This is a genomic window from Streptomyces sp. DSM 118878 (assembly GCF_052936595.1).
The window spans coordinates 1,259,138-1,489,823 of sequence record NZ_CP193622.1 but is presented as its reverse complement, the minus strand read 5'-3'; the positions used below and the strand labels follow the sequence as shown (position 1 = coordinate 1,489,823).

Annotated in this window: 205 protein-coding genes and 6 pseudogenes (2 of these 211 cut by a window edge); 106 read left to right on the top strand and 105 right to left on the bottom strand. The window is 70.2% G+C overall.

Annotated elements, in window-relative coordinates; all coding sequences use genetic code 11:
• Positions 1-76 carry the beginning of a tyrosine-type recombinase/integrase gene (locus tag ACRAKF_RS06320; RefSeq protein ID WP_447041842.1) on the bottom strand. Its footprint begins 1,076 nt before the window's first position, so only the first 76 of its 1,152 coding nucleotides appear in the window; it begins with the start codon at positions 74-76; its stop codon lies off the left edge, out of view.
• 131 nt (positions 77-207) lie between these two features.
• Between ACRAKF_RS06320 and ACRAKF_RS06315 the strand changes: the two are divergent.
• Positions 208-852: pseudogene (locus ACRAKF_RS06315) on the top strand (DUF5655 domain-containing protein); the annotation flags it as partial.
• Positions 853-1,029: 177 nt separating this feature from the next.
• On the opposite strand, the gene ACRAKF_RS06310 reads toward ACRAKF_RS06315, so the two are convergent.
• The 4 genes from ACRAKF_RS06310 to ACRAKF_RS06295 all read right to left on the bottom strand — a co-directional run bounded on the left by ACRAKF_RS06310 (position 1,030) and on the right by ACRAKF_RS06295 (position 5,459).
• Positions 1,030-2,394: a DUF317 domain-containing protein gene (locus ACRAKF_RS06310; protein WP_447035885.1), complete on the bottom strand. Its 1,365-nt coding sequence runs from the start codon at positions 2,392-2,394 to the stop codon at positions 1,030-1,032.
• A 64-nt stretch (positions 2,395-2,458) separates the two neighbouring features.
• A complete protein-coding gene (locus ACRAKF_RS06305; RefSeq protein ID WP_447035883.1) occupies positions 2,459-3,577 on the bottom strand; it encodes a DnaB-like helicase N-terminal domain-containing protein in 1,119 nt (372 codons plus the stop codon).
• Positions 3,577-4,848, bottom strand: coding sequence for a DNA cytosine methyltransferase (locus ACRAKF_RS06300; RefSeq protein ID WP_447035881.1), 1,272 nt, complete (start codon positions 4,846-4,848; stop codon positions 3,577-3,579). Before ACRAKF_RS06300 ends, ACRAKF_RS06305 begins: the two co-directional genes overlap by 1 nt.
• Positions 4,845-5,459 carry a hypothetical protein gene (locus tag ACRAKF_RS06295; protein WP_447035880.1) on the bottom strand — a complete coding sequence of 205 codons (615 nt, stop codon included), beginning with the start codon at positions 5,457-5,459 and terminating at the stop codon, positions 4,845-4,847. The genes ACRAKF_RS06300 and ACRAKF_RS06295 overlap by 4 nt, the downstream gene beginning before the upstream one ends.
• A gap of 96 nt (positions 5,460-5,555) precedes the next feature.
• On the opposite strand from ACRAKF_RS06295, the gene ACRAKF_RS06290 reads away from it, so the two are divergent.
• A complete protein-coding gene (locus ACRAKF_RS06290) occupies positions 5,556-6,401 on the top strand; it encodes an aminoglycoside phosphotransferase (protein WP_447035879.1) in 846 nt (281 codons plus the stop codon).
• Here the strand turns inward: ACRAKF_RS06290 and ACRAKF_RS06285 are convergent.
• The 41 genes and pseudogenes from ACRAKF_RS06285 to ACRAKF_RS06085 all read right to left on the bottom strand — a co-directional run bounded on the left by ACRAKF_RS06285 (position 6,392) and on the right by ACRAKF_RS06085 (position 40,821).
• The gene (locus ACRAKF_RS06285; protein WP_447035877.1) at positions 6,392-8,860 is read right to left on the bottom strand and encodes a tyrosine-type recombinase/integrase; all 2,469 of its coding nucleotides are present in this window, start codon (positions 8,858-8,860) and stop codon (positions 6,392-6,394) included. The genes ACRAKF_RS06290 and ACRAKF_RS06285 overlap by 10 nt on opposite strands.
• Positions 8,853-10,049 carry a tyrosine-type recombinase/integrase gene (locus ACRAKF_RS06280; RefSeq protein WP_447035876.1) on the bottom strand — a complete coding sequence of 399 codons (1,197 nt, stop codon included), beginning with the start codon at positions 10,047-10,049 and terminating at the stop codon, positions 8,853-8,855. The genes ACRAKF_RS06285 and ACRAKF_RS06280 overlap by 8 nt, the downstream gene beginning before the upstream one ends.
• Before the next feature lie 66 nt (positions 10,050-10,115).
• Positions 10,116-10,481, bottom strand: a pseudogene (locus tag ACRAKF_RS06275) (hypothetical protein); the annotation flags it as partial.
• A 62-nt stretch (positions 10,482-10,543) separates the two neighbouring features.
• Positions 10,544-10,870, bottom strand: coding sequence for a hypothetical protein (locus tag ACRAKF_RS06270; RefSeq protein WP_447035875.1), 327 nt, complete (start codon positions 10,868-10,870; stop codon positions 10,544-10,546).
• Between the two features lie 29 nt (positions 10,871-10,899).
• A complete protein-coding gene (locus tag ACRAKF_RS06265; protein ID WP_447035874.1) occupies positions 10,900-11,160 on the bottom strand; it encodes a DUF317 domain-containing protein in 261 nt (86 codons plus the stop codon).
• A 185-nt stretch (positions 11,161-11,345) separates the two neighbouring features.
• Positions 11,346-11,624 (bottom strand): hypothetical protein, encoded by a 279-nt coding sequence (locus tag ACRAKF_RS06260; RefSeq protein ID WP_447035873.1) that lies wholly within the window; start codon positions 11,622-11,624, stop codon positions 11,346-11,348.
• Between the two features lie 15 nt (positions 11,625-11,639).
• Positions 11,640-12,560, bottom strand: a complete 921-nt coding sequence (locus ACRAKF_RS06255) for a hypothetical protein (RefSeq protein ID WP_447035872.1) — start codon at positions 12,558-12,560, stop codon at positions 11,640-11,642.
• Positions 12,532-13,293: a hypothetical protein gene (locus ACRAKF_RS06250; RefSeq protein ID WP_447035871.1), complete on the bottom strand. Its 762-nt coding sequence runs from the start codon at positions 13,291-13,293 to the stop codon at positions 12,532-12,534. The genes ACRAKF_RS06255 and ACRAKF_RS06250 overlap by 29 nt, the downstream gene beginning before the upstream one ends.
• Positions 13,290-13,937: a hypothetical protein gene (locus tag ACRAKF_RS06245; protein ID WP_447035870.1), complete on the bottom strand. Its 648-nt coding sequence runs from the start codon at positions 13,935-13,937 to the stop codon at positions 13,290-13,292. Before ACRAKF_RS06245 ends, ACRAKF_RS06250 begins: the two co-directional genes overlap by 4 nt.
• Positions 13,922-14,380: an XF1762 family protein gene (locus tag ACRAKF_RS06240; protein ID WP_447035869.1), complete on the bottom strand. Its 459-nt coding sequence runs from the start codon at positions 14,378-14,380 to the stop codon at positions 13,922-13,924. The genes ACRAKF_RS06245 and ACRAKF_RS06240 overlap by 16 nt, the downstream gene beginning before the upstream one ends.
• Positions 14,377-16,164 carry a type IV secretory system conjugative DNA transfer family protein gene (locus ACRAKF_RS06235; RefSeq protein WP_447035868.1) on the bottom strand — a complete coding sequence of 596 codons (1,788 nt, stop codon included), beginning with the start codon at positions 16,162-16,164 and terminating at the stop codon, positions 14,377-14,379. Before ACRAKF_RS06235 ends, ACRAKF_RS06240 begins: the two co-directional genes overlap by 4 nt.
• A gap of 32 nt (positions 16,165-16,196) precedes the next feature.
• Complete coding sequence (locus tag ACRAKF_RS06230; protein ID WP_447035867.1) at positions 16,197-16,970, bottom strand: DUF317 domain-containing protein; 774 nt, start codon at positions 16,968-16,970, stop codon at positions 16,197-16,199.
• 2 nt (positions 16,971-16,972) lie between these two features.
• Complete coding sequence (locus tag ACRAKF_RS06225; protein ID WP_447035866.1) at positions 16,973-17,272, bottom strand: hypothetical protein; 300 nt, start codon at positions 17,270-17,272, stop codon at positions 16,973-16,975.
• 286 nt (positions 17,273-17,558) lie between these two features.
• Complete coding sequence (locus tag ACRAKF_RS06220; RefSeq protein ID WP_447035865.1) at positions 17,559-18,380, bottom strand: DUF317 domain-containing protein; 822 nt, start codon at positions 18,378-18,380, stop codon at positions 17,559-17,561.
• Positions 18,371-18,727, bottom strand: a complete 357-nt coding sequence (locus tag ACRAKF_RS06215; protein WP_447035863.1) for a hypothetical protein — start codon at positions 18,725-18,727, stop codon at positions 18,371-18,373. Before ACRAKF_RS06215 ends, ACRAKF_RS06220 begins: the two co-directional genes overlap by 10 nt.
• Before the next feature lie 28 nt (positions 18,728-18,755).
• The gene (locus ACRAKF_RS06210; RefSeq protein ID WP_447035862.1) at positions 18,756-19,559 is read right to left on the bottom strand and encodes a DUF317 domain-containing protein; all 804 of its coding nucleotides are present in this window, start codon (positions 19,557-19,559) and stop codon (positions 18,756-18,758) included.
• A complete protein-coding gene (locus ACRAKF_RS06205) occupies positions 19,556-19,939 on the bottom strand; it encodes a hypothetical protein (protein WP_447035860.1) in 384 nt (127 codons plus the stop codon). The genes ACRAKF_RS06210 and ACRAKF_RS06205 overlap by 4 nt, the downstream gene beginning before the upstream one ends.
• Before the next feature lie 303 nt (positions 19,940-20,242).
• A complete protein-coding gene (locus tag ACRAKF_RS06200) occupies positions 20,243-20,374 on the bottom strand; it encodes a hypothetical protein (RefSeq protein WP_447035858.1) in 132 nt (43 codons plus the stop codon).
• Between the two features lie 244 nt (positions 20,375-20,618).
• Positions 20,619-21,038, bottom strand: a complete 420-nt coding sequence (locus tag ACRAKF_RS06195) for a hypothetical protein (protein ID WP_447035857.1) — start codon at positions 21,036-21,038, stop codon at positions 20,619-20,621.
• The gene (locus ACRAKF_RS06190; RefSeq protein WP_447035856.1) at positions 21,035-21,793 is read right to left on the bottom strand and encodes a hypothetical protein; all 759 of its coding nucleotides are present in this window, start codon (positions 21,791-21,793) and stop codon (positions 21,035-21,037) included. The genes ACRAKF_RS06195 and ACRAKF_RS06190 overlap by 4 nt, the downstream gene beginning before the upstream one ends.
• Positions 21,794-21,819: 26 nt before the next feature.
• Complete coding sequence (locus ACRAKF_RS06185) at positions 21,820-22,524, bottom strand: hypothetical protein (protein ID WP_447035855.1); 705 nt, start codon at positions 22,522-22,524, stop codon at positions 21,820-21,822.
• 13 nt (positions 22,525-22,537) lie between these two features.
• Positions 22,538-23,383 (bottom strand): relaxase/mobilization nuclease, encoded by an 846-nt coding sequence (locus tag ACRAKF_RS06180; protein WP_447041840.1) that lies wholly within the window; start codon positions 23,381-23,383, stop codon positions 22,538-22,540.
• Positions 23,383-24,171 (bottom strand): hypothetical protein, encoded by a 789-nt coding sequence (locus ACRAKF_RS06175; RefSeq protein WP_447035854.1) that lies wholly within the window; start codon positions 24,169-24,171, stop codon positions 23,383-23,385. The genes ACRAKF_RS06180 and ACRAKF_RS06175 overlap by 1 nt, the downstream gene beginning before the upstream one ends.
• Complete coding sequence (locus ACRAKF_RS06170) at positions 24,168-24,605, bottom strand: hypothetical protein (RefSeq protein ID WP_447035853.1); 438 nt, start codon at positions 24,603-24,605, stop codon at positions 24,168-24,170. The genes ACRAKF_RS06175 and ACRAKF_RS06170 overlap by 4 nt, the downstream gene beginning before the upstream one ends.
• 100 nt (positions 24,606-24,705) lie before the next feature.
• A complete protein-coding gene (locus tag ACRAKF_RS06165; protein WP_447035852.1) occupies positions 24,706-25,203 on the bottom strand; it encodes a hypothetical protein in 498 nt (165 codons plus the stop codon).
• 37 nt (positions 25,204-25,240) lie between these two features.
• Complete coding sequence (locus ACRAKF_RS06160) at positions 25,241-26,431, bottom strand: hypothetical protein (RefSeq protein WP_447035850.1); 1,191 nt, start codon at positions 26,429-26,431, stop codon at positions 25,241-25,243.
• Positions 26,428-26,886, bottom strand: coding sequence for a hypothetical protein (locus tag ACRAKF_RS06155; RefSeq protein WP_447035849.1), 459 nt, complete (start codon positions 26,884-26,886; stop codon positions 26,428-26,430). The genes ACRAKF_RS06160 and ACRAKF_RS06155 overlap by 4 nt, the downstream gene beginning before the upstream one ends.
• Positions 26,887-26,924: 38 nt before the next feature.
• Positions 26,925-28,031, bottom strand: coding sequence for a hypothetical protein (locus ACRAKF_RS06150; RefSeq protein WP_447035847.1), 1,107 nt, complete (start codon positions 28,029-28,031; stop codon positions 26,925-26,927).
• Complete coding sequence (locus ACRAKF_RS06145) at positions 28,024-28,767, bottom strand: glycosyltransferase family 2 protein (protein WP_447041838.1); 744 nt, start codon at positions 28,765-28,767, stop codon at positions 28,024-28,026. The genes ACRAKF_RS06150 and ACRAKF_RS06145 overlap by 8 nt, the downstream gene beginning before the upstream one ends.
• Before the next feature lie 43 nt (positions 28,768-28,810).
• Positions 28,811-29,308, bottom strand: coding sequence for a hypothetical protein (locus ACRAKF_RS06140; RefSeq protein ID WP_447035846.1), 498 nt, complete (start codon positions 29,306-29,308; stop codon positions 28,811-28,813).
• Between the two features lie 141 nt (positions 29,309-29,449).
• Positions 29,450-30,526, bottom strand: coding sequence for a hypothetical protein (locus tag ACRAKF_RS06135; RefSeq protein WP_447035844.1), 1,077 nt, complete (start codon positions 30,524-30,526; stop codon positions 29,450-29,452).
• 9 nt (positions 30,527-30,535) lie between these two features.
• Positions 30,536-31,477, bottom strand: coding sequence for a hypothetical protein (locus ACRAKF_RS06130; protein WP_447035843.1), 942 nt, complete (start codon positions 31,475-31,477; stop codon positions 30,536-30,538).
• Positions 31,478-32,287: 810 nt separating this feature from the next.
• Positions 32,288-32,728: a hypothetical protein gene (locus ACRAKF_RS06125; RefSeq protein ID WP_447035842.1), complete on the bottom strand. Its 441-nt coding sequence runs from the start codon at positions 32,726-32,728 to the stop codon at positions 32,288-32,290.
• 147 nt (positions 32,729-32,875) lie between these two features.
• The gene (locus tag ACRAKF_RS06120) at positions 32,876-34,390 is read right to left on the bottom strand and encodes a VirB4 family type IV secretion system protein (RefSeq protein WP_447035841.1); all 1,515 of its coding nucleotides are present in this window, start codon (positions 34,388-34,390) and stop codon (positions 32,876-32,878) included.
• Between the two features lie 28 nt (positions 34,391-34,418).
• Positions 34,419-34,880, bottom strand: a complete 462-nt coding sequence (locus ACRAKF_RS06115) for a DUF6238 family protein (RefSeq protein ID WP_447035840.1) — start codon at positions 34,878-34,880, stop codon at positions 34,419-34,421.
• 100 nt (positions 34,881-34,980) lie between these two features.
• On the bottom strand, positions 34,981-36,453 hold the full coding sequence (locus tag ACRAKF_RS06110) for an SCO6880 family protein (RefSeq protein WP_447035839.1): 1,473 nt from the start codon (positions 36,451-36,453) through the stop codon (positions 34,981-34,983).
• Positions 36,454-36,534: 81 nt separating this feature from the next.
• Positions 36,535-37,905 carry an SCO6881 family protein gene (locus ACRAKF_RS06105; protein ID WP_447035838.1) on the bottom strand — a complete coding sequence of 457 codons (1,371 nt, stop codon included), beginning with the start codon at positions 37,903-37,905 and terminating at the stop codon, positions 36,535-36,537.
• Between the two features lie 36 nt (positions 37,906-37,941).
• Positions 37,942-38,634 (bottom strand): hypothetical protein, encoded by a 693-nt coding sequence (locus ACRAKF_RS06100; protein ID WP_447035837.1) that lies wholly within the window; start codon positions 38,632-38,634, stop codon positions 37,942-37,944.
• Positions 38,634-38,948 (bottom strand): DUF6112 family protein, encoded by a 315-nt coding sequence (locus tag ACRAKF_RS06095; protein ID WP_447035836.1) that lies wholly within the window; start codon positions 38,946-38,948, stop codon positions 38,634-38,636. The genes ACRAKF_RS06100 and ACRAKF_RS06095 overlap by 1 nt, the downstream gene beginning before the upstream one ends.
• Positions 38,949-39,162: 214 nt before the next feature.
• Positions 39,163-39,528, bottom strand: coding sequence for a hypothetical protein (locus ACRAKF_RS06090; protein WP_447035834.1), 366 nt, complete (start codon positions 39,526-39,528; stop codon positions 39,163-39,165).
• Between the two features lie 162 nt (positions 39,529-39,690).
• Positions 39,691-40,821 (bottom strand): C40 family peptidase, encoded by a 1,131-nt coding sequence (locus ACRAKF_RS06085; RefSeq protein WP_447035833.1) that lies wholly within the window; start codon positions 40,819-40,821, stop codon positions 39,691-39,693.
• A gap of 515 nt (positions 40,822-41,336) precedes the next feature.
• On the opposite strand from ACRAKF_RS06085, the gene ACRAKF_RS06080 reads away from it, so the two are divergent.
• From ACRAKF_RS06080 to ACRAKF_RS06060, 5 genes and pseudogenes are all read left to right on the top strand, one after another.
• The gene (locus ACRAKF_RS06080) at positions 41,337-42,092 is read left to right on the top strand and encodes a DNA-methyltransferase (protein WP_447035832.1); all 756 of its coding nucleotides are present in this window, start codon (positions 41,337-41,339) and stop codon (positions 42,090-42,092) included.
• A 250-nt stretch (positions 42,093-42,342) separates the two neighbouring features.
• Entirely contained in the window at positions 42,343-42,885 is a 543-nt protein-coding gene (locus ACRAKF_RS06075; RefSeq protein WP_447041836.1) for a DUF4913 domain-containing protein, read from the top strand.
• The gene (locus ACRAKF_RS06070) at positions 42,882-43,367 is read left to right on the top strand and encodes a hypothetical protein (RefSeq protein WP_447035831.1); all 486 of its coding nucleotides are present in this window, start codon (positions 42,882-42,884) and stop codon (positions 43,365-43,367) included. Before ACRAKF_RS06075 ends, ACRAKF_RS06070 begins: the two co-directional genes overlap by 4 nt.
• 18 nt (positions 43,368-43,385) lie before the next feature.
• A complete protein-coding gene (locus ACRAKF_RS06065; protein WP_447035830.1) occupies positions 43,386-44,081 on the top strand; it encodes a hypothetical protein in 696 nt (231 codons plus the stop codon).
• A gap of 25 nt (positions 44,082-44,106) precedes the next feature.
• Positions 44,107-44,849, top strand: a pseudogene (locus ACRAKF_RS06060) (hypothetical protein).
• Positions 44,850-44,866: 17 nt separating this feature from the next.
• Here ACRAKF_RS06060 and ACRAKF_RS06055 read toward each other — a convergent pair.
• Positions 44,867-45,508, bottom strand: a complete 642-nt coding sequence (locus tag ACRAKF_RS06055) for a hypothetical protein (protein ID WP_447035829.1) — start codon at positions 45,506-45,508, stop codon at positions 44,867-44,869.
• Between the two features lie 341 nt (positions 45,509-45,849).
• Between ACRAKF_RS06055 and ACRAKF_RS06050 the strand changes: the two genes are divergently transcribed.
• From ACRAKF_RS06050 to ACRAKF_RS05965, 18 genes and pseudogenes are all read left to right on the top strand, one after another.
• Positions 45,850-46,203, top strand: a complete 354-nt coding sequence (locus tag ACRAKF_RS06050) for an SH3 domain-containing protein (protein WP_447035828.1) — start codon at positions 45,850-45,852, stop codon at positions 46,201-46,203.
• Between the two features lie 98 nt (positions 46,204-46,301).
• Entirely contained in the window at positions 46,302-46,784 is a 483-nt protein-coding gene (locus ACRAKF_RS06045) for a hypothetical protein (RefSeq protein WP_447035827.1), read from the top strand.
• Entirely contained in the window at positions 46,781-47,218 is a 438-nt protein-coding gene (locus tag ACRAKF_RS06040; RefSeq protein WP_447035826.1) for a hypothetical protein, read from the top strand. Before ACRAKF_RS06045 ends, ACRAKF_RS06040 begins: the two co-directional genes overlap by 4 nt.
• 16 nt (positions 47,219-47,234) lie before the next feature.
• Positions 47,235-47,654 (top strand): hypothetical protein, encoded by a 420-nt coding sequence (locus ACRAKF_RS06035; RefSeq protein ID WP_447035825.1) that lies wholly within the window; start codon positions 47,235-47,237, stop codon positions 47,652-47,654.
• A gap of 43 nt (positions 47,655-47,697) precedes the next feature.
• On the top strand, positions 47,698-48,537 hold the full coding sequence (locus tag ACRAKF_RS06030; protein WP_447035824.1) for a winged helix-turn-helix transcriptional regulator: 840 nt from the start codon (positions 47,698-47,700) through the stop codon (positions 48,535-48,537).
• The gene (locus tag ACRAKF_RS06025; RefSeq protein WP_447035823.1) at positions 48,534-49,049 is read left to right on the top strand and encodes a regulator; all 516 of its coding nucleotides are present in this window, start codon (positions 48,534-48,536) and stop codon (positions 49,047-49,049) included. The genes ACRAKF_RS06030 and ACRAKF_RS06025 overlap by 4 nt, the downstream gene beginning before the upstream one ends.
• A complete protein-coding gene (locus ACRAKF_RS06020) occupies positions 49,046-50,281 on the top strand; it encodes an MFS transporter (RefSeq protein WP_447035821.1) in 1,236 nt (411 codons plus the stop codon). The genes ACRAKF_RS06025 and ACRAKF_RS06020 overlap by 4 nt, the downstream gene beginning before the upstream one ends.
• A 30-nt stretch (positions 50,282-50,311) precedes the next feature.
• Complete coding sequence (locus ACRAKF_RS06015) at positions 50,312-50,614, top strand: hypothetical protein (RefSeq protein ID WP_447035820.1); 303 nt, start codon at positions 50,312-50,314, stop codon at positions 50,612-50,614.
• A 292-nt stretch (positions 50,615-50,906) separates the two neighbouring features.
• Positions 50,907-51,098: a hypothetical protein gene (locus ACRAKF_RS06010; RefSeq protein WP_447041835.1), complete on the top strand. Its 192-nt coding sequence runs from the start codon at positions 50,907-50,909 to the stop codon at positions 51,096-51,098.
• Positions 51,099-51,321: 223 nt separating this feature from the next.
• Entirely contained in the window at positions 51,322-52,464 is a 1,143-nt protein-coding gene (locus ACRAKF_RS06005) for an AAA family ATPase (protein WP_447041834.1), read from the top strand.
• Positions 52,461-54,260, top strand: coding sequence for a hypothetical protein (locus ACRAKF_RS06000; RefSeq protein WP_447035819.1), 1,800 nt, complete (start codon positions 52,461-52,463; stop codon positions 54,258-54,260). Before ACRAKF_RS06005 ends, ACRAKF_RS06000 begins: the two co-directional genes overlap by 4 nt.
• A gap of 217 nt (positions 54,261-54,477) precedes the next feature.
• Entirely contained in the window at positions 54,478-55,704 is a 1,227-nt protein-coding gene (locus ACRAKF_RS05995; RefSeq protein ID WP_447035818.1) for an ATP-grasp domain-containing protein, read from the top strand.
• A complete protein-coding gene (locus tag ACRAKF_RS05990; RefSeq protein WP_447035817.1) occupies positions 55,701-56,852 on the top strand; it encodes an MFS transporter in 1,152 nt (383 codons plus the stop codon). The genes ACRAKF_RS05995 and ACRAKF_RS05990 overlap by 4 nt, the downstream gene beginning before the upstream one ends.
• Before the next feature lie 64 nt (positions 56,853-56,916).
• The gene (locus ACRAKF_RS05985; RefSeq protein ID WP_447035816.1) at positions 56,917-57,069 is read left to right on the top strand and encodes a hypothetical protein; all 153 of its coding nucleotides are present in this window, start codon (positions 56,917-56,919) and stop codon (positions 57,067-57,069) included.
• A 28-nt stretch (positions 57,070-57,097) separates the two neighbouring features.
• Positions 57,098-57,964, top strand: a complete 867-nt coding sequence (locus ACRAKF_RS05980) for a DUF317 domain-containing protein (protein ID WP_447035815.1) — start codon at positions 57,098-57,100, stop codon at positions 57,962-57,964.
• Positions 57,965-57,997: 33 nt separating this feature from the next.
• A complete protein-coding gene (locus ACRAKF_RS05975; protein WP_447035814.1) occupies positions 57,998-58,486 on the top strand; it encodes a hypothetical protein in 489 nt (162 codons plus the stop codon).
• 52 nt (positions 58,487-58,538) lie between these two features.
• Positions 58,539-59,327 (top strand): DUF317 domain-containing protein, encoded by a 789-nt coding sequence (locus tag ACRAKF_RS05970; protein WP_447035813.1) that lies wholly within the window; start codon positions 58,539-58,541, stop codon positions 59,325-59,327.
• A 37-nt stretch (positions 59,328-59,364) separates the two neighbouring features.
• A pseudogene (locus ACRAKF_RS05965) lies at positions 59,365-59,748 on the top strand (MSCRAMM family protein); the annotation flags it as partial.
• Between the two features lie 148 nt (positions 59,749-59,896).
• On the opposite strand, the gene ACRAKF_RS05960 reads toward ACRAKF_RS05965, so the two are convergent.
• Complete coding sequence (locus ACRAKF_RS05960) at positions 59,897-63,505, bottom strand: tetratricopeptide repeat protein (RefSeq protein WP_447035812.1); 3,609 nt, start codon at positions 63,503-63,505, stop codon at positions 59,897-59,899.
• 182 nt (positions 63,506-63,687) lie between these two features.
• Between ACRAKF_RS05960 and ACRAKF_RS05955 the strand changes: the two genes are divergently transcribed.
• The 6 genes from ACRAKF_RS05955 to ACRAKF_RS05930 all read left to right on the top strand — a co-directional run bounded on the left by ACRAKF_RS05955 (position 63,688) and on the right by ACRAKF_RS05930 (position 68,689).
• Positions 63,688-64,107, top strand: a complete 420-nt coding sequence (locus tag ACRAKF_RS05955) for a hypothetical protein (RefSeq protein ID WP_447035811.1) — start codon at positions 63,688-63,690, stop codon at positions 64,105-64,107.
• 19 nt (positions 64,108-64,126) lie between these two features.
• Positions 64,127-65,092 (top strand): hypothetical protein, encoded by a 966-nt coding sequence (locus tag ACRAKF_RS05950; protein ID WP_447035809.1) that lies wholly within the window; start codon positions 64,127-64,129, stop codon positions 65,090-65,092.
• Positions 65,093-65,730: 638 nt separating this feature from the next.
• Entirely contained in the window at positions 65,731-66,399 is a 669-nt protein-coding gene (locus ACRAKF_RS05945) for an LAETG motif-containing sortase-dependent surface protein (RefSeq protein WP_447035808.1), read from the top strand.
• A 135-nt stretch (positions 66,400-66,534) separates the two neighbouring features.
• Positions 66,535-66,879 carry a DUF6233 domain-containing protein gene (locus tag ACRAKF_RS05940; protein ID WP_447035807.1) on the top strand — a complete coding sequence of 115 codons (345 nt, stop codon included), beginning with the start codon at positions 66,535-66,537 and terminating at the stop codon, positions 66,877-66,879.
• Positions 66,880-66,921: 42 nt separating this feature from the next.
• Positions 66,922-67,794 carry an ATP-dependent DNA ligase gene (locus ACRAKF_RS05935; RefSeq protein ID WP_447035805.1) on the top strand — a complete coding sequence of 291 codons (873 nt, stop codon included), beginning with the start codon at positions 66,922-66,924 and terminating at the stop codon, positions 67,792-67,794.
• A 562-nt stretch (positions 67,795-68,356) separates the two neighbouring features.
• A complete protein-coding gene (locus ACRAKF_RS05930; protein ID WP_447035803.1) occupies positions 68,357-68,689 on the top strand; it encodes a hypothetical protein in 333 nt (110 codons plus the stop codon).
• 107 nt (positions 68,690-68,796) lie between these two features.
• Here the strand turns inward: ACRAKF_RS05930 and ACRAKF_RS05925 are convergent, their stop codons facing one another.
• Complete coding sequence (locus tag ACRAKF_RS05925; RefSeq protein WP_447035802.1) at positions 68,797-69,051, bottom strand: hypothetical protein; 255 nt, start codon at positions 69,049-69,051, stop codon at positions 68,797-68,799.
• A gap of 229 nt (positions 69,052-69,280) precedes the next feature.
• Between ACRAKF_RS05925 and ACRAKF_RS05920 the strand changes: the two genes are divergently transcribed.
• From ACRAKF_RS05920 to ACRAKF_RS05905, 4 genes are all read left to right on the top strand, one after another.
• A complete protein-coding gene (locus tag ACRAKF_RS05920; protein WP_447035800.1) occupies positions 69,281-71,101 on the top strand; it encodes a hypothetical protein in 1,821 nt (606 codons plus the stop codon).
• 557 nt (positions 71,102-71,658) lie between these two features.
• On the top strand, positions 71,659-72,012 hold the full coding sequence (locus tag ACRAKF_RS05915; protein WP_447035799.1) for a DUF317 domain-containing protein: 354 nt from the start codon (positions 71,659-71,661) through the stop codon (positions 72,010-72,012).
• Between the two features lie 105 nt (positions 72,013-72,117).
• Positions 72,118-72,408 carry a hypothetical protein gene (locus tag ACRAKF_RS05910; RefSeq protein ID WP_447035798.1) on the top strand — a complete coding sequence of 97 codons (291 nt, stop codon included), beginning with the start codon at positions 72,118-72,120 and terminating at the stop codon, positions 72,406-72,408.
• Between the two features lie 15 nt (positions 72,409-72,423).
• Positions 72,424-73,245: a DUF317 domain-containing protein gene (locus ACRAKF_RS05905; RefSeq protein WP_447035797.1), complete on the top strand. Its 822-nt coding sequence runs from the start codon at positions 72,424-72,426 to the stop codon at positions 73,243-73,245.
• 170 nt (positions 73,246-73,415) lie between these two features.
• On the opposite strand, the gene ACRAKF_RS05900 is transcribed toward ACRAKF_RS05905, so the two are convergent.
• Together ACRAKF_RS05900 and ACRAKF_RS05895 are read right to left on the bottom strand one after the other, a co-directional pair.
• Entirely contained in the window at positions 73,416-74,108 is a 693-nt protein-coding gene (locus tag ACRAKF_RS05900) for a hypothetical protein (RefSeq protein ID WP_447035796.1), read from the bottom strand.
• Between the two features lie 40 nt (positions 74,109-74,148).
• The gene (locus tag ACRAKF_RS05895) at positions 74,149-74,991 is read right to left on the bottom strand and encodes an IS5 family transposase (protein WP_447035795.1); all 843 of its coding nucleotides are present in this window, start codon (positions 74,989-74,991) and stop codon (positions 74,149-74,151) included.
• Between the two features lie 120 nt (positions 74,992-75,111).
• Here ACRAKF_RS05895 and ACRAKF_RS05890 point away from each other — a divergent pair, with 120 nt between their 5' ends.
• On the top strand, positions 75,112-75,966 hold the full coding sequence (locus ACRAKF_RS05890; RefSeq protein WP_447035794.1) for a helix-turn-helix domain-containing protein: 855 nt from the start codon (positions 75,112-75,114) through the stop codon (positions 75,964-75,966).
• A gap of 53 nt (positions 75,967-76,019) precedes the next feature.
• Positions 76,020-77,090: a methyltransferase gene (locus ACRAKF_RS05885; RefSeq protein WP_447035793.1), complete on the top strand. Its 1,071-nt coding sequence runs from the start codon at positions 76,020-76,022 to the stop codon at positions 77,088-77,090.
• Positions 77,091-77,509: 419 nt separating this feature from the next.
• On the opposite strand, the gene ACRAKF_RS05880 is transcribed toward ACRAKF_RS05885, so the two are convergent.
• From ACRAKF_RS05880 to ACRAKF_RS05840, 9 genes are all read right to left on the bottom strand, one after another.
• Complete coding sequence (locus tag ACRAKF_RS05880) at positions 77,510-77,911, bottom strand: hypothetical protein (RefSeq protein WP_447035792.1); 402 nt, start codon at positions 77,909-77,911, stop codon at positions 77,510-77,512.
• Positions 77,912-78,141: 230 nt separating this feature from the next.
• Positions 78,142-79,884: a relaxase/mobilization nuclease domain-containing protein gene (locus ACRAKF_RS05875; RefSeq protein ID WP_447035790.1), complete on the bottom strand. Its 1,743-nt coding sequence runs from the start codon at positions 79,882-79,884 to the stop codon at positions 78,142-78,144.
• A complete protein-coding gene (locus ACRAKF_RS05870) occupies positions 79,881-80,276 on the bottom strand; it encodes a plasmid mobilization protein (RefSeq protein ID WP_447035789.1) in 396 nt (131 codons plus the stop codon). The genes ACRAKF_RS05875 and ACRAKF_RS05870 overlap by 4 nt, the downstream gene beginning before the upstream one ends.
• A 230-nt stretch (positions 80,277-80,506) precedes the next feature.
• The gene (locus ACRAKF_RS05865; protein WP_447035788.1) at positions 80,507-80,743 is read right to left on the bottom strand and encodes a hypothetical protein; all 237 of its coding nucleotides are present in this window, start codon (positions 80,741-80,743) and stop codon (positions 80,507-80,509) included.
• An 85-nt stretch (positions 80,744-80,828) separates the two neighbouring features.
• Positions 80,829-81,020 carry a hypothetical protein gene (locus tag ACRAKF_RS05860; RefSeq protein WP_007491133.1) on the bottom strand — a complete coding sequence of 64 codons (192 nt, stop codon included), beginning with the start codon at positions 81,018-81,020 and terminating at the stop codon, positions 80,829-80,831.
• Positions 81,017-82,654 carry a hypothetical protein gene (locus ACRAKF_RS05855; protein WP_447035786.1) on the bottom strand — a complete coding sequence of 546 codons (1,638 nt, stop codon included), beginning with the start codon at positions 82,652-82,654 and terminating at the stop codon, positions 81,017-81,019. The genes ACRAKF_RS05860 and ACRAKF_RS05855 overlap by 4 nt, the downstream gene beginning before the upstream one ends.
• The gene (locus ACRAKF_RS05850) at positions 82,651-83,292 is read right to left on the bottom strand and encodes a WhiB family transcriptional regulator (RefSeq protein ID WP_447035785.1); all 642 of its coding nucleotides are present in this window, start codon (positions 83,290-83,292) and stop codon (positions 82,651-82,653) included. The genes ACRAKF_RS05855 and ACRAKF_RS05850 overlap by 4 nt, the downstream gene beginning before the upstream one ends.
• Before the next feature lie 160 nt (positions 83,293-83,452).
• Positions 83,453-84,166 (bottom strand): zinc finger domain-containing protein, encoded by a 714-nt coding sequence (locus ACRAKF_RS05845; RefSeq protein ID WP_447035784.1) that lies wholly within the window; start codon positions 84,164-84,166, stop codon positions 83,453-83,455.
• Positions 84,167-84,168: 2 nt separating this feature from the next.
• A complete protein-coding gene (locus ACRAKF_RS05840; RefSeq protein WP_447035783.1) occupies positions 84,169-85,065 on the bottom strand; it encodes a helix-turn-helix domain-containing protein in 897 nt (298 codons plus the stop codon).
• A gap of 851 nt (positions 85,066-85,916) precedes the next feature.
• Between ACRAKF_RS05840 and ACRAKF_RS05835 the strand changes: the two genes are divergently transcribed.
• Entirely contained in the window at positions 85,917-86,360 is a 444-nt protein-coding gene (locus ACRAKF_RS05835) for a Secondary metabolite protein (protein ID WP_447035782.1), read from the top strand.
• 46 nt (positions 86,361-86,406) lie between these two features.
• Here the strand turns inward: ACRAKF_RS05835 and ACRAKF_RS05830 are convergent, their stop codons facing one another.
• Both ACRAKF_RS05830 and ACRAKF_RS05825 read right to left on the bottom strand, forming a co-directional pair.
• On the bottom strand, positions 86,407-87,252 hold the full coding sequence (locus ACRAKF_RS05830) for a helix-turn-helix domain-containing protein (protein WP_447041833.1): 846 nt from the start codon (positions 87,250-87,252) through the stop codon (positions 86,407-86,409).
• Positions 87,253-87,583: 331 nt separating this feature from the next.
• Complete coding sequence (locus ACRAKF_RS05825) at positions 87,584-87,877, bottom strand: hypothetical protein (protein ID WP_447035781.1); 294 nt, start codon at positions 87,875-87,877, stop codon at positions 87,584-87,586.
• A 284-nt stretch (positions 87,878-88,161) separates the two neighbouring features.
• Here ACRAKF_RS05825 and ACRAKF_RS05820 point away from each other — a divergent pair, with 284 nt between their 5' ends.
• A complete protein-coding gene (locus ACRAKF_RS05820; RefSeq protein WP_447035780.1) occupies positions 88,162-89,325 on the top strand; it encodes an MAB_1171c family putative transporter in 1,164 nt (387 codons plus the stop codon).
• Between the two features lie 4 nt (positions 89,326-89,329).
• Positions 89,330-90,508 carry a cytochrome P450 family protein gene (locus ACRAKF_RS05815; RefSeq protein WP_447041832.1) on the top strand — a complete coding sequence of 393 codons (1,179 nt, stop codon included), beginning with the start codon at positions 89,330-89,332 and terminating at the stop codon, positions 90,506-90,508.
• 222 nt (positions 90,509-90,730) lie between these two features.
• Here the strand turns inward: ACRAKF_RS05815 and ACRAKF_RS05810 are convergent, their stop codons facing one another.
• The 4 genes from ACRAKF_RS05810 to ACRAKF_RS05795 form a co-directional block, all read right to left on the bottom strand.
• A complete protein-coding gene (locus ACRAKF_RS05810) occupies positions 90,731-90,928 on the bottom strand; it encodes a hypothetical protein (RefSeq protein WP_447035779.1) in 198 nt (65 codons plus the stop codon).
• Between the two features lie 51 nt (positions 90,929-90,979).
• Positions 90,980-91,369: a transposase gene (locus ACRAKF_RS05805; protein ID WP_447035778.1), complete on the bottom strand. Its 390-nt coding sequence runs from the start codon at positions 91,367-91,369 to the stop codon at positions 90,980-90,982.
• Positions 91,272-91,751, bottom strand: a complete 480-nt coding sequence (locus ACRAKF_RS05800; protein ID WP_447041830.1) for a transposase domain-containing protein — start codon at positions 91,749-91,751, stop codon at positions 91,272-91,274. The genes ACRAKF_RS05805 and ACRAKF_RS05800 overlap by 98 nt, the downstream gene beginning before the upstream one ends.
• Positions 91,752-92,099: 348 nt before the next feature.
• Positions 92,100-92,732, bottom strand: a complete 633-nt coding sequence (locus ACRAKF_RS05795) for an HAD-IA family hydrolase (protein ID WP_055643649.1) — start codon at positions 92,730-92,732, stop codon at positions 92,100-92,102.
• Between the two features lie 174 nt (positions 92,733-92,906).
• Between ACRAKF_RS05795 and ACRAKF_RS05790 the strand changes: the two genes are divergently transcribed.
• The 13 genes from ACRAKF_RS05790 to ACRAKF_RS05730 all read left to right on the top strand — a co-directional run bounded on the left by ACRAKF_RS05790 (position 92,907) and on the right by ACRAKF_RS05730 (position 104,148).
• Positions 92,907-94,127, top strand: a complete 1,221-nt coding sequence (locus tag ACRAKF_RS05790; RefSeq protein ID WP_447035777.1) for a helix-turn-helix domain-containing protein — start codon at positions 92,907-92,909, stop codon at positions 94,125-94,127.
• An 81-nt stretch (positions 94,128-94,208) separates the two neighbouring features.
• The gene (locus ACRAKF_RS05785; protein WP_447035776.1) at positions 94,209-94,457 is read left to right on the top strand and encodes a hypothetical protein; all 249 of its coding nucleotides are present in this window, start codon (positions 94,209-94,211) and stop codon (positions 94,455-94,457) included.
• Positions 94,458-94,641: 184 nt separating this feature from the next.
• Complete coding sequence (locus tag ACRAKF_RS05780; RefSeq protein ID WP_447035775.1) at positions 94,642-95,109, top strand: ATP-binding protein; 468 nt, start codon at positions 94,642-94,644, stop codon at positions 95,107-95,109.
• Positions 95,109-95,633, top strand: coding sequence for a DUF6415 family natural product biosynthesis protein (locus ACRAKF_RS05775; RefSeq protein ID WP_447035774.1), 525 nt, complete (start codon positions 95,109-95,111; stop codon positions 95,631-95,633). Before ACRAKF_RS05780 ends, ACRAKF_RS05775 begins: the two co-directional genes overlap by 1 nt.
• On the top strand, positions 95,627-96,139 hold the full coding sequence (locus ACRAKF_RS05770; protein WP_447035773.1) for a DUF6302 family protein: 513 nt from the start codon (positions 95,627-95,629) through the stop codon (positions 96,137-96,139). The genes ACRAKF_RS05775 and ACRAKF_RS05770 overlap by 7 nt, the downstream gene beginning before the upstream one ends.
• A gap of 1 nt (position 96,140) precedes the next feature.
• Positions 96,141-96,335: a DUF5999 family protein gene (locus tag ACRAKF_RS05765; protein WP_447035771.1), complete on the top strand. Its 195-nt coding sequence runs from the start codon at positions 96,141-96,143 to the stop codon at positions 96,333-96,335.
• Complete coding sequence (locus ACRAKF_RS05760; RefSeq protein ID WP_447035770.1) at positions 96,332-96,982, top strand: hypothetical protein; 651 nt, start codon at positions 96,332-96,334, stop codon at positions 96,980-96,982. The genes ACRAKF_RS05765 and ACRAKF_RS05760 overlap by 4 nt, the downstream gene beginning before the upstream one ends.
• Before the next feature lie 179 nt (positions 96,983-97,161).
• The gene (fxlM, locus tag ACRAKF_RS05755; RefSeq protein WP_447035769.1) at positions 97,162-98,394 is read left to right on the top strand and encodes a methyltransferase, FxLD system; all 1,233 of its coding nucleotides are present in this window, start codon (positions 97,162-97,164) and stop codon (positions 98,392-98,394) included.
• A 66-nt stretch (positions 98,395-98,460) separates the two neighbouring features.
• Positions 98,461-98,658: an FxLD family lanthipeptide gene (locus ACRAKF_RS05750; RefSeq protein ID WP_447035768.1), complete on the top strand. Its 198-nt coding sequence runs from the start codon at positions 98,461-98,463 to the stop codon at positions 98,656-98,658.
• Between the two features lie 89 nt (positions 98,659-98,747).
• Positions 98,748-101,813, top strand: coding sequence for a lantibiotic dehydratase (locus ACRAKF_RS05745; RefSeq protein WP_447035767.1), 3,066 nt, complete (start codon positions 98,748-98,750; stop codon positions 101,811-101,813).
• Positions 101,810-102,955, top strand: a complete 1,146-nt coding sequence (locus ACRAKF_RS05740; RefSeq protein ID WP_447035766.1) for a lanthionine synthetase C family protein — start codon at positions 101,810-101,812, stop codon at positions 102,953-102,955. Before ACRAKF_RS05745 ends, ACRAKF_RS05740 begins: the two co-directional genes overlap by 4 nt.
• An 11-nt stretch (positions 102,956-102,966) precedes the next feature.
• Positions 102,967-103,920, top strand: a complete 954-nt coding sequence (locus ACRAKF_RS05735; RefSeq protein WP_447035765.1) for a thiopeptide-type bacteriocin biosynthesis protein — start codon at positions 102,967-102,969, stop codon at positions 103,918-103,920.
• Positions 103,921-103,968: 48 nt separating this feature from the next.
• Complete coding sequence (locus tag ACRAKF_RS05730) at positions 103,969-104,148, top strand: hypothetical protein (protein ID WP_447035763.1); 180 nt, start codon at positions 103,969-103,971, stop codon at positions 104,146-104,148.
• A gap of 61 nt (positions 104,149-104,209) precedes the next feature.
• On the opposite strand, the pseudogene ACRAKF_RS05725 reads toward ACRAKF_RS05730, so the two are convergent.
• Positions 104,210-105,121 (bottom strand): annotated as a pseudogene (locus ACRAKF_RS05725) (IS3 family transposase); the annotation flags it as partial.
• A 152-nt stretch (positions 105,122-105,273) separates the two neighbouring features.
• Positions 105,274-105,393: a transposase gene (locus ACRAKF_RS05720; protein WP_447035762.1), complete on the bottom strand. Its 120-nt coding sequence runs from the start codon at positions 105,391-105,393 to the stop codon at positions 105,274-105,276.
• 682 nt (positions 105,394-106,075) lie between these two features.
• Here ACRAKF_RS05720 and ACRAKF_RS05715 point away from each other — a divergent pair.
• The 5 genes and pseudogenes from ACRAKF_RS05715 to ltrA all read left to right on the top strand — a co-directional run bounded on the left by ACRAKF_RS05715 (position 106,076) and on the right by ltrA (position 120,362).
• Positions 106,076-109,744, top strand: coding sequence for a LamG-like jellyroll fold domain-containing protein (locus ACRAKF_RS05715; protein WP_447035760.1), 3,669 nt, complete (start codon positions 106,076-106,078; stop codon positions 109,742-109,744).
• A 229-nt stretch (positions 109,745-109,973) separates the two neighbouring features.
• A complete protein-coding gene (locus tag ACRAKF_RS05710) occupies positions 109,974-116,459 on the top strand; it encodes an RHS repeat-associated core domain-containing protein (RefSeq protein WP_447035758.1) in 6,486 nt (2,161 codons plus the stop codon).
• Positions 116,460-116,634: 175 nt separating this feature from the next.
• Positions 116,635-116,970, top strand: a complete 336-nt coding sequence (locus tag ACRAKF_RS05705) for a hypothetical protein (protein ID WP_447035757.1) — start codon at positions 116,635-116,637, stop codon at positions 116,968-116,970.
• Positions 116,971-117,431: 461 nt separating this feature from the next.
• Positions 117,432-118,406, top strand: a pseudogene (locus ACRAKF_RS05700) (transposase); the annotation flags it as partial.
• 591 nt (positions 118,407-118,997) lie between these two features.
• Positions 118,998-120,362 carry a group II intron reverse transcriptase/maturase gene (gene ltrA / locus ACRAKF_RS05695; RefSeq protein ID WP_447035756.1) on the top strand — a complete coding sequence of 455 codons (1,365 nt, stop codon included), beginning with the start codon at positions 118,998-119,000 and terminating at the stop codon, positions 120,360-120,362.
• Between the two features lie 177 nt (positions 120,363-120,539).
• On the opposite strand, the gene ACRAKF_RS05690 is transcribed toward ltrA, so the two are convergent.
• Positions 120,540-121,904: an IS701 family transposase gene (locus ACRAKF_RS05690; RefSeq protein WP_447035754.1), complete on the bottom strand. Its 1,365-nt coding sequence runs from the start codon at positions 121,902-121,904 to the stop codon at positions 120,540-120,542.
• A 268-nt stretch (positions 121,905-122,172) separates the two neighbouring features.
• On the opposite strand from ACRAKF_RS05690, the gene ACRAKF_RS05685 reads away from it, so the two are divergent.
• Complete coding sequence (locus ACRAKF_RS05685; RefSeq protein ID WP_447035752.1) at positions 122,173-122,697, top strand: WhiB family transcriptional regulator; 525 nt, start codon at positions 122,173-122,175, stop codon at positions 122,695-122,697.
• Complete coding sequence (locus ACRAKF_RS05680) at positions 122,694-122,906, top strand: helix-turn-helix domain-containing protein (protein ID WP_447035751.1); 213 nt, start codon at positions 122,694-122,696, stop codon at positions 122,904-122,906. The genes ACRAKF_RS05685 and ACRAKF_RS05680 overlap by 4 nt, the downstream gene beginning before the upstream one ends.
• A 33-nt stretch (positions 122,907-122,939) precedes the next feature.
• On the opposite strand, the gene ACRAKF_RS05675 is transcribed toward ACRAKF_RS05680, so the two are convergent.
• Both ACRAKF_RS05675 and ACRAKF_RS05670 read right to left on the bottom strand, forming a co-directional pair.
• Positions 122,940-124,064 (bottom strand): tyrosine-type recombinase/integrase, encoded by a 1,125-nt coding sequence (locus ACRAKF_RS05675; protein WP_447035750.1) that lies wholly within the window; start codon positions 124,062-124,064, stop codon positions 122,940-122,942.
• A 319-nt stretch (positions 124,065-124,383) separates the two neighbouring features.
• Positions 124,384-125,283, bottom strand: a complete 900-nt coding sequence (locus ACRAKF_RS05670; protein WP_447035749.1) for a LysR family transcriptional regulator — start codon at positions 125,281-125,283, stop codon at positions 124,384-124,386.
• 142 nt (positions 125,284-125,425) lie between these two features.
• Between ACRAKF_RS05670 and ACRAKF_RS05665 the strand changes: the two genes are divergently transcribed.
• Positions 125,426-125,845, top strand: a complete 420-nt coding sequence (locus ACRAKF_RS05665; protein ID WP_447035748.1) for a nuclear transport factor 2 family protein — start codon at positions 125,426-125,428, stop codon at positions 125,843-125,845.
• Positions 125,846-125,892: 47 nt separating this feature from the next.
• Here ACRAKF_RS05665 and ACRAKF_RS05660 read toward each other — a convergent pair whose 3' ends face one another.
• Positions 125,893-126,792 carry a class I SAM-dependent methyltransferase gene (locus tag ACRAKF_RS05660; protein ID WP_447035747.1) on the bottom strand — a complete coding sequence of 300 codons (900 nt, stop codon included), beginning with the start codon at positions 126,790-126,792 and terminating at the stop codon, positions 125,893-125,895.
• A 241-nt stretch (positions 126,793-127,033) separates the two neighbouring features.
• On the opposite strand from ACRAKF_RS05660, the gene ACRAKF_RS05655 reads away from it, so the two are divergent.
• On the top strand, positions 127,034-129,751 hold the full coding sequence (locus tag ACRAKF_RS05655) for an aminotransferase class III-fold pyridoxal phosphate-dependent enzyme (protein ID WP_447035745.1): 2,718 nt from the start codon (positions 127,034-127,036) through the stop codon (positions 129,749-129,751).
• A gap of 53 nt (positions 129,752-129,804) precedes the next feature.
• Here the strand turns inward: ACRAKF_RS05655 and ACRAKF_RS05650 are convergent, their stop codons facing one another.
• Complete coding sequence (locus ACRAKF_RS05650; protein WP_447035744.1) at positions 129,805-130,764, bottom strand: 3-oxoacyl-ACP synthase III family protein; 960 nt, start codon at positions 130,762-130,764, stop codon at positions 129,805-129,807.
• A gap of 326 nt (positions 130,765-131,090) precedes the next feature.
• On the opposite strand from ACRAKF_RS05650, the gene ACRAKF_RS05645 reads away from it, so the two are divergent.
• Positions 131,091-138,596, top strand: a complete 7,506-nt coding sequence (locus tag ACRAKF_RS05645; protein ID WP_447035743.1) for an SDR family NAD(P)-dependent oxidoreductase — start codon at positions 131,091-131,093, stop codon at positions 138,594-138,596.
• A gap of 342 nt (positions 138,597-138,938) precedes the next feature.
• Here the strand turns inward: ACRAKF_RS05645 and ACRAKF_RS05640 are convergent, their stop codons facing one another.
• The 3 genes from ACRAKF_RS05640 to ACRAKF_RS05630 form a co-directional block, all read right to left on the bottom strand.
• A complete protein-coding gene (locus ACRAKF_RS05640; protein WP_447035742.1) occupies positions 138,939-139,277 on the bottom strand; it encodes a thioredoxin family protein in 339 nt (112 codons plus the stop codon).
• A 204-nt stretch (positions 139,278-139,481) separates the two neighbouring features.
• Positions 139,482-140,426, bottom strand: a complete 945-nt coding sequence (locus tag ACRAKF_RS05635; protein ID WP_447035741.1) for a hypothetical protein — start codon at positions 140,424-140,426, stop codon at positions 139,482-139,484.
• Positions 140,427-140,733: 307 nt separating this feature from the next.
• On the bottom strand, positions 140,734-141,336 hold the full coding sequence (locus ACRAKF_RS05630; RefSeq protein WP_447035739.1) for a TetR/AcrR family transcriptional regulator: 603 nt from the start codon (positions 141,334-141,336) through the stop codon (positions 140,734-140,736).
• Between the two features lie 76 nt (positions 141,337-141,412).
• On the opposite strand from ACRAKF_RS05630, the gene ACRAKF_RS05625 reads away from it, so the two are divergent.
• Positions 141,413-141,862 (top strand): VOC family protein, encoded by a 450-nt coding sequence (locus ACRAKF_RS05625; protein WP_447035737.1) that lies wholly within the window; start codon positions 141,413-141,415, stop codon positions 141,860-141,862.
• Between the two features lie 120 nt (positions 141,863-141,982).
• Here ACRAKF_RS05625 and ACRAKF_RS05620 read toward each other — a convergent pair whose 3' ends face one another.
• The 3 genes from ACRAKF_RS05620 to ACRAKF_RS05610 all read right to left on the bottom strand — a co-directional run bounded on the left by ACRAKF_RS05620 (position 141,983) and on the right by ACRAKF_RS05610 (position 144,515).
• Positions 141,983-143,359, bottom strand: a complete 1,377-nt coding sequence (locus ACRAKF_RS05620) for an ABC1 kinase family protein (RefSeq protein ID WP_447035736.1) — start codon at positions 143,357-143,359, stop codon at positions 141,983-141,985.
• A gap of 144 nt (positions 143,360-143,503) precedes the next feature.
• Positions 143,504-144,019: a hypothetical protein gene (locus tag ACRAKF_RS05615; protein ID WP_447035734.1), complete on the bottom strand. Its 516-nt coding sequence runs from the start codon at positions 144,017-144,019 to the stop codon at positions 143,504-143,506.
• Between the two features lie 61 nt (positions 144,020-144,080).
• Positions 144,081-144,515, bottom strand: a complete 435-nt coding sequence (locus ACRAKF_RS05610) for a hypothetical protein (RefSeq protein WP_447035733.1) — start codon at positions 144,513-144,515, stop codon at positions 144,081-144,083.
• A 965-nt stretch (positions 144,516-145,480) separates the two neighbouring features.
• Here ACRAKF_RS05610 and ACRAKF_RS05605 point away from each other — a divergent pair.
• Together ACRAKF_RS05605 and ACRAKF_RS05600 are read left to right on the top strand one after the other, a co-directional pair.
• The gene (locus tag ACRAKF_RS05605) at positions 145,481-152,050 is read left to right on the top strand and encodes an SDR family NAD(P)-dependent oxidoreductase (protein ID WP_447035731.1); all 6,570 of its coding nucleotides are present in this window, start codon (positions 145,481-145,483) and stop codon (positions 152,048-152,050) included.
• Between the two features lie 108 nt (positions 152,051-152,158).
• On the top strand, positions 152,159-153,364 hold the full coding sequence (locus ACRAKF_RS05600; RefSeq protein ID WP_447035730.1) for a geranylgeranyl reductase family protein: 1,206 nt from the start codon (positions 152,159-152,161) through the stop codon (positions 153,362-153,364).
• Between the two features lie 463 nt (positions 153,365-153,827).
• Here ACRAKF_RS05600 and ACRAKF_RS05595 read toward each other — a convergent pair whose 3' ends face one another.
• Positions 153,828-154,559 carry a DUF7873 family protein gene (locus ACRAKF_RS05595; protein ID WP_319197040.1) on the bottom strand — a complete coding sequence of 244 codons (732 nt, stop codon included), beginning with the start codon at positions 154,557-154,559 and terminating at the stop codon, positions 153,828-153,830.
• A gap of 140 nt (positions 154,560-154,699) precedes the next feature.
• A complete protein-coding gene (locus ACRAKF_RS05590) occupies positions 154,700-155,071 on the bottom strand; it encodes a winged helix-turn-helix transcriptional regulator (protein ID WP_447035729.1) in 372 nt (123 codons plus the stop codon).
• Positions 155,072-155,162: 91 nt separating this feature from the next.
• Between ACRAKF_RS05590 and ACRAKF_RS05585 the strand changes: the two genes are divergently transcribed.
• Together ACRAKF_RS05585 and ACRAKF_RS05580 are read left to right on the top strand one after the other, a co-directional pair.
• Complete coding sequence (locus ACRAKF_RS05585; RefSeq protein WP_447035728.1) at positions 155,163-156,002, top strand: SDR family oxidoreductase; 840 nt, start codon at positions 155,163-155,165, stop codon at positions 156,000-156,002.
• 154 nt (positions 156,003-156,156) lie between these two features.
• Complete coding sequence (locus ACRAKF_RS05580) at positions 156,157-156,558, top strand: MerR family transcriptional regulator (RefSeq protein WP_447035727.1); 402 nt, start codon at positions 156,157-156,159, stop codon at positions 156,556-156,558.
• 34 nt (positions 156,559-156,592) lie between these two features.
• Here ACRAKF_RS05580 and ACRAKF_RS05575 read toward each other — a convergent pair whose 3' ends face one another.
• Together ACRAKF_RS05575 and ACRAKF_RS05570 are read right to left on the bottom strand one after the other, a co-directional pair.
• Positions 156,593-158,206 (bottom strand): amidohydrolase, encoded by a 1,614-nt coding sequence (locus tag ACRAKF_RS05575; RefSeq protein ID WP_447041829.1) that lies wholly within the window; start codon positions 158,204-158,206, stop codon positions 156,593-156,595.
• Between the two features lie 81 nt (positions 158,207-158,287).
• On the bottom strand, positions 158,288-159,781 hold the full coding sequence (locus ACRAKF_RS05570; RefSeq protein ID WP_447035726.1) for an APC family permease: 1,494 nt from the start codon (positions 159,779-159,781) through the stop codon (positions 158,288-158,290).
• Between the two features lie 175 nt (positions 159,782-159,956).
• On the opposite strand from ACRAKF_RS05570, the gene ACRAKF_RS05565 reads away from it, so the two are divergent.
• The 5 genes from ACRAKF_RS05565 to ACRAKF_RS05545 all read left to right on the top strand — a co-directional run bounded on the left by ACRAKF_RS05565 (position 159,957) and on the right by ACRAKF_RS05545 (position 163,740).
• A complete protein-coding gene (locus tag ACRAKF_RS05565) occupies positions 159,957-160,586 on the top strand; it encodes a TetR/AcrR family transcriptional regulator (protein WP_447035725.1) in 630 nt (209 codons plus the stop codon).
• Positions 160,587-160,730: 144 nt separating this feature from the next.
• Positions 160,731-161,288, top strand: coding sequence for an EF-hand domain-containing protein (locus tag ACRAKF_RS05560; protein ID WP_447035724.1), 558 nt, complete (start codon positions 160,731-160,733; stop codon positions 161,286-161,288).
• Positions 161,289-161,450: 162 nt separating this feature from the next.
• Positions 161,451-162,131 carry an ABC transporter permease gene (locus ACRAKF_RS05555; protein ID WP_447035723.1) on the top strand — a complete coding sequence of 227 codons (681 nt, stop codon included), beginning with the start codon at positions 161,451-161,453 and terminating at the stop codon, positions 162,129-162,131.
• Positions 162,107-162,802 carry an ABC transporter permease gene (locus ACRAKF_RS05550; protein WP_447035722.1) on the top strand — a complete coding sequence of 232 codons (696 nt, stop codon included), beginning with the start codon at positions 162,107-162,109 and terminating at the stop codon, positions 162,800-162,802. The genes ACRAKF_RS05555 and ACRAKF_RS05550 overlap by 25 nt, the downstream gene beginning before the upstream one ends.
• Entirely contained in the window at positions 162,799-163,740 is a 942-nt protein-coding gene (locus ACRAKF_RS05545) for an ABC transporter substrate-binding protein (protein ID WP_447035721.1), read from the top strand. Before ACRAKF_RS05550 ends, ACRAKF_RS05545 begins: the two co-directional genes overlap by 4 nt.
• 57 nt (positions 163,741-163,797) lie before the next feature.
• Here the strand turns inward: ACRAKF_RS05545 and ACRAKF_RS05540 are convergent, their stop codons facing one another.
• From ACRAKF_RS05540 to ACRAKF_RS05505, 8 genes are all read right to left on the bottom strand, one after another.
• On the bottom strand, positions 163,798-164,961 hold the full coding sequence (locus tag ACRAKF_RS05540) for an ABC transporter ATP-binding protein (protein ID WP_447035719.1): 1,164 nt from the start codon (positions 164,959-164,961) through the stop codon (positions 163,798-163,800).
• A 22-nt stretch (positions 164,962-164,983) separates the two neighbouring features.
• Entirely contained in the window at positions 164,984-165,670 is a 687-nt protein-coding gene (locus ACRAKF_RS05535; protein WP_447035718.1) for a LutC/YkgG family protein, read from the bottom strand.
• The gene (locus ACRAKF_RS05530) at positions 165,667-167,163 is read right to left on the bottom strand and encodes a LutB/LldF family L-lactate oxidation iron-sulfur protein (RefSeq protein ID WP_447035717.1); all 1,497 of its coding nucleotides are present in this window, start codon (positions 167,161-167,163) and stop codon (positions 165,667-165,669) included. Before ACRAKF_RS05530 ends, ACRAKF_RS05535 begins: the two co-directional genes overlap by 4 nt.
• Positions 167,160-167,921: a (Fe-S)-binding protein gene (locus ACRAKF_RS05525; RefSeq protein ID WP_447035716.1), complete on the bottom strand. Its 762-nt coding sequence runs from the start codon at positions 167,919-167,921 to the stop codon at positions 167,160-167,162. The genes ACRAKF_RS05530 and ACRAKF_RS05525 overlap by 4 nt, the downstream gene beginning before the upstream one ends.
• A 94-nt stretch (positions 167,922-168,015) precedes the next feature.
• The gene (locus ACRAKF_RS05520; protein WP_447035715.1) at positions 168,016-169,479 is read right to left on the bottom strand and encodes a rhamnulokinase; all 1,464 of its coding nucleotides are present in this window, start codon (positions 169,477-169,479) and stop codon (positions 168,016-168,018) included.
• A 374-nt stretch (positions 169,480-169,853) separates the two neighbouring features.
• The gene (locus tag ACRAKF_RS05515; protein WP_447041827.1) at positions 169,854-171,905 is read right to left on the bottom strand and encodes a bifunctional aldolase/short-chain dehydrogenase; all 2,052 of its coding nucleotides are present in this window, start codon (positions 171,903-171,905) and stop codon (positions 169,854-169,856) included.
• A 104-nt stretch (positions 171,906-172,009) separates the two neighbouring features.
• On the bottom strand, positions 172,010-173,197 hold the full coding sequence (rhaI, locus tag ACRAKF_RS05510; protein ID WP_447035714.1) for an L-rhamnose isomerase: 1,188 nt from the start codon (positions 173,195-173,197) through the stop codon (positions 172,010-172,012).
• 34 nt (positions 173,198-173,231) lie between these two features.
• Entirely contained in the window at positions 173,232-176,426 is a 3,195-nt protein-coding gene (locus ACRAKF_RS05505) for an alpha-L-rhamnosidase (protein ID WP_447035713.1), read from the bottom strand.
• A gap of 282 nt (positions 176,427-176,708) precedes the next feature.
• Here ACRAKF_RS05505 and ACRAKF_RS05500 point away from each other — a divergent pair, with 282 nt between their 5' ends.
• From ACRAKF_RS05500 to ACRAKF_RS05470, 7 genes are all read left to right on the top strand, one after another.
• Positions 176,709-178,205: a sugar ABC transporter ATP-binding protein gene (locus tag ACRAKF_RS05500; RefSeq protein WP_447035712.1), complete on the top strand. Its 1,497-nt coding sequence runs from the start codon at positions 176,709-176,711 to the stop codon at positions 178,203-178,205.
• Positions 178,206-178,518: 313 nt separating this feature from the next.
• The gene (locus ACRAKF_RS05495; RefSeq protein ID WP_447035710.1) at positions 178,519-179,577 is read left to right on the top strand and encodes an ABC transporter permease; all 1,059 of its coding nucleotides are present in this window, start codon (positions 178,519-178,521) and stop codon (positions 179,575-179,577) included.
• Positions 179,570-180,592 (top strand): ABC transporter permease, encoded by a 1,023-nt coding sequence (locus tag ACRAKF_RS05490; protein ID WP_447035708.1) that lies wholly within the window; start codon positions 179,570-179,572, stop codon positions 180,590-180,592. The genes ACRAKF_RS05495 and ACRAKF_RS05490 overlap by 8 nt, the downstream gene beginning before the upstream one ends.
• Before the next feature lie 63 nt (positions 180,593-180,655).
• Positions 180,656-181,768, top strand: a complete 1,113-nt coding sequence (gene rhaS, locus ACRAKF_RS05485) for a rhamnose ABC transporter substrate-binding protein (RefSeq protein ID WP_447035706.1) — start codon at positions 180,656-180,658, stop codon at positions 181,766-181,768.
• 97 nt (positions 181,769-181,865) lie between these two features.
• Positions 181,866-182,900: a LacI family DNA-binding transcriptional regulator gene (locus ACRAKF_RS05480; RefSeq protein ID WP_447041826.1), complete on the top strand. Its 1,035-nt coding sequence runs from the start codon at positions 181,866-181,868 to the stop codon at positions 182,898-182,900.
• Between the two features lie 139 nt (positions 182,901-183,039).
• Positions 183,040-184,341, top strand: a complete 1,302-nt coding sequence (locus ACRAKF_RS05475; RefSeq protein WP_447035705.1) for an alpha/beta fold hydrolase — start codon at positions 183,040-183,042, stop codon at positions 184,339-184,341.
• 93 nt (positions 184,342-184,434) lie between these two features.
• Positions 184,435-185,202 (top strand): PIG-L deacetylase family protein, encoded by a 768-nt coding sequence (locus ACRAKF_RS05470; protein WP_447035704.1) that lies wholly within the window; start codon positions 184,435-184,437, stop codon positions 185,200-185,202.
• Between the two features lie 179 nt (positions 185,203-185,381).
• Here the strand turns inward: ACRAKF_RS05470 and ACRAKF_RS05465 are convergent, their stop codons facing one another.
• Positions 185,382-186,443, bottom strand: a complete 1,062-nt coding sequence (locus tag ACRAKF_RS05465; protein WP_447035703.1) for an NAD(P)/FAD-dependent oxidoreductase — start codon at positions 186,441-186,443, stop codon at positions 185,382-185,384.
• A gap of 135 nt (positions 186,444-186,578) precedes the next feature.
• Between ACRAKF_RS05465 and ACRAKF_RS05460 the strand changes: the two genes are divergently transcribed.
• The 11 genes from ACRAKF_RS05460 to ACRAKF_RS05410 all read left to right on the top strand — a co-directional run bounded on the left by ACRAKF_RS05460 (position 186,579) and on the right by ACRAKF_RS05410 (position 197,192).
• On the top strand, positions 186,579-187,214 hold the full coding sequence (locus ACRAKF_RS05460) for a helix-turn-helix domain-containing protein (protein WP_447035702.1): 636 nt from the start codon (positions 186,579-186,581) through the stop codon (positions 187,212-187,214).
• Positions 187,215-187,288: 74 nt separating this feature from the next.
• Positions 187,289-188,257 carry an NADPH:quinone oxidoreductase family protein gene (locus ACRAKF_RS05455; protein WP_447035700.1) on the top strand — a complete coding sequence of 323 codons (969 nt, stop codon included), beginning with the start codon at positions 187,289-187,291 and terminating at the stop codon, positions 188,255-188,257.
• Positions 188,254-189,441, top strand: coding sequence for an acyl-CoA dehydrogenase family protein (locus tag ACRAKF_RS05450; protein ID WP_447035699.1), 1,188 nt, complete (start codon positions 188,254-188,256; stop codon positions 189,439-189,441). The genes ACRAKF_RS05455 and ACRAKF_RS05450 overlap by 4 nt, the downstream gene beginning before the upstream one ends.
• Positions 189,438-190,529, top strand: a complete 1,092-nt coding sequence (locus tag ACRAKF_RS05445; protein ID WP_447035698.1) for an acyl-CoA dehydrogenase family protein — start codon at positions 189,438-189,440, stop codon at positions 190,527-190,529. Before ACRAKF_RS05450 ends, ACRAKF_RS05445 begins: the two co-directional genes overlap by 4 nt.
• 126 nt (positions 190,530-190,655) lie before the next feature.
• A complete protein-coding gene (locus ACRAKF_RS05440; RefSeq protein ID WP_447035696.1) occupies positions 190,656-192,251 on the top strand; it encodes an ABC transporter substrate-binding protein in 1,596 nt (531 codons plus the stop codon).
• A 59-nt stretch (positions 192,252-192,310) separates the two neighbouring features.
• Positions 192,311-193,276 carry an ABC transporter permease gene (locus tag ACRAKF_RS05435; RefSeq protein WP_447041825.1) on the top strand — a complete coding sequence of 322 codons (966 nt, stop codon included), beginning with the start codon at positions 192,311-192,313 and terminating at the stop codon, positions 193,274-193,276.
• Positions 193,269-194,144, top strand: coding sequence for an ABC transporter permease (locus ACRAKF_RS05430; RefSeq protein ID WP_447035695.1), 876 nt, complete (start codon positions 193,269-193,271; stop codon positions 194,142-194,144). Before ACRAKF_RS05435 ends, ACRAKF_RS05430 begins: the two co-directional genes overlap by 8 nt.
• A gap of 44 nt (positions 194,145-194,188) precedes the next feature.
• Positions 194,189-195,100 carry an ABC transporter ATP-binding protein gene (locus ACRAKF_RS05425; protein WP_447041824.1) on the top strand — a complete coding sequence of 304 codons (912 nt, stop codon included), beginning with the start codon at positions 194,189-194,191 and terminating at the stop codon, positions 195,098-195,100.
• Complete coding sequence (locus tag ACRAKF_RS05420) at positions 195,093-195,749, top strand: ABC transporter ATP-binding protein (RefSeq protein ID WP_447035693.1); 657 nt, start codon at positions 195,093-195,095, stop codon at positions 195,747-195,749. Before ACRAKF_RS05425 ends, ACRAKF_RS05420 begins: the two co-directional genes overlap by 8 nt.
• 242 nt (positions 195,750-195,991) lie before the next feature.
• Positions 195,992-196,861, top strand: a complete 870-nt coding sequence (locus tag ACRAKF_RS05415) for a phosphatidylinositol-specific phospholipase C/glycerophosphodiester phosphodiesterase family protein (RefSeq protein WP_447035691.1) — start codon at positions 195,992-195,994, stop codon at positions 196,859-196,861.
• Positions 196,862-196,997: 136 nt separating this feature from the next.
• Complete coding sequence (locus ACRAKF_RS05410; protein WP_062778509.1) at positions 196,998-197,192, top strand: hypothetical protein; 195 nt, start codon at positions 196,998-197,000, stop codon at positions 197,190-197,192.
• 8 nt (positions 197,193-197,200) lie between these two features.
• On the opposite strand, the gene ACRAKF_RS05405 is transcribed toward ACRAKF_RS05410, so the two are convergent.
• Positions 197,201-198,478 carry a phosphodiester glycosidase family protein gene (locus ACRAKF_RS05405; RefSeq protein ID WP_447035689.1) on the bottom strand — a complete coding sequence of 426 codons (1,278 nt, stop codon included), beginning with the start codon at positions 198,476-198,478 and terminating at the stop codon, positions 197,201-197,203.
• Between the two features lie 72 nt (positions 198,479-198,550).
• Entirely contained in the window at positions 198,551-198,925 is a 375-nt protein-coding gene (locus tag ACRAKF_RS05400) for a DUF779 domain-containing protein (RefSeq protein ID WP_447035687.1), read from the bottom strand.
• Between the two features lie 165 nt (positions 198,926-199,090).
• Between ACRAKF_RS05400 and ACRAKF_RS05395 the strand changes: the two genes are divergently transcribed.
• Positions 199,091-200,005: a glycoside hydrolase family 16 protein gene (locus ACRAKF_RS05395; protein WP_447035685.1), complete on the top strand. Its 915-nt coding sequence runs from the start codon at positions 199,091-199,093 to the stop codon at positions 200,003-200,005.
• 162 nt (positions 200,006-200,167) lie between these two features.
• Complete coding sequence (locus ACRAKF_RS05390) at positions 200,168-201,646, top strand: esterase (RefSeq protein ID WP_447035684.1); 1,479 nt, start codon at positions 200,168-200,170, stop codon at positions 201,644-201,646.
• Positions 201,647-201,729: 83 nt separating this feature from the next.
• On the opposite strand, the gene ACRAKF_RS05385 is transcribed toward ACRAKF_RS05390, so the two are convergent.
• A complete protein-coding gene (locus ACRAKF_RS05385; protein ID WP_447035683.1) occupies positions 201,730-202,854 on the bottom strand; it encodes a hypothetical protein in 1,125 nt (374 codons plus the stop codon).
• Positions 202,855-203,176: 322 nt separating this feature from the next.
• On the opposite strand from ACRAKF_RS05385, the gene ACRAKF_RS05380 reads away from it, so the two are divergent.
• The 7 genes from ACRAKF_RS05380 (at position 203,177) to ACRAKF_RS05350 (ending at position 211,364) form a co-directional block, all read left to right on the top strand.
• Positions 203,177-204,241: a phytanoyl-CoA dioxygenase family protein gene (locus tag ACRAKF_RS05380; protein ID WP_447035682.1), complete on the top strand. Its 1,065-nt coding sequence runs from the start codon at positions 203,177-203,179 to the stop codon at positions 204,239-204,241.
• Complete coding sequence (locus ACRAKF_RS05375; protein ID WP_447035680.1) at positions 204,223-205,542, top strand: DUF6271 family protein; 1,320 nt, start codon at positions 204,223-204,225, stop codon at positions 205,540-205,542. Before ACRAKF_RS05380 ends, ACRAKF_RS05375 begins: the two co-directional genes overlap by 19 nt.
• An 11-nt stretch (positions 205,543-205,553) precedes the next feature.
• Complete coding sequence (locus tag ACRAKF_RS05370; RefSeq protein WP_447041823.1) at positions 205,554-206,762, top strand: type III PLP-dependent enzyme; 1,209 nt, start codon at positions 205,554-205,556, stop codon at positions 206,760-206,762.
• On the top strand, positions 206,759-207,331 hold the full coding sequence (locus tag ACRAKF_RS05365) for a GNAT family N-acetyltransferase (protein ID WP_447035678.1): 573 nt from the start codon (positions 206,759-206,761) through the stop codon (positions 207,329-207,331). Before ACRAKF_RS05370 ends, ACRAKF_RS05365 begins: the two co-directional genes overlap by 4 nt.
• Positions 207,331-208,545, top strand: a complete 1,215-nt coding sequence (locus tag ACRAKF_RS05360; RefSeq protein ID WP_447035677.1) for an MFS transporter — start codon at positions 207,331-207,333, stop codon at positions 208,543-208,545. The genes ACRAKF_RS05365 and ACRAKF_RS05360 overlap by 1 nt, the downstream gene beginning before the upstream one ends.
• Before the next feature lie 165 nt (positions 208,546-208,710).
• Positions 208,711-209,625 (top strand): AurF N-oxygenase family protein, encoded by a 915-nt coding sequence (locus ACRAKF_RS05355; protein WP_447035675.1) that lies wholly within the window; start codon positions 208,711-208,713, stop codon positions 209,623-209,625.
• Between the two features lie 62 nt (positions 209,626-209,687).
• On the top strand, positions 209,688-211,364 hold the full coding sequence (locus ACRAKF_RS05350) for an FAD-dependent oxidoreductase (protein ID WP_447035674.1): 1,677 nt from the start codon (positions 209,688-209,690) through the stop codon (positions 211,362-211,364).
• On the opposite strand, the gene ACRAKF_RS05345 is transcribed toward ACRAKF_RS05350, so the two are convergent.
• From ACRAKF_RS05345 to ACRAKF_RS05315, 7 genes are all read right to left on the bottom strand, one after another.
• Entirely contained in the window at positions 211,342-212,661 is a 1,320-nt protein-coding gene (locus ACRAKF_RS05345; RefSeq protein ID WP_447035672.1) for a phytase, read from the bottom strand. The two genes, ACRAKF_RS05350 and ACRAKF_RS05345, sit on opposite strands and share 23 nt — an antisense overlap.
• Positions 212,662-212,990: 329 nt before the next feature.
• Complete coding sequence (locus ACRAKF_RS05340; RefSeq protein WP_447035670.1) at positions 212,991-214,250, bottom strand: MFS transporter; 1,260 nt, start codon at positions 214,248-214,250, stop codon at positions 212,991-212,993.
• Entirely contained in the window at positions 214,247-214,771 is a 525-nt protein-coding gene (locus ACRAKF_RS05335) for a hypothetical protein (RefSeq protein ID WP_447035668.1), read from the bottom strand. The genes ACRAKF_RS05340 and ACRAKF_RS05335 overlap by 4 nt, the downstream gene beginning before the upstream one ends.
• A gap of 70 nt (positions 214,772-214,841) precedes the next feature.
• Positions 214,842-216,056, bottom strand: coding sequence for a hypothetical protein (locus ACRAKF_RS05330; protein WP_447035667.1), 1,215 nt, complete (start codon positions 216,054-216,056; stop codon positions 214,842-214,844).
• A gap of 94 nt (positions 216,057-216,150) precedes the next feature.
• Complete coding sequence (locus ACRAKF_RS05325) at positions 216,151-216,315, bottom strand: hypothetical protein (RefSeq protein ID WP_447035666.1); 165 nt, start codon at positions 216,313-216,315, stop codon at positions 216,151-216,153.
• 102 nt (positions 216,316-216,417) lie between these two features.
• Positions 216,418-217,965 (bottom strand): SulP family inorganic anion transporter, encoded by a 1,548-nt coding sequence (locus ACRAKF_RS05320; protein WP_447035664.1) that lies wholly within the window; start codon positions 217,963-217,965, stop codon positions 216,418-216,420.
• A 54-nt stretch (positions 217,966-218,019) separates the two neighbouring features.
• Positions 218,020-218,679: a carbonic anhydrase gene (locus tag ACRAKF_RS05315; protein ID WP_447035662.1), complete on the bottom strand. Its 660-nt coding sequence runs from the start codon at positions 218,677-218,679 to the stop codon at positions 218,020-218,022.
• A 412-nt stretch (positions 218,680-219,091) separates the two neighbouring features.
• Here ACRAKF_RS05315 and ACRAKF_RS05310 point away from each other — a divergent pair, with 412 nt between their 5' ends.
• Genes ACRAKF_RS05310 through ACRAKF_RS05300 form a run of 3 tightly spaced genes read left to right on the top strand, consistent with a single transcriptional unit; the run spans position 219,092 to position 222,161 of the window.
• The gene (locus tag ACRAKF_RS05310) at positions 219,092-219,988 is read left to right on the top strand and encodes an SDR family oxidoreductase (RefSeq protein ID WP_447035661.1); all 897 of its coding nucleotides are present in this window, start codon (positions 219,092-219,094) and stop codon (positions 219,986-219,988) included.
• 58 nt (positions 219,989-220,046) lie between these two features.
• Positions 220,047-220,514: an SRPBCC family protein gene (locus tag ACRAKF_RS05305; protein ID WP_447035659.1), complete on the top strand. Its 468-nt coding sequence runs from the start codon at positions 220,047-220,049 to the stop codon at positions 220,512-220,514.
• Between the two features lie 15 nt (positions 220,515-220,529).
• The gene (locus tag ACRAKF_RS05300; RefSeq protein ID WP_447035658.1) at positions 220,530-222,161 is read left to right on the top strand and encodes a phytoene desaturase family protein; all 1,632 of its coding nucleotides are present in this window, start codon (positions 220,530-220,532) and stop codon (positions 222,159-222,161) included.
• Between the two features lie 47 nt (positions 222,162-222,208).
• On the opposite strand, the gene ACRAKF_RS05295 is transcribed toward ACRAKF_RS05300, so the two are convergent.
• The 3 genes from ACRAKF_RS05295 to ACRAKF_RS05285 form a co-directional block, all read right to left on the bottom strand.
• The gene (locus ACRAKF_RS05295; RefSeq protein ID WP_447035657.1) at positions 222,209-223,081 is read right to left on the bottom strand and encodes a VOC family protein; all 873 of its coding nucleotides are present in this window, start codon (positions 223,079-223,081) and stop codon (positions 222,209-222,211) included.
• Positions 223,082-223,186: 105 nt separating this feature from the next.
• Positions 223,187-225,343 carry a glycogen debranching protein GlgX gene (gene glgX / locus ACRAKF_RS05290; RefSeq protein ID WP_447035655.1) on the bottom strand — a complete coding sequence of 719 codons (2,157 nt, stop codon included), beginning with the start codon at positions 225,341-225,343 and terminating at the stop codon, positions 223,187-223,189.
• A 125-nt stretch (positions 225,344-225,468) separates the two neighbouring features.
• A complete protein-coding gene (locus tag ACRAKF_RS05285; protein ID WP_447035653.1) occupies positions 225,469-226,074 on the bottom strand; it encodes a pep a2 in 606 nt (201 codons plus the stop codon).
• A 297-nt stretch (positions 226,075-226,371) separates the two neighbouring features.
• On the opposite strand from ACRAKF_RS05285, the gene ACRAKF_RS05280 reads away from it, so the two are divergent.
• The 3 genes in view from ACRAKF_RS05280 to ACRAKF_RS05270 are tightly spaced (at most 15 nt apart) and all read left to right on the top strand, a layout consistent with a single transcriptional unit that may run on beyond the window.
• Positions 226,372-228,621: an alpha-1,4-glucan--maltose-1-phosphate maltosyltransferase gene (locus tag ACRAKF_RS05280; protein ID WP_447035651.1), complete on the top strand. Its 2,250-nt coding sequence runs from the start codon at positions 226,372-226,374 to the stop codon at positions 228,619-228,621.
• Positions 228,618-230,345 carry a maltose alpha-D-glucosyltransferase gene (gene treS, locus ACRAKF_RS05275; RefSeq protein WP_447035649.1) on the top strand — a complete coding sequence of 576 codons (1,728 nt, stop codon included), beginning with the start codon at positions 228,618-228,620 and terminating at the stop codon, positions 230,343-230,345. Before ACRAKF_RS05280 ends, treS begins: the two co-directional genes overlap by 4 nt.
• Before the next feature lie 15 nt (positions 230,346-230,360).
• Positions 230,361-230,686, top strand: the beginning of a protein-coding gene (locus ACRAKF_RS05270; protein WP_447035647.1) for a maltokinase N-terminal cap-like domain-containing protein. 1,015 nt of this gene lie beyond the right edge of the window; 326 of the gene's 1,341 nt are visible here — the first part of the coding sequence; its start codon is at positions 230,361-230,363; the stop codon falls past the right edge of the window.

Sequence of the window (230,686 nt, the reverse complement as noted above, 5' to 3'; positions counted from 1 at the left end):
GCAGGAAGGCGTCAGCTCCCTCGACCGGTTCCCCGGCCGGGTTGATGAGCCGGTAGGGATCCCACGGGTCATCCATGGCCACCAGCTCTCCGACCAGGGGAACGGACAGGGCTGCCAGGTCTCTCGATGCCTCCACGGCCGACTCAACGACGTCCCTGCCGCAAGGTCACTGACCTGCGGAAACTCCGCCAGTAGTTCAGTCAACAGGTCATCAACCAGGGGCTGTTCTACCTGGCCTGGCTGATGGACCACCGGGCGGAGTTCGAGCACTTGGTCCGCGACCGGCTCGGGGTGACGGCCGCTTCCCAGGTGCTGTGGAGTGGCCCGCGCCTGATCTGTATCGCCGGCGACTTCACCCGCTACGACGTGCATGCCGTGCGCGAGCACCGGAGATCGATCGACCTGGTTCGCTACCGACTCTTCGGCAGGGACCTGCTCGGCCTTGAGACCGTGGCCTCGGTGAGCGGCGGCATGCAGGTGGCGCGCCGGGCACGGCGCCAGGCGGTCGCCCGGGCGGCGGCTGGTGTCCAGGGCGCGGCGATGCGCGAGTTGGCGGGTGCGGTCGACGAGGTCCTGCTTGGGCTCGGGGATGGTGTGAACCGGGTGGAGCGCAAGACTTACCGGGCGTATCAGCGGCTGCGGAACTTCGCTTGCGTGTGCCCGCCGCAGCGCAGCAAGCTGCTGGTCTACCTGAAGGTCGACCCGAAGGACGTCGACCTCGTTCCAGGCTTTACCCGGGACGTGTCCGGTCTCGGTCACCACGGGACGGGTGATCTGGAGGTGCAGCTGCGTGCGGTCAGGGACGTGGAGCGGGCGCAGGAGCTGTTCCGGGCAAGCTACGCGGCGGCGTGATCGCCTGCAGCGGCCGGCCTCGTGGCGGGGCTGCATTACGTGTCGTGTCTGCGGTCGTGGGAGGAGTCTCTCGACGTGCGGGCAGGGCGTGGCGGTGGACTATCTATGGTGCGTGGGATCGCCGGTTTGGCCAACCGGCGATCCCACGCTATGTTGTCCCGCTCTGCGGGCCGGTGATCAGCGTGAACGGCTGGCGGGTCGGCCGGGCGTGACCGCCGGAGCCGCCGACACGCTGGTGGCTACGCGGCTCCTGTGTTCACGGCCCGGCAGTGTCTGGCGCGTGCCGGTCTCGTGGGCGAGCGTTTCGGAGAGGTCGGCCAGCAGCGGACTGGGGGTGTGCGGGGACGCGGTGATGGCCCAGGTGGGCCGGTCCGGACCGGTGCCAACCCAGATGGTCCACGTGGCCGAGTTCTGGGCTTGCTGAGCGGTCAGTGGGTCGAACTGCACGCTTGCTTCCCCGTCGGGGGATGTCCATCGGATCCCGTGCCCGGTCAAGGTGTGCTTCCACCCAGCCTCTGTGAGCGGCTGAGTGGCTGCGGTGACCATCTTCTCGTCCACTGAGGCGCTGATGACCGTGTTCCAGCCGTCGCCGTCGGCGAGGTGGATGAGTAGATTCTGCAGCACCGGGGCGGGGGTGGCGCCGGTCGCGGTGAGGACCCACATGCGGTCGGAGACGGGTGTCTCGTAGGCGGCCACGGTCCAGGCAGTGTCGTGGGCGGGGGATTCGTGGACGCGTTCGATGCGCAGCGTCTGCGATTCGTGGATGGCGTGGGTCGTTTCATCGGACCAGGTGCGCCACTTTTCGAACTCGCGGTGTGTGTCGAGGAAGGTGTCGAGGAGTGCGTCGTGGTCGCCGGCGTCGGCCAGGTAGACGGGTATGGTCTCCGGTTCCGGGCGGGCGGGTTCGGGCTTGGGCGTGGTGACGTCGAAGACGGAGTGTGCTGCGATGGCGGCGCGTTCGGTGTCAGTCAGGGGTGCAGGCCCAGGGCGCATCTCGTCCGCGTGAGTCTCCTCGAAGGCGAGCAGGGCGCTTGCGGGTGAGTCGAAGGTACCGGCGACCTGGCGCAGGTGGTTCTCGCCGTGCAGGTAGACGGACTTGCCGCCTCGGTGGAGGTATGTGCCGACCGCAACGGTGGTGTGGCCGTCGTGGGCGTGGGCGTGGATCAGGAGGTGGCCGTTGCGGATGTCGTCGTGGATCTTCTGGGCCTCGCTGGAGACCTCGCGGATTTCGCTGCGGGTCAGCCAGGGCATCGGGTAGTTCGCCCAGGTCCAGTCCTCGTCGATGGCCTCCTGGAGGCGTGGGGTGATCTCGACGGTGATGCCTTCGGCGATCAGGTTCTGGGCGGCGTCGGCGGCCCAGTAGGGCTCCTCGTGATCGATGCGGGCCAGGATCAGGACGCCTGTGGCGGCGACACTCCAGTTGGCAGCCTCTAGAGCCGTGGAGGCGACGTGGGCCTGACTGCCGGTGAGGCGGGCCTGCACGGCGCTCGGGTGAGTGGGATGGGTGTCGAGGCGGACATGGGCGTCGATGGAGGCAGTCACGTGGGAGTCTCATCTGTTCTGCCGGTGGCCGGGCCTGCGGGTCCGGCCACCGGCGTACTCGGGGTTATCGGGTTGCCCGTATGGGCCGGGCGGGGTGTGCGGCCGTGGTGGTCGGCGGGCCGGCGCGGATGGCAGGCGCCGGCCGCCGCTGCTGTGGCGGGTCGGCTTGGGTGGCGTTTTGCCAGCGGGTGCGGACGGCGGCGATGTCGGCGAGGGCGCGGCGGGCGCCGACGACGAGCTGGAAGGGGGTGTTCGCCGGATCGTCGGCGTATGCCTCGATGCGCCGTCCGGTGTGTTCTGCCGTGGCCAGGAGGGAGCGCTGCAGGGCGCGTTCGGCCCAGTGCCCGACGGATCCGGCCGGTTCGGCCAGCATGCGCAGGACCTTGCCTGGTTCACTGCCGTCGTCCAGCAGGCCGCGCTGCTGGGCTTCCCACAGGACGGTGACGGGATCGATGGGCTCGTTGCGGCGGGCGAGGGTGGTCAGGCACTGCCACAGGCCGGCGTGCAGCGGCAGAGTGAGGTCGTCGGGGATCAGCCACCGGACGGCGTCGATGTCGTCAGCGTGGGCGGTGGCGGTGGCGAGGATCAGTTGCTCCTCCTCGACCACCTCGGTGTAGTCCGGGGCGAGATCGGCGGGCGGCGCCGGGGTGCGGGGGAGGACGCCGGAGCGCGGGGGAAAGCGGTTCCCGATGTCGTCCACGACCGCGGCGAGCACGTCGGCCTCGGCGAGCACTGTTTGGACGGGGTGCGGGAGGGAAGCGTCGTGGACGGTGTGGACGAGGCATTCGGCGGCCGTCAGCAGGCGGCGGCGGGCGTGCTCGGCCTCGACCATCCGGGCGTAGGCGGGGGCGTGGCTGGGCCAGGGGCAGACCTGGACGAGGTTGTGCAGGTAGGTGGCGGTCAGTCCGCGCGCCTGCTCCCGGCTGGTGGCGAGTACGCGGTCGAGCCACGTGGTGTTCCTCGCGTGTTCGGCGGGGTCGGGCCGCGGCAGAGTGCTGATCGCGGCGTATAGGGCGGCGTGCGCGGCGGTGGAGAAGGAGTCGGCGGTGATGCCGCTCACGTCGTCTATGCGGTGCGGGTCGAGGAGGAGGGCCCCCAGGAGTGCCTGCTCGACGTGGAAGACGGGCTGGGGCGGTGTGATGGCGTCGAGGCCGTCTTCGTCGGGGTGGGGGGTGTGGGGCATCAGGCGGCGAGGGTGAAGTTCTCGGGGTCGAGGGTGACGCCGAGGTGCGGGGCGAGGAGGTGGCCGGCGAACAGTGGGGGAACGGCGTTGCCGATCTGGGAGAACTGCTGGCCCTTGTTGCCGGCCCAGGGGTAGTCGGCGGGGAAGGTCTGCAGGAGGCCCGCCTCGCGGGCGGTGATCCGGATCGGCTCGGGAACGGCCGGCGCATCGGTGTCCGCGGCCCACGGTGTGGCGGGTTCGGCGACCCAGGTGCACTCGTTCGCGCGGTGGCCGAAGAACAGCGTGCCGGCCGGCTCGGACAGCGGACGGATGGTGGCGTTGGCCTGATTGTTGCTGCGCAGGGACCAGGACCAGCGGTGGGCCTCGGCGGTGAACGTGGGCGCCGGAGCGTCGGCGGCACGGTTGTCTCGGATGCCGTGCCGGGCCGCCCATCGGGCTCCTTCGCGGCGGGACTGCAGAACCACCCCGTCCGGCCGAGGCATCCACGTGCCGCGCTCCCGGGCGTCGGACAGCGTCTTGCGGGAGCCCGAGGGGAACGGTTCGGGTCCGCCTCCAGGCCCACCTCCTGCGCAGACGGTGGGGACGGGCCGGTCAGTCGCGCCCCATCCCAGGGCTTCGGCCATGCTGACCCAGCGGACGCGGCCCGGGCCGAACAGCGATTCCGGCTCGGCGAGCTGGGCGTGCGTGGGCGTGGGCGGCTGCGCCGTGCGGACGCGGGAGGCCAGGAGGATCGCTCGCTTCCTGGTCTGCGGGACGCCGAAGTCGGCGGCGTTGAGAATCCCGCACCAGACGGAGAACCCCCACCCGCGCAGGACGGCCGCGTACTGCTTCCACAAGGGCAGCACGTCCGGTACTTCCTCCATGGCGACCCAGTCGGGCTCGCCGACCGTGTTCAGCGCGTACAGATAGCGCATCGGCTCGGCGGCGAACAGGGAACGCTCGTCACGACACGCGGCGAGGAGGCGCTCGCGGGTGTCGCGCCCGGCGGCCAGATCCTCGACCGCCGCGTGCACCAGCGGCTGGTCGACCAGGCCACGGCGCTTGCCGGCCATACTCCACGCCTGACACGGCGGCGAAGCGATCACACCGCGGGTGCGGCCGACGAACGGCCATACCGGATACATCGCCACGTCGCACCGGATGGTCAACTGCCCCGCCGCAGCACGCGTCTTACACGCCCACTGATCCCATTCCAGCCCCACGTCGCGCACGCCCAGGACGCGCAGCGCCCTGCTCCAGCCGCCCGGCCCCGCGAAGAGGTCGAGTATCACGTGGCCAGCCCGAAGTCGTTCCGTGTCAGCGCGTCGGCGTCGCCGCGGCACGCCCAGGGCGAGCAGCCGTCCTCGACACCGTTCTCCAGGACGTCGGCTTCGTCCGCGTTGATCCGCAGGGCGGCCCGTTCGGCAGCCGTGACGTGATCGATGGGAGCTTCGCTGAGCGGGACGCGGGAGCGGTGCAGGAATGCCTCGCCGAGCAGTCTGTTGCCGGTGGCGTTGGCGCGGGCATTGCCCTGCCGGATGGCCGCGTCGAATTCGACGACGTCCGCCCACTCGGACGGAGAGGTGTCCCTGATCTGCCGCCACTGCGCGTTTCCGTGGAACGGGCATCCCAGGCAGCTCGATTTCGGGGTATCGGCGAGACCGAGAGAGGTCAGGTAGCGCACACAGTCGGCCCTGCTCCAGGACATGTCCAGAAGGGGGTGCCGGTTACGCATGTACTTGACGTCCGCGTCCTTCGCGCGGTGAAATTCATCCGTGGATATTCCTACCCACTGCTCGACGAAGACGCCTTTTGGGATGCGGGTCGGGTAGGGGTAGCCGAGTAGTTCGCGAACCTTCTGCTTAATCGGCTTTACCTTATATTCGCCGGTGCTTCTCTGCACTTCACCCGGAAGAGTTACGCCAGCCGGTGCGGAGGCTGGGGCGGCTGAGCGAAAAGAAGGTGCGCTGGGCGATGTGGTGCAGTCAGGATGCCCAGCGTGACTGAGCTGCCAAGCAACGCCGTCCCGCCCCCTGCCGTCCTCGATGCCTTCGGTGTGAAGGGCACTCCCGTTCCGCTGGTTGGCGGGCAAGGGCGAAGCGTTCTCGTCGGTGCGTCTGTGTTCAAGCCCGCTGAGGGCCCTGAAGACGAGGTCGAGTGGTCTGCTTCCCTTTTCGAGCGGCTGGCACCGAGCAGTGACTTCCGCGTTCCACTGCCGCTCCGGGCCACTGACGGGCGGAGCGTCGTGGACGGCTGGACTGCCAGCGAGTTCCTGACCGGTGAGCCGGGTCCGCAGGGGCACTGGGCCGGCGTGTTCAGCGCCGGCCGTGCCTTCCACAGAGCCCTGCGGCAGATCCCCCGGCCCGACTTTCTTGATCGGCATACCCATCCGTGGGCTGTGGCCGACCGGGTGGCGTGGGGCGAGCAGGACATCGACGTGATCGAAGACCTCTCCGCGCCGTTCTTGGCTCTGCTGGAGCTGAGGCGCCGGGTCAAACAGGACGCAGCGCAGCTCGTTCACGGCGATCTCACCGGCAACGTCCTCTTCACAGCGGACGAAGTGCCTGTTGTGATCGACTTTTCGCCGTATTGGCGGCCTCCGGTGTTCGCCGAGGCCATCGTGGTCGCGGATGGTCTGCTGTGGTTCGATCTCCCGTCCGGCCTGCTGACCGGTGGTAGCGATCATCCTGACTGGCAGCAGATGCTGATTCGTGCACTGATTTTCAGGCTCGTCGCGCATAGCGAGCACGTGGGCCCGTCGGGGCGGGTTCAGCCTGGTGAGCAGGAACGGTATGTAAGGGCAACCGATGCTGTGGTGAAGAGGTTGGCGGCGCTTCAGGGGTAGTCCTTTCTCGGGTGGTCGTCGGTTGAACGAGCACGAGGGATGCCCAGGTCGACGGATGGGCGTCGGGCTCGCCGCTGGGTTTCTTCGCGCTTGGCGCGCAGGAAGGTGAGCGTGAGCTTGATGCCCTCGACCTCACCGAGCCAGTTCTCCTCTTCCGCCCGTTGGAGGCGCGCAGCGAGGTCGGTTTCGAGCTCTTCGAGGCGGCCGAGCATCTTCGGATTGATGTGGAGCATCGGGCAGCGGATGCAGGCGTGCTCGTGCTGGCAAGGTGTTCCGTAGGGTCGTCCGCAGGCGCCCAGCTCGACCTTCCGGCGGTCGAAGTGCTCCTCGAACTCGGTCCACTCCTGCCTCGTCGTGTCCCGGTACTCGCCGGCTGGTCGGACCTGCCGGCGCTGATGGATATGGGCCTGGTAATGGCGAACCACGTCCTCGTCGAAAACAGCGACGTAGCCGCGAGTGGTCTGGACGTTGAGATGACCGAGCAGAGCAGCTCCGATGTGGATGGGCAGCCCGCTGTTGACGAGCTCCGTGACGAAGATCCTTCGGAAGTCGTGCGGGGTGAACCTCAGCTCTCGGAACGCTGGGTGTGTCTCTGCAAGGGCCTGACCGCGGCGAATGATCATCTGCTGGATGGCGGCCATGCTGAAAGCGGCCGGAGCGGAGCCGTTCTGCCGTTGGAACAGAAACGGCATCGGCGCGCTCCAAACTTTGTCGTGGTTGTCGTAGCGGCTGACCAGCGGGATCTGCCGACCGTGGCGGGTGTGACGGCGGATGACGGACGCGATGACGTGGAAAAGCTCCGCGGACATGGGGATGACACGTTCCCGGTCGGTTTTGGATGGGGCCACGACCAGGAGGGCGATGACCTCGCCATTGGGCCGTTGGTATTGGCGGACACTCAGCTGCGTTAGTTCGCACATCTCCTCGATGCGGACGCCGGAGTGCCGCAGTGTCTCGACGCTCGCCCAGTCCCAGAAGGCGGCTTCCTCGTCTGTGCCGATATGGATGAGCCGGCCGCTGTCTTCGTTGCGGACCCGGGTGGGAACGGGGTCACCGTGGCGGAGGAGCTTGTGGTCGGCCTCGGTGATGACCCGGCGGTAGGCGGTTCCGTCGTGGGTGAAGAGTTCTCCGTCTGCTGCTTTGTCGGCGAGCTCCAGCAGCGTGCGTGCCTGGTCGTAGCGTTGCTCGACGTGCGCGACAAGGATGGGGAGCAGAGGCTGGCGCTGTCGAGTGCGGTCGGCGGAGCGTTCGTTGATCCGACGACGGCGGGTGCCAAGGCCGTGTAGTTCTCCTGGTGGGACCGGGCAGGGGGCGACCCAGGCTCCCCAGCGTTCGGGCTCCTCGGCGGCCCAGGTGTGCAGGTCGTAGTAGAAGCTGCGGACGGTGATGACGATTCCGTCTTGGCCGACTCGCTGCTTTCCGTTGTCCTTTAGCTTGATCGACTCGCGCCAGGCCGCGTAGAGATCGGGGCTGATGCGCAGGTCGGCCTGGTCGGGGTTGAGCCGTTCGATCTTCTCCCAGAAGTGGTGCACGAGGGCGAGGACGAGCTGCTTGATGGTCGAGTAGTCGTTGTCGGCTCGGCGTCTGAGGCAGTAGTCGATCAGCAGGGTCCGGATGGCCTGATTGCGGATGGGGTACTGGTCGACGAGTTCCTCGACGGTGCGCTGTCCGCGCATAAGCGCGGCCCGCATCGTCGCTGGCGTGGCGGGCGGGAAATGCCCCATGGTGTGCAGGGCGTTCCACATGCTGTGGCCGATCAGCCGGTTGGCGACCTTGTTGTCGGGTTCCATCTGGCAGCGGGCCCGACGGTTCTCGTGGGCGAAGAACAGCAGGGACGGAGCGGTGACATCTGCCAGCGCGACTCCCTGGACGGCCAGCAGGTTGCAGAGGTCGAACAGCGCTTCGCGTTGGTGGACGTGCCGCAGCGGCATCGCAGCGACGTGTTCGGCGTACTTGTCCAGCAGCGCGTCGTGCTGGGCGGTGACGAACGTGGTCGCGAAGTGCTGAAAGGGGTTGCGGCGGAAGGCGAGCTGCGAGGGCTGGACAGCGCGCAGGCAGAACAACGTCCGCACTCCCGGGGTGACGGCGACGCCGGTGGTCCGGCGAGACCCGAGCGACTTCGCGGGAACCAGTGCCTGCCCCACCGGGCTGGCGTCCCATCGCTCCTGCCAGGTATCGCCCGGGAAGCCGGACAGGTACTCCAGGACCCAGCGCGTGGCCTGCCCACGCTGGTGCCGCGTGACTTGCGCGGCGTCTTCCCAGACGTCTACCGCCAGTCGGGCGATGTGGCTGATGGAGGCGGTGGACAGGTCCCCGAAAGGCTGCGGTGGCGTCGTGGCCACTGCGGGCTTCGGGGCCACAGGGCCGCCGATGAAGCGGCTGGCAAAGGTCAGGCCCTCGGCGACGGGCCCGTGCCGGCGGCTGACGCCTGTGGTGCGGCTGAGCTGCGACTTAGGCACCGAACACCGCCTTGATGTCCTCAGCCGCATAACCCGCGGGGTAGCTGGTCTGCGGCCGCGGCGCGCTGTAGTGCTCGGTGAGCTTGTCGAAAATTTCCTCGACCCGGGCCGTCAGGTAGCGGCTGGTGGTCTGGATATCGGTGTGCCGCATGATCGTCTGGACCTCGGCCAGCGTGAGCTTGCCACCGTTGGCCATCCGAGATGCGGCCGTGTGCCGCAGGTCGTGCAGCGTCCAGTTCGTGCCCAGCAGACCGTTCGCTCGCTGCATGATCCGCCGCATCGCCCAGTAGGACAGCGGTCGGCTCGCTCCGCGACGTGCCCGCCATACCGGCTCGCCCCTCGGCGGTGTGCCCACCTCGTCCAGGTAGCGGGCCAGCCGGACGAAAGCCTGCGGCGAGGCGGGCACCGGCTCCCGCTCCCGGCTGCCCTTCGAAATCACGTAGATCCGCTGACCGGACCAGTCGACATCGTCAACACCGACACCGAGCAGTTCGACGGCGCGGGCGCCGCTGGAGACGTAGAACTCCAGTAGAGCTCGGTTGCGTTCGCATCCCATCCGGTCGAACAGCTCATCCCACAGCCGGTCAGGGATCGAGCGTGGCGGCCGGTCAGTCACCTTCTGCCGAAGCCGTGCCCGACTGATCAGTACTTGAGGCTCCAGCGGGCTGCGATGGGCCAGCGCTCGACGCCGCTGCGGCGACACCGGGACCGGATTGACCACCGGACCGTTGCCCTGGTGCGCGTGGAAGTCATAGAACCCGCTGACCACCGACAGTGCGTGGTTGATCGTCCGGGGTGCGTACCCGGCCCGTAGATGAGGCTTGCCTGTGCGCAGGTTCACCGACCCCGGCACCTGCCCGCCAGGCTTGGAACGACGGCGCTGTGGGTTGCTGGCGGTGCGCAACCACCCTGCCAGCAGCGCGACTTCAGCCTCGGTCGTCTTCTCCCAGGACACCCCGAGCAGCCACAGAAGCCGGAACCACCGCAGTACCCCGTACCCGTAGCTCCGCACTGTCAGGGGGCTGCAGTCGTTCAGCGCCAGGTCACGCAGGTACGCGGTCGCTGCCTCGATCTCGTCGTCGTAAGCGTTGACCACGATGTACGGCGGGTGGGCACCCCGAGCGGGTAGCACGGCACCCACCCGGGGCAGTTCGGCCCGGCCCTCCATCAGCTCATGCCGCAGTTCCACGGAACTCCTCCTCGTTGGTCGCATCGATCTGCGAGCTGATCAACGAGCGGAGTTGGTGCAGATAACTGTGCACTGCCGCCGGGTCATCCCAGGTCGCCCGTCCTTGTTGAGGATGTGGAGCGGCATAGAGGCGAACCGGTGATCCGGGTTCAGAGCGTCGTCTCGGATATTTCCGGCCGATACGCGGAGTACGGGTATCCCGGCGGGCTCGGCTATCTCTACTTCCAGTCGGTCAAGGTGTGCATAAACTGCTTCTGGTTCCCATCCGGTGTCGGCGAAAATCGCGTAGTCGACCCTGGGGAGAATTCCCTCGGCTGACAGGGTAAGGAGCGTGCTGGACTGAACTCCCGCGCCGAGGGACAAGGCGCGGAATCGGGGCTTATCTGAAATGGTCTGTCCTGGGGATAGGGAAAAGGGAGGGCGCGCTCGCATCGCCGCTGTCGCGTCATCGGCAGGGGGCCGGCCGGTCGCGGGATACGGCGTCTCGGCGGTGGCTACGGCATCGGGGCGCAGAGTGCCGTCAGGTCCCGTACGACGGTGAGGCGGCTGCCGGCATCTCCCAGGGATTGCTGAGAGGTCAGGAGCGGCCCCTCGCCCTGGACGGGAATCCCGGTGCGGGTGTCGTCGAGGATGTCCACGGCGTCCAAGGGATGGTCGGCCGCGTCGGTGGCCAGGTGGGCGAGCTGCCGCACCCGTGCGTACACAATGCGGATGGCCGGGCTGGACCCGGTGAGTTGGAGCCGGGTCAGGGCGTCGTTGTGCCGAGTGAAGCCGCCGACGAGGAGCAGGAGGTGCTCGGCTGGCGCGGTCGGGTTGCTCATCGGGGTGACGGGTTTCGGTGGGGCTTGAGTCAGCGGCGGTGTACCGCGCGGCCGAGCTGGGCGCTGGCGTGGTGGACGTGTGGATTCACGGCGGCTCGGTGCACGGGGGTGATGAGTGCGGCGTCCAGGTTCTGCACGAAATACGGGACATCGCGAACGACACGCTCCACTGGCGTGGTCGTCGTGAGGTGGGTGAAGAACTGGGCGACCAGACGCTCGGGCACCTCCGCGGCGAACGTGGCGGTCCAGCGCGTGTCGAAGCCGTCGTACACCGGTGTCTGATCCGCCACGGGTGCGTGGGGTCCGTGCTGTGCTCCACGGTGCAGTGGCCGTCGGGAGAGGCCCACGCCATCCCCGATGCCGTCGATGACGCCTCCCAGCCGCTGGTCTTGGCGAGATGCGCGACGGACTGGGCCGCCAGGGGAATGCGGTCGGCGTGCCGGTGGTCACCGAGCAGCTGGGGGCAGGTCCTGGGTCACAGATGTGATGGCCTCGCTCGGCGTCTGCCGGCTGCAATCGATCTGCCCGTGCGGCTCGTGGTGGGCGATGGTCCACCACACGCCGTCCGGGCGGTCGGGGCGAAGTCGAGGAAGACGCTGCCGCAAGGGCTGTCGATGTCGATGCGTCCGGTACGCGGATTGTGCTCGTAGGGCCAGGCGAACAGGTGGACCAGAGGACCGATGACGTCGTTGATCTTGTTCATTCCGCCGTCGGCCAGGTACTGCGGCGAGACGAGGACGATCGTTCGGGGCAAACGTGCTCGCCGTGTTCACCGCTTCCTGCCGCCCGTGTGGCGGGGCGCCGGCGGTTTGGCCGGTGACGGTGCCTGGGAGCGGTGCGGCTTCTGGAAATCCAGCGCGAGCTGTCCGGCAGCCGTGACCACGACATCCTGATTCACATATCTGGAAGTCCGCGCCACACGGATCAGGCGCTCCTTCTCCAGCATGCCGAAGGGCTTGGGGTGGATGGTCCGGCCGTCGTTGTCGGTGATGCGGACGGGACTCTTGAGCGGTGCGTATCGCCGGGTGCCGCCGCGGGCGATCCGTTCGAGCACCGCGTACTGGGCCGGTGACAACTCTGGCAGGTCAGGCCGGTGTTCGGGGTGCTCTGTCAGGTCGCGGATGATGGTGGAAGCGGCGTACTGGCAGCAGGTCGCGCTCAGTTCGAGGTGCTGGGCAGCGGTGGCCAGGCTTTCCGCCAGGACCGGTGCGGCCTCGGCGTGCCGCGCCTGGCGCACGGACTCCGCGTCGACCGGCGGACCGTCGGCGAAGACCGCACCGTCGAGCGGGTTGTCGCCCACGGCTCGTGCCAGCTGCGAGGCGGCAATCGAAGCAGACGCGGTGACGTCGCTGAGCGTGTCCAGGCAGAACCGGCTGCCGGGCACGGCGGTGTACTGACTGCCGTCAAGGACGGACAGCCGGACCAGGGAACGGCTCACGAGGTCGTGGACGGCGAGGATCTCCGGTCCGACCTGCCGCAGCAGGTCACTGCCCGGCTCGGGGTCGAGCGCGCTGACCTTGGTGTGCAGGGCGGTGAAGTCGGCTCCCAGTTCGCGCAGAAGGTCGATCTGGAGCGGCAGGTCGATGTGTCGCAGGGGAATGATGGGCTCCGGTGAGTTGCGGATCAGCGCGACCTTGGAAGGGGTAGCGCTGGAGGATCGGTCAGCGGCTTCGGGCGGCTGTCTGCGCACTGGTAACGGAGGGCGGCGGTGGTGTTGTTGCCAGCGGGCTCCTGGTGGCTGGAGGCAGGCAGATGGTGGAGGCCAGGGCGGTGGTTCCAGCCGAGGTGAGACGGACTCGGTCCTGTAGCGGCCCCCCGGCATAGGCGGAGGGCGCGGACTGCGGGACGCGTTCGACGAGGTTGGTGGCCTCCAGCGACCGCAGCGTGCCGATCAGCACGCGGGCGTGCCGGTAGTGGACGTACTGCCGCCCCAGAGAGCTGGTGGCCACGACGTTCCCGCAGGCGATCTCCCACAGGGCGGTGCGCTGTGTGGAGTTCAGCTGGTGGACTGGAGCGTCGGTGGTACTCCGGCGTCGGCGTCGGATCTCGCCGGCGAGGCTGGCGGCGCAGCCCATGGTGGCTTCGGGAGCCAGGGCCGTCAGCATGCGGGCCGTGGGGAGCCGGTGCTTCGTGGAAGCGTCGCTCAGGAAGGCGAGCTGCTGGAGGCGGATCACCGCGTCCGACAGCTCGTGACTCTCGAAGAGCCGCTCGTCAGTGATCGCCTTGATGGCGGTGCGCGTCTCGGACGCCAGCCGCTGGGCGGAGGCGACGTGGGTGTCGGGCTCGGGCTGTGGACTGGCCCGCAGGAGACGGTCGAGCATGTCGTTGTGCTGCACGTACTGGTCTGCGAGCAGCAGCAGCCGCTCAACGGGCGTTGGCGGGGCGGCCACGTCGAACAGGAAACCCTCGGGCGGTGTCGTCATACGCGGCGCCGGGCAGCGGGCGCGGGCGGCGCGGAGGGCGCCTTCTGCGGGGTGGGCCCTTGGGCCTCGGCGATGAGGTGCCGGTCTTCAGCGCGCTCCGAGAATGAGGCGAGGCGCCGGGAGAGTCCTCGCGCCACGGTGCGATAGGTATTGGCCGCTCGCTGCATCTCGACACCGGCACGGCGAAGCTGATCACGGCTGGTCGCGGGGGTGGAGTCGGTGTCCTTGTACAGCAGGATCTCGGTGCGGTGATGGATGGCGAGGTTGCACAGTGTGGCAGCGAGTGAGATCTGCGCGCAGGCGCCGGCGAGGTGCGCCAGGTTCTCGGCCCCGTCTTTCATCGCGGGGTACTGGCTGACCGACAGGTCGTGCACCTGCTGCGTGCACTTCATCGTCAGCTCGTGCGTCCGCAGGCTGAGGGGTGCGATCTGTCGGACGGGCTTGGCGATCTCGCCCTCCCGGATGCGCGCCGCCTCCGCGGACAATTCCTCCAGGGCGGAGACGACCTCGCCGAGTAGGCGAGTGTGTTCGGTCAGGTCGACGGTGTGCAGGACAACTCCGGGAGGGTTCGGGCGGTCGGGGGCGAGGTGAAGCTGGTTGGTCCGTTGCTGCGTAGGAACGGACTCGGTCAGAGGGCTTCCCACAGCAGGCGAGTGACGTGATCGTTGCCGTGGCCGGCGCGTGGGCGGGACGGGGTGTGCCATCCGGCAGGGGGCAGCCGGCTGGCGATCACGCGCCATCCGGCGCCGCGCAGCGATGCGCCGCTCTCGCCGTCCTGCGTGTAGGTGACCATCCGTCGGTAGCCGAGGGCCTTCGCCGCCCGCCACGCTGCCCCGTAGAGCACTGAGTTGGCGTTACAGGCGCCGTCGCTGGCGGTCCGGGTGACTTCGAGGGTGGCGCCGTCGTCCAGGTGACGGGCCACCGGCCGGCCGACGATGGCCACGGCGCGCAAGGTACCGGTCTCGTCGGCGGCGCCGACCTCGAAGATCTGTCCTGCGGGCGGCGGGTGGTGACGGTGCCAGGCGCGCACGAAGTCCTTCGCCTCACGGGAGCGGACGGGCACCAGGTGCAGCGGTGTGTCGCTCACGCGGCCGTCCCGAAGTCGGACTGTGTCGGCGCGTGCTTCGCGATGGCGCGGTCCGTGATTGCCTTCGAGGCGCGGGCGGATGCCGCGGACAACTCCTCCGCCCCCGGCTCCTTGTACCAGGGCCGCAGGTCGAGCATGGCGGCGCGCATGCCGGTGGCGAAGCAGAGCGCGGTGCCCTTGGGCAGGGCGCGGATCACGTCGGCGGGCAGGATCCGCTCCTGGCGCATCGACACCGAGGTGCTCTTGCCGGATTCCGAGTGCGAGGTGGACGTGGTCTCCACGTCGTGGTCGCCGATCAGCCGGGAGAGCTTGTCGGCGAAATCCGGGTCGTCGATTCCGGAACCGATCACCTTGATCGTGGAGGCGGACCACATGGCGTCCATGCCCGCGTCCCCCCACACCTTCTGGCCCTGGCGGTAGGACTGGAGGATGGTGATCGGGATGATGCCGCGGCTGCCGAGGTGGGAGTACAGGTCCGGCAGGTCGCTGATCTTGCACACGTTGGCGGCCTCGTCCAGGATCGCCAGCATGGGCGGGTCCAGGCGTCCGCCGGCGCGTTCGGCCTGCGCGGTCGCGGCGCGCATCACGGAGTCCGCGCACGCGGCGATCAGCGCCGAGGCTCCGCCACCGCCGTCCTTGCTGAGCAGGAACAGGGTGTCGGTGGAGGTGACGAACTGCTCCGGCCGAAATTCCGGGACGTCCTTCTGCGGGGTCACCCATGCGGCGATTCCCGCGTTCAGGAGCGCGGCGGCGTACTGACGGGCGGTCTCGTAGATGCCGTCGCGGGTCTCGGGCGGCCCCTCGACGGTGCCCTTGAGCTGCGCGGCGACGGCGGCGAAGTCGTGGTCGCGCAGGATGTCCAGCGGGGTGCGGTCGGCGGGGAAGGCCAGCCACTGCATGATGTCGGTGATGGGCCGCTCGTCGAGGGCCGCGGCCAGCAGCAGTTGGGAGAGGATGTTGCTGCCGGCCTTCGACCAGAAGTCGCCCTGCTGGGAGGCGTCCACCGAGGCGGCGAGGAAGTGTCCGGCGAGCCGGTTCGCCCCGTCCAGGGTCCTCGCGCCGGCGAGGGGGTTCCACCACATCTCGCGGGTGGCGTGCGCGATCTGCTGCGGGTCCATGGTCCACACCGTCCCTGCCCGGGCCCGCGCTTCGTAGGCGGTGGTGAAGGCGTCACCGGCGGCCTTGTTCGACGTCAGCAGAACCGGACCCGGTGCGCCGAGCATGGAGGGGATGGCGAGCGAGGTGGTCTTGCCGGACCGGGGTGCCATGATCGCGACGGCGACGTCCTCGAACCCCATCCGTACCTCGTGGCGGCTGCCCTGGAGGTTGCCGAGGAGGATGCCGGTGTCCTTCGCCTCGATGTGCTTGGTGTCCTTGAGGCTGGGGCGCAGGGAGCGGGCTTTGGCGGTGATCGCTTTGGCCATCAGCGGCTCGATGTCCCGGGCTTTGGCCATGTCGGTGATCTTCTTCCGGCCGCCGCTTCGGTTCTTGTGCTGCGCCCACAGAAGGCCCGCCCCCGCCCCGAGGGCCAGGAGCAGGACGACGGGGACGATGCGGGTACCGATCAGCAGGGACGTTTTGCCTGCGGCGGGCCAGACCTGCTCGGGATGGAGCAGAGCGTCGGTCGGCTGGTACGGGGCCCAGCTGGTGCCGGTGAGGTAGGCGGCGATGTTGCCGGACAGCCAGGCCAGGTGGGCGAGCGGGACGACGACGGCGAGCACGCCGAGCAGGAGGCGCAGGACGAGGTCGTATCCGTCGGTGTTGCTGGTGGAGGAGGGGGGCAAGGGCTACGTGCTTCCGGACGGGGACGGAGGGGTCAGCGCAGGCGGTGGCGTTCGGCCTGCGGCCGTTGCGGAGGAATTGGACTCGCAGGTGGGCCGGAGCGGCGTGCGGTGAGTGAGCGGATGCGCTCCTCCAGAGCGGCGGCGACCTGCGTGGCGGGCACTTCCCGGCGGGAGAGGGTGATGAGATCCGGGTCACGAGTCGGGAGGCTGGAGGGGCCTGCGGTGCGCAGCGTCGGTCGGGGATCGGTGAGCGCGGCAGTGAACGCGGTGATCAGGTGGGGTGGGGTGTGCTCGCTGAAGTGGGCTTGCCATTGGAGAACCCGGAAGTCGCGCAGGGCGGTGTCGACCCAGCAGGCTCCGCTCGTCTTGTCGGTCTCGACGCGGACAGTGCCGTCGGGGGAGATGAGCCGGTTGTGGCTGTAGTCCGGAGACCAATTGGCGTTCAGAAGGGGTTCCTGCGGATCCCAGTTGTCTGCTCGTTCGGCAGTGGGGTCGGTCAGCGCATCGGTGAAGGCCGCGATTATCTCGACGGGGGTACGGGCGCCGAAGCTGGCGAACCAGGCGGGCCGGTCCGGCGCCGCGGCGTGGTGGAGGGTCCACCATTGCCCGTCGGGGTTGGGCTCCAGGCGCAGGAGTGCCTTCTGGTCGGGGCTGGAGAGCAGGACGCGTGGTATCAGGGGGTCGTTGCCGTAACTCCATCCGCTGGCGCGGTGGAGGGGAACGGTGATCCAGGCGGGGTCACCGCCACCGGCGAGGTGGCGTGGGGTGATGAGGTCGACCTCGACGGTCTCGGGGGCCGGGGGCATGGTCACTTCCGAGCCGCGGCTCGCCGGCCGGGCGCGCGGGCCGGTGTCGGGACCAGCGGTGAAGGGGCCTTGCGGGCTGCGGTGTTGATCTCACGGAGCGCCTTGCCGTGGGTGGCCCAGGTGTTGAGGTAGCTCCAGGCTTCGGCGTGGTACTCGGCGAGGGCGTCGTCGAAAGCCGGGGTGCCGGGCTGGGCGGTGGCGGGCAGAGCGTCGCGGGCGACCAGCCACTCCTTGTGCAGCTCGTCGAGCTGGCCGAGGGCGTCGCGCAGGACGCCCAGCTGGTAGACCCAGCGGCCCTGCACCGTGTTCTCCGGCAGCCGGGTCAGCTGTGTCTCAGCGGTGGCCAGCAGGTGCCGGGCGCCGTGGCGTACCGGCTCGAACGCCGTGAGGGTGTCCGCGTCACGCTGGCTGGCGCGGATGCCGTAGGCGTGGTCGTCGTGGGGCCAGCCGTCGAGGCCGGTGTGCTCGTCGGAGTAGGCGTCCCAGGCATCGAGGATCTTCTGGCTGTCGCGTACGTAGTGGTCGAGGTGACGCAGGAGGTTGCGGTGTGCGTGGTGGTCGCGGGCGATGAGGAGGGATCCTGTCGGTTCAGCGGCGGGCGGCCGGCCGCGCGGGGCCGGCGTTGGCCGGGGCCGTGGAGGGTGTCGCCTGCTGGCGGCGGGCGGAGCGGGCCTGGGCGCGCAGGTGTTTGATGCGCGTGGTGTGAGCGTCGACCACTTGTTGCGGGCGCAGCGGGCTGGGCTCTTGTACGGCGCGGTAGTGGCCGTGCTCGAACATGCCGCGCTGGAGCGGACTGCGGTCGGCCAGTGCGGTGAGGAACGCGCCGACCAGGTGGGCGGGGGTGCGCTCGTCGAGGTAGGCGTGCCAGATACGCGGGCCGGGAAATCTTCCGTGGCCAAGCTCGTGAGTTGCGATGTGCCAGGACGAACGGTCGTGGAATTCGCTCACCGGGCGCAGTTCGACGTGGCACATGGAGTCCGGCGAGCGCGCGGTGCCGTCTGCGTCGTGGTGCCAGCCCGCTGAGGTCACCGCCTGCCATGGGTCCGGCCGCTGGTCGGGGGGCGGGACGACGAGGGCGTCGGTGAGGCCGCCGAGGACCTCGGCGGGCATGAGTTCGCCGAACTCGGCGTACCAGCCGGGCGCGGTGTCGGTGGACTCGGCGCGCAGCCGCCACCATGCGGAGGCGGCAGACTGCGGATCGAACTGGAGACGGTGGCGAAGGTCGGGGCTGCGCAGGACGATCTCGGCGCTCAGCGGGTCGGAGACGGCGCTCCAGCCGGCGGCGGCCAGGCCGTGGGTGACATGGCGGGCATCTCCCGGGCCGGCGAGGTGGCGGGGGCTGGTGTCGTACGGGATCTGCCCGACGTGCTTGTCGGCGAAGGCGGCGAGCTGCCGCTCGCTCAGCGGCACGAGCAGCGCTCCGGCTTGCTCGCGGCAGCACTGCCGTACAGGTCGCGGAGATCGTCCAGCACGTAGTGGAGGGTGTGCTGGTCGGCCAGTTCCCACGCGGCTGTACGCAGCTCGGTGATCAGCAGGTCGCCCTGCGCGGTCCGGGACGTGGCCGGTTGTTCCTGTACGGCGCGGGCGAGGGCGCGCAGGGTGTCGGCGAGCTGGACGGGCAGGCCCGTGTATTCGTCGAGGAGGGGCTCGGCGAGGGCGAGGACTTGTGCGGGGTCGGGGTTCTCGCGCAGGTAGTCGGTGAGGTCCGCGAGCGTTTCGGTCAGGGCACGGATGGTGTCAGGAGTGAGTGCGGGCATCAGGCTCCTCGGGGTGAGATCGTTGCGGTCAGCGGCGGGCACGTGCGCCGCCGGCCGGGGTGTACGGGCGGGCGCTGGTGCGCGGCCTGTTGCTGCGGGCGCTGTTGCGGGCCCAAGTGGCGGCGCGGGCGGCCGTGATGCGGGCCTGCTGCCACGCGCTGAGCTGGGAGGGGTTCACGGACACCGACCAGGTCCGGATCTGCGCGCTCATCGGCACGCGTCCGCGCGGGCGCATCACGGGATCGGGGCTGGCGAGTTCGGCGGAGAAGGCTTGCACCAGGTGCATGGGCGTGTTCGGCGTGAAGTGGGCCGCCCAGCCGTTGCCCTGCCTGTCCTGCGCTCCGGTCCACCACATTCCTGAGCCATCGACGCCCTGGTGGTATCGCATCCACGCGGTGCCGTCGGGGCTGGTCGCCATATTGTCCTGCCCCTCGAACCGTGTGTGCCAGTTCTGCTCCCGCAGAGGTGCCCAGACGTTGGGGGCGTGCGCGGAGCGGGGTTGGGTGAGGGCGTCGGTCAGACCGGCGACGATCTCCACCGGAGTCTGCTGGCCCAAGTGCGCAGACCACTCGGCATTCGCCCCCTCTGCCCGGCCGTGGATGGTCCAACCGCCGGGCAGGACGTAGGGGTCGTAGGCGACGCGGACGGCGCGGTCCGGGCTCTCCATGAGTAGCGGGCCGCCCGTTTTGGACTTGTCCCGCCAGCCCGAGGCGCGCAAGAACTCCGAGACGTGCCGGACGTCGCCGCCGCCGGCCAGGGCACGGGGCTGGACGAGGTAGTGCTGCTCGGCCTGCTCGCCCGGCCCCCAGCCCTGCCACTGCTTCTTCTTCACCGGCGCCGCCGTGCGACGAGTGGTGCGGGCGCCGGGGGCTTCGCCGCGGTGGTGACGGGCTGGGTGCCGACGCGTCGAAGGGTGTCTTGGTGTTCGTCCAGGTCGAGGGTGATGTCGTATAGCTCGTTCGAGGCGCGGCCCAGAGCGAGCCACACCTCCGCAGGGAGAGCGCCTTGCTCGGCCTGGTCCTTGGCGAAGCGGCTACCGGTGGCGACGAGGTGGGTGACGCCGTCGAGGACTCCGGTGTCCGGGTCGAGAACGCGGGCGATGACCTGCGCTGCCTGGGGCGGGGGCAACTGAGAGAGGTGGTCGACGAGTTGGCTGAGCTGGCGGGTGATCTCGTCGGCCAGCATCACCGGGTAGGGGACGGGGTGGGACATGCTCCTCCAGGGCGGTGGACGGTCAGTGGTGGTGGCGCTGCCCGACGCGCTGCGTCTCGGTGAGGACGGCCTCCGACTGGGCGCGGGCCAGTGGGGAGGCGTGGTCGGGGCCGGTGGGAATGCAGGCGCGCAGATAGCGGCGGAACAGGGCGGTCGCGAGGCGGGGTTTGAGCCGGTGGCTGATCGGCGGGAGGGTGCGGGCTGCTACGGGTTTCTCCGGGAGTCGGGGCGGGGCGATGGGCGGCCCCGGCGTGGTGCCGGGGCCGCCCGGGTGTCTTACGGGGTGCGGCGGGCCGTGCGCGCTCAGAGGCGGTGCACGCTCTGCTGGTAGATGGCCTCGTCGAAGACCTCGGGGTCGCAGTTGACCGTGTATCCGGCCAGGAGCAGGGCGGGGATAGCGTGGTTCGCCAGGCATTTCTGCTCGTGGGCTGCCATATGTTTCTTCTCCGGAGTCAGCGGCGGCGGGATACCGGAGATGGTGCGCGGCCCGGTGCCGGTGTGGTGGTCGGCGGCTGCGTCGGGCGGGCGGCGTGGTTGCGGGCCTGCAAAATGACGCGGGCGGCTTCACTCAAGGAGTTAGCGGTGCTGCCGAGTCGTGCGATCGGCTCGGGCTCCTCGCCGGGCGCGGCTCCTTGGAGATCGCTGGCGGCGATCCAGGCCCGGACGATCACTTCTCTGGTCAGGGGCAGCAGCCGTGCACGGGCGCAGCGACCTCGGTCAGGGCCTCGGCCACCGCGCTGCTGGTCTGGGCGGCCGAGGCCCGCTCGGCGAGTTGGGTGAGGTAGCGAAGGGCTGCGTCACGTTCACCGTCTGGGGTGGCCAGCATGTTCAGAGCGGGGTCGAGGTGGACGCTGTGGCCGGCGGCGAGCAGGGCATGCGAGGCGCCGGTGGCCTTCAGACGCTGCTGCTCGATGGGCAGGCCGTGCGGAAGACGGTGGTAGTCCCCGCGGGGCCCGGGAGCGAAGAGGAAGCCACCGGTCCGCTGGAGGATGTCCGCTGCCTTCTCGGTGCCCCCGATGGCCAAGATCAGGCCGGTGCGGGGGTCCTTGGTGATGGTGACGTACTCCAGGACCCAGAAGTCAGGCTCCCTCTGGTTCATCGAGTCCTGGTGGTGGGTGTGCGGCTGCCGGCGGGGGCCGGTGGCATGGATGCCGGGGCTGCGGTGGGGGCGGTCCGGGCTGCGGGGTGCTGGAGGGCGGTGCCGATACCGAGCGCGTCGAGCTGCGGGCCGATCTCGCGCAGCGCGCGGGCCTGGGCCTGGGTGTCGTCGCCCTTCAGGCGGTAGATGCCGCTGTGCGGGTCCTGGTCGAAGCCGTGGGCGAGGAGGATCGTGCCGGCGCGGTCGTCGGCGGGGGCGGTGGCGACGCTGCCGTCCGGCTGCCAGATCAGCACGACCCGGTCCGGCTGGGAGGGCTGGATACCGTCCAGGGCGTTGTGCCGGACCTGGGCGAGCGCACGGTCGTAGCGGCCGAGCAGATCATTTGCGACCTGCTCGGCACCGATGAACGGGTCGTCGGTCAGGGCGATGCCATTGGGCTCGGGGACGCCGCGGTACGCCTCATCCGGCAGGGCGTGCGGGGCGACCGCGGCGAGGAGGAAGCCGTCGCGTTCGTCGTGCCGGTCGATCAGGACGAGCTGGGCGCCGTCGGAGCGGCTGAGGACGGCTGCCTGCTGCAGGGGGTGTTCGGCGAGGGAGGCGGCGACCAGGTCCAGGTCCCAGATCCGGTCGGTGAGTTCGGCGAGGTCATCCTTGACGTCGGCCGTCAGGAGCGTGCTGGTCCAGGTGTCGGGGAGTTCGCCGGCGAGGACGTCGGCGTAGGAGGCGAGGCGCTCGGAGGCGCTGTGGTCGTGCATGGTGTCCTTGGGCAGTTGCAGGGAGCTCAGCGGTGCAGGCGGGTGGCACCGACGGGTGGCGGTGCCGGGGCCGGCATGGCACGCGGCGGGGGCGGGCAGGCGCACACCGCAGAGCGTTCGGGCTCGTGGTCAGGGACCTGCTCTGTGCAGGCGCGGCGGCCGGGGTGAAGGGCGTGCCGGTCGGCCAGCCGTTCGCGGGTGTGCGCAAGGTCGGAGTGGATGATGCGGACGTATGTGTCGGCGAGGTAGCGCAGGCGCCGGGCGGTGTACGGATCGCTCGCGTCGCCGAGGCCGTCGAAGAACTCCGCCAGGGCGCCGAGGGTTTCCTCGACCCCGGCGAGGATGCCGTCGTGGGGCGCGGTGAGTTCGGTGAGGATGTCGGCTGCCTCGGCGGTGTCGCTGGCCTCGCCGAGGCGTTCGGCGAGGTGGGAGACCGAGGCGCCGAGCGTGGGGTAGCGGGCGGGGCGGGCTTCGGTGTCGAAAGGCTCGTCGCAGTCGACGTGGTACCCGACGGCCCGCAGGCGCCCTACGGCATCGGTGGCGAGACGGGACTCCTCGGCCTCGGTCAGGCCGGCGGGGGCGCGGTGGTAGGTCTCGTGGAGGCGGACGACCGCGATGAATCCCGCGCGCTGGAGAATGCTGTGCGCCTCAACGTCGCCGCCGCGGGCGAGGACCTCGTCGGAGTGCGGGTCACGGCGGATGCCCAGGAAGCGGTCGGTGGTGCGGGGCAAGGAGACGTTTCTCCTACAAAGATCGATGGGCGTTACGCCGGGCCGCAGCCGGTGCGGCGGCGATCCGGGGCTGGACCAGGTGGGCCGCAGTGGCGTCCAGGTCCTGCTGAATCGCGTGGAGGCGGCGGGCGATCAGCTCCAGACGGTGCGCCGTGTCCGTGCCGGCAGCCCCCGGCTGGCGGGCGATGCGGCAAGCGGTGTGCTCGACCAGTCCGCGGACCGTGGCCAGCGGGCCGGCCTGCTCGTCGGCGAGCTGCGTGAGCACGCCCGCGAGCTGCACGGATGCGGTGGGGACGGTACGGACAGCGGGCCGCTCTATGGGGCCGACGCGAGCGGGGATGAGGTCCAGGTCCTGCTCGATGCGGCGCGCTTCACCGGCAAGGCGCTGCAGGATGCCGGTGGGCGGGGTGTGCCAGGTGCCGTCGAGGCGGATCAGGTTGACGATCAGATCCAGGCGCCCGGGCTGGGCGTGGACGGCGATCCACCGACAACCGTGCTCCGCGGCACCGGGAACCTCGATACCGGCGGCCCGCGCGAGCCGGTGGGCGGCCTCGGACCACTCGGGGCCGGACAGCTCCCGGTCGTCCGGGTGGAGCCGGATGTCGAGGTGGAGGATCGCCCTCCGGTCATCGTCCGGGCTGGCCGCGAACGGGTGCTCCAGGTACGGGTCTTCGAGATGCTCGGCCCAGTCCTTCGACGTCCAGGTTCTCCGCTCGCCGTCCGGGGTGTAGGAGTCCAGGCCCGGCCAGTGGGCGACGACGGTGTACTCCGTCAGGCCCTCTTTCAGGGAATCAGGCCGACCGAGCGCCTCGTCGAGCGGTTCGCGCGGCGAGTGGATCCGCGCGCGCACGCTAGGCATCATGACGGCACCCCGCTTGACGCGGGGGTGGGCGACCGGTGCTGATGAAGGTCGCGGGCTGCGCAGACCAGGGAGCGCTCGCGGACCAGGTCGGCGTGAACCGAGATGTCTCCCGGCGGAAGACAGCCGATCGCCCTGTCGACGGCACCCAGCCCCTCGTCGTACCGGCCCAGCCGGCGCAGGGCACCCGCCACGCGGAACAGGACGATCGGATCGGCGCCGGCGGCGAGGGCCGGCCGGGAGCTGAGGGCCAACAGACGCTCCGCGCCGAGGTCCAGGTCCTGGCCGAGCCACAGTCCGTGCAGCAGGACGTGCAGGGTCTTGGGGTGCTCCTCGGCCGTGGTGAGGACCTCGTCCATGACCGCCAGGCCCTCGGGGCGGGACTGGCCCAACAGTGCGAAGGCGTACAGGGCGCGGGTGTAGCAGTCCAGCGGCTGACGCGCGGCTTCCGCGAGTTGTTCGACGAGCTGCTGGAGGGTGGGGCAGCGGAAGTCGAACCGCAGGGCACTCAGGTACAGGTGCGTCAAAGTGCGGGTGGTGATCGGATCACGGTCCGTCGCGGTGACGTCCTCCGGGGACAACAGGCCCAGGACGCGGTGACCGGCTGACCGTGCCGCCCAGGCGGCGTCCGCGCACACCTCGGCTGAGGTTTTCCAGTCGGCCCGGATGTCGCGGAGATCTTCGGCCAGGCGTAGCGGCCAGGAAGGATCGTCCGGAGTTGCGGTGGCTCGGGCCCTGGCCTTGTGGAGCGCAGCGGCACGGCCGGTGCGGTTCATAGGCGGGGTCATCGGCTGCCCCTGGCGTCTGCGGTGTGCACGAGCTGGCCCAGGGCGGTGGTGGTGTACCAGCCGCAGTCGATCAGCTCGTCGCGGTCGGCGAACCGGGCCAGGAGGGCGTCTTCCATGGCCCGCAGGTAGATCAGGCAGTCCGGGCAGTGGCGCGAGAGGTGCACGAGGTAGCGGGGGTGGGCGGTGACGTAGGACTGGACGCCGCCGGTCGAATCCCGCAGCCGCCAGCCGTCCTCGTCGGTGGGAGTGTGCCAGGAGGGGGCGACGATGCGCATGGAGTCTCCCCACAGTTCCCCGCCGGCCACTCCCTTGAGGACGACGACGGTGTCACCGGCCTGAAAGTGGGCGTGGGTGATATCTCGGGTGGGGGTGAACGGTTCGGGGGTGAGGGCGGTGACGGGGGTGGGTTGATGGTCCCAGGACGGAGGGAGCACGCGGTTCCTTCCACGCGATTGCTGTCGGGTTGGGAGCATCAATAGTCCGCAGGAACGCCGGTTTGGCTAACCGGCGAATCCCGGCTATGTTGCCCCGCCCTCAGCGGAACGGGTTCTCCGTCCCGCGGTCCGCCTCGGTGGCTGCGTCGAGGAGTTCGAGCAGGTCAGCGCCTTCGGAGTCGCGCTGGTCGATCCACCATCCGGCACGGGTGACGGAGCGGGCCTTCTCCTCCAGCTCCGCCCAGTCCGCCTCATCCCAACTGCCCTCGACAACCAGGGCGGTGTGCGCGGCCGTCATCAGCTGATGGCGGGAGCGTTCACCCCAGTCCAGGCCCCTCTCCGGGCCCTCCAGCTGCGGCATGTCGAACTGCTTGGCCCAAGTGGCGGCTGCCTCCTGCTCCGCGGCGCGCTTCGCCGCGAGCCACTCCTCCTTGGACTCGGAATCGGCGTCGCGAGCCGCCCTCCAGCAGTCGGTGCAGTCCTTCGACGCGAGCCAACGGGCAAAGCCCGCCCGCTTGTCGGCGGGACGATTGGACAGATCATGATCCACACGGTGGGAGCAGGCGTGCTCCACGGTCCAGTGCGTACGCACGGCCATATTTCGATCTCCTTGAAGGGTTAGGAAGTGGTGGGGGCTATCGGTGGCGGGCGGTCGTGCTGGCGCGCGGTGGCGCCGCGGGCGGGGCGGTGTCCACGGCCGGGCGCGGGCGGGTGCGCAGCACGGGGGTGCGGTGCGGGGGCAGGACGGCGACGGTCGCCCCGAGGTCCTCGGCCGCCTCTTCGACTTCGCGGGTGAGGAACTCGACCTGCCGCCCCAGCGCGGAGAGCCGGGCGGCGATTTGACGGCCCTGCACGGTCTCCAGAGCGCTGGCGAACTGGCTGCCGGTTTCCAGGAGTTCTTGCAGGCGGACCATCGGGCCAGCGTCGTAGCCGCGCTGGGTGGCGCCGAGAAGGGCGTTGGAGGCGTCACCGGCGTGCCGGGCCTCGACAAGGTCCCGGATGAGTTCCTGTAGCGAAATCTCGGGGGCGGGCTCGGGCCGGGTGAATACTGAGACATCGGGGCGCAGTACGCCGGGCGGGACGGCGGCCGGCAGCACCTTCCCTGCCTCGTACTCGTTGGCGTAGTGCCCGATCACCTGCCAGCCCGCGGTATCCGGGTCGCCTCGTAGCGCGACCACCGTGGAGTCGTCGTCCTCGACCAGGTGGGCGAGGGTGATCGGCTGCCCATCGGCGGCGTACCACGATTCGGTCCGATCCAGCTCGCCGCGCTGCTGCGCGGCCCGGGCCCGCTCGGTCCACATCTGCTGTTCCTCGTCACTCAGCGGGGCCTTGTGGTGCTGGCCATCGCGCTGATTGGCGAGGTTGCCGGCGATCGGGCTGTGGTCCGCCCAGGCGGTGAGGTGCGGCCACAGGGCAGCGTGCTGGGTGCGTTCGGCTCGGGAGCCGGGAGCGGCCGGCCGGTCGAGGGCCCGGCGGATCTCGGCGGCGGAGGCGGCCAGGCTGTCCAGGAGGGCCCGCCAACCGGCCAGGTGCCGGGCGGGTGGCAGCTCGTCGAGCGCGCGGCGGGCGGCATCGAGGAGAGCTTCGGCGTGCGGCGCGAGGTGGGTGGCGTATGCCTCCACCGCGGCCTTGTCGCGGTGGGCGCGTGCGGCTGCCGCGGCGCCGGCGTGGACGGTACGGCCGTAGCGGTCGCGTGTCATGTCGAGCGCGGCCTCGCCCTCGCGGTCGATGACCGCCATCCGAAAGTGGAAGTCCCGCATTGCGTTGGCCAATTCGGAAGTATTCGGCAGGAGACCGCCGGGGGTCGGACTGCTCGCGGATGTCATCGGGACCGCCCGCCGGTCGCGGCCGTCAGATGGACGGTCGGTGCGTAGGTGGGCTTCGGCGGGATCGGCCGGGCCGCGGGCGGAGAGGTGACGGGTGGTGCGGAGCGCTGCGTCGTTCGGCCGGCGGCGGCCTGGGCGAGACGGCTACGACGCTCAAGGAGCCCGTTCGCCCGGACCGGGCGCGGTGGGCCGGCCGAGAGGGCGGGGTCGAGGCGAAGGTCGGCCTGCACGGTGTAGCCCTGGCGACGAAGATCGTGGACGGCCTGGCGGGTCCGGCGGGGACCGTCGCGCTCAGGGTTGTTGAGCCGGTACAGCCCGGGTTCACCGGGCACGGGCTCGAACTGCTCCCGCTCCAGGAACCAGTGGGCGAAATAGGCGGGCATGGAGGAAGTGAAGGAGGCGACGAAGCCGTGCTCCTCGTGGTCGCCGAAGGCGAAGTGGGTGCCGGGCTGCAAGGGGGTGGGGTTCTCCTCACGTTGTCGGGGTGGATCGGTCAGTGGCCGCAGTGCGCGGCACGGCCCGCGGTGAGGGGCCGGGCCGGTGCGGTGACGGGGAGGGCCGGGCGGCGGTGGGGTGCGCTCACGCGGGCCTGGCGCAGGAAGATCTCACCGTCGGTGAGCCAGGTCTCGATGGCGGGCCATGCGCGGGCTCGGCGCTCCTGCTCCGGCACCAAACGGCCGGGGAGGATCTCGTCGACCAGGGCCTCGGCATCGCTCACGGCGTCGGCCAGCCGGGAGAGTGCTGCGGCGTCGCCGGGCCATGGGCTGCTCGCGGGGCGACACCGTTCGAGCAGCGCCGGGGCGTGGTCGACGACGGTCAGGAAACGGCGCCAGGCATGGTCGAGGAACACCTCCGACGCGGCACCGAGGGCGGCAACGCTCAGCGGAGCGGCGTCGCTGTAGCGGCCGGAAGCGTTCATGGCCTGCCAGGTATCGCGCTCGGAGCGGATCTCCCCGAGCACGGCGGCGACGGCCGCCGTCCGGCGGGCGTGGACGGCCCGCTCGTAGGAGGGAAAATACCGGCCGGTGAGGGCCTGGGTAGCCTGCCTGGGGAACGGCGACAGAACGATGCTGCGCGGGGCATGGGGATCGCCGTAACCCCCTTCGAGTCCCTCCGGCGAGAAGGCACCCACCAGATAGTCGAGTTGACGGCCGGGCCGCTCGACGAGCAACAGCGTGGTGCCCTGCGCCGCGTCGGTGAGGACCGCGGCGTAAGGGATCCGCTCGCTCTGGACGGCGCGGCCGAGCTCGCCGCTGTCCCAGATCCAGGGGACCAGGTCCTCCTGCCAGGCAGGGTGCGCATAGATCTCGACCGAGGCGTGCCACTGGCCGGGCAGCAGGCGCGCGAGGTCACGGGCCGCGTCGCCGATGAACCGGCGGCTGCTCGTGTGCACGCTGGCTCGGTGCCGCTTCGCGCATGTGACCAGATCGACCACGGTGGTCGGGGTGCCGCCCGCAGGCAGGTGCCAGACCCCGTCGCCCTCCCGCTGGAAGCCACTCTCTGCGAGGGCGGTGTGCGCCCACCGGTACTGCTCGCCCGAGGCGATGGCGACGATCCCCGACTCCCGGCTGTGCGCCAGGACGATCTGGGCCTCAGACACGGACCAGGTCCTCGCCACCGTGCAGGACGGCGCGCAGGCTGCGCCCGTACGCCCAGGCGTGCTCCCTGGCCGCCGCCTCCAGTTGGTCGTATCCGACCTGGGCCGTCATCTGCCCGGGGTGCTTGCGGTATCTGTACACGGGGAGGGGCAGCAGGATTCCGGGTGCGAGCGTGGTGACACCGAGGGCCGCGCAGTAGTCCTCGCCCTGGACGAGACCGCCCATCGGCGCGGCACGCACGAGGTCGGTGCGAGCGAGGATCGTGGTCGGCCCGATGGGGATCGTGTCCATCGGCGACTTCCAATAGGTCCACACGTCGCCGGCCTCATGCCGACCGGGCGGGGTCGGACAGCGCCACAGGGTGGTCGAACCGTCGGGGAACTGGTCCTCGCTCCAACCCGCGCACCAGCCGACCCCGGTGGATTCCAGGGTGTCCAGCCGTACGGACATGGCGTCATCGGTGAACTGGTCGTCATCGTCGGCCCAGTTGACGTAGGGGGTGCGCACGCGGGCGAGGGCCAGATTCCTGGCGCAGGCGGCGCCGACCGGCCGGGGCAGCGTCAGCGTGCGGATGCGGGAGTCCTGCGCGAGCGCGGCCGGCAGGCGTTCGGGTGTGGTGCCGTCGAGCGCGATCACGGCCTCCCACGGCACGGACTGCCGGGTGAGGCTGGCGTGCATGGCGGTCAGGTAGTCGAGGCGGTCGTCGCGCAGGCGGGTGGCGATGACGACCGTAATCAGGGGAGCGGGCAGGGAAGTCTCCGGCAATGAGGGGCGGTGAGGGTCAGCGGCGGGCAGCCGTGCGGGGCCCGGTCGGCGCTGCTCGGGCAGCGGGCAGCGGCGTGCGCGTGGTGGGCGTCCGGCGTGTGGCGATGGCAGGCCAGTGCGCCGGGTGGTCGCTGAAAGGGGTGCTGGGGTCGGTGTCCCAGGCGACGAGGGGGCCGGTGCCTGCGTGAGCCATGCTGATCACTTCGATGCCCTGCGGATGCAGGACGTAGCCCCACGGCATGCCCAGGTCACCGGCGGTTGTGTCGGTGACCGTCATGCGCACCGGGGGCGCGCCGTCCGGAGTGATCAGGTGATCGAGGGTCCGGCTGGGCCTGTGTTCGCCGCCGGTCAGCGCGGCCACGAGCGTGGGTGGGGCGTCGTCGAGGAGATCGGTGCCGAGTTCGCCCCAGCCGACGGCGATGTCGTCGATGAGGTGCTGGGCCATGGCCTCGACGTCGCGTCCGAACTTGTACTGGTAGGCGGCCAGGAGGAGCGGGAGGTGGTGGCTGGGCACGCCGTCGAACTGGACGTGGATGCCGCTGTACCCCGTGCCGGTGGTGGGGCGGGCGATGAAGGAGTGTGTGGACAGGGAATTCTCCGGAGCGAGCAGAGGGCGGGGGTGTCCGGTGGCCGTCGAAGTGGCGGGCGGGTGCGGTTACGCGCGGTGTGACCAGGAGGCGACCGGGGGGCCGGAGGCGTTGGTGCGGGCGCAGGTGTAGCCGATCAGGCGGGAGGGCTTGGCCTTGGCGGGGACGGTGGCGGCGTCGTTGCACACGAACGTGTAGCGGATGGAGGTGCGAGGCACGTCGTGGAGCCAGGCCCGGTCTTCCTTGCCGGGGTTGAACTGCAGGCCGGAGTGGGCGATGGCGTCGGTCTGGGTGTGCGTGTGGGAGAAGAGGACCAGCGCGCCGCCGTCGGTGGTCTTCAGGGCGTAGCCGTCCGTGTAGCGGTTGGTGGCGCCGGCGAAGACGGTGCTGCCCTGAGTTCCGTAGCGGGTGCCCGTCTTGTCGTGGACCTCGATCTGCTCCTTGCTCGCCTTGGTCGGTGCGAAGACCTTCCTTCCGGTGTTCATGCCTCCGGTGGCGAAGTTGTCGAGGACCGCGGTGCGCAGCAGCTTGGCGTCGGCGGCGAGGTTCTTGTTGCCGTCGGCGGCGACAGCGGTTGCGTATCCGTTGTGATCGAGGGCGATGCCGGGCAGGTCGTGGTTGGCGAGGTCGACGACGGAGACCATCTCCCAGCGCTTGTGCTGGGGACGTTCGGCGAACACGGCCAGCCGCGAAGGGGCCTTGCCCTGCTGCTCCGAGAGCGCAGCGGCGAACCAGCGGTCCTGCCCGCCTCCCAGGCGCGGGATGTACAGCTTGGCGTTTGCAGAGTCGTAGGACCACGGCTTGTACGGCTTGCGGTCAGCCTTGGCCAGCCCTTCGGTCTCGGTGTAGCCCGAGACGGACATCGCGTACAACGGTCCGTCCTCGACGGTGTCGAGCAGGCGCCGGTCCCGGTCGGCGTTGGCCTCGTTGTGGATCTTGGAATAGCGGGTGATGACATCGCGGGCCTGGGCGGCGGTGAGAGCGGGCGCCGGCTTGGGGGCGGTGCTGGCGGTGGGCGTCTGCCGGGCCTGGGCGGGGCCGTCTTCGCCAGCGCAGCCGGTGAGGGCCAGGGTGAGGCAGGCGGCGCCGATGATCAGCGGCAGGGGGCGGCGGGCGGTGCGGATGGATGCTCCAAGGGTTCGCAAGGGAAGGGGTCAGGGCGTGCGTCTGGCCGGTGGGGCGGCTTTCGGCGACGCCGGAGGGAGGGCCCGTGGCGGAAGGGGCGACACGTTGGCCGGGGTAGAGGGCGATCGTGGTGCCGGTGCGAGCGGAGTGAGGGCTCGCATGCGGTTCTCAGCCACCTGCAGGACCTCGGAGAGGTTGCGGATCTCGGCGGCGGCGTCGGCGAGGTCGTAGGACAGGTCGAAGCCGTCGTCTTCCTCGGCTTCCTTGGCCTTCTCCCCGGCTGCTTCGAAGAACTCGCCGAGCTGCGCCAGCAGGCCGTCGGTGGGTTCCAGGATCTGGTGCAGCAGGGCAGCGGCATCCGCGTGTGACTCGGCTGCGTTGAGCCGGTCGGTCAGATCGCGTAGCGCGTCGCCGTAGACGTAGCGGGGGCCAGGGTGTGGTGTGTCGGGGGCATCCCGGGCCTCGGGTGAGTCTGACCGCTGGGCTGGGGGCACGTGTGAGCTTTCGTGGGGCCAGACGGGGTGCGGTAGCAGCCTGAGCTGGGCGAGGCGGTGGTCGATCGTCTCGATCAAGGGTTGGGCGCTGCCGCCGTGGCGGGCTTCGGGCCGCTGGGGAGCACCGGGGTCGTTGGAGGGCGCCGAGTCGTAGATGACCTCGAACAGCGTCTGGTCGTCGGGGTGCTCGCGAGTGGCGATCCAGCCCTCCGGGTCTCCGGGCGGTCGCTCCGAGGGCGGGTCGTGCGGCGGACTGATGACCAGGTAGCTGTCGTCGGGGAGCGAAACGCGCACGTTGTAGGTGCTGAGGCCGAATTCGATGTCGCACTGCAGTCCGCGCGCCCGCAGTGGAGTGATGACGTGTGCGTGGCGACGCCACAGCTCCTGCCACCACGGCGTGTGCACGTTGCGGTGGTCGGGCAGCGGCGCGAGCGGTACCTGGCCGGGTTCCGGGGTGGCCGTTTCGTCAGCGGCCATGGCTCCTCCTGCGGCTGCCGCCGCTTGCGGTCCGGAGGTAGGGGTGCGGGATAGAGGCCAAAGGGTGTGATCCTTCCTGCCGGCGGGCAGAGCGGCGACGGCCGTGGCGTCGGGGTGATCCGGGGTGCAGTGGGTCAGGGCGCGCACGGGCACGGCCGATGGAGAAGAGCTAACGGCGAGGCGCGGGACCGGTGGAGGGGGGAGCGGGCGGCAGGCCCGCGGTAGCTCCACGCGAGGCGTCGGCCGACGCGGTGGGGGCGGGGGCCGGGTCGTAGGCGGCGCGCAGCCTCTTCAGACCGGCTTCGTCGGCGAGAGCGAGGGCAGACAGGGCCCGGCTGGCTGCTGTCATCAGCAGGTGTGAGGGGGATCCCTCAGCAGCGTCGCGGTTCTCGCGCCGCCACCGGGCGGCGGCGATGAGGTAGTTGCTCAGGGCGCGCAGTGCAGGTTCGGCGGCGTCCAGGACGTGGTCGGTGACCGCGTCGATCTCCGCCGGGGTCCGGGCCGCGGTGAGGGCGTCCAGGTACGGGCCGAGGTGGGGCGCGGCCCAGGGCTGGTCGGGCAGCGGGTGTGCGTCACGGAAGGCCCGTGCGTCCCGTCGTGCCCACCGCTTCAGGTCGTTGTCGGTGGCGAGGTTGTACCGGGCGGCATGGATCTGGTCGGCGTCGCGGCCGACGTTCTCGTAGAGCTCGAAGTCTGGGTCGCGGGGGATGATGCAGGAGTCCTTCGGGCTGGTGCGGGCTGCAGGTCGGTGCGGGCGGACTGCGCCGGGGCGGATATCTGTTGCACGAACAGTTCACGGCTCCGGCGTGGTCAGCGGTGGAGACCGCCCGGCCGGGGCGGCGGAGGCTCCGGCGGTCCCTCCCGGCGGGTCAGAGGCGCGAGGAAGCGCTGGACGCCGAGGTGGTCGTCGAGTTCCTTGGCTGCGTCGCGGAGGGACTCCGAGGCACGCCGCAGGTAGGCGCGTGCTGTGGCGTGGTCGATGACCATTCGGTTCTTCGAGTGCTGCCGGTCGCTCGGATGCGTTGTGCGGGGCAGGGAGAGGGCGGCCTCCGCTGTCTCGGCGAAGGCGGGTGCGGCGTGACTCGCCATGGTGACGGCCGTCGCGAGGTGATCGAGGACGGCAGTGCCGGCGCGGGTACTGCTATGACGGCTGCGGGCGAAGTCGGCTGTTACCTGGAGAACATCGCGGGAGAGGGCCTGTGCCTCGGCGGCGTGCTGCAGCAGTTCGGTGTAGGACAGCGTGGCGGGCACTCGGCCGGCGTCGTCCAGCAGGTGTCTCTGCTCGGCGGCGGAGCGGAGTCTGGACTGCAGGGCATTAAGAGAGTCGATCAGGTGGAGGGCGGCTTTGCGGGGTATCAGCTCGCGACGCGGGTCGGTATTCGTGAACTCACGGACCTTTCAGTGCATGCGGGCGTCGGTGTCGAAGAGCGCCAGTTCGTGGCTGTGCAGGAGGTGCTGCACGATGAAGGATCGGCCGGCGACCTTCCACAGGCCGCGCCCTCGGGTGAGGTGGGCGATGGCGTCCATCTCGACGGAGGTCAGGCCGAGCAGGGAGGCTGCGGCGTGGAGCTGGTCGGTCTCCTGGCGGTAGATGATCCGGGTGGAGCAGTCCGCCAGGAGGCCCTCGGCCAGGGCGCGGCCCTGTGATCCGGCGTCGCCCGCGGTGAGCAGGTCGGACAGCCGGTGGATCACCATGAGGTTGGCGATGCCGAGACCGCGGGAGAGCTTCCACTGGGCCTGCATGCGCTGGAGCAGGCCGACGTGCCGCATCAGGCGCCATGCCTCGTCGTACACGATCCAGCGCCGGCCGCCGCCGGGGTCGGAGAGCGCGGATTCCATCCAGGCAGAGGCGCAGGTCATCGCGAGGACGAGGGCGGTGTCGTCCCCGGAGCCGCCGAGGCGGGACAGGTCGATGGTGAGCATCGGCGCGTTGGGGTCGAAGGCGACGGTGGAGGGGGCGTCGAACATGCCGGCCAGGTCGCCGTGGACCAGGCGCCGCATGGCGTGGGCCAGATCGCGGGCTGCGTCACCGAGCTGGCCCGACATCATCCCGGCGGCCTCGCCGAGCGCGTGAGGGTCGTTGAGGGTGGCGGCGATGTCGCCGAGGAGCGGGGTGCGGTGGGTGTCGGCGGCGCGGGTGACGACGGCATCGAGGGCGACGTCCAGGGCGGTGTGCTCCATGGGCATCAGGTCTCGGCCCAGGACGGTCCGGGCCAGGGAGCCGAGCAGGAGCAGGCGCCGCTTGCGGATCTCGCCCACCCAGTCGGCCTCGGACACGCTCTCCGGGCGCGGGGCCGCGTCCAGGGGGTTCAGGCGTCCAGGCAGCCCGGGCCCGAGGGCGACGGACCGGCCGCCGAGTGCTTCGGCCACCGGCGTCCACTCGCCCTTCGGGTCACACGGCACGTAGACGCGGTATCCGAAGGCTACCGATCGCAGCGCGAAGGACTTGGCCAGCGCGCTCTTGCCCTGGCCGATCACGCCGGCGAGAAGCAGGTTCGGGTTGGTGAAGCCCTCGACCTTGCCGTACAGAGCGAACGGGTCGAAGACGAATGAGGCTTCGGCGTGGACGTCGCGGCCGATGTAGATGCCCTCGGCGCCGAGTCCGCCTTCGGCGAGGAAGGGGTACGCGCCGGCCGCGATGGCGGTGGTCATGCGGTGGGCGGGGAGTTTCAACCGGTTCCCGCGGGCGGAGGCGGGCCCGGGGCGTCCGCTCGGTGGGTAGAGCGGGGCGGGCATCTGCTGCTCGGGGCGGGTGCTTTCGCTTTGGTGGGCGCTAGCTTCGGCGCGGGCTTTGGCGGCGGCCTCGGCGAGCTGGCGGCGGGCGGCCTTGCGGCTGGCGCGGTCGGTGCCGTGGGGGGTGAACAGCGGGCTGGCGGACGCGCGGCGGGCGCGACGGGCGGGCCGGTGGCTCATCGGGGGCCCTCGATTCTGCGGGTGGTGCTCATCGCACGCAAGCCGTGGTGTGCGGGCGGAGGTCGGTGGGGGTGGTCTTGCGGCGGATGACGTGTCCGGCGGCGAGGTGGCGTTGGCAGATCGTCAGCACGGGCGGGCCCTCGGGAAGCCGTTCCGGATAACAGGCGCTCGTCCTGGCGGTGGCCTCGGTCGTGCCGGGCAGCAGGTGGAAGGCGGCGTGGACTTCGGTGGTGGCCTGCCAGAGCCTGGTGTGGGCGGTGGCCAGGTGGCGTCCGGCGGCTGGGTGCGGGGGCCGGGTGTGGTCGGCGAGCCGGTTGAGAAGCTGGAGCAGAGCGGTGAGGTGGGCGTGCAGTACGTCGAGGTGCGGACGGTCCACGGGCCTGGGCGGGTCTGCGTCCAACGGCGCCAGGGCTCGTGCGTGGTGGCGGATGCCGGCGCTCGCGGCACGGAGGTAGGGGTGCGCGTCGTCGGGGCGCGGGGGAGAGGTCAAAGGTGGTGGTCCTTCCTGCCGGTCGGCAGGGCGGCGACGGGCGTCCCGTCGCGGGCGATCCGGAATGCAATGGGCCAGGGCGCGCTCGGGCACGTCTGGTTCACAGGGCGGTGCGGGCGAGCGGGAGCGCGGAGAGGGCGAAGGCGTCCGGCTGCTGGTAGTTGAGCCTGCGGAGATCGACGCCGGAAGTGACGGCGTGGGTCTCGATCTGTGCGCAGGCGGCGTCCAGGAGGGTGTCGGTCTCGGCGGTGACGGTGACCAGGCCGGTCAGGGCTACATCCGCGTGCCCGGCGATGAGCTGGCGTTCGCGGGTCTTGACGTCGGCGTACTCGACGGAATCCTCTTCGGAGTCGACCTGCCCGCGGCGGGCGCGCTCGTTGGCGTCGGCGATGATCGCGGCCTTCTTGCGCTGGACGTCCCGCAGTGCGGACTCAAGCCCCTGCGGCACGTAGACAAGGGAAAGGGTGCGGCGCACGCCGGCCGTGAACATCAGGCCGTGCAGGAACCCTGCTCCCATCTCGGTCCTCGGCCAGTTCTCCACCCAGTACGTCGCGTGCCGCGCGCTGTCGGTGGCGAGGCGGTCGTACTCCTCGAACTGCACGACGGGACCGGCGGCTGCGGGGTCGGCCTCGGCACGGCCGGTCTCGGACCACTGCTGGAGCGCGGCGAGAGCTTTCGGGTCGTAGGCGGTGCGGATGACGGCGGCGATCTCCCGCGCGCTCAGCCATCCGGTGACCATCAGGCCGGCGTTGCGGGCGGCCTGGGCGATGGAGGCGGTGGTCTGCTGCATGACGGTGAACGCCCCGGGCAGCCCTCCGCCGGCCTGGTTGATCAGGCGCCGGGCGGCCTTGAGGTCGAGGGAGATGGCGAGGTACGTCTCGTGCGGCGCGGCGGCCGGGCCGGCCGAGGTGACCAGTTCGGAGTAGACCTGTCCGGCGACGGGGGCCTGGGGCTGCCCGTTCTGGGTCCAGTGGCGGGTGAGCGTGTCACCGCTGTCGGGCACGGTGCGCTCCAGCACCTGCACGGTGGCGACGTGCCCGGTGCGGGCGATACCTGCCAGCGCGCGCCCCCAACTGCTCACGTTGTGGTTCTGGGTGGAGGGGTCGAGGAGGGCGAAGGCGCGGCTGCTGACGCGGGCGATGGCGGTCAGGGTCTGCTGGTGCGGGTCGTGGACGGCCGCAGCTCCGTTGGCGGAATCGCCGGGGGTGACGACCTTGAGGGAAGCGGCGGTGCCGGGCAGATGGAGGACGCCGTCCTGCCGGGGCCGGGTGACGGGCCGGGCGAGCCAGAGGGTCTGGCCGGTACGGCGGCGGTGCGCGTACCGGGTGACGATCGGTGCCCAGTCGATGAGGGAGCGGCCGTGCCGGCGGATCGCGACCAGTGCACCGGATGCCGCCCACAGCGGTGCCAGGACGAGGGAGCCGAGCAGGCCGGTGGAGATCACCGTCATCAGCAGCAGGGCGAGTGTGCAGGAGACGAGGACGAGCTGGGGCAGGGAGAGGCCGAGGAGGATGCCGCGGCGGCTCCGGTGGGGGAACTTCACCGTGACCGGAGCGACAGAAAGATCAGTCATGAGGGCGGGTCCTGGAGGCGCGGGTGGAGCCCGGGGGCGGGAGGTGGTGGGCACGTCCCGCTCCCGGGAGTCGGACAGGGGTCAGAGACCGGTCGGAGGCGGCGGCGGAGCCGACCCGCTCGACGCGGCGTCCTGCGTGCCAAAGGACGGGGGTGCGCCCTGCGGAGGCGGTGTCGTCATCGGCGGAGTTGCCTGCCATTCGCCGCCCTGGCCGGACGCGGCATTCGCGCCGGATCCGCCAGGACCTGGGGTGCCTCCCACCTGGCCGCTGGTGTCGTCGGACACGCTGGTCGGCGCGGGCTGGACGGCCTTCTCCAGGCCGGACTTGACGGCATCGCCGCCGGGCGAGCCGCCCGTTGCGCCGCCCTGCGTACCGTCCTTGCCTTCTCCGCCACCGCCAGTCGGGGTGGCGGCGACGTCGCCGGGGAATCCGCCGCCGGCGTCGGGTCCCTGCGGTGCGGCGCCCGCTCCGGCTGCGGCACCACCGGTGCCAGCGGTGGCCGTGGCTGCGGCGGCCTTGCGGGCGGCCTTCTCGGCGTGCGCCTTGGCGATCTGGGCCCCGGCGCCACCGGCACGGTGGATGGACTCGCCGTCGGTGCCGTCGGCTGCCCAGTGCACGAATTTGAAGGTGGCGTACGGGCAGAGCAGCACCAGGACCATGATCACGATGCCGGACATGACGTCGGCGAGCGCGGCGATGCCGTCCTCGGCTTCGGTCTTGCCCATGGCGGCGATACCGAGCACGAAGATCACGGTCATCAGGAGCTTGGAGACCACGAGGGTGGCGGTGGCTTCGATCCAGCCCTTGCGCCAGCGCCGGGCGACCTCCCAGCCGCCGCCGGCGGAGGCGAAGACCGCGAGGGTGACCATGACGAGGATGCCGACCTTGCGGACCAACATCACGCACCAGTAGAGGCAGGCGCCGATGGCGGCGCCGAGCCCGGTGACGACCGGGACAAGCCAGCCGAGACCGGACAGCGCCCCGATCTGGCTGACCTTTACCACGCGGCGCACGGCCGATTCGATGTCCAGGCGTGCGGCTTTGAACAGGCCGTCGCTGACGGCGTCCACGACCTCGATGGCGACTGTGGTCAGGGCGATGGCGCAGAAGGCGAACAGGACTCCGGACGCGGTGCCCGTGAATGCTTGGGTGAGGGCTTGTCCGTCGCGTCTGATGGCGGCCCGGACCAGTTGCGCGCAGAAGGTGGCGACCAGCAGGACCAGGCCCAGCGGCAACAGCATTTCGTAGTTGTCACGGAACCACCCGGCGTTCAGATCGACCGTGGTGGTGGTGTTGACGGCCTCGGCGGCCAGGTCCGCTGCTGCGGCTGCCAGTTCACCGGCGGACTTCGCCATCCAGTCACCGATGGCTTTGCCGGGGTCCGAGGCGAAATCCACCGCGTCACCGACGGCGCACAGTTTGTCCGCCAGGGGGAAATCACAGAAACCCACGAGGAGTTACTCCTCCTTTCGTGTCTCAGGCGCGGGTCACTGCGTGACGCTCGGTGCGATGGCGGCCAGCGTGCAGTCGTGGTTCGGGCGGCACTGAACGGCGAGGGTCACAGCCCGTTCCTCGGCTCCGCCGCCGCCCTTCTTCCAGCTGAGCGTCTGCTTGCCGTTGACGGTGACCACGTAGACGTACGCCTCGGTGATCGCGGACGGGTCCTCGGCCAGCGCCTGTTTGAACGCGCCGGGGTAGTGGCCCTCGGTGATGTGGGCGGTGGCGTGCTGGTCCTGGTCGGCCATCCGCGACCACAGGACCGGGTCGGGTACCTGGCCGGAGACCGAGGTCCAGTCGGCGTACTTGGTCTCGTTGGTCATCCAGGCGCGCATGCCGGCGAGCTGCTGGTCACGGCTGGTGTCGCGGGTGTCGTAGGACCACAGCATCTGAGCCGCTGCCTTGGCGTAGGCGACCGGTTCGGAGATCTGCGGCGGCTTGGGCACCGACCCGGACCCGGAGGGAGGCTTCTGGGCGGCCTCGGAGGAGGACGGGCTGCCGGTCGGGGCGGGTGCGGCACTGGCTGGGGCTTCGTGGCCGTTGCTGCCGCCGGTCAGCAGGGCGACGATCCCGGCGAGGGCTAGCAGGCCGGCGACGGCGACAGCGACGATCGCCATGCGCCGGTTGGCAGACCAGCCCGCGCCGTACGAGGACAGCGAAAGGGAAGGGAAACGGTTTCGCATCAGTGGACCTGAGACCCCAGGCCGGAGAAGAAGGCCACGATGCCGTTCGCGGCACCCAGACCGAGGGCGGCGCCGGCGGCGACGACGGTGCCTTTCTTCCCGTTGGCCTCGGCCTGGTGGCCACCGGTGTGGTGGCCCCAGGCCCAGACGCCGAGGGAGACGGCGAGGGCGCCGACGACGGCGATGATCCCGAACATGTTGATGCTGTTGACCACGTTCTTCAGCACGGCGAGGCCAGGCAACCCGCCGCCTTTGGGCGAGATTCCTGGGTCGTAGGCGAGCTGTATGAAGCGGTCTGCGAGAGGGGCGGACATAGGTGTGGCGGGCTCCTTGCATACGCGGGCCAGGTGAGGGCCGGCGGGAAAAGCGAAGCGGAGGGGGACGTGCGCTCGGGGCGCGAAAGTGGCCGCAGCGGCGGCTTGCCCGGACCTGCGTCGGGCAGAGGCGGGGAGAGTCCGCTCTTCGGGCCGAGGCGCGGCTTCGAAGCTGCCTTTTCTGCTCGGGGCCAGAGAGGGCTGCCGGGGCGCGCTACTTGGGAATCGGCGGCTTCGGCGCCGGGTTCGACTCGTACGGGTTGGCGCAGTCGTAGATCATGTATCCGCGGATCTTCTTGCCGTCGGACTTCCGGGTCACCGTGCCACGGGTGTGCCAGGTCTTCTCTGCGTGCTTGTACGCGAACTGGTTATAGGCGACCTTGTCGTGCCGGTAGGCGATGCCCATGACGGCGGACTTCTTCGAAGGAGCCTTGTGGACCTTGACCGCCTTGCACGAGATCGTCGTGTGGCCGGTGTCGTACGCCTGGGCTGTGGAGGCGCTGGCCAGGCCGCCGGCGGCAACTGCGAGGCCGATCGCGCTGGCCGCGAGGGCGCGCCGGACGCGGGAGGGGATGGTCACGTGGATGCTCCGGGGGTTGGAAGGCAGAGAGCGGGCCCTTCGCCTTGTCCTGCTGGGCGGTTCGTCGGGCGGGACGGCGAGCGCGGAGGAGGCGGCCTCCACGCCCGGCTATCGGGCAGACCACTGGCGAGGGCAGCTCGCGGGACTGCGGGCCGACCGGAATCAGAGGACGCGGCGGGCGGCGAGAATGTCCCAGTCCCTGATCGGGGTGATCCGGACCGGTTTGGTGGTGCGCGGCGCTTCGATCACGAGGCCCTCGCCCATGTACATGCCGACGTGCTCGGGCCGGGCGGCGGTGCCGCGGCTGAAGATCAGGTCGCCGGGCTTGAGGTGAGCGGGGGAGACCGCCTTGCCTTCGTTGACCTGCGTGTACGTGGTGCGGGTGAGCGTGATGCCGGCATGGGCGTACGCCTGCTGCATCAGGCTGGAGCAGTCGCAGCGGCCCATGGGGTCGGGGCCGTGCGCGTTCGTGCAGGATCCGCCCCACTGGTACAGCGTGCCGAGTTGGTGCATCGCCCACTCGATGGCCTTTCGGGCCTTCGGGTCGGCGTTCTTGGGGATCGAGTAGCCCTTGGGGACGCTCCCTTCGGGGATGCGGCCGAAGCCGGAACCGTCCTGGCCCGGTGCGCAGCCGGTCGTGCTGGTCGACGGCTTCTCGCCCTGGTTCGTGTCCTTGTCGTCCGCGTCGCCGGCGCCGGGGAAGGTCTTGGCGATGGCGCTCTGCAGCGCGGTGGCCAGGTTCTCCCACTGCGCATACGCGTCGGGGAGACCGGACTTCTGCACGGCCTGGGCAGCCTGGGTAACGGTCATCTGCTGCCAGCCGTCCACCTTGAGCAAGTGCTTGTAGAACTGCTCGGAGGCGTAGACCGGATCGCGGATCTGCTGGGCGCTGCCCCAGCCCTGGGAGGGACGCTGCTGGAACAGGCCGAGGGAGTCACGGTCGCCGTAGTTGAGGTTGCGCAGCCGGCTCTCCTGCATCGCCGTGGCGAGCGCGATGATCTGTCCCTTCTTGGGGACGTCGAGGGAGATGCCGGCGGCCACGATCGTCTGGGCGTTGGGGACCTGCTCAGCGGGCAGGTCCAGGCCCTCGACGTGCACGTCCTTGCCGGAGGCTCCGTCGAGGATCTTGGCGACCTGCGCGGCGACCTTGTTGCTGTCGATGTCGCTCAGGCAGCCGCTGAAGGAGCCGCTGCTCTGCACGGCGTCGGCGGAGGAGGCCAGCATCATGCCGGTGCCGGCGATCAGGATCGGGGAGAGGAAGACGACGCCGATGCCGGCGGCGAGCCCCTTCAACCCGAGCGGACCGCTCGCCGGTCAGCGGTTTCGGGCATGGGTGGGTAGCGAGACGTCATGAACGTGTCCTTGGGGTGCGGTGTCCGGCGTGCCGCGTGCGCAAGGCGTATGGAAGGGCGCGGCGGCCGGGGCGGGCGATCGGAGGCGGTCCGGTGCGGGGCGAGTTGCCGCTCGCTCCCTGTGGCCGGGACGTGAGCTAGGTATGCCGGGGCAAGGGAGTACCTCCGTGAGGTGTGGCAGGGGAGTAGCCAGCGGCAGTGTGCGCCGGGCGGTTCAAAAACAGTAGGCGCGGATCGGCGGTTGACCAAAAAGTCGGCGTGAGGTGCCGGAAACCGATACCCCGGCCGGGCACTTCTTGGGCGTCGGCGCTTTCGCCTCTACAGTTTTTGGACTCCCCCTCGCCCTCCCTCGGTTTGCGGCCCTGGGCTTCTGCATGCCCACTTCCGGTCTGCGAGGACTTCTGCGCGAGGCGGCTCTTTTCCTTCGTGTTTCCGCACCCGAATTGGGGTTCTTCTTTGCCTTTTTCCCTTCACCAGGGCGACGCTCTGGCCGTTCTCTCCGGCCTTCCGGACGGCTGCGTCGACTCCGTCATCACCGACCCGCCGTACAACTCTGGCGGCCGGACCGCGAAGGAGCGCACCACGCGCTCCGCGAAGCAGAAGTACACCTCCGCCGACTCCAAGAACGACCTCGCTGACTTCACCGGCGAGAACATGGACCAGCGCTCCTACGGCTTCTGGCTCACCCAGATCATGACCGAAGCGCACCGCCTGACGAAGACCGGCGGGACGGCGCTGCTGTTCACCGACTGGCGCCAGCTCCCGACCACGACGGACGCGATCCAGGCAGCCGGGTGGCTGTGGCGCGGTGTCCTGGCCTGGCACAAGCCGCAGGCCAGGCCCCAGAGGAATCGGTTCACCCAGAACTGTGAATTCATCGTCTGGGCCAGCAAGGGGCCGATCGCCGGCTCCCGGAACCCGGTCTACCTGCCTGGTATGTACTCGGCTTCGCAGCCCTCGGGGTCCAAGCGCCAGCACATCACGCAGAAGCCGGTCTCCGTGATGCGCGAGCTGGTCAAGATCAGCCCCGAAGGCGGCACGGTCCTCGACTTCTGCGCCGGCTCCGGCTCCACGGGCGTCGCCGCCCTGCTGGAAGGCCGGGACTTCATCGGCGTGGAGAAAACCGAGCACTACGCGTCGATCGCGGCCGACCGGCTCACCGAGGCGATCCGCGCAACCCTCACGCAGGACGACGTGGTTCTCGCCGTCTGATCCGGGTCCTCTCCTGCCGCCAACGCAACCGGCTCACTGCTGAGCCGCCGGCGAAGCACCGCCGGAGCGGACGTGCGATTCGCTGTCCGGTCCATTCAAGGACGCTTTCGCCCTTCTCTTATCCCGTGTCTCGTAGGAGGCCGAACTTTCAATGTCCGAATCCGCAAAGCCCTCTGACGATGAGGAGTTGGAGCCGGTTCGTATTCCGGATCCGCAGCTGGAGGGAATCGAGGCGAGCGTGCGGCGGCTCATGGAGCAGTCGGCGCAACAGGCTCAGCAGCTCGACCACCTCGCTTCCGCGCCGGCGCCGAGCGGGTCACCGTTCGCTGCGTTCGGCATGCCGGGACTCGGCGGGCCTCCGGCCGCCGCTCCGCCGGAGCCCCGCCCGATCCTGGAACTCGACGGGGAGGAACGGGAAGACGAACTCGACGCCCTCTCGGACTGGGTCGACGACTTCTTCCTCCCGGTCTACGGGGCGGAGGTCACCACCGCGGCGCCCTGGTGCCTGCAGTGGCAGGAGCACGACGACGTCGTGGCCTGGCTCCACGCCCTGTGGCTTGCCTACCAGCAGCACAAGGACCCCGAAGCCGGGCTCGCCGGGCTGTTCGTGTGGCACCGGGACTTCCTCACCCACGCCGTCGCCGCGATCCGCGCGCCGGGCGGACCGCTGTCGGCCTGCATGACCTCCCCCGACCGGCCCGCGCACCGTCTCCTGCCCGGCCCGCCGCCGTCCGTACGCACCGAGACGACGGCCACCGAGGAAGCCACCGAGCCGGACGAGCCGACGTCGTGACCGCGGGAGCGGGACAGCCCGCCTTCGGACTGAGCTTCGACCCTCGCGCGCTGACCGATCTCCTCCAGGCCCCCAGCGATATCCGGGATCTCACCCTCGCCTACCTGCAGGAAGTCGTGAACGCGCAGCGCTTCGGACAGCGCCTCGACGGCGACCTGGAGGGATTCCGGAAGCTGTTCGTGGACCGCCGCAAGGACTGGCGCGTCGTCTACGGCGTCCGCCCGGCGCCTGCGGGATCCGCCCACCCCAAGGAGATCCACGTCGTCGCGGTCCGGCCGCGTGCGGGCAACGACGTCTACGACGAGGTCGGCCGCCGCCTGGGGATGACCCGCCGTCCGCTGAGCGCTCGGACGCACGCGGCCCGCTCGCGTTCCCCGCAGCTGACCACCCGTCCTCCCGTGCCCCGGCCCGGTCCGCCGCCTGCTGCACTGCCGGGTCTGCCCCGTCCCGCACTCGACCCCGCGCACCACCTCACCCGCTGAACGCACGGAGCGTCGCCCATGTCCCCTCATCCCGCGCCGTCCGCCCGGCGTGCGGTCACGCAGCTCGACCACCGCCTCGAAGCGGTCACCGGCCACGACATCGACACCCTGTGGGCCTACCGCGACCGCGGCGTCCTCGACGAACCGCACGCCCCGCTGGTCGACCGGCACCGCACCCTGGCCGACGCCCAGATCGGCGTCACCTTCTACCTCAAGCTGCTCAACCGGCTCACGAGCGGTGAGTTCCCTGTCGACGGCGCCCTCTTCGTACGCATCGACCGCACCGTGGACCAGCTGGAGGTAGCCACCGACGCGCGCGACGCCGCCGCACAAAAGGTGCTCGCCGCCCTGGAGCCCATCGAGGCCGCCGCCTCAGCGTCGACGCCTGACGGACCACCGCTTTCGACCGATGACCGGGCGGCACTGCTCGCCATCGCCGGCGGTGCCAAGCTCCACGAACACCTCCTGACTGGCAGGGCATCCGTGACCGCCTCGTCCGGCACCCGCATCCCCTATCCCCAGATGCAGCAGCTGGAACGCGCCGGCCTGATCCGCCGGGATACCAGCCACCCTGTGCACGCCGGTCAGCCCGTCTCCCTCACCGACGCCGGACGAGCCGCACTGCTCGACGCCCGTCGAACGCCCACGACGCATGCACCGAAGAGCCCGGCTCGCCCCGGCGCCTCGCCGTCCACTCCCGCGAAGCGGCGCTGAACTCCACCGTTCCACCGAAAGGCTCTTGTTGTCCCCCACCGAACCGGCGCCGGCCCGGAAGTCCATCCCCCACGTCGACTTCGAATTGGACGACCTTGACTCCGACGAGAAGGTGTACCTCGACTTTTACCGCAAGGTCGCCGTCCGCGAGGACATGCTTGTCCCTCTCGCCCAACACCACGACGGGCCCCAGAGCTACTACGTCTTGTTCGACCGCACTGCCACCTGGGGACACCCCGGCACACCCCAGCTGCTCGCCGTGCATCTGCAACGGGACTACGAAGAACAGACCTTCAGCTTCGAGCAGGCACCGTTGCCGCTGCCCGCGATGGCGCAGTCCTGGCTCATCCACCGCGGCTGCCCGCACGACGCGATCGGCCTCGACCCCGAGTTGGGCCCGCCGCCGGCGGACGAGGCCACGCGATCATTGGAGCGGCGCCTCGTCGGCGACGGCGACCACTACGCCATGGGCTACTCCTACACCAGCGACGACCCCGACGACATGGTCATCGTCGTTATTCTGCGTGCCCGGGACGAGCAAGCCCCCAGCCCGTTCCGCGTGCTGGTCGAGGAGGCCGATACCGAGAGGTGGACGCACACCCTGCGCGAGGGCGGCTTCGACACGGCCGGTGAGGCCCTGCAGTGGTGCAACGACCGCCTCACCGGCGAGGCCAGCCCTCTCCCGCCGGCCCGCCCGGCAGCCACCGCCAGCCGCCCGGCCGGTGTCGCCAAGGCCCCGCTCCGCGCCCGTCCGGGCGTTCGCGCTGAGCGCTAGGTGTGCTGTCTCACGAGGTGGCTTCCCCGGCCCGCACCGTTTGCTGGGCCGCTACCTGCGCGAGCACCGAGTACAGCAACTCAGCGCGCTGACTGCGCGGGCTGCCGAAAGACTTCCGGTCGGCGGTGAGCAATACGATCCAGTGCGCGCCGGTCATCCGCATTCGGCTGGCCGCCTTTACCGCCGACAGCAAAGTCCGGTGCTCCCGCCCGGCCAGCGGCCCACGTGCGGGTGACACCAGATCATGTGCGGGCACTCGCAGCCGCTGGCGCAGATATAGCGGTACCGCCTCCCACGTCGGGTCATCCGCCCCCGGCAACTGTCGGCCCTGGGCAGCCCCGGACTCAGCCAGGGGCGCCGCCGCGGGAGTCGGCGGCGCGAGTGTCTGCGCCCGCTCCAGCCCGGGTTCGGGTGCAGCGGGGGACCGATCGTCAACCGGGGCGCCGACGGCGCAGGTGTGGGCGGCCGACGTATCGCCGTAGGCACACCCGGGGCAGGGCGCCCACCTCGTCAGAGCGGAGGCCATCCGCACCACCGAGCGATCCGGGCCAAACCCCAGCGACATCAGCCGGAGCGGCAGGCGCGCGTCCTCCACAGCGCGCAAGGCGGCGGTCGCAAGGGCATCGTGGCCCGCCACGAACCACTTGCCCATCCCTTCTACGTCCTCGCCGCACCCGCAGACACAGCGCTGACTCTCCCTCGTCTCCACCCCCCGGGACCCTAGCGGCACCAGCAGCTCCAGAGCGGCCAAGCCACGCCGACTCGTCATTACGGCGAGCCCTGTCTGCGTGGCTGGAGAGCACGTGCCAAAGCGGCGCGCCTGCGAGTACCAGCTTCCTGAGACGCCACAGCTAGGCCCGACACGGGCGGCGCAACATAGCCGACGATCGCCGGTTAGCCAAACCGGCGAATCTCCGGACTCTTATACAAGGCCGGGACAACTCCCGCAGCCCTTCCCCGCATTCCCTGTGCCTTCACGGAGGTTTCTTACGCATGCGCTCCACCCGAATTGCCATATCCGCGGCGATGCTCGGCGCGCTCGCACTGCCGGCGCTGTCCGCCATCCCCGCCAGCGCCGCGACCGTACCCACCACAGCAACCGCCACCCCCGCCGTGAGCTGCCACAACCTGCCGCCGCTCCCGTACGCGGTGCACGCCAAGGCCGTGACCATCCGGTCCAAGGCCAGCTCGAAGTCCACCGCGCTCGGTGTGCTCTACAAGAGCCACAAGTTCAACGTGGCCAAGAAGAGCGGCAACTGGCACTACATCACGGACAAGACGACCGGCGTCAAGGGCTGGGTCTCCGGCACGTACGTCTACCGCGACGTCCGCATGTGCCTGGACTGACCGGATCCAGCACGTCCCGCTCAGCGGCCGGGGGCGCCGAGTACAGCCGCTCCTCGCATTCCCCAGGCATCGGCCTTTCCAGAACAGGAGACCCCCTTTTGACCGACGGCATATCCGAGGAGTCTGCGGATGTCGTGGGCGTGCTCACCGAACGGATCGAGGCCCGCTTCGACATGGGCATGAACCAGCTGAAGGCCGCGGTCGCCGCCGCTCCGACCGCGAACACCGACGCCACCGACGTCGTCAAGTGGCACGGCCTTCTCGTCGAGGCTCAGTCCGTACTGGAGCGCGCGGAGGACGACCTCCTCGCGGCCCTTGAGACCCAGCCCAGCGAGGTCGACGACCCGACGATGGGCCTCGCCCACCGGGTGAACGCCGCCGTCACCACCCGCGATGGCCGGGCCATGGTCGTGCGGTGGCTCCTCGACCCGGACGCTCCGGGCAAGAAGGACCTCGCCGCAGAGCGCCTGGCCCGCCTCCGGTCCCGAAGCGGCCCGGCGGTGCAGACCAGCGCCCCCAACCGGCCGGCAGGGACACCCGCGCCGGCGTCGGCTTGGCGGCCGACAAGGTCCGCCCGATGAGCCGGGACAAGGCCAGCACCATGGACACCGACCTGCAGAAGGTCTTCGGGAACCCGGTACCCGAGCTGTACGAGGCGGCGTTCGGCCGCGATGCCTCGCCCGCGCTCGCCCGTGCCCTGGAGCTGCGCTCGTTCCTGGCGCTCACCGAGGAGCAGGTCGCTCTCGTCCGCGACCGCGTCCACGCCGACATGGACCCGGAGCACGACATGGACGAGCTGTCGGCGGACAAGCTCCGCTTCGACGCGCAGTGGCTGGAGGCAGCACTGGAGGCCCGCGACGGCTACCGCGCCGCCCTCGGCGAGCTGCTGCGCACCATGCCGCCGCCTGGCCGGCAGGCCCGGCCTGTTCGTACGGCACATCTCAGAGCCACCGCCACCCTGCGCCCGTCTGCCGCCCCGGCACCCCAGCGTGCCGGGGCGGCCCGGGCCCGCTGACCGTGAAAGTCCCCGTTTGCCCGACCTGACGTCCACCGACATAGCCGGACGGATCGAGGACCTGTACGGCGCACCGCTCGCCGACCTCGAAGTCCACGCACAGGACCAGCCCCCCGGCATGCTCTCCGCCCTGCTCGGCATGCACGACACCCTCGCCCTGGCCGAGCGCAGCATCGACTTCCACCGCGACCACCTCACCCGCCTCATCCACCCCGAGCGGCGGATCGGCCCGCACGAGGTCTCCCATCTCCTCGACGGCACCCGCCGACTCACCGAAGCCGTCGCCATCCGCGAGACCCAGGCCAAGTCGGCCGCCGCCGTCCTGCAGAGCCTGGTCCGCGTCCCGGCCCCGACCTCTGGCTCTGCCTCTGCGGCTCCCATGCTGCCTGCCCCGGCCGCGCCCCTTGCGGCGCAGAGCGCGGCACACAGCCGCTGACCCCCAGGCAACCCCCCTTTCTTTTCACCCAGGAGTTCCTCCCTTGGCCATCACCGCTCTGCCCCCCGATGCCGACGCCGACATCGCCCGGGTCACCGAGGCCCTCGCCATGATCACCCCGCGCTGGAACGTGCGAATCCTGCTGGCCCTCTCCGGCCCGCCGCTGCGCTACAGCGAGCTGGGGGCCAAGGTGTCCTGGCTGCAGAACGGCCAGCTCCACCCCAAGCTCAAGGCGCTGTGCGACGCCGGACTCGTCGAGCGCACCGAACACACCGCACGGCACGTGACCTACGGCCACACCGAACGCGGAGCCGCCCTGCTGCCGGTCCTGCCGATGATCGTCACCTGGGCCGAGGAATGCTTGGAACAGGCGGAGCGCCCGCTGGCCGTGATCGAGCAGATCGAGGACAGTCTCACCCTGCTCACCCGGCGCCACGCCGCCGCCATCCTGTGGGTGCTCAAGTCCCGTAAGGAGGTCAGCGGCCGGGCGCTGGCCCGGATCGTGATGCCCCGCAGCGACTGGACCAACATTTATCCGCCGTTGCGCCAGCTCGTTGCCGACGGTCTGGCCGACACCGAGGGCAACGGCCGGCCCTACCGGCTGTCCGCCGCCGGCGACGCCCTGGGCCCCGTGCTCGGCACGCTGTCCGCCTGGTCCGCCGGGCAGCCCCTCAACCAGGCGGCCCACCACCCCGTCTGGGGGCAGCCGCAGGCCAAGACCGCGCCGAGGTCGTGGGTCAGCAGCCAGTCACGGCCGGCGCCCGCGGCGCTGCCACCCGTTCGGGCGGTTGGGTCGTCCCCGGCGTGGCACCACCGCGACCTTTTCTCGCACGCCGCCGGCCGCCCGACGGCGGCCCTCCCGGCGGGAGGACCGCGCCGATGAGTACTTCCTTCACTCCTGCCGAAGCGTGTCACGCTGTCGAACTGCTGTCCTCGCGCTCCCTGATCCGCCTGGTCACCGAGATCGACGACAACGGCGCCATACCGCCGCGACGGCTCGCCGGCACCCTGCCCGACCTTTCCGCGCACCAACTGCGCAGTGCATTCGACACGGCCCGCGCCCACGGCCTCGTCCGGGCCGCACCCGGCGCCGGTCTGGAACTCACGGACGCCGGAATGGAGCTGGCCGACCTGTACGACGCGCTAGCCCGGTGGGCGCGGCGTCATTCGGTCCCCGCCGCCGTCTGCGAGTTCACCAGCCGTGTCCGGCATGTCCTCGGCCTGCTGGCACCATCGCTCACCCCCGGGAACACCGACCGCCCCGCACCCCTGCTCGACGCGCGGCCGATCAGTGCGGAGGCAGAGGCGGACCTGGCCCGCGTCCGCACGCTCCTGATTCAGTGGCTGGCCGGGAACTCCCGGGTGGCCGGGGCCGAGCCGGTGCGGGCCACGTGAACGCAGCGGTCACACCCCGGCGCGCACGCCACACGATCGGGCTGATGGGCAGCATCTACCTGCCGCGGACGGCGGACGCGTTGGCGTTCGCGATGTCCACCTACGGCATCCCGTTGCTCGTCTTGGCCACGACTGGCTCCGCCGTGCTGACCGGGGTGGCCTTCGCCCTGGAGTGGATCCCGCGCCTGGCAGCGTTCGGGTGGGCCGGATCGGTCGTCGACCGTCGCGGCGCCTCGGTGGTCTTCCACCTCGCCTCCCTGGGGCGGGCGGTGGTTCTCGCTGTCGGCGCGGTCCTGCTGTACCTCTACCCGTCCGGTGCCGTGACGAGCGTGACGGTGATGGTGCTGGCGGCGGCGACCGGCGTGCTCACCGAGTTCAGCTATATCGCGACCGAGACTGCCGGAGCCGCTGCCGGCCGACGAGCCGGACCCCAGGCCCACCGTGTCCAGGCCGTCCTGCTCGGCATCGACCAGACCGCGACCTTGGCCGGACCGGCGCTCGCCGGCGTGCTGCTGCTCGCCGGGCCGCCGTCGATGCTCGCAGTGGTCACCGTATTCTCGCTGCTCGCCGCGCTGCTGGCCCTGCGCACCCCGCCCTCGCCTGTAGCCCCGGCCCGCGCACCCAAGGGGCAGCCCGGCGCCGGGCTCGTCACCGGGTGGCGCACCATCCGCGCGCTCCCCACGCTCGGCTGGCTGGTGGCCGGGCTGACCCTGTCCAACCTGTCTATCGGCCTTCTCCAAGCAGCCGGTCCCGTGATCGTCGTCCAGCACTTCGGGCAGTCCACCACGGCCGTCGGCTTGGTGTGGTCCGCCGCAGCGGCGGCCACCTTGGTGGCCGTGACCATCTGCCGGTTCGCGTTGGACCGCCTGGGTCTGTGGCCCGTGGGAGCAGCCTGCTCCGTCATCGCTTCGCTAGCCTGTCTCGCTGCCGCCCTGGCCCCCGACTACCTGTCCTACGTGGTCATGGTCGCGGTCCTGATGGCAGCCGATGGCGGCCTGGCGGTCGTCCTGCGCACTCTGCGCTCCCGCCTGATCCCCCCAGAGGCGTTCGGCAGCACGCTGTCGGCCACCATCCTCATCCTCCTGCTGCCCTTCCCCGTCGCCGGCGTGCTCACCGCGCTCACCCCGCCCGACGTGCTGGGCCACGTCATCACCGCCTGTGCCGGTCTGCAAACCCTCGGCCTGTTCTGCGCCTTCGCCCGCCTGCGCACCGACTCTGCCCTGCGCGCCTGACCCGCTGTCCCCAACCTGTGGAGAACGTTTATGGCCATCGCCGCCCTCGGGTCGCACCGAGCGACCGGCCGCACCATCACCGAGCAGTTCCACACCTTCGACGTTCGCCACCCGCAGGTGTACCGCACCCTGGAACGCATGGCCGCCCGCCGCCTGGCCGCCGGTGCCACCCGGATCAGCCTCAAGGATCTCTTCGAAGACCTTCGCCGCCAAATCCCGTACGGCGTTGCCGGACTGAACAACAACTTCACCGCTCTCTACGCCCGCCGTCTGATCGATGACCACCCCCACTGGGCCGACGCGTTCGAGCTGCGCCGCCGTCGCGCCGCCTGAGACACCCCCTTTCCTGCCCTGCCGTCCCTCGGTACGGAGAATCCCCTCTTGCCCGCTCGTGTTGGTACACCCGGCTGTCAGAACGTGCGGGAAGGCGAGTCAGGTAGCTGCGAGGTGGTGAGGCCCGCCCTGGAGCATGTCGGCAGTCGTTGCCCATCGTTCGTGGTCCAGCCACGCACCGTTGATGTGCTGGAAGCTCTGGGCCCACCTCGCCTTCGCCCAACACTCCACCGCTTTCCCGCCACCACCGATAGGAGATCCGCTTTTGCCTGAAGCACCAGCAGAGCCGTTCATGCCGATCCGGCACACCATCACCGGCGAGATCACCACCACCGGCTACAACGCCGCCGCCCGGCGGATCCTGCTCCAGGACGGCTTCGAAGAGACGTCCGACTGCGCCTGCCGAGCGACGGAACCCGCTACGGAGCGGACGCACGGGCCTGCTCGGCAGTCAGCAAGCTGCTCGTCGCCGGCCATCCCCTGAACCTGGACCGAGCCCTCGGTCGGCCGGTGAGCGCCGACGGTACGCCCCGGTCGGCCCGGTCGCCGATGTCGGCACAGTCCCTGATCCGCTCCGAAGCGGGCAGCCTCTCCGGCGCCTCGCCAACCATGCCCGCACTCGCACCTGCTGAAGGAACCTGGTCTTGACCACCCCCAGAACGCCTACCAGTCCAGCGTGCACCAAGGGCGGCGAACTTCGGGCCAAGGTGGCCCGACTGCTGGCCGACCAGCCGGCGGACAGGCTCACTATCGGGGACATGGCCAGGCAGCTGGGCCATTCCCACGGCGCCGTCCGCAACGCCGCCCTCACCCTGGTGCGACGCGGCGAGGCCGACCAAGGCGGAACCGGACAACCGGAGTTCCGCGCGAACGCGAAAACCGCCGCAGCCGCACAGACGGCTGTGATCAGCCCACCGGGCACCCACTCTCCCCGCGCCCAGGCGGCCACGGCCCGTACGACCATTACCGCAGCAGCCACGCCCAGGCAGACCGGCCCGATCCGCCGTGCGGGGGGCCAGCTCTACCACCCCCGGGAGCTGGCCGATCTGCCCGACGTCGAGGCGTTGAATCGCTTGCGCGACGCCGACGTGCCGGTGCTGCTCTACGGGCCTCCGGGCACCGGCAAGACGTCGCTGGTGGAGGCGGCGTTCCCGGACCTGCTCACCGTCGCCGGTGACGGCGACACCACGGTCGGCGATCTGATCGGCGAGTACACGCAGGACGACGCGGGCGGCTACGTCTTCCAGTACGGTCCGCTGGTCACCGCGATGACCGAGGGCCGCGCCCTGCTGATCGACGATGCCACCTTGATCTCACCGAAGGTCTTGGCGGCGCTGTATCCCGCGATGGACGGGCGCAGGCAGATCCAGGTCAAGGCCCACAAGGGCGAGACCATCAAGGCCGAGCCGGGCTTCTACGTGGTGGCGGGCCACAATCCGGGCGTGCACGGCGCCGTATTGACGGAGGCGCTCGCAAGCCGGTTCAGCGTGCAGATCCAGATCGGCACCGACTACGACCTCGCCAAGGCGCTCAGGATCGATGCCCGGGTGGTCCGGGTCGCCCGACACCTCGCCCACCAGGTCGAACTGGGTGAACTGGGCTGGGCCCCCCAACTGCGTGAGCTGCTCAGTTATCAGAAGACCGAGGCCGTCCTCGGCACCCAGGCCGCGCTCGCCAACCTCGTCGGCATCGCTCCTGTGGAGGATCGCGACGCCGTCGCCGCCGCCGTCATCAAAACCTTCGGAGTCAAGAAGATCGCGCCCCTCACCCTCGGCAAGCAGCTCCCCGCCTCAGCCGTCCGGCAGCCGCCGGCCAGCACCGGCTCTGCACACCGGGGCCGCTCGCGATGAGCGCCCACCACCACGTCCAGTCCCCGACCACCACCCGGGACGACGAGGCCGACCTCGCGCGCTGGGACGACGACGGCGCGCCGCCCGCGCAACCCCGTTCCTCCCCGGCCGCGTGGCTGCGCGTGGGAGCCGAACTCGGCGACCGGCTGGTCGCCCTCTCCGGCCGCCAGGACCTCCTCGTCACCTGCCGCCCCGGCACGCGCAGCGGCGCACCGGCCGCGTTCTTCCCCACCCTGGGCGAGGTTGAGTTCGACGCGCGCCTGTTCGCCCCCCTCCAGCCCCACGAGATCCATCCGCGGACCGTGGGCGACGAGGAGCGGTATCCCGCCGCCTGGGGCGTGTTCGTCCACGAGGCCGCGCACGCGGCCCACTCCGTGTGGACACAGCCTGCCGGAGCGGACCCCCGTGTCGTCGAGGCCGCGCTCCTGCTGGAGGAGAGCCGCGTCGAAGGAGCACACCTGATCACGCGGCCCACGGACCGCACGTACCTGCGCACCAGTGCCCGAACCCTGGTCATGCCCGACATCGCCCACCCCACCCTCCAGGGCATCGAGCATGCCGCCGCCGTGGCGGCCCTGGTCCTCGGCCGCCGTGACGTCGGCATCCTGGACGCCGGCGAGACCCGGGCCGTCGCCGATCTGTGCGAAAAGGTGCTGGGCGCAGACCTGCTGGCCACCCTCACCCGCATCTGGACCGCAGCCCACCAGTGCGCCGACCACGACGCCACGACCATGCTCACGCACGCTCAAGAATGGTGCGACGCTCTGGACATCGCGGCCCCCGCCCTACCCGTGCCGGAGAACCTCACCGATCTGCTGTCCGGCGCCGTGAGGGTCGTCATGGACCACGCGGCAGCCACCGACGCCGCCGACCTCGCAGCACAGGACGCAGCGGCCAACGCCATGGCCGCGCAGTCCAAGGCGCAGGCCCAGGACCGCGCCCAGCGGGCCGGCCAGCGACGCAAGGCCGCCGCCACCGCCAAGTCGGTCTTCAACGCCCGTGGCACCACCGTCACCCCCGACGGCACACCGGCGCCCCACGGCAACCCGGTCACCGGCACCCGCAGGCCCACCGCCGCCGAGCAGAGTGCCGCCGCGCGCCTGAGCCGCGCCCTGCGTGCCGCCGCCTACCGCGAGCGGACCGAGGAGCGGACCACCAGCCCCACCCCGCCCGGCCGCCTCAACATGCGCGCGGCCCTCGCCCGCGACGCTCAGCGCGCGGCCGGCTCGGTCCCCACCGCGGAACCGTTCACCCACACCCGCCGCCGCAACACCCCCACCCCACCGCTGCGTGTGGGGGTCGCCGTCGACGTCTCCGGCTCCATGCGTGCCGCCTGCGCGCCCGTCGCCTCCGCCGCCTGGATCGTGGCACGCGCAGCAGCCCTGACCGACCCCGACTCCCTTACCGCCACCATCGCCTATGACAGGCACCTGACCGCATTGACCCGGCCCACCCACCGAGCACCAGAGCGCGTGACGACGTTCGATGCCAACGGCGGCCACCACAACCTCGGCGACGCCATCGACGCACTCGACCACGGCCTCGAACTCCGCCGCCCCGGCGCCGGCCGCCTCCTCGTGATCGTCACCGACGCCCGGTACGGCAGCGACGAAACCGCTCAAGCCGTCACCCGCGTCAAGCAGCTCACGACCGCCGGCTGCGCCGTACTCCAGCTCACCCTCACCGCGAAGTCCCACCACTTGCCGGGGACCACCTTGCTGCACCTGCCTCAGCCCTCCAGCGCTCCCGTCGCTATCGCCACGGCGGCCACAGACGCCATCCGCAGGACACGCTGAGACGACGCAGAAGGCGGAAGCGTCCCCGAGAACACCGCCAAGCACTCCAGACCACCTCCGTCCGCCGCATGAATCGCGCATCTGATGCACGACCCTCCGCAACGACGCAGGCCACCGCCCCAACTGCCAATGAAAGCCACTTGACTTGAAGCCCCAGACCAGCAGTCCGCCCTCGAACGTGACGCCCATCAAACGGAATTCCCCGGGGGCCCCTGTTGTGCTCGTCGTCGCTCCCGGAGATGAGAACTACCGCGGCTACTGCCTTGAGCAGGTCGCCGACGCCTACGACGTCGTGCTGCTCACCGGTACCGAACCGTCGTGGGAGAAGGCGCACATCACCGATCACGTCGTCGTGGACCTCAGCGATCCTGCCGCGCTGCTGGCAGGGGGCCGGGCCCTGGCCGGACGCCACGACCTCGCTGGTGTCATGACCTGGGACGAGTGGAGCGTGGTCCCGACCGCACGCCTCGCGCGCCAGCTCGGCTTGTCCACCACCGCACCCGAAGTGATGCAGGGGTGCCGCAACAAGGCCACCGCTCGGTCGCTGTTCTCCCGCCACGGAGTGCCCTCGGCCACTTCGGTGAGCGTGCGTAGCCGTCAGGAGGCGGAAGCCGCCGCCGAACGGATCGGCTACCCCGTGGTGCTGAAGCCCGCCTCACACGCGGGTGCCATCGGCGTGCGCCGCGTCGACGACCGTGACCAGCTCACGGCTGCCTACCGGGCAGCCGAACGGACGGCCGGTCAGGGCACCGAGAGCACCCGCGTGCTCGTCGAGGAGTTCCTCGACGGGCCGGAGATCTCCGTGGAGTGCGTCACCTACCGCGGCGCCACCACGGTGGTCGCGGTCAACCGCAAGACCATCAGCCCTCCGCCGCATTTCGAGCAGCTGGCCCACAGCGTGGACGCCGACGACCCGCTCCGGAAGGCCGTCGCGCCGGCCGCCCGGGCGGCGATCAACGCCCTCGGCATCACCGACGGCGTCAGCCACATCGAGATGCGCCTCGTCGAGGGCAGACCCCGCCTCATCGAGGTCAACGCCCGCCTGGCCGGAGACATGATCGGCCACCTCGTGCGTCTCGCCACCGGCATCGACCTGGTCCGTGCCGCCGCCGACATCGCCTGCGACCGTGCCCCCGACCTCACGCCCACCAGGTCCTCGGCCGCCGCCATCCGGCTCCTCTACCCGGATGCCTCCGGCACCCTCACCCACCTCACCTACGACGGGCCCCGACCGACGTGGCTGGACCGGCTGCACTACCAGTGCCGCCCCGGTGACCAGCTCCTCCTCCCCGCCGACGGGGGAAACCTGTACACCGGCCGGATCGGCTATCTCATCACCACCGCCACCACCGGCCAGGAGGCGCGTGCGCGCGCCGACCGGGCCGCTCGTGCCGTCACCGCGGTCCTCGGCCGGGCCCCCGGCACCCGCAGCGCTGCGGCGTGAGCGCGGTGTCTGCGGCCGACCGGCACAGCCGGGTGCTGCTGACCGGGTACTTCCTCGGCCTCGGGGCCATCATGGCGGTGTGGGGCGCCCGGATGCCCGCCGTGCAGCAGGCTGCCCACCTCGGCACCGCAGGGCTGGCCCTGGTCCTGCTGGCCGCTGCCGTCGGCATGGTCGCAGGGCTTCAGCTCGGAGGCCGCTACGCCCGCCCGGCGCGGCTACCGGCCCTGCTCACCACTGGGTCCATCGCCCTGGCCGGATGCCTCATCCTCGTGGGCCATGGTGAGAGCCTGTCCGCGTTGCTGGCGGCGGCTCTTGCGTTCGGCCTCGCCCACGGCGTCCTCGATGTAGCCGCCAACACAGCGGCCGTCCGCTGCCAGAGCGCCTTCGGCCGACCCATCATGTCCGGCCTTCACGCCGCCTACTCCCTCGGCGCCCTCGCCGGCGCCGCCCTGGCCGTTCTCACCACCCAGGCCCCTCACAGCACACTCTTCACCGCAACAGGCGCCCTCCTGGCCGGCGTCGCGGTCGCTGCAGTGCCGTTCACCCGAAGCCTGAGCGGCGCAGACCATCCCACAGCGCGCGTCAGTGATGGGGAGCTGCCTCTGCATCCGTCGCCGGGAAAGCTCTGGCTTCTGGCCGCGTTGGCCGCTGCGAGCCTGCTGGGGGAGGGTGCCGCCGCTGACTGGGCCGCCGTGCACTTGCACACCCTGGGCGCCCCGACGGCCGCAAGCGCCACCGCGTTCGCGCTGTACAGCGCGGCCATGGCCGCGGGACGGCTGGCCGGTGACCGGCTCACCGCCGCCTTCGGCGCCCCGACGGTCGTACGGGCCGGAGCCGTTCTCGCCACGGCCGGACTGACCATCGGCGTCATCGGGAGCAGCACCCCGCTGGCGCTGACCGGTTGGGCGGTCTTCGGACTCGGCCTGTCCACCACCGTCCCCTCGCTCATCACCGCGGCCGGAGCCAGCGGTGCCAAGGCCGTGGCCACGGTCACCGCCACCGGCTACCTCGGCCTCCTCGCCGGCCCGGCCCTCATCGGCGCCCTGGCCAGCGCCACCACCCTGGCCACGGCCCTGCTGTTGCCCGCCCTCCTCGCAGCCGCCGTCGCCGCCCTCGCCCACCGCACCCTGGAGAACACCACCCCTTGACCCTCACCGCCCAGGCGGGCCCGGGCGCCGTCATCCTCGACTACAACGGCGTGACCAACACGCGATGAACGCCACCGGCGCCGCAGACCCCCACCGCGTCCTCTTCGTGGACGACCAGGCCGACCACTGCCACGCTGTCCGCCGCCTGGGCCTGCGCACCCTGCACTACACCGGCCGCCCCACTGATCTCGCAGCCGCCCTGCAGTCCCCGAACTGACCCGCTTCCTCTTCCCCCCCAGGATTCAGTGCCTTACGACGACCACGACACCATCGACGGCGACGTCTACGTCTCCCCACGCCACCTGGCCCGCGCCAGCGCGGTCGGCGACCCCGGCCTCGACCCGCTGCGCGACCTCGGCTGGGATCTGCATCACGACGACCTCGGCAACGCCTACCTCACGGCCCCCGACGGCAAGGTCCGCCTCGGCTACCTCCCCGAAGGCGACGACGACGGACTGTGGCGCATCAACGCCTACAAGGACGCCTTCGGCCCACCGGCCTGGGGCGTCTGCTTCAACGACGCCACGCCCACGGAGTTCGTCACTGCCTTCACCACTGCCCTCGCCGAGGCGTATCGGCAGGGCCCGGCCCACTACCTCGCCCGGCCGCTCGCCGGAAGCATCGACCGCGATCCGTTTCTGGCCGTCGACCCGCTCATCAACCGCGGCTGGCAGTTCAACCGCCCGCACCTGAGCACCTTCGCCATCACCTCACCCGACGGGCTCGCCACGCTGGAGTACACCACCGGCGACCTCGACCCAGCGATCGAACTGGACACTCGCGACTCTCGCTGGCACCTGTGGGCCGGCACCTCCTCAGCTCGGCCCTTTTGGTACGCCACGGCCAGCACCGACACCCCTGCCGCCCTTCTGCGGGCCGTGACCGAGGCCGTGGCCGACCCCGCGCCCCTTCCCCGTTGGCGGGACGACACCTACAGCTACGTCAAGGGCCACGCTCAGCTCTCTCCGATCCTCCCGCCGAGTCCGCCATCGCCCACTCCGCTCGACGTCCGCCGGGCCGCCGCGTCCCGCCGCCCGGCCGCGCTTCCCGCAGTCAGCGTCCCGCGCTGGAGCACCACGAGCCGACCTGCCCTGCCCGGCCCACGCCGCTGACCCCAGCCCAACCCCGACCGGAGACCTACCCCCGTGTCCCTGCAGGCCCCCGAGTTCTTCACCGAGCTGTGCCTCCCCTTCCACGACCACACCGTCGTGGGCAACACCTACTACGCCGCTCCCGTCCCCGGCGCACCGCTACGGCTGCGGATCGACTTCACCCGCACCATCCACGCGGACACCTATGGCGGGCTGTGTGTCGCCGTCGTCCACCCGGAACGCGGCGAGATCGACGCGGTGGCGCTCAGCTTCGTGGACCACGGAACCTTCCACCGCCGCGACGAAGCCACCCACACCCGTCCGAACACCAAGCAGTACGGCACCTTCGGCACCTACCACCGCCCCGGTCGCCCGCCGTGGGACGGGGCCGTCACCACCGGGCTGCGCGATGCCATCAAGCAGTACACCGCTGTCTGGTTCCCGGGGGCATGGACGGCATCCGCGCCGAACCGCGCCGCAAACCGAAGCACGCACACGGCACCCGCTCCGTCGACCGCGCGCGGCGGCGCACGCACTCGCTGAACCGCACCCTGCCAACCCGGCAGTCCGTCCCTTATCCGCAGGAGCCCTGCCCGTGCTCACCCACCCCCTTGAGAACCTCGACCCGGCCCAGAGCGTGCAGGTGCTGCCTCGTCACCTCGCCGGCCCCGGCGCCGTCGACCCTCGCGCCGCCTGGGCCTTCCCCTTCCAGGAAGGCTGGCCGTTCGCTCAGACCGAAGCAGGCACGGCCGCCGCATTCAGCCCATGCCTCCGCCTGCAGGCCACCTTCGACCCCCAGCCCGACAAGCCCGGCAAGGGCACGTGGACCATCCACGCACACCGGGCCCCGTTCACCTGGCCGGCCTGGCGGGTCACCTTCGACGCCACCACGCCCATCGAAATGCTGCACGACGTCCACAGCGAGCTGCTCGATCTCTACCTCGGAGACAGGGACAGCGACCAGGACCGGCTGTTCCAGGACGAGACGGCGCCACACGAGGTGTACGCGCCGCTGCTCGCCCGCGGCTGGAGCCACACCGTCAAGACCGACGGCACCCAGACCTTCCTCACTCCGGAGGGACTCGGCGGTATACGCCACCGCTACGTCACCGGCGGTTCCAGCGAGCTCGCCTGGCGGGCTTGGGGTGGGTACCCCAGTGAGCCGCACTGGACGGCGCGTTTCTCGTTCGGTACGCCCACCACGCTTGTCGCGGCTTTCACCGCCTCGCTCATCTCCACCGAACCAGTGCAGCGCACCGTCCAGGACGTCCCCACCCAGACCCGCCGGGCCCTCTACGTCGTCACCCCGGCAGGCAAGCAACCGAGCGGCAGAATCCCCGTCGCCCCGCGACCTCCCGGCCCGGTCTCTGGCCGCAGCCGATGACTTTCCCCGTCCCCTGTCCCAAGGAGTTCTCTTCCTCGTGCACGCACGTCTCGTCCGATCCGCTGTTGCCGTCGCCGTCGCGGCGGCCGGCACCCTGGCCTGGGCGTCGGCCGCGAGCGCCGAACCCTCCAAACCGACCCCCTCGGCCACCGCTGCCGAGACACCAGCCCCGGACGCGGGAAGCGTCGAGATCACCGCGAAGGATGCAGCGGGAGACGCCCTGCCCGGCGCCGTGTTCCTGCTGCTCGACTCCGCCGGCCAGGAAGCCGGACACGGGAAGACCGACGCGCAGGGGAAGCTGACCTTCTCTGACCTCGCGCCCGGCGTCTTCCGGCTCAAGGAGACGGCCTCCGGCAGCCCGCTCCACGAGGTCGTCGCCGACCAGGACGTCATCGTCACCCCGGGCGCGACCACACGGCTGATGTAGGATCCGCGATTCCGTGAGCACTGTCGGCGAATCATGAACACTGTCCGAGCAAATCCGGGTGAACATGAGCATCGGTGACGTTCAGTAGTTGTCAGTACCGCGTACATGTACGCACGGAACGTCAGAGGTTGGCTGTGGGGTGTTAGGCGCCAGCGTGTACGTACGCCGCCCACAGGGATGGGGTGAGGGGCAGTTGGTCGCGCAGGCTGCGGATGGTGTCGTGCAGGGCGTGCGGGGCCCGGCTGGTGTCCACGTTCTTCTCGCTATCGGTGAGGCGGGCGTAGAAGCTTTCGGCAATGTCGGCGGCGTACTTGTCGTTGATCTCCCAGAGGGTGCCGATGACGTGGGGGAATCCGGCGAGTTGGAATGCGGCGGTCAAGTGGATGGACTCGTCGAGAAGTTGCTGGCTTCGGGTGAGGGTGGTGGAGCAGGCTGACAGGTAGGCCAGGCGGGCGTGGTCGAGGTTGACCGGGGCGAGGCTGGCGACGGTGAGCGGGTCCTGCTGCCAGTCGTGCAGGAGCAGCAGGCTTTGGGAGGGGTCGGTGGGGTGGCTGGATCCATGGCAGGCGAAGTGCGCGATCGTGACCTCGGTGAGGTGGGCGAAGACCGCTGTCCTGGTCGGGATCTGATCTCCCGTTCCTGCGCTGCCGGTATCGGCGTCGGGTTCGGTGAGCAGGGTGGGGTGGGGGAGCCGGGCCTGGAGTTGGGTGGCTTCGCGGGCCACTTCCGAGAGTCGGCCTTGGTGTTGCAGGCCGGGGGTGGAGGGCATCGCCACGATGAGTGTCTGAGCTTTCACGGATGGCGCTGCGGTGTGCTGGCGGGCATAGCCGAGGGAGCCGATGGTGGGGGTGTAGGAGGAGACGACCCGGTCCAGGGCTGTCCGGGCCCTGTAGCGGGGGTCATGGTGCGAGGTGTGGTAGCCGGCGGCGTGGAGGGGCAGCAGGCTGAGCAGACCGCCCGATGCCCACCACACGTGCGGCCACTCCTGCCCGTCAGCGGGAGACTCCTTGTAGCCGAGGGCGTCCAAGACTGGGCCGACGGCCGTATCCCACAGCCAGGCCAGGATCTCGCGCAACCGCTGTTGTGCGGCACCCCGGTCAGCGTCGGGTTCGGGGTCGCTGCTGTCGGCCAGGGCCTGGTGAAAGGCATTGATGTGGTCGACGACGAGTTCGGGTGTCAGGTCGGGAAGTGCCACGACGGTGACGCCTTGTTCAGCGAGGAGCAGGGCATCGCTGCGATAGTCGTTGACGTTGAACGTCACCACTGGTCCCTGCCCGGCTTGCCCACGCAAGTCTTCTACCGTCGGTGGAAGCGCGAAGGAGGCGAACCCCTCCAGGCGGCGAATCTGCTCCAGCAGCACGCCCAGCTCAGCCGCCACCCGCCGTCGATCCCGCGCCTCCCGATCCTGAACAGGGGTCGGCCCAAGACCGGCCCTGGTGAACCCGATCGAGCTGGACGGCGGTTGGTCAAGCAGGTCGCGGAGATCGGTGAACCGTTCTGCCAGATCCGGGTGCAACGCACGCAAGACAGTGAGATCGCCCCGCGTCGCCATGACCTGCGCCAGCAGGAACGCCCGCCCCGACTCCAGCAGCCCCAACGCCCGACCGGCCCGATCTTCCACCGGGACGGAGAGACCGGCGAGTACCAACGCCGCCGCGTCCCCTGCCAGCCCTGCCAACCCGCCCAGCAGCTCCTGCTGGTCCGGCCTGTCCAGCCCCCGCGGTGCCACCTCCGGCAGCAACCGCACCGCCCCCTCCAACAACTCGGCCGCACGCCCCGGATCCGACGAGGCCAACAAGCCACCCGCAGCACGCCCCGTCTGGACCCGCACCGACGGCGCAGCCGAACCCACCTCCGAAGCCATCACCAGTGCCTGCACAGCCGCATCCAGGTCCGCCACGGCACCCAACCTCTCGAACCGGGTCTGCACCGCGAGCCCCAGGTTGCTGAGGTACCTGGCGCGGTCGGAATGGCCTGTGGGGATGCCTTCCACCGCCTGGCGGGCGGCGTCGACGGCCGCGTCCAGGTCCGCCACCGCACCCGACCTCCTGAACCGGGTCTGCAGCGCGAGCCCCAGGTTGTTGAGACGTCCGGCGCGATCGGGATGGCCGACGGGAGTGGTGTTCACGGCCTGGTGGGCGGCGTCGACGGCCGCGTCCAGGTCCGCCACCGCACCCGACCTCCTGAACCGGGTCTGCAGCGCGAGCCCCAGGTTGTTGAGACGTCCGGCGCGATCGGAATGGCCGACGGGAGTGGTGTCCACGGCCTGGCGGCCGGCGCCGACGGCCGCGTCCAGGTCCGCCACCGCACCCGACCTCCTGAACCGGGTCTGCAGCGCGCCTCCCAGGTTGCTGAGGTACATGGCGCGGTCGGGATGGTCAGCGGGAGTGGTATCCACCACCTGGCGGCCGGCGTCGACGGCCGCGTCCAAGTCCGCCACCGCACCCGACCTCTCGAACCGGGTCTGCAGCGCGAGCCCCAGGTTGCTGAGGTACCTGGCGCGGTCGGGATGGTCGGCGGGAGTGGTATCCACCACCTGGCGGCCGGCGTCGACGGCCGCGTCCAGGTCCGCCACCGCACCCGACCTCTCATACCGGGTCCGCAGCGCGCCTCCCAGGTTGTTGAGACGTCCGGCGCGGTCGGGATGGTCGGCGGGAGTGGTGTTCACGGCCTGGTGGGCGGCGTCGACGGCCGCGTCCAAGTCCGCCACCGCACCCGACCTCTCGAACCGGGTCTGCAGCGCGAGCCCCAGGTTGCTGAGGTACCTGGCGCGGTCGGGATGGTCGGCGGGAGTGGTATCCACCACCTGGCGGCCGGCGTCGACGGCCGCGTCCAGGTCCGCCACCGCACCCGACCTCTCAAACCGGGTCCGCAGCGCGCCACCCAGGTTGTTGAGACGTCCGGCGCGGTCGGGATGGTCGGCGGGAGTGGTGTCCACGGCCTGGTAGGCGGCGCCGACGGCCGCGTCCAAGTCCGCCACCGCACCCGACCTCTCGAACCGGATCCGCAGCGCGAGCCCCAGGTTGTTGAGCATTGCGGCGCGGTCGGGGTGGCCGGTGGGGGTGGTGTCCACGGCCTGGTAGGCGGCGTCGATGGCTGCGTCCAGGTCCGCCACCGCACCCGACCTCTCGAACCGGGTCTGCAGCGTGCCTCCCAGGTTGCTGAGGCGTCCGGCGCGGTCGGGGTGGCCAGCGGGGGTGGTGTCCACGGCCTGGTGGGCGACGTCGACGGCCGCGTCCAGGTCCGCCACCGCACCCGACCTCTCGAACCGGGTCTGCAGCGCGAGCCCCAGGTTGTTGAGACGTCCGGCGCGGTCGGGGTGGCCGGCGGGGGTGTGGGTCAGGATGTGCTGCCACAGACGAATGGTGACGGTGATGTCGGCGGGTTCGGCTGGGCCGAGTATTCGTTGAAGCATTGCGACGGCAGTGCTGGCGGCGCCGTCGGCGAGATAGGGGAGTAGAGGCTCGGGCAGCACTTCATCGGAGATGTCATGGACGAAGCAGAAGGTAGACATGGCCACTGCGGTGTCCAAGTCCTCCTGGTCTCGGCCTTCGGGCAATGCCCGGTAGCGGTACCAGTGCAGCCAGCCCAGGAAGTACCGGGCTTCCACGTCCTGGTCGTCGAGGAGCTCGGTGAGGCGTTCGGCCTCGGCAAGTGTGGCCGGTTCCAACAGCGACGAGACATCCTGTCCATCCTGGGCGTGCTGCAGGCGTGCCCGCAGGGCTGCCAGGAGGTCCTCGCGTTCAGCCATCCGTCCCCCAACCCGCGGGTTTCCTCGTTGTATTGAGGGTATTGCCAGCTTCACCGGATGCGAGGCATGTTCTGCCGATATCGTCGACAATGCCCGTCGTTCTGCCCCGGGCTCGTTCGGCGGGCCCTCGCTTGCGGAACAGCGCGACCCTCACCGCCGACGATCACGATGGAGGGACAGGGATGGGCGCAGCCACCGACCCGCCCGATGACCGTGTCGACCAAGCGTTGGCCTACGTATGCCGACGGCTGGACTACCTGCGCCGCCTTCTCACCCCGGACCAGGACATGGGCGGTGACCCGCCCGAACTGCGCGTCCTCACCGACGCTGTCGCCGCTGCCCAGCAACCTGACCCGAGTGCATTCCAGAACCTCCTGCAGGTACTCCACGAAGCGGTTAAGGCCGCGGGCGACCCGCTGGGCGTGTGGCACGCATCCGCGCAGCGGAGCCTTCATCTGCCCGGCGCCTCCGGTGGGGCTCCGTTCGAGTCGCTCTACCGGTGTCCGATCGGCAGGTGCGCGGGACGACTCCCCGACCAGTCCACCGTGTTCCCGCTGACCTGCACGATCACCGGCCGGGAACTGGAACGGACGATCCTGTGACCACACCGGAGCGGGCCAGGTGATCGGGTTCTGGTCCGGGCTCACCGGCAAACTCGCCGAACGGTGGCTCACCCTGCTCGTCCTGCCGGGCGCCTTCTACCTCGCCGCTGCCGCCACCGCCCGCACCCTGGGCTGGATGTACGCCCTGGACCTGCACCGGCTCACCGCCGCCGTCACCGCCCGGATGAAGAACCCCACCGCGACCACCACCGGCGGACAGATCGTCCTGCTCGCTGCCATCCTCGCGGGCGCCGCTGCTGCCGGCCTGGCCGCCCAAGCCCTCGCCTCCGTCGTCGAACGCCTCGCCCTCGCCCCGGACTGGCAGACCTGGCCGCGCCCCCTGCGCACCGTCGCCGGGCAGCGGACCCGCAGCCGCCAACGAGCGTGGACCACCGCGCACACGACGTACCACCAGCTCCGCACCGCTGCTGAGGCCCGTGCGGCCGACCGTACGCAACCTCCCCCGACCGCGGCCCAACTCACCGTCGCCCGAGGCAAGCGGCATGCCGCCTACCGGAGGTGGATCCGCGTCGGTCTGGAGAAACCCGACCGGCCGACCTGGAGCGGCGACCGCCTCCACGCCGTCACCCTGCGCATGGACCGCGACCTGCACCTCCACCTGCCGATCGTCTGGCCCTACCTGTGGACCGTACTACCCGACCCCACACGCATCGAACTCACCACCGCCCGCACCGCCCTCACCAAAGCCACCACCCTCACCGCCTGGGCCCTCCTCTACCTCCCCCTCACCCTCTGGTGGTGGCCCGCCCTCCCCCTCACCACAGGAATCGCCCTCGCAGGCTGGCGACGAACCCGCACTGCCACCGACACCTACGCCCAACTCCTCGAAGCCACCACCCGCCTCCACCTCACCACCCTCGCCACCCAACTTGGCATCATCCACACCGGTGCCCCCACCCCCGCTCTCGGCGACACCCTCACCCACCACCTCCACACCCAACCCCCAGCATCCAACCCTCACTGACAGCCACCAGCATCCGACCCCCACACCGCTGACCAGGACACCGGAGACCGGCTCCCCGGCCTGACCAACATCAACGGCCCGCCTACCTCGCCAACCACCCCCACCGCCCAAAGTGCCGTCGAGCCCTTGACATGCGCTTCCCTGCGCACGCGGTCCACGCCCCCATCTCCGTTGGTCGACCTGTACTGATAGCACCGTTGGATCTACCTGGCCGTGGTAGTTGGAACCGGTCACGTCGGTTGTGGCATCCGAGCTGCAGCTCTTCGAGGTAGACGACATCGGGTCGGGCTGGAAGCCCGGGTCGTCCGGTGAACTTGGGGCCATCTCTCTCGTAGACGGCCTCAACACCACCCAGCGGCACGGCCTTGGCATCAACCGACGGAACCCTACGTCGCAGCGCTCGGGGTTCCCGCTACCGTGTCACGGCTCAGTCAAGCGATCAGACCGGCCAGAGACCTCAGGCCAGTCCATCATCGCGGTGGCATCTATCTCGAAAAGTCACATGGCCTCAGCGCGTCAGTTCTCACCCTGAGTGACCCCGACAAGCTTCAAGTCGCGTGGATTGCTCGCTCAGTGGCGACGCAAATCCCGGTGCACGCTGCTCGCCACGGCCAACGCCACAGGTCAGATGCCCGCAAGTGCTCACGAACCCGCGGACCCTACAGCTGACGATCACCGACCCGTTCAAGGCCGCCAAGGTCCTCCTGCAGGCCAAGGACGACAAGACCGGCAAGCTCCTGCCCGGGGCGACCGTGAACATCGGCACCGGCACCTCGATGCTGCTCACCCTGACCACGGGAGCCAAGGGCACGGCCTCCGGAGAGCTGCCCATGTCGAGCCGGAAGACCCAGTTCTGGGTCAAGGAGATCAAAGCCCCTATTGGCTACGACCTGTACAAGCCCACCAAGACGTTCACCGCTGGTCCCGGCGGCCCGGTGACCGTGACCGTCACCAACGCCAAGACCATCACCAGCCCGAAGCCCGATCCCTCGGGCAAGCCCACGCACACGCCCACCGACACCCCCTCCTCCAGCCCAGGCAAGCCGCCGAACAGCGGTACGGGGAGGGCCACGCCGTCCGCGTCGGATAGCGACACACCGGAACCCGACTCCTCCACCATCGCTGCCACCCCGGTCGGCGACTCCACACCGAAGACGCCGACGGGTTCCCTCGCCCACACCGGTGCTGACGCCACGCCGTGGCTGATCGGCGGAGCGGCCATTCTGATCGCGTCCGGTGGAGGCGCCCTCGCCGTGGCACGCCGCAGTCGCACCGATGGCCACACAGAAGACTCCACCGGGAGCTGACTGCACCCCCCCTTTTTTCACTACACGGAGCCCCCGCAGCCCCAGCTGGGCACGCTGTTGGCGACCGCCAACAGCGTGCTCCCGGGTGTGGGGGCCTCGATGTCTGAAAACCGCCGCCCCTCTACAATCGAACGCGTGAGCGATACTCCGTCCCGTCTGGAATTGCTGCAGTTCACGCGCCGCGTGGTCGAGCAGCAGGCGCGGGCGAGCCTTCGGCAGCTAGACCGGTGGATCGCGGACGAGAAGCGTCGGGAGGCCGAGCGGCGGCAGGCCGAGGAGCGGCGGCCTCCGCCCCCGGAGTGGCTGATCGAGCGGGGCTTGGACCGGCACAGCCTGGTGGCGGTGCATACGGGGGACTGCTGGGACCCGGGTAAGCGCCTGATGTCGGCGACGCGGGAGCAGGCGCGCGACGCCATACGTCAGCAGGTTCCGGCGTGCTCGAAGTGTCGGCCGGACACGCGACTGGGCCTGTTGGAGTAGTCCGGTGCGCGGGAGGCGCGGGCGGCGTTTGAAGGTGGCGGGGTGGAGTTCCCTGTCGATGTCGCCCTGGCCGAGCTGGTGCCGCAGCTGCCGACCGGGCCGCGCTGGTGGTACGAGGTGAAGCTCGACGGTCACCGGACGGTGTTGTGGCGGCTGGCTGAGACGGTTCGACTTCAAGCGCAGTCGGGTCGGGACGTGACTACGCCCTGGATGGATCTTGCTGTTGCGGGGATGGCTCTGTTGCCTGGTGTCGTGTTGGACGGCGAGGCGGTCGTCGTGGTTGACGGGCGGGTGTCGTTCGAGGCCGCTCAGGCTCGGGCGGCTTCCTCGCCGGCACGGTCGCGGGAGCTGGCGGCGCGGCATCCTGCGCTGCTCATCGTGTGGGACGTTCTGGCGTTGCCCACCGGGGACGTGCGGGGGCGTCCGTATGAGGAGCGGCGGGCCTTGATACTGGACGTGGTGGACGGGCTGCCGGAGGGGTCGCCGATTCAGGCAGTGTCGGTGACGGAAGACGTGGAGGTCGCCCGGGTCTGGTACGAGACGCTGACCGGTTCGGGTGTGGAGGGGATGGTGGCGAAGTCGGCGCGGTCGCCGTACCGGGCGGGTCGGTCGTCGTCGTGGAAGAAGGTCAGACACGCGGAGACGATCGACGCGGAGGTGGTGGGGTTCACGGGGGCGGCGGGTCGGCCGCGGGCGCTGGCGGTGCGGTTGACTGACGGCCGTGTTGCATTGTCTCAGCGGCTCGGGGCGCAGCTGGCCGCGCAGGTCGCGGCGGCGCTGGTCGACGTTACCCCGGCCGAGCGAGGTCGGGCGGCCGGGGGCGGGTCGTTCACGGCGGCGGAGCCCGGACTACTCGTCGAAGTGCTCGCCGGGACGACGAGGCATGCCGTGGTCACCGTGACGCGCGTGCGGTGAGCCGCACCGCGGACGAATCAGTAGGAATAGCCGGCCTTCAGCTCGGCGAAGGACCGCGGGTCTCAGCGCACGAACTCCTCGCTTCGGCGTGGGCGTGGGCACGCCCGCCCTGAGCTGGGGCTCCGTTCTCCACGAACGCGCGGACACCTCGATACGCTGCGGCCGTGATCGAGCCCTCCCTGCTGCCAGGCGACCCCTCCGAGCTACACCTGCGCATCTCCTACGACGACGGACTCTGGGACACTCCCCAGGCTGACACGCTGGAGTGCTGGAAAGTGGCCATCCTGCACCGCCGACGCGCCCATGGTGAACATCACGAGCCGGTCAGCTCCAGCGGGTGTGCGGCTGCTGATTGCTCCTCGTGCACGGTCGAGGACGTAGCCGTCGGCTCCATGACGTTCTACCGGGTGCACCTCGATCGAGGCCGCAACGCCTACTGGGCCATGGAAGAGGTGTCGGAGAACTGTACGAGACCGCGCAGGCCCTCCTTGATCCCGAGACGGGTTCCTTCACCGACGAAGTAAGCGAACGGCTGGAGTACGTCGGCTCAGCGCTGCTCGTCATGAATCGCGTGACACTGGATCCGCCATGGCGCGGGCATGGCCTGGCTGCCGTGCTTGCCTGCGAGGTGATCACCCGGCTCATGACCGGCTGCCGGGCCGTCGCCTGTTCGCCCGGCATCACCGATCTCAGCAGCCATCGGCTGACGGCCAGAGCCGAGTGGGACCGCGTGAACGCCGAAATTGCCCAGGGGTGGGAGAGCCTGGGTTTCCGTCCCTACCGAGACAATGTCTATCTTCTGTCTCCCGCCTCGCAAGATCTTGAGGAGCAGCGTGGTGCACTGCGCAGGCATCTTGCCGAACTCGGGGGCTCCTGGCGGGTTGGCGCTTCATGACCAGCCCGCCAGCGCGTGAGGCGAGCTGAGACCGTCGCCGCCCGGTAGCTCTGCTGTTGTAGGGCCTCGCGGCTTGCTGCACACGCCGACGCTCTGATCTGCTCCGTTCAGCCGTGATGTAGGGCTTTCCGCACGGTGTTACGCGAATGACCCATCAGGCATGCGATACGGACTTCGCTCACGCCCTTCTGGTCTGCCTTTTTGATTAGTTCATCGCGTGACTCCATCCATTTCTTGTACTGCTTCATCTCTTCTTCAATGATGCTGACTTCGCCCTCCTCTTCGCTGTGTTTCTCATTGGCCTGTTCCGGATTCGATGCGATCTGGATTCCGGCCAGCTTTTGAGTCGACTGGTCAAGCATGGGTGCTGTCACCTGCCTCGTTCCTGTTCAGAAACATACACGTGCGCAACTCTGAACAGGAGAGGCATGAATCCGAGGGCAGTTAATAGTGAATATGCCCCCAATCGGGTTGCGTTTACGGCGTCGTGGAGCGGTTTTTTGACCTGTTTGGTCACGGGGTGGAGGCTTCCCGAGTCGCGCACCTTCTCGTGTGCGGAATCGGGGGACCTTCGTCGCGCTGAGGTGATGCATGTTTCAACCGTTGTATGTGATCGGCATCGATTACGGCACAACCAGCTTGGGCTTCTGCGGGCTTGCTGTAGACCAGGCGAATGATGACCCAAGACAGCGGCGCTTTGACTTCTGTGATCAGTGGCCGGGACAGCCGGTGCCGTCTTTGAAGAATCTCTCGGCGCTGCTCGTGTCGGTCGAGGGCGAAGTCCTTTCCTGGGGCCATGCGGCACGGCATCGTGCGCTCAACCAGGCCGGCGGCCCGGACGCTCCCCGGTACTACGCGGGGTTCAAGATGCAGCTGATGGACCAACCGGTGGAGCAAGGGACCGCAGAGGAACACACCGGTGTGCAGCAGGTGGTGAGGGCCGAAGAAGGTGGGGAGGAGGCCCGAAATGCCGGGCTGAGTGTTCTGGAACGGCCCCTGCCGTGGGCGGAGCGATCTCCCCAGCAGCAGGCGGAGCTGCTGACGGTCGAACTCCTCAAGCGGGTACGGGAGAAGGCTCTGGCGCAGATCGCCACCAGCGGGTACTTGGAAGAAGACGTCCGGTATGGCCTCACCGTGCCGGCGATCTTCCGGGACTCCGAAAATCAGCGGGTCCGCCGACTTGCCGTCAAGGCGGGGTTTCCTGCCGAGGACGGCCGTCTCGTCCTGGCCCGGGAGCCGGAAGCGGCTGTGCATTCCGCGCGTCTGCACTCTGTCCGTGTACACGGCGAAGAAGACTTGCCGGCTGGGAGCCTGACCGACCCCGGCCGCCGGATCGTTGTTCTCGACGGCGGTGGCGGAACAGTCGACTTTGCCGCGTACAAGAACGATGCGGAAGGCCATCTCGTCGAGATCGGCCTGGTGAATGGAGCGCGGCTGGGTTCGAACGAGCTCAACGCCCGTTTCGAGGACCGGCTCCTGGTCGACCGTTTCGGCAAGCCCGAACTCATCGAGCACCTCAAACAAGAGGTGCCGGAGGCCATGCTGGAGATGGCCGAAGCATGGGAGCGCGGCAAGCTGAGCTTCGGACCCGACACCGAAACCCCGATCAAGGTCGGGCTGCCCACTGCGGTCAACCGCAGGCTGGGCGCGGCCGTACGGAAGCGCGTGGGCCGCAAACAGCGCGGCGTCACGGACGCCATCATCGTCACCCCTGAAGAGGTCCGGGACCTGTTCGACACAGTGGTGCCTGAAATCCTCGAACTGCTCGACGAGCAGCTGGCTGAAGTGAAGGACGACGACGGGGTGCAACCGGTGGTCCTGATGGTCGGCGGCTTCAGCAACTCCGCCTACCTTCAGCACGCGGTCAGGGAGCATCTTGCTGGGCGGGCTCTAGTTCTCGTCCCGCCGGAGCCGGGCAACGCTGTCCTGTACGGGGCGGCGCACTACGCCTACGCACCGCAGACCCGCGCCCGCCGTGCCCGCTTCACCTACGGCATTGCGGTGTGCTCGGACTTTGTCCCAGGCGTTGACCCGGAAGACGCAAAGCAGGTCACCAGGAAGGGGCGCGTCTATTGCGCCACACGCTTCGGCAAGATCGTGACCCGTGGTGACATTGTAGACACCGCCAAGGAAATCGGTCAGTCGTACATCCCCATCGAGGGACACCTTGAGGGCATGGAGATCGAACTGCACACGAGTACCGAGGACGACCCCCGCTACGTGACCGACCCAGGGTGCCGGCGGGTCGGAACCATCACGGTCGACCTGCGTGACGTGATGGATATCCACTTGGAAGACCGTCACGTCGATGTGCGTCTGAGCTTCGGCGAGACGGAAATCAAAGTACGGTCGATCGTCCGTAGCACCGGCCAAGAGGCTGCCTGCACTGTGGACTTCGCCTCTGACTATTAAGGCCCGGGGCGAAAGTGCCGGTCACAGCCACTCGATGAGGACCGCGACCAGCAGTCACTTCATTACTCGTGTTATCTCCTCGGCGTTCCTTCTGAGGCGTGACGGCCAAACCCCTATCTACTCACGAGCGGGGGCCCAGGCTTCCGCGAACTTGTCGAGGCGATCGGCTTGCCTGTGCGCAGCCGTCGGTTTCATAGCTCGGCCGTGTTCAGCTCCTCAAGTAATGGCCGTCCGGGGTCGCGCTCAGGGCAGTTGATCTGGATCACCAGGGTCGACTGGTTGGTACCGCCCCGGCGAGGGGGACAGACGGAACCGACTCCCGTCGTCCGAAAGGGCGAGTCCGCTGAGTTCCGATTCTCAGCAACACGCCATAAGTGGCCTCGCTGTGCTGTCGGCGCTGAGAATATGGCGCCGATTTTGAGAACCTACAGCTGTCAACGGACAGCAGTTCGCCGGGGGCAGACACGAAAGATCTCGGAAAGACTGGCCAACGGGCGCGAGAGCATGTCAACGTAGACGACCTTGCAAGAAACCCCAGGTCAGAGAGGTGATTGCACGTGACCGTAGCCCCTGCGGGCCCCGGTTTCTCCACCACTGTGGAAGCCCTGCGACCGCGGGAGTGGCAGCTCGGCCCCGGTCAGCCGACTCTGGTCATGGACCAGTTCTCTGCCGAGGACTTCCACCTGATCGTCGATGACCGCGCGGACGTGCACGTCAGCTCCAAGGACGGCCAGTTCTACCTCGGCTGGTTTCCGCACGGTCGACCCGGCACGGACGGCGAGGGGTGGAAGATCGCTGTCACCGGCACCGCCCAGGTCTGCGGCTACCACCTGTCGTTCGACACCGAGACGCCGGCCGACATCGTCGCCGCCACCGTTGCGAGGGTGCTGGAGACCTCACGCCGCCTCTGACAGCGCGGCCACCGATACATAGCGCCCGCCCTATGAGCGCTGGCGGTGCCGCAGGCCGGCCCGGCTCCACCGCCCCTGTTTCCCCCGAACCCCAGGAGGCTGTCCGTGACGTCCCCGGAGATGACCGTCGGCGATCTCATCGACCTGTTGTCCGGCTGCGACCGGAGTGCTCCGGTCCGCCAGGCCATGAACCCCTTCGTCCCGATGGCGCACCGCTTGGCGCAGGTCCTGCAGTCGGTCGATGAGACCGGCCAGACCGTCGTCTACCTCGCCGAAGGGGCGGACCCGGACGCACAGCTTGGCCACCTTCCGCCGGAGGTTGCCATCGACCTGACGTGGCAGGGCCCCGTCCAGGCGCCCCCGCGCCGTCCCCGCCGTCGTGCTGGCGGCAACTAGATTCGCACCGAGCCCTTGGAGGCGCCCCTGTACCCCGACCTTCCGCCCGACCCGTCCGCCCCGCGGGGCGGCCAACCCGCGTTCTGGGTCGGCCCCCGGCACCTGACCGGTGACGATGGACGCCTCTACGACGTCGTCGCCGACGTGCTCGCCGGCCTGGGCTGGACGAGCCTGACGATCGTCCGCGGACGGCACGAGCCGGACGAGGAACCGGAGGACCGCCAGGTCCTGCGCAGCACCGTCCTGCACATCAGCCCCGACGCCTTGCGCTGGGCCCAGTGGGGGCTGGCGGACGAACCGTTCCACCTGGGTGGGTTGCCGATCGCCTGGCAGATCTCCGCCCGAGCCGAGGCGAGCAGCCCGCTCGCTCAGTGGTCGGCCTACTTCACCCGAGACGTCCCCGGCGAGGCGGTGGTCGACTTCCTCGTCGCGCTCGACGCAAGCAACCAGCCTGCTTCGCCGCTCGCCGGATCCGATCTGGTCCTTGACGCTGTCGCCGCCCACGGATGGTTCCGAGACATCGACCAACCCCGGGCGGCGGCGACGGACCCGACGTTCACCTCGCACATCAGCCTGGGGGAGGTGCCGCCCCTCATCCAGGACGCCGACCCGCGGGCCTTGTCCGCCGAGGACGACGAGATGGGACCGGCCGGATGGCAGGCGTGGGCCGAGCCTGTGCTCGGCGCCCCGCTTCTGTGGGTGGCCTCGTTCGCCGCCAGCGTCCCGCACGATCTCGTCGCCGCCTTCGCCGCCTCCCTCAGCTCGACCGCACCGGTCCTGCGGCGGGTCCTGCCCGAGGCGACCCAGGAGCGCCTCCTGCGCGCGCCGGCCATCTAGCGTCCCGCGCACCACTCTCGACGATCGCAGTCCGGCATCCTCCCAGTTGGGGGTGCCGGACATTCTTGCTTACCGGGTGAAGCGGCCGGTCGGGTCGTCCATGCGCAGCCCATAACGCACTGCTGCCCCCGACCAGCGGTGGTCAGAGGCAGCAGCGTGACGCGCGCAGGTCAGCTCGTTGCCGTGGCCTTGGCAAGGGCCTTGTCGAGGTGGCGGTCGACGAGGGCCGGGGAGCCGGAGACGACCAGCAGCAGGTTGCCGTCGCGGATCGCGGTCTGCTTGACCACGGTGCTCCGGCCCCCGGCGATGAATGTCAGGAGCAGGCTCCACCGCTCATCACCGCCGACGGTGGGTGCGGGCAGCTTCTGCGAGGTCACGTCGACCGGGGTGCCACCGGAGACGACCTGATAGGCCGGGCAGCCGGCCATGGCGTCGAAGATCCGGCCGATGCCGTTGGAGAGCGTGTTCACGCTGTCGCTGTACAGCTCCTCGGAGATCTCCGAGGAGCTGCCGCCGTAGGTGAAGTCCGCCTTCGCCTTACGGGGGAAGGTGAGCGTGCCGCCAGTCGCCGCGTTGCCGCCCAGCTCACTCAGGGCCGGGCAGCCGATGACGGTGACGTCGTCGTGCTGGGCCGGACGCTCCGGCTCGGGAAGGTAGCCGCTGCCGAGGTCGCGCGGGTCGAGCAGGCGGGACTCCAGCGCGGCCGAGGAGAGCGCGGTCGGCTCCTGGGCGGTGTCGGTCGGCTTTCCCGTATGGGAGGAGGAGGGCTGGTGCTTGGACCCGGTGGTGTCGGTGGAGCAGGCGGGCACGGCGAGGAGGGCGGCGGTGATGCCGAGTGCGGTGGTGGCGACGCGAACGCGCATGACGGAACTGACCCCTTGGTGCTAGGGCGTTTCTTTCGGATCACCTCGCCGACCAGATGAAGATGGCAGCGATGTGGAAGCCGGCGAGGTAGATGGTGGCGGTCTTGTCGTAGCGGGTGGCCAGACCGCGCCACTGCTTGAGCTTGTTTATGCACCTCTCAACGGTGTTGCGCTGCTTGTATGCCTCGCGGTCGAAGGCCGGCGGCCGACCGCCGGATCGACCTCGCTTCTTGCGCTTGGCGATCTGGTCGGAGGGCTGGGGGATCACCGTCCGGATCCCGCGCCGGCGGAGGTGAGTGCGGATCGCGCGGGACGAATACGCCTTATTGGCCAGGACCATGTCCGGTGTGGTCTTGGGGCGGCCGATCGGCCGAGGCACCCGTAAGTGGGACATGACCTGAGGGAACGCGGGTGCGTCGCCTGCCTGGCCGGGGGTGAGGACGAATGCAAGGGGTCGGCAGCGGCCGTCGGCAGCGAGGTGGATCTTGGTGGTCAGACCGCCGCAGGACCGTCCGAGGGCATGATGGTCGGGCTCGTCGGCCAGGGCCCCTTGGCGGGCGCCGGCGGCATGCTGGTGAGCGCGGACGACGGTGGAGTCGACCGCGATGACCCAGTCGAGGTCCCCTTCGGAGTCGGCCTGGGCGAGCAGAGCGGTGAAGACCTTCTCCCAGGTGCCGTCGGCGGCCCACTTCCGCAGCCGATTGTGGACGCCTTTCCACGACCCGAAGTGCTCAGGCAGGTCCGTCCACGGCGTCCCGGTGCGGTACTTGAACGCGATCGCGTCGATCACCTGCCGGTGATCCCGCCACCGCCCTCCCCGCTTCGGAGTCCGGTCCGGCAGCAACGGCTCGATCCTCGCCCACTGGGCGTCAGCCAATATCACACATCAACCAACGATCAGACGATCCGAAGACAACTCCCTGGTGGCCGCTTGGGGCTTCGCGCGTCGGCCCGCGGAACTTTTTTCCAAGACGGGGCGGTTCGGGTCCGTCAGGGTGGGGGCATGCACAGCGACGAAGTGGATGCCGGGGCCGTGGCCGTGGACCATGGTTCCGACGGCGACCATGCAGCTGACAGCGGGTGGGAAGTAGTGCGGCCCGTCGGCGCGCCTGCCGTTCCCGGTGTCCGGATGGCCGGCTTCCGGGATCGCGTCGGCCAGGCACTGGATCTGCGGGTGCTTCCCCAGCCTGCCGTGGTCGTCGTCATCGGCCTGGGGAACGACCCGTTCACGGTCGAAGGCGGCACCACGCAACGACCCTCGGCGAGCCCGAACCCTCATTCCAGCCTCGTCGCGTCGTTGTCGCCCGGTTCCACACGGATCCACGGCCGGGACGTCGAGTGCATCGAGATGTGCCTGTCGCCCGGCGCCGCTTACGCGCTGCTGGGTGTGTCGCCGCACGAACTGGAAGGGGGGGTCGTCGGCCTGGAAGACCTGTGGGGGCGGCAGGAACGGCAGCTCCGTGAACGGGTGGCCGCCGCCACCGCGTGGCAGGAACGTTTCACGCTGGTCAGCGAGTTCCTCACCCGCCGGGCTGCCCAGGGCCCGTCAATGGCACCCGAGGTCGCCGGTGTGTGGGACACCATCGTGACGCACGGGGGCCGGGTACGGGTCGACGACCTCGCCGCGTCCTGCGGGTGGAGCCGCAAGCGGCTGTGGTCCCGGTTCAATGCCCAGATTGGCCTCACACCCAAGCGCGCCGCCATGCTCGTCCGCTTCGACCAGGCCGCCCAGTCCCTCCGCGCGGGTGGCAACGCCGCGGACATCGCCCTGGCGCACGGATACGCCGACCAGTCCCACCTCCACCGCGACGTCCTCGCCTTCGCCGAGTGCACGCCCGCTGTCCTGGCCGGCCTCTGACCCGCACCCCCGAACACCAGAGCCACCCATCCCGACGAGGAAGGAAGTCATCCGTGAGCACCGTAGACACAGCTGCTGCCCAAGAGGCCATGGCCGACCGAGGCCTGATCGTCCAGCTCGCCTTCGGCAGCATGGCCTCGCAGACCTTGCGCGCCGCATTGCGGCTCGGAGTCTTCGACCTGATCGGCGACGGCCGGCGACCGGCCAGCGAGGTAGCCGCCGAAGCAGGAGCCGAGCACCAACCCATGACGAGGCTGTTGCGCGCCCTCGCCGGCCTGGGCCTGATGCAGGAGCACGAACCCGACACGTTCTCAGTGACTGCCGCCGGTGCCCTTCTCGATTCCAGCCGCCCCGACTCGCTCGTCTCGTTCGTCCGGATGTTCACCGACCCGGCGATCGTGCGGGCCTGGGACGGCCTAGACAGCAGCGTCCGCACCGGCGGCATCGCCTTCGACGCCGTCTTCGGCACCGACTTTTTCAGCTTTCTCGGCCGACACCCCCAGCTGTCCGCCGACTTCAACGCGGCGATGAGCCAGGCCTCCGAGGAGACGGCCGCCGTGCTGCCGCACGCCTACGACTTCAGCCGCTTCGCTTCGGTCACCGACATCGGCGGCGGCGACGGAAGCGTCCTGGCCGGCATACTCGCCGCGCACCCGGCGCTCACCGGCGTCCTCCACGACACCAAGGACGGTCTGGCCCAGGCACCGGGGACGCTTGACCGGCACGGGGTGGCGGACCGCTGCTCCCTGGCCGCAGGCGACTTCTTCCGCTCCGTGCCCGGCGGCTCGGACCTGTACCTGATCAAGAGCGTCCTGCACGACTGGTCGGACGATCAAGCGGTCACGATCCTCGGCCACTGCCGTGAGGTACTACCGCCCGGCGGCCACGTCCTGATCGTGGAGCCGGTGCTTCCCGAAGTTGTTGGTACCGGCGCCGCCGCGCACGCCGCAGACGGCGGGATCACTTACCTCAGCGACCTCAACATGCTGGTGAACCTGGGCGGGAGGGAACGTACCCGCAAGGACTTCGAAGAGGTGTGCCACCGCGCGGGACTGTCCATCGTGTCGGCGACCCCGCTGCTGGAGGCGGCCCCCTTCTACCTGATCGAGACCATGGCCTGCTGACCACGAGCACGCACCGGGGCAGGGGGCGACTGACCTGCAGGACGCGGCCCCCGGGCGCCCACTGGACCGGCGGCGGCGGTGGTGCCGCAAACGGCCGTGGCCGCGCGGACGCACGTCTTCCGCTGGGGCCGGTGGCCATGCCGACAGTCGTTCAGGACGAAAGGGGCCCCGGCCAGTGCGCCGGACGGCCACTCCCTCGGCCGGGTCTCGCGGCGTACCGACCACCAAGATCCACATGGCGTTCAAGCAGCGGCGCGGCCTGACCACCCGTTATTTGACAAGACCGCCATCATCTACCTCGCCGGACTCCATCTCGCCGCCGTCGACATCTGGTCTAGCAAGGTGATCCGAAGGAAACAGCCTAGGCGACGGGTGGTCAGTGCGGGCCCGCGGGCCCGGTGGGGTCGTAGGAGTGGTGGTCAGTGCCCGAGGTGGCGCAGGCAGTCCTCGAACGTGGCGTGCGTCGAGTCCGCCGGCCCGGAGTGCCGGTTGTACCAGGCGGTATCGATGCGAGTCTCCAGCTGCTGATGTCCGGCCCGGCAGCGCAGCCAGATCTCACCGCGGGTGGAGAGGATGAGCCAGTCCCGGTACGCGCCGCACTCGGCGCAGGTGGCCATCTCACCGTCGAGGACCAGGGGCTGCTTCCACGGCATCATCTTGCCTTCGACCTGGTCGTGGCTCGGTACCCGCAGCTCCGGCGGGAGGAAGTCGTCCACTACGACGGCGGGCGGGACCTGGCCCTGCATCCGCGCGTGCAGCTCGGCGAACCGTTTCTGAGCTTCGGTCGGCTCCTTGGCCCTGCGGCGTATCCGGTGAAACACCCTGGCGTCCTCCTCTACCTCGGCACCTCGTCCTGCGCGTTTCATGATCGTGCCTCACGCCCCCCGTGGTTTCAATTCACAAACTCCACAGCCCTCTCCGGCCAGGTCAGCAGGGGCACTCGACCTCTCGGCTGCCTGGATGACGCGTGGGCCACGATGCGTGCTTCGGTCGGCGTGACGGCATCGCCACGGCGGTGATGCGGTGAGACTGCGTGCCAGCATCCGGCCGCTTACCGCGTCTGACGCGATGTCTCCTCTCCGCTGCACCGCCTGCCGGGCGCGGAGGACCTGGCGGCCATCCCGCGCGTCACGGACCGGTTCCCTGCGGTGCTGGTCTCGGGAAGCTGGGAGGCATCGGCGGGCAGATCGGCTGTCCGCCGCATCCGCCACACGAGCACGTCGCTGACGGAGTCTGCGGTGCCCAGTTCGCGCCGAGCGGCAACGTCGGACAGGAGGGCAGCCGGGTCGTGGCCGGCGGCTTCGGCTTCCGAAATGGTTGCAGCCAGGGCGTACCAGCCGGGTTCGGCGAGGATCTGCTCCGCCAGTTCGGGCAGAGCCTGGTGCAGCAGCACGGTCTGTCGCTGGAGCATCGGCCGGCTGAGACGCCGGCCACGCTGGTAGAGCACACCGAGAGGCTGGGCCGAGGCGGCCCGGTAGGCGGCGCGCAGGTGCTCGGCGGTTCGGGCGGCGGCCTCGGCCTGCTGGGCGTGGCCCTTCCTGGCGTGCCAGTGCGCGGTGGCGGTGATGAGGAAGAACAGCATGTCGATCGCCATCGCCGTGGTGGCTCCGTCCTCACCCCGGCCGAGGGCCGGACCGCCCTGGACGAGTTCGTGGGCGGCCTGTCGCAGCGCTCGATCGTGCCCGCGTACGGCGCGGACGTTAGAGCGCGACGCCCGTTCGAAAGCCGTTGCTGCGTCGTGCAGTTCGCGGCGGGTGTGGGCGGCGGACGTCTTCGCGAGGGCGTCCAGGACTTCGCCGGCCGCTGCAATGTGGGCGGCGGCGACCCTGTCCTCGCCGTGTTCGACGACGAGCACGGCCTGCCACACGGCCGATGCCGTTCCGCGGCGCGCGGAGGCCGGACTGCCCGGCCCCGTACGAATCGCTTCCCCCCGCCGGGCCGCAGGCGCATCCTGCGCATCACCGGACCACCGCTCGCGGATGCGAGGCAAGGACAGGTCGGGGGCTAGGCGCGCGCCGGGGTAGAACACCGGCTCGCCGTCCTTGTTCAGGTCGTTGGGCAGGGCGACCTTGTATCCGAGCAGGTCACCTGAGGGCGCGGCGCGCTTGCGGATAAGGAGGCCGGCGGCGGCGAGCCGGTCGAAGAACTCCTCGTCGCTCCGCGCTCCGCTCACCGCGCGTCGTACGGTTTCGCGTAGCTCTTCGCGGGCGGTACGCTCGCGACCCTGCCGCATCGCTTTGTGGCGTTCGGCGCTGGTGGGCCGCTTCGCTGCGGTGCCGTCTCCCTTGTTGAGGCGCCGCAGGCCCAGCTCCGCTTCGAGTGCCCGGGCCTGGGCCTGCACACGGTTGGCGTCGTTGTCGAGGTCGGGTTTGTACCCGTCTTCGCGGACCAGAGTGGCGACGATGTGGATGTGGTCGTCGGCGTGGCGTACGGCAGCCCACCGGCAGCCCGCTCCTTCCTCCGGGTTGTCGATCCCCGCTGCGGCGACCATACGGCGGGCCACGTCGCCCCATTCCTGATCCGTGAGGATCCGGTCTTCGCTGCCGTTGCGCACGGATAGATGCCACACATGCTTCTTCGGGCGCTGCGAGGGGTCGATGTTCTCGACGGGCTGGTCCAGGAGCTGCTGGAGCTGCTTGAGGGTCGCGGTGGCGTCGCGGCCGGGGTCGGGGGCGTTGTGGTCCCAGGAGGCGACGAGGTGGGCATCGGTGTGCTCCTCGAACTTGCCCGGTCCGTAGAGGTAGTAGAGGAGGCCGATGGTGCGCTGTCCACGCTTCTGGATCCTGGGGATCATGGAGCTGACGAGTCCTGGTGTTGGTGGAGAAGCCGGTCGGTGGCGTGCTGGACACGCTGGATCGCGCGGTCCGTGGCCGCGATGACTACGTTGAGTTCGCCCGGGTGCGCTCCGGCGTTGACTGCTCGGGCGATCTGGTTCAAGTTGTTGCCGATGTAGCCAAGGTGGCGGCGGGCGGCGAAGAACTCGGCGATCACCTCACGCTCGTCCGCAACGGCACTTGCGGTCCGTTCAAGGTCACGGGCAGCAGAGAGAGCAGCGCGGGCCAGGAATCCGGCGAGGGTGAGGCCGGCAGCCTTCGCGCCGGCGGTCACGAGGATGAGTTCGTCATCACTGAAGCGGGTGTTGCGGACGTGCGGACGCTGGCGACGCTGGTACTTGCGGCGGCGCATACGCGGCTGCTCTCGTATGTCCTGTGCCCCTCCTGGCTGCGATCCGCCCCCGGTCGCAGCCTCTTCGTCTGGCGTCCCCCGGCGCCGGACGAGTCCCGCTCCCCCAGGGGCGGGGAAACCCTTGGATACTCCGCTCAAGGCGGAGTATCCAAGGGGATAACTTGCTCGCCCCGAGACCGGGTTGGAGCCGGGGTCAGGTGCCGGGGTGGTGCCGTTCTTGGGTGCGTTCGTCATCGGTATTCGGGCCTCGTAGAGCGGGTGCGTTGCTGGATGGTGGCGGCCAGCGCGAGGACATCGGCTGGGCTGGCAAGGACGCGGACCGGTTTGTTGGGACGGTCCTGGACAAGCCACTGCCCGGTCGGCGTGAGGACGACGGCGTGGAGGAGTTGTCGGCGGACCAGGACGTCCGCCCAGGCATCGGCCTCGGCGGTGGTGGGTCGGGAAGAGCGAAGGGGATGCGAGGTCACGGCGTGCCTCCCAAGCGGGGCGGTGGCCCGGCGTGGAGCCGGGCCACCCTTACGGATACGGGCGTTGAACGGGGGTTTTGTTAGCTCAGCCGCATTCGGGGCAGCGCCCGACGTGGCTGTTGAGCGCGCGGGCCATCCGCTGTTTCGCCGAGGCAGCTTGCTTTGCACTGGACTTCGCCGCCGGCCTGCCCGCATGCCGCTCGGAGTGAGCGAGCATGAACCCGATCTCTCGCTCGTACTCCGCGCGGACCGTCTTGAACTGGTGGCAGGTCTTCATCGGGCGGTGCTCCTCGTCGTCGTGATGTCCTCGTTCCGCAGCTCCTGGAGGACCAGGCCGAGTCGGTCGTTACCGACACCCGTCAGACCCTGGCGGCGGATGATTTCGCGCAGCTGTACCCGGGTGATCGCACCGTTCCCGTCCCGTTCGAGCAGGGCGGGAACGTGGGGGCGAACCTCGCGGACAAGCTGGCGCTCGGACTGACCCAGCTCGCGTGCCTGGCGCTCCGTCTGCGGAGAGCGGGACCGGGCACGCTTGTCCTTGTTCTTCGTCCGGGACGTCCTGGTCGGCTTCCGGCGAAGCGGGACCTTGTGTCCTCGGTCCTGGGTGGTCTCGGTCCCGGACTGTGGGGCGGTCGGTCCTCGGTCCTGGGTGGTCTCGGTCCCGGACTGCGGGGCGGCCGGTCCCCGGTCCTCGGGGGTCTCGGCCCTCGTCTGCGCGATGCCCGGTCCCCGATGATCCGGGCCCTGAGCTGCTACTTCTCGCGCGTTGTGGCCGGTCCTCATGGCCGCTGCGTCCCGCGCTGCGGCTTCCGGTCCGGCGAGTTCGGCCCCTGGGACCGCACCGCCTGCAGAGGGCTTGGTCCCCGCGGGCGTTCCCGATTCGTCGCCCCCGGTCCTTGCGCAGACCTCGGCTTCCGGGTCCGGCTCCTCGGGGACCGGTCCCCGAGGAGCCCTGGGTCCTGGGTCCCGGACCGGCTCGTCGGAACCGTCAGGGCCGGGGGCGGGGACCGGCACATTCGATGTCGGCTGTACGGGGGCCGTGGCCGCCGATGTGCTGCTGTGCGCCAGGGACCAGGGAGAAGGGAGCGGGACCGTGGCGAGCGCCAGCGCGTGTCGCCGGGCGGCGAGCTGGTCGAGCAGCTGTGCTCGCTGGAGGGGATCGGTGCCGACCGAGGCCCTGCCGACCGCCTTCGACAGGCGTCGCGTCAGCCGCCGGCCGCGACGGCTCTGTTGCTGCTCGGGTGTGCGCTCGGCGAGGCGGGCGGCGAGGGTGACCGCACGGGCGGTGGCCCGGTCACGGGTGATCTGCGCGGCGTCGCGGTCTCGCGCGGCGATGCCCAGGCGGGACAGCAGACGCTCGCGTGCCTCCCGGCCCAGGACGGCGATCAGTCCGTGCGAGGCTGCACCCGGGGTGCGCAGGCGCAGTTCGATGCCCATGGCCAGGTGCCACAGCATCGCCGCCATGACCGGTCCGACGAAGGCGCGGACCGTGCCGCCGGTGGGGCCGCTTTCGGCGTAGGCGGGGATCACCTGCACCGTGGTGATCACCCAGACCAGCGTGCCCGGCAGGCCGGGGGCGCCTTGGACGGCGAGGTTCTGCCGTGCCATCAGCGCGGTGGCGAACAGGGCGAGTTCGGCGGCGGCGAACATGCCGGCACGCTCGGCGGTACCAGCCATGTCGAGGTAGTCGGCCGCGAAGCGCCAGCTGGTGTCGGCGCTGTAGGCGGTGCAGCCCAGGGCGGCGACGGCGGCGACCTTGACCGCCGGGCCGCCGAGACGTTTCTGCGAGCGGGCCCCCCGGCGCCGGATCGCCCAGGCGGTCAGCACGAGCGCGAGGACGGCGGGCACGACGGCGGCGAGGAGGAGAGGGAGGTCCGAAGGAGCACCGAAGGCCAGGACAGGGTAGGTCATGCTGCCTTTCCGAGAGGGGCGTGCGCCGGGGTCGACGCCGCCGGGCGGCCTGTCGGCTGCTGAGTGCCGGGAACTGCGGGCGCGGTGGTGGCCTTGGCCTTGGAGGTCTTCTTCCGCTTCTTCTTGGAGCGGGGCACGCCGTAATTGCGGTCGCGGTCGAAGACCTTGTTGGCCGCTTGCCTGAGCAGGTCGCGGGCGTGCTTGTGGCTTATCTGCAGGGCGGCGGCGAGCCGGTCGGGCTGCCAGCCCCGGACGTAGGCGTGGTCGATCACAACCTGTCGCTCGCCTTCCGTCAGGTGCACGTCGCGTCCATGGAAGAAGGCGGTCACACGCCGGTAGTCCAGGCGCCGGTGCAGGTTGTCGTGCAGCGGGCGCCGTTCGGCTTCGGTGAGCCCGCCCCAGACGCCCTCCTTGAGGACGTTCTCCAGGGCGAAGTCCAGGCACTCGCGGCGTACGGGGCACCAGCCGCACAGCTCCTTCGCCTCCGCGATCTCCTCGTGATCCCGGGGCCCGGGGAAGAACACGGCGTCGGCGTCCTCGACGTCCATGCCGTGGCACGCTCCGCGGGCGTGCCAGCTGGTGTCTCCGATGCCGCGCAGGCCGGTGGCCGGCGCGTCGTGGGTGGTGATGTGGCGCAAGGCGAGTCTCCGATGTGCTGCCACACCGGCCTGCTAGCGCAGTGCTCGGCGGGTGCGGCGTCGGGTGCCGGCTGCGGCGCGTGGGCGTGCGCCGCAGCCGGTGCGGGATGGTGAGGTTGCGGCGGTGCAGCGGACGGGATGCACGTGCCGGAGGCGCCGGTCAGGCCAGGGCGGGCTGCTGGGCCTGCTCGGTGTGCTGGGCCTGCTGGGCGGCGAGGTCCACACGGCCGGGGTGCGGGGTGGCGCGCGGCGTGATGGCGCGTACTCCGTCGTTGGGGCCGATCCGGCGGCGGCGGCATGGCTCGCCGACCGGGGCCAGGCACCACTCGCATCGCACGCTCAGGGCGTCGGGCAGCCCATGAGCGACGGCGGCTTCGCGTGCTGCCCGGGCGGGCCGGAACGGTGCGAGAGCGGCTCGGGCGGCGGGCGGTATGCAGGAGCCGATCTGCTCCAGTCGAGCCTGCAGCCTCGGGTTGATCTTCTCCTGGCCGCTGGTGATGGCCCGGGCCTGTGCGGGTTGCGCTATGCCGTTGGCGACGGCGTGGCGGGTGCCGACCAGCTCTGCGGTCCAGGCGGCCTGGTCGTCCGGGTCCGCGGACGGTGTGGGGTCGGAGTGGAGGGCCAGGCGGTTGCGCCGGTAGCTCTCCCAGGGGCGGACTACGTCCGCGGGCTGGATCTGGTACGGCGAGGCGCGGTAGTGCTGGCGTGCGGCGACGCGGGCGTCCCAGCCATGCGGGGTGGCGATTGGCACGTCGCCGAGCAGCTCGTTCCACTGGGCGAGCTGGTCGCGGGCCTCGCCCTCGTCGGTGCGGATGCTGCGGGGGTCGAGCCGGCCGATGTAGGCCAGCAGGGCGGCTATTTCGCGGCGCTCCACGGTCAGCCCTCCGTTCCGGTCGGCTCGTCCAGGGCGGCGAGAAGGGCGGCGGTGTGCTTCTCGGCCCGCGTCATGCCACCGGGCGCGGCGGTGTTCTGGCCGGGCACGGCGTAGAGGTTCGGGCGGCTGGGGGCGTGCTCCCGGGTGATCCAGGCTCGCCAGTCGGCAGCCCAGGCTTCCGCCGGCCTCGGAGCATGGGCCGCCCGGTGGGCACGCCACTTCGCGTCGGCGGCCTGCAGGCCCTGCTCGCCGAGGCGGTCGAGGTGTCCCTGCTGGCGGGCCCAGGTGTGGGTGGCGGGGTCGACCTGCCACTCGGCAGCCGAGGTGACCGCAGCACCACCACTGCTGTACCTCCGGTTCAAATCAGGTTCACTACCGTTCTGTGTGCCGGTGGCCGGTACATCGCTGTGCCGGTGGCCGGTACGCCGCTGTGCCGGTTTCCGCCTGGACCTGCCGGTTTCCGGTACTGCCGGTTTCCGGACCCTCGCGGGGGATTCCGGCACCTCACGCGGGCGGATTCCGTACCGCCGCAGGGCCGACAACCGGAGCTCCGCAGGGCCAGCGGGCTCGTCCGGCACCGCCGTGTCGCCCGCTTCCTCCCGCTGCTCTCGCAGCGCCTGGACGACCGCTTCGGCGGCGAGAGGCAGGCGGTAGACCGTGCTGCGCTGCGGGCCGACGAGGTCGTCGAGCTGTTCCAGCTCGCCGGCGAGTAGCAGGCGCTCGACGGCCACGCGCACCGTGGAGACCGAGGCGCGCGTGCGCTTGGCCAGGCTGGACAGCGAAGCCCAGGAGATGCACTGTTCGTCGGGCACACGGTCGGCGATCGACAGCATCACCAGACGTGCGACACCCCGGCTGGAGCTGTGCTCCCACACCCAATCGCTGGCTTCGATGCTCATCGGCCGCTCCCGACGACAGGCCGGGACCAACCGGTTGCCGGGGCCGGGATGAGGCGGTCCGGCTCGGAGCGCTGAGGCGCCGGGACGGAGTTGGCTGCCGCGCAGGCCAGGCGGAAGGGCCTTTTGCGCAGGGCAGGAGGCATGCGATACTCCCCTTTGCAGTGTTGCCACGCTGAAGTGCCCGTCGGAAGGACTCAGCGTGGTGTTGGTGGGCACTCTCCGCCCTTGCCGGGGCGGGCATGCCACTTAGCGTTCGGCGTCTGGGAGTTACAGCTCTCGGGCGCCGTCGCTGTTTTACGGGACCTGCTTGGTCCGGTCCGTGCTTCCTGTGCTCCTCACGTCCGTCTGTAGCGGGCGGGCTGCCCGGGGACGACGAACATACGCACGGACCCGCGTCAGGATCCAGAGTTGGTTCTTAAACTCTGTACTGGTTGCAGAGAGTCACGGGATCTCGCTTGCGTGAAGCTGTCAGGGCGACTCGCGCCGCAGATTGCCGCTCCAGGCCATGCATGGCCTGGAGCGCGCGCTCTCGCGTTGCCTTGCCGTTCATTGGGTCAAAGTGAGTTGGCCCGTGCGCGGCGCGCGTCACGGTCCGTGTAAGTCCCTCACGTCTTCCCCTTCCCGCCCGACCCATAGCTCGTCCTGGAGGCCGGACCGAATGGGGCTTTTGGTGCAAGTCAGCTCTCTTGCGCCCGCTCTGATCAGGTAAGGAACACTGAACTGGACGGGCTTGGGCGTTAACGTACACCGAAATGGCGCACCGGCGTCAACTGTGGTGTTGGTGCGCGAGCAAGGACGGGAGTGATCGCCACTGGAGTGGATAGGATGGCGGTCATGACGAAGGGCTGTAGATGACCGAGAAGACCGAGCGCACCTTTGCGGAGCTGCTCGACTACTTGTTCCGCGAGGTGCATCCGAAGGGGCGCGGCCCGTTCACGTACGTGGAGGTCTCGCAGGGCATCCGCAGCACCTCCGGTGTAGCCATCTCCGCGAGCGCCATCCAGCAGCTCCGCACCGGGACCAACACGAACCCGAAGATGCAGACCATCCGGGCGCTGGCCGGGTTCTTCGGGGTGAGTCCGGGTTACTTCTTCGACGAGAAGGAGGCTGAACGCCAGCGCGCGGAGATCCAGGTTGTTGCCGCTATGCGTGACCAGGACGTGCGTCGGGTCGCCTTGCGTGCCAGCGGGCTCAGCGCTTCGAGCCTGAACATGGTGAATACCGTGATCGACCAGGCTCGCCGGCTTGAGGGGATGCCGGATGCGGGAGACTCGGACCTGCTCGACGATGATTGAGTCGGGCGCTCGACTGAACGGTGGCACTGCCTGCGCGGCGGACCGATCAGGTACCGCCGGCCCCTTGGCGGTCTTCCAGTAGCACCATTACGCGGAGGAGGTCGCTGCGCATCGGCCGCAAGGCGACGATGCGAACCGCAACCTCTCGTCCTCGGTGGTACGGGAGTCTGAGCCGACGCAGATCGCCGTGGGAGTGTGCGATCACCTCACGGCGATCCCACATGTCGCGCGCAGCCGGTGATCCCGCGAGGATGTCCCGCTCAAGTTGCAGCAGCGCCTTGTTCTTCGGGTAGTGGGCCCGCGCGTAGCGAACCTGCCCCAGATAAGAACGTGCCCAATCCTCTTCCCAGTCCACTAGTTGCTGACGGGCCTCCGGCTCCAGGAAAGCCCATCTCAGCTGGTTGCCCTGGTGGGCGGCCCAGGGGAACCAGTCCAGCAGCGGCTCGTTGTATCCGATCACGTTCCACGCGAGATCTGTGGCGAAAGCCGGGGCGGGAGCCTGATTGTCGAGGAACTGCTGGAGCAGTACCTCATCCACCTCTGCCGCCGCGCCCACTTCCGGCTTGGCGGTGAGGGCCGGCAGGCGGCCGAGCGCCTTCAGATACAAAGTGCGACGTTCCGCAGGATTCAGCCGAAGTGCAGACGAGAGCCGGTCGAGGAAATCGGCCGAGTACGCGGCTTCGTTGCCGCGCTCCAGCGCGCCGTACCAGCGCTCACTCACGCCCGTCAGGCGAGCTACATCACGCTGCGTCAGCCCCTCGCTCCTTCGCCCCGGGGCCACCAGGCCCGGGATTCCTCGGGGATTTGTACGTCTCCGCCACGATCGCAACAGGGCGGGCAGGGACTCTCTGCCGAGGTCACTGCCCTCGACCTGCCCATCCCGAGAGTCCATGGCCCCGAATTCTACCGCCTTACTGGCGAGTGACATGCGCCACATGGTGCCCCGAGCGGCCATGGGATGACGGCAAATCCGTCGCCCTGTGTAGTCAGACATAACGGATAGTCGAGTGCTCAATGAATCTGACTGTGCGGTACATCAGCCCGTGGCGGTTGGCGTCGCGCCACGTCCGTCGGGGTCGAAAGGTGCAGCGCCCCAGCTCTGTGACGGCTCTCCGGCTCACCTTCCGTAACCGGAATTGCTGGTTCCGGGAAGTGTGAGTTCACCCCTCCTCTTGGCATCCTCTTGGCTGCCACTCGCCAGCAAGTTGACCCACAGCCGAGGTTCAGGGGGGTTTGCCATGTCCTTGCCAATAATCGATGAGAGTCGACTGCGCAGTTGGTGCGAGGAGCAGGTCGATCTCCTGCACCTGCCGCACCGTTTCACTACGCGTGAATTGCGTGAGGCGATAGCCGAACGTCGCGGGAAGCCGATCGTCCTGAAGCCATTGAGCACGCTTGGCGCAGTAGACGCGCCCTGCGGTATAAGGCTCGAGACCGCCTCGACCGACCTCCTCTTCTATGAGGAAGGCACGTCGGTGCACCACCAGCGGCACATCCTCACGCACGAACTGTGTCACGTGTACTGCGACCACCCGGGAAGCCTGGAAGTCGATGCAGAGACGGCTCGGGCCCTCGGAGTGAATCCCACGCTGGTGATGCGCATGTCGGGGCGAACGAGCTACTCGACAAGCGACGAACGTCAGGCGGAGACGATGGCGTCGGTTATCCGCCGACGCATCTATCGCGACCGCGAAACCCCTTCCCTCCGGCCGGAAAGGGGACCGGACAGTTGGGAGGCACTCTTCGCCCAGCCCTTCAAGAGAGGTCGGTTCGGCTCACGATGAATGCCGTTTTCCTTGGCATGGCTTTCCTGCTGGCAGCGGCTGCCGGCTACTGGGTATTCGGCCGAGGGATGCCCCGACCGACGGGCACGTGGGCCATGGGAGCGTTCCTCGGCTCATTCGCCCTGGCCTTCGCCTCCTACGCGCCGCTGTTCGAGGACGCCGTCGAGGCAGCCGTACCGCACGTCGCCCGGCTGCTGAGCAACTGTGCTTCGCTTGCGGCGGCCACGGCGGTCCTGGCCGTCTCGTTCCAGCTCAACCTGGAACCCGCGGAAGCCCGACGGCGAATCCGGGTACGCCTCGTCCTCCTCGCCGCGACGGTCCTCGGCATCATCGTCCTGTTCGCCTACGAGCACATGACCCACCGCTCTCCGCAGGTGTACGCCTGCTACCTGCTCCTGTACATCTCCTACCTCGGCTTCGCCGTCGTCGACTTCCTGGTGCAGGCCCTACGTCAGTCGAAGACGACACGTAGAGGAAGCGTCCGGATAGGTCTTCGGACGGCAGCAGCAGGCTGCGGATTCGCACTGGTCTACGGCATCTACAAGCTGACGCGACTCGTCGACCTGGGCTTGGGCCTCGACCTTATAGACAGCAACTCGGAGTGCTCGTCGCTCGTCACCGCGCCGTGCGTATTCAGCGTGACTGCTCCGGCGCTCGCTGTCCTGCTGATCTGTCTCGGCCTGACCGTGCCCGCTGTGCTCTACCCGATCAGCCAAGCCCGCCGTCGTCGCTGGGAGGTGCAGTCCTTCGAGGCGCTCGGCCCCCTGTGGCAGGACCTGTCGGCCGCGATGCCCGACATCGTCCTGGCGTCCGCAGACGACACCGAAGACGTTTCGAACGACTCGGACTTCCTGCTCCAGCGGCGGGTCATCGAGATCAGTGACGGCATCCTCGCTCTTCGGCCGTACCGATCCCGCCGGGTGCAGGAAACGGCCGACGAAGCTTTCGACGCTGGAACGGAGCAAGGCGCCGCAGCAGTCGAGGCGGCCGTCATAAAGGCAGCGCTGGCCGGCCAAAGGACTGGACGGTTGGCCGACGAAGTTGCCTTGCCGTCGGCGGAGGCCGCCTCCCGCAAGGACCTGCGCGCGGACACGGAGTGGCTCCTCCTGGTGGCGCACGCCTACACCAACCATGTCACGCGTGTCGCCGACGGTGGCCAGCCGGAACCAGTTGGAGCCTGACCGCATGACCGACCCCACTCAGGACCCCCGCTTCCTCCAGGACCCCTATCCGGCCTACGCGGCCATGCGATCCGCATGCCCGGTGCAGCCCGTACCTGCCGGCTCCGGTGGGCGTCCCGCCTACCTGGTCACCGGATACGCGGAAGCCAGGGAAGCCCTCGGCGATGCTCGCCTCTCGAAGGACACCGCCGTCTTCTTCGCGGGCAAGGGATCACAACGGCGCCTGCACCCTGCGGTCGCTCACACCATGCTGGCCAGCGACCCGCCCGAGCACACCCGGCAGCGCAAGCTGGTGACCAAGGCGTTCACGACCGGGGCCGTCAAAAACCTGCGTCCTTTCATCGCCCAAGTCACCGACGAGCTGCTGGATCAGTGGCCCGTCGGCGAACGGTTCGACTTCGTGGCCGGCCTCGCGGTACCGCTGCCGGTCATCGTGATCTGCGAACTGCTCGGCATTCCGCAAGCCGACCGTCCCGATGTCCAGCGCTGGTCCGCAGAGCTGTTCGCAGCCGGAGCACCGGATGCCATCGACACGGCCTCGCACGCCATGGCCGACTACATGACGGGCCTCATCGCCGCCAAGCGCGCGGACCCCGGCAACTCGCTTCTTGACCGGCTCATCTCGGCCCGCGACGGAGACGACCACCTGAGCGAGGAAGAGCTGGTCTCTCTTGCCGTGCTGCTACTCGTGGCCGGACACGAGACCACCACCAACGCCCTCGGCAACGCCCTGCTGGCGCTTCTCCGGCACCCGGCCGAACTCGCACGCCTTCGGGAAAACCCGGACGACGTCCCCGCCGTAGTCGACGAACTGCTCCGGTTTGACTCCCCCGTGAGTACGGCCACCTTCCGGTTCACCACGGAAGCCGTCACGCTCGGCGGTACCGATGTCCCAGCCGGTGTTCCCGTGCTGGTCGCCCTGGGGGCAGCCAACCGAGACCCGGCGCGGTTCCCCTCACCGGACCTGCTCGACCTCGACCGAGACGCCGCTGCACACCTCAGCTTCGGCCATGGCATCCACCGCTGTGTCGGCGCGCCCCTGGCAAAAGCCGAGGTGGAGACCGCCCTGCGAACGGTGCTGACTCGATTCCCCGGAATTCGCCTTGCCGTACCGGCCGACCAACTGGACTGGCGGCGCACTCGTCTCGTTCGCGGACTCGCGTCGCTTCCCGTCCTGGCCTAAAGCCAATGCCGTTGCCTTACGGGTTCGTGGGTCGGGGTCGTTGGATGCGGTTCGCTTGGGTGCCGGTGCGGGTGGGCTGGGGCCAGTGACGGTGTTCAGCCCGTTTGAGCCAGTAGTTGGACATCTTGCGTTTGACGACGCGGGGCTGGCTGCGCAGGCGTCTGGGGCAGGAGTCTTTCCAGCAGGTCTTCCTGGAGTATGCGCAGTGCCTGGACCAGGAGGTCAGGGGGAAAAGCTGCCCGGCGTGCTGGTCACGCTGCGCCGGGCGGTGCGCAGGGTTTCGGTGAAGGAGATCTGGTCGGGATCGAGTTGTCGGGTGGCCGCGGTTCTGAGCATCAGTTCCCGCAAAGCGTGATGAACCAGGAGGTGGGCCCAGATCTGCTGCAGGACACCGTCGGGTGTCTTGCTGCTGAGGACCACCTTCGCGCCGCGCTGGTGGGTTTTGATCTCGGCGAAGACCGCTTCGATCTCCTAGCGTTCGCGGTACAGGGCAGCCAGTTGCCGGGCCGGATAACGGCGGGCCTCCAGGAGGCTGGTGACCAGACGGTAGTCCCCGTCGGTGTCTTTGAGCTGGTAGGCCAGGACTCGCACGGTCACCGGATCACGGTGGGAGGCATCGGTGCTTGCGTGGATGCGAGAGATCCATGACCCGTCCCGCAGTGGTTGGTCGACGGGCAGGACACGATTGGCGGGCACCCGCCACAGCAAGTCGGCCCCGGTGGCGGTGAAGGCCCGCCATAACGGGACACCAAGAAACTCACGGTCAGCCAGGACGAGTTGACCTGGACCGCAGGACCGGGGCAGACGACCCACCAGGGTCACTTCCCCGGTGCGGCAGCCGGCGAGTTCCGCATCCAGCACCGCGTGGCTGCCCACCTCGACCAGGACGGCCGAACGCCGCCTCGTTGGCTTCGCTGTCCGCCACGTCCCAGCAGGTCCCGTCCACCGCCAGCACCCTCAGACCACGCCAGAACGCACCCGGGGTCGCCTCAGAAGCCACCGTGGTCGCGAACAGCACCCGCAGTGGCTCGGATCCCAGCCTCTGCCGGGCCCGAAACAGCGACGATTTCGCCGGAACATGCCAGTCACCCAGCAGCCCCAGGCTCCGCAGCCCAGCGACCAGGTGCCGCACGACTTCCAGATACGGAGCAGGCGAGAACAGCGCCAGCCCCAGCACGAAATACACCACCAACCGGGCGGGCAGCAGCCGCTTTCGCTGCTCGGACCGGCCACACGCCGCCACCACCCGATCCACCAGCCCCGGCGGATACACCCAGGTCAACAGCCCCAGACCCGATAAGTCAGACACACTCCCAGCCACCCGCACCACCCCCGGGAATCCACAGCCGACCAGCCTACGCCCAAAGCAAAGGCAACGGCATTGGCTTTAGGTGACCTACGTACGGGGGCGTGTCCACTCCATAAGGGCCGGGTGAACCCGACGGGCCCGAGTCCCCGGCAATCTAGAACACCCGTCAGGAAGATCCCATACCTGGACCTCAGCGTTCGAGGAACCCGTAGGGCTCCTCGAACACTGCTGCCGTTCGTTGGCCGGAGTGGCGCCCCCGGCGAGCTGTTTAGTTCTGTTCGTTCAGGCGGGAGCGGGGTCGAGGAGAAGTGAGTCGAGGATGGCAGCTGTGCCGGTGGGATCGGTCGTGTGGTGCACGGTGCGGATGCCCAGGGTCTCGGCGGGCGGCAGGTTCTCCGCGTGGTCATCAACGAATACGCACTCAGGGCCGGTCAGGTCCAGGGCGTCAAGCGCGCGCTGATAGATGAGCGGCGACGGCTTCCGTACACCCTCCAGCTCCGACAAGATCACGGCATCGAAGAAGTCCGTCCACATGCCCTTGTCCTCGTACGGGTTGTAGGGCTCGATCCCGAACGAGTTGCTAAGCATGGCCACCTTGATCCCTGCCGCGCGAGCGCGCTTCGCGGCGGCGACGATCTGAGGCTCCGGGTGGAGGTTGGCCAGAGCGCGCCGCATCAGGTCGGTGGAGTCGATACCGAGGATGCCGCCGATGACACGGTTCCAGTCCTCCTGGGTTGCCTCACCGACCTCCAGCGCTGCGTAGATCGCGACGCCGTCGGGATGCTCATTCAGCGCCGCGAAATACGCGCCTGGAGTCAATCCCTCCGTCCTCTCGAACGCCTGCCCGTTCAGTCGCATCCGAGTGGTGAGGACACCACCGAAGTCGAGAATCAGGCCACGGTATGGGGCTGGCAAAGCGGCCTCCTTGCGGATCTTTCCTACGTGTACGCGGTCCCCCGGCCGCAGGGCGACAGGGGGACCGTTGAGTGCCCTCCCCAGAGGGAGAGACCCCCAGTATCGCCCGTCCCCGAAGCACCTGGGCTTACGCTTGACACGAGTGCCCTGTCCACTACTGCGAACGGACAACCCATGGTGTATGACGGAGAGTTGTTCAGCATCGGCCAACGGATCAAGTGGTGGCGTGAGCGCCGGGGCTTGTCCCAAAGGATGCTGGGAGACCTAATCGGCAGGTCAGAGAACTGGGTCTACAAGATCGAGAATGATCGGATGCCCTTGGACCGACTTCCGATCCTGATCGCTCTGAGTAAGCAGCTGCGATGCAGTCTGGAGGATCTGACGGGCGGCTACGTGTCCGGAATCGTTACGGCGGGCACGGAGCACGAGCACGTTCCGCTCATTCGGCAGGCCCTGTCGCTGCCCGTCTCCCTCCTTCCGCAGCGGATCGGGGCGGTCACCTCCGATGACTTCGAGTCCTCGGTTACGGACGCCTGGAAGGTCTACGAGACGCAGGCCGACGACCGGTACCGCGACGTCGGCGAGCGGCTGCCCACCTTGTTGCGGCAGGGACATGCCGCTCTGCGCGACGCTTCTCCTGAGCAGGAGGGCACCGTCCTCCGGCAGCTCATCAGTCTCTACGGCCTGCACCAGATTTGGCTTCGCCGCGTCGGTGAACCGACTCTCGCCCGTATCGCGGCCGACCGCGGTCTCTCCCTCGCGGACAACGCCGGTGACCCGGCCCTCCTCGCAGCTGCGGCCTGGAACCTGGCCTGCGTTCTCACTTCCGCTGGCGACGTGGAAGACAGCTACGAACTTGCCCAACAGACCATCGCCCAGTGCCGGCCGCACGACGACTCCAACGCGGAACACTGGTCCGCGTACGGCGCACTACACCTGCAAGGTGCCGTCGCCGCGGTACGCGCCACTAAGGGCCCGAGGGCGTGGGACTTGTACAACGGCGCGCAGCAGGCCGTGGACCGGGTCGGCGCGGACCTGAACCATTGGCACACGTGCTTCGGTCCGACCAACTTCGCCATGCACGAGGTGCACCTGAAGGCGGAGGAGGGCGACACCAGCGAAGCACTCCGCGCCGCCGATCACGTCCTCGTCAACGAAGAGGTCCCGCTCGAACGTCGGACCCGGTACCTGATCGAGGTAATGAACCTCAACCGCATCCAGCGAGACGACTACGCGACGGTGCACATTCTCGGCAAGCTGCTGAAGCAGTCTCCGGAGGAGATCGTGTTCTCCCCCCTGGTCAGGGAGGCGGTGGCCGACCTTCTGAAGCGCGAGAAGCCGATGTGGCGCGACGACCTTCGTGCGGTGGCGAAGCACATCGGGCTCGCCGCATAGGCATATGCCAACCCTGAGCGTTACTCAGCCCTGATTTTTTCTCAGGGGTGGGCTCTCGAAGTGGCCCTACGTTTACGGGTCATGACGACAAGTCACGCTCAGACGGAAGCTGACGCGGCTCCCTTACCGCCCGCCAAGCGCCACCTCCGCCTTGCTCTTGAGGCCGAGGTCGCGCACACGGAGGCCGGTCGCTTCGCGGTCCCCCTCGACCTGCACGAGGGGGCCACGGAGCCCGCGACCATTCCGCTGGTCCTGACTGCCGATGAAGCGGTTGCTTTGCACGGCAGGCTCGGTGCCCTCTTCCCGTTCGCGGAAGGGGACACCCGATGACCACACGAACTCCCGCAGATCGTGAGCGCCGCCGCAACCTCGCGGACGCTTCGATCACACCGTTGCCCGCTTTGGCCGGGCTGCTCCGACACGTCCCGGGCCAGCAGCGTCGGACGAGCCCGCTCGCTTCTTTTGACGACCGGGCCGCCTCGGAAGACGGGGCCTCACAGATCGGGACGGAGCGGTGACCGGCCCGGCGTCGCAGCGCCCGACCGCAACTCGTGCCGACGGCCTGCTGGAGGAGCGCTTCTCCATCACCAAGCACTCCCCGGGCGAGCGCCCCCCTCCCGTAGACGAGTCCCGCGTCCGCGCCATGAGGCTCGTGACCCGCGAACGTCTCAGCTCCCGCGGTCTGACCTGCGTCGCCGACGACGCGACACTCGTTGTCTCTGAGCTGATCACTAACGCCATCGTGCACAGCGGTGGCAGGCATATCCGGCTGACCCTCGACGTGTGCAATGGCGTCCTGCGCATCCGTGTGCATGACGGCGTGGCCGGTCCTCGCCCCACTGTTCAGTGCCCCGAGGACGACGACGAGCACGGTCGCGGCCTGATGCTCGTGCGGGAGATCGCCCGCAGCAGGCAGGGCGCGTGCGGTGTCAGCGACAACGGCGCCACCACGTGGTGCGAACTGAGTTTGGTGGCGTGCTGATGACGAACACCGCATTACGCGAGGAGACGACGAGCCCGAAAACCATGCCGGTCCGCGTCAAGGACCCTACGGTCCCGACGAACCCCTGGTCGCCGCCGCTCGGCAGGCTGGGTCTCCATGACCTGTTGAGCGCAGTGCGTAATTGGGAGCCTGTGGACTGGGACTCGGTCTATGACGGCCTGGACACCGTCCTGAACGAGGAAGTCAGCCACCACGCGGCCGGTGCCAGCGGCAGCAGCCGACCGGGGGCCGCTGGTCCCGGGTACGAAGAAGCCGAAGAACTCGCTCAGCGCTTCCGCGGCGCGCTTATGCAGCTCGTGAACCGAGGTCTGCGTGACGACGCCGACAAGAAGCATCGGGACATCACCGACCTGATCGAACAAGCACGTACGTTGCGTGCCGAAGAGTTGCCCTGCGACGAGCGACAGGCCCTGATTCTCCTGCGGAAGCTGGGCCGGATCACCCTGGAGCTCGCCGAACGCCTGGAGGAAGCGGGCATCGTCAAGGGGCTGGTTGAATGCTGACCGCCACGACGCCGGCGCGTGCCCTTACCGTTTCACTCTGCCCGGCCGAAGAGGCGTACGACTACGAGTCCTACCGAAGCCGCCTCGCCGAGCCCGCGATCCTTGCTGAGGCCGTTGCGGTCCGCGTTTTCCGGGCGCCGCTGCTCGCCATACCTGTCGGCGGACCGCGCTGCGGCGGATACATGTCCTTCGACCTACTGACGCTAGCGATGGCGGCGCGCAGCCTCCTCGCGAAACAGCCCGGCTTCCCGGACTTGCGCGTCAGCTTCTCTCCGTACCGCGACACCTGCCACACGGTCGAGTGGGGCGACCCCGCTCCCGAGTGCTGGGAGGGCGATGAGGTCCGTGGCCGCTTCTACGGCTACAGCGAGGCCGCCATCTCCGCGTTCGTACGGAGAAGCCCACAGACACCCTCTTCGGCGGCCTCCGCCGTGTTCCCCCGCGGCTTTGTAGCCGCCGAAGAGGGCTCAACTTCCACACCGCACTCCCGAGAGGACGACGAGTAACATGTGCGTGCACACCCCGCCGTGTCCCACGGCCGAGGCTTCCGACCGAGAGGCCGCCCGGCCCCGGGCGGCCCACCCCGAACAGGGCTGGAGCCTGCTGTGCAACGGGGTGCTGCTCTTCGAGGACACCGGCGAGTTGCTGCCCAATGGCGAGGTCGTCGACCCGCGCCGTCCCCTCGCCCGGAGCGCGGCATGACGACTGCCCCCGCGCCGTCGCGCGTGATCCCGTACATCACCGCCCGTGAAGGCGAAGAGGCAGATATCCTCGCCAACCTGCGGGCGCTCCCCGGACCGCGCGGACGCGAACAGCTCTGCTATGTGGATGAGAGCCCGGCGGACCGGGACCAGCAAGGTGTTCTATATGCGCGGTACTCGATGTCCATGGGCACGTTCGGACAGCCCGTCGGCGAACCGCGGTGGAAGCTGGTCCACCCTGTCCGCCAGCGGGTCATGATGGGGCTGCTGCGTTGCCAGGTATGCACCACCACGTTGCCACGCAAGGACGGGATGCTCTTCATGATTCCCTCCCCACACCCGCTCAGCGGCCCGCTACGGACCGCGCACCCGCCGCTGTGCCTTCCTCACGCCCGGCTGTCGGCTGTCCGCTGCAAGCGGCTGCGGGTCAGAGGCTACGTTGCGCTTCGCGCCACTCGGTACCCGTTGTACGGCGTCATGGGCACGCCTTACTCGGTCGGCGCGCACGGGCTCCAGGCGCTGGCTGGTGACGACGAGCCGCTGCCCTACAGCCATCCCCAGATAGGCATGTTCCTGGCCTCCCAGCTCGTGCGGGAGCTTCGCGACTACCAGGTCGTCGATCTGGACGACCTGGCAGTCGCCGCCTAGACGCCGCTCGGCGGTCCGGATGTGACGGACCGGATCGCCGAGCGGTTACCACCCCGGCGTGGGGCTTCGCCTCGACCCTGACCCGAGCCCGCGCAGCCCCTCGCCGGCCCCTGGAAACCGCTCAACCAAGCTCGGCGAACTCGCCGAGGAGGAGAATCCGCGTGGATAACGTCCCCGGCGTGACGGCCAGCACCGATGCTCAAGAGGCTCTGTCGGAACAGCAGTTGCGCGACGCCCTGGTAGAGAGGCTGATCGAAGTCGGAGCGGCCCGCAGCACCCGTGTCGTGGCCGCGTTCCGTACCGTCCGCAGGCACCTGGCTACGCCGGAGGTGGACATGGCCTCGACGTACAACGCCGAGGCCGCGACGATCACCAAGACCGACGAGCACGGGGTGGACGTCAGCTCGGTGTCCGCGCCTCGCGTCCAGGCCATGCAGATGGAGCAGGGCGACATCGCGCCGGGTATGTCCGTGCTGGAGATCGGGTCCGGCGGTCCCAACGCCGCACTCCTTGCCGAGGTGGTGGGCGTGGACGGCCGCGTAGTCACCATGGACATCGATCCGGAGGTGACCAGCCGCGCTAGTGCGTTCCTGAAGGAGAACGGCTACCGCAACGTCACCGTCCTCACCGCCGATGCGGAATACGGTGCCCCCGACCACGCCCCGTTCGACCGGATCATCGTCACGGTCCAGGCCGCCGACATCCCGCCGGCCTGGGTGGCTCAGCTCAAGGAGGGCGGACGCCTCGTCGTCCCGCTCCGGATGCGCGGCTTGACGCGCACGGTGGCCTTCGTCCGCGACGGCGACCGACTTGTGAGCGACGGGGTCGAGCTGTGCGGCTTTGTGCCGATGCGGGGCGCCGGAGAGAACCGGGCGCGGCTCGCGGTCCTGCACGAGGAGAAGGACGCGGCGGTGGGACTGCGCGTGGACGGGCACCCTGAGCCGAACACCGCCGCCCTCACCGAGGCCCTGAAGATGCCGAGGAGCAAGCAGTGGACCGGCGTGACCCTTGGTGGCAGTGAGTCCAACGAACACCTCGACCTGTGGCTGACCACCGCGCTGGACAACCTGCCCCTGCTGGCCGCGCAACCCGGTGCACGTAAGCGGGGACTGGTGGCCTCAGCCTCGCCTCTCGGCATCCCCACGCTCGTGGAGGGCGACAGCTTCGCCTACCGCACCGTACGGGCCACAGACCAAGAGGACCGCTACGAGCTCGGCGTCATCGGGCACGGCCCGCACGGGCAGCAGCTTGCCGAGCGTCTGGTCGAGGAGATCCGCACCTGGGACCGCGACCACCGCGGCGACCATGCGCACATCGAGGTCTACCCGGCGGGCACGCCGGATGACCGCCTTCCTGCCGGTGGCCGGCGCATCGAGCGACGGCACTCGCGGGTCACGATCACCTGGCCGTAGTCACGTGAGTGGCCAAGGCCAGGTAGCACAGCGCATATCCCTACAACCTCTGAGGAGGAGAGCGAGATGGTACAGCAGATCATCAGCTCGGGCACCGTGCTGAAGGCGGCAACGAACTTCGGTTCCGACGGTGGGGACTTCGACCTCAACATCGAGACAGTGTCCTCGGCCCCCGTCATCGGCGCGCTGCTGAACGACACCGGCGACGGCTGCACCGCGACCTGCGATTCGGCCTGCTCGAACAGCACCTGCGTCAGCGGCTGACCCGCGGCATCACCACCTGTTGAAGGGACTCGGGGGCGGGTGTTCATCCGACGCCCGTCCCCGGGGCGCCGCGATCTGAAGGAGTGCGGATGTACCGTCGAATTGACGCGAGCATGATGAGGGCATCGGTGTTCCCGCTCGCCTCGCCCACCCCCTCATGGCCAGGGCCGGACGCCGGCATCGCGCAAATCCGCGCATGGATGAAACAGGTCTGGGCGGACGCTCCCCGAGCCGAGGCCATCAGTCTCGCCTCACCGTTGCTTGCCTCCGCCGTCCAGGAGGTGATCGAGGGAACCGCCAAGGCCTCCCGCATCCACCGGACCGGCCGGTCCCTAGCCCGCTACCTGCTGAGGATGCAATACCGTGCGACGCCATTCGGACTGTTCGCCGGACCGGCCGTCGCACACATCGGACGGGAAGCACACGTCCACTGGGGCCCTACGAATCGGGCCTTCGCGCGCGCCGATGCTTCCTGGCTGCACGACATCACCACCGCGCTGGAACACGACGTGGCCGTCCTGCGGTACCTGACAGTGATCGCCGACCCCACCCATGTCGTGCGGGGCTCCCGCATCTTCGTCATGAACCAACCCGGCAAGGACGGGCCGACCGACACCAGTCTCCGACGAACCTCGGCCGCCGAAGCCGCGCTGAAGCTGGCCCGCTCCCCGATCACGGCCCATGTCCTGGTGGCCAAGCTCGGCATCGAGTACCCCGACGCCCCGAGAGTCGCCATCGAGCACATGGTGCGCAGGCTCGTCGCGCACCGGGTCCTGCTCACCGAACTCCAGCCGCCGATGACCTGCCCCGACGCCCTGGGCCACCTGGTCGCACGGCTCGATGAAACTGGTGCCGACGTACCGACCACCGCCCGTCTACGTGCAGTCCACCGGGTGCTTGACTGCCACGACCGCGCTCACCCCGCCGAACAGCCGGGCCTACGGGACAAGGCCATCGAGGCGATGGGAGAACTGCCCACTGCTATGCCTCCCACCCTCATGGTCAATGTCCGCCCGGACGCCGACGTCATCCTGCCCCACGCAGTCGCTCACGAGGCGGAACGCGCCCTTCACCTGATGGCCAAGATCACCCCCTACCCTCACGGCTCCCCCTCCTGGCGGGACTACCGGACACGGTTCCTGGAGCGCTACAGCATGGGCACCGTCGTCCCCGTCCGCGAACTCACCGACCCCGACACCGGCCTGGGCTTCCCCGTCGGCTACCGCGGCACCGTTCTCCCCCGCCCTGTCCTCGCCACAACGCCCCGCGACGAACACCTTCTCGCCCTCGCACAGGACGCTGCCCTCACTGACCGGCGAGAAATCATCCTCACCGAGGAGGACATAGAGGCCCTGTCCCTCGGGGCGCCAACAGCAGTCCCCGCCCACGTCGAACTGTGCTTCAGCGTGCTCGCACACTCCACCCGCGCGCTGACCGAGGGCCGCTTCACCCTCTGTACTGCCGGTCTGTCCCTCGCGGCCGGCACGCTCACAGGCCGCTTCCTGCCGATGCTGGAGGCCGCTGACCAAGCTCGGATGGCGGCCGAGTACGCCGCCCTGCCCACCCTGACCGAAGGCGCAGCGCGCGTTCAAATCTCCGCACCCCCGCTGCGCCACCGGATCTACAACGTCGGGCGGACGCCCCTCGTCACCCTGGAGTCGATGGCTGTCGGCGAGCACAACTCCGGTACCACCCTCGACCTGGACGACCTAGGGGTCGTCGCCGACGCCGGGCGCCTCTACCTCGTCTCCCTCTCCTCCGGGCAGTGCCTCGAACCTTCCGTGATGAGCGCCGTCGAACTGAGCACCGCGACGCACCCCCTGGTGCGGTTCCTCAGCGAGGTGCACCGCTCCCACACCTCCGTCCTTGCCCCCTTCGTCTGGGGCGCCGCAGATCGGTTGCCGTTCCTTCCGGAGGTCCGCTACGGCCGCACCATCTTGTCGGCGGCGTGCTGGAGGCTGCGCGCCCGTGACCTCTCCGCCTCCGAGCACTGGGTGGATGACTTCACCAACTGGCGCATCCGGTACGGCGTCCCGCGCACCGTCTACGTCAGCTCCGGCGACCAAAAGCTCCGCCTCGACCTTGACCTTCCCGCTCACCTCGATCTGCTCCGCGCCGAACTGGACCACCAACTCGTTCTTGCCCTGCACGAAGCGCCCGAGGAGAACGCTTACGGCTGGATCGGCCGCGCTCATCAGGTGACCATGTCCTTCGCCGCCGACCAGCCGGCCGACCCCGCCCCTGCCGGGCACGTGATCGTCCAGCGCGACGATGGCCATACACCGGGGTTCGCCGACACCGCATACCTGAAGCTGTACGGCAGCACTGCCCGTGCCGACGAGGTCCTGTCCACACACCTGCCGCGTCTCCTGGAGGACGTGACGGCCGCGTTCAGGAAGACCTTCTACCGCCAAGAACTGTCCGCAGAGCTGATCGCGGACCTGTCCGAACCGGGGGCGTGGTTCGTCAGGTACGCCGACCCCGACCCGCATCTCCGCATCCGTCTGGCCCTCCCTCGGCCCGCCGACTTCGCGGAGGCGGCCTTCGAGGTTGCCCGCTGGGCAGACGCACTGCGCGAGGAGGGCCTGATTCAGCGCGTGCAGTGGGACACCTACCTTCCCGAGTCCGGCCGTTACGGCATCGGCCCTACCCTGGAGGCCGCCGAACGCTACTTCGCCGCTGACTCGATGGCGGCACTGGCTCAGATGCGCCTCGACCTTCCCACCGACCTGCATCCGGCCATCACGGCGACCTCGTACGTGGACATCGCCACCGGCCTCCTCGGCTCCCCCGCCGAAGGACGCACTTGGCTGATCCAGCACCTTCTGCGCAGCGATGGCGCGACGGCCCCACGGTCCACACAGGCCCTCGTGCTCCGGCTCACCGACAACGACGACGCAGGCCCGGTCCTGGCCGACCTCCCGGGAGGCGACGCCGTCCTGAGCACCTGGCAGCACCGGCGGCAAGCCCTCGTCCACTACCGCCAGGCACTCGCCACCGCGGGGCGCGATCCGTCCAGCGTCCTGCCATCCCTGCTGCACATGCACCACAACCGCGTCGCGGGCATCGCCCCCAACGCCGAAGCCCTTTGCCGGCGCATGGCCCGCGCCGCAGCCCTGTCCTGGACCGTCCGCCCTGAAGGAGCCGCGCGGTGACTACCGCCCCACCGTCCCCCAACAGCACCCTGCCCTCCCGGCAGTCGCTCGCCCACGGCCCCCTGGGCGCCACTCTGCTGCACATCGAGCGGGCTCGCCGTGGCGCCGGAGACTGGAGCGAGGTGCACCGGGCCCTGGCGGGCGTCGGACCACTGATCGACGGCCGGGACGCCAACCTCTTCCTCGGCGCACCCGCTATGGCACTCGTCCTCCACCTTGCCGCTGACGGCACCGATCGCTACGCGGGCGCGCTGCACACACTCGACGGGGTCGTGGCCGCGCACACCCGGCAGCGCCTCACCGCCGCGCACGCACGCATCGACGCCGGTCGCCGTCCCGCCTTCGCCGAGTACGACCTGCTCCGCGGCCTGACTGGGATCGGCGCGCTGCTCCTGCGCCGCCAGCCACGCGGTGCGGAGCTGAAGGGCATCCTGGAGTACCTGGTACGCCTGACCGAGCCCGTCACCGACGCGGCGGGGGAAACCTTGCCCGGCTGGTGGGTCGGCCATGCACCGACCAGCAGCATGATGACCATTCCTGGTGGACACGCGAACGCGGGGCTGACGCACGGCATCACCGGCCCTCTCGCCCTTCTCGCCCTCGCGCTGCGCGCGGGTGTCAGCGTGGATGGCCACCGGGAAGCCATGCTGCGTATCTGTCGGTGGCTCGATCAGACACGGCAGAGCGACTTCCGCGGAACCCGGTGGCCGCGGTGGGTCAGTCACCGCGGAGCCGCGCCTGCTCAGCCAGCCACGCCTTCGTGGTGTTACGGCACCCCGGGTCTGGCTCGTGCCCAACAGCTCGCCGGCATCGTGCTCGAAGACGGCGATCGGAAGCGGATGGCCGAACGCGCCCTTCTGCACTGCCTGAGCGACCCCGACCAGCTCGATCGAGTTGCCGACCGCGGCCTGTGCCACGGTTTCGGCGGCCTTCTCCGAACGGTGCAGCGTGTTGCCCAAGACGCCGAAGCTCCGGCCTTCGGTGAACGGATCGGCCTCATCACCGACAGGGTCCTGACCGTGGATGCCCCCGACGAGACAGGGTTCCTCACCGGGAAGGTCGGCGCCGCTCTCGCCTTCCAGGACGCCGAATCAGGCATCGCACCCACGGGCCACTGGGACACCTGCCTTCTGCTGACGTGAGAGGAACAACCGTGCCGTACGACGTCGACCGTGTTGAGAACGCTGTCCTGGCCGTCCTCAGCGACGCGGCCTCCGTTGAGGAAGCCGCCCGCGCTGCTGGCACTGCGCCGGACCGCCTCGCCGAGGCGATCGAGAGGTACCGGTCCGCAGGCCGGGGCGCACTCAACGCTCAGCCCGGCGACTGGCGACAGGTCAACATCCGCTTCGCCGACTATGCGACTGCGGAACGCGCCTTCCGCGCCTACATCGCTCCCGCCCTGCTTGCCGGACCGGTCGGCTCCTGGTGGTTCGTGCGCAAGCATCCGCACTGGCGGCTGCGCTACTTTCCCGCCGCGGGCACCGACCCCGAGAAGGCCGTCACACACGTCACCGAAGCACTCGACAATTCCGTCTCCTGGGGAGTGGCCGAGGACTGGAGACCCGCCCCATACGAACCAGAGACCGTAGCCTTCGGCGGGCCGGTCGGGATGACGCTCGCGCACGAGTTGTTCCACACCGACAGCACCGGCGTACTCGACTACTTCCGCGCCGCAGCCCAGAACCTACCCGGGAGACCCGACGCCAGGACAACGTCTCTCCTGGCCATGTCTCTGTTGATGCGCGCCGCACGGCTGGAGTACGGCGAACAGGGTGACGTGTGGGGGAAGGTCGAGGAGCGCCGCCCGCTCACGGAGAACGTGACCCCAGAGCAGGTCAGCACCTTGGTCGAACCCATGCGACGTCTCCTGCTGACCGATGCCCACCCTCTCGACTCCGGCGCCCTCGCCCACGTACGCGACTGGGCCGAAGGGCTGGAGCGCAGCGGCCGAGCCCTGGAAGAAGCCGCGGATAGCGGAGCGCTCAGCCTCGGTAAGCGTGGCATCCTCGCCCGCCACGTCCTCTTCCACTGGAACCGGATGGGCTTCACCGTCCGCCAACAGTCCATCTGGTGCCGTGCAGCCAGGGAGGCCGTCCTTGGCCAATGAGCCGACCGGAGAACCACGCCCGGCCTCCGTCAGGGCGAGGTGTTCGGGTTGAGCCCGGAAGACATCGACTATGCGAAAGGCGTGATTCATGTCCGACGCCAAGTCCAGGCGGTCAAAGGCAGGCTGTACTTCACCCTGCCGAAGGGCGCGAAGACCCGTGTCGTCGACATGCCCTCCTCGGTTGCCGAGGAGCTGAAGCATCACGTCAAAGCCTTCCCGCCGGTGTGAGTGGAGCTGCCGTGGGGCAAGCCGGAGGTGAAGCTTCCCCGTGATCTTGGACATTCGATCTTTATGCCGCGAGGTCGGGTTGGTGGCGCCGCCGGGTCTCGGCTGGCGTGAGGTAGCCGAAGACCTTGTGCTTGCGTAGCCGATGGCGGTTGTAGAACGTCTCGATGAAGTCGAAGACCTGGGCTCGGGCGATGGCCCGGTCGGGCCAGACGCGGGTGCCGATCTCTTCTTTGAGCAGGGCCCAGAAATTCTCCGCAGCGGCATTGTCGAAGCAAGATCCCGTGCGGCCGCAGCTTTGCCGGAGGCGCAACTCGCCTATCGCACAGCGGAATTGGCTGCTCGTGTATTCGCTGCCACGGTCCGAATGTGCTATGCAGCCCGGCCGGAGACGGCCACGGCCCGCGGCCATCCTCAGCGCATCGACGACGAGGTCGGCGCGATGATGATCGGCCATCGAGTAGCCGACGACCTCGCGCGTGGCCAGGTCCAGCCAGCAAGCGAGGTAGAACCAGCCCTCGGCGGTCGGCAGCGCGGTGATGTCGCCGACCAGCTTCGTGCCGGGCGCATCGGCGTGGAAGTCGCGGCCGATGAGGTCCGGGGCCGGCCTGGCCTTCTTGTCCGGCCGGGTCAGCGAACGGCGCTTGCGGCGGGTGACGCCCTGGATGCCGTGCTCGCGCATGAGGCGGGCGACCCGTTTGCGGTTCACTCGCCGTCCCAGACGCCGCAGCTCGGCATGGACGCGCGGGACGCCATAGGTCTGGCGCGAGCCGACATGGATCACGGTGATTTCGTGCACCAGGGCTTGATCGGCGGCCCGCCGGGCGGTCCGAGTTTTCGCCGCGGCGAGCCAGGCGTAGAAGGAGGAGCGGGCCACCGTCAACAGGCGGCACAGGAAAGCGACGCCGTGGGTGATCTTCTCCGCCTCGATGAACGCGTACGTCTCGTTCACCGATCGCTCTCCTTCGCGAAGAAGACCGCGGCTTTTCGCAGGACCTCGATCGTCTTGGCCTGCTCGGCGTTCTGCCGACGCAGCCGCTTTAGCTCCTCGCGCTCAGCGCTCGTGAGCTCACCCGGAGCGCCTTCGCCCCGGTCAGCCTTGGCCTGGCGGAACCAGCCGCGCAGGGACTACGAGCTGATGCCAAGTTCCCGGGCGACGGCGGTGACTGTCTTGCCCGTGGAGTCGACGAGCGCGATCGTGTCCCGTTTGAACTCTTCGGTGTACCGCTTCGTGTACTTGCTTCCCACCTGGTGCTACTTCCTCTGGAACCTCAGGATCCCAGTCTCCAGGTGTCCATGATCAAGGGGAAGGTTCAGATCCCGCACCGCCCCGTCACCCGATCAGTAGCCACGCTGAAAACGCTCACTGTTTCCAGCGGTTCAAGATCACCCAAAGAACACCGGATGCCGCCGGGCAGTCACTGCCCGGCAACGCCTCTCCCCCGTCGGAGGTGTGCGGCTTGATGGTGACCCGGACCGTGTGCGTGGAGGTCTTGCCGCGAATCCGCTTCCGAAAGCCACTCAACACCCAGACCTTAAGTCCGCCCTGGCCGCGTGCCTGACACTCTTGGGCCCCCGGCCAGTCGGCGCTGCTGAGGACTATGGCGGGATCGACACTCAACGAAGTCCAGTACGAATGTTGGCGTGTGCGCGCCAACTACGCCTGCTCACTGAGGGGTTGAAGCGCGTAGGTAGCAGGCCGCAGGCACGTGTGCGCATGGCTGAAACATTGCCAACGCTTGACGGGGTCCCTACAAAGGCGTTGAATCTGCGAGATTTTTGATCTTCTTGTGACTCTGGGGGCGGGGTTGTGTTCACAATATGGAGAAGTCGTGTCGACAAGAGACGTGGGAGAGGGGTACGTCGTTCGGTTGCCGGAGTTGCCGGCACCGCACTGGCGGGGTTGCTTGCGTCGACGCTCGTAGCACCGATGGCGGTGGCCGACGCCGCCGATGGGGGCGAAGGAACCGAGCTGACGGAGGGGCAGCGGGCGCTGTCACAGGCCGTGCAGTCCGGAAAAAGGGTCGAGGTCGACGGGGAACGGTCGGAGTACTCGACGGTCTTCGCGAACCCGGATGGCTTCTCCTTCACCCTTGAGCAGTCGACGGTTCCCGTGCGGGCGAAGCAGGAGGGCGACTGGGTCGATCCGGACGCGACACTGCGTACACGCGCGGACGGAACGGTGGAGCCGCGGGCAGCCGCGGCGCAGATGTCGTTCTCTGGTGGCGGCGACAGGGAACCCTTGGCGCGGATCACGGACCGAGGGCGCTCTCTGGGACTGTCCTGGCCGGGAAAGCTGCCCGTACCCGAGTTGCATGGGGCGAGCGCGGTCTACCGCGAGGTGCTTCCGGACGTGGACCTGAAGGTGACGGCGACACCAGAGAGCTTTCAGCACCTGCTGATCGTGAAGACACCGCAGGCCGCGAAGAACGCCGCACTCAAGAAGCTGGATTTCGGACTCGAAGCCCACGGGCTGACGGTTCGTGAAGGAAAAGCGAGTAATCTCACCGCCGTGGACCCGGACGGCAAGACGGTGTTCCGAGCCCCACCTGCGCGTATGTGGGACTCGGCCGGCGGCGCCACCGTTCCTGGGGGCGGGGTGCAGTCGGCACGGAAGAGCGCCAAGAGCGCCGTGCGAGCGGAGGAGACCCCGGCGTCGGGCGACCCCGCGGAGACCTCCGGAGCGGGGGGTGAGCCCAAGCAGGGAGACACCGTGGCCCGCATGGATGTGGAGGTGTCCAAGGACTCGCTCGCGGTGCTTCCGGATGCCAAGATGCTGGCGGACACCGAAAACTCCGACTTCCCCCTGTACATCGACCCGACGGTGACCTGGGGAGAATCGGAACGGACCCTGCTGCGCAGCGACGGCTACGAGTCCTACGGCTGGGGCAACGGCAGCGACGGCCAGGGCGAAGGTGCGGGCAAGTGCGGCACGTGGCAGCGCTACTACTGCGGCCCCGGCTATGTGCAGCGGCTGTACTACGAGTTCTCGCCCGCCAACCTGAAGGGCAAGAAGGTTCTGGACGCGACGTTCCGGGTGACCGAACCCTGGGCGTTCCAGTGCGACCCTCGCTGGGTGGACCTGGTCCGCACGGGCGACATCTCCTCCTCGACCGCCTGGTCGTCGCGCCCCGACCAACTGGACTGGATGGGAGACCGGAAGGTGTCGGCGGGCCGGGGATCACTGTGCGATCCGGACTCTCCGCAGGCTCCAATCGAGTTCAACGACAACGCGGACGAACCGAACGAGAACCTCACCTCGACGGTACGAAACTTCGCGGCGGGCAAGTTCAAGCGGCTCACTCTCCAGATCAGGGCGCAGGATGAGTCCGATCCTTCGGCTTGGAAGCGGTTCAAGAACGATGCGGTCCTGTCCGTGCAGTTCGTGGGCATACCGGACAAGCCGACGGGTGTCGGGCTGCTGTCCGGTTCGGGAACGGTGTGTGAGAAGAGCAGTGCGGACCCGGCCGTCATGTCGGACCCCACGCCCCTCCTCCATGCGACCGCCCAGACGAAGAAGGGCGGCGAGGAGGACGCGCAGCTGCGCGTGGCCTTCGACATCGACCAACGGAACAGTGACGACACGTGGTCGGACACTCTCGCGGGCAACGGCAGCGAACGTCCCTCCACCGGGTATGTCGGGGATGGCAAAAAGGTGGTGATGTCCTGGTCGAAGCTGGCAGAGGGCAAGCTGTACCGCTACCGCGCATGGGTGCAGTCGTACTACAACGGGGGCGAGAGCTACCTCTCTGGGCCGTCGAACGCCACAACGACGGGCTGGTGCTACTTCAAGGTCGACCCGACGGCACCGAAGGCGCCGACCCTCACGCTCGGCTCCCCCTACACCCCGTGCACGCCCGAGTCGTGCGCGGCGCACGGAGGCCCGGGCAAGGAGGCGTCCTTCACGTTCGGGGCGGCGACGGGGGACAACAACAACGTCGCTTATCAGTACCGGCTCAGTTCCACAGGCGCATGGCAGAGCGCGAAGAAGGTCTGCAGGGGCGGTATCTCCAATGACATGTGTGCTTCATTGCCCGAGCGCTCCGAATTCGTGATCGGCTGGAAGGGCTCGTTCACCCCGGACAGTTCCGGCACGCGTCGCCTCTACGCTCGAGGCAAGGACAACGTGGGCCGATGGGGCGCACAGAACGTGCTGGACTTCCTCGTCGCCGGCGGCGAAGGGCCGACCGGCAGGTGGCACTTCGCCGAGACGGACGGCGCGGCCAAGGACTCGGCGACGGCCGGGGGATCCGCCCGCCACGACGCCACGCTGCAGGGCGAGGCCGTGCGCGACGACCGTGGCCGTCGTGGCGTGATCACACACGATGCCCAGGGAAATCTCCTGGAGCGGCCGCTCACCGACCGGGGCCTCAGCCTCAACGGCTCCAGTGGATACGCGGCCACGTCCGGGCGGGTAGTCGAGACCAGGTCCTCGTACACGGTCTCGGCCTGGGCCCGCCTGGACCCGGAGGCCACAGGGACACAGACCGTCCTCAGCCAGGACGGCGGCGACTACAGCCCGTTCTATGTGTCCTACAACGCCGACGGACTCGGTGACTGGAGCCTGCGCATGCTCTCCAAGGACGCTTCCAGCGGTTACAAGTGGAACAAGGCCCGTGCCAAGCAGCGCGGCGCCAAAGGAGTCTGGACGCATGTGGCGGCCAGCTACGCAGCGGACGGCAACAAGGTGCGGCTGTACGTCAACGGCACACTGCAGTCCGAGGCCGACGCCGGCACCCCGTGGTCGGCGGAAGGTGTCCTGCACATCGGCCGGGGGACGTGGAGCGGCAAGGCCGTGGACCAATTCGACGGCTCCATCGACGAGGTGCAGGTCTGGCAGCGGACGCTGACGGACAAGGAAGTCGGGGACGACGCGCGTCTGCTGACGTCCGCAAACTTCGCGGGCGCGGAACTGGTGGCCGACTGGAAGGCCGAGCAGGGCAGCGGCACCTCCGTCCCGGACACGACCTCCGGGTACGGCAAGGAGCTGAAGCTGTCGGGAGGCGCCTCTCTGGACGGCGAGACGGTCGTCCTGGACGGCACCGACGATTTCGCCGCGGCGACAGGCCCGCTGGTGGACGACACGGGCTCCTTCTCCGTGACCACTTCGGTGGCTCTGGACGGGGACAAGCTCGCCTCCAAGGCCAACGGTTACACCGGTCAGGTCCTGGGCCAGCGCACCAAGGACGGGTCCGCGTGGGGCTTTTGGTACCAGGTGACCGGAAAAAAGACCGTGCTGGACGAGGAGATCGGGGACGAGAAGACCGTCCCGGTCGGGATGTGGCACTTCGGTCGGCACGACACGGACGGCACCTTCTCCTCCGTCGTCTCCGACGAGGAAGCGGAGTTGGACGGCCACGTCAGGCTGACCGGTGTTTTCGACGCCCAGGAGGGGAAGATCCGGCTCTTCCTCGGTCACAACCAGAACGGTGACGACAAGGCGTTCAGCGCCCGGATCGGTGAGGGCGACTTCGCGGTCGGCCGGGGATTCGTCTCGGGGGGCTGGAAGCACTATCTGCCCGCCAGGCTGGCGGAGGTACGGGTGTGGTCGGGGGCCATGGCCAGCCCTGAGCAGATCGAGACCGTCGTGGGCGACTGACCCGCAGACGGCCGCGGGCGGTGTGGGGATCCACACCGCCCGCACGGGCAGCCGTGTGCGCTGCCGCGCTGATGACCTCGGCGACATTCTTATGTGAACTGGGTGGGGGCGTAAGACGATGACATTTGGCATAGGCATGCCAGGACCACGTAGAAGTGCCTGGCGATATCCGGGATTCAGGCTGCTGGTACCGGCTCTGGTGGTGGGCCTGACCGTACCTCTGCTCGGTATGGCACCGGAGGCGGTGCGAGCCGACGGGCTCGGCAGACCTGACCTCCCGGGACAGCGGGTCAGCAAGGTGGATGAAGTCACCTCACTGGGCGCGAAGAAGGCCCGGCAGAAGGCCGCCGACGAGAAGAAGACCAACGACGCCCAGGCCCGGCGGGCCAAGGCGGAACGGAGGAGCGCCTGGCCGGGGCAGGACGAGGCGACCGTCGAGCTCGTACCCGGGAAGACGGGCAAAGCCTCACCAGGCGGCGTTCCGGTCACCATGCGGCCGACTGCCGCGACGCAGGCCAAGAGCTCGAAGGGGTCCCAGGTACCGGACAAGGACGTTGAGGCGCGCCTCACCGTGCTGGACCAGAAGAACACTGTCGGCGCGGGTGTCACGGGAGTGCTGCTGACGGTCGAAGCCGACGCCCCTGCACGGGCCGACTTGAAGGTCGACTACTCGGGGTTCGCCTCGGCCCTGGGCGGCGGGTGGGCACAACGGCTGCGCCTCGTGCAGCTGCCCTCCTGCGTGCTGACGACTCCCGAGCAGGCGGCCTGCCGCAAGCAGACACCGGTGGGCTCGCACAACAACATGCACGGGCAGACCGTCTCGGCGAAGGTGACGCTCGCAGCCACCGGTGCCGGGAAGTCTCCGCAGCTGATGAGGGCCGGGAAGACCGCGGGCCCAGCCGTGTTCGCCGTGGCCGCCGCTGGCACCGGCGCGGGCCAGTCACCCAAGGGCGCGGGTGACTACTCGGCAACCAAGCTGGACCCCTCCTCGTCGTGGCAGGCAGGAAACAGTTCGGGCTCCTTCACATGGAGCTACGACTTCAATGCGCCTCCCGCCGCGGCGGGACCCACCCCGAAGCTGGCACTGTCCTACGACTCCGGAAGTGTCGACGGCCGTACGGCCACGACCAACAACCAGGGCACCGCGGTCGGCGAGGGCTTCGCGCTCACGGAGTCGTACATCGAACGCTCCTACGGCAGTTGTGACGACGACGGACACGCAGACGTCTTCGACCACTGCTGGAAGTACGACAATGCCCGCCTCGTCCTGAACGGCAAGGCGGACCGCCTGGTCGAGGGGAAGAAGGCGGGGACTTGGCGGCTGCAGAACGACAACGCCTCCACAGTGACGCGGTCCACCGGCGCGGACAACGGCGACGACAACGGCGAGTACTGGACCGTCATCACCGGCGAGGGGACCAAGTACGTCTTCGGCCAGAACAAGCTGACGGGAGCCGGTGCCCAACGCACGGACTCGACTTGGACCGTACCGGTCTTCGGCGACGACGCAGACGAGCCCGGATACGACAGCGGTGGATCCTTCGGCGAGCGCGCGAAGACCCAGGCGTGGCGCTGGAACCTCGACTACGTGGAGGACACCCGAGGCAACGCCGCCACCTACTGGTACGCCAAGGAGACCAACCACTACGAGAAGAACGAGGCCAAGACGGCGAACACGGCATACGTGCGCGGCGGCTACCTAAAGGAGATCAAGTATGGGCTGCGCAAGGGGGCCCTGTTCACCGACGACGCCGACGCCAAGGTGACATTCTCCCACAAGGAGCGATGCACCGCGTCGGACTGCTCCAAGCTGACCAAGGACACGGCGGACGACTGGCCCGACGTCCCCTTCGACGCGCTCTGCTCCGACGGCGACGACGACTGCGACTCGGCAGGCCCTTCGTTCTTCAGCCGCAAACGACTGACCGGCATCAGCACCTACTCCTGGGCCGCCGCGTCATCCAAGTACGAGCCGGTGGACACCTGGACGCTGACCCAGAGGTTCCTGGACGGCGGGGACATCGGCGACACCTCCGACCACGTCCTGACGCTCCAGTCACTGAAGCGCACCGGCAAGAGCGGCACCGACATCGCCATGGACCCGGTGACTTTCACCTACCAGATGCGCCCGAACCGCGTCGACGCCACGGACGACATCCTGCCGCTCACCCGGCCCCGCATGTCCACCATCACCTCGGAGACCGGAGCGATCACCGAGGCCACCCTGTCCGCACCCGAATGTGTGCGCAGCGCGGTGATCGACGCCCCGCAGGACTCCAACACACGCTCCTGCTACCCGCAGTTCTGGAACATCAACGGCGCCGAGAAGGCGAGTGTTGACTGGTTCCACAAGTACCGCGTCTTGGCAGTGACCGTCTCCGACCCCACAGGGCGGAACGAAGCCGTCGAACACGCCTACAGCTACTCCGGCGCCGCCTGGCGCCACGCCGACGATCCGTTCGTTCCCAAGGACGAGCGCACCTGGTCCGACTGGCGCGGCTACCGGCAGGTGACGTCCTACACCGGGGCGGAGAAGACAACCCGCTCCAAGACGGTCTCCCTGTACATGCAGGGCATGGACGGGGACAGGAACAAGGACGGCACCAAAAAGTCGGTGGGCGTCGAGCCGCTCTCTTCGCCCGATCTGGGCGTCGCCGCCATCAAGGACGGCGACCAGTACGCGGGCCAGCTGCGCGAGAAGGTCAGCTTCGACGGCGCCACGCCGATCTCGGCCACCGTGAACACGCCCTGGTCACAGGAGACCGCCCGTCAGAAGGCCCCTGACTCCGACGACCACGTCGCCCGGTACATCCGGACGAAGAACGCGACCACACACACCTATCTGACGGCATCCCGCAAGTGGCGTGCCCGCACGGTCAGTACCGACTACGACAGCTACGGCATGCCGTCCACCGTGCAGGACAACGGTGACGACGCGAAGACCGGGGACGAGACCTGCACGACCTCCTGGTACGCGCGCAACGCCGACGAAGGGATCGTCAACCTGCCCGCCCGCACCCGTCTCGTAGGCAAGGCGTGTTCGGTGGCGGACAAGGACCTGGACCTGCCTGCCGACGACTCCCGCCGCGGTGACGTGCTATCGGACACCGCCATCGCCTACGACGATGCCGCCTGGTCCACGGACCAGAAGCCCGGCAAGGCACTGGTCACTTGGGCCGGCCGGGCCAAGGGATACACCACGGGCTCCGCTCCCACTTGGCAGGAAACCTCCACCACTGATCACGACGCTCTCGGTCGGCCGATCCTCGTCACCGACGCCAAGAAGCAGGAGACCACGAAGACCGCATACACCCCGGCCGGCTCGGGCCCCCTGACGCAGACCACCACTACCAACGCCAAGGGCCACCGAACGATCAGTTTCCTGGACGCGCGGCGTGGCCTGCCCCTGCGCACGTACGACGCCAACCAGAAGAAGACCGAGCTTGAGTACGACGCGGTGGGCCGCACTACATCGGTCTGGCTGCCCAACCGGGCCCGAGGCGTCCAGAGCCCCAACCGGACCTTCGCCTACCACCTGAGCAACACCGAGCAGTCCTGGGTGTCGACGGCCACCTTGAAGAAGGACGGAGAGAGCTACACCACCACCTACGAGATCGTCGACGCACTGCTGCGGCCGTTGCAGACGCAGACTCCGACGCCTCAAGGTGGCCGCCTGCTGACTGACTCCCGCTACGACTCACGGGGCCTCAACTACGAGACCTACGCGGACATCTTCGACAACACGAAGAAACCCGAGGGGACCTATGCACGTGCCGAGTACGGTGAGGCCCCCAAGCAGAAGGAGACCGTGTTCGACGGAGCAGGCCGCCCCACCAGCGATACGCTGCTGGTGTACGGGGTCAAGAAGTGGTCGACCGCCACGACCTATACCGGGGACTCCACGGCAACCGCTGCCCTGAAGGGCGGATCAGCCACCCGCGGCATCACCGATGCCCGCGGCCGGACGGTGGAGAGCCGCGAGTACGACGGACCGAGCCCGGCCGACCCTGACTTCGGCGGCGGCCCCGGCGCTTCCTACGTGGGCACGAAATTCACCCACACACTGGACGACCAGCAGACGTCCATCACCGGTGCGGACGGCGCCAAGTGGGAATACACCTACGACCTGTTCGGGCGTCGGGTGACGGCGAAGGACCCCGACAAGGGAACCACGACCACCGAGTACGACATGCTGGACCAGGCGGTCAAGACCTCGGACGTGCGAGGCCGGACGATCCTGACCGACTATGACGCGCTGGGCCGCACCACCGACACCTGGGCGGGGGAGAAGACAGAGGCCAAACAGCTGACCGCCCGCGTCTACGACACGGTCCTCAAGGGCCAGCCCACCTCGTCCACCCGGTACATCGGCGGCAAGAACGGCCGGGCCTACACCCGGACCGTCACCGACTACGACAGCATGACCCGCCCGATCGCGACCACGCTCGACCTCCCGGCCGACGACCCCTTGGTCAAGGCCGGGCAACCGTCCTCGCTGAAGTACAGCAGCTACTACAACCTCGACGGCACCTTGCAGAACACCAAGGAACCGGCGCTCGGCGGTCTCGCCTCGGAGATCATCGACTACAACTACGACGACCTCGGCCAGGTCACCCAGGTCGGCGGCCTCACCGGTTACCTGCTCGGCACGGACTACTCGGCCCTCGGCCAGATCCAGCAGCTCACCCTGGGCGCGGCCAACACCGAGGAGCACAAGAAGGCCTACGTCACGAACACCTACGAGGAGGGCACCGACCGGCTGCTCCGCAGCCACGTCACCGACCAGACGCATCCGTACCAGCTCCAGGACCTCAACTACCGCCAGGACGACGCCGGCAACGTTACGTCGATCACTGACACCAGCAGCCTGGGCGGGACTGGAGCCGCCGAGACCCAGTGCTTCTCCTACGACGGCCACCGCCGCATGACCGAGGCGTGGGCTCCGGCCTCGCGGAAGTGCTCCGAACCGGCCGCTGCCGGCAGCCTCGCCGGGCCGGCCCCTTACTGGAACAGCTACGAGTACAACAAGGCCGGCCAGCGCGCCCGGGAGACGGTCCACACCGGCGACGGCAACACCACCACGACGTACTGCTACGACACCGCCCAGCCGCACACGCTGACCGGCACGACGACGAAGGACGACTGCGCTGCTCCCGAGCGACGCTACGGATACGACAAGACGGGCAACACCACCGCGCGCCCCGGCCCCGCCGGTACGACGGGCAGCCAGAACCTGGCATGGTCCGAGGAGGGCAAGCTCACGAAGCTGACCCAGGGCGGCAAGGACACGGACTACGTGTACGACGCCGACGGCAACCTGCTGATCCGCGCCTCGGAAGGCGGCGAACGCGTCCTGTACGCGGGAGCCACCGAACTGCACCTCAAGGCCGACGGCGGTACGTGGGCCCAACGCCGTTACACCGTCGGCGGGACCACGGTCGCGGTGCGCTCCAACGAGTCGGGCAAACAGCAGGTGTTCTACCAGGCCGGTGACCACCACGGCACACAGAGCCTGTCCATCGGCGCGGACAGCACCCAGGCCGTACGCAAGCGGTACCTGAGCCCGTTCGGCGCCGAGCGCGGAAAGGCCGTGGGTACCTGGCCCGACGACAAGGGCTTCCTCGGCATGACGGATGACAAGGCCACAGGCCTGACGCACGTCGGAGCCCGCGAATACGATCCTGCCATCGGCCAGTTCCTCAGCGTCGACCCCGTACTCGACTCCAGCGCGCCCCAAACCCTAAACGGCTACAGCTACGCCTCGAACAACCCGGCGAGCTTCTCCGACCCCACCGGCCTCCACCAGATGATGCAGAACGGTGGTGGGGACGACTCGAACGCCCAGAACGACTTCATCGAATCCCACGCTTCACCAGACTTCGGGTCCGGTGCCACCTGGAGCTCCACCTACAGCAACTTCCCTGGAGGCGGCGGTGGAGGCGGAGGAACAGCTCAGGGGTGGGCGCCCGCGGCCAAGCCGTGCGGAGTGGTGCCCATGGCACCGTGCGCCGGCACGGCCCCGCTCATCGGCCCGGCACCGATCTTCCTCCCGTACATCCACCCCGGGGTCGCCAGCCCGCAATACCAGATGGCCCGATACTGCGGGGCCTATCCAATCGACCGGGCGTGCAACCCACAGGACGCTGTGCGCGGCGGAGGTAACGATAGTCTCCAGAAGATCGTCGGCCAGTTCATGCTCGGCAAGTTGGACCGGTACGAGACGTACGGCGAGGACAGCAAGGTTGCCCTGCAGGTCATGATGACGGATCTCACCGCGGCCCATAGGGCGGAGATCGCGAAGAGGTACTATGAGCTCGGCAAGAAGAGCGGCTCCCTGGACCCGAACTCCATCGGCGGCAAGAGCACGTCCGGCAAGGCGCAGCAGTTGGGCAGCGACGCGAAGTCGGTCCTTACCGGCGACGCGAATGTCGCGACAGCGATCCTTGGCTCATACACAACGAAATACAAGATCTTGCGGGCTAATTCCACCGGAATTCAGGCGCGCATCACCATTCATAACTCCATGTCCGTTTCGTCGCTCACGCACTATGCGACAGGATACGGAACGTCAGCCGAACGGTTCGTTTCCAGGTGGGTGGATAACGACGGAATCATCGCCTTCGGTGGAGCCGCTCATCAACAGGACATGACAATCGTTTTCCGGGCTGTCATTCCCGTCCGAGGCGGCGTCCTGGGAGGCCCTCCTGTGCAATGACAGGTCAATACAATCAGCAGGCCGACGTAAGCGAATAACAACGGAGTGACCTATGGGTATGGGGCGTTCAGGGACTAGCCCGCGGCTAACACCGCGGAAGCGTAGATCCGCCCGAAGCTTCCTGATCGCCCCATCCCTTGTCGGCGCTTTGCTGATCTGCACCTCCTGCGCCCCGTTGAGCGACCCCTATCCGGAGAAGGGGGCCGCGAAGCCACGGACCCTGGTACGGAAATGGAAGAACGGTGATACGGGGGCGACGCTCGACCTGCGGGGCAAGAGCAAGTTCACCGTCAAAAACCTCAGGGCGCAGTACTCCTCGTGCTCGCCCAGTGGCCTGCACACCAAGTCAGGGAAGGGCACCTGGAAGTCTCTGGATGTGGCAGGCGCGACCTCGGTAGTGCTGGACTTCTCGGACGGGTGTGACACCACGCTTTATTACGGCGAGGAATCAGGGAACCCCGTCCTCTACAACTCCGCCGAGGGTGCCGACAACGTCATGAAGCTGACGTAGTTGCGGTAGAGGTATCCGTTTCTCCTGCCTCCCCGTCTACTTCGCGGTCCTGCAAGAGGGCGCCGCTGGACTCCGAGGCAGACATAAGGCTGCCGTGACACGTGATGGGCGCTGAGGCCCCCGCCGGGCAGGAACCGTGACCCACACCATCGACACCGGCCTGCCGCTCCACGACGACCGAATCGCGGACTCGTTGACGGACAGCGACATCGGTCCGGACCTGATACTCCACGATCGCGACTGCACTATCGAGATCTGCACGCTTCGCTTCGCACTTGAGGCCCGGAGTGCACACACCACGCTCGCTGTGACCACCCGAGCAAAGAAGCAACCCGGCAGCGCCTCGGCGCGGCCACTGCCCGCCTTGGGCCGGCCACCCTCACCACGCACCGCGGTTTGGCCGCAGCCCAGGCGTGCCGCCGTGTGCCTGCACCGGCGGCTGGCCACGTGGTCCCCCTGGGCCCGGCGACGACACCGCGACCGTCACCGCCCGGAAGCCGCGCGATCTTCTGCAGCGACTCATCGCAGCAGAGCAGTGGCAGGCGGGCGACCCCGACATCCTCGTCGTCGCGGACGCAGGACACGACGCGCCCCGCCTCGGCTTCCTCCTGGCTGACCTGCCGGTCCAAGTGCTGGCCAGGATGCGATCCGACCGCGCCCTGCGCAGAGCGGTCCCACCACGGCTGCCGCACACTCAGGGCTGACAGCCCCCACACGGCGGAGAGTTCGCCTTCGGGCAGCCCCCGACATCTGGAGCGCCCCCCGGACACCGAAACCATCACCGACACCCGTCTCTACGGCACCGCCAGGGCCCGGTCCTGGAACTGGCTGCACCTCAAAGCTGATCCACCGCTCCTCCTGGGCAACCGCAGACGGCACCTCCCGATCGTGGAAGAAACGGTGATCCGCCTGGACATCGACCACCTGCCCAGCGGAGCAACACCCAAGCCGGTCTGGCTGTGGTGGTCAGACACCGATGCCACCCCGGACGATGCCAACCGCCTCTGGCAGGCATACCTCCGGCGCATCAACATCGAGCACACCTTCCACCTGTTCAAGCAGACCCTCGGCTGGACCGCCCCAAAAATCCGCACTCCCGAGGCAGCCGACCGATGGACCTGGCTCATCCTCGCCGCTTACACCCAACGGCGGTTCGCTCGTCCCCTCGCATCCGACCGGCGTCGCCCCTGGGAGAAACCCAGCCCGCCGGACAGACTCACCCCCGCCCGAGTCCGCCGCGACTTCCGGCACATCCGCCCGCAATCGGCCTGTCCAGCCCAAGCACCGAAACCTTCGCGTCCTGGCCCCGGACGGCCGCCGGACCAAAAGAACCCCGGCCCACACCCCGCCACGACGTGCATACACCCCGCAAAACCGCGGCAGCGAAGAAGAGAACGACGAAGTCAACCACCCCACGACCACGCCGCACAGGTTAAAAGTCAAGTGTACGGCCAGCAGTCCGGGCGTCATCGCAGCTCAGAAGGGATGCAGGTGATGTAACCGGTCGTCAAGCTCAGGATAGCCAGCCGGTGTAAGTCCGGTCCGGGGAGACGCCAGGGTCCCCGGTAGCTGACTCCCGGCGTCACTCGAAATGGTGGCGTTGAAGTGGAGTGACAAGCGCCCTTCGGGGGCGTGCAACCGACCAGTCCGCAACATGAAGTGAAGCCTGCAGCGTCGTCATTTAACCCCCGCCCGCGGGCGGGCCAAGGAGGAGCCGAGCCTGTGCTTGAAGGGCGAAGGCCACGGAAGGCGATCCAGAACCTGGAGCGGTCGCCGAGGAACCTCCCGGCGTAAGGGGCGTGGAATGGTTGGAAGGTTGTCCTGGGAACTGGAGAGAGCCTCCTCGGCCCCGGGTTTGCGGCCCGGGAAGCGTGGCTCGCCTATAACCGGCAGAACCGGGAAATGGCGAGCTGCCGAGAGGCAGTCGGAGGGGGTCGTAGTAGTGGTGATCGACGGGACAACACAACCCGCCGGGAGCGAAGGACCCCTGCTTCATCGATGCGGATCGCGAACAGGGAGGGACCCGGATGAGTGCCGTATCGGCTAATTCCATCCGCCGGGAGGAAGGGGCTGCAGGACCGGGCCGTCGTCCTCTGGACAAGGTCCGATCCTTGCAGCGGACGCTTTACCGCTGTGCCAAGCAAGAACCTGAACGCCGGTTTCATGCCCTGTATAGCCATGTCCACCGCATGGACGTTCTTCGGCGGGCGTGGGCCGGTGTGTGTGCGAACCGGGGAGCCCCTGGCGTGGACGGCGTGACCGTCGACGCGGTGGCGTCCTCGGGAGTGGATGTGTTCCTCCAGGACCTGTCGGAGAAACTGCGGACGCATGTGTATCGTCCGTCGGTGTTGCGGCGGGTCCAGATTCCCAAACCGGGGCGGCCGGGGGAGTTGCGGCCGCTGTCGATTCCCACAGTGGCGGACCGGGTGGTGATGACGGCAGCGAAGCTGGTCCTGGAACCGGTCTTCGAGGCTCAGTTCACCGAGGCGAGCTACGGATTCCGGCCCAAGCGGTCCGCGATCGACGCGCTCGAGGCTGTGCGCGTGGCCGCGAACCAGCGGCGGGAATGGGTGTTCGAGGCCGATATCCGGGACTGCTTCGAGACGGTCGACCACGACGCGCTGATGGCCCAAGTGGCCCGGCATGTGGTGGACCGATCGATGCTGAAGCTAATCCGGGCCTGGCTGCGGATGGGAGTTTTGGAGGGCGGGGTGATCTCTCCGACCGGGGCGGGAACCCCGCAAGGCTCACCCATCTCCCCACTGCTGGCGAATATCGCTCTGCACGTTCTCGACGAGGCGTGGCAGGACGAGGGCGGTCGGCTGGGAGTGCTGGTGAGGTACTGCGATGTCTTCGTTGTCCTGTCGCCGACCAAACAACGGGCGGAACGCGCCCGGGAATTGGCGGCTGGGGTGCTCGGACGGCTGGGGATGCGATTGCATCCGGAGAAGTCCGGCATCACCTGCCTCACCCGGGGCGGACAGGGCTTTGATTTCCTCGGATTCCACCACCGGAAAGTCGAGTCGTGGAAATGGCGGGGCAGGTTCTACTTGCAGCGCTGGCCTTCGGCCAGAGCGATCCGGGTGCTGCGGGAGAAGATCCGCACAGCCACCGGCCGCTCGAAGACCGAACGGCCCGTGTCCGCTGTGGTCGCCGACCTCAACCCGGTCCTGCGGGGCTGGGCCGCGTACTTCCGCAACGGGAACTCCGGACGGAAGTTCAACGCTGTCGACGGCTACGTCCATGAACGGCTGGCGATCCTCACCAGCCGGAAACACGGCCGAGCGGGCCGGAATTGGTTCACTCGCTACACCTATGAGTGGATCACCCGGCTCGGGGTCTATCGCCTCACCGGAAACGTACGCAGGGCGACGGCGCATGCCAGTCGGTGAACGATGTCGGAAAGCCGTGTGCGGGAGAACTGCATGCACGGTTTGAAGCGGCGGGGACTGGAAACGGAGCGGAAGCCACCGCGCCAGTCCCCGACCCTACTACCGGTAGTTCGTTAAATCCGGCAGTAGAGATCAAGGCCGTGTCCGGTGGTGACCGCGTCGATTAGTGCCTGGAGCTCAGAGGGTGGGTCCTTGTCCGTCCAGGCTTGCCAGCATCGGTTGAGGGTGACGGCGGGGGTGAGCCAGGAACGGACGGCCCGTAAGGCCCTGGGGCAGCAGGGCTGTTGGGGCTGGTGGTGTCCGGTTGGTCCCCCTCTCTGGCCCCTCGTCGGGGCACGGGTCCGGCGCGCTGGCGTCCAGGGGTCCGGGTGGGGCGAACCACTGGTCCCAGCAGAAGGAGAAGGCGCAGTTGACCAGGGTCTGGTGGCGGCGGATGGCGCGGTCGGAGCGGACTTGGAAGTCGGCCCAGCCGAGTTCGTCCTTGATCTGTTTGTAGCTCTGCTCGATCCACGGCCGCAGGCCGTAGAGGCGCACGATCTCGGCCAGGTCGGCGGGCGGGTGCGGGCTGGTGGCGGCGTGGGGTGCGTCGGGGTGGGGCAGGTTGGTGGCCAGGTACCAGGTGGCCTTCTCCGGCAGGGTGGCTGGATCGGTGGTGGCCACGACCAGGCGGCAGGGTGAGTCGGGGCCGTAGCCGCCCAGGCGGGCATCGGCGGCCCACCAGGTCTCAGTGTGCCCGTCGCGGAAGTGACGCTCCACGGGCGTCCAGTCGCCTGGATGTCTGGCATCACGCCAGGTCAGGGCATGCGCGGCCTCGATGGGGGTGTGCGGCTGGTCGGCCCGGGCCCAGGTACCGCGGTGCGGCTTGAGCGCGACCACGTAGGCCAGGGCGGCCTCGCGCAGTGCGAGATACCAGTCGTCGCTGACAGAGTAGGCGCAGTCGGCGACCACGGCCCGGCAGGCGAAGCCCGCTTCCTTCCCGCGGGCCGCGAGGGCAGCGGACAGCTGTGGTTTGGTGCGGAAGGCGGGGTCGGACCGGCCGCGGGCGAAGTGATGGGCCGGGGTGTAGGGAGTGGCGTGCAGCGGGTAGTAGACGCGGCCGTCCGTCCACACCGTGGTCACCGTGACGATGCCGTTGTCGGTCTTGCCGTACCGGCCCAGCCACTGCCGGCCCACATTCGCGGTCGCGGTGCCGTCCTTGCGGTCCCCGGAATCGTCGATCACGATCACCCCGCCGTCGTGCGGAGCGGTGGCCGGCTCCCTCCGCAGCAGTTCAAGCCGCCGGTCGTTGATCTGCTCGGCATCCCAGGGCGACTCGGACAGGAAGAACTGCAGCCGCTGCACCCCCGGCTTCCCCGCACCGACCACCGGCTCCGCCCCTGCCAGGCAGGTGATCGTCTTGTTCCGCTCCCGCGGCGCCAGCAGCCCGGTCAGATACTCACGAAACCCCCGCCGCTGGGCCAGGCTGAAGAAGAGGTCGTCGAACCGAGCCGCGTACTCCTCCAACGGCCCCGGCGCAGGCGGACACGGACGGCGAGCAGACATCTTCAGCCCCCAGCACGGAAGTTGGCCTCTATCACCGGCCTACGACCCACTCGACCCGTCGTCAACCCATACCACCGCCAGCTTTAACGAACTACCGGTAGTTGCCTACGGCCTCCACTGTACGGAGAGGCGGTGCAGGCGCGCCAACGGAAGTGCGCGCAACATAGCCGACGATCGCCGGTTAGCGAAACCGGCGTTGTTCCGGACCCTGGTAGCTCTGTAGGCCGCATGGGGCCACAGGCTAGGCAATCAACAGGAAGCTTCACCGATGTATGGATACTCCGCTCCCCGAGTCAGAGGCAATCAGACCTGGCAAGAGAGTGCGGCATGTGTGGTGGCCGTTGGGGCGAGAAACGATCCCGAGCTCTTCTTTCCTGGCAGGTACGCAAGTGATCAACGTATCCGCCTTGCCAAAGGGATCTGCGCGTCCTGCGCAGTCAGGGTGAAGTGTCTGGAGGCTTCTCTGGAATCTAATGATGCTGCTGGCATATGGGGCGGCATGACGGAGGAGGAGCGTAGAGCAATCCGAAAGCGATTCGAGTTGCGTTGTGACCCTGCCAGGGTTGCGGCGGCCCTGGCAGGGAGGGACGTGTATCTCACCAAAACGGAGACCCAAGAGGTAGTCCGACGGGCTGCTGACGCCGAGACGCCAACTGCCTCACTGGCCCGAGTCCTCAAGGTATCTGAAGGTCACGTGCAGAAGCTGCTCCGGCGAGAGCGTCGCGCCAAGGCCGATGACCACTTGGAGACACCGAGCGCCGTGGGTGCCACTTGCGGTGCGGCGTCAGCATGAGAAGGAAGGATACGGTTCATGAGGCGCCAAGTGGGTGGGCTAACCGGTATCTAGCGGTTCATGAAGCAGCCGCGTATCTCAACATGAGTCCGCGTTGGATGTACAGGGAATCCCAGCGTCACGGGCTGCCAAGGTACTACTTCGGCGGCAAGCTCAGGTTCAAGGCCACCGACCTCGACAGTTGGGCGCAGCAGCAGAAGGTCACTTGAAGGGGGGGCGGGTGCTGACCCGCCCCTCCTTCGTTACAACCCTTCGTTCAGCAGCTTCGCAGCCCGACCGATCGACGCAGGCATCAGGTGCCGATAAATTTTGAATGTCATGTTGATATTCCTGTGCCCCATCCACTCGGCGACGTCCGTGATAGGTATCCCTCTGGCCAGACAGTTGGAGGCGAAGAAGTGACGCAAGGAGTAAGTGGTTAGCCTCCTGGTGATGCCTGCCCGCTTCTTCGCGGCGCCCCATTGATAGTCGAGCGTCGTGTGAGCCCAGTAGGGGGAGCGCTGGGTTCGCAGAAGATAGCCGTTCGTGTCAGCGCCGTGCTCCTTCTCGAAGCGGAGCAGGGCGTCTCGGACGGTCGATGGCATCGGGGCCTCGCGGAACTCTCCGAGCTTCCGATGCTTGAGAGGTACCCGCTCACGCGTCTTCCCTTCAATCTGTTCGGTGATGCGATAGACGTCGTCGGCGACCATCCGTTCCATATTCGCGGCGTATGCCTCCCCGTTGCGGAGACCGCAACCGGACATCAGGTCGATTACGAGCCCGAGACCATCGCTTGCCTCGGCCTTGAGAGCGTGGACCTCGTCCAAGGTTGGGATGGTGATCTTCCGGGGGATGTACTCAGGCGGGACGACCCCCTCGAACGGGTCCTCGACGATGCCGCCGCGACGTCGCGCGTCGAGAAGGATCTTCTTCAGGGTGTCGAAAGCGTTCTGTTGCGCTGCCAGTCCGACGGAACGTTCCTCCATCGACATGATGAAGTCGTCGACCACGGTCGCGGTGAACGTGTTGATCCGCCGGGATTCAAGCACGGGCAAGATCTGTCGGTCGAGTACCTGCTTGACTGTGCGTACGCTGCCGGCTGCGTAATGACGCTGCCGCGTCAGCCAAGCGGAGGCGTAGTGCCCGAAACGTTGCTTGCCGATCTCACGCTTGAGGTCGGCCTGGGCACGAGGAGTGGTCCGCTTCTCCTCGTAGACCTTGGTCAGTCGGTCGAGTGCCGCCTGCTGTGTCGAGTACCCAGTCTCCTCGCGTTGCCGCCCGGCGGCATCGCGGTAGCGAATGACGTACGGGTGGGCGCAGCGGTTCTGGCGGGCGCAGGCGCAGCCTTTGAAGAAGCTGCCCATTCCGCGGACGAGCTGGGTCGCCAAGTACACGTCTCCTGACTCATGCTGGGAGTTTGCTGACCAAGGGCCTCCAAGCATGGCCGTGACCTGCGGCCACGCCAAACTACGGGACGTTGATCAGCATCCTCATGGGTACCTCCTGGGAAGCGCGTTTGATGCCGACTCTGGTGACGCCTCGTCAGGTCGGAAGGAAGGTCGGGTCCGGCGGCTCGGTCTGAAGTTCCCTGCTGTCGGCAGTATCGGCCTTGCGGCAGCGAAGGTCACGCTTGAGAACGAGCTGTTCGGCGGGGCCGGGCGCGGAGAGCACCTGACTCCACCCGGGAGAGGCGATGCTGGGAAAAGCTCAACGCAGGTCAGAAGCCTGTTGTCTGAGGGCTGCGACAGCCGCGTCGGCTTCCGCTGAGCGCTGTTCGTTGGTCACGGCGATGGTCGCTCGTCCCTGCCAGTGGCGGTCCTCGACCCGGACGATTCTCACGCCGGCTGGAGCGGAGGAGACCGCCATACCCGGCAGCAGGCAGATCCCCAGGCCGGCAGCCACCATTCCCAGACGTGTGGACCATTCGCGCGCCTGATGGGCGACCGTTGGCCGAACGAGGGTGGGCCAGGCACCGTAGTACGGGGTGTCACCGGCAGCGTTCTCGACGATCCACCTGTCGTGGCGCAGTTCGTTGGCCCGCACCAGGGGCCGGGTGGCCAATGGGTGATGACGGGGCAGCGCGACACGTAGATCGTCTTCCAGGAGCGTTTCCTGGCGCAGCCCGTCGAGGTCATGCTCCTGCGGCCCGGCGCACACACCCACGACGGCAACGTCCAGACGGTTGGAACGTAGCTGCCGCAAAAGACTGGGGGTTGAATCCTCTACGAAGCCGACGGTCACATGGGGGTGTTCGTCCGCCAGCCGTGCGAGGGCACGCGGAGCCAGAACCGCAGCCGCAGCCGGGATCGCGCCGATCGTCACACAGCCCGTGATGTGTTGACTCAGTGCGCTGACCTCACGGACGGCGGCGTCGAGACCCGACAGCACGTCGGCCGCGTGCCGTGCGAACGCCACGCCGGCCTCCGTGGGTGTCACTCCGCGTGCCCTTCTCTCGAAAAGGGCCGCGCCCACGGCGGACTCGACAACTTTCACCTGCCGGGATACAGCCGATTGCGTGTAGCCGAGGGAAGCTGCTGCCTCGCTGAAGGAGCCCGTCGCGGCGACTTCGCGCACTACCCGCAGTCCCACGAGAGTCACATCCGTCATGCCCTGCACCCTACAGCCGAGGTATTCCCAGAACGCATACCTGGAGTGCTCAATCATCATTTGTGCGCGTGCCTGCGGTCATGCACGCTGGGTCGCACACCCACCCTGGTCCACCCCAACCACCAGAAGCCGGAGATGCGTGATGGACGACGTACAGAAGAAGGCAATCGTCGAACACTTCCTGAGCCTCTACGCCAAGGGGCGGTGGGGAGCGGCCGACAACACGGAACCCTTGGAGGAGCTCCTGGACTGCCTCACCGACGACGTTGAATGGTGGATGAGCGGGGCTCCGGGAAACGGTCGCGTCACCAAGGACCAGTTCCGCGCCATGCTCAAGCCGCTCGACTCGATCACGGACGGCCCGCTGGTCATCACACCCACCGCATGGACCATTCAAGGCCCCAGGGTCGCCGTGGAGGCGTACTCGACAATGAAACTGAAGAACACGCGAGACTACCGCAACCACTATCACCTCCTCTTCGAGATCAGCGGCGGAAAGATCAGCAAATACCACGAACACCACGACACCGCGCACGTGAACAGCACCATGTGGGCAGGCTGACACTTCAATACCTACGCGCTCTCATACCGCGTTCTCATACCGCCCTCTCAGGCCGGCTTGTCGAGGATGACCGCGGCGTAGCCCATCCGGTCGCGCACCGCGGCATGGGCATCGGCGATGGACACGAAGCGCTCCCACTGCGCCGGCTCCACCGAACTGAGGGATGGCCTGAGCCGCACCAGCACCTTGCGTCCCACAGAGCTTCGGGCGAGCCGGGCGAGTAGGGCCAACCCGTGCAATGTCCGGTGCAGCACGGGCCGGGTCCAGTCGATGGCCGCTCGCGGCGTGAACCCCGTTTCGCGGGCAAGCCGCCGATAGCGGTGCAGTGGCTCGAACTCCTCGAACTGCCACGTGTTTCGCACCAGCCGCTCCGGATCCAGCACGGTGATCTCCTCCGGTCTCTCGGTGTGCCAGAAGAAGTCGACGAGGACCAGTCGCCCGCCCGGCGTCAGGACGCGGTATGCCTCCTCGAGGAATCTCCGTCGCCCATCCGGTCCGAACTGAAAGGCGCCTTGAAGGCAGTGCACTTTGTCGAAAGCCGCGTCACCGAAGTGGGCGGCGGATTCGTCTGCCTTCAGATTCGTCGCATCCGCGTTGAAGAACCTGACGTCGGGATGGGAAGCGTACCGTTCACCGGCTCGCCGCACGTGGTGCTCCAGGAGGTCCACTCCCGTCACCGAACAACCTTGACGCGCCATCAGGTCGCTGGTGTAGCCCGTACCGCAGGCGGTGTCCAGCACACGGTCCCCCGGGGTGAGGCGTAGCAGCCGAATGGACCGGTTCACCAGCTGCCTCTGATGGAACCCGCCCCGCCCGAGGAGCATCATGGGCATCGTGGAAATGGTGCAGTAGCCCAGACACAGCAAGTCGGTCCACCCGAACGCCTTCACCACGCGCAGGACGATGTTGGCCGAGTCGTATGGGTGGGCGGCAGCGTCGGAATTCATGCGGAGATCCTCGCACCGCGGAATGGCGGGCTCATCACATGACCCGCGACTCCGGCCCTCTTCACCTGCGCGGGTCACACCTTCATCGCTCATCGCCGGTACGCATGGGCACCGTTTTATTTCCAGTCGAACCATATGCAGATGGCCGAGGCGGCGTGGATACCGAGGAAATGACAGGAGCTGTCGATAACGTGACCCAACCGCTCGCCCGACGCGGGAATTCTGACAAGGAGAGACGTCAGTGTCAGAGCTTCCGTACCCCGGAGCCACGGCGGAGCCCACGGCGACACCGGCCGCGGAGTACCGAGCGCCGGTGCATCGGCTGCGCGCGCTGGCGCTGGCCGTCGTCGAGGGCAGCCGCGTCATGTGGTGGGCCGCGTACTTCCTCGTCAGTTGGTCCGTCGGTCGGCTCGTGCGCCGCGACGGGGACCCGCTGGTGCGCGTCGCGGCCTCGCTGCGTCGGTGCCTGCTGGGCTTGGGCCCCCTGTACATGAAAGTCGGTCAGGTCCTGGGCACGCAGACCGGCTTGCTGCCCCCGGAGGCGACAGCGGAGTTCCGCACCTTCTTCAGCGAGCTGCCTCCCATGAGCGAGAAGGACCTTCGCCGCACTCTCGGCCGCGGCCTTCACGTGCCCGTTGAGGAAGCGTTCACGTCGTTCGGCTGGACGCCCATCGCGGTCGGCTCCGTCGCCCAGGTCCACCGGGCCGTCCTGCATGACGGCGGTGAGGTGGCGGTGAAGGTGGTCAAGGCGGGAGTGAAGGAGCGACTGCACGTCAGCTCCTGGGCTCTGGAGAAGCTGCTCGCAACCATGCACGCACTGGTTCCACCGCTACGCAGGTACGACCTCCCCGCACACTTCGCCGAGCTGCGGCCGCTGCTGGCAGGCCAGGGTGACATGCGCCGTGAAGCCCGGTGGCAGAAGGAGGTCGCCGCCAACTTCCACCTGCACCCCTTCGTGCGCGTGCCCCAGACGTACGACCCGCTGTGCGGGGACGACATCCTGGTCATGGAGTACGTGCACGGAGCCAGGGGGCAGGACCCCGAACGGACGGGGCACCCCCGGCCGTCGCTGGCCCGCCGCATGCAGGACGCCTTCTACGCCATGGTGTTCTTCCACGGTCTCTTCCACGTCGACCCCCATCCGGGCAACGTGATGTTCGGCCCCGGCGGGCAGATCGTGATGCTCGACTTCGGTCTCGTCGGACACCTCACCCCCGACGACAGGTGGAACCTCGGCTCGTTCTACTACGCCTGTGTGCGAGGGCAGTGGGCCGTCGCCGTTCAGCGTTTCGTCCGCACGTTCGTGGCGAACCCCGAGATGCTCCCGGCCCACCGCAAGCCGTACGAGGACGAACTCGCGGGCATCCTGCGCAGCCACTTCGAGGGACGGACGTCCCAGTGGTCCACCATGGCGTTCTTCGACGAGGCGACCCGGCTGGGCTACGCCTGCGGCGCCCGTGCCTCGACACGGTTCTCCCTGCTGGCCCTGTCCCTGCTGACCAGTGAAGGGTTCGTCTCGCGGACCGACCCCGACATCGACCTGCCTCGCAACGCCAGGCGGTTCACCGACATGTGTTCCCCGTACATGAGCAGCGACTTGCGGGAGAAGTTCGCGCGCGACATCGGCCGCGTGACGCCGCGCTCCATGGCCGCCAGGCAGGTCGCCGCGCGCCACCTCGTCGCGCCCACCCACCTGGACCGCTACGTACTGCCGAGCGCGTTCCCCCTGATCGTCGAGCACGCCGAGGGGGCCCGTGTCCATGACCTCGACGGCAACGCGTACATCGACCTGTCCTCCGGATACGGGCCCCACATGCTCGGCTACGCACATCCCGTCGTCGTACGGGCCGTCCAGGAAGCCGTCAGCCGGGGCGCCGTCAACGCTTTCGCCAACCCGGCGGAGTTGCGTCTCACGGAGGCGATCTCACGTGCTTTCGGTCCGGGGAGCAAGGTCGTCCTCGGAAACTCAGGCACCGAGGCAGTCCAGATGGCCCTGCGCATGGCCCGTGCCCATACCGGCAGGCAGGGCGTCGCCAAGTTCGAGGGCCACTATCACGGGTTCTCCGACCAGGGCCTGGTGAGTTCGCTGTTCCGTCAGAGCGGAGACGCGCATCACCCGCTTCCGGTGGCCAACTCCGCCGGTATGCACCACGCGGTCGTGGACGACACCCTTGTCCTCCAGTACGGCGAGCCCGTCTCACTGGACCGGCTCGCCGCCCATGCCAAGACCCTGGCCTGCGTGATCCTTGAGCCCATGCCTTCGGCGCTGGCGGCGTACGACCGGCCGTTCCTCGAACGGCTGCGTGACGTCTGCGCGCAGGAGGGCATCCTGGTCATCTACGACGAGGTCGTCACCGGGTTCCGGGTGCGGTACGGCGGCGTTCAGCACCTCGCCGACGTACGTCCGGATCTGACCTGCCTCGGTAAGATCATCGGAGGTGGCCTGCCGTGCGGCGCGGTGGTCGGCCGCTCCGCCGTGGTCGACATCGTTCGCACGAGCGACGACCCGTTCACCGACCTCGAGGACAGGGCGTTCGTGGGCGGAACCATGAGCGGCAACTCGGTCACCGCCGCGGCCGGCGCCGCGGTACTCGGGCACCTGCGGGCCCACCCGGAGATCTACGCGGACCTGCGACGCAGAACGGACCGGCTGTCCGAGGAGCTGGCCTCCCATGCTGCCGCCGCGGGGCTTCCCTTCACTGTCAGGGCCGCGCGGTCGATCTTCTCCATCACGTTCGACCAGTCCGCACCCCGGCTCATCCGCGACCGGTTGGGCGGGCCGAACTTCAAGGCCAACCTCGCCCTGTCCTACTACATGCGCAAACACGGCGTCTACCTGCCAGAGCTGCACACGATGATGCTCAATGCCGCCCACACCGATGACGACGTACAGCAGGTGTCCGACGCGTTCGGGCTGAGTATCCGGGAGATGGCCGACGACGGCTTCTTCGTCACCTGAGCACCTGAGCACCTGAGCGCCTGAGCACTTGAGCGCCTGCTGCCGCCGGGCGCTCAGAGTCGGAGGATGGCCAGGCCCGCGCTGAAGCCACTGGCCATCCCGATGAGTGCCACCTGGTCACCGGGTTCGACCCGGTCGGATTCCCGCGCGCGGACCAACTGGAGCGGCAGGGACGCCGAGGCCGTGTTGCCGTGCTCGACCACGGTCGGCAGACAGCGGTCGGCGGGCAGGTCCAGGCCGGCGCACATCTCGTCGAAGTGGTTCCGGCTGATCTGGTGGAGGGCGATGAAGGCGCTTCGCCGGACGGCCTCCAACTCGTCGCGGGCATGCTCCAGGGCCTGAGGAGCCAGGTCGAGAACGGTGTTGCGCAGGAAGTCACCGTTGAGCCGGATGTAGGTCGGCTCGTCGTCGACGGGCCTGAAGTGGAGGGAGCCGCCCGACTCCACGGTGCAGGCGTTCCAGGCTGTCGACTCGGCCCCGAAGACCGTGGTGATCAGCCCGGGGTCGTTCTCCCCGGCCGGGCCGGCAGTGAGCAGCAGCGCGGCCCCCGCGTCGGAGAGGGTGTAGCCCGGCAGGGCGCGGATGAACGTGTCATGGTCCGGCAGATGCCAACGCGTCGTCATCGTGGGGGTTTCCCCGCAGGCGATGAGTACGGTGCGATAGCGGCCGCACTCGATGAACGCGCCGGCTACCTCCAAGGCGTTGAGCACGCTGTTGCACGCGTTCTTGACGTCGAACGCGGGGGAGCGGAGGCCGAGTTTCGCGGCCACGATGTGGGCCGTGGCCGGTTCGATCATGTCCTGGCAGCACGACGCGAACAGCAGCAGATCCACATCACCGGCCCTCACCCCCGCCTCAGCCATGGCCTTCTGCGCGGCCGCGACGGCTAGGTCGGAGGCCTGCTCTCCAGGCTCCCTCACATGGACCCCGCGAATCCCGGTGAGATCCTCCAGGGCCCGGTGCGGCGGGGCGAAGGGGCCGCGGCGCGCCAGTTCGGCGCGGGTCTGTTCCATGGTGCGGTACCCGTGAGGGAGGGAGACGGCGATACCGGACAAACGGGCACGTGAACGAGACGGCATTGCGTCACAGTAACGCGAGACACGAAGCGCGGATCTTCCCCCGCGAAGGGATCTGGAGATCGCCCCGAAAGGCACAATGGCCGATCGTCATACATGTGACGGCATTCGTGGGCGTCTCCGCGCAGAAGGGCTTCCGGAATCCCGTTCCGGCGTGTGCGGCGACTTCCCCGCGGCCGGTCATCGTAGGTTGCGGACCGACGAGTGCTTCGACGCACACGGATTTCCGTACCGGCTCTTTCCTTTCGGGAGGCATGATCTGCATGGGACCGATGGGGACCGGTGAACACGGTGCGGCCGTGGCCGTCGTGGGGGTCGGGTGCCGTCTCCCGGGCGGCATCAACGACCTGGCAGGACTCTGGGCAGCCCTGGACGAGGGGCGGGAGCTGATCAGTGAGGTGCCGGGGGACCGCTTCGACGCGAGACGTTTCGTCGACCAGGAATCGCCGCGGGCGGGAAAGTCATATACGGCGGCCGGGGGCTTCCTTCGTGATGTCGCCGGCTTTGATGCGGCGTACTTCGGCATTTCCCCCCGGGAGGCCGCCCGGATGGATCCGCAGCACCGGCTGCTCCTCGAAATGGCGGTGGAGGCCCTCGATGACGCCGCCATTCCCGCCGCATCGCTCAATGGTTCCGACACAGGGGTTTTCATCGGGATTTCCGATCACTCCTACGGTGTGATGCAACTCTGCATGACCGAGAGCGTGGATCCGTACACCATGATCGGCGCCGCACCCTCCATCTCGGCGAACCGGCTGTCGCATTTCCTCAACTTGCGCGGCCCGAGCATGGCCATCGACACCGCCTGCTCCTCGTCCCTGGTCGCACTCGACCGGGCATGCCGCTTCCTGCGAGCAGGTGATGGCCGAACCGTCCTCGCGGGCGGGGTGAACCTCCTGCTCGGACCCCAGGGATTCATCGGATTCTCCCAGGCGGGAATGCTGTCGCGGCGAGGACGCTGCTCGGCGTTCTCCGCCGAGGCCGACGGCTTCGTCCGAGCCGAGGGCGGGGGCGTGGTCGTCCTCAAGCGACTGGCCGACGCGGTGGCCGACGGGGACCGGGTCCACGCGGTGGTAGCCGCTTCCGGAACCAACTGTGACGGCCGGACACAGGGGCTGGCCCTGCCGAGCGCCGAGGTGCAGGAGCAACTACTGCGTGCCGTCTACGCGGACGCGGGCATCGCCCCCGACGACCTCGTGTACTTCGAGGCGCACGGTACCGGTACGCCGGTCGGTGATCCCGTCGAGGCCCTCGCCATCGGCCGTGCGCTCGGGCAGCGTCGCGGCGGCGGCCCACTGCCGCTGGGCTCGGTCAAGTCCAACCTCGGGCACATGGAGCCGGCGTCCGGGATGGCCGGGCTGTTCAAGGCGATGCTCGTACTGCGCCACGGGCGGATCCCCGCCTCCCTCAACGCGGAACCGCTTCATCCGGACATCGACTTCGCCGGCCTCGGGCTCGCCCCCGTCGTCGAACCGTGCGGCGTCACGGTGGCCGAGGGGTCCGCGGTGGGAGTCAACTCCTTCGGCTTCGGCGGCGCCAACGCTCACCTCGTCGTCACCGCGGCACCCACGGCCCTGCCGGCCCCCCGCCGTGCGAACACCCCACGGGCGGGGAACCACCCGCTGCCCGTCCTCGTGTCGGCACGCTCGGCCCAAGCGCTGCGGGAAGTGGCGGCCCGGGTCGCGGAGCGGCTCGCCACCGTCACGGAGCCGGACGAGTTCTACGACGTCGCCCGCACCACCTGCCTGCGGCGGACCACGCACCCTCACCGCGGTGTCGTCCTGGCCGGCACCGCGCCGGAGGCGGCCGAGCGGCTGAGACAGCTGTTCCCCGCCGAGAACACCTCCCAGGCCCCTGAACCCTCCCGCGGCGCGGTCGGCACCGCGAGCGACCGGAACGCCGTGGCGTTCGTCTTCTCCGGCAACGGCTCGCAATGGCCCGGCATGGCCGCCGATCTGCTGGCCCACGAACGGGTCTTCCGGGCCGCCGTCGACGAGGTGGACGCGGCTCTCGTGCCGCACCTGGGATGGTCGGTCGCGGAGCGACTTGCCGGGCACACCCGCTGGGAGAAGACCGAGATCGCCCAGCCTCTGCTGTTCGCCCTGCAGAGCGGCCTGGTCGCCCTGCTGGAGGACCGGGGGGTGCGTCCCGGCCTGGTCATCGGGCACAGCGTGGGCGAGGTGGCCGCCGCACATGCCGCGGGAGCGCTGGACCTGCCTTCTGCCGCACGCGTGATCGCCGAGCGCAGCCGAACACAGGCGACCACCGCCGGCAGCGGCCGGATGGCCGCCGTGGGCATGGACGAGGAGCAGGCCCGCAAGGTCCTCGCTCCGTACCGGCATCTCCTGGAGATCGCGGGCGTGAACAGCGCCCAGGACCTCACCGTCGCCGGAGACCCGGACGCGCTGCGTGACCTCGGTGAGCAACTGGCCTCCCGCCAGGTCTTCTTCCGCGACCTGGAGCTCGACTACGCCTTCCACAGCCGGGCCATGGACCAACTGCGCGAGCCCCTCGCGCAAGCCCTCAAAGGCCTCACGCCCACCGCCACTCGTGTGCCCATGATCTCCACCGTCACGGGACGCCCCGTGTCCGGCGAGGAGCTGACGGCGGAGTACTGGTGGCGCAACGTACGCGAGCCTGTCCGCTTCGCCGCCGCAGTGAACCGGGTACTGGACGAGGGCCACGCCGGTGTCTTCCTCGAAATCGGCCCGCACCCGGTGCTGCGTACCTACCTGTTGCGCGCGAAGGCCGACCCCGGCCGTCCTGCCGCCGTCACGTACCTGCCCACACTGCGCCGCGAAGCCGACGGCAGCGCCGCCTTGGAGGGCGCGGTCGCCGGACTCCTCGCGGCCGGCGCCCCCGTCGACTGGTCCCGGCACTTCCCTCACGCCGCTCGGCCCGCCGAACTGCCCGCCTACCCGTGGCAGCGCGAACGTCACTGGTGCGGCACGCCCGAGACCTGGGTGCTGAACACCGGTGGTGACGGCCGGATCGACCACCCCCTGCTGGGCGAGCGGATTCCCGCACCGCACCCCCTGTGGTCCAGTGAAGTCAACCCCGTCCTGGTGCGGTGGCTGGCCGACCACCGCCTGGCCGGTACCGTCGTCATGCCCGCCACCGGCTACGTCGAGATGGCTCTGGCGGCGGGACGGCGAGCCCTGGGCACCCGGGTGCAGGTCGATCACACGCACATCCACCGCCCCCTGGCCGTGCCGTGGCCGGACCCCGAGTCCCTGCGCACGCATGTCGCCCTCACACCGGACGACGTGCTGACGGTGACCAGCACCGACGCCCACACCACGGAGCCACGCGAGCACGTGCGCGCCCGGGTCCGGTCCCTGCTCGGACGGGGTCCCGAGCGCCTCGACCTCACGTCGGTACGCGCCCGGTGCCCCCGTACCGTCGATGGCCCCGACCACTACCGGGCCTGTGACGCCGCCGGCCTCGGCTACGGGCCCGCGTTCCAGGTGCTGGACGAACTGCTGGTGGGCGCCGGCGAGGTCCTTGCCTCATACCGACACGCGGACATGGAGACGGACGCGTACGAGGCACACCCCGCCCTGCTGGACGGCGCGTTGCAGGCCGGGGCGCCGCTGTTGTACGGGACGGCCGGCACGGCCACGCACCTGCCGTACGCGATCTCGACCGTACGCGTCTGGCGCACCCCTTCCCCCACGGGCCTGGTCCACGTACGCGAGCGTTCCCGCACCGCGGTCGAGGTCTGCTGGGACATCACCATCACCGATGACGACGCGACCGTCGTGGTGGAGATCCTGGGCTGCCGTCTGCGTCGCCTCGCCATGGCCGGGGCCACCCCGGTGCGGCTCCAGCGCACGGTGCTGCGCGCCGCGCCCCGGCCCGGCAGCCCCCCGCAGTTCTGGGACCCGCCCACGGCATCCCGTATCGCCGAGGCGGCCGACGAACGGATCGGCGCACTGCGCACCGCCTGGCACGAGACACGGTACGAGGAATTCGTGGCGCAGGCCAAGGAGTGCCTCGCACATGTCTGGGGGGAGACGCTGCGCGGATTCCTTCCCGACCCCAGCGCCGACTTCGACATGACGTCACTCACCGGGGCAGGGCTTCTGACCGTCCACCGCAGGCTGGTGAAGTCGATGCTGCCGCTCATGGAGCGGCACGGTCTTCTGGAACCGGCCGGCGAAGGCCGCCGACGCCTGACGGCCACGACGTCGCGCGCGGCGGAACTCCTGCGCGGCCTGGTGGCGAACCACCCGATGTTCGCCGCGGAGGCGGCCCTCTTCGCCAGGCGCGCCCAACACCTGGGGGCGGTCCTGCGCGGTACCGAGGACCCATTGGAGCTCCTGAGCACCGACGGCATGGTCTACGAACAGTTCTACGACATCGCGCCGGTGTGCCGCTTCCACAACCGCATCGCCCAGGCATTCGTGCAGCACATGGTCGCGGAGTGGCCCCCCGGTCGGCCGCTGCGTGTTCTGGAGGTGGGCGCCGGCACCGGCGGCACCACAGCGGCCCTGCTGCCGCTTCTTCCGCCGGAGCGAACCCACTACACGTACACCGACATCGCGCCGACGTTCCTCGCGCGCGCCGAACACCGTTTCGCGGCCTACGACTTCCTCACCTACCGCACCCTCGACCTCAACGCCGACCCAGGCAGCCAGGGCACCGGCGAGGGAGAATTCGACCTGGTCATCGCCGCCAACGCCCTGCACGCGACCAGCGACGTGGCCACCGCGCTGCGCCGGATCCGCGCCCTGCTGGCGCCGGGTGGACGGCTTCTGGGCCTGGAGTCGCACGACACGGAACTGCTGGGCGCCCTCTTCGGCACGCTGGAGAGCTTCTGGCACCGCAGTGACCAGCAGCTTCGTCCTCGTTCCGTACTGCTGGCACGCGAGCGATGGCCCCGGTTGCTGGAGGAGTGCGGATTCGTCGACATCGTGCAGAGCGGCGATGACCGCGAACCCACGAGGGGGCACTACTCGGTCCTGCTCGCGTCCACCGCGTCCACCGCCCCCCACGTGCCCGCCGCGTCGCCCCCGCCGACCGAGCCCACCACCTGGATCGTGGCCGCCGAAAGTGAGCGCGAGAGGGCAACGGCGCGAGCGGTCGCCGCGCGATTGCGGGAAGCGGGGACCGCGGACGGGACGACGGTGGTGACCGTCGTCGCCGACACCGTGCCCGGCAGTTGGGCTCGCTCGATGCCCGCTGATGCCGCGCGGGTAGCCGTCGTCCTCGTCCATGCCGAGCCGGAGACCGAGCCGACGCGCCTCACGGCCCAGGCCGTGTTCAGAGCAGGCGTCCTACGGGCCGTGGCCGCCGCCTGCCAGGAGCTGCCCGACGGCGTGGACATCGGGCTGTGGGTGGTCACCCGCCCCAGTGGTCTGTTCCCCGCACCGGAGACTCCCGCCCATCCCGGTGACGCCCCTGTGTGGGGGACGGCCCGCTCCCTGGCCAATGAAGAGCCCCGGTTCACCGTCCGCCGCATCAGCCTGGAACGTGGCGAAGACCAGGACCTCGACGCTCAACGCCTGGTCCGTGAACTGCTCGCACCCGACGACGAGGACGAAATCGTTCTGACCGGCGACGGCCGCTTCGTGCCTCGGGAGACCCAGGAGACACCCGATCCCGTGCCGCTGACGCCCGCCGATGAGACGGAGGCGTTCTCTCTGCGCGTCCGCGACCCCGGGCTGCAATACCAGCTTTCCTGGGAGACGACCGCTCCTCCTCGGCCGGGCCCCGGGCAGGTCGCCGTGGCCGTGCGTGCCACAGGGCTCAACTACCGCGACACACTTGAGGCGAACGGGCTCCTGCCGCAGGAAGCCGTCGAAGGCACCCCCACCGATCAAGGCCTCGGCATGGAGTGCGCCGGCGTCGTCACCGAGGTGGGCCCGGGCGTGACCGGCTGGACGATCGGGGACCGGGTCTTCGGGCTGGCTCCAGCCGCGCTCGCCTCGCATACCGTCACCTCCGTCGGCGCCTTCGGACGTATCCCCGACGGCATGAGTTTCGCGGAGGCGGCGACGATCCCGGTCGTCCATGCCACCGTCCATCACAGCCTGCACCGTCTCGCCCGCCTCGCACCGGGCGAGACGGTCCTCGTCCACGGCGGAGCGGGTGGGATCGGCCTGGCCACCCTCCAGCACGTGCGGGCCTGTGGAGCTCACGCGATCGCCACTGCGGGTACAGAGGCCAAACGGGACTGGCTCCGCGCACTCGGCGTTGAGCACGTATTCGACTCCCGCAGCCTGGACTTCGCGGACGAGGTCCTTCAGGTCACCGACGGTCTCGGTGTCGACGTCGTGGTGAACTCCCTCGCGGGTGCGGCCATCGCCCGCAGCGTGGACCTGCTGAAACCCGGCGGACGCTTCATCGAGCTGGGCAAACGTGACATCTACGAGAACAGGCCGCTCGGGCTGCGTCCGTTCAGCCGCAACATCGCCTTCTTCGGCGTCGACCTGAACACACTGCCGGCCGGGCCCGAGAGCGCCGGTGACATGTTCACCGAGGTGACGGAACAGGTCCTGGCGCGCCGGTACGCGCCGCTGCCGTACAGCGCCTATCCGGCCGCGCGCGTAGGGGAGGCCTTCCGGCTGTTGCAGCACTCGCGTCACCTCGGCAAGGTCGTCGTCACCTTCGACTCCCTCGACGAGCCGGTCCGCACGGCGCCCGCCCCGTCCCCACCCCGCCTGGACCCGGCCGGCACCTACCTGATCACCGGCGGCTTGAGCGGGTTCGGTGCCGCGACGGCGAGCTGGCTGGCCGGTCTCGGCGTTCGTCACCTGGCGCTGACCGCCCGACGCGGTGATCAGTCCCCCGAAGCGGCGACCGTCCTGGAGGGCCTTGCCGGACAGGGTGCGACAGCGACCGCGTACGCGGCCGATGTCACCGACGCGGACGTCATGCGCCGGCTGATCGAGCGGATCGACGCGACGGGCCAACCGCTACGCGGCGTGGTCCACTGCGCGATGCACTTGGACGACGGACTGCTGACCGACCTCACCGACGAACGTCTGCACGCGGTCATGGCACCCAAGACGACGGGCGGCGCTCTGCTCGACCTGCTCACCCGGGACCGGGACCTGGACCTCTTCCTGGCCTACTCGTCCGTCTCGGCAAGCCTCGGCAACATGACCCAGTCGGCCTACGCCGCAGGCAACGCCTATCTGGAAGCACTCGTGCGACACCGGGGTGACTCCGCGCTGCCCGGCACGGCCATCGCCTGGGGTGCCATCGGCGAAACCGGCTACGTGGCCCGTCACCGCATGGAGGAAGCCGTCTCCCGGCTCGGCCTCGTTCCTCTGTCGCCGCGCGAGGCATTCAGCGCGGCGGGACCGTTGCTCGTCCCCGGCGGCGGCAACGTCACCACCAGCGTCGGCCGCTTCGAGTGGGCCCGCGGCAAGGGCCTGCTTCCCCTGCTCGACAGCCCTCGGTGGGCGCGTGTGGTGTCGGGCACCGCCGATGGCGACGACGCCGACCAGGCCGACGTGCTGTCGGAGCTCGCGGGCATGACGGCGATGGCGGCGGAGAGCAGGCTCACCGAAATGCTCACGGCGCTCGTGGCGGGGGTCCTGCACATGGACGTCGACGAACTCGATCCGCGCCGCCGCCTGGAGGACTACGGCATGGATTCCCTGATGGGCGCCGAGCTCCTCGTACGCCTCCGTCAACGCTTCGACCTCTTCGTCTCACCCGCCGAACTGCTCGGTTCCGGAATGACGCTGGCCGACATCGCACGTGTCGTTCATCGACGCCTCGCACCGCGTCTCGACGACGCGTCGGCGCGACGGTGAGAGCCGCCAGAGCGTCGTCATCGCACCTGGCCGTGCCGGTCGACCCGGCCCGCGACGCACGACGGCGTGGCGGACTTGCCGCCACCGGACGGGCCCGGCAGGGCGAAGAACTCTCCGAGGCGACCATCGCGGCTGGAGGCCGTACGCCAGAGGCGGACCATCGAGAACGCTGCCTTCGCCGACCTCTGGTGCGGACCGTGAGCCGGGTGTCATGAGACGTGTGGGCGTGTCTCGGCCCCAAGGTGTCTCAGGCGGCGCAGCTCTCATGGACGAGGCGTGACGGGCGTCGCGGCCACGTGTCGCGGCAGCCACGTGTCGCGGCGGCCGCTCAGAGGTGACCGCTCAGAGGTGGCCGTTCAGGAACTTCCGTATCTCGGCGATGGTCATAGGCCCCGTGCCGTGCGCCACCGCCTTTCCTTCCTTCAGCAGGACGTAGGAGGGGGCCGCGGTGATCCCGTATCGCTCGGTTGCGGCCGGACAACGCGTGATGTCGGTGCGGACGGCCGTCAGGCGGCCCGTGTAGTCGTCGGCGATGCCACCCACGACGAGGTCCATCACCTTGCAGGGCTCGATCGCCTTGGGCCATGTCCCGGTGAAGTATGCGAGGACCGGAACTCCGCTCATCCCGAGGATGAAATCGAACTCCGCGTCCTCACGGGGCCGGTGAACCCGATTTGCCATGGAAGCTCCTGACTTCACGTTCCGTCATTCCCTCCCTATCATCCCCCGCGCGGTGTGCCGGCCCGGCCCGGCCGGTCGTCCGGTTGGCCCGTAGGAAGGGAGGCACGGGGCGGAGAACGCGGAGCTCCGTGCGCACGCCGCTATTCCCGCGTAATAGCGAGCCGCCATCAGCCGACAAGGACAAGGAACGTGAGCGTCGGCCCGTCAGTGGATGTCGAAGGTGAGGGCGGAGGCCACACCGAGCGAGCGTTCTGTGGCGCCGACAGCCTTTCCGTTGACGCGGGCTGTGAGAACGAGCCGGCGGACATCGCCGTTGAGATCCTCGCTCCCGGTGAACCTCAACCTGAACTTTCGTGTGGAATCCGCCGGCAGCGTCCCGAACCGCATGGTCAGGGTCTCGGCGATCAGCGAGTTGTCGTCCGGGGCGGTGACGGCCTTCCAGCCAGTGCCGTCGTGCCACTGGGTGCGTAGGGCCGTGGTCACCTCCTGCTCCATCGAATCCGGGCAGGTATCCCCGTACGACGCGTTGTTGGGGTCCGCCGCGCAGGCACTGTATTCCGCCTGGATCTGCGCCTTCGGGTACGTACTGTGCGAGCGATTGGTGACCGTGTACTCCACCTCGGTCCAATGCCCCTTGCGCAGGACTACGGGTTCCTTGGGGGAGGCGACGTCGAGCGACAGAGTCGCCAGTTTCACCGTCTTCTGCTTCCGCGCGAGCGTGCGTGAGCCGTCCGTCATCGTCACGTCCACGGGAAGCCTCTCGCCTTCGACCCTGGGACTGGCACGCGGGGTAATACGCAGGAACGCAAGAGAGCTGCCTCGCGGCAGGTCCATACGGAAGGTGCCGACCGAGCCCTTCTTCTCCGGGGTAAGTTCAACCTTCTCCCAACCACCGTCGAGCTTGCGCTCCAGGCCCGGCAGGGGATCGCCGGCGTGGCCGAGTCCCATGCGGACCCGCACAACGACGTCGGTCCGCGGGCGCCCGTCGTTGGAGATGTCAAGAGCCGTCCCGAGTCGGGGGTCCCCGAAGTCGCCGACGGCTGTCAGGGAGAACGACACCGGTGACGAGACCGACGCACTCGGCTTCGGGTCGGGCTCGCCCCCGTCGCCGCACGCAGCCATGACGGTGAGCGCTGCAAGGAGGCCCACAAGACGTATGTACCTCAACTGTCCCCCCAAAGCGTAGGCCGCAGGAAGTCTACGTTTGCGCGGCCACGGCTGGTTCGTCAGGACTGATGCCCGTGGCCACGGGAAATGGAAGCGGCCAAGCTCAGCCAATCCCGCCGCCCCTGCGGGAGTGGTGGCACCGTCATGGACGACATCGACCGCCATCGCCTCAGCCGTAATGCGGTGGTGAACAAACACAGGTCGAGCCGGGTGACGAACGCGGCCGGATCGGCTGGTGGGCAGACCCGAGCCCCGTAGCCGCTGCACGGCGGTGATCGTGGACAGCCCGTCAGTCCGGGGTGCGCAGCCCCGCCAAGAGCCGGTCGAGTGCCTGCTCCGCGGCCTGTGGGTCTCCGCCCCGCGCGATCCAGAGCGTGGCCTCGTTCATCGCTCCGGAGAGCAACCGGGCGAGGGGCTCCACGGGCTGATCGGCGATCACTCCGGCTGCGGCGAGCGCCGTCAGGGCCTCCGTGAGGTGCCGGGCGGAGGACTTCTCGTCCATGGCTCGCCATTCGTCCCAGCCCAGGACGGTCGGCGCGTCGACCAGCAGAATCTGTCGCACCGCCGGGTCGGTTCCCGCGGCAAGGAAGGTCCGGCAGCCGGCCCGGAGCTGCTCCCAGAGGTCGTCGTGCCGCTCGGCCCCGGTCGCAACCCGCTCGCCCAGCTCCTGCTGCACCTCGCAGACGACGGCCCGGAAGAGTCCGGCTTTGCTGTCGAAGTGGTGATAGGCGGCCCCCTTGGTGACCCCAGCGGCTTGCGCCACCTCGGCCAGCACCACGTGGTGGTACCCGTCGGCGGCAAACCTCCGACGCCCTTCGGCCAGCAGCGCATGCCGCGTGGCCGCCCGCTGTTCCGCCCGGCTGACCATCATCGAGCGCACCGCCCTTTCCATTTCGCATACCGAGGGTATGCTAACGCCTCCATTCGCATACTCGGGGTATGTGAAATGTAGTCGGAGGACCCCTGTCATGACGAACGAACCAACGGCCATCCCCACGACCAAGCTCGGCGGGTTCTACCCGGTGCTCGCCACCCGGGACGTGGCGACCTCCCGCGACTTCTACACCCGTCACCTCGGCTTCGAGGCGACCTTCGAATCCGACTGGTACGTCAGCCTGCGTCGTCCCGACGCCCCGCAGTACGAGCTCGCCCTTCTCGACCACACCCACCCGACCGTCCCCGAAGGACACCGGGCCGCCCTTCGGGGTGGCTTGCTGCTGAACTTCGAGGTGGACGACGTCGATTCCGAGCACCAGCGGCTCGTGACCGAGGCCGGCCTGTCCGAAGTACTGCCGTTGCGTACGGAGGAGTTCGGCCAGCGCCACTTCATCCTCGCCGCCCCGGACGGTGTGCTGATTGACGTCATCACCGTCGTCCCGCCCAGCGAGGAGTACGCCGCCCAGTACACCAGCGCCTGATACCCGGGCCTTGGGCCTGATACCTGGGCCGCCCCGTGCGGCGGCAGAGCCACACGACTCCACCGTGTCGGCCTGGTTCATCGTCCGGGCCGCGTTGGAGCAAGGTGCCCAGGCCCATGCTCACCCCTCCGCGGTGGGGGAGTGTCTGCCGCGCATGAGGCCGCTCATCTGGTCCGTCACCGAGCCGATGCCGAGCATCAGTTCCAGGGCGGTGCGGGCAACCTGCTCCTTCGAGACGGTCTCGGCCGCCAGGGACAGCATGACGTTCTGCATTTCGCCCTTGAACACCTCGATGAGGGAGAGTTCCGGCGCCAGATAACGTACCGACCCCTCGACGTTTGCGAACGCCTTGCCGAGGACCGCGACCGTGGGGCTGGTCCGGATTCCCCGCTTCGTGGAGCACGTCAGGACGCGGGTGAGGGTCAGGCCGAAGTTGAGGTCTTCGAGCGGGGCGTCGGCGATCTGCGGCACGAGGACCGCCATGTCGGAGGCGAAGGCACCGAGGTTCGCCCAGGGCGTGGCATGCCCCAGCTCCACCCACGTCTTGGCCAGGCCGTGACCGTCGTTCTGCGCCAGCGTGAGGAGGATCAGCATGAGCAGCATGCCGGTCCGCCGGTCGGTGCGCCCCACCATGCCCCAGTCGATCAGGGTCGCCTTCTCCCCGGGGGCGACGAAGACGTTTCCGGGATGGAGATCGGCGTGGAAGAAGCGGTCGACGAAGAAGCCGCGAAACACGAACGCCAGCAAGTCCTCCCCGATCCCCAGCCGTTCGTGCGGGGAGAAGGCGTCCCGGTCGGCATGGCGGATGGACCGGCCGGGCGCCAGGCTCTGCACCAGAACCCGCGGGGTGGCGAGGAGGACATCCGGCACCGCGAGGTACTTGAAGGACGCGGTGAGCTCGGCGGCCCGCCGCATGTTGCGTGCCTCCGTGGTGAAGTCCAGCTCGGGCCTCATCGCCTCGAAGAGGACTTCGAGCATGGCCTCGACGTCGATCACGGCGGTGAACCGGGGGGCCAGCCGTCCGGTCAGGCGGGCCGCCCGGCGCAGGATCACCATGTCCTGGGCGACCGTCTCCCGTACCCCCGGACGCTGGATCTTCACCACGACGGGCCGCCCGTCGGCCAGGGTGGCACGGTAGACCTGGGCCAGGGACGCCGCACCCAGGGGCTGCTGGGTGTCGATGTCCCTCAGCTCCATGGCCCAGTCTGCGCCGAGCTCCTCACGCAACACCGGCTCGAACTCGGAGAAGGGCAGCACGCACGCGTTGTCATGCAGCTTCTCCAGCTCCGGGATCACGTAGTCCGGCACGATGTCGGGGCGGGTGGAGAGGATCTGGCCGACCTTCATGTAGAAGGGGCCGAGCTGCTCGAACGCCCTACGGACACTCTGAGCGCGCTGCGATCTCCGCTGTGCCCGCCCGTCGAAGGAGACCGGCCTCCCGAGACGGCCGTTGCGCACGGAGCGGGACACTTCCTCGGCGGCCAGCTGCCTGAACACGCGGGACACCTGGCTCAGACGGCCGCTGCTCACCATGGGACCGCCTCGACGATAGACAGCAGCTGAATTACCGGCAGTACCGGGACGTCACGTCCGTCTCGACCGCTGACGCCTCACGGGGGCCGCGCGCGGCCGATGTGTCCCTCAACGCCCGGACCTCTCGTGTCGCCGGCTCTGGCGGGGGAAATCAGCGGCCGCGGCCCGGGGGAGCCGGTCCCTGGAGTCGTCACCGTCGTCCTCGACGGAGCGACGGCCACCTCCCCGGCCCCGCCGGCGACCGTGGTCACGGTCGTGCCAGCGGCCTTCGTCCTCCCGGTCCCGCCAGCGGCCGTCGTCCTCCCGGTCCCGCCAGTGGTCACGGTCGCGGTCGTGCCAGTGGTCGCGGTCACGGTCCCGCCAGTAGTCGCGGTCACGGTCACGGTCGCGGTCGTACCAGTGATCGCGGCCGTCGTCCTCGCGCTGCCGCCAGCCATCGTGGTCACGGTCGTGCCAGCGGCCGTCGTCCTCACGGTCCCGCCAGTACTCGTCCCTCCTCCGTCGTCGCCCACCCCTGCGCCTGCTGGGTTCGTCGTAGTCGATGACGTCATCGAATGCCTCTTTGAGGTCGTCCGTGATGCCACCGAGAAGGTCTCTGAAGGTGTCGCTCGTGCTTTTACCCATTCGTCTTCCTTTCGGGGTGTTCCGAGGTGTCGATCGCTTCTGTGCGACGGTGTGCGACGGTTTATCGCTCGTCCTCGAGATGGAGGACGAGTCCGGCACGGATTCCGAGCCAGACGGTGTGGTCACTTCCCGAGCCGTCGAGCGCGGAGCGGCCGTACCGGCGGGTCCGCTCGTCGGCGCGAACGGAGACCCAGACGTTGTCCAGCAGCCAGTCGTCGCTCTCGACCTGCGCGTTGAGCCGCAGGTATACCGGGTAGCGGTCCACGTCACCGAGGGTCAACTGCGGTGCGGCCGGGTCGTTCTCCGAGGGGTGCGTGACCGTGCTGTCACGCCCCAGCCTGAAGTAGTTCCTGTCTCCGCGGCGGAAGTCGTCCTCGTTGTAGTTGTCGAGCAGGAACTCGCGCCCTCCCATGCCCAGATAGACCAGGGCGTCCGTGCCTGAGTCCGGTTCGTCACCGGTCAGCACTTCGATTTCGATCTGTTCGATGTCGGCCATGACACTCCCTTTTTCCGGCCGAGGCCCGGCGGACATGCGGGCCTTCGGGGTGATTCGACGGGTGTTGCGATAAGCATTCCCTGCTGTGTCCTGATAAATTCCGGAGAGGGTGGCGATTTTTTCTGCGGGCCGGATTTCTTTCCTCTGGATGTATTACCCGCATGTATTACCTACATGTATTACCTGCATGTGTTACCCACGTACGTTATCCGCGGAAAGGCGCGCCCGACGCGCTCGCCGCCGTCGCGGGCCGTCGGCGCCTCCAGTGCTCGTTGCACACGGCCGGCCACCGCGTTGCACTCGGACGGCCGCCTGCTCAGTGGTCCGTTGTCGCATCGGGCGTCATCGAAGGCGAAGCCCCAGTACACCCGCAGCGACGTGGCCGGGAGGCGGTCGTCGTCCGCTCCGGGAGCGAACCGGCCGTAGAAATCGACACTCCGTGAACCGGCGGTCCGCCGGCGTCGGGGTGGGCGCGGGATTCCAGCGGACAGAAGTGGGGGGGGTAATTCGGCAGCTACCAGAGAATCGACCACGGATGATCCTTCCCGTAGAGCGCAGGTACTGCCACTCCAGGCTGGCATCCGGCACGCCCCATGGGACAGGCCTGTGAAGGAAAACCTACCTAACAGGTGAAAAATCTATCCGACCCGTCCGACCATCCGGCAATCAATTTGTGTGACGGTGTGCAAATCTAATTCCCTTTGCCTGGGTCACTTTATCGGAGTGGAGTGACGGCAGGAAGCTGGCCGACCCCTCAAGAAGTCACCTGAGCGGCTGAATTGAACGCATCGGGGGCATTCGCAATCGTCAGCGCACTACCGCTCGCAGTCTGTACCCCCTTGGCGCGCCGTCCGGCCAAGTGTCGAAATGGTTGGTGCCCTGTGAATTCTGTCCCAGGGCGTGGCGGTGAGCGGGCCAGAACCCGGCTGCCTCTCAGCTTCCTCGTGATGAAGGACGGACCGCCCATGCATGTGCATCCCGGCATCGAACAGTCCGGCGCCGCCCAGGACGAGCCCATCGCGATCGTCGGGGCCGCGTGCCGGTTCCCCGGCGGGGTCGGCTCCCTCACCTCGCTGTGGCGTCTGCTGATGGCTCGTCGGGAGACGGTGCGGGAGGTGCCGGGGGAGCGGTGGGGCCAGGCGGAACTGGCCGGTCTCCCCACCCAGGTCGCGGACCGCCTTCGCCACGGCTGCTTCCTGGACGACGACGTCTACGCCTACGAGCCGGAGTTCTTCGGAATCAACCCCCAGGAAGCACCATGGGTGGATCCGGAGCACCGGTTGCTGGCGGAGGTGACCTGGGAGGCCATCGAACACGCAGGGATCCCGGCCCAACGGCTCTCCGGCACGCCCACGGGCATGTTCTTCGGGATCTATCAGAAGGACTACATGCTGCGCGTGCAGCGGCCTCTGGAAGAGGTCAACGCCTATGCGATGTACACCGGTTTCGACAGCATCGGACCCGGACGCGTGGGGTTCATGCTGGACCTGAAGGGCCCGCAGGTCGTCGTGGAGAGCGCCTGCGCGTCCGGACTGGTCGCGGTGCACACCGCCTGCCAGAGCCTGCGGGCCGGTGAGACGGACGTCGCCCTGGCCGGGGCGGCCATGCTGTCCCTCGGGCCCGAGGGGGTCATCGCCCCCGCGCTGTGGGGCGTGTTCTCGCCGACCGGGCGTTGCCACGCCTTCGACGCCGGCGCCGACGGGTACGTCCGCGGGGAGGGCTGCGGCGTGGTCGTGCTCAAACGCCTGTCGGACGCCGTACGGGACGAGGACCGGGTGCTCGCGGTGGTGCGTGGCACAGCGGTCAACCAGAACGGCCGGGGTACGCGGCTGAGCGCACCCTCGGAGCCTGCGCAGATCGAGCTGTACCGCCTGGCGCTGGAGCGCGCGGGCGTCGAGGCCGGTGACGTCGGGATGGTGGAGGCGCACGGCCCGGGCACGGCGGTGGGCGACCCCATCGAGTTCGCCGCGGTGGCCGCCGTCTACGGCAAGGGCCGCGACCGGTGCGCGCTGGGCTCGGTGAAGACGAACATCGGCCACACCGAACCGGTGTCGGGCGTGGCGGGACTGCTGAAGGCCGTCGCGTCCCTACGGCACGGCACGGTGCCGGCCAGCCTGCACTTCACCAGCTGGAATCCGCAGATCGACCCCAGTGGCACCCGCCTGTTCGTGCCCACCGACTCGACCGAGTGGCCGGTGCGGAACGGTACCCGACTGGCCGCGGTGTCGTCCTTCGGCATCAGCGGCACCAACGCGCACGTCGTGCTGGAGCAGCCTCCCGCCCTCTCCCCGGCCCGGCGCGTGACCCGCCCGTCTCCGTCCGGCGATGTCGGCCCGCCCCAGGACGGCGCAGCCGAGCGAGGCCCCGCCCGGGACGGTGAAGCCCTGCGCGTGTTCCCGCTCTCCGCCGGCACGCCCGCGGCCCTGCGGAGCGCGGCCGGGCGGCTGGCCGAGTGGCTGCGGGGTGAGGGGGCACGGGTTCCGCTGGGCGACGTGGCGCACACGCTGGCCGTGCGGCGCTCGCCCGCCAGGGAACGAGCCGCCGTGGTCGCCGCCGACCGGCCGGAACTGGTGGCGCGACTGGAGGAACTGGCGGCCGGGGGCGCCCTCTCCGCGGGGACGGCGACCGGCAGGGCGGTGCCGGGCGCCGGACAGTCAGTGGTGTGGGTCTTCTCGGGGCACGGATCGCAGTGGGCGGGCATGTGCCGACAACTCCTGGACCGCGACCCGGAGTTCACCCGGGTCATCGACGAGATCGAACCGCTCGTCGCCGAGGAGTCCGGCTTCTCCCTGCGCCGGACCCTGAACCACCCCGAGGTGGTGCGGGGCTTCGACCGGGTGCAACCAGTGATCTTCGCCGTCCAGTTGGCCCTGGCGGCGATGTGGCGCTCCCACGGTGTCCGGCCCGCCGCCGTGATCGGCCACTCCATGGGCGAGGTAGCCGCCGCGGTGACCGCGGGAGCACTGAGCGTCCGGGACGGCACACGGGTCATCTGCCGCCGCTCCCGCCTGATCCTGCGGACCGCCGGGCAGGGCCTGATGGCCTCGGTCGCCCTGGGACACGCCGAGGTCGAACGTCTGCTGGCCGAGGAGGACGTACGGGGGGTGACCGTCGCGGTCGTCGCGTCGCCGGAGAACACCGTCGTCGGCGGCGACGCCGACCGCATCCGCGCTCTCGCCGAGGAGTGGGACGCTCGCGGCGTGGGCGTCCGCGTGATCGAGGTGGACGTCGCCTCCCACACCGCCCACATGGACCCCATCCTGCCCGACCTCGCCGACGCGCTCGCCGACGTCGTCGGCAGGCCGCCGGAAACGGCCTTCTACAGCACCGTGACCGACGACCCGCGCGAGCATGGCGCCTTCGACGCCGGCTACTGGTCGGACAACCTCCGCCGGGTGGTGCGCTTCACCGACGCGGTGCGGGCCGCGGCCGAGGACGGGCACCGGCTGTTCGTCGAGATCGGCCCTCACCCGGTGCTGATCCACCCGGTGCGGGCCACGCTCACCGCGCACGGCCACACCGGCACCGCGGTCGTGCCCTCCCTGGTGCGCGACACCGACGACGCACTGGCGTTCCACACCCACGTGGGGGCGCTGCACTGCGCCGGCCATCCGCTGGACTGGACGGAACGCTACGGTGACGGCGCCCTCGTCGACGTACCGACGACCACCTGGGAACGCACACGGTACGTCGTCGACCCCTCCCCGCTGCGACAGTCGGCCGGGGCCCACCGCGGCCCCACCGCGCACCCGCTCACCGGACCGCACACCGCGGACCCCGACGGCGAGGGCCGCCACCTGTGGCAGACCCGTGTCACCCCCACGACACTGCCCTGGCTCGACGCGCACCGCGTCAACGACGTGGCCGTGGTGCCCGGTGCCGCGCTGTGCGAGATGGCCGTCGCCGCCGCCACCGACCTGTACACCGCCGATCCGCGGCGCCTGCGCGTCACGGACATCGACCTGCAACGGCTGCTGCTGCCGTCGCCTGACGGCACGCCCGTCACCGCCACCGCCGAAACGTCCCGCCCGGACGCCGCCCGCTGGCGGGTGGTCAGCACGGCCGCCGACGGCACATCCGTCCAGCACGCCCAGGCGGTCCTGCACGTCACGCCCGAAGGCGAAGCCGCGCCCGAGCGCTGCGACCCGCGGCGATTGCTCGCGGAGTTCCCGTACGCCGTGGACACCGCGGACGTCTACCGGCAGATGCGCGAGGAACGCGGCGTGCGCCACGGCCCGCCGTTCCTCGGCCTTCAGGCCCTGTACACCGACGGGGCACCGGCCGACCGCGCGGGCGCCCGCCTCCTGGCGCGCCTCCGGGTGCCCGACGAGGGCCGGGCCGGCGCACAGGCGCTCCACTGCCACCCCGTAGCGCTCGACACGTGCCTTCAGGCGGTCGCGGGCGCCGTACTGCGCACCGGCAGCGTGCCCGCCGGCGGCATCCTGCCCCGGGGGATGGATGCGCTGCGACTGTACGGGACGGTTCCGCTCAGCGGATACTGCCTGGTCACCCTCCGGTCGGTGGACGGCGACCGGTTCACGGCCGACTTCCGGTTGTGGGCCGACGACGGGTCGGTGGCCGTGGACGCCACCGGAGTGGAGTTTCGCCATGTGCCCGCCGAGAGCGCGGAGGAACGCTTCGCCAACCGTCTGCTCCGGGCGTCGTGGGAGCCCGGTGAACGCCCGTCGCCGGACGGGGCGCCCGGCGGCTGGATCCTCCTGGCGGAAGGCGGACGCGAAGCGTACGCGGCCGAACTGGGGGAGGCCCTGAAGGAGCGCGGCGCCACCGTGGCCATCCGGACGCTCGCCGCGGACGGCACCGAGGGGGGCGACACTGTGGCCGTGCAGCCGTCCGCGCCCGACGCACCGGCGCCGCGGGCAGTGGTGTACCTGCCCGCGTCCGGCAGCCGACCCGACGGCGTGTCACCCGACGGCGTGTCACCCGACCACCTGACGCGGGAAGGCGTGTCACCCGACCGACTGGCGCGGGAACAGGTGGCCCGTCTGGCGGAGACGGCCCGCGCACTCGCGCGGAGCGCGGACAGCGGGGCGCCCGCGCGCCTGTGGACCATCACCCACGCCGCGCAGCAGGTCACCCCCGAGGACCGGCCCGACCTGGCGCAGGCCGGCCTGCGCGGGCTCGTGCGGGTCCTGAGCTACGAGCACCCCGAACTGCGCCCCAGCGTCCTGGACCTCGATTCGCGGACGCCCGTCACGGAAGTGGCCGCGGAACTGCTGTCCTGCCCCGACGAACAGGACGAGGTCGCCTACCGGCACGAGACCCGTCACGTGGCGCGCCTGCGCAACGCCCCGCTGGACGAGCGGGAGCGCCGCCACATCACGGCCACCCACGGGCGCGACCGGGTGGCGCTGCGGCTCGCCCACCCCGGCGACCTGGACTCCTTCGAGTTCGTGGCCCAGCCCCGCCGCCTGCCCGGACCGGGCGAGGTCGAGATCCGGGCCGACGCCACCAGCGTCAACTTCATCAACGTCCTCCAGGCCATGGGCGTCTACCAGCGCTTCAGCGCCGGCGAGGAGCACTCCGACGTCTGCGCCTTCGACGGCGCGGGCGTCGTCACCGCAGTCGGGGAGGGCGTCCGCGACGTGCGGGAGGGCGACCGCGTGGCCGCCATGTTCGTGGACGGGTCCCAGTCCGCGGTCATGTCCTCCTTCGCCACCGTGCGCGCCGACTGTCTCCTGCCGGTGCCGGACGGACTGAGCACCCCGGACGCCGCCGCCCTGCCGTGCGCGTACCTCACCGCTTGGTACGCCCTGCGGCACCTGGCCCGCGTCCGGCCGGGGGAGAAGGTGCTCATCCACTCGGCGAGCGGCGGCACCGGTCTGGCCGCGCTGAACCTCGCGCGGGCCTGTGGCGCGGAGGTCCTGGCCACCGCGGGCAGCGAGGCCAAGCGGGCGTACCTGCGCGGCCTCGGCGTCCCGCACGTCATGGACTCCCGCTCCCTGGACTTCGCCGACCAGGTGCGCGACGTCACCGAGGGACGCGGCGTCGACGTCGTACTGAACTCCCTGACGGGTCCGGCGCAGTCCGCGAGCCTCGGTCTGCTCGCGCACCGCGGCCGGTTCGTCGAACTCGGCAAGCGGGACATCTACGCCAACACCCGTCTGGGCCTGCTGCCCTTCCGCCACAACGTCACCTTCACCGGCGTCGACGTGCTGATGATGATGCAACAGGACCCGGACCTGCTCGCCGAGGGGTACCGCGAACTCACCGTCATGCTCACCGAAGGCACCCTGCCGCCGCTGCCCGTCACCGCGCATCCGGTCGCCGAGGCGGCGTCGGTGTTCCACACCATGGCCTCCGCCCGGCACACGGGCAAACTCGTCCTCACCTGGCCCGCCTCGGGCACCGACACCTTGCCCGTACGCCCCGAGGACGTCCCCGTCGTCCGCTCCGACGGCAGCTACCTGGTCACGGGTGGGCTCGGAGGACTGGGGCTCCTGGTCGCCCGGTGGCTGGCCGAACGTGGGGCGGCCACCGTGGTGCTCGCCTCCCGGAGCAGCCCCACGGAGACTGCCCGCGCCGCCCTGGACGCCATCACCGAGGACTTCGGCACCCATATCGAGGTCATGAACGGGGACCTCGCCGAACCGGGCGTCGCCGAGTCACTCGTGCGGGCCGCCCTGGCCACGGGCCACCCCCTGCGCGGCGTCGTCCACGCCGCGGCCGTCGTCGAGGACGCCACCGTCGCCAATCTCTCCTCCGCACTCCTGGAGAAGGTCTGGCGCCCCAAGGCGACGGGAGCCTGGCTGCTCCACCACGCCATGGACGGCCAGGATGTGGACTGGTGGGTCACCTTCTCGTCCGCCGCCTCCCTCCTGGGCAACCCCGGGCAGGGCGCCTACGCGGCCGCCAACGCCTGGCTGGACGAGTTCACCTCCTGGCGCCGGGCCCAGGGACTGCCGGCCGTCTGCGTCAACTGGGGGCCGTGGGCGGAGGTCGGCCGAGGCGCCGGGATGGAGGAGCGCGGCTACGCCATGATCACGCCCGCGGAGGGCATCGCCGCTCTGGAGCGGATCCTCTCCCACGACCGCGACCGCACCGCCTACACGCCTGTCGACCTGCCCCGGTGGCTGGATTCCTATCCCGCCACCGCCCGCACCGCCTTCTTCGCCGAGCTGGCCGCCCCGGTGGCGGGCTCGGATCACGCCGGTGCCCGCAGTGCCCTGCTGGAAGCCCTGGGGGAGGCGGACGGCCCCCAGCAGCGACAGCGGACGCTGCTGCCCGAGGTCGTCGGCCACATCGCCGCGGTCCTGCGGCTGGGTACGGACCGGTTCGACGCCAACACGTCCCTCGTCACGCTCGGCCTCGACTCGCTCATGGCCATCGCCCTGCGCAACCGCCTTCAGCGCGAACTGGCCCTGGACATCCCCACCACCGTGATGTGGACCCATCCGACGGCATCCGCCCTCACCCGCTACCTCCTGACCCGCCTCTACCCCGAGCAGGAACCGGACGACGCGGCCGAGCAGGGACCGGACGACGCCGCGCCCGGGACAGAACCCACCGCCACCTAGGCCGGCTCCCGGCTCCCCTCGGGGCCGGCCCCTGGTCCGACACCCCACCGTCCAGCCGCACCCGGCCGGCGGCAATCAGTCCGCCCCCAACCCCTAGGTGAGCACCGCATGCTTCCTCCTTCCGCCCCCGCCCGCGCACCCGCCGTCTGGGACGTGATCGTCGTAGGAGCCGGCCCGGCCGGCGCCACCGCCGCGCGCGTCGCCGCCGAGAACGGCCGCGAGACACTGCTGCTGGAGCGCGCCGCCATCCCCCGCTACAAGACCTGCGGCGGCGGCCTCATCGGAGCGTCCCTCGCCGCCCTTCCTCCCGGCCTGCCCCTGAACATCCACGACACGGCCCACCAGTTCACCTTCACCCTCAACGGCCGCAGAGAACGCACCCTCGACTCCACGTCCCCGACGTGCGCCATGGTCTACCGCAGCGAACTCGACGCGGCACTGACCGAGGCCGCCGCCGCGGCAGGCGCGGAGGTCCGCGACAGCACCACGCTGACCAGCCTGGAACAACAGGGCGCGACCGTGACCGTGAGGACCAACCGCGGCGACACCCTCCGCGCCCGAGCCGTCGTCGGCGCCGACGGCAGCGCCGGCAGGGTCTCCCGGTACGTGGGAGTGGAGTGCGCACAGGTCGACCTCGCCCTGGAGGCCGAGGTACCGGTCGACGAGAGGACGGCCGACCGCTGGCGAGGCCGTGCCCTCATGGAGTGGGGGCCGCTGCCGGGTTCCTTCGGCTGGGTCTTCCCCAAGGGCGACGTCTGCACCGCCGGAGTGGTGGCCGCCCGTGGCAACCCCGCCGCGCTGCGCGCCTACAAGGAGGACTTCCTCGGCCGCCAGGGACTTCTCGGCCCCCGCCCCCTGCACGACACCGGCCACCTCACCCGGTGCCGCCGCCCCGACTCCCCGTTCGCCCGCGGCCGCGTACTGGTCGCCGGTGACGCCGCGGCCCTCGTCGACCACTGGTCACGAGAAGGCATCTCCTACGCCCTGCGCTCGGGAGACCTCGCGGGTCACGCCGCCGCCCGCCTCGTCACCGCCGCCGAAGAGGAAACAGGCGCGGTCACGGACCACTACGGACGGCAGGTCGACGTCATCCTCGGTGTCGAGATGCGCGCCAGCAGTTCCCTGATGAACCTCTTCGTCCGCAACCCCGGCCTCGTCCACACAGCACTGACCCGCCTGCCTCCGGCGTGGCGGCAACTCGACGCCTACCTCGCCGGTCGCACCAGCGTCGCCGGGATCATGTCCACACCCGTCGCACGGGCAGCCGCCGCACTGGCCACCCGGCTGCCGCCGGGGTCCGCGAGAGCGCGCTAGCCCTCGACCACCCAGCCCCTGTACAGGACGGACGTACGAAGCGTTTCTCCTGCACACCTTCGGGGCGTCCGTGACGGAGCCCGGGAGCATGTCCAGCTCCCGGGCTCCAGTTTGCCACCCATTTGCGCACACCGGCGGCGTTTAAGAACCGCGGGTCATGTTGAGATCGACGTGTTCTGCCTTTGAACTACAGCGCCACGAGAGAGGCGCCGGAGGGACTTGAACCCCCATCCGTCGATGTTCGCCCACGTTCGGTCGATCCGGTGTTCGGCGGCGAATACTGAGACTGGAGCGAGAATCTGAGTTTCACGGGGCCGCCTCTGCCAGGCTTGGGCCACCCCCGCACGTGGTGCGGGGGGAGGGATTCGAACCCCCAACTGACACCCCTTCATCAGCTTCAACATCAGTTTCAGCTTGCGCTCATCGCGCACCCTCCGCTCGCGACGGAGGGCGTATGTGGAGGCTACCGGAACAGGTAGCCGAATACCGCGTCGCCGATCCGCTGGTCGGTGACCTCGGTGTTGTTCGCCTCCTCGCGGGCGAACTTGACCGACTGCTGGAGCTTCTCGACGCGGTCGAGGAGTTCGTTGACCCGCCGGGCGGGCAGCGCGCCGGAGAACTTCACCGTGGTCCAGTAACCGACCGGGACGTCCTCGTAGTACACCTCGACCTGCGCCGGGTGCTTCTCCGTGGCCTCGGCCTTCACGTGGTTGCGCGGAACCTTCTTCGTACGGATGGTCCGCACCGGGTCCGTCTTCCACGAGTCCGTCGAGGGGTCCAGGTTCCAGGACTCGGAGGCGTCGAGCACCGGCAACTTGCGCACAAAGGTGTGCAGGTCGGTGAGTTGCTTCTCCAGGAACAACAGGTACGGGACCGGCACCTGGGGCAGCAGCACCGTACCGTCGACCACCACGTCCGCGACCGCGGACCGGTTCGCCCAGTCCTTCGTCGCGGTCACGTCGAAGAGCCGCGTCAGCGTCCCCGCGGTTGCCCGCAGAGCATCCTCGGCCTTGATCTGCACCCGCGTGGACTCGGGCGGCAGCTGCTCGCCCTCCTCGTCCTTGGGCTGGTAGGTCCGGGAGATGCCGGCAAGCAGGGCGGGCTTCTGCACGTCCTGGTGAGCCTGGGTGAGCTCCTGGAGAGCCTTGGACTTGACGCCCTTTTCGACTGCGATGATCTGATTCAGCTTCGGCACACGGCGAACCTAGCAACCCAGCGCCGCACGCACATCCGATTAAACCTGCTGAGTGAGCACCGCCATCGCCGACCGGCCCCGCCACGTCCCGCTGTGCCGACCCAGCCGCTGCCCTCTGCCGGGAACCCCGCTGCCCGGCGTTATGCGGCGCTGGTCGGTGCCAGTCGCCGCGTGACCCGGTCGAGCAGGTCCGTCAGCGGCTCGCCGACTTCCTGGCCGAACTCGGTCAGCCCGTACGTGACTTGGGGCGGTGTCGTCGGTTCGACCTCCCGCCAGATCAGGCCGTCCTGGACCAGCGCGCGCAGGGTCTGGGAAAGCATCTTCTCGCTCACGCCCTGGATGCTCTCGCGCAGCTCGTAGAACCGAAGGCTGTTGCCCCGCAAGGAGATCAGCACCCAGACGCCCCACTTGCTGGTCACATGGTCGACCATATTGCGCGCGGGGCAGTCGGTGTGAAACACGTCATACCGCTCCCCCTCCTTGGCCCCTGTGCGCTGCACGCCTTCCACCATGTCATGAGCTTACCCCGAGGTATGTCCTTACGGCGGATGGCCCGCGTTCCTAACGTGAGGGCCACAAAGGGCAATTGACGAGGAGCTCACCATGATCGTGGTAACCGGTGCTACCGGAAACATCGGCCGTCCGTTGACGCAGGCACTGGCCGAGGCCGGCCAAGAGGTGACGGCCGTGTCGCGGCACACGGCGGAGGTGCCGAACGGCGTCCGCCACGTGGTGGCCGACCTGGCCGATCCGGCCGGCCTCAAGCCCGCGCTGGCCGGGGCGAAGGCGCTGTTCCTGCTGCTCTCGGGCGACCTGCACGCCGCTGGGGCCAGCCCCGCCGACATCATCGGCGAAGCCGCGGACAGCGGGGTCCGCCGGGTCGTCCTGCTCTCCACGCTGGGTGTGGTGACCAGGCCGTTCGGTCCCACGCGGATCGCGATGCGCGCGCTGGAGGACACACTGCGGGAGTCCGGCCTGGAATGGACCATCCTGCGGCCGGGCGGCTTCGCCTCCAACGCCCTGTGGTGGGCCGAGTCCGTCCGTACGCAACAGCTCGTCGCCGCGCCCTTCGGCGACATCGGGGTGCCGATCATCGACCCGGCGGACATCGGCGCGGTCGCGGCGGCCGCTCTGCTGGACGACCGGCACACCGGCGGCGTGTACGAGCTGACCGGTCCCGAGGTGATCACTCCGCGCCAGCAGGCGGAGGCCATCGCCACCGCGCTGGGCTCGCCGGTGAAGTTCCACGAGCTCACCCGCGACGAGGCCAAGGCCGCCATGTCCCAGAGCATGCCGGCGGAACTCGCCGACGACACCCTGGAGATCCTCGGTTCCCCGAACCCGGCCGAACTGCGCGTCAGCCCGGACGTCCAGCAGGTCCTGGGCCGCGCCCCGCGCTCCTTCGCCGACTGGGCCGCCCACAATGTCGCCGCGTTCCGCTGACACCGAAAGATCAGCGAAGGACCGCCCCCGCGGCCCCGCCGGGGGGGGCGGGTCCGCGGCCGGGGTGAACGACGCGGCGAAGACAACGGCCTATGCGGAACCCGTCATACTCGGCGGGGTACGGGTTCCAGCACGGCGGATGTCAGGAGACGGTATGCGGATCGGGGAGCTGGCGGCACGCACCGGAGTCAGTGTGCGATCCCTGCGCTACTACGAGGAGCAAGGACTGCTCAGCAGCACGCGCAGTCCGAGCGGGCAGCGGCACTACACAGAGAGTGACGCGGAGCGGGTCCGCTACGTCCAGAACCTGTACGCGGCGAACCTGTCGAGCCGCACCATCGCCGAACTCATGCCCTGCGCCTACTCCCCGAGCGAGCAGAACTCGGACGCCGCCCTGGAGCGGTTGGCGCAGGAGCGGGAGCGGCTCACGGCCCAGATCGACGACCTGCTCAGGGCCCGGGACACCCTCGACACCATGACGGCCGTGGCCCGCGCTCACCGCGAAACCCTGGTGAACCGCGAAACTTCGGTGAACCGCGAAGCCCTGGTGAGCTGAGCCGGCCGCCCACGTCCGCGCGGCGTCTGCCGCCTCAGCCGCGGTGCACGACCGTACCCCCGGTCATCGTCAGCGTGACGGGTGCTTCGCCGACTTCGTCGGCGGGCGCGGTGACGGGGTCGAGGGTGAACGCCGTGAGGTCGGCCCGGTAACCCGGGGCGATCCGTCCCGCCACGTCCTGCTCGCCCACCGAGCGCGCGGAGTGCGACGTGTAGCCCTCCAGGGCCATCAGGCCGGTCAGGGCCTGACCGGCGGTGACCGGCTCCGTCTCCGGCTGCCCCGGCAGCCGGCGCAGCCGGGCGGCGGCGAGCACCTCACGCGGATCGTAGTGGGCGATGGGCCAGTCCGAACCGAGGACCAGGACCGCGCCCGCGTCCCGCAGGTCACGGCAGCGCCAGGCACGGCCTGCGCGCTCCTCGCCGACCCGCCTGGACCACTCGTCGCAGTGGTCCGCGCGGGTGTACGCGAGGTGGGTGGGCTGCATGGACGCGGCCACCCCGAGCCGGGCGAAACGGGGAATCTGACGGTCCGGCACCGTCTCGATGTGCTCGATCCGGTGCAGAGCCCGCTGCGCGGGGGCGTCGAGGAGTTCCACGGTGTCCAGGACGTGCCGTACGGCCGCGTCACCGATGGCGTGGGTGACCGTGCGAACCCCGGCGCGGGCGAGACGGTGGACGGCCCGGGTGTACGCGGCCGGGTCGGGCCAGAACGCCTCCGTGCCCTGGCCGTGGCAGTCGGGGTGCTCCAGCCAGGCCGTGCCGCCCTCGACGGTGCCGTCCATGAAGAACTTCACGCCGCCGACCCGCCAGCGCCGCCCCCGTACGCGTTGCAGCTCGACGAGGTGGTCCAGGCCCTCCTCGTCCGTGCCGGGCATGCACCAGGGGGCGATGCGCAGCCGCACCGGCAGTTCGCCGTCCTCCTCCATGCCGGCCAGGAGGTCGAGGACGCCGGGGTCCTGGAGGTCCATGACGTGGGCGCCGGTGAGCCCGGTCGCGGCCATGTCGCGCAGCAGGCCGAGAAGCCGTTCGCTGCGTACGGCCGCGCTCTCACGCGGCAGGACGGGGTCCATCAGGCTCATGGCGGCGAACTCGACGAGATGCCCGGTGGGCAGCCCGTCCGGGTCGCAGACGACGTGGGCCCGCTGCGTGAACACCCGCGGACCGTCGATGCCCGCGGCGGCCAGGGCGGGGCCGCTGACCAGGGCGGAGTGCCCGTCGTACAGCCGGATGAAGGCGGGCACGCCGGCGAGGGCCGGGTCGATCAGGTCGTGGTGGACGGGCCGGCCGCCGAAGGCGTTGTGGTCGAGGCCGTACGCCAGGACCCAGTCACCGGGGTCGGCCGCGCGGGCCGCGGCGGCGAGCGCGGCCCGCAGCTCGTCCAGGTCGCGGCAGTCGGAGAGGTCGAGCCCGGCGGCCATCTCCATGCCCATGCACGGGTGGCTGTGGCCGTCCACCAGGCCGGGCGTGAGGGTGGCGCCGGCCAGGTCCACGATCTCGGTGTCCGTACCGCGCCAGTCCCGTACGTCGCTCTCGTCGCCGACGGCGATGATGTGCCCGTCCTTGACCGCGACGGCGCCCGCCGACGGTCTACCGGGATCGAGGGTGCGGACGCGCGCGCCGGTCAGGATCGTGTCGGCGACGGCGGACAGGGGCTGAGCGGGGTGTGACACGGGAGGAGTCTTCCTTGCTGGGTGTGGGTGTGGGTGTGAACGTGCCGGGGTGGGGCGGGGTCAACCGGCCCGCTCCTGCGCGAAGTTCGCGTACACCTCGGGTCGGCTGCGGCGCATGCGCAGTGCGGTCAGGAGACCGACGGCGAAGGCGACGGGCACCATCAGCACAAGCACGGTGTTGGTGGTGAACGACGCTCCGGTCATCAGGCCGATCTTGCTGATGATCAGCCACATCGCGCCGGCCATCAGGGCGGCGGCGGCCAGCGGCGCGATCACGGTGCGCCAGCGGCCCTCCTCGTGCCGGATGTGCCGGAAGTAGCGGAGCACGGCGACGGCCGTGAGCGCCTGGAGGGCCACCAGGCCGATGCCGCCCGGGGTGTTCATCCACAGCAGGAGCTGCCGGTACGGGTCGGCGCCGGCCACGGCGAAGCCCGTGACGCAGACCAGCGCGAGGACGCTCTGCGCGATGCCCGCCACGTACGGCGAACGGTGCTTGGGGTGGACCCTGCCGAGCGCCTTGGGCAGGACGCCCTCCCGGGCGAGCGAGAAGCCGTAGCGGTTGATCGCGTTGTGGAAGGCCAGTTGCGAGGCGATGATGCTGGTGACGATGAAGACGTGCATGAGGTCGGCGGCCCAGCCGCCGACATACCGCGTCGTCGCGGTGAAGAAGAGACCCATCGGGTCGGTGGTGACGGCCCGCATGATGTGTGAGCTGCCGTAGGCCTGGATGACGATCCAGACGCTGAACGCGTAGAAGAGGCCGAGGAAGCCGACGGCGATGTAGGTGGCCCGCGGGATGGTGCGCTCCGGGTCGCGTGCCTCGCGGCGGTAGATGGCGGTGGACTCGAAGCCGGTGAAGGCGGCGAACGCGAAGGCGAGCACCGCGCCGGTGCCGGGCACCAGGACGTTGCCGGGCGTGAAGGAGTCGACGGCGAGCCCCTCGGCCCCGCCGTCGAGGAGCACTCCGCCGGCGAGCAGTACGAGGATGCCGGTCTCCGCGACCAGCAGGACCCCGAGCACCTTCGCGCCGAACTCGATGCTGCGGTAGCCGAGGAACCAGATCACGAAGACGCCCGCGAGCGCGATGGCCGGCCAGGGCACATGGACGCCCCACAGCGCGTCGAGCGCGTCCTGGGTGCCGGTGGCGAGCAGCCCGTACACGCCGATCTGCATGCCGTTGTACGCGAGCAGGGCGAGCGTCGCGGCGCCGAACCCGGCGGGGCGGCCCAGCCCGAGGGTGATGAAGGCGTAGAAGCCTCCACTGCTGCGGACGTGCCGGGTCATCGCGGTGAAGCCGACCGCGAAAAGGGCGAGGGTGATCCCGGCCAGGAGGTAGCCGACCGGGGCGCCGATGCCGCCGGTGCCGAGGGCCAGGGGTGCCACACCGGCCATGACGGTCAGCGGCGCGGCGGCGGAGATGACGAAGAACGCGATGTCGGCGACGCCGAGACTGCCCCGGCGAAGGCCCGGGGAGTCGTCGCCCCCGACCGGACTCGGAGGTCGCGGCTCAGCGCCCTTCGGCGCCCCCTCGCGGGACGCGGACTCAACAGCCATGAAGCTCGGCCCTTCTTCGACGGAGGAGAGGGAGGGACGACGGCCAGGAACCTTTGGCGTACGGGCATGTGGCGGGCCGCCCATTAACCTAAACCGATACGGTTTAGGTAACGTCATCAGGCAATGTAGAGGGCAGCCGTACGATTCGGGAAGACCCCAGATGAGGAGAGTGCACATGGGCCGCCCGCGGAAGGCTCTGCTCGACCGGACGCGCATCGGCCGTACGGCTCTCGAACTCGTCGACGAGACAGGTGACTTCACCCTCCCCGAGGTCGCGAGGCGGCTCGGCGTGCAGACGGCGTCGGTGTACCACCATGTGGACGGCCGGGCGGGGGTGATCGAGCTGCTGCGCGATCGGGTGGCCGACGGGCTCGACGCCGGCGTCCTCGACCAACGCCCCTGGGACGTGGCCCTGGAGGCGTGGGCCGGCTCCTACCGCGCCGCGTTCGCGGCCCACCCCCGGGCGATCCCCATGCTGATGACCTCGCCGGTACGGGCGACACGGGTCATCGAGCAGTACGAGCGGGTGGCCGGCCTGCTGCTGGACACGGGATTCGCGCCGGAGACCGTCCTGCCGATCATCACCGGCCTGGACAACATCGTCCTCGGCTCGGCCCTGGACATGTCGGCGCCCGAGGACATGTGGGTGATCGGGGAGGAGGCTGAGGCTCCGCGACTGGCCCTGGCCCAGGCGGCCGCGGGGCCCGCCCGGGCGGACCGCGCCTTCGGCCTGACGCTCGCGGGCTTCCTGACCCGCTGCCGGGTGCTGCTCGAAGAGTCTCCGGCTCGCCCCGCGCACTCCTGACCGGCGGGTGGTCGTCGTCCATTCGGGTGCGGGTGCGCCGAGCCGGCGGGTTCACCCGGGGGAGCCCGCGTCGCCCGGCCCCGTGGCGGGGCGGGCACATTACGGTGAACGCCACTGACGTCGTTGAAGGGGAGCTGACGCCTGATGCGGGACACCGGGCTGCGAGCCAAGTACATCCACCGATTCCACGTGGAGGATGCCGACGCGAACGGCGTCGTCGACCGGTCCGACATCTTCCTGCGTGCCGAACGGCTGATCGACGGGATGGACGAGCCACTCGGCTCCCCACGGGCCGCCGCGGTCCTTGCGGGAGCCGAGGCGTACTGGCAGCGGCTGGCCGAGCTCGCCGGTGTCGACGAGGACGGCGAGCTGACGGAGGACGTCTACGTCCAGACGCTGGAGGAAGCGGTACAGGTCGGCGCCATCGCCGACCTCGTCGCCCCGTCCGTGGAGGCGCACATCCAGCTCGCCGACACCGAAGGCACCGGCACGGTGGCTCTCGACGACTTCATCCGCGCGCAGGTCGCGTCCGGCATGTCCACGGCCATGGCCAGCGAGGCATTCGAAGCCTTGGACCGTGACGGGGACGGGCGGATCACCGTGGAGGAGTGGCAGCGGGCCGTCCTCGACTACTACACGAACGCCGACGCGGATGTCCGGGCCCCGGGGAGCCTGGTGATGGGCCTCCGCGCGGAGGGCTGACGCCCGCGTCATCAGGGACCGCGTCCCACGTAACGTCATCACGGGCCGCATCGCGCGTACGTCATCACGGGCCGCGGCCCGCACACGTCATCAAGGTCCGCTCGTGCTCGTACGGGTCACTCCAACGCGCCGACACCCGCGGCCCCGGCCTTGAATGGTCGGGTGACCGGGCCCCCCGACGACTGCCTCGCGCGCAACGAATGGATCTGCGGTGAGTACCTGAGCACCCGCCGCCAGATCCTCGGCGACGCGGTCGTGCAGCATCTTCAGCTCACCTCCGTCTCCGTGCTGATCGCCCTCGTCGTCGCCGTGCCCCTCGCCGTCCTCGCCCGCCGCTGGGGCTGGGCCGCGGGCCCGGTCCTCGCGCTCACCACGGTCCTCTACACGATCCCCTCGCTCGCGATGTTCTCGCTGCTGCTCCCGGTGTACGGGCTCTCCGCGCCGCTCGTCGTCGCGGGCCTCGTCCTGTACTCCCTCACCCTGCTCGTGCGGAACATCCTCGCCGGTCTGCGCTCCGTCCCCGAGGAGACCCGGCAGGCCGCGCGCGGCATGGGGTACGGGCCGATCCGGCTCCTGCTCACCGTCGAACTGCCGCTGGCGCTGCCCGCCGCGATGGCCGGGCTCCGCATCGCCATGGTCTCCGCCGTCTCCCTCGTCACCGTCGGCGCGATCGTCGGCTTCGGCGGACTCGGCAACCTCATCTACTCGGGCATGAACACCTACTTCAAGGCCCAGGTGCTCACCGCCTCCGTGCTCTGCGTGGTCATCGCCGTCGCCGCCGACCTGCTGCTTCTCGGCGTACAGCGGGTCCTGACGCCATGGACCAGGGCGGTGCGGACGTGAAGGCGCTCGGTGACGCCTGGGACTGGCTCGGCGACCCGGCGCACTGGTCCGGCGAAGACGGCATCTGGCACCGGCTCAGCGAACATCTCGTCCTGACCGTCGTCTGCCTGCTGGTCAGCTGTCTGATCGCCCTGCCCGTCGCGCTCGTCCTCGGCCACCTCGGCAGGGGCGGCGCACTCGCCGTGAACATCTCCAACGTCGGGCGCGCCGTGCCCACCTTCGCCGTACTCGTCCTGCTCCTCCTGACCCCGCTCGGCACCTGGGGCGATGGCCCGACCGTCGTCGCCCTCGTGCTGTTCGCCGTGCCGCCGCTGCTCACCAACGCCTACGTCGGCATGCGCGGCGTCGACCGCGGCGTGGTCCAGGCGGCGCGGGGCATGGGCATGACCGGGCGGCAGATGCTGTGGCGGGTCGAGCTCCCGCTCGCGCTGCCGCTGGTGCTCAGCGGGGTCCGCATCGCCGCCGTCCAGCTCGTCGCCACCGCCACCATCGCCGCGCTCGCGGGCGGCGGAGGGCTGGGCCGGATCATCACGGCGGGGTTCAACCTGGCGAGCACTCCGCAGGTCGTGGCGGGTGCCGTGCTCGTGGCCGGGTTCGCGCTGATGGTCGAGGGGATCTTCGAGGCCGCCGAGCGGCTCGCGCCCGGGTGGACGCGGAGGAGGGCCGGATGAGGGGCCGCGCCGCGGCGGCGACGGCGGCCTCGCTCGCCCTTCTCGCGGGCTGCGCGTCCGGGCCGTCCCTGGAGAACCGGGGCGAGGTCACCGGGCCGCCCGGCGACAGCAAGAACCTCACGGTCGGTTCCGCGGGCTTCACGGAGTCCGACCTGCTCGCCCAGATGTACGCGCTGCTCCTGAACAAGGCCGGCTACGGCACCAAGATCCTCTCCGTGGCCAACCGCGAGCTGTACGAGCCCGCGCTGGAATCCGGGCAGATCGACGTCGTCCCCGAGTACGCTGCGACCTTCGCTGACTGGCTGAACGCCAAGGAGAACGGCGCCGACGCGGAGCCCGTGGGCTCGCCCGACGTGCAGACGACGATCAAGGCCCTGCGCCGCCTCGCGGCACCGCGCGGCCTCACCGTCCTCGACCCCGGCAAGGCGGTCGACCAGAACGCCTTCGCCGTCGCCGCCCCGTACGCCCGGGAGCACCGCCTGAAAACCCTGACCGACCTGGGCAGATCCGGCCTGAAGGTACGGCTCGCCGCGGGCGACGAGTGCGTGCGGCGGCCCTACTGCGCGCCGGGTCTGCGCAAGGTCTACGGCATCGATCTCACCGGGGTGGACCCGAAGGGCGTCGGCACGACCCAGGCCAAGAAGGCGGTCCAGAGCGGGCAGGACCAGATGGTCCTCACCACCTCGACGGACGCGACCCTCGACGACTTCGGCCTGGTGCTCCTGGAGGACGACAAGCACCTCCAGAACGCCGACTACCTGGTCCCCGTCGTCAACCGCTCCCGGGCGGGCAGCAAGGGCGTCACCAAGGCACTCGACCGCCTGGCCCCGGTCCTGACGACACAGGACCTGGCCTCCATGAACGAACAGGTCGACAGTTGGCGCCGCCTGCCGCAGGACGTAGCGAGAACGTACCTACGGAACAAGAACCTCCTGTAGCCACAGCGCCGGGGAAGCGCCCCGCCAGGGGCGCGAACCGCCCACCCAGCGGAGCGCTCACGCGTCGGCGACCGAGTCGAACCGCACCTGGGCCCGCGCCAGCCCCCGCGCGTCCGCGTCGACCGACCGCCGCAGCGCCTCGTGCAGCTTCGCCGGGGTCAGGACGCCCAGGAAACGCGCCCCGTCGAGCACCGCGACCCAGCCGGCGTCGTGTTGCAGCATGACGCCGAAGGCCTGCTTGAGCGGGGCACCCACCGGTACCCAGGAGTTCATGCGGTGGGCGAGGTCGCCGACCGTGCCGTCGGAGCCGGCGAGTGCGACCTCGTCGACACCGACCCAGCCGTGCAGATCGCCGCCCGCGTCCAGGACGACGGCCCAGCGCGCCTCCTCCTGGCGCAGCCGGGCCGCGGCCTGCGCCGCGGGCTCGTCAAGGCGGGCGATCGGCGGCTGCTCCAGGTCGTCCGACTGGATCTCCGTCACCGAGAGCCGCTTCAGACCCCGGTCGGCGCCGACGAACTCGGCGACATACGGCGTAGCGGGCGCCCCGAGCACCGCCCCCGGCGTGTCGAACTGCTCGATGCGGCCCTGCCCGTACACGGCGATGCGGTCGCCGAGGCGAACCGCCTCCTCGATGTCGTGCGTGACCAGCAGAACCGTCTTGCGCACCGCCGACTGCATCCGCAGGAACTCGTCCTGCAACTGCTCGCGCACCACCGGATCCACCGCCCCGAACGGCTCGTCCATCAGGAGTACCGGCGGGTCGGCGGCCAGCGCGCGGGCGACACCGACCCGCTGGCGCTGGCCACCGGAGAGCTGCTCGGGATAGCGGGACCCGAACGTCGTCGGGTCCAGTCCCACCAGGTCGAGCAACTCCGCCGCCCGGGCCCTCGCCCTGGCCTTCTTCCAGCCGATGAGCGCGGGCACGGTCGCCGTGTTGTCCAGGACCGTGCGGTGCGGGAAGAGCCCGACCTGCTGGATGACGTAACCGATCCGGCGGCGCAGACGCACCGGGTCCACATCGGCGATGTTCTCGCCGTCCAGGAAGATGCTGCCCGACGTGGGCTCGATGAGCCGGTTGACCATCATCATGGTCGTGGTCTTGCCGCAGCCGGAGGGGCCGACGAGCGTGACCAGTTCGCCCCGGTCCACCTCGAAGGAGAGGTCGTCCACGGCCGTCGTACCGTCCGGGTAGCGCTTGGTCACCTGCTCGAACCGGATCATGCCCACACGCTAGCCGCGCCGGTCATCCACCGCTCATCAACACCACCTCCAGGGTGCGCGGCCCGTGCACTCCCTCGACCCGGTCCAACTCGATGTCGCTGGTCGCGGAGGGCCCCGAGATCCAGGTCAGCGGCCGCACCGGATCGAGCCGCCCGAGCGCCACTGGTACGGACGACACGACCTGGTCCGGCACCCGTACGACACAGATGTGATGGTCCGGCACGAGCGTGACGCGGCGGCGGCCCTGGTCCGCCGAACCGTCGAGGACCAGCGTGCCGGTCTCCGCGACGGCGACCGCGCAGCCGGTGACGACGCTGTCCACCCGGTCCAGTTCATCCGGGGTGCCGGCCGCGCGGTCCCGCACGCGTGTCGCGTCGACGGACTCCAGCCAGTGCGGGGGCAGCCCCGGCGGCACCAGGACGGTCCCCGCGCCCCGCGCCGCGAGCAGACGCGTCAGGAGCTCCGGAAGCTCCTCGTCCGTGCACCGGTGCACGATCGCCCGATAGTCCGCCAGGTTCTCCGCGAGCAGGTCGACGGTCTCGTCGACGCTACGCTCGCCGTGCTCGCGCGCGTATCCGCGGTCCACCGCCGCCTCGTACGCGGTGCCGTCGCCGCCCGGCCCGTCCGGTCCGTCCGCCGCGTCCGGCACGCTCGGCACGTCCGCGAGCGCCCGACGCACCCGGCCCAGAATCACGTCCCTGCTGCTCACTTCCCGCTCCCCTCCGTGGTGCCGCCCCGCGTACGCTCCCACCAGTCACGGAACGGTTCCGCCGGGACCTTCGGCAGATCCCGGGTCGCGCTCCACGCCCGGCCGGGTCCGGGAAGCGTGCGCGGATGGAACCGCCGGGTGCGCGAGGCCAGACGCTGGCCCATGCGCAGCGCTCCGGGACGGGCGAAGGCGAACCCGGCCGCGCGCATCGCCGCCCGCTCCGCCGCGTGCCCCTTGGCGGGCTTCAGCGTCACCTTCGTGCCCCGCCGCGTGACCTCGCCGCCCTGCACCACCCGCTCGCGCAGGTGCACGAGGACCTCGGGGATGTCGATGGCCACCGGACACACCTCGTAGCACGCGCCGCAGAGGGAGGAGGCGTACGGCAGGGAGGCGTCGATCTCGCTCTGCGTGCCCCGGAGCTGCGGGCTGAGGATCGCGCCGATCGGTCCCGGATACACCGAGCCGTACGCGTGCCCGCCCGCCCGCTCATACACCGGGCAGACGTTGAGACACGCCGAGCAGCGGATGCAGCGCAGGGCCTGGCGGCCCACCTCGTCGGCGAGGGTGTCGGTGCGTCCGTTGTCGAGCAGGACCAGATGGAAGGCGCTGGGCCCGTCGTCCCGGAAGGTGCCCGTCCACATGGACGTGTACGGGTTCATCCGCTCGGCCGTCGAGGAGCGGGGCAGGGTCTGGAGGAACACCTCCAGGTCACGCCAGGTCGGAACCACCTTCTCGATGCCCACCACGGAGATCAGCGTCTCGGGCAGGGTGAGGCACATGCGGCCGTTGCCCTCCGACTCCACGACCACCAGGGTGCCGGTCTCCGCGACCATGAAGTTCGCCCCGGAGATGCCCACCTTCGCCCGGAGGAACTTCTCGCGCAGGTGCAGCCGCGCCGCCTCGGCGAGCTCGGCGGGGGTGTCGGTGAGCCCCTCGGGGGCCGGGCGCCCCCACGCACCCATCTCGGCGCGGAAGATGTCGCGGATCTCGCCGCGGTTGCGATGGATGGCGGGGACGAGGATGTGCGAGGGCCGGTCCTTGCCGAGCTGCACGATCAGCTCGGCGAGGTCGGTCTCGTAGGCGTGGATGCCCTCGGCCTCCAGCGCTTCGTTGAGCCCGATCTCCTGCGTGGCCATCGACTTGACCTTGACGACCTCCGTCTCGCCGGTCGCCTTGACGAGTCCTGCGACGATGCGGTTCGCCTCCGCGGCGTCGGCCGCCCAGTGCACGGTGCCGCCGGCCCGGACGACCGACTCCTCCAACTGGACGAGATACCGGTCGAGGTGGCGCAGCGTCTCGTCCTTGATGCGCTTGCCCGCCTCACGCAGCTCCGCCCAGTCGTCCAGCTCGGCGACGGCCTTGGCCCGTTTGTCGCGGATGGTGTGGGTGGCGTGCCGGAGGTTGGCCCGCAGCGTCGTGTTCCGCACCGCCTCGTGCGCGGCCCGCGGAAACGGCGGGAACGCGGGCATGCCGACGAATGTGCCGCCGCTCATGACAGGGGCTCCTCTTCCGTGCTCGCCAGGATCTCCGCGAGGTGAACGGGGCGTACGGCCGTGCGCAGCCGGGTCATCGTGCCGCCGATGTGCATCAGGCAGGAGTTGTCCGCCGCGCAGAGGACGTCGGCTCCGGTCGACTCGGCGTGCCGGACCTTGTCGGCGCCCATGGCCGCCGAGACGTCGGCGTTCTTCACGGCGAAGGTGCCGCCGAAGCCGCAGCACTCATCGGCGCCGGGCAGCTCCACCAGTTCGAGCCCCTTGACCGCCCGCAGCAGCCGCGTGGGCCGCTCGCCGAGGCCGAGGGCGCGCAGGCCGTGGCAGGTGGGGTGGTAGGTGACCTTGTGCGGGTAGTACGCGCCGACGTCCGTGACCCCGAGGACGTCCACCAGGAACTCGGTCAGCTCATACGTCTTGGGGACCACCGGCGCCAGCGTCCGCGCGAGGCCGTCGCCGCGGCCCTCGGCCCGCGCCCGCTCGCCCATGCGTGGATACAGCTCACGCACCATCGCCCCGCAGGACCCGGACGGCGTCACGATCGCGTCGTAGGTGTCGCCCCCGAATACATCGGAGAAGTGCCGGGCGAGCGGCTCCGCCTGGTGGCGGTAACCGGTGTTGTAGTGCGCCTGCCCGCAGCAGGTCTGCGCCGTCGGGAAGTCGACGTCAACGCCCAGTCTGGTCAGCAGTTTCACCACCGCTCGGCCCGTATCCGGATAGAGCGTGTCGTTGACACACGTCAGGAACAGGGCGACACGCATCGCTGGTTCCTCCTCGTCGATCATCGGATGGGTGCAGCGTACGTGGGCACGATGCGTTGCGGGAGGCATGGACGGCCACCGGTACCGGCGCCGCTCATCGCGCGCCGAGCCGCTGCTGTGCCGCCGCCCACGCGGCGGTGTCGCCCCGCGGTTCATGGCGCGTGGGCGGCTGGGCCCTCGCCACCAGGGCCCGCGCCTCGGCACGGTCGGCGAGAACGCCGTGCGCACGCGCCTGTACGAGGACGTTGCCCAGCGCGGCCGCTTCCGCCGGGCCCGCGAGGACGGGCAGCCCGCAGGCGTCCGCCGTCAGCTGGCACAGCAGGGCGTTGCGGGCACCGCCGCCGACCAGGTGGACGACCTCTATGCGGCGCCCGGTCAGACGCTCGGCGTCCACCAGGGCCTTGCGGTGGGCGAGCGCGAGGGAGTCGAGGACGCAGCGGGTCGTCTCCGCGGGCCCGGCGGGCACCGGCTGCCCCGACGCGCGGCACGCCTGCGCTATGCGGTCCGGCATCCGGCCGGGCGCGAGGAACCCGGGCGCGCCGGCGTCCACGACCGAACGCAGCGGCTCGGCCTCGGCGGCCGCGGCGAGCAGGGCCGTGAGGTCGGGGTTCCGCCAGGCGCGCAGGCACTCCTGGAGGAGCCAGAGACCCATGATGTTGCGCAGATAGCGGACCGTCCCGTCGGTCCCCAGCTCATTGGTGAAGTTGGCCTCGCGGCTCTCCTCCGTGAGGACGGGGGCGTCCAGTTCGAGCCCGGCGAGGGACCAGGTGCCGGTGCAGAGGTACGCGAAGGCCGTGCCGTCCGCCGCGGGCACCGCCGCCACGGCGGACGCGGTGTCGTGCGAGGCCACCGCGGTCACGGGGACGGGGCCCGTGAGGCCGGTCTCCTCCAGGACATGGGGGAGCAGTTCACCCGCGGGCTCCCCGGGCCGCCGCAGCGGCGGGAACAGGGCGAGGTCGATGCCGAGCCGGTCGGCCACCTCCCGCGACCAGAGCCTGGTGCGGGGGTCGATGAGCTGGGTGGTCGAAGCGTTCGTCAGCTCGGTGCCGAGGTCACCGGTCAGCCAGTACGTGAGCAGATCCGGAATGAGCAACAGCCGTTCGGCCGACCCGAGTTGTTGTGCCCGCCGGGCGGCGATGAGCTGGTACAGGGTGTTGAAGGGTGCGTACTGAAGCCCCGTCGCGGCGTACAGCTCGGCGGCCGGCATGCGCTCCCACACCTGCTCGGCGATGCCTTCGGTGCGGCGGTCGCGGTAGTGCACCGGGTTGCCGAGGAGTGCGCCGTCGGCGTCGAGCAGTGCGTAGTCCACGGCCCAGCTGTCCACGCCCACGGAGGCCACAGGACCGGCCGCCCGCAGCCCGTCCAGCACGCCCGCGTACAGCGCGAGGATGTCCCAGTGCAGGGTGCCTCCGATCCGCACGGGCCTGTTGGGAAACCGGTGGAACTCCTCCAGCTCAAGGCTGTCGTGACCGACCCGGCCCACCATGACGCGCCCACTGGACGCGCCCAGATCGACCGCGGCGAAACGGGGGGTGGAGGAACGGCGGGTGAGGGACATGAGGTGGCTCTCTCGGAGTGCGGAGTGCGGAGTGCGGAGTGCGGGGTGCGGGGTGAGGGGTGAGGGGTGCGGAGTGAACGGGGACGAGCCGGCCGGGTGCGGGGCGGGCGGTGCTGTCGGCGTGAACGTGAAGGGGTACGGGCCGCTGTCGGCTGTCGGCTGTCGGCTGTCGGGAGAGGCCGCCGGGCCGCCGGGCAGTGCCCCGCGCTCCGGGCGCCCCTCGCCGTCACCGCAGAAGCGCCCCTCGCCCGTCACCGCAGAAGCACCCCGCGCCCGCTCACCGGAGGAACGCCCCCGCCCATCACGGGAGGAACGTCCTCGCCCGCTCACCGGAGGAACGCCCCCGCCCATCACCGGAGGAACGCCCCCGCCCGTCACCGCAGGAACGCTCCCGCCACCCCCGCGTCCACCGGTATGTGCAACCCCGTCGTGTGCGACAGGTCCCCGCCCGTCAGGGCGAACACCGCGTTGGCCACGTGCTCCGGCAGGACCTCCCGCTTGAGCAGGGTCCGCTGGGCGTAGAACTCGCCCAGCTTCTCCTCGGGGACGCCGTAGACCGCCGCGCGCTTCGCTCCCCAGCCGCCGGCGAAGATGCCCGAGCCGCGGACCACGCCGTCCGGGTTGACGCCGTTGACGCGAATGGCGTCCTCACCCAGTTCCGCCGCGAGCAACCGCACCTGGTGGGCCTGGTCTGCCTTGGTCGCGGAGTAGGCGATGTTGTTCGGGCCGGCGAAGACGGCGTTCTTCGACGCGATGTAGATGATGTCGCCGCCCATCCCCTGCGCCCGCATCACCCGGGCCGCCTCGCGGGAGACCAGGAACGAGCCGCGCGCCATGACGGCGTGCTGGACGTCCCAGTCGCGGGCCGTGGTCTCCAGGAGGGGCTTGGACAGGGAGATGCCCGCGTTGTTGACGACCAGGTCCACGCCGCCGAAGGCCAGGGCCGCGGCCTCGAACGCCTCGGAGATCTGCTCCTCGCTCGTCACGTCCACGGTGACGGCGACCGCCTTGTCGGGACCGCCCAGTTCCTCGGCCACGGCCGCCGCGCCCGCCGCGTTCAGATCCGCGACGACCACGCAGGCGCCCTCGGCGGCCAGCCGGTGCGCGATGGCCCTGCCGATACCGCTGCCCGCACCCGTCACGAGAGCCACCCGTGTCGCCAGCGGCTTCGGCGTGGGCATCCGCCGCAGCTTGGCCTCCTCCAGCTCCCAGTACTCGATGCGGAACTTCTCGGACTCCTCGATCGGCGCGTACGACGACACGGCCTCCGCGCCTCGCATGACATTGATCGCGTTGACGTAGAACTCGCCGGCCACGCGCGCCGTCTGCTTGTCCTTGCCGAAGGTGAACATGCCCACCCCGGGGACCAGCACGACCGCCGGGTCCGCGCCGCGCATCGCGGGGGAGTCCGGCTCGGCGTGCCGGGCGTAGTACGCCGCGTACTCCTCGCGGTACGCGGCATGCAGCTCCCCGAGGCGGGCGATCGTCTCGTCCAGCGGAGCGGTCGGCGGCAGGTCGAGGAGCAGCGGTCGGACCTTCGTGCGCAGGAAGTGGTCCGGGCAGGAGGTGCCGAGGGCAGCCAGGCGCGGATGCCCGGCCCTGGCGAGGAAGTCGAGGACCGCCTCCGTGTCGGTGAAGTGGCCGACCTGCGGGTGGTCCCGCGAGGCGAGGCCCCGGATGACGGGAGCCAGCGCCGCCGCCCGCGCGCGGCGTTCCGGAGCGGGGAGCGGCCCGAACCCGTCGAGCTCCCCGCCGAACGGCTCCGTCCTGCCGCGCTCCGCGAGGAACCGCTCCGCCGTGCGGATCATGTGCAGGGAGTTCCTGGCGCACTCCTCGGAGGTCTCCCCCCAGGCGGTGATGCCGTGCCCGCCCAGTACACAGCCGATCGCCCGCGGGTGCTCCGCGCGCACGGCCGCGATGTCCAGGCCGAGCTGGAAGCCGGGGCGGCGCCACGGCACCCACGCCACCGTGTCGCCGAAGCACTCGGCGGTCAGCTTCTCGCCGTCGGACGCGCACGCCAGCGCGATCCCGGAGTCGGGGTGGAGGTGGTCGACGTGCGCCGCGTCGACCAGGCCGTGCATCGCGGTGTCGATGGACGGCGCGGCACCGCCCTTGCCGTGCAGGCAGTAGTCGAAGGCCGCGACCATCTCGTCCTCGCGCGCCACGCCCGCATACACCTTCTTCAGCGCGCGCAGTCGGTCGAGGCGCAGCACCGCGAGGCCCGACTCCTTGAGCGTGCCGAGGTCGCCGCCGGAGCCCTTGACCCACATGAGGCCGATGTCGTCGCCGGTCACGGGGTCGGGCGCGGTGCCCTTCGCGGAGGCGTTCCCGCCCGCGTAGTTGGTGTTGCGCGGGTCGGCGCCCAGTGCGTGGGCACGGTCCAGCAGCTCGGCCACGGGGTCGTGCCCCTGCCGCCGCCCCGCCATGCCGTCCCCGCCGCCCATGCCGTCCCCGCCGCCCATGCCGTCCCCGCCGCCCATGCCGTCCCCGCCCATACGGTGGCCGTCCACGCCGTCCCTGTCCATGTCGTTCATGCCCCCCATCCCGCCTGCTCGCCGCCGACCCGCTCCTCGACGATCAACTCCTGCCATCCTGAACGCTCGTAGGCCCTGAGCGGATCGGGGTCGATCCCCAACTCCTCCCTGACTTCCGCCAGTAGGGGACGCACATCCGTGCTGAACGCATCCATCAGCGCGCCGTTCGCCGCGAGCACGTCGCCCGTGCGCTGCGCCCCGGCCAGCGCCTCGGAGTCCACCAGCAGCGCCTTCGCCGTGGCCTCCTGCACGTTCATGACCGAGCGGATGATCGCGGGGATCTTCGCCTCGATGTTGTGGCACTGGTCGAGCATGAAGGCGACCCCCGGCGCGCCCGGGGTGCCCGCCGCGAGGCCGCCGCCGCGCACCACCTCGTACATGATCCGGAAGAGCTGGAAGGGGTCGGCCGCGCCGACCATCAGGTCGTCGTCGGCGTAGAAGCGGGAGTTGAAGTCGAAGCCGCCGAGCCTGCCCTCCCGCAGCAGCGTCGCCACGATGAACTCGATGTTCGTGCCCGGCGCGTGGTGGCCGGTGTCGACGACCACCTGTGCCTTGGGGCCGAGTTTGAGGCAGTGCGCGTACGCCGTCCCCCAGTCGGGGACGTCGGTGGCGTAGAAGGCCGGCTCGAAGAGCTTGTACTCCAGGAGCATCCGCTGGTCGTCGCCGAGCCGGTCGTAGACCGTGCGCAGCGCCTCCTCCAGGCGGTCCTGCCGGCTGCGCAGGTCGTCCTGGCCGGGGTAGTTGGTGCCGTCCGAGAACCAGAGCTTGAGGTCCTTCGAGCCGGTCGCGTCCATGATGTCGACGCACTCCAGGAGGTGTCCGACGGCCTTGCGGCGGATGGCGGGATCGGGGTTGGTGACCGAACCGAGCCGGTAGTCGTCGTCCTGGAAGACGTTGGAGTTGATGGCGCCGAGGCGCAGGCCGCGCTCCTGTGCGTACGCGGTGAGCGTGCCGTAGTCGTCGACGCGGTCCCAGGGGATGTGCAGGGCGACGGTCGGCGCGATGCCCGTGTGCGCGTGGACGCGGGCGGCGTCGTCCAGCTTCTCGCGTGTCGTCCTGGGGACGCCGGGCTGCGCGAAGACCTTGAAACGCGTGCCGGAGTTGCCGTACGCCCAGGAGGGTGTCTCCAGTGCCTGGGTGCTGAGTGCCGCTTTCACGGCGTCCTTGCTGGTTCCGGCGGTCATCACGCAGCCCTTCAGAAATGTTCGTACAGGTCGGTCAGTTGGAGAAGTGGTGGGTGCCCGAGGCCGCGGCGAAGACGGCGCAGCCGTCGGCCATCCGCAGGAACTCGGCCGCGCCGTGCCGCACCTGGGAGGCCTTCTCGGCCGGTATCCACACCTCGGCCGTGGTGTGGGCGGGCAGGGTGAGCGTGAGGCTGAACCCGTCGGAGCCTGCCTGCCAGCGTGTGGTGATGGGCCCGCGCACCGAGTCGAAACGCCCCTGCGCCCTGGTGACGCCGCCGCCGGGCCGCGGCCGGACGCGCACCTTCTTGAAGCCCGGTTCGGCGGGGGCGATGCCCGCGATGTTCGCGTACATCCACTCGCCCACGGAGCCGTACGCGTAGTGGTTGAAGGAGTTCATGCCGGCGTCCTGGAAGCTGCCGTCCGGCTTGATGGAGTCCCAGCGCTCCCACATGGTGGTCGCGCCCCGGTCGATCTGGTAGCCCCAGCTCGGGAAGGAGCGCTGGACGAGGAGCCGGTAGGCGACGTCGTTGTGGCCGGTCCCGGTGAGCACCGGCAGCAGGCGGGGAGTGCCGAGGAAGCCGGTCGACAGGTGCCAGTCCTTGGACCTGATGAGTTCGACCAGGCGGTCGGCGGCCGGCTTCCGGTCACCCTCGGCGAGCAGGTCCATGGACAGGGCGAGGACGTACGCGGTCTGCGTGTCGCCCTTCACCCGGCCGCCGTCCGTGACGTAGGCCGCGCGGAACGCGTCGCGCACGCCGCGGAACAGCGAGGTGTACGGTGCCGCGTCCTTGCCCAGCGCCTCCGCGGTCTTCGCCACCAGGGCGGCGCTGTGCGCGAAGCAGGCCGTGCCGATGACGTCCTTGGGGGTCTCGTCCTGGATGTTGAGCCAGTCGCCGTAACCCTCCGCCGGGCGGAGGTAGCCGCTGCTGTGCTTCTCCAGGTAGTCGAGCCACTTCAGCATCGACGACCAGGCCTGCTCCAGTACGCGGGTGTCTCCGTAGGCCTCGTACAGCGCCCAGGGGACGGTGACTCCCGCGTCGCCCCAGCCGGCGACGCCCTTGCCGACGGGGCCGATGTACGGCGCGACGTCGGTGAACGCCCCGTCGTCCGACTGGCTGTCGCGCAGGTCGTCGAGCCACTTCGTGAGGAAGCGGGCGGATTCCATGGTGTAGGCGGCGGTCGGGGCGAAGACGTTGATGTCGCCGGTCCAGCCGAGCCGCTCGTCGCGCGCGGGGGTGTCAGTGGGGATGGACACGAAGTTGCCGCGCAGCCCCCACGTGATGTTGCTGTGCAACTGGTCGAGCATCGGGACGTCGGTCTTGAAGTCCATGGTGAACGGGGCCGACGTGTGGATCACACGCCCGAGGACGGCGTCCAGCGGCGGCTTCCCGGGGTGGCCGGTGACCTCTACGTAGCGGAAGCCGTGGAAGGTGAAGCGCGGTTCGTACGTCTCCTCGCCGCCGCCCTTGAGGGTGTAGGTGTCGGTGGCGCGGGCCGTACGGAGGTTGGCGGTGTAGAGCGTGCCGTCCGGATTGAGGACCTCCGCGTGTCGCAGCCTGATCGTCGTGCCCGCCTTGCCGGAGACCGTCAGGCGCACCACGCCGACCATGTTCTGGCCGAGGTCGTAGACGAAGACGCCGGGCTTCGGCTCGGTCATCCTCTCGGCGGGTATGTCGTGCTCCACGCGCGTGGGCCCGTCCACCGCGGCGACGAGCGCGGCGGACACCTTCTCCACGGCGTCGGCGGCGAGCCACGTGGAGTCGTCGAAGCCGGCACGCGTCCAGCCCTCGGTCTCCCGCCGGGCGTCGTACTCCTCGCCCGACATGAGGTCCGCCTGGGTGACCGGGCCGAGAGCGGCGCGCCACGTGGTGCCGGAGAGGACGCGCTCGGTCGAGCCGTCGGTGTAGGTGACCTCCAGTTGGCCGAGGAAGGCGGGGCGCTCGCCGTACTGGTGGGGGCCGAACCAGCCGACGTTGCCCGCGTACCAGCCGGTCGCGAGCGTCACGCCCAGCGCGTTGGCCCCGGACGAGACCAGCTCCGTCACGTCGTACGTCTGGTACTGGACGCGCTTGTCGTAGTCCGTCCAGCCGGGTGCGAGGCGGTCATCGCCGACCCGCTCGCCGTTGAGGAACGCCTCGTAGAGGCCGAGTGCGGACGAGTACAGCCGGGCCCGAGCCACCTTGCGGTTCCGCAGCCGGAACTCGTGGCGGAGCTGCGCGGCGGGGGAGTGGCTGGGCACGACCTTGCCCCAGGGGCCCGCGCCCCACGCGGCGAGGAGCTTGGCAGCGGGCCAGGAACCGTCGTCGTAACCGGTGGCCCGCCAGTCGCCGGAAGGCTCCTTGTCGGCGGCCTTCCACTTGGCGTCGGTGACGAGGACGCGTTCGCCGCCCCCGGTGGTCAGTTCGAGGAGGCCGAGGAGGCCCGCGGGCCCTTCGGTGGCGTTGGTCGCGGAGACGGCGATGGCCGCGGCGCCGGGGCGGAGCTGGTCGGTCACGTCGACGACGATGGGGCGCCGCCAGTTGTCGGCTTTGTCGTCGGCCTCGGCGTGGGCCACGCGCGTGCCGTTCACGTACGCCGTGAAGCCGTTGTCGGCGGTGAGGACCAGGCGCGCCCGTGTCACGCCGTCGGGAACGTCGAAGCGGTGGCGGAACCAGCGGGTGGCGGCCGGTGCGCCGGTGGCGGGGTCACCCTCCGGGAACCAGATCCAGGAAGCCTTGTCGAGGGCGGGGGCGTCCACGAGCGCGGCCGGGGCGCCGATCCACCGCGCCGACCAGTCGGAGTCCGAGGTGAGGCCGGTCTCCCACCAGGACGGCTCGCTCCACGCGGAGGGGCGGCCGGAGGCGTCCCAGACGCGGACCGACCAGAAGTACCGGGTGCGTGACTTCAGTTCGGGGCCGCCGTAGGGGACCAGGACGGAGTCGGTGGAGGTGACCTTGCCGCTGTCCCACACGTCGGGGCGGTCGAGGCGACCAGGGGCGGTGGCGACCCGGATGCGGTAGGCGCTCTGGGCCGTGCCCCGCGCGTCGGAGGCCAGGGGCCAACTCAGCCTCGGACGCGGGGTGTCGAGACCGAGCGGATGCCGGACGTACTCGACGGTGGGGGCGGTCACGCGCAGCGGCGGGACGGGGGCCTTGCCGGGCGTGGCCGCGGCGGCGGGGGCGGTTCCTGCGACGGCCGTGCCGATGGCGGCCGTGGCGGTGGTGCCGAGCAGTCGTCTTCTGCTGATCACAACGGAACTCCGTAACGACTCGGGGATGAATCGTTTCACAGGGGCCGAAGTTAGGGAGCCGGTCTCGTGGCTGTCAAGGGATCTCGCGTACTTGGCGCCGTTCTGCGGTGCCTGTGCGGCGGTCCCGTACGGAAGTCACGATTCCCGGGTCTCACCCATTGACGGTGAAGTCGGCACGGGTCTAGCTTCCGTGGAACTTCGTTGAATCCATTCACATCTCCTTGCCTCCCTTCCCGCCTCCTTCGCGCAGTCAGGGGCGGACGTCACCGATCGGTGCTATCCATGAGAGAGCCCCCCGTCCTGGCCGCGCACGGCCTGAGCAAGTCCTTCGGCGCCGTACGCGCCCTCCAGGACGTCTCCCTGCAACTGCACGCCGGAGAGGCGCACGCCCTCGCGGGCGAGAACGGTGCCGGGAAGTCCACCCTCATCAAGACGCTCGCCGGCGTGCACCGGCCCGACGCCGGAGTGCTGCTCCTCGACGGTGAACCGGTCGTCCTGCACGGACCCGCCGACGCCCGCGACGCGGGGATCGCCGTCATCTACCAGGAGCCGACGCTCTTCCCCGACCTGTCCGTCGCCGAGAACATCTTCATGGGGCGCCAGCCGCGCCGCTCATTCGGCCGCGTCGACCACAAGGCGGTCGACGCGGCGGCCGGGGCGCTCTTCGCGCGCCTCGCCGTGGACCTCGCCCCCGAGCAGCCGGCGCGCGGCCTCTCCATCGCCGACCAGCAGATCGTGGAGATCGCCAAGGCGCTCTCCTTCGACGCCCGCGTGCTCATCATGGACGAGCCGACCGCCGCGCTCACCGGCAGTGAGGTGGCCCGCCTCTTCGGCGTCGTGCGCACCCTGCGGGAACAGGGCGCCGCAGTGCTCTTCATCTCCCACCGCATCGAGGAGATCTTCGAGCTCTGCCAGCGCGTCACGACCTTGCGGGACGGCACCCTCGTCGCGAGCGAGCCCCTTGCGGGCCTCACCGAGGACGACTTGGTGCGCCGCATGGTCGGCCGCGACCTCGGCGAGCTCTACCCCAAGCAGGACACCGAGGCCGGTGACGTCGCGCTCAGCGTGCGGCGGCTGACCCGCGAAGGGGTCTTCACCGACGTGTCGTTCGACGTCAGGTGCGGGGAGATCGTCGGGCTCGCCGGCCTCGTCGGGGCGGGGCGCAGCGAGGTCGCCCGCGCGGTGTTCGGCGTCGACCGGTGGGACGCGGGAACCGTCGAGGTCCAGGGCAAGGCACTGACCAACGGCGCCCCGAGCACCGCCATGGCGGCCGGTCTCGCGCTCGTACCCGAGGACCGGCGCGCCCAGGGCCTGGTGATGGACATGTCCATCGAGCGCAACATCGGTCTCACGGGGCTGCGTACGACGGTCCGCGCGGGGCTGATGGACCGTGGGGCCGAGCGCAGCCGTTCCCTGGACTGGGCGCTCAGACTCCAGGTCAAGTACGCGCGCGTCGCCGACGCCGTGGGGACGCTCTCCGGTGGCAACCAGCAGAAGGTCGTCCTGGCCAAGTGGCTGGCCACCGGCCCACGCGTACTGATCGTCGACGAGCCGACCCGCGGCATCGACGTCGGCACCAAGGCCGAGGTGCACCGGTTGCTCTCCGCGCTCGCCGCGGACGGCGTCGCGGTGCTGATGATCTCCTCCGACCTGCCGGAGATCCTCGGCATGGCCGACCGGGTGCTCGTCATGCACGAGGGGCGGCTCACCGCGGAGATCGCGCGGGACGACGCCACGGAGGAATCGGTGATGGCGGCGGCCACGGGGAGGGCGGCATGACAGGGCGACGCACCATGGACGCGGGCGGGCACCCGGTTTCCCGCGCCCCTGCCGGGCACCGGGCTTGCCGAGCCCCTGCCGGGCACCGGGCTTGCCGAGCCTCGGGCGTGCACCGGGCTTGCCGGACCTCGGGCGTGCACCGGGCTTCCCGAGCCTCGGTCGGGCGCCATGCTTCCCGAGCCTCGGTCGGGCATCTGGCTTCCCGGGCCCCCGCCGGGCATCTGGCTTCCCGGGCCTCGGGTGTGTGCCCGAAGTACCGCCCCAGGACGGGGCGGCGGACGTCCGTCACCGGCGAGGCAGCCGGGAGGCTCGTGTGAGTGCGGCCACGCGGAGCCCCGCGCCCGCTGTCGGCCCGGGGAAGGCCGGCGCCGGCCGGCTCGTCGACCGGGTCTTCAAGGTGCGGGAGCTCGCCATACTCCTGGTCCTCCTGGTGATGATCGTCCTCACCCAGGCGGGCAACAGCGAGTTCCTCTCCGAGCAGGGCATCAAGGACCTGCTCCTGAACGCGACCATCCTCGTCCTCGTCGCCACCGGACAGGCCCTGGTCGTCATCACCCGCAACGTCGACCTGTCCGTCGGCTCCACACTCGGCATCAGCGCCTTCGCCGCGGGCGACCACCTCCAGGGCGGGGGCGGCGCCGTCACCGCCATCGTCCTCGCCGTGGCGCTCGGCATCGGCTGCGGGCTCCTCAACGGCGCCCTCGTCAGCCTGGGCCAGGTACCGGCGCTCGTCGTGACCCTCGGCACGCTGTACGTCATCCGCGGCATCGACTCCATCTGGGTCGGCTCGCGGCAGATCACCGCGTCCGATCTGTCCGGCGGTTTCGTCGACTTCGGCTCCGGGGGCATCTCAGCGGTTCCCTGGCTCGCCCTGATCGCGCTCGCCGTCCTGGTCACCGTCGCGTACTACCTGCGGCACTTCCGCGGCGGCCGCGAGCTGTACGCGCTCGGGTCGAGCCCGGAGGCCGCACGGCTCGCCGGCATCTCCGTACGCAAGCGGATCCTCATCGCGTACACCGTGTGCGGGGCGCTCGCCGGACTCGCCGGCGCCCTGTACCTCGCCCGCTTCGGCAACGTCGACTCCGCGACCGGCAGCGGCTATGAACTCACCGTCGTCAGCGCCGTCGTGGTCGGCGGCGTGGTCTTCACCGGCGGCTCGGGCAGCGTCTACGGAGCGGCGCTCGGCGCGCTCCTGCTGACGTCCATCAACAGTGTGCTGCCCGCGCTCGGCGTCAGCTCCGTGTGGGTGCTCGCCATCAACGGCGTACTGCTCGTCCTCGCCATCGCCGTCGACCGGATCGTCGCCCTGCGCGTCGCCGAGGCGCTGAGGAAGAGGGCCGCATCGAACAGAAGGAGCGCCCGCCATGGCTGACTCCCCGCTCACGCGCGCCGTCCGCTGGGACACGGTCGTCGGCGCCCTCCTTGTCGTGCTTCTCCTGATGTCGTTCTCCTTTGTCGACGGTTTCGGGAACGCGCTCAACCTCTCCTTCCTCATCGGCAACACACTGCCCATCGCGCTGATCGCGCTGCCGATGACACTCCTCGTGGTCTCCGGCGAGATCGACCTGTCGGTGGCCTCCACCGCGGGGCTCTCCGGAGCGGTGATGGGCGCCCTGTGGAACGCGGGGCTCGCCATCGAGACGATCATTCCGCTCTGCCTGCTGCTCGGCGTGGTCTGCGGGCTCGTCAACGGCCTCCTGGTGACCCGGCTCGGGCTGCCCTCGCTCGCCGTCACCATCGGCACGATGGCCGCCTACAGGGGCATCGCCCAGATCATCCTGGGGTCGGACGCCGTCACCGACTTTCCCTCCCAGTACCTCGACTTCGCGGCCGGACGGATCGGTGACACCTTCGTCCCGTACGCCTTCCTGCCGTTCCTGGTGCTGCTCGCCGTCGCCGTCGTCGTGCTGCACGCCATGCCCTTCGGGCGCGCCCTGTTCGCGATCGGCGCGAACGAGGAGGCCGCGCGGTTCACCGGGGTACGCGTCAAGCGGCACAAGCTGTGGCTGTTCGTCCTCACGGGCCTCATGGCCTCGCTCACGGGCGTCTTCTGGGCGCTGCACTACGCGAGCGCCCGCTACGACAACGCCACAGGACTGGAACTCTCCGTCGTCGCCGCGGTGCTGCTCGGCGGCATCGACTTCGACGGCGGCAAGGGCACCCTCGGCGGAGCCGTCGCCGGGGTCTTCCTGCTCGGCGCGCTCCAGAACGCCATGAGTCTCCTCAACGTCTCCGCGCAGTCCCAGATCGTCGTCACGGGTGTGCTCCTCGTGGTGTCGGTCCTCGGGCCGCGCGTGGCACGGCAAGTGGCCACCGCGCGCGCGGGCCGCCGAACGGCGGCGGCCTCTCCCGACGTCACCAAGCAGCTGACGTCGCCCTCCCCCTGACACCACGAAGCACCGTACGACTCTCCGAAGAAGCACCGTACGACTTTCCGGAAGGGACCGACGATGTTCTCTCGCCTGCCCAGCTCCCGCACGCCCGCGGGGGTGGCCCTGCGCCGCGCCTGCGCCGCTCTCGCCGCGGTCACCTCCCTCGCCCTCACCGCCACGGCCTGCGGGGGCACCACCAAGGACTCCGCCAAGGACGACGACTCGGCCAAGGCGTCGAACGCCAAGGCCGACCCGGACGCGGAGACGAAGAAGGGCCTCACCGTCGGCTTCCTGCCCAAGCAGGTCAACAACCCCTACTTCACGGTCGCCGACAAGGGCGGTGAGAAGGCCCTGAAGGAACTCGGCTCGACCTACAAGGAGACGGGCCCCAACAGCGCCACCGACACCAGCGGCCAGGTGAGCTACGTCAACACGCTCACCCAGCAGCAGGTCGACGCCATGGCCGTCTCCGCGCAGGACCCCGGGGCCCTGTGCACCGCGCTCAAGCAGGCCATGAAGAACGGCGTCAAGGTGGTCACCTACGACTCCGACACCAAGCCGGCCTGCCGGCACGTCTTCGTCTCCCAGGCGAGCGCCGAGGCACTCGGCCGCACGCAGGTCGAGCTCATGGGCGAACAGCTCGGCTACAAGGGCGAGATCGCGATCCTCTCCGCCGCCCAGACCGCGACGAACCAGAACACCTGGATCGGCCACATGAAGGACGAGCTGAAGAAACCCAAGTACAAGAACATGAAGCTGGTGAAGACGGCCTACGGCAACGACGACGCCCAGCAGTCCTTCCAGCAGACCCAGGGTCTCCTCCAGGAGCATCCGAGGCTCGCCGGGATCATCTCGCCGACCACCGTCGGCATCAAGGCGGCCGCCCAGTACTTGTCCGGCTCCAAGTACAAGGGCAAGGTCCTGCTCACCGGCCTCGGCACCCCCAACGACATGCGCCAGTACGTGAAGAACGGCACCGTCAAGGGCTTCGAGCTCTGGGACCCCGCCAAGCTCGGCGCGCTCGCGGCGCACACCGCCGTCGCGCTCTCCTCCGGGCAGATCACCGGCAAGAAGGGCGAGACGTTCACGGCGGGCGACCTGGGGACCTTCACGATCGGCGCCGACGGCGTGGTCGACCTGGGGGAGCCGACCGTCTTCGACGAGAAGAACATCGACCAGTACAGGTTCTGAGGCCGGTACTGGACATGGGGCCGGTACGGGGTCTGAGGCCTCAGTAGGCTGGGCTGGTCCGTACGGTCGGGGACGGCCGCACAGCAGGATGGAGCACCTGGAACGCATGGTCGGCATCAAAGACGTGGCGAAGCACGCCGGAGTGTCGGTGGGCACGGTGTCGAACGTGATCAACCGCCCCGACATGGTCTCCGAGGAGACCCGCCTTCGGGTGCGCGCGGTCATCGACCGGCTCGGCTACGTACGCAGCGAGTCGGCCCGGCAGCTCCGTGCGGGGCGCAGCCGCATCATGGCGCTGCTCGTCCTCGACATGGGCAACCCGTTCTTCGTGGACGTCGCGCGCGGCGCGGAGCGGGCCGCGCACGACGCCGGGCTGCGCGTCATGGTGTGCAACAGCGGACAGAGCCCCTCCGAAGAGGCCGAGTACCTCGCGCTCTTCGCCGAGCAGCGGGTGCGCGGCGTCCTGCTCACCCCCGCCGACGCCACCGGACGGAACATCGCCGCCTTCCGCAGGCACGGCATCCCGTTCGTCCTCGTCGACCGGGTCGCGCAGGGCGCCACGGAGTGCTCGGTCTCCGTCGACGACGTGATGGGCGGCGCGCTCGCCGCCCGCCACCTGGTGGACGCGGGGCACCGCAGCATCGCCTACGTGAGCGGCCCGCCCGGGCTCAACCAGGTCAAGGACCGCCGCGTGGGGGCGCTCCAGGCGCTCGCCGAGGCGGGCCTGGACGCCTCCGCGCTGCGCGAGCTGCCCACCGAGCGGCTCGACGTGGCCGCGGGCCGCGACGCCGGGGCCCGCATCCTGGGCCTCGCGGACCGGCCCACGGCCGTCTTCTGCGCCAACGACCTGCTCGCGCTCGGGGTGCTCCAGGCGATGTACGCGGCCGGGGTGCGCGTTCCCGAGGACGTGGCGATCGTCGGCTACGACGACATCGAGTTCGCGGCGGCCGCCGTCGTACCGCTCACCTCCGTGCGCCAGCCCGCCGTGACCATGGGGGCGATGGCGGCGGAACTGCTCATGGAGGAGACGGAGTCCGAGCCCCGGCCGCACGGCGAGGACGGACACGAGCACCGGCGCGTGGTGCTCATGCCCGAGCTGGTCGTACGACGATCCAGCCTGGCGCCTCGCTGACGGGCCGCCGCGAGGGAGGTGCCGCCCGGCGGTCCGGCGCCGCGGCGGGTGTGCTGGACTGGGGCGGCAGTTCCGTACACCCGTGACGTCGCCGCGCCGCCGGCCGCCGTCACCCGGCCCACCTCGCTCAGGAGCAGTTGTGACCGTCAGCTACCGACAGCCTGGAGTCGTCCTCACCGACCGCCGCTTCGACGTGCCGCTGGACCACGATGATCCGGCGGGGGAGCGGATCGAAATCTTCGCCCGGGAGGTCGTCCCGACGACCCGCGGCGGCGACGACCTGCCCTGGCTCGTCCACCTCGCGGGTGGACCGGGACTCGCGGCCGCCCGTTTCAACGGCAAGGAGTCCTGGCTCGGCCGCGCCCTGGAGGACTTCCGCGTCCTCCTCCTCGACCAGCGCGGCACCGGCAGCTCCACGCCCGCCAACCGCCAGACGCTCCCGCTGCGCGGCGGCCCCCGGGAACAGGCCGACTACCTCGCGCACTTCCGGGCCGACTCCATCGTCCGCGACTGCGAGGCGATCCGCCCCGAGGTGACGGGCGGCGCCCCCTGGACCGTACTCGGGCAGAGCTTCGGCGGGTTCTGCGCCACGCACTACCTCTCGGCGGCCCCGGAGGGCCTCTCGACCGCGCTGATCACCGGCGGCCTGCCCACGCTCGACGGCCACGCCGACGACGTCTACCGCGCGGCCTACCCGCGCATGGCACGCAAGACCGCCGCGCACTACGCCCGCTACCCGCAGGACGTGGAGCGCGCCCGGCGCATCGCCGCGTACCTCGCCGAGCACGAGCCCGTCCTGAACGGCGGCTACCGGCTCACGGTCAAGGCCTTCCAGTCCCTCGGCATCCTGCTCGGCATGGGCGACGGCAGCCACCGTCTGCACTACCTCATCGAGGACGCCTTCGTGCGTACGCCGTCGGGCATGGCGCTCTCCGACGCGTTCCAGGAGAACGTGCAGGCCGTCCTCTCGTACGCGGGCAACCCGCTCTTCGCCGTCCTGCACGAGTCGATCTACGGGCAGGGCGAGCGGCCCACCGCCTGGGCGGCCGAGCGGGTGCGCGCGGAGTTCCCGGAGTTCGACGCGGAGAAGACCCTGGCGGGCGACGAACCGCTGCGGTTCACCGGGGAGGCCGTGCAGCGCTGGATGTTCGACACCGACCCGGCGCTCCGTCCGCTGCGCGAGACGGCCGACCTGCTCGCCGCGCGCACCGACTGGCCGCGGCTGTACGACCTCTCGCGGCTCGCGGCGAACGAGGTGCCGGCCGCCGCGTCGGTCTACCACGACGACATGTACGTCGACACGGAACACTCGCTGCGCACCGCCGGGGCGATCCGGGGGCTGCGCACCTGGGTCACCAACGAGTTCGAGCATGACGGGCTGCGGGTCGGCGGCCAGAAGGTCCTCGACCGGCTGCTCGCGATGGTCCGCGGGGAGGCGTGACCGGCGAGTGCCCGGCCGGTGAGTGCCGGACCGGTGAGTGCCCGGACCGGTGAGTGCCGGTCGATTGTCGTAGCCGCCGATTAGGCTGCCGACATGACGGAGTCACCGACCGCGGCCGAGGCCGCAGCGCCCGCGCAGCTCGCCCCCATGCCCGAGGACTGGGGGCGGGCGCTGGCCGTCGTCGCCCACCCCGACGACCTGGAGTACGGCTGCGCCGCCGCGATCGCCGGCTGGACGGACGGCGGGCGCGAGGTCGTGTACGTGCTGGCGACCCGGGGGGAAGCGGGCATCGACACGCTCGACCCGGCGGCCTGCGCGCCGCTGCGCGAGCGGGAGCAGCGGGCGAGCGCAGCCGTCGTCGGCGTCGAGACGGTGGAGTTCCTGGACCACAGGGACGGCGTGATCGAGTACGGCACGGCGCTGCGCAAGGACATCGCCGCCGCGATCCGCAGACACCGGCCCGAGCTGGTCATCACGCTCAATTACCGTGACACCTGGGGCGGCGTCGCTTGGAACACCCCCGACCACGTGGCGGTGGGCCGGGCCACGCTCGACGCCGCGGCGGACGCGGGCAACCGCTGGATCTTCCCCGAGCTGGCCGAGGAGCAGGGCCTCGAACCCTGGGACGGTGTGCGCTGGGTCGCCGTCGCGGGTTCGTCGACGCCCACGCACGCGGCGGACGCCACGGCCGGGCTCGACCGGTCCGTGGCCTCCCTCCTCGAACACCGCACGTACATCGAGGCGTTGACGGAGGAAGACCCCGAGGAGTACTGCCGTACTTTCCTCACGGGCAACGCGCGGGCGCTCGCGCCGCGCTTCGGCGGGCGGCCCGCGGTGGGCTTCGAGGTCTTCGGCCGCTGACCCGAGGCACCGCCCGTCACCGCCCGTCACCGCCCAGCATCGCCCGGCACCACTCGGCACCGCCGTCGACGCCGACAGGGACCCGCGCGCCGCACGCGAGGGGGCGCCGACCGAGCCGAGCCCACCGCACCCCTGGCACACCTGCCCCGCCTGGCCGGGGCAGGCCCATGTACCCCGCCCTAACCGGCAAGCCCGTGCACCTCGACCCCCGCCACGGCCCGAGCCGCCGCCGCCTCGGTCCCCGGGGAGAAGACCCCCGCCCTGCGGCGGGCGGCCTCCGCTTCGACGTCGGTCATGACGAGTTCGGCGTTGATCATGATGCCGGCCCGGTAGCCCGCGCTCGCCGCGTTGATCACCTGTTCCATGGGCGTCGCCGCGTTGCCCACCGCCCAGACGCCGGGGACGCTGGTCCTGCCCATCTCGTCGAGCGCCGGGTAGGGGCCGAAGGGGGTGTCCTTCGTCTGCGCGCCGAGCGCGTCCAGGAGACCGGAGCGGGCCACCGGCTTCGCGGCGACGAAGAGCACCGAGCGCGGAATGACCCGCCCGTCGGCGAGCCGCACCCCGGTGAGGCGGTCGTCCTCGACCACCGGGCCCGCGACCTCGCCCTCGACCACCGAGACCCCGGCGGCCGCGAGGCGCTCCCACTCCGCGTCCGGCAGCTCCCGCACCTTGTCCAGGAAGAGGGTCACGTCCTTGGACCACTGGGTGACGAGGAGCGCCTGGTGGCTGTTGAACGGCTCCGCGGCGAGTACGCCGAAGGCCTCGTCCCGCACCTCCCAGCCGTGGCAGTACGGGCAGTGCAGCACGTCCCGCCCCCAGCGCTCGGCGAGGCCGGGCACGTCCGGCAGCTCGTCCACGAGCCCGGTGGCAAGGACCACCTGCCGCGCGTGCACGGCCCCGCCCTCGGCGAGGGAGAGCCCGAACTCCCCGCTGCCGTCCGGGGTCACCGCGCTCACGCGGTCCCGCAGGACCTCCGCCCCGTACCGCTGAAGCTCCGCCCGCCCCTCGGCGAGGAATTCGGCGGGCGGCATTCCGTCCCGTGACAGGTAGCCCTGCATGTGGGCGGCGGGCGCGTTGCGCGGTTCGCCCGCGTCGACGACGAGCACCCGGCGCCGGGAGCGGCCGAGCACGAGCGCCGCGCTCAGGCCCGCCGCGCCGCCACCGACGACCACCACGTCATAGGCCGGCCGGTCCGGTTCTCCGTGGTGCGAGATTCCGTGCTGCGAAATGTTGTGGGTCATGGTGACCACCTCCACGGAGACCATCGCGCCGATACTGCGAAATTGACAAGTACCTTTGCCGAAACAGCAAGCGGTGCGCCATGATGGCCGCGGGAGTGAGCACGAGTGAACATGAGCGAAAAGGATGGCGGCAGCATGAGCGAGAAGAAGGATCGGGCCGTGGGGAATCCGGCGGGCGAGCCCGAGGAGATGGACGAGGTGCTCACCGAGGTCGGCCCCCGCCTGCGCCGCATCCGCAAGGAGCGCGGCGCCACCCTCGCCGGACTCTCCGAGGCCACCGGTATCTCCGTCAGCACCCTGTCCCGCCTGGAGTCGGGCCACCGCAAGCCCAGCCTCGAACTGCTGCTGCCCATCGCCCGCGCCCACCAGGTCCCCCTCGACGAGCTCGTGGGCGCCCCGCCCGTGGGCGACCCGCGCGTGCGGGCCAAGCCGATCGTCCGGCACGGCCGCACCATGCTGCCGCTCACCCGCCAGCCGGGCGGGCTCCAGGCGTACAAGGTGATCGAGCCCGCCCGTACGGCACCCGCGCCGGAGCCGCAGACCCACGAGGGCTACGAATGGCTCTACGTCCTCTCCGGAAAGCTGCGGCTCGTCCTCGGCGATCACGACGTGCTGCTCGGCCCCGGCGAGGCCGCGGAGTTCGACACCCGGGTGCCGCACTGGTTCGGGGCGACGAGCGAAGGGGGAGCCGAGTTCCTCAGCCTCTTCGGGCCGCAGGGTGAGCGCATGCACGTACGGGCGCGGCCCACGCGCAAGGAGAAGGGCCACTGACGGTTCCCCTGACGACAAGCGACCGCTTAGTATGCGCAGGAGCCCGGTCTACGACAGCCCCGTGGAGGCCCCGCATGCAGGCATGGCAAGTGCACGAGAACGGTGAGCCGGGCGAGGTGATGCGCCTCGTGGAGGTGGACCGCCCGCGGCCCGGCGAGGGGCAGGTGCTCCTGAAGGTCCGCGCGGCCAACATCAACTTCCCGGACGCGCTGCTCTGCCGGGGCCAGTACCAGGTCAGGCCGGAGCTGCCCTTCACGCCCGGCGTCGAGATCTGCGGCGAGACCGAGGACGGGCGGCGTGTGATCGCCAACCCGGCGCTGCCCCACGGCGGCTTCGCCGAGTACGCCGTCGCGGACTCCCGGGCGCTGCTGCCCGCGCCCGACGCGCTGGACGACGCCGAGGCCGCCGCGCTGCACATCGGCTACCAGACGGGCTGGTTCGGCCTGCACCGTCGCGCACGCCTCCAGGCGGGCGAGACGCTCCTGGTGCACGCGGCGGCGGGCGGCGTCGGCAGCGCCGCCGTGCAGCTCGGCAAGGCGGCGGGCGCCAAGGTCATCGGCGTCGTCGGCGGCGCCGAGAAGGCGCGGGTCGCGCACGACCTCGGCTGTGACCTGGTCATCGACCGGCGTGCGGACGACATCGTCGGCGCCGTGAAGGAGGCCACCGGCGGCCGGGGCGCGGACGTGGTCTACGACCCCGTGGGCGGCGACGCCTACGCCAAGTCGACGAAGTGCGTGGCCTTCGAGGGCCGCATCGTCGTGGTGGGCTTCGCGAGCGGGGCGATCCCCTCGCCCTCCCTGAACCACGCCCTCGTGAAGAACTACGCGATCATGGGCCTGCACTGGGGCCTGTACAACACCAAGGACCCCGGGTCGATCGCGCGCTGCCACGAGGCGCTGACCGAGCTGGCCGCCAAGGGCGTCATCAAGCCGCTGGTCAGCGAACGCGTACCGATGGACGGCGCTGCCGCCGCCGTGCAGCGCGTCGCCGACGGCGTCACCACCGGGCGCGTGACCGTCACTCCGCACGGAGGTGCCGCATGACCGACGCGACCGAACTGCGCGGGCTCACGCGGGAGTTCCTCGCCGCGCACCCGCCCGCGAGCACCGACCGCACCGACTTCCTGCGGGCCCGCTTCGATGCCGGGCTCGCCTGGGTGCACTACCCCGAGGGCCTCGGCGGGCTCGGGGCCCCGCGCTCGCTCCAGGCCGTGGTCGACACCGAACTGGAGGCCGCGGGCGCGCCCGACAACGACCCCCGGCGCATCGGCATCGGCCTCGGCATGGCCGCCCCGACCGTCCTCGGCTTCGGCACCGAGGACCAGAAGCGCCGCTTCCTCAGGCCGCTGTGGACCGGCGAGGAGGTGTGGTGCCAGCTCTTCAGCGAGCCGGGCGCAGGCTCCGACCTCGCCGCGCTCGGCACCCGCGCGGTCCGTGACGAGGCGAGCGGCGACTGGATCGTCAACGGGCAAAAGGTGTGGACCTCCAGCGCCCACAGCGCCCGCTGGGCCATCCTCATCGCCCGTACCGACCCGGAGCAGCCCAAGCACCGCGGCATCACGTACTTCGTGTGCGACATGACCGACCCGGGCGTCGACGTGCGTCCCCTGCGGCAGATCACCGGCGAGGCCGAGTTCAACGAGGTGTTCCTGACCGATGTGCGCATCCCCGACGCGCACCGCCTGGGCGAGGTCGGCGAGGGCTGGAAGGTCGCCCAGACCACCCTCATGAACGAGCGCGTCTCCATCGGAGGCATGCGCATTCCCCGTGAGGGCGGCATGATCGGCCCGGTCACCAAGACCTGGCGCGAGCGCCCCGAGCTGCGCACCCACGACCTCCACCAGCGGCTCCTGAAGCTCTGGGTCGACGCGGAGGTGGCCAGGCTCACCGGCGAACGCCTTCGCCAGCAGCTCGTCGCGGGCCAGCCCGGTCCCGAGGGCTCCGGCATGAAGCTCGCCTTCGCCCGCCTCAACCAGGAGATCAGCGGCCTGGAAGTGGAACTCCTCGGCGAAGAGGGGCTCCTGTACGACGACTGGACGATGCGGCGGCCCGAGCTGGTGGACTTCACGGGTCGCGACGCGGGGTACCGCTATCTGCGGTCCAAGGGCAACAGCATCGAGGGCGGGACCAGCGAGGTCCTGCTGAACATCGTCGCCGAGCGCGTCCTGGGCCTGCCCTCGGAGCCGCGCACCGACAAGGACGTCGCCTGGAAGGACCTCGCGCGATGAGCGACCTGCTGTACTCCGAGGAGGAAGAGGCGCTGCGCTCCGCGGTGCGCGACCTGCTCTCCGACCACTGTGACACCACGGCCGTGCTCGCCCGCGTCGAGACGGCCGAGCCGCACGACCGGGAGCTGTGGAAGGCCCTCACCGAGGGGATGGGCCTCGCGGGCCTCCTGGTCCCCGAGGAGCTGGGCGGCCAGGGCGCGACCCACCGCGAGGCCGCCGTGGTCCTGGAGGAGCTGGGCCGGGCCGTGGCGCCCGTCCCGTACCTGACCAGCGCGGTCGTGGCCACCGAGACGCTGCTCGCGTGCGAGGGCGAGGCGGCGCGCGAACTGCTCGGCGCGCTCGCGTCGGGCCGCACGGTCGGCGTGCTCGCGGTGCCGCTGTCCGGCGCGCCCGGGGACACCGGCTTCGCCGTCCAGGCGCGGGACGGCGTCCTCAGCGGCCGGGTCACCGGCGTGGCGGACGCCGTGGCCGCGGACGTGTTCCTCGTACCCACGGCCAACGGGCTCTACGCGGTCGACGCCGCGGGGGACGGGGTCACCGTCGCTCCCTCGACCTCGCTGGACCTGACGCGTCCGCTCGCGGCCGTCACCTTCGACGGGGCACGCGCGCGTGCGCTGGCCCCGGACGCGGGTCCCGCACTCGCCCTCGGGCTGCGGGCCGGGGCGGGGCTCCTCGCCTCGGAGCAACTGGGCATCGCCGAGTGGTGCCTGACCGAGACGGTCACGTACGTCAAGGAGCGGCACCAGTTCAACCGGCCCGTCGGCTCCTTCCAGGCCCTCAAGCACCGGCTCGCGCAGCTCTGGCTGGAGGTGGTCAACACCCGTGCCGCCGCCCGCAACGCCGCGGACGCGCTGGCGAGGGGCAGTGACGAGTCGGGCCTCGCGGCAGCCGTCGCCCAGGCCTACGCGGCGCCGGTCGCGGTGCGGGCCGCCGAGGAGGCGCTCCAGCTCCATGGCGGCATCGGCATGACGTGGGAGCACCCCGTCCACCTCTGCCTCAAGCGCGCCAAGGCCGACTCGATCGCGTACGGCACGGCGGGCCGGCACCGCGAGGCCCTCGCGGAACTGGTGGACATCCAGGCACCCTGACCGCCCCACAGGATTCATGCAGCCCGCACGTACCACGTGCGGGCTGCGCGTTTTACCCACTTCTTACGTGAGGCATAATTGCGAACAGTTCGCAATAACCGTTGATCTTCAGTAGGGGTGTGGAGCATGAGGGCCCGATCGATACGAGCCGCGGGCGGCGCGGCGGCGGCCGTCGCGATGGCGGTCACGGCCTCCGCCTGCTCGGCACCGGGCGACGGCGGCGGCTCGGGCGGCGCCGAGGACTCGGCGGTGGTCGGCATCGCGTACGAGCCGGACACCCTCAGCCCGCTCCTCGGCTACGGCAAGGACGGCAACTCCAAGATCTTCGACGGCCTGCTCACGCACGACGCCGACATGAAGCTCAAGCCCGCCCTCGCCGCCGAACTGCCCGAGGTCACCGACGACGGCAAGACCTACACGTACAAGCTGCGCCAGGGCGTCAAGTTCAGCGACGGGAAGCCCTTCTCCGCCAAGGACGTCGTCTTCACGTACGAGACGATCCTCGACAAGAAGACCAACAACGCCTCCAAGACCGAGCTCGACGCCGTCAAGAGCGTCGAGGCGAAGGGCGACGACACGGTCGTCTTCGAGCTCAAGTACCCCTACGCGCCCTTCGCCGAGCGCACCGTCCTTCCCATCGCCCCCGAGCACGTCGCGGGCAAGCAGGACGTCAACAACGGCTCCTTCACCACCAAGCCGGTCGGTACGGGACCGTACGAGCTGGTCAAATGGTCCAAGGGCGAGAAGCTGGCCTTCAAGGCCAACCCCGACTACTGGGGCGGCGCGCCCAAGGTGAAGAACTTCACCATGGCGATCATCAAGGACGACGACATCCGCGCGACCCGGCTCGACGCCGGTGAGCTCGACGGCGCGATCCTGCCCCCCAACCTCGCCGAGAAGTATGAGAACGACGGCGACAAGAAGACGTACACCGCCAAGACCTTCGACTACCGCGTGGTGACGCTGCCCAGCGGCAACAAGGTCACCGGCGACAACGCCGTCCGCCGCGCCCTCGACGTCGGCGTGGACCGCAAGGCCATGGTCGACTCGATCCTGGACGGCGCGGGCAAGGAGGCCTACGGGCCCGTCCCGACCGACAGCCCCTGGTTCACCAAGGGCACCGAGCGCCGGTTCGACGCCGCCAAGGCCGAGAAGATCCTCGACGACGCCGGCTGGAAGCCCGGCAAGGACGGCATCCGCGAGAAGGACGGCGTCCGGGCGGAGTTCCCGCTCTGGTACCTCTCCGGCGACAAGCTCCGCCAGGACCACGCCCTCGCCTACGCCTCCGACGCCAAGAAGATCGGCATCAAGGTGGAGGTCCAGTCCGGCACCTGGGAGGTCATCCAGCCGCGCATGCCCAAGGACGCGGTCCTCGCGGGCGGCGGCTCCCCGGCCGACCCCGACTTCGACCAGTACACCCTGCTGAAGTCCTCGCTCGCCGGTGACGGCTTCAACAACATGGCGCACTACGACAATGAGAAGGTCGACGAGGCCCTGGAGGACGCCCGCAGGAGCGGCGACCACGCCGAGCGCCAGGCCGCCTACGACACCGTCCAGCGCGAGCTGGCCAAGGACCCCGGCTACACCTTCCTCACGCACATCGACCACCTCTACGTCGTCGACAAGCGCTTCGGCGACCTCACCACCCAGACCGAGCCGCACGACCACGGCCTCGCGTCAGGACCGTGGTGGAACGTCGAGGACTGGCAGCCGAAGAAGTGACACAGGTGATATCAGAGGCACCGGGGAAGGCGGCGCGGCGCCGCCTTCCGTGGGGGCCGATGGCGCGCCTCGTGGCACGGCGCGCGCTGTTCGCCGTGCCCGTGCTGCTCGTCGTGACCTTCGGCGTCTTCGCCATCGCCGCCGCCTCCCCCTTCGACCCCGTCAAGGCGTACGCGGGCACCGCGGGGCTCACCGCCTCGCAGGAGAACCTCGACCAGCTCCGCGCCAACCTCGGCGTCGACGAGCCGCTCGCCACCCGCTGGTGGGAGTGGCTCACCTCGGCCCTCACCGGTGACCTCGGGGACTCCAGCGTGCTGCGCCAGCCCGTCGCCGACGTCATCGGCGAACGCGTCGGCTGGTCCGTGCTCCTCGCCGCGACCGCCTTCCTCGCCGCGATCCTCCTCGGCACCGCCCTCGGCGTCCTCGCCGCCCGCCGCCCCGGCGGCTGGCTCGACCGCGCGGTGACCTCGCTGGCGTACACACTCGAAGCGGCGCCGCCGTTCTGGCTCGGGCTGCTCGCCGTCTGGCTGTTCGCGCTGAAGCTCGGCGTGCTGCCGTCCGGGGGCCTGACCGACACGGGCAGCTCCGCCGTGACCGCCGGGCAGGTCGCCAGCCACCTCGTCCTGCCCGCGGGCGTCCTCGCGATCTCGCAGCTCCCCTGGTTCGTCCTCTACGTACGCCAAGGCGTCGGTGACGCCCTCGGCGACGACCCCGTGCGCGGCGCACGCGCGCGTGGCCTCGCCGAACGCACCGTGCTCCTCGGCCACGCCCTGCGTTCCGGCATGCTGCCCGTGCTCACGCTCATCGGCTCCCGCGTGCCCGAACTGATCACCGGGGCGCTGCTCGTGGAGACCGTCTTCAGCTGGCCCGGCATCGCCGCGGCCACCGTGCAGGCCGCGACCGCCGTGGACTTCTCGCTCCTCGCCGCGCTGACCGCGCTCGCCACGGCCGCGGTCCTGCTCGGCAACCTCGTGGCCGACCTCCTGTACGGCCTCGCCGACCCGAGGGTGGGTTTCGATGGCTGAGACCACAGACCTGGTGTGGCGCGCCAAGGGCGGCGTGCGACGCTCCACGCGCGCGTGGCGGGTGCGGACCTCCGCCGTGCTCGTCGCCGCGGTCGTCCTCGCCGTGCTCGTCGTACCGCCTCTCGTCAACCTCGACGAGCAGGCCGTCGACCTCGGCATGAAGCTCAGACCGCCGTCCCTGGCGCACCCCTTCGGCACCGACGACGTCGGCCGCGACCTGCTGCTGCGCTGCGTCTACGGACTGCGGGTGTCCCTCCTGGTGGGTGTGGTGGCGGCGGTCGTCGCCACCGTCATCGGCACCACCGTGGGCGCGCTCGCCGCCGCCTCCGGAGGCTGGGTGGACCGGATCGTCATGCGGCTCGTGGACGTCTTCTCCTCGGTGCCGCACCTGCTGCTCGGCATCTTCATCGTCGCCATGTTCCGGCCCGGCGTATGGCCGGTCGTCGTCTCCGTGGCGCTCACCCACTGGCTGTCCACCGCCCGCATCGTGCGCGCCGAAGTCCTGTCACTGCGCTCGCGGCCCTACGTCGACGCCGCCATCTCCGGCGGCGCCTCACGGCTGCGCGTCGCGGTGCGGCACCTGCTGCCCGGCGTCCTGCCGCAGGCCGGACTCGCCGCCGTCCTGATGGTGCCGCACGCCATCTGGCACGAGTCCGCGCTGTCCTTCCTCGGCCTCGGCCTGCCCACCCACCAGGCGAGCCTCGGCACGCTCGTGCAGAGCGCGCGCGGCTCGCTCCTCGCGGGCGACTGGTGGCCGACCCTCTTCCCCGGCGTGTTCATCATCGTCCCCACCCTGGCGATCGCGGGCCTCGCGGGCGCCTGGCGGGAGCGGATCAACCCCCGGCGCCGATCGGAGCTGATGCTGTGAAGCCGCCCGTCCTGTCCGTACAGGGCCTCTCCGTACGATTCCGCATGCGCGGCGGCAGCCATGTCTCCGCCGTCACCGACGCCACCTTCGACCTCGCGGCGGGGGAGTGCCTCGCCCTGGTCGGCGAGAGCGGCTGCGGCAAGTCGGTCCTCGCCTCCGCGCTGCTCGGCCTGCTCCCGGAGAACGCGGAGACCGCCGGGTCCGCGCACCTCGGCGGCCTGGACCTCCTGACCGCCGACGAGCGCACCCTCGCCCGCTCCGTACGGGGACGGCGCGTCGGCCTCGTGCCGCAGAGCCCGGCCGCGCACCTGACCCCGGTGCGGACCGTCCGCTCCCAGCTGGAGGAGAGCCTCCGGGAGCTCGTGGGCGTACGGAAGCCGGGGCTGCGGGCCGCCGCCGAGGACGCCGCCGAACGGGCCGCGTTCCCCGCAGGACACCTCGACCGCTACCCCCACGAACTCTCCGGCGGCCTCGCCCAGCGCGCCGCCACCGCGCTCGCCCTCATCGGCGACGCGCCGCTGCTGCTCGCCGACGAACCCACCACCGGACTCGACCGCGACCTCGTGGACCGCACGGTCGACGAGCTGCGCCGGCACGTCGGCGACGACCGCGCGCTGCTCCTGATCACCCACGACCTGGCCGCGGCGGAGCGGATCGCCGACCGCGTGGCCGTGATGTACGCGAGCCGCGTCGTGGAACTGGCGCCAGCGGAGACCTTCTTCGGCGAGCCGGGACCCCGGCACCCGTACGCCCGAGGGCTCCTGAACGCCCTGCCGGAGCGGGAGTTCACGCCGGTCCCCGGCATGCCGCCCGAGCTGACCGCGCTCCCCGCGGGCTGCGCGTTCGCCGCGCGCTGCGACCGCGCCGACGAGGCCTGCTCCGCCCTGCCCGGCCTCGTGGCGGGCACCGCCTGCCACCACCCCCACGTGGAAGTGCTGGAGGCACACCGTGCTTGAACTGCGCTCCATCACCGCCGGGTACGACCGCCGGGCCCCCGTCATGCGGGCCGTGGACCTCACGATCGCTCCCGGGGCGTCCGTCGGGCTCCTGGGCCCCAGCGGGTGCGGCAAGTCCACCCTGGCCCGCGTGGCGGCGCTGCTGCACCGCCCCGACGCCGGGCAGGTCGTCATCGACGGCGAGGCCGCGCGCGGCTGGCGCCACCGGGCACCGCGCGAGCAGCGCACCGCCTTCGGCGTCGTCTTCCAGCAGCCGAGGCTCTCGGCCGACCCCCGCCTGACCCTCACCGACCTCATCGCGGAACCGCTGCGCGCGGTGGGCCGCGGCTCCGAGGCCGCGGCCGAGGTCCCCGTACTCGCCGCCCGCGTCGGCCTGGGCAAGGACCTCCTCGGCCGCCGCCCCCACGAGGTCAGCGACGGCCAGCTCCAACGTGCCTGCCTGGCGCGCGCCCTGGTCCTGCGCCCCCGCTGGCTCATCTGCGACGAGATGACGGCCATGCTCGACGCCTCGACCACGGCGGCCCTGGTCCACGTGGTGGAGGAGTACCGCAGGGAGCGCGGCGCGGGCCTCCTCGCGGTGGGCCACGACCGGGTGCTCCTGGAACGCTGGTGCGACAGGACCACGCACTGGGACGACCTCACGGCCTGAGGCGGGCCGCGGTGGGCCGCGGTGGGCCGAGCGCAAGCTGCGGCCCCGGCCCGTCCGGCAGACCGACTCGCGTGAGCGCGCGAGGAGTTGAAGTGTGTGGTTGGGGCGTTCGTCACCTGCCGTAAAGCCGGCGAGCCCCATACTCTCTGAGGCTCCCCCCACCGCCGCACCCCGCGGTGCCACGCACCCGCGCGACGCACTCCGTGCCCGCGCCCACCCCTAGTCCCGGGAGGCAGACAGACATGGCCCTCACCACCCGTCGCAGAGCCCTCACCACCCTCGGTGCCGCCCTCGCCGGCGGCATCGCTCTGCCCGCCCACGCGCGGGCGGCCGAACGCGGAAAGCCCCACCCGCGGCCCCGCCCGCTCCTCCACGCCCACGCGCACAACGACTACGAGCACCCCCGGCCCCTGCTCGACGCCCTCGGCCACCGGTTCAACAGCGTCGAGGCCGATGTCTACCTCGTCGACGGACAGCTCCTGGTCGCCCACGACCCCGTGGACCTCGACCCCGCCCGCACCCTCGAATCCCTCTACCTGAAGCCGCTCGCGGCCCGCGTCCGCGCGAACCACGGAGCGGTGTACCGGGGGTACCACCGCACCCCCTTCCAGCTCCTCATCGACATCAAGACCGAGGGCGCGTCGACCTACGCCGAGCTCCACCGCCACCTGCTGCCCTACCGGCGCCTGTTCACCTCGTACACGCACGGCAAGGTGCGCCGCTCGGCGGTCACGGCCGTGGTCTCCGGCGACCGCGCGGCACGTGGCCCGATGGCGGCCCAGAAGGTGCGGCACGCCTTCTACGACGGGCGGCTCGCCGACCTCGGGACGTCGGCGCCCGCCTCCCTCATCCCGTTGATCAGCGACAACTGGTCGCTCAACTTCACCTGGCGGGGCGCAGGACCGATCCCCCCGGCCGAGCGCGACAAGCTGCGCGGCATCGTCTCCGGCGCGCACGCGCGCGGGCAGCGCGTCCGCTTCTGGGCCACGCCCGATGTGCCGGGCCCCCAGCGTGACGCGCTCTGGGGCGAACTGCTGGCCGCCGGCGTCGATCACCTCAACACCGATGACCTCGCGGGGCTCGAAGTCTTCCTCGACGCGCACGGCCGATGACCCGATGACCGGGGCCGACCAACGCCCGATGCAGTAACACCCGTTCGGAGCACAGGTCAGAGGCCCGGACAAACCCTCCGCTACGCGACACTGACGGCCGGGAGCCGCGGTGTCGCGTGGCGGAGGAGGTTCTTGGATGGCTGTCTCGATCTCTGTGGTGCTGTTGCTGCTCATCCTGGCGGTGGTCTTCCTGCGCAACGGCGCCCTGAAGATCTCACACGCCCTGGTCTGCGCACTGCTCGGCTTCTACCTGGCCGGTTCCAGCATGGCGCCGACGATCCACGACGGCCTCACGGCCACGGCCGACATGGTCAGCGCGCTCCAGCCCTGACCGTCCGGCTACCCCCGCGAGAACACGCCGATCCCGTTCGGCACCGGGCGCTCGGCGCCGCCGCTCGGGTTGTTGCGTACGGTCACCGCCTCGGCGCCCGGCGCCCGCGCGACCAGCGTGGCCGTGGCCGACACCAGGGTGGACGAACCACCGCCGTCCAGACTGAAGCCCTCGGTGGCGCCGAGACCGCGCAAGGTGTCGGCCACCTCGGCGATCGTGAGGCCCCTGCGGAACTCCGGGGAGCCGTCGAGCGCGACCAGCAGCAGATGCCGGCCGTTGTCGGAGATCCCGGCGGCCGTCCGCACCGCCGGGGTCGTCCCGTCGAGGCCGGGCAGCGGCGTGCCGTCGCGCAGCACGGGGTAGCCGCCGAGCGCGAAGCGGAACGGGACCTGTGACGTGGCGGCCACCAGGCGGTGCCGGACGCTCACCGGGTCGCCCGGCGAGAGTTTCCGCAGCTCCTGGGCGCCCGCCTCCCGGCCGACGAGGACCGTGGTGCCGCGGTCGACGGGACCCCCGCCCGGCGTGTCGGCGGTGGCGACGACCCGCCCGCGGCGGACCGTCACCTCATGGGTGTCCGTGCTGCACGGCGCGCCGCGGCTCGTGTCCGTGCCGCAGGTCGACCGCACCCGTGAGACGGAGCCCCAGTCGCTCGTGAACGCCCCGACGGAGCCCACCGGCAGCGCGTACTGGTTGAGCCCGCCCAGCGGAAGCCGGGCTTCCGGGGTGCGCACCTGCCCGGTCAGGGTGAGGTCGTCCAGGCGCGCCCTGCGGTCGTAGCCGACCCCGATGACGGCCTTGGTGCTCACGCCCGGAGGCATGGCGGGCCCGAAGCGCTGGCCGTCGGGGACCGCGCCCTTCAACGTGCGGCCCGCGGCGATCGCGGGTCCTACGGGCGCGCCGGTGGCCTCCACGCCCGGGTGCTGGGTCTCGCTGATGTTGAAGAAGTCGCCGTTGATGCCGCCGACCGCGCCGGAGCCGTCCGCGAGCGCGGAGACGGGCGAGCGCGCGGCGACCTTGCCGGGATACAGCAGCCCGACGCTGGTGCGCGGATCACGCAGGTCGACGTCGAGCACGTGCGCGCGGGCCGTGCCGTGCGCGCCGGGTACGTCGAGGTACCGGTACGTCACGCCGGGCGCGATCCTGGTGGCCGCGGCCTCGGTGGTATCGCCGGGAGCGCCGCTGGCCGGTGCCGCTCCCGTGAGAGCCGCACCGGCCAGCGTGCCGAGCGTGGTGATGAGGGCGAACGTCGTTCTGAACCGCCCACCGCGGTGTGTCTGCCGTCTCACGGGTCCCCCCTGGTGTCGGCCGGGCCCCAACTGTCCCAGCAGGCGTGGTGGTTCACCAGACGGGAGCGGTGGCTATGTTCCGACGAGTCGGGAACGGATCAGGAAACGCACGCCCTCCGGGGCCTCCAGCGAGAAGCCGCTGCCCCGGCCTGGCACCACGTCCACGATCAGCCGGGTGTGGCTCCACACCGCGTACTGGCTCTTCGACATCCAGAACGTTACGGGCTCCGCGACGCCCTCGACGGTAAGCGACGCGAGTCGTATGTCCGATTCGCCGGTACGGAACTCGCCCTCCGGGAAGCACATGGGCGCGCTGCCGTCGCAGCAGCCGCCGGACTGATGGAACATCAGCGGTCCATGAAGCTCCCGCAACCGGCGCACGAGCCGGGCGGCTTCGGGGGTGAGCTCGACCCGGGGCACCTCGTCCTTGCTCTCCTGACGGTCCATGGGAGGACCCTGCCGCAGGGCACGTTGCAAGGGGGTTGCGGCGCCGGACGGCGTGGACCGAACGGGGGACGGCCCAGGGACCGGGTGGTCCTTGTGGCGGGGCGGCGCGGGCTGCGCGAGTATGGCTCCCTTCCTGTGGGGCATCCGTGGAGCGGAGGCAGCGCGATGGGATCACACGCGGCGGTGACGGGGCGGCGCGGGCGCAGACCACTCGTGTTCGGCGGAGTCGGTGCGGCGCTGCTCGCGGCACTGCTGTGCGTCCCGAGCGCCGGCGGCGCGCCCCTCTCCGCCGACGCCTGCCGCACCGGGGGCACCTCGATGCCGGTCGGTGACTGCGGTCCTTTCTGGCAGGTCCTCGCCGAGGACTTCGACGGTGACCGGGTGCCGCTCGGCGCGTTCAGCGACTGCGACCACCACGCCGACACGTCCGCCGCGTACTGCGCCGGGCTCGAAGGTTCCTACCGCGACAACTGGTGGGCGTACCCGGCCGGCTGGCCCGACACCGCGAACGACCGCGACCGCGATGTCGTCGGTGTCTACCACCCCGAGGACACCGTGAGCGTGGGCCCTGCGGAGGACGGCGACGGCCGGATGCGCATCCGGATGTGGCGGCCCGCCGACGGAGGCCCCGTCCACGCGTCGGCGGTCGTACCACGTTCCGTCATGCAGATGAAGTACGGCAAATACAGCGCCCGCATCAAAGTGACCAAGCAGGCCCCCGGGTACAAGTCGGCCTGGCTGCACTACGGCGGTGGCTGCGAGATGGACCACCCGGAGGGCGAGTGGACCGGCCCCCTCAGCGCCTTCCACCACCCCTGCGGAGGCGGCGAACAGGGCTCCTTCAAGGGCGCGGACGACTGGACCGAGTGGCACACCGTGTCGACCGAGTGGACGCCGGGAAACGTCCGGTTCTTCGTGGACGGACGGCAGACGGGACACGACACGAGGGGCGTGCCGGACCAGCCGCTCTCCTGGGTCCTCCAGAACGAGAGCGCGCTCGAAGGCCCGGGAGCGGCGCCCGGCAGCAGTGCGCAGCTGGAGGTCACCTGGGTGACGGCGTACGCGTACGGGTGGAAGTGACGCCGGGACCGACCCGGCATGTCGTCTTCCGGAAACGGACATGAATTCCCGTACAACCCTTGTGCACCATCCCGTGTCGAACAGGGCGCCGGACAAGGAACGGGCCCTTTCCGGACATCACCCCCGCGCCTGCCCGGCCACCTTCCTTCACAGGAGCCGCTCGTGCGCAAGAACCGTTCGGCCGCCCTCGCCGCGGCATCGTTCCTTCTGCTGACCGGGGCCGGGATCGCCGCCGCCCCCACCGCTTTCGCCGGCACCCCCGGCGGAACGCGCGCAAACGACCGCAACAGCGACTTCAACGGCGACGGATACGAGGACGTACTGGTCGGCGCCCCCGGCGCCACGGTGAGCGGGGCCAAGGGGGCCGGCCTCGTCACGGTCCAGTACGGCTCCACCAGGGGCATCGGCACCACCGACGTGGCCCGCTTCAGTCAGTCGACGGCCGACGTGGCGGGTGCCGCCGAGGCGGGTGACGGCTTCGGAAAGGCCGTCGCCACGGGCGACCTCGACGGCGACGGCTACGACGACGCGGTCATCGGCATCCCGGGCGAGGACCTCGACGGCACGGCGGACGCCGGTGGCGTGGCGATCCTCTGGGGCTCGCAGGCGGGCCTCAAGGGCTCCGCGAGCGACTGGTTGCAGACCCAGGAGCCCACCGCGGGCGAGCAGTTCGGCGTGGGTCTCGCCGCGGCGCACCTCACCGGTGAGACGCCGGGCGACGTGCTCGCCGTACTGGACCGCGACGACCTGGAGCTCTTCGCCTACGACCCGGCACCGCAGGCCCGTGGCGAGGCCCCGCTGCGCCGTCAGGCCACCGAGCGGCTCGCCGAGGCCGCCGAGGAGCGCCACATCCTGCCCAAGTCCCTGACCACCGGCGACTACGACGACAACGGCTACGCGGACCTCGTCGTCTCCGGGGTGACCGTGGGCGAGGAGCCGGGGCACGGCTGGTCCATGCACTTCGCGGGAGGCGCCGACGGCCTCGCGTACAAGGGCGACCTGCGGGGCGGGCCCGCCGCGGCCTCGGGTGACATCAACAACGACGGCTACGACGACCTCGTGACCGGCGAGCCCGCGTCCCCGGACGACGGCGGCGAGACGATGACCGGCGGCCTGGTCGGCGTGCGCTACGGCACCGCCGACGGACTGGTCGACGAGGCCAAGTGGTGGACGCAGGACGCCGACGGCGTGCCCGGTGCCGCCGAGCGCGGTGACGGCTGGGGCGCCGATCTGTCCGTCGCGGACACGAACGGCGACGGCTACGCGGACGTGGCCATCGGCGCGCCCGGCGAGGACATCGGCACCGTCGCCGACGCGGGGGCGGTGTGGGTGCTGCGCGGTTCGCAGAACGGGATGACGGCGAGCGGCGCCAAGTCCTTCGACCAGGACACCGCGGACATCCCGGGAGTGCCCGAGAAGGGTGACAAGTGGGGCGCGCAGGTGCGGCTCACGGACCCGAACCGCGACGGCCGCTTCGGCCTCCTCGCTGCCGCGCCCGGTGAGAACGCCGGTGACGGCTTCGTCTGGACCCTGTCGGCCGACTCCGGTGGTGTCACCGCCTCGGGCGCCTGGTCCTTCGGCGCGGCGACGCTGGGGGCACCGGCCACGGGGGCGGCGTTCGGCGCGGCGATCGACGAGTGAGCCGGGCCTGACGCGGTGCGGTCGGCGCGGTCGTGGGCGGGCGCGTCACCCCTGACGCGCCCCGTCCCACGACCGCGCGAGGCTCAGCCCAGGCGCTCGACGCGGATCTGGGCCGGCGGGTGGGGCGAGAAGGACGTCGTGCCGACCGACCAGTGGCCGCCGCCCGTCCCCGGGATCGTGGTGATCGCCTCGGGCAGGTAGGCGGACGGGGCCTCGGGGCCCCGCTCGCCGACCCACCCGGAACCGTCCCACCGCAGGTAGTGGGCGCGTTTCTGGTCCCAGAAGTCCCAGCCGGAGATCCGGTCGGGCCGGCCCGCGGCGTCAGCCGTGATGCCGCTCAACAGGCCGACGGCGAACGGGGCCGTGACAAAGGCCCACTCCGTGCCGTCGTAGTGCTGGAGCACGATCGAGGGCGGTTTGCCGGGCGGTCCGCCCACCCCGTACGAGAAGCCGGTCAGCCAGATGTCGTCGTGTGCGACGGGCAGCAGCCCCGACACCGACGTGCGGATGCCGATGTTGCGGGGCACCACCGTCCAGGCGCCGTCCCAGCGGGCGATGACGTCGCCGAAGACCCACACCTCACCGCCGGGCGTGACGCGCACCCCGTAGGGCGTGGGCGCTGCCGCGTCCGGCAGCGGCCTGCACCAGCGCCACTTCCCGCCGGTGCCGCGCAGCAGTCCGGCCCGGTCGCTGTGCCGTCCCGCCACCCAGAAGCCGCCGTCGGGCCCGGCGGCGACGGCCGTCAGCTTCGTCCCGGCCTCGCCGCGGCCGGGGAACGCCCTCTCCCGCCAGGTCGTGCCGTCCCACGCGAGGAGCTGGTCGTGCCCCGCGGTGTCGGTGCCGAGGGCCCAGGCGGCGGTGCCCGACGGGCTGACGGCGACCGACCGCAGGGCGCCGGTGTACGTCAGGTGGGAGAGGTCGGTGGCCGACCAGGCGGTGCCGTTCCAGCTCAGGGCCATGGGGGTGCCGAGCGTGCCGCCGTAGCGGCCCTGTTCGCCCACGGCCCAGGCGAGGTCGGGCCCGGCGGCGGCCACCGCGGTGAGGTGGGCGGCGGGCTGCCCGGCCGGGGCGGGCACCTCCTGCCAGGAGGCGGACCGCCGGGCGGCGGCCGGCGCGGGCCGGGCGGTGGCGGCGCCGGCCAGGGGCACCGGCAGGGCCAGCCCCGCACCGGCGGCGGTGACTCCACGGACAAAGGCGCGTCTTCGCATCACAGGAACCTCTCCTCGCGAGCGTGGATGTACCACAGGTGCGCAACACCCTGAACCGGGGGCCGTGAGGCGTCAATGCACGCGGATGCCAGATCACCGGAAGTGGGTCTTCCGCTGGAATAGACCTCTGAGGGGTTCGGTCGGGGCCAACTAGGGCCGCATATCGTCCTTTTGCTCCACAAGGCGCCCAAGTCAATTGTTGACAGCGGCAGTTGGTCTAGTCCATTTTGGTGGTACGCAAGTTCGACGAGGGGCGGCTGGGACACGCGCCGCCCCGGCGGGCCCGAAGAGGTCCGGCGAGAACCGAACCTTGGAGCACCACATGCCAGCGCCCGACCGCTACCTCCACAGAGCCGCCTCCGACGTCCCGTACTTCAGCGCCGACGCGGACACCTACCTTGCCCAGACCCAGCTACGGGATCTGACCAAGACTCGGCCGCTGAAGGTGCTGTCCGAGGAGGACTTCGCCTTCTGGCAGACGTACGGCTACATCGTCGTGAAGCAGGCGATCCCCGCCGAGTCGGCCAAGAACCTCCTCGACTTCGCCTGGGAGTTCCAGGGGCTCGACCGAGGCCGTCCGGAGACCTGGTACGAGGAGCGCGAGTTCCGCTCGGACCTCGACCGTGAGCTGCACATCTACGGATTCGTCGAGGCGTACCACCACCAGCTCATATGGGACAGCCGGCAGACACAGCGGGTGTACGACGCCTTCACCGACGTCTGGGACTGCGAAGAGCTCTGGGTCACCCTGGACCGGCTCAACCTCAACCCGCCCAACATCAAGAACCGCTCCCGCTCCCAGATCGCCCCGACCGAGCGCGGGTTCGACATCAACCTGCACTGGGACGTGGACACCACCCTCGGCGTGCTGCCCCAGCGGGTGCAGGGAATCATCGCCCTGGACGACACCCGGCCCGAACACGGCGGTTTCCAGTGCTGCCCCGAGCTGTTCCGCCGGTTCGACCGGTGGAAGGCGCTCCAGCCGGACGGCCGCGACCCCATCCGCCCCGCGATCGACCAGAACGACATGCCCGTCGTCCGCCCCGAGCTCGAAGCCGGCGACCTGCTGATCTGGAACGGCCTGCTCGCGCACGGCGTCGCCCCCAACACCTCGGAGAACGGCGTACGGGCCGTGCAGTACCTGTCGATGATGCCCGCACTCGAAGAGCACGAGGAACTGCGCCGCTCGCGGGTCGACTCCTGGAGCGACCTCAGCACGCCGCAGTGGAACGCCACCCTCCTCGGCGACGCCGACAAGCCCGAGGCGCTGCGGTACGGCACCGCCGCCCTGAACGACCTCGGCGCCAAGCTCCTCGGCCTCAAGTCGTGGCACGGCAAGGACCTCGACCGGCCGATCGGGGAAGCCGCATGCGCAGAATCTGCCTGACCCTCCCCACCAACCGGGCCTGCCCCCGGACGATCGCGGCGATCGGCGAGGAGGCGGCGTACGCCACCGCCCACTTCGACGTCGAGGTGCACCTGCTGATCCTCGACTCCTCGGACCCGGCCACCTTCGCCGCCCACGCGGCGGCCGTCCGCGCGCTGCCCGAGGACCCGAGGGTCAGCGTCCACCACCTCGGTGAGCCGGAGCAGCGCGCCTTCCTCAGCCGGGTGATCGCCCGCGCGGACGTCGCCAAGCCCGAGCTGATGCTGGAGCTGATGCTCCCGGCGACGGTCTCCTACGGCGCCTGCACCAACCGCGCGTTCCTCATCGCGGCGGCGCTCGGCTGCGAGTCCGTGCACCGCAGGGACTCCGACAGCCGCTACCAGATCCTCGACGGCGAGCCCGTCTTCCCCGTCCACCACGAACTCGCGTCCCTCGGCAAGAGGGCGGCCGACGCGGCGCGCGGCGACGTCGAGACCGCCCTCGAACCGCGCCACGCGCACAAGCGGGTGGCGATGGTGGGCAGTTCCTTCGTGGGCGAGCTCTCCGTCGACATCGGCGAGATCCGCGCCCTCGACCCCGGGGTCTACCACGACGTGGTCAGCCTCTGGGCGCCGGACGACTGGACCGAGGCGCAGAAACGGGAGCTGGTCGACGACTCGTTCCGGGGCGCGGGCTCCGAGACCTTCACCGGTGACCGGGCGACGCTGACCCTGGTCGACCCGATGCGCGTGGACATGTGCAACATCGCCTTCCACGGCGTGCACGAACGTGTGCCGCTGCCGCCCGCGACCGACACCATCGGCAGCGACTACTTCCTCATCCACCTGGTCCACGACGCGGCACTGCCCGGCGTCCTGCACAACCGCGACATCGTCAACTACTACACCGCGGAACGCAGGACCGACGCCGGCTTCATCGCGTACCAGACGCGCTTCGTGAAGTTCTTCCTCTCGATGCTCTACTTCAACTTCATCTACGAGCGGATGGCCGCGGCCGGCGAATCCCTGCTCGACGGTGACGGCCAGGTCCGCGCCTCGGCCATCAGTGAGTTCGCCCGGGAGAGCGCCGCTCTCGACAGGGCGGGAAACGTGCGGCGCCTCGACCGCATCGACGCCGCCTACCGCAGGCTCGGCGGCCGGTACGCGCACTTCGCCGACCTCCTCGCCGGCCGCCGCGAGCGCTTCCTCGACGAGGCACGCGGCGACATCGAGGACTTCGCCCTGCTCACCGAGGCCTGGGAGCCCCTGATGCGGGCGGCCGGGGAAACCGGCGCGCATCTGACGGCGGGGCGGCCGGCATGAGCGCCGCGATGATGTGCGAGACCGTGCCGCCCCCCGTGACGGGTCCGGGGGCCGCGCCGCGGCTCCTCGAAGCCCTGGCGGCCGCCGACGACGACCGGATCGTCTTCGACCTGGCCGGCATCGAGGAGGCCTACGAGGCGCTGCGCCGCGAACTGCCCGGCGTGGCCGTCCGCTTCGCCATGAAGGCCTGCCCGGTGGACGAGGTGCTCGGCCGCCTCGCCTCGCGGGGCTGCGGCGTCGACGCGGCGAGCCCCCACGAAGTCGAGCAGGCCCTGCGCGCCGGAGTGCCGATCTCCAGGATGCACTACGGCAACACCGTGAAGTCCGACCGCAACATCGCCGACGCGCACCGCCTCGGCATCACGGACTTCGCCACCGACAGCCTGGAGGACGTGGCCGCCCTCGCGCGGCACGCGCCCGGCGCCCGGGTGTTCTGCCGGCTCGCGACCACGGGGGAGGGGGCGCTCTGGGGGCTCAGCAACAAGTACGGCTGTTCGCCCGCCGACGCCGTCGCCATCCTGGAGAAGGCACGTGAGCTGGGGCTCACCCCCGCCGGGCTCTCCGTGCACGTCGGCTCCCAGCAGATGACGGCGGACGCCTGGAGCGGCGCCTGCGACCTCATCGCCGACGTGCTGACCGCCCTCACCCCGCGCGGCATCTCCCTGGACCACGTCAACCTCGGCGGCGGGCTGCCCGCCCTCGGCTACCGCGACAAGCACGGCCGGCCGCTCGACCCCCCGATGGACAAGGTCTTCACGGTGATCCGCGAAGGCATGGCGCGGCTCGGTGCGATCCCGGGGCACCGGCTCGGCTTCGTCATCGAGCCCGGACGCCACCTCATCGCCGACCACGGGGCCATCCGCGCCCACGTCTCCCGGCTCGCCGCCCGGCGCCGCCCCGACGGTGAGCGGCAGCACTGGCTCTACCTGAGCTGCGGCAAGTTCAACGGCCTCTACGAGATGGACCAGTTGCAGTACCGCCTGGTCTTCCCCACGCACCGCGACGCCGAGTCCGTGCCCGCCGTGGTGGCGGGCCCCACCTGCGACAGCGACGACGCCTTCTCGCACGAGCACGGCCTCGTGCCGGTACCCGAGGCGCTGGCCTCGGGCGATCCGGTGTGGGTCCTGGCCAGCGGCGCGTACGCGACCAGCTATATGACGCAGGGCTTCAACGGCTTCGGACCGCTGGCGTACACCTGGGCGGAGGGCGGGGACGCATGAGCCGCACCCACCTGCTCGACGGGCCCGCCGACCAGGCGGTACGGGTACGCCGCATCGCCGAGGACGACTGGGACGGCATCGTGGAGCTCGAAGCCCGCGCCTACACCCGGCTCGGTCTCACCGAGGGCAGGCACGCGCTGCGGTCCCGGATGCTCGCGTCGCCGGACACCTGCTTCGCGCTCGACTCCGGGCCCCGGCTCGCGGGCTATCTGCTGGCCCTGCCGTACCCGGAGACGCGGTACCCGGATCTGGGCAGCCTCGGGAACGAGCCCGCCGAGACGTCGCTCCCGGCGCGCAATCTGCACCTGCACGACATCGTCGTGGCCGAGGACCTGCGGCAGCGAGGCCTCGCCCACCACCTGCTCGACGGGCTCACCGCCGCGGCCCGCGCCCACGGGTACGAGCGGATCTCCCTGGTGGCCGTGGGCGGCAGCGACCAGTACTGGGCGCGGCGGGGATACGCCGCCGACGAGGGAGCCGGTCTCCCCGCGGGGTACGGCCCGACGGCCGTGTACATGTCCAGGGCGGTGCCGGCCGGGCCGGTGGCGCGCGACAGAGAAGTGGGCTGATGCGGGTGCTCCGCGTACGTGATCCTTTTTACCGCGGACAGCTGGCCATCGCGGCCCTGTTCTGCGCGCTCGGCTTCCAGTACGCCACGTGGGCGGCGCGGATTCCCGCCATCAAGACGGACCTCGGCCTGACGGCGGCGGAGGTCGGAGTCCTGCTCATGGCCGCCGGTGTCGGCGCCGCGGTGTCGTTCCCCCTGGTCGCGGCCCTCATGCGGCGGTTGGGCTCGCAGCGCCTCGCGCTCCTGTCCGCGCTCTGCCTCGCCCTGGTCCTCCTCGCCCTCGCCGCGGCGCCGAACTACCCCGTCGCCCTGCTCGTCATGTGCGTCGACGGCGTGCTCGTGGGCTGTCTGAACGTGGCGATGAACGCGCAGGGCGCCGCGCTGGAGAGCCGCCACGAGCGCAACGCCATGGCCCGGCTGCACGCGACGTTCAGCGGCGGCTCGCTGCTCGCCGCGCTGCTCGCGTCCGGCATGAACGCGGCCGACTCCACGGTCGCCGTGCACTTCGGCGCGGCCGCCGCGCTCCTGCTCCTCCTCGTGGCCGTGGCGCGCACCGGCCTGCTCCAGGACGAGCCGACCGTCGCCAAACCCGAGGCCGAGGAAGAGAAGGGGAAGAAGCGGGCGCGGAAGTGGACCGTGCCCTCCGCCCTGACGCTGTGGATGTGCGTCGCCATGGCGTTCGGCACCGTGACCGAGGGCGCCATGAACGACTGGTCGGCGCTGTATCTGGAGGAGGTCGCCGACGCGTCGGCGGGCCTCGCGCCCCTCGGCATCGCCGTCGTCTCCGGAATGATGCTCGTGGCCCGCCTCTTCGCCGACGGCTGGCGCAGCCGCTTCGGCGACGGCCGCGTCGTCCTGTTCGGCAGCGCCCTGGCCGGCGCCGGGCTGCTCCTCGCCCTGGTGAGCGGCGGCCTGGTCCCGGCCCTGATCGGCTTCGCCTGCGTCGGCCTCGGCATCGCGGCCGTCACTCCTTGCGTGTACGTGGCGGCGGCGGGGCAGGGTTCGGACTCGCTGACGCTGGTCGCGGCCATGGGGACGACGGGGCTGCTCGCCGGGCCGCCGCTCATCGGCTTCATCGCCCACGCGACCAGTCTGGTCTGGGGCTTCGCCGCGGTCGCCGCATCGGCGCTGGTGGTCTCCGCGTGCAGCACCAGGATCCGGTGGACGCCCGCGGGGCAGCCGAGCGGCACCGAGGAGCAGTTGAGCCGCACCTGACCCCTCCCGGCACGCGCACATCTCGTAGCCACTCGTGCTTACCGGAGGGTAGGCACGCAGACCCCGTTGTTATACCTTCTGTCTAACAACGGGGTCGTGGCGTGCCGTGTCCGGCGGCGCCGCGGTCCTCCTTAGCCCTGACGTCTGAGTCAAGGAGCCGCAGCAATGGCAAGCAGCACTGTTCGGCCGAGCACACAGGACAACCGACCGGAGGGCGACATCGCCCGGCGGCTGCTGCACTCGGCCGCCGTGCTGGCGTACGACCCGGCCACCGAGGTCGACTGGGAGACCCCGCTGGACCGCGGCTTCCACGGCGCGAGCCCCGAGTGGAGCACGCTCTACGGGACCGATTACTGGCGCGAGATGACCGAGGAACAGCGCAAGGAGCTGACCCGGCAGGAGGCCGCATCGGTGGCCAGCACCGGCATCTGGTTCGAGATGATCCTCCAGCAGATGGTGCTGCGCGACGTGTACGCCAAGGACCCCACCAGCGCCGAGGTCCAGTGGGCGCTCACGGAGATCGCCGAGGAGTGCCGCCACTCGATCATGTTCGCCCGCGGCGCCGAGAAGCTCGGCGCGCCGCCGTACCGCCCGCACCGGTTCGCCACCGAGATGGGCCGGATGTTCAAGTCGATCGCCTTCGGAGAGGCCGCGTACGCCGCGATCCTCGTGGCCGAAGAGGTGCTCGACGTCATGCAGCGCGACTGGATGCGGGACGAGCGGGTCGTGCCGTTCGTGCGCACCATCAACAACATCCACGTGGTCGAGGAGTCGCGGCACATGAAGTTCGCCCGCGACCAGACGCGCAAGCACCTCGCGGGCGCGGGCCGCGTGCGCCGCCGGTTCAACGCCCTGGTGATCGCCATCTCCTCGTACGTCATCGTCACCAGCATGGTGAACCGCAAGGTCTACGCGAACGCCGGGCTCGACGAGAAGCGCGCCCTCGCCGAGGCGAAGGCCAACGAGCACCACAAGTCGATGATGCGGTCGAGCTGCGCCGGGCTGATGGAGTTCCTGGCCTCGTGCGATCTGCTCACCAAGCCGGCCCTGGTCTTCTACCGGCGCGCCCACCTCATCTGAGCCGACCCGACCGATCCGACCGATCCGAGCCGACGGATCCGAGCCGAACCGAGTCCACGAACATGACCTACGTCATCACCCAGACCTGCTGCAACGATGCCACCTGCGTGGCCGTGTGCCCGGTCAACTGCATCCACCCCACGCCGCAGGAGCGGGAGTTCGGCAGCACGGAGATGCTGCACATCGACCCCGAGACCTGCATCGCCTGCGGCGCCTGCGCCGACGCCTGCCCGGTCGACGCGATCTTCCCGGTGGACAAGCTGCCGGCCGCCCAGCGGGAGTACGCCGCGATCAACGCGGGCTACTTCGAGGAGGGCGGCGCGGACGGACCCGCGCCGGAGCCCCAGGGGCCGAACTTCCACCCCTGGGGCGAGCCGTCCTTCCCGCGCGTCCTGCCCGCCGACTTCGCGCCGCTGAGGATCGCCGTCGTCGGCACGGGCCCCGCCGGGATGTACGCGGCGCAGGACCTGCTCCTGCACACCAGCGCCGAGATCACCCTGATCGACCGGCTGCCGGTCGCGGGCGGCCTCGTGCGCTACGGCGTGGCACCGGACCACCCCGCGACCAAGCGGGTCGGCGACACCTTCGCGCGCTTCCACACGCACCCGAGGGTGCGGATGCACCTGGGGCTCGACGTGGGTACCGACGTCACCACCGGGGAGCTCGCCGACCACCACGACGCGGTGATCTACGCGGTGGGCGCCTCCGCCGACCGGCGCCTGGACATACCCGGCGAGGACCTGCCCGGCTCCCTCTCCGCGAGCGCGTTCGTCGCCTGGTACAACGCCCACCCCGACGCGGCACCCGACACCGTCGACCTGTCGGCGCAGCGCGTCGTCGTGGTCGGCAACGGCAACGTCGCCCTCGACGTGGCGCGCGTCCTGCTCGCCGACCCCGACGCGCTGGCCCGCACCGACATGGCGGACCACGCCCTGACGGCGCTCCGCGGCAGCACGGTGCGCGAGGTGGTCCTGGTCGCGCGGCGCGGCCCCGAGCACGCCGCCTGTACCCGGTCCGAACTCCTCGCCCTGAAGCACCTTCCGGGCGTCGAGCTGATCGTCGACGACCACGACCCGAGGATCGCCGATGCCATCGAGGCGGCGGCCCCGAACGACAAGGCGGCCGTCCTGCAGGACGTCACCCGCACCCGGGTGGACTGGGAGCGGCAGCCGGAGCCGGGCAGGCGCATCGTCCTGCGCTTCCACAGCGAACCCGTGGAGGTCCAGGGGGAGGACGGCGTCGACGCCGTGCGCGTCGCGTCACGGACGGGGGAGCGCGTCATACGGGCGGGCCTGATGCTGCGCGCGATCGGCTACCGCGGTGTGCCGGTGGCCGACCTGCCCTTCGACGAGGCGACGGGCACCGTGCCGCACGAGGCCGGCCGGGTCGCCGGGCGCCCCGGCAGCTACGTCGTGGGCTGGATCAAGCGCGGCCCCACCGGCGGTATCGGCGCCAATCGGACCTGCGCCGCCGAGACGGTCACGACCCTCCTGGCCGACGCGGTCGCCGGTGCCCTGCCCGCCCCGCGGCAGCCGGTACGCGCCTTCCACCGCCTGGTCCGCCGCCGCAACCGCCAGGTGATCGACGCCCGCGGCCTGGCCGCGATCGACCGTGCCGAGGTGGCCCGCGGTGAGGCCGCGGGCCGCCCCAGGGTCAAACTGGCGACGGTGGCCGAGCTCGTCTCCACCGCACGGTCGGGACGCCTGGGCGAGCGCGTCAGTCGTCGATGGCGTTCATGACCTTGCCGAGGTCCACGAACTTGAAGTTGGTGGAGGGCCGTTCGGCGTCTCCGGGCGCGTCATGGCCGTCCTGCACGACGAGCAGGCCGTTGGGGAACTTGGCGCCCAGCGGCGCGTTCAGCACGGCGGCGCCGTCGCACTCCTCCGAGCCATCGAGGGTGGCGGAGGCCGCGGTGACGCGGAAGCCGCCCTCGTACTCGTTGGCGTCGGAGATCTCGCGGTCGTACGCGGCGAAGGTGTTGTCACCCTGGCTGGACGCCAGGAGGTAGCCGTCGCCGTCCTGCTCGGTGAGGAGGGTGAGGCCCTCGACGTCGGCCGTGACGCGCTGGCCGCCGTAGCCGGGGTCGGTGCCCGCGGTGCACTCCTCGGTCTCCTCGTCGTAGGTGCCGGGGACGCCGTACTCGCGGACCTTGTCGATGAGCTTCGGCTTGCCCGTCAGGTCGGCGCTGAGCCGCCAGATGCCGACGTCCTCCTGGCCCGCGTACAGCGTGCCGTTGGCCGGGTCGACCACCATGCCCTCGACCTGCGGGAGTTCACCGGGCTCGCCGCAGGGCGTCCAGGAAGTGCCGTTGGGCAGGCGGAAGTCGGCGGGCAGGTCGAGGGTGCGGACCTTGCGGTAGCCGACCTTGCCGTCGGCCGCGGGGGTGAGTTCGAGCAGGGCGATGCTCGTCCGCTCGCGCTGGCTGACCAGCGCGTACGAGCGGCCCGTGGCCTTGTCCGTCCAGGTGGCGAGCCCGTACGCGGTGCGCTGGTCGTCGATCTCCTCCTGGTCGGCGGAGAAGACGGGCGGGGCCGACGGGTCCGTGACGTCGGTGAGCGGGCCGCCGGGGCGGCTGTTGTCGATGCGGTAGAAGCGGAGCCGGTCGGTGCCGCGGTCGCTGGTCACCGCGAGGTCGGCCTTGCCGGACGACAGGCCAAGACCGTGCACGATGTCGACGTTGTTGTACCGGCCTGGGGCGTGGTCGGGTCCCGGTGCGGCGGGCGCGGGCAGCGACTGCACCTCACGGGCGCTCAGGTCGTAGACACGCAGTCCGCCCTGCTTGCCGGTGGCGATGACCAGGCTGCGGTCCGGGTGCGCGGCGTCGCGCCAGATCGCCGGGTCGTCGGCATCGGCGTCGCCGCCCGCCTCGTCGTCGTGCAGGGCCGGGGTCTCGGCGCGCGGCGTGACGGCGGGCAGCGCGTTCGTCGGGCCGGCCGGGGCGGCCAGGGCCTGGAACGGCACGGCGAGCGCGGCGAGCGACACGACGGTGGTGGCGATGGCGAGCGCCGCCGACCGGGGACTACGGGGGGTGACCACGTGAAGATCCCTTCGGGAAGGAAGAAGTCCGGGGAACTGAACGGACAGAGTCTGTGATCTCCGTATGAAGACTTACCGCTGGGTAATGTGTGGCGAGGTGAAGCGCCGGTGAACAAAGAGGCGCACCCATGTTCGGCTGACGGGGCATCACTGTCCATGCCTCGGGCGCCTGCGCACAAAAAGACCCCGGTCTCCGTACCGGAGACCGGGGTCTGTCGAGCGCTGGGCAGGCCTTGCACCTACATCTCCCCGCAGGAAGCGGGGCGCCTTTCCTTGGACCACCAACGCCTGGCCTGCCACCGTAGGTTCGGCGGCGAGCTCAAGATCAATCATAGACCATGTCCGGCGGTGCCCGAACCGGCCCCGCGCCCCCGCACGGCCACCGCCGGGATCACCGCGAGCGCGAGGACGCCCGCCGCCACGGCGAGGAGCGGATAGCCGCCGCCCGCCACCACCAGACCGGAGGCCATGCCGCCCGTCGCGCCCGCCAGCGACATGCCCACGTCCACCAGGCCCTGCACGGACGCACGGCTCTCCGCCGGGGCGGCGTCGGTGACCAGCGCGGTGCCGCCGACCAGGGCGAGGTTCCAGCCGACGCCGAGGACGACGAGCGCGCAGGCCGGCCACAGCACGCCGCCCGGCGGAGCGAGGCCGGCGAGCAGACCCGCGCCGAGCAGCACGGCGCCGGACGCCGCCACTACGGGCAGCCGGCCGAAGCGGTCGGCGAGCAGGCCGCTCAGCGGTGACGGCAGGAACATCGCGCCCACGTGCAGCGCGATGACGAGCCCCACGGCCTGCGTGCCGTGGCCGTGCCCGGCCATGTGGACCGGCGTCATCGTCATCACGGCGATCATCACCAGCTGGGCGGTGATCATCACGGTGGCGCCCGTGATGACACCGGGGGTGAAGCGGCCGGACTCCGGTGCGGCGGCCACCGGCTCCCGCGGCGGCGCGGCGCGGGCAAGCAGCAGCGGGTCGGGCCGCAGCCACAGCAGGAGGACCAGTCCGGCGGCCGCGTAGGCGACCGCGGCGAGCAGGAAGGGGCCCGCGAGCCGCGGGATGCCCCAGGCGTGGGCGAGGGTGCCCGTGGGGCCGACGAGGTTCGGGCCCGCGACCGCGCCCAGCGTCGTGGCGAGCAGCACGGTGCCCGTGGCCCGCCCGCGCCGCTCGGGCGGGGCCAGGTCGGCGCCCGCGTACCGCGCGAGCAGGCCCGTGGCCGTGCCGGCCCCGTACACGAAGAGCGAGGTCAGCAGCAGCCACGCCCACTGCCAGGTGGCCCCGGCGACCACTCCGGCGCTGCCGAGCGCTGCGGCGCCGTGGCCGAGGGCGAGGCCGGGGCGCCGCCCCCGTCGCTGCGAGACCCGCCCGATCACCGCCGCGCCGAGGGCCGCCCCCGCGGTGAACAGCGCGGTAGGAAGCCCGGCGAGCCCCGTGGAGCCGAGCAGATCCTCGGCGAGCAGCGCGCCGACCGTGATGCCCGCGGCCATGCCGGCACCGCCGAGCGCCTGGGAGACGACGAGCACGGTCAGGGCGCGCCGCAGGACGTGGGGCGCCGCCCCTTCCCGGGCCTGCGGGGCGGTGGCGGTCACGCCGCTTCGCGCGACGGCGCCTCCGCCTCGCCCGCCATGGCCGCGATCTCCGCCAGGGAGAGGCCGAGTTCGTCGTGCAGGAACCGCACGACCGTCCAGTGCGGCAGCGCCGCCTCGTCGAAGGGACCGAACGCGGCGGTGTAGAGGGGGATCCACCGCAGCGCCTCCTCGGCGGCCCTCTCGCGCCCCGGGGCCGCCTGGTAGGTGTCGTAGGAGATGCTGCGGTGGTGGATGAAGTGGCCGCCGGGCAGCCGCTGTTCGCACAGGTCGCGGTACTCGCGGGTCTGGAGGATCAGGTGGTGCCAGATCTCGTCGATGTCCTGCTCCACGGGCAGGAAGAGGCCGCCGAGGCGGTCGGGGTGGAGCGAGACCAGGTAGAGATAGCGGAGACACTCGCGGACCTGGTCCGTGACGAAGGCGGTGTCCGGCGCTCCGGGCCGCGCGGCGAAGTGCCGCACCACCTCCGCGTGCAGCTCGCCGCCGAGCAGTTCCTCGGCGGTGGGTGCCGTCTTGACGGGCATGGGGGCTGGCTCCTGACGGGTGCTCGGGGGCTCGGGGGCTCGGGTGCTATGGGGCTATGGGTCTATGGGTCTATGGGATCAGCCAGGCGTACTTGCCGGAGCGTCCGATGGGTATGCGGGCGCGGTGCTCGACCCGGCAGACGCGTCCGGTCAACTCGGCGACGGCTGCCGCGAGTTCGCGGTTCTCCTCGGGCGTCAGGGGGGTGCCGTCGAAGGTCGTGCACCACAGCCGGCACTCGGCCTCGCCGGTCAGCCGCAGTTGCTGGAGGAAGACCCGGGGGGTGACGTCGGCGACGCGGGCGTCCAGGTCGGCCTGGGCGACGGGGCCCGCGGGTGTGGCGAGCAGCTCCTTCTCACGGCCGCAGAAGGAGACGATCCGCTGTGGGTCGGCGCTGCCGTCGCGGGTGCGGACGCAGTCACCCGAGCGGTAGCGGACCAGTGGCATGTACGGGTTGCGGATGCTGGTGACGATGAGGCTGTGGATGCCGCTGCCGGGCTCCACCGGGATCAGCTCGACGCTCATGCCGTGCAGGTAGGGCCGGTAGGAGCCGTCGGCCTCGCTGTAGAAGAGGTAACCGAGTTCCGTGCTGCCGAAGAGGTCCACCACGGGGCAGCCGAAGCGCGCCCGCAGCTCGGCGCGGACGTTCAGGGGCGTGTACTCGTACGCGTGGACGATGCCCGCCGGTGGCGGAAAGGCGTCCCACAGGTCCCACTCGGTGACCCTGGCGACGAGGTGGGCCAGGTGGTAGCCGGAGCAGTCGAGGAGATACGAGCCCCGGGGGTGGGCGGCGGCGACCTCCCGGATCTCGGCGAGCATCCGCTCGACCTCGGCGCGGTCCCAGTCGGCCGGGTCCAGGGTGCGGTTGAGGTACAGGGTCCGGTCGTCCAGCCAGCGTTCGCCCGGTGTGGCGCTCGGCTTGCGGGAGTTGACGCGGGCGACGTGCTCGGTGGCGAGGACGGTGGTCAGCGAGATCCGCTTGGCCCCGTCGTGCCAGGACGCGCCCAGCTCGGGGTGTTCGCTCCAGAGGCGGTAGTAGGAGCGGAGCAGGAAGTACGGCGGGCGGATGAGCCGCATCCGGGCGTGGTTGGTGCCGGTGGACAGCACGAACTCCGCCTCGCCGGTCTCCAGGGCGCGGGCCAGCGCGGGGGTCATCCAGTTCTCGGGGAAGCCCTCCGCCATCGCGGGCTTCTCCAGGATCGGGAAGTCGCCGCGCTCGACGGAGGCGCGGTAGAGGGGGATGTCCCGGACCCGGTCCAGGACGTCGGCGCTCGGCAGGCGGTTCAAGGAAACTCCGGGGAGGCGGGGGCCGGTGGACGAGCGCGGGGCCGCCGTGCCAACAGCCGCGGCGGCCCCGCTCGACGTTCAGTGGTTCAACAGGTCAGGAAATGCAGCCGGTCTTGCCGGTGGCGCTGATGCAGCCGTTCTTGGGCGTGGAGCTGATGCAGCCGTCCTTCGCGGAACCGGCGCCGCCCTGGGCCGAGTTGGCGGCGACCCACTTCTGCCACACGGATTCTTCGGTCATGCGCTTGATGAGCTGCTCCATGATGGAACCTCCATAGATATGAGCCGTAAGCAACGGTTTTCAGGTGATCTGTCCCGTCGCCACTTGAAGGTAAAGAGACGGTCAAGTAAGTGTCAAGAGGGATCAGTTGCGGGCGGACGCCCGCGCGGGTGTCTCGACGGGCTCCCCGGACTCGGGGCCGGCCGGCGGACGTGTCCGCATCCGGACGGCCTCCGTGCCGCTGTCGTTGTGCCGCAGGGCCCAGTTCTCCAGCGTCGTACGGCAGGCGTGGTCCAGGTGGCGCACCACGGTCAGGTCCAGCTCGATGGGCCGGTCCTTGGGCATGGCCTCCAGCGTCTCCAGGATGCGCGGCAGCCGCAGGAACGTGGCGTTGCCCGAGAGCGTCACGACCATGCGGCCGTCGGTGAGCTCCCGCACGTCCACCTGCACGTGGGAGGTGTCCCAGGCGGACTTGACCACGGCCAGGACCAGGCCGAGCACGACGCCCTCGAACATGTTGGTCACCAGGATGGCGATCGCGGTGACGGCGAGGACGATGGCCTCGCCGCGGTGGGCGCGGGCGAGCGGGACGATCTCCTTGACGGGTATCAGTTTGCAGCCGGCGTGCACGAGGACACCGGCGAGCGCGGCCAGCGGGATGATGCCGAGCGCGGACGGCAGGAGCACGGCGAAGAGCAGCAGCCAGGCGCCGTGCACGATGCGGGAGAGCGGCGTACGCGCGCCGGCCTGCACATTGGCGGAGCTGCGGACGATGACCGCGGTCATGGGGAGTGCGCCGAGCACGCCGCACACCGTGTTGCCGACGCCCTGGGCGACGAGTTCCTTGTCGTAGTGCGTGCGTGGTCCGTCGTGCATGCGGTCCACGGCGGCCGCGCTGAACAGCGACTCCGCGGACGCGATCAGCGTGAACGCGAGGACCGTGCCGAGCACCGCCACGCTGCCGAGGTCGGCCAGATCGCCGAGGCCGGGCGGCTGGATGGCGTCGACCAGGCCGCGCACCTCGACGTTCGCCACGTCCAGGTGCAGCGCGGCCGACACGGCGGTGGCCAGCGCGACCGCCGCCAGCGGGGCGGGCACCAGACGTGCGGCGGCGGGCAGCTTCGGCCAGAGCACGAGCACGGCGATGGTGCCGACGCCGAGGGCCGCGGCGGTCAGTGCGGCGGTGTCACCGAGCACGTCGACGAGGAGGCCGGGCAGCCCGGCTATCTTGTCGACCCCGGAACGCGGCTGCTCGGCCCCGGCCATGGTGTAGAGCTGACCCAGGATCAGTACGAGACCGATACCGGCCAGCATGCCCTGGACGACGGAGACGGAGATCGCGCGGAACCACCGGCCGCAGCGCAGCAGGCCGAGGGCGACCTGTAGGGCGCCGGTGAGCAGCACGATGGCGCCGAGCATGCCGAGCCCGAACTCGTGCACCGCCTCGAGGACGAGGACGGTCAGCCCGGCGGCGGGGCCGCTCACCTGGAGGGCGCTGCCCGGCAGGAAGCCGACGACCAGGCCGCCGACGATGCCGGTGACCAGGCCGAGTTCGGCGGGGACGCCGGAGGCGACGGCCACGCCCACGCAGAGCGGCAGGGCGACCAGGAAGACGACGAGTGAGGCGAGGAGGTCCTGGCGGAGGACGCCGGGCTCACGCAGCTTGCGGAAGGGGATGAGGAAGGAGGACATGAGAGTGGAGGGTCCTGTCGTGGGAGCGGGCCGGGCCTCGGGGCGCGGCGGGCTTCACAGCGGACCGAACGCCGGGCGGTCGCCGGACGAAGGACGGTTGCCGGACGAAGGACGGTGGGCGGAGACGGCCCCGGTGTGGACCTCGTAGTACCAGGCGTGCAGGGTCAGCGAGCCGTCCTCGACGCGCTCGCTCACGCACGGGTAGGCGCGCAGTCTCGCCACTTGGGCGAGCACGTGCTCCTGCACGGCTTCCGCGACGTCCGCCGAGGTCCGGGTGAGGGAGCGCAGGGCGTCGTCCGGGGCCACGGAGTGCTCCAGCCAGTCGCGCACGGCCGGCACGGCCGACAGGTCCTCGCCCCGCACGAGGGCGCCCACCGCGCCGCAGTGCGAGTGCCCGCAGACGACGATGGAGCTGACGCCGAGGACGCACACGGCGTACTCGATGGTGGCCGCCTCGCTCATCGGGTGGCCGTCGCGCTCCGCGGGGCCGGGTGAGGGGTAGGGGGGTACGACGTTACCCGCCGTACGGAGTTCGAAGAGTTCGCCGGGGCGAGCTCCGGTGATCAGGGAGGGGACGACGCGCGAGTCGGAGCACGTGATGAAGAGGGCTTCGGGGGACTGCCCCGCGCCCAGGGCCCGGAAGGCCTCGGTGTTCCGTGGGTCCGCGACATGGGTCGCGGCGAAGGATCGGGCGTTGTCGATCAGTGTCTTCATGGTGGCCTGCCTCCTGCGTCCGCACGGCCGGGGCCGGGACGCGGTGTGGTCGGGTCGATGGTGATGGAAGGGCGGTGCGGAGAGCCGGGGTGACGGGCTGCTCCGGATGGCCCACGAGGCAGCCTGCTGGGCCGCCGTGTCCTCCACTTTGCCATCGCATTAACGTCTGATGACAGAGCAAATTCTTGCCAAAGAATGAGTAATAAATGCTCCTGGACTGGGAACTCGTCCAATCCTCAACCGTTGGTCAAGGCTTCACGCGGAGATCGCTCGGCGCCCGGAAGCAGATTCCGTTCGCGGAAGCTTCCGTTTCACCCCCGCGCGCCGGGGCACCCGAGGCGCCTCCCCGCGTGCGCCCGCCGCCCGTGGCACGGAGGCTGGAAGGAAGGAACGAGCAGGAAGGCCACGACTGATGAACGACAGTTCCGGCGCACCGGGCCAACAGGATCCGACGACGCGCCATCCGCAGCCGGACTTCGCCCAGCAGGACCAGGAGCCGCCCGGCTGGACGGGACCCATGGACCCGCCGCCGGACCACGGCGAGGACTCGTACCGGGGCAGCGGCCTCCTCAAGGAGCGCAAGGTGCTGCTGACCGGCGGCGACTCCGGCATCGGCAGGGCGGTCGCGATCGCCTTCGCGCGGGAGGGCGCGGACGTCCTCTTCACCCATCTGCCCGAAGAGGCGGGCGACGCCCGGGAGACGGCGCGCCTCGTCGAGGACGCCGGGCGCAAGGCGATCGCCGTGCCCTGCGACATCCGCGAGGAGGAGCAGTGCCGCGGACTCGTGACGCGCGCGGTGGAGGAGTTCGGGCGGATCGACGTCCTGGTCAACAACGCCGCGTACCAGATGTCGCAGCCCGGCGGGATCGGTGACATCTCCACCGAACAGTTCGACCGGGTGATGCACACCAACCTGTACGGCATGTTCTGGATCAGCAAGGCGGCGGTACCGCACATCCCTGCGGGCGGCTCCATCATCAACACCACGTCGGTGCAGGCCTACAAGCCGAGCCCGCACCTGCTGGACTACGCGATGACCAAGGGCGCCATCGTCACCTTCACCCAGGGACTCGCGCAGATGCTGGTCGAGGACGGCATCCGCGTCAACGCCGTGGCCCCGGGGCCGGTGTGGACCCCGCTGATCCCCGCGACGCTGCCGGACACCGCGGAGTTCGGCAAGCAGGCGCCGATGGGCCGGCCCGCGCAGCCCGCCGAGATGGCTCCCGCCTACGTGTTCCTCGCGTCCGAGCACGCGAGCTTCATCACCGCGGAGATCGTGAACGCCACCGGTGGCACTCCGCTGCCCTGAGCCGGACGGTCCCGAGGCGCCGGTCCGGACGGGCTCGCGCGAGACGAGGAGGCATGACGTGGCCGTACGCCACTGCTTGATCAAGAGGCCGCCCTCCGCGGTGTGGGAGGTGCTCGACGACGGGAGCCGGTACGCCGACTGGGTGGTCGGCACGCATCACTCCCGGCCGGTCGACGGCGACTGGCCGGAGGTCGGGTCCCGCATCGAGTACACCATCCGGCTCGGCCCCCGGGAGTTGACGGGGCACACCGTCGTACGCCGCCTGGAGCGGCCCGACCGGCTCGAACTGGAGGCCTACAGCGGGGCGCTCGGCACGGCCCGCATCGCCATCGAGGTGCAGCCCTGGGGCGAGCACACACTGGTGCGCGTCGACGAACACCCGCTCCAGGGGCCGGGCGGCATCCTGCACAACACCGTGGTCGACGCCCTGATCCAGCTCCGGCACCGCAGCATGCTGAGCCGCCTGGCGGCGGTGGTCGAGCGGGGCAGGCCCCACGACCGCGCGGCCCAGCACACGGTCACCTGAGACGGGGGAGTACTCATGCCGGACGCAGTGGTGATCGGCGCGGGACCCAACGGTCTCGTGGCCGCCAACCTGTTGGCCGACGCCGGATGGAGCGTCGAGGTCCTGGAGGCCCAGGACGAACCGGGCGGCGCCGTCCGCAGCGACCGCGGGGTGCACCCCGACTACATCAGCGACATGTTCAGCGCCTTCTATCCGCTGGCGGCCGCGTCACCGGTCATCCGGGGGCTCGGCCTGGAGCACGACGGGCTGCGCTGGGCCCACGCCGAACACGTGCTCGCGCATCCCCTGACGGACGGCCGCTGCGCTGTCCTCAGCCGCGACCGCGATGTCACCTGCGCGTCCGTCGACTCCTTCGCCGAGGGTGACGCGCGCGGCTGGGAGAACCTGTACGCCATCTGGGACCGGCTGCGGGAGCCGCTGATCGACGCCCTGTTCACGCCGTTCCCGCCCGTGCGCTCCGGACTGACCCTGGCCGCGCGGCTCCGGGCGGGCGGCGGTCTGCGGGTGGCGCGCTCCCTGGTGCTGCCCGTGCGCAGGCTGGGCGAGGAGGAGTTCGCGGGCGAGGGCGGCAGGCTGCTGCTCGCGGGCAACGCCCTGCACGCCGACCTCGCGCCGGAGGCGGCCGGCAGCGGCGGCTTCGGCTGGCTGATGTCCATGCTCGGCCAGACGTACGGGTTCCCCGTACCCGTCGGCGGGTCGGGCGCACTGACGTCCGCGCTGGTCGGCCGCCTGGAACGCAAGGGCGGCAGCGTGCGCTGCGGTGAGCGCGTCACCGAGGTGGTCGTGCGCGGCGGCCGCGCTGTCGGCGTGCGCACCGCGGCGGGCGAAGGGGTCGTGGCGCGCAAGGCGGTCCTCGCCGACGTGGCCGCCCCCGACCTGTACGGACAGCTGGTCGACGCCGCGCATCTGCCGCACCGTCTGCTCCAGGACCTGCGCCGCTTCCAGTGGGACTTCGCCACGTTCAAGGTGGACTGGGCCCTTTCGGGGCCCATCCCGTGGACGGCGGAGGGCGCCAGGGGCGCGGGAACGGTGCACGTGGCCGACGGCGTGGACGAGTTGACGCGGTTCGCCGCGCAGATCGCCATGGGCCTCGTGCCGGACAGGCCCTTCTCGCTGGTCGGCCAGATGACCACGGCGGACGCCACACGCTCCCCGGCGGGCACCGAGTCGGCGTGGGCGTACACGCACGTACCGCAGCGTGTCCGGGACGACGCGGGCGACGACGGCCTCACGGGCACGTGGGACAAGCGCGAGAGCGAAGCCATGGCCGACCGGGTGGAGGAGCAGATCGAGCGCATGGCGCCCGGCTTCCGGGCGAGGATCGCCGGCCGGCGCGTCCTGGCACCGCCCACGCTGGAGGCGCTGGACGCCAACCTGCATGGCGGGGCGATCAACTCCGGTACGACCAACATGCATCAGCAGCTCGTCTTCCGGCCGGTACCGGGAGCGGGCCGCCCGGAGACCCCGGTGCCGCACCTCTACCTCGCCTCCGCGTCGGCGCACCCCGGCGGCGGTGTGCACGGGGCGCCGGGTGCCAACGCCGCGCGGGCGGCCCTGCGGCGCCGCTACGGCTCGGGGGTCTTCTGCGCCGCCCAGCGCGCGCTCGGCAGCCGCGGCAGGACGGGCCGGAAGCCGGGCGGTTCCTAGCCCGGCTTCCTCGTGCCCGCCGTCTCGGACGTCTCGGGCCCGCCGTCTCAGGGCCGCCGCTGGCCCGGCTCCCGGCCGATGACCCTGAACTGCGCGCCGTCCGCGTCGCGCAGCGTCGCCGTCGGGGGCCGCCCGGACAGGTCCTGGTCGATCACGTGCCCGCCGTTCTCGACCGCCGCGCGCACGCACGCCTCGACGTCCGCCACGGTGAAGTAGATCTGCCAGTGCGGCCGGACCGCCGGGTCGGGGGAGGCCTCGACGGCACCGGAGCTGAGCCGGGCCGCCGGGCGGCCGCCGCTGAAGAGGACCACCTCTTCCTCCTGGTAGCGCACCTCGCAGCACTCCGGCCGCCCGCACGCCCAGTCGAGCACCTCGCCGTAGAAGATGGCGGCGTCGAAGGCGTCGCGGGTGCGCAGCCGGAGCCAGGCCGGCGCGGCGTGCGACTCGCTGCGCCATCGCGTGAGGATCTCGCCCTCCCAGATCCCGAAGACGGCCCCGTCCCGGTCGGACAGCAGGGCCGCGCGCCCGTTGGGGAAGGGGATCGGCCCCACCGCGGTCGTCCCGCCGCGCTCCCGGACGCGGGCCACCGTCTCGTCCGCGCTCAGCACGGCGAAGTACGGGGTCCAGGCCACCGCGACCTGAAGCGAGGTGGCGACGGCGCCGACCCCGGCCACGGGGTCGCCCTCGGCGGTGGCGACGGAGAACTGTTCGCCGAGTTTGGCCGGGCGGAACTGCCAGTTCATCACCGCCCCGTAGAACCTTTGTGCGGTGGTGAGGTCTCGTGCCGTCAGGCTGACCCAGCAGGGAGCCCCGACCGCTGACTCACTCAGTACGGACCCGGTCCTCCTGGCGGGGCGGGCGCCCTCGCCCGCGACCGCCGTGCTCTCCCGGCCCGGTGGCTTCCTGTCGTCGTGGTGCATGTGCAACCCGTCCTGGAATTCGAGGCACCCTCGAGAATTACTCCGGCACCTGTGTGTTCGGGCCCGCCGGGCCCGGGATCTGCCGCGGATGGCGTACCGAGAGCCTCATGGGGCGTCGCCGTCCGGGCATCGTTGTCGCGCGGTGCCGCTCGCGGTCATGGAGGGCCGGGAGAGCAGGAGCAGACTGTGTGCCTCGACGGCGACCTCGCTGCCCGCCTTGTGTTCGGTCTCGTCCGAAAGGCCCTGAGGGTCCGAGGTGTCGATCCGTGTCATCCACCGCTCACCGTACGCGGGGTCCGGCAGCCGGAAGGCGATCGGCTCCCGGAAGCTGTTCAACAACAGCAGAAAGGAGTCGTCCACCACGGGCCTGCCGTGGGCGTCCGGCTCCGCGATGGCGTCACCGTTGAGGAAGACCGCGACGGAGTGTGCGTCCGCCCGCTGCCAGTCGTCCTCCGTCATCTCCCGCGCGTCGGGCCGCAGCCACACCAGGTCCGCCAGTGGCTGGCCCTCGTGGGTCACCGTGTCACCGCGGAAGAAGCGGCGCCGTCGCAGCACCGGGTGGGCGGTGCGCAGGGAGATGCAGCGCCGGGTGAAGGCGACCAGGCCGCGCTGTTCGTGGTCGAGGTCCCAGTTGACCCAGGTGAGCTCGCTGTCCTGGCAGTAGGCGTTGTTGTTGCCCCGCTGCGTGCGGCCCAGCTCGTCGCCGTGGGCGATCATCGGGATGCCCTGCGAGAGCAGCAGGGTGGCCAGGAAGTTGCGCTGCTGGCGGCCCCGCAGTTCGAGCACCGCCTCGTCGTCGGTGGGCCCCTCGGCGCCGCAGTTCCAGGAGCGGTTGTGGCTCTCGCCGTCCCGGCCGTTCTCGCCGTTGGCCTCGTTGTGCTTGTCGTTGTACGAGACCAGGTCCCGCAGCGTGAAGCCGTCGTGCGCGGTCACGAAGTTGACGCTGGCGCGCGGCCGCCTGCGGTCGTGCTGGTAGAGGTCGGCGGAGCCGGTCAGCCGGGAGGCGAACTCGGCGAGGGTGTGCTCCTCGCTCCGCCAGAAGTCGCGCACCGAGTCCCGGTACTTGCCGTTCCACTCCGACCACAGCGGCGGGAAGTTGCCGACCTGGTAGCCGCCCTCGCCGACGTCCCACGGCTCGGCGATCAGTTTGACGCGGCCGACCACCGGGTCCTGCTGGACCATGTCGAAGAAGGCCGAGAGCCGGTCCACGTCGTGGAACTGGCGGGCGAGGGTGGCGGCCAGGTCGAAGCGGAAGCCGTCGACGTGCATCTCGGTGACCCAGTACCGCAGCGAGTCCATGACGAGCTGGAGGACGTTGGGGTGGCGCATCAGCAGGCTGTTGCCCGTGCCGGTGGTGTCGAAGTAGTGCGCGGGGTCGTCCTCCGCGAGCCGGTAGTACGAGGCGTTGTCGATGCCGCGGAAGGCCAGCGTCGGGCCGTTCTCGTTGCCCTCCGCGGTGTGGTTGTAGACCACGTCGAGGATCACTTCGAGCCCGGCCGCGTGCAGCTTCTTGACCATCGACTTGAACTCGGTGACCTGTTCGCCGCGCGAGCCGTGGGCCGCGTAGGCGTTGTGCGGGGCGAAGAAGCCGATGGAGGTGTACCCCCAGTAGTTGGACAGGCCCCGGTCGAGCAGGAAGCCGTCCTGCGCGAACTGGTGCACGGGCATCAGCTCGACGGCGGTCACCCCGAGGGAGAGGAGGTGGTCGATGACCGGTTCGGTCGCGAGCCCCGCGTAGGTGCCCCGCAGCTTCGCCGGGACCCCCGGGTGCTTGCGCGTCAGGCCGCGCACATGCGCTTCGTAGATCACGCTGTCGGCGTACCGCCGTCTGGGCGGCACGTCACCCTCCCAGTCGAAGGCGGGGTCGGTCACCACCGAGAGCAGGGTGTGCGCGGCGCTGTCGGCGGGGTCGGGTCCGTCCTCGGCGAGTTCGTAGAGGGAGGGGTGGTTGTCCACCTGCCCCTCGAACGCCCTTGCGTAGGGATCGAGGAGCAGCTTGGCGGGGTTGCAGCGGTGGCCCGCGGCCGGGTCCCAGGGGCCGTGCACGCGGTAGCCGTAGCGTTGGCCGGGCCCGACACCGGGCAGGTAGCCGTGCCAGATGAAGCCGTCGACCTCGGTGAGGGGGACGCGGCGGTGTGTGCGGTCCTCGTCGATGAGGATGAGGTCGACACGGTCGGCGACCTCGCTGAAGAGGGCGAAGTTGGTGCCTTCACCGTCGTAGGTGGCGCCCAGCGGGAATGGGCGTCCGGTCCAGGTGCGCACGCGCTGCCTCCGTACGGATGGGCGTGGTCGAGTCCGGTCGCGCGCCCGGCGTCAGGACGCCGAAGGGCCGCGGCTTCCCCAGCGGGGCGCCGCGGCCCTGGTGCCCCGCCGCGTGAACGTGACGCTCACACGGCGGGGGCGATGCGTGGCCCCGGATCCGGCGCTGAGGATCGTTCCACCATCCTGGGGCACGATTCGTCGGACCGCCGGATGTGGGCGCTCGGCGGGGCGGCGGCGACCAGCGGTTCCACCGGCTCCGAAGCCGCGATCGCGGCGACGGGGACCTCGCGCGGGACGCGCAGGGCCGTGCGCAGGCCGGGCGTGGGCATGAACGGCGCCAGCGGGGCCCGTTCGGCGGAACGGGCGCGGTGCGAGAACCAGATGATCTTTCCGTCGCCGGCCGGATAGTTCCCCCAGCCGTCGCTCAGCGCGGCGATCTCCGCCAGACACCCCCGCGGCCCGTAGTGCGGGTCCGGGAGGTCGCGTTCGTTGTCCGACACCGCGGTGATGAGGTGGTGCCTGTTCCACCACAGCTCCACGGCGGTGTTCTTGTCCGTCCCGTGTTCCACCACCGCCCGCAGCAGTACGCCGGCGCAGTGGCTCACGGGTTCGACGAGCGTCCCCAACCCCCAGTGCCGGAGATGGGCGGCCAGAATGCGCTTGACCTGCTCGATCCTCTCCGGGGTGATCTCCACCTCAAGGTGGTAGTAGCAGGGGATTGACCTTTTCATCGCTCTTGGCTCCCTTCAGGGAAGGTTCCGGTACCGAACGGCTCTGCGAGCCGATGCCCCGAGCACGAAGCGTGAGCGTCGTTCGCTTCTGAGTCACTATCAGAGTGGGCACACTGCTCCATTCGTGCAACACGAGCCGCTCCCGGAGTCGTTGAAGACCCAACAGGACGCTTCGTGTCCCTCCGTGCACTATGGGTCCACAAGCTTTGGTCGGCGCCGACCCCGTCGACCGCGGCGCGCGGACGCGCTTCGACGAGTGACCGGCGGCCGGTGGCCGTCCACCCAGAGGAGAGATCGATGACCCAGGCTCCGCAGACGAGCGCCGCCCGGCCGACGACCTCTGTCCCGGAGTGGAGTACCGCCCGGCCGAAGCCGCCCGCGCCCACACCGAAGCCGCCCGCGCCCGCCCCGAAGCGGCGCGCCGCCCGCGCCAAGCCGCTCGCCCCGGGGCAGGGCGCCGCCCGGTCGAAGGCGCCCCGCGAGCTCGCCCCCGCGCGGACGGTGCCGCCGGTCCCGACGGAGCGCCCGGTCACCTTCGACGTCCCCGTCCGGGACGTGCGGCCGGTGGTCGAAGGCGGGCGCCGCCCCGCCAAGGCCGTGCCGGGGGAGACTTTCCAGGTCACGGCCACGATCTTCGGGGAGGGCCACGAGGCGGTCGGCGCCGACGTCGTGCTGGTGGGCCCCGACGGCCGCCCGGGCCCCTGGACCCCGATGCGTGAACTGGCCCCCGGCACCGACCGCTGGGGCGCCGACGTGACCCCCGACGCCGAGGGCCGCTGGACGTACGCCGTTCAGGCGTGGGCGGACCCGGTGACCGGATGGCGCCGCGCCGCCGAGGTGAAGGTCCCGGCCGGGGTCGACGCCGGAGTCACCCTCGAAGAGGGCGCGCGGCTGTACGAGCGCGCCGCGCGAGGGGTGCCCGAGGGTGCCGACCGCCGGGCGCTGCTCGACGCCGCGCGGGCGTTGCGGGACGAACTGCGCTCACCCGTGGCCCGTTTGGCGGCGGCACTCACCCCCGGGGTGGAAGCGGTGCTCGCACGCCACCCGCTGCGGGAGCGGGTCACCCGCACGGACGCCCTGCCCCTGCTCGTGGAGCGGCGGCGGGCGCTCTTCGGCTCCTGGTACGAGTTCTTCCCGCGCTCGGAGGGCGCGGTGCTCCGTGCGGGTGCGCCGCCGGTGCCGGGCACGTTCCGCACGGCGGCCGAGCGGTTGCCCGCCATCGCCGGGATGGGCTTCGACGTGGTGTACCTGCCGCCGATCCACCCGATCGGCGGCACGCACCGCAAGGGCCCGAACAACTCACTGACGGCCGGCCCGTACGACGTCGGCGTGCCGTGGGCGATCGGTTCGTCCGAGGGCGGCCACGACGCGGTCCACCCGGACCTGGGCACGATCGACGACTTCGACGCCTTCGTGCGCCGGGCGGGCGACGTGGGTCTCGAAGTCGCCCTGGACTTCGCGCTCCAGTGCTCGCCGGACCACCCGTGGGTGGAGCGGCACCCGGAGTGGTTCCACCACCGGGCGGACGGCAGCATCGCGTACGCGGAGAACCCGCCGAAGAAGTACCAGGACATCTACCCGATCGCCTTCGGGGCCGACCTGGTGGGGCTCATCGCGGAGACCGAGCGGCTGCTGCGGTTCTGGATGGGGCACGGCGTGCGGATCTTCCGCGTCGACAATCCGCACACCAAACCCGTGGTGTTCTGGGAGCAGGTGATCGCCCGGATCAACGCCACCGATCCGGACGTCATCTTCCTCGCCGAGGCCTTCACCCGCCCCGCGGTCATGCGGGCCCTGGCCGCGGCCGGGTTCCAGCAGTCGTACACGTACTTCACCTGGCGCAACACCAAGCGGGAACTCACCGAGTGCCTGACCGACCTCAGTGTGGAGAGCGCCGCCTATCTGCGTCCCAACCTCTTCGCCAACACCCCGGACATCCTGCCCGGCTACCTCCAGGAGGGTGGCCGCGCGGCCTTCGAGGCGCGGGCGGTCCTCGCCGCGACGCTCTCACCGACCTGGGGCATCTACGCCGGGTTCGAGTTGTGCGAGAACACTCCGGTGCGGGCGGGCAGCGAGGAGTACCTGAACTCGGAGAAGTACGAACTGCGTCCGCGCGACTGGGCGGCGGCCGAGCGCGAGGGTTACTCCATCGCGCCCCTCATCACCACGCTCAACGGGATAAGGCGTCGCCACCGCGCCCTGCACCTGCTCAGGAACCTCCGGTTCCACCACGCGGACAACGACCGGCTGATCATCTACAGCAAGCGTGCGGGCGAGGACGTCGTCGTGGTGGCCGTCAACCTCGACCCCCATCACACCCAGGAGACGACGGTCTCGCTGGACATGCCGGAACTCGGCCTCGACTGGCACGAGACCGTACCCGTCCGCGACGAACTCACCGGCGACGTCTACCACTGGGGCAGGGAGAACTACGTGCGCCTCGGCCCGGGCGGCGCGCACGTGCTGACCGTGCGGCGGTGCGAGGCACCGGACGGACCGGGCGAGCCGGCCGACCGCCCGACGACCGGAGGGTCACGCACACCATGATGGTCAATGAGCCCGTCCAGGACACCTTCGAGGACACGCCGAGCAAGGACCGCGATCCCGACTGGTTCAAACGCGCGGTCTTCTACGAGGTCCTGGTCCGCTCCTTCCAGGACAGCAACGGCGACGGCATCGGGGATCTGAAGGGCATCACCGCCAAGCTGGACTATCTCCAGTGGCTGGGCGTGGACTGTCTCTGGCTGCCGCCGTTCTTCGAATCGCCGCTCAAGGACGGCGGTTACGACGTGTCCAACTACACGGCGGTGCTTCCCGAGTTCGGGGACCTGGCCGACTTCGTGGAGTTCGTCGACAGCGCCCACCAGCGCGGCATGCGCGTGATCATCGACTTCGTCATGAACCACACCAGCGACCAGCACCCGTGGTTCCAGGCGTCACGCACCGACCCCGAAGGCCCCTACGGCGACTACTACGTCTGGGCCGACGACGACAAGCAGTACAGCGACGCCCGCATCATCTTCGTCGACACCGAAGCCTCCAACTGGACCTTCGACCCGGTCCGCAAGCAGTACTTCTGGCACCGCTTCTTCTCCCACCAGCCCGACCTGAACTACGAGAACCCGGCCGTCCAGGAAGAGATCATCTCCGCCCTGCGCTTCTGGCTCGACCTGGGCATCGACGGCTTCCGCCTCGACGCCGTGCCCTACCTCTACGCCGAGGAGGGCACCAACTGCGAGAACCTGCCGCAGTCCCACGCCCTGCTCAAGCGCGTCCGCTCCATCATCGACGCGCACTACCCGGACACCGTTCTCCTCGCAGAGGCCAACCAGTGGCCCGAGGACGTGGTCGACTACTTCGGGGACTTCCAGAACGGTGGCGACGAGTGCCACATGGCGTTCCACTTCCCCGTCATGCCGCGCATCTTCATGGCGGTGCGCCGCGAGTCGCGCTACCCCGTGTCCGAGATCCTCGCGAAGACCCCGGCGATCCCGGCCGGCTGCCAGTGGGGCATCTTCCTGCGCAACCACGACGAGCTGACCCTGGAGATGGTCACCGACGAAGAGCGCGACTACATGTACGCGGAGTACGCCAAGGACCCGCGCATGCGCGCCAACATCGGCATCCGCCGCCGCCTGGCCACCCTCCTGGACAACGACCGCAACCAGATCGAACTCTTCACCGCCCTGCTGCTGTCCCTGCCCGGCTCCCCGATCCTCTACTACGGCGACGAGATCGGCATGGGCGACAACATCTGGCTCGGCGACCGCGACGCGGTGCGCACCCCCATGCAGTGGACCCCCGACCGCAACGCCGGCTTCTCCTCCTGCGACCCCGGACGCCTCTACCTCCCCGCGATCATGGACCCCGTCTACGGCTACCAGGTCACCAACGTCGAGGCCTCCATGTCCTCGCCCTCCTCACTCCTGCACTGGACCCGCAGGATGATCGAGATCCGCAAACAGAACCCCGCCTTCGGCCTGGGCACCTACACCGAACTCCCCTCCTCCAACCCCGCCGTCCTCGCCTACCTCCGCGAGTACGGGGACGACCTGGCGCTCTGTGTGTCCAATTTCTCCCGCTTTGCCCAGCCGACGGAGCTGGATCTGCGGGCCTACGCCGGACGCCACCCCGTGGAGCTGGTCGGCGGGGTGCGTTTCCCGGCCATCGGTGAGCTGCCGTACCTCCTGACCCTCGCCGGTCACGGCTTCTACTGGTTCCGCCTGTCCGACCAGCCACGACGTCCGGCCGCGCCCGCGGTGCACTTCTGAAGGGACCTGTCGCGCATGCTGCAGACCGCATCGCAGTCACCCAGCAGTCTCAGCCCCCCACAGCTGCTGACCTCGCTGGCCGGGCTCCTCCGGGAGTGGCTGCCGAGGCAACGCTGGTTCGCGGGCAAGGGCAGGCCCGTGACGGACCTGTCCGTGCTGTCGACGACCGAACTGCACCCGGGGTGCCTGCACCTGCTCATCCGCACCGGGCACGCGGGGCGGCCCGACGACTGCTACCAGCTCATCCTCGGCGTCCGCGAACACCTGCCGGCCCGGCTCCACCACGCCGTCATCGGCAGGCCCGACGCGGGTCCGCTCGCGGGACTCACCGTCTACGACGC

Bases quoted from the DNA above. Each gene is read 5' to 3' on its own strand.
- ACRAKF_RS06305 (WP_447035883.1), bottom strand. From the start codon at position 3,577: ATGCCCCACACCCCCCACCCCGACGAAGACGGCCTCGACGCCATCACA.
- ACRAKF_RS06270 (WP_447035875.1), bottom strand. From the start codon at position 10,870: ATGAGCAACCCGACCGCGCCAGCCGAGCACCTCCTGCTCCTCGTCGGC.
- ACRAKF_RS06250 (WP_447035871.1), bottom strand. From the start codon at position 13,293: ATGACGACACCGCCCGAGGGTTTCCTGTTCGACGTGGCCGCCCCGCCA.
- ACRAKF_RS06230 (WP_447035867.1), bottom strand. From the start codon at position 16,970: ATGCCCCCGGCCCCCGAGACCGTCGAGGTCGACCTCATCACCCCACGC.
- ACRAKF_RS06215 (WP_447035863.1), bottom strand. From the start codon at position 18,727: ATGCCCGCACTCACTCCTGACACCATCCGTGCCCTGACCGAAACGCTC.
- ACRAKF_RS06205 (WP_447035860.1), bottom strand. From the start codon at position 19,939: ATGTCCCACCCCGTCCCCTACCCGGTGATGCTGGCCGACGAGATCACC.
- ACRAKF_RS06200 (WP_447035858.1), bottom strand. From the start codon at position 20,374: ATGGCAGCCCACGAGCAGAAATGCCTGGCGAACCACGCTATCCCCGCC.
- ACRAKF_RS06195 (WP_447035857.1), bottom strand. From the start codon at position 21,038: ATGAACCAGAGGGAGCCTGACTTCTGGGTCCTGGAGTACGTCACCATC.
- ACRAKF_RS06190 (WP_447035856.1), bottom strand. From the start codon at position 21,793: ATGCACGACCACAGCGCCTCCGAGCGCCTCGCCTCCTACGCCGACGTC.
- ACRAKF_RS06180 (WP_447041840.1), bottom strand. From the start codon at position 23,383: ATGCCTAGCGTGCGCGCGCGGATCCACTCGCCGCGCGAACCGCTCGAC.
- ACRAKF_RS06175 (WP_447035854.1), bottom strand. From the start codon at position 24,171: ATGACCCCGCCTATGAACCGCACCGGCCGTGCCGCTGCGCTCCACAAG.
- ACRAKF_RS06165 (WP_447035852.1), bottom strand. From the start codon at position 25,203: ATGGCCGTGCGTACGCACTGGACCGTGGAGCACGCCTGCTCCCACCGT.
- ACRAKF_RS06160 (WP_447035850.1), bottom strand. From the start codon at position 26,431: ATGACATCCGCGAGCAGTCCGACCCCCGGCGGTCTCCTGCCGAATACT.
- ACRAKF_RS06130 (WP_447035843.1), bottom strand. From the start codon at position 31,477: ATGGCCGCTGACGAAACGGCCACCCCGGAACCCGGCCAGGTACCGCTC.
- ACRAKF_RS06120 (WP_447035841.1), bottom strand. From the start codon at position 34,390: ATGAGCCACCGGCCCGCCCGTCGCGCCCGCCGCGCGTCCGCCAGCCCG.
- ACRAKF_RS06110 (WP_447035839.1), bottom strand. From the start codon at position 36,453: ATGACTGATCTTTCTGTCGCTCCGGTCACGGTGAAGTTCCCCCACCGG.
- ACRAKF_RS06100 (WP_447035837.1), bottom strand. From the start codon at position 38,634: ATGCGAAACCGTTTCCCTTCCCTTTCGCTGTCCTCGTACGGCGCGGGC.
- ACRAKF_RS06095 (WP_447035836.1), bottom strand. From the start codon at position 38,948: ATGTCCGCCCCTCTCGCAGACCGCTTCATACAGCTCGCCTACGACCCA.
- ACRAKF_RS06075 (WP_447041836.1), top strand. From the start codon at position 42,343: ATGGAGCAGTCGGCGCAACAGGCTCAGCAGCTCGACCACCTCGCTTCC.
- ACRAKF_RS06065 (WP_447035830.1), top strand. From the start codon at position 43,386: ATGTCCCCTCATCCCGCGCCGTCCGCCCGGCGTGCGGTCACGCAGCTC.
- ACRAKF_RS06055 (WP_447035829.1), bottom strand. From the start codon at position 45,508: ATGGGCAAGTGGTTCGTGGCGGGCCACGATGCCCTTGCGACCGCCGCC.
- ACRAKF_RS06050 (WP_447035828.1), top strand. From the start codon at position 45,850: ATGCGCTCCACCCGAATTGCCATATCCGCGGCGATGCTCGGCGCGCTC.
- ACRAKF_RS06040 (WP_447035826.1), top strand. From the start codon at position 46,781: ATGAGCCGGGACAAGGCCAGCACCATGGACACCGACCTGCAGAAGGTC.
- ACRAKF_RS06025 (WP_447035823.1), top strand. From the start codon at position 48,534: ATGAGTACTTCCTTCACTCCTGCCGAAGCGTGTCACGCTGTCGAACTG.
- ACRAKF_RS06015 (WP_447035820.1), top strand. From the start codon at position 50,312: ATGGCCATCGCCGCCCTCGGGTCGCACCGAGCGACCGGCCGCACCATC.
- ACRAKF_RS06010 (WP_447041835.1), top strand. From the start codon at position 50,907: ATGCCGATCCGGCACACCATCACCGGCGAGATCACCACCACCGGCTAC.
- ACRAKF_RS06000 (WP_447035819.1), top strand. From the start codon at position 52,461: ATGAGCGCCCACCACCACGTCCAGTCCCCGACCACCACCCGGGACGAC.
- ACRAKF_RS05985 (WP_447035816.1), top strand. From the start codon at position 56,917: ATGAACGCCACCGGCGCCGCAGACCCCCACCGCGTCCTCTTCGTGGAC.
- ACRAKF_RS05960 (WP_447035812.1), bottom strand. From the start codon at position 63,505: ATGGCTGAACGCGAGGACCTCCTGGCAGCCCTGCGGGCACGCCTGCAG.
- ACRAKF_RS05955 (WP_447035811.1), top strand. From the start codon at position 63,688: ATGGGCGCAGCCACCGACCCGCCCGATGACCGTGTCGACCAAGCGTTG.
- ACRAKF_RS05930 (WP_447035803.1), top strand. From the start codon at position 68,357: ATGAATCGCGTGACACTGGATCCGCCATGGCGCGGGCATGGCCTGGCT.
- ACRAKF_RS05925 (WP_447035802.1), bottom strand. From the start codon at position 69,051: ATGCTTGACCAGTCGACTCAAAAGCTGGCCGGAATCCAGATCGCATCG.
- ACRAKF_RS05920 (WP_447035800.1), top strand. From the start codon at position 69,281: ATGTTTCAACCGTTGTATGTGATCGGCATCGATTACGGCACAACCAGC.
- ACRAKF_RS05900 (WP_447035796.1), bottom strand. From the start codon at position 74,108: ATGCGCGTTCGCGTCGCCACCACCGCACTCGGCATCACCGCCGCCCTC.
- ACRAKF_RS05890 (WP_447035794.1), top strand. From the start codon at position 75,112: ATGCACAGCGACGAAGTGGATGCCGGGGCCGTGGCCGTGGACCATGGT.
- ACRAKF_RS05875 (WP_447035790.1), bottom strand. From the start codon at position 79,884: ATGATCCCCAGGATCCAGAAGCGTGGACAGCGCACCATCGGCCTCCTC.
- ACRAKF_RS05870 (WP_447035789.1), bottom strand. From the start codon at position 80,276: ATGCGCCGCCGCAAGTACCAGCGTCGCCAGCGTCCGCACGTCCGCAAC.
- ACRAKF_RS05860 (WP_007491133.1), bottom strand. From the start codon at position 81,020: ATGAAGACCTGCCACCAGTTCAAGACGGTCCGCGCGGAGTACGAGCGA.
- ACRAKF_RS05855 (WP_447035786.1), bottom strand. From the start codon at position 82,654: ATGACCTACCCTGTCCTGGCCTTCGGTGCTCCTTCGGACCTCCCTCTC.
- ACRAKF_RS05840 (WP_447035783.1), bottom strand. From the start codon at position 85,065: ATGAGCATCGAAGCCAGCGATTGGGTGTGGGAGCACAGCTCCAGCCGG.
- ACRAKF_RS05835 (WP_447035782.1), top strand. From the start codon at position 85,917: ATGACCGAGAAGACCGAGCGCACCTTTGCGGAGCTGCTCGACTACTTG.
- ACRAKF_RS05830 (WP_447041833.1), bottom strand. From the start codon at position 87,252: ATGGACTCTCGGGATGGGCAGGTCGAGGGCAGTGACCTCGGCAGAGAG.
- ACRAKF_RS05820 (WP_447035780.1), top strand. From the start codon at position 88,162: ATGGCTTTCCTGCTGGCAGCGGCTGCCGGCTACTGGGTATTCGGCCGA.
- ACRAKF_RS05815 (WP_447041832.1), top strand. From the start codon at position 89,330: ATGACCGACCCCACTCAGGACCCCCGCTTCCTCCAGGACCCCTATCCG.
- ACRAKF_RS05790 (WP_447035777.1), top strand. From the start codon at position 92,907: ATGGTGTATGACGGAGAGTTGTTCAGCATCGGCCAACGGATCAAGTGG.
- ACRAKF_RS05785 (WP_447035776.1), top strand. From the start codon at position 94,209: ATGACGACAAGTCACGCTCAGACGGAAGCTGACGCGGCTCCCTTACCG.
- ACRAKF_RS05775 (WP_447035774.1), top strand. From the start codon at position 95,109: ATGACGAACACCGCATTACGCGAGGAGACGACGAGCCCGAAAACCATG.
- ACRAKF_RS05770 (WP_447035773.1), top strand. From the start codon at position 95,627: ATGCTGACCGCCACGACGCCGGCGCGTGCCCTTACCGTTTCACTCTGC.
- ACRAKF_RS05765 (WP_447035771.1), top strand. From the start codon at position 96,141: ATGTGCGTGCACACCCCGCCGTGTCCCACGGCCGAGGCTTCCGACCGA.
- ACRAKF_RS05760 (WP_447035770.1), top strand. From the start codon at position 96,332: ATGACGACTGCCCCCGCGCCGTCGCGCGTGATCCCGTACATCACCGCC.
- ACRAKF_RS05750 (WP_447035768.1), top strand. From the start codon at position 98,461: ATGGTACAGCAGATCATCAGCTCGGGCACCGTGCTGAAGGCGGCAACG.
- ACRAKF_RS05745 (WP_447035767.1), top strand. From the start codon at position 98,748: ATGTACCGTCGAATTGACGCGAGCATGATGAGGGCATCGGTGTTCCCG.
- ACRAKF_RS05715 (WP_447035760.1), top strand. From the start codon at position 106,076: ATGGCGGTGGCCGACGCCGCCGATGGGGGCGAAGGAACCGAGCTGACG.
- ACRAKF_RS05710 (WP_447035758.1), top strand. From the start codon at position 109,974: ATGGCACCGGAGGCGGTGCGAGCCGACGGGCTCGGCAGACCTGACCTC.
- ltrA (WP_447035756.1), top strand. From the start codon at position 118,998: ATGAGTGCCGTATCGGCTAATTCCATCCGCCGGGAGGAAGGGGCTGCA.
- ACRAKF_RS05690 (WP_447035754.1), bottom strand. From the start codon at position 121,904: ATGTCTGCTCGCCGTCCGTGTCCGCCTGCGCCGGGGCCGTTGGAGGAG.
- ACRAKF_RS05685 (WP_447035752.1), top strand. From the start codon at position 122,173: ATGTATGGATACTCCGCTCCCCGAGTCAGAGGCAATCAGACCTGGCAA.
- ACRAKF_RS05680 (WP_447035751.1), top strand. From the start codon at position 122,694: ATGAGAAGGAAGGATACGGTTCATGAGGCGCCAAGTGGGTGGGCTAAC.
- ACRAKF_RS05670 (WP_447035749.1), bottom strand. From the start codon at position 125,283: ATGACGGATGTGACTCTCGTGGGACTGCGGGTAGTGCGCGAAGTCGCC.
- ACRAKF_RS05665 (WP_447035748.1), top strand. From the start codon at position 125,426: ATGGACGACGTACAGAAGAAGGCAATCGTCGAACACTTCCTGAGCCTC.
- ACRAKF_RS05660 (WP_447035747.1), bottom strand. From the start codon at position 126,792: ATGAATTCCGACGCTGCCGCCCACCCATACGACTCGGCCAACATCGTC.
- ACRAKF_RS05650 (WP_447035744.1), bottom strand. From the start codon at position 130,764: ATGGAACAGACCCGCGCCGAACTGGCGCGCCGCGGCCCCTTCGCCCCG.
- ACRAKF_RS05645 (WP_447035743.1), top strand. From the start codon at position 131,091: ATGGGACCGATGGGGACCGGTGAACACGGTGCGGCCGTGGCCGTCGTG.
- ACRAKF_RS05640 (WP_447035742.1), bottom strand. From the start codon at position 139,277: ATGGCAAATCGGGTTCACCGGCCCCGTGAGGACGCGGAGTTCGATTTC.
- ACRAKF_RS05630 (WP_447035739.1), bottom strand. From the start codon at position 141,336: ATGGAAAGGGCGGTGCGCTCGATGATGGTCAGCCGGGCGGAACAGCGG.
- ACRAKF_RS05625 (WP_447035737.1), top strand. From the start codon at position 141,413: ATGACGAACGAACCAACGGCCATCCCCACGACCAAGCTCGGCGGGTTC.
- ACRAKF_RS05615 (WP_447035734.1), bottom strand. From the start codon at position 144,019: ATGGGTAAAAGCACGAGCGACACCTTCAGAGACCTTCTCGGTGGCATC.
- ACRAKF_RS05610 (WP_447035733.1), bottom strand. From the start codon at position 144,515: ATGGCCGACATCGAACAGATCGAAATCGAAGTGCTGACCGGTGACGAA.
- ACRAKF_RS05605 (WP_447035731.1), top strand. From the start codon at position 145,481: ATGCATGTGCATCCCGGCATCGAACAGTCCGGCGCCGCCCAGGACGAG.
- ACRAKF_RS05600 (WP_447035730.1), top strand. From the start codon at position 152,159: ATGCTTCCTCCTTCCGCCCCCGCCCGCGCACCCGCCGTCTGGGACGTG.
- ACRAKF_RS05590 (WP_447035729.1), bottom strand. From the start codon at position 155,071: ATGGTGGAAGGCGTGCAGCGCACAGGGGCCAAGGAGGGGGAGCGGTAT.
- ACRAKF_RS05585 (WP_447035728.1), top strand. From the start codon at position 155,163: ATGATCGTGGTAACCGGTGCTACCGGAAACATCGGCCGTCCGTTGACG.
- ACRAKF_RS05580 (WP_447035727.1), top strand. From the start codon at position 156,157: ATGCGGATCGGGGAGCTGGCGGCACGCACCGGAGTCAGTGTGCGATCC.
- ACRAKF_RS05570 (WP_447035726.1), bottom strand. From the start codon at position 159,781: ATGGCTGTTGAGTCCGCGTCCCGCGAGGGGGCGCCGAAGGGCGCTGAG.
- ACRAKF_RS05565 (WP_447035725.1), top strand. From the start codon at position 159,957: ATGGGCCGCCCGCGGAAGGCTCTGCTCGACCGGACGCGCATCGGCCGT.
- ACRAKF_RS05560 (WP_447035724.1), top strand. From the start codon at position 160,731: ATGCGGGACACCGGGCTGCGAGCCAAGTACATCCACCGATTCCACGTG.
- ACRAKF_RS05550 (WP_447035722.1), top strand. From the start codon at position 162,107: ATGGACCAGGGCGGTGCGGACGTGAAGGCGCTCGGTGACGCCTGGGAC.
- ACRAKF_RS05545 (WP_447035721.1), top strand. From the start codon at position 162,799: ATGAGGGGCCGCGCCGCGGCGGCGACGGCGGCCTCGCTCGCCCTTCTC.
- ACRAKF_RS05540 (WP_447035719.1), bottom strand. From the start codon at position 164,961: ATGATCCGGTTCGAGCAGGTGACCAAGCGCTACCCGGACGGTACGACG.
- ACRAKF_RS05530 (WP_447035717.1), bottom strand. From the start codon at position 167,163: ATGAGCGGCGGCACATTCGTCGGCATGCCCGCGTTCCCGCCGTTTCCG.
- ACRAKF_RS05525 (WP_447035716.1), bottom strand. From the start codon at position 167,921: ATGCGTGTCGCCCTGTTCCTGACGTGTGTCAACGACACGCTCTATCCG.
- ACRAKF_RS05520 (WP_447035715.1), bottom strand. From the start codon at position 169,479: ATGTCCCTCACCCGCCGTTCCTCCACCCCCCGTTTCGCCGCGGTCGAT.
- ACRAKF_RS05515 (WP_447041827.1), bottom strand. From the start codon at position 171,905: ATGGCGGGGCGGCGGCAGGGGCACGACCCCGTGGCCGAGCTGCTGGAC.
- rhaI (WP_447035714.1), bottom strand. From the start codon at position 173,197: ATGACCGCCGGAACCAGCAAGGACGCCGTGAAAGCGGCACTCAGCACC.
- ACRAKF_RS05500 (WP_447035712.1), top strand. From the start codon at position 176,709: ATGAGAGAGCCCCCCGTCCTGGCCGCGCACGGCCTGAGCAAGTCCTTC.
- ACRAKF_RS05490 (WP_447035708.1), top strand. From the start codon at position 179,570: ATGGCTGACTCCCCGCTCACGCGCGCCGTCCGCTGGGACACGGTCGTC.
- rhaS (WP_447035706.1), top strand. From the start codon at position 180,656: ATGTTCTCTCGCCTGCCCAGCTCCCGCACGCCCGCGGGGGTGGCCCTG.
- ACRAKF_RS05470 (WP_447035704.1), top strand. From the start codon at position 184,435: ATGACGGAGTCACCGACCGCGGCCGAGGCCGCAGCGCCCGCGCAGCTC.
- ACRAKF_RS05465 (WP_447035703.1), bottom strand. From the start codon at position 186,443: ATGACCCACAACATTTCGCAGCACGGAATCTCGCACCACGGAGAACCG.
- ACRAKF_RS05460 (WP_447035702.1), top strand. From the start codon at position 186,579: ATGAGCGAGAAGAAGGATCGGGCCGTGGGGAATCCGGCGGGCGAGCCC.
- ACRAKF_RS05455 (WP_447035700.1), top strand. From the start codon at position 187,289: ATGCAGGCATGGCAAGTGCACGAGAACGGTGAGCCGGGCGAGGTGATG.
- ACRAKF_RS05450 (WP_447035699.1), top strand. From the start codon at position 188,254: ATGACCGACGCGACCGAACTGCGCGGGCTCACGCGGGAGTTCCTCGCC.
- ACRAKF_RS05445 (WP_447035698.1), top strand. From the start codon at position 189,438: ATGAGCGACCTGCTGTACTCCGAGGAGGAAGAGGCGCTGCGCTCCGCG.
- ACRAKF_RS05440 (WP_447035696.1), top strand. From the start codon at position 190,656: ATGAGGGCCCGATCGATACGAGCCGCGGGCGGCGCGGCGGCGGCCGTC.
- ACRAKF_RS05435 (WP_447041825.1), top strand. From the start codon at position 192,311: ATGGCGCGCCTCGTGGCACGGCGCGCGCTGTTCGCCGTGCCCGTGCTG.
- ACRAKF_RS05430 (WP_447035695.1), top strand. From the start codon at position 193,269: ATGGCTGAGACCACAGACCTGGTGTGGCGCGCCAAGGGCGGCGTGCGA.
- ACRAKF_RS05425 (WP_447041824.1), top strand. From the start codon at position 194,189: ATGCGCGGCGGCAGCCATGTCTCCGCCGTCACCGACGCCACCTTCGAC.
- ACRAKF_RS05415 (WP_447035691.1), top strand. From the start codon at position 195,992: ATGGCCCTCACCACCCGTCGCAGAGCCCTCACCACCCTCGGTGCCGCC.
- ACRAKF_RS05410 (WP_062778509.1), top strand. From the start codon at position 196,998: ATGGCTGTCTCGATCTCTGTGGTGCTGTTGCTGCTCATCCTGGCGGTG.
- ACRAKF_RS05400 (WP_447035687.1), bottom strand. From the start codon at position 198,925: ATGGACCGTCAGGAGAGCAAGGACGAGGTGCCCCGGGTCGAGCTCACC.
- ACRAKF_RS05395 (WP_447035685.1), top strand. From the start codon at position 199,091: ATGGGATCACACGCGGCGGTGACGGGGCGGCGCGGGCGCAGACCACTC.
- ACRAKF_RS05385 (WP_447035683.1), bottom strand. From the start codon at position 202,854: ATGCGAAGACGCGCCTTTGTCCGTGGAGTCACCGCCGCCGGTGCGGGG.
- ACRAKF_RS05380 (WP_447035682.1), top strand. From the start codon at position 203,177: ATGCCAGCGCCCGACCGCTACCTCCACAGAGCCGCCTCCGACGTCCCG.
- ACRAKF_RS05375 (WP_447035680.1), top strand. From the start codon at position 204,223: ATGCGCAGAATCTGCCTGACCCTCCCCACCAACCGGGCCTGCCCCCGG.
- ACRAKF_RS05370 (WP_447041823.1), top strand. From the start codon at position 205,554: ATGTGCGAGACCGTGCCGCCCCCCGTGACGGGTCCGGGGGCCGCGCCG.
- ACRAKF_RS05365 (WP_447035678.1), top strand. From the start codon at position 206,759: ATGAGCCGCACCCACCTGCTCGACGGGCCCGCCGACCAGGCGGTACGG.
- ACRAKF_RS05360 (WP_447035677.1), top strand. From the start codon at position 207,331: ATGCGGGTGCTCCGCGTACGTGATCCTTTTTACCGCGGACAGCTGGCC.
- ACRAKF_RS05355 (WP_447035675.1), top strand. From the start codon at position 208,711: ATGGCAAGCAGCACTGTTCGGCCGAGCACACAGGACAACCGACCGGAG.
- ACRAKF_RS05350 (WP_447035674.1), top strand. From the start codon at position 209,688: ATGACCTACGTCATCACCCAGACCTGCTGCAACGATGCCACCTGCGTG.
- ACRAKF_RS05335 (WP_447035668.1), bottom strand. From the start codon at position 214,771: ATGCCCGTCAAGACGGCACCCACCGCCGAGGAACTGCTCGGCGGCGAG.
- ACRAKF_RS05325 (WP_447035666.1), bottom strand. From the start codon at position 216,315: ATGGAGCAGCTCATCAAGCGCATGACCGAAGAATCCGTGTGGCAGAAG.
- ACRAKF_RS05320 (WP_447035664.1), bottom strand. From the start codon at position 217,965: ATGTCCTCCTTCCTCATCCCCTTCCGCAAGCTGCGTGAGCCCGGCGTC.
- ACRAKF_RS05315 (WP_447035662.1), bottom strand. From the start codon at position 218,679: ATGAAGACACTGATCGACAACGCCCGATCCTTCGCCGCGACCCATGTC.
- ACRAKF_RS05310 (WP_447035661.1), top strand. From the start codon at position 219,092: ATGAACGACAGTTCCGGCGCACCGGGCCAACAGGATCCGACGACGCGC.
- ACRAKF_RS05300 (WP_447035658.1), top strand. From the start codon at position 220,530: ATGCCGGACGCAGTGGTGATCGGCGCGGGACCCAACGGTCTCGTGGCC.
- ACRAKF_RS05295 (WP_447035657.1), bottom strand. From the start codon at position 223,081: ATGCACCACGACGACAGGAAGCCACCGGGCCGGGAGAGCACGGCGGTC.
- ACRAKF_RS05285 (WP_447035653.1), bottom strand. From the start codon at position 226,074: ATGAAAAGGTCAATCCCCTGCTACTACCACCTTGAGGTGGAGATCACC.
- ACRAKF_RS05280 (WP_447035651.1), top strand. From the start codon at position 226,372: ATGACCCAGGCTCCGCAGACGAGCGCCGCCCGGCCGACGACCTCTGTC.
- treS (WP_447035649.1), top strand. From the start codon at position 228,618: ATGATGGTCAATGAGCCCGTCCAGGACACCTTCGAGGACACGCCGAGC.